Here is a 230,686-nt window from a genome sequence, read left to right on the forward strand (position 1 = left end):
CATCAACTCTTGAGCAAGCTTGATAGAGTGGTGAAGAAGCTTCGGCTCACCTTGTTCATCGAGAAAAGCGTAGTGTGTCGTGATCTTATGTCCAACCATAGACGCACTGAGGCGGTAGATAATAAACGGCTTATCCCCGTTATCTTGGTTCCATATGGGTTTTATCTTTCTATAGCGACCAGACTTTAGCTCGGATTTGGAATTGGCACGCAGCTTAAGGACTATCTGAAGATGCTGTGTTTGTGGGTGCGAAATGGCGTAATCCACATGAAAGTCACGCATCTCAAATTCGTATGGTTGACCGTTTGTTGGCAACGCCACAGAAAGGGCGTCGAGCAAAGAGGATTTACCCCAAGTATTTTCACCGATCAGGGTAGTGAGATCGTCAAACGGTAGAGAGAGGCGCTTGATACCACGAAAGCCTGAAACCTCAATGCGCTCTAGCTGCATAGACCCTCCTTGAGAAACTAGCCTTAATGAATTCAGTGGCTTAGGGCTTATTTAGATTATATACCCTTTAATTTCTGCTTGGGTTGATTGAACACCGATTTTGTAGATAAGACCTTGTTGCTGTGAGTTGTCTTTCCTCTTATGAGTCAATTAGTGATTTTGATGGTACGCAAAAAATTCGAGGCTGTGAGTTTCTAGGTTAGTCTCCTATACCAATTTCCAAATTTCTTTGCCTTTTTTCGTAATTAGTCGTAGTGATACGAACCCGTCAGGATGAATCACTTGATGCTTAGACTGCAGATACAATTTCTCCAGCCATCTTAATTGAATATTCTTGTAGACCATGTCATTACCTCGCTGAATAGTTAGTTTGCTCTTACGCAGACTTAGTAACAGGGATTTATTTCATACAGTTTAAAGTCTAAAAACTGTTATTTATTATTTGTAATATAAGCATACAAATTGAAATGAGTTTTCGAATAAAAGTTAACCCGTGATCAAGATGACGTTTTGTATCATTTTGATGATGAATTAAACAAAGCCGATCACGATTTGACAAAACTGGTGGGTTATGAGCGCGTGTTTGCCATATCACGCTATGTTTTTAAGAATTAAAAGTAGCTCAACGCACTTTCAGACGAGAGTAATGTTCAACTAAATGTAATAATGTCTTACTAAGCTCTGAATAAAGAACGATCAAAGTAGGTAGTTGGATAGGTAAAACGCCTATCTTTAGGAAAGACTACTAATAAGTTAAGGGCAAACACAGCTTTGGGCGAAATAGGTCCCAGAGTGTGAAGCGAAAGAAAAATATGCAAAAGACAATAACTCGGGTTCGGATTGCTCATATTAACGATACCCACTCTTATTTCGAACCAACAACAATACAGCTCGATCTCAACCTCGATAACCAAGTCCACAAGCCCTATATCAGCGTCGGTGGTTTCGCTCGCATCAAATCTCGTGCAGATCAACTCAAACAGCAGGCGCTTGAAAACGATAGAAATTTTATGTTTCTGCACGCAGGAGATTGTTTCCAAGGAACCCTCTACTTCTCTCTATTTAAAGGCAGAGCCAACTCAGATCTATTAAATCGCCTTGGCCTAACTGCGATGACGCTAGGCAATCATGAATTGGATATGGGTAATGGCCCGGTTGCAGAGTTTGCTAAACAGATAGAGTTTCCACTGCTATGTGGTAACTGGGACCTGTCTAACGAAGACAGCAGTAAGGTCAATCCGCTAAAGGGTCTGCAAAGCCTGAAGCCTTATGATATTTCATCACAAGCTGCGAGTTGGATAACTCAAGATGTAGATGGGGAGAAAGTCGCTATCTTTGGCCTTTCGATAGATAAGATGGCGGATATCGCAAACCCAGATCCCGATACGCCTTTTATGAATGCACTGCAAACCGCCAAAAATACCGTGAAGCGCATTCGGGACTCTGGCATTAATAAGATCATTCTGCTCAGTCATCTCGGCTATGAAGCTGACCACGAGCTTGCAGAACAGGTAAAGGGTATCAGTCTGATCATTGGTGGGCACTCTCATGTTCTGCAAGGCGACTTTTCTGCATTAGGCATCGCTTCTAAAGATGAATATGGATCACGAGTGGGTGATACCTATATCGTTCAAGCTGGTGGTCATGCTCAGGTGATAGGGCATTGCGATATTGACTTTGATACAGACGGAAACGTTGTTAACTTCAATGGTAAGAATGAGCTATTGATTGGCAGGCATTTGTGCCTTGATGCCAGCATGACAGATTGCAATTGCGACGGTGAGTACGAACAGGTGGTCGATTTTCTTCGTTCCCATCCAAACGTCGTGCGCTGTCCAAAAGATTTGGCTATTCATCACCATATCTATGATACCTACCGTCCTGCGGTGTTTGCGCTACAAACCGCTATAGTGGGGCATTTAGCTCAAGGACTTCGCCACGTACGAGTTCCGGATGAACAGGGTGGGAGTGAGATTTGTCCTATGGTTGCGGAGTCTTTTCTCACAACAATGCGCTCTGAAGGGCATGAGGTGGATTTTGCTATCCATAACGCTGGTGGGGTGCGCTGCTCTCTAAACCCGGGGCCGGTAAGTAAGGCAGATATCGCCGGTAAATTATTACCTTTTGCCGTGCCTATTGGTGTTTACAAGCTAAAGGGTAAATACATCAAGCCAACTCTTGAGGGAGCTATTGATAATGCCCTAGACCCGAAGGGCACAGGAACAGGGAGTTTCCCATATAGTCATAATCTGAGTTACGACCTTGATCTCGAGGCTCCCAAAGATAGCAGAGTTAAGAATCTAAAAATCTATCTAGATGGTAGATGGCAAAATATAGACCAAGAAAAAGTCTATTTTGGTACTTCATCTGCTTATACCATGAAGGGTAAAGAGGGTTTCTCAGCGATATTAAATAGTGAGCCAGGTTCTATTGTTACAGAAACAACCATGTCTGACTGCTTCATTCAAATGATGTATGAACAACCGCTACGATTCGAATCACAAATAAAATTAGGTCTAAAGTAGTTATTGTCACAAAACTTTCGGTTAAAAATGTGTTAAAAGCACAATGGCGATCTGGTTGTGAATTAATAATAAAGCGCAATAAATGCGCTTTATTATTGTCTGTATTCATTCTGCTGAATAGTTATACAAGAGTCTTGTTAATTGCCTGTAACATTAGAAAATCTAATCCATATTCTAAATTTTACTCGTTTTATTTGTGCAATCTTATTGCCTATATTTGCTCTCAGAAATCATTGAGTTTAACCAGTTTTTGCAGAGGCTTATCATGGCACAAGTAATGCTCGACACTATCGCGGTACCTAGCTCAAAGGACTCAAAGAGCTATTCAATTGATTTCAAAGGACTGATGATGCACCTAGTAGATATCCTGTTTGGTAAAAGCCAATCAACTACTACTTACTACGTGTCGGATATGTCGGCTCACGTACAAAAAGACATCGGTATGATTCGCTAATACACCGATTAGAATTACTAAGCCCCGCTTGAATAAGCGGGGCTTTTTTTATGCTTCGATTTCCTACTTATTTCTCCGATACCCATTTGAACGCTTAATCTAGTTACAGAAGTTTTGTACTAGAGTGGGCCTCTTGCCAAAGAACAGCTTGGAAAAGAAAGATTTATATTGCCAGCCAAGTGCTAGTAGGTGCTTTGCCAAACCTTGGTTCTCAATGATCGCGACCTCAACACCGCTGTATTGGTGGGGATTTTGCTTTATATAGTCAATGAAAGCACTCAGCACGCCTTGTCCTCTTACCGCAGGGTTGAAGTTGACCGCGACAATAGAAAAGCGCTGACTACCTACCGCGCAACGAACATAACAGTAACCGTGTTCACTCTTGATGGTTTCGGAAAACTCTGGGAATGGACGAGTTTGTTGCAGACGAGATAGTTTGTCATATTCACTGCAAAGGTGGTTGAGAAGTTGCTTGGCGTTCTGGTTCATAACTGCGTCTTCTATATGCAATAGTTGTTGAATCTTCATAAATAATTCTATGGCCTGATTGCACTTCAAAAACGGTGAACATACAGCGGTAGTAATTCCGCTTTTTATCGGCTATTTGGTTTGGATTGGGATTTATAGCTCAGCGGGAAGCCAGCGAGATTTATTAGAAATATTGGTTTTTAATGCGAAAACACCCTGTAACTCAGTCTGGATGTGCTTTGGATTGATTATGACTTTCATGACAGTGAGCTAAACCTGATTAGGGACTTGCGCAATCAAACTAAAGCGGAAGGAAAATAGAGTGTGACTGCCGATATTCGGAAGATGAATTAGACCTTGAACCAATCTAAACGTCACTTTTTCGCTATAGAGATAAAAAAGCCCAGCGGGGGGCTGGGCAAAGTGGAGAGTGTATTGTTGTTATTGTTTTTGCGCTTAGGAGCTGCAGAGCACTTTTATGGCTAATCCGCCTTGGGAAGTCTCACGGTATTTGGCATTCATATCTTTACCCGTCTCCAGCATGGTTTCGATAACCTTATCTAGAGATACGCGTGGGGCAGAAGAGCGACCTAATGCCATGCGTGCCGAGTTAACTGCTTTGACTGCAGCAATACCATTACGCTCGATACATGGAACCTGTACCTGACCTGCAACCGGGTCACAGGTAAGACCTAGGTTGTGCTCCATTGCGATCTCAGCTGCGATGCACACCTGTTCAGGGCTTGCGCCCATTAGCTCAGCAAGACCAGCCGCCGCCATAGAACAAGCCACACCAACTTCGCCCTGACAACCTACTTCGGCACCAGAAATAGAGGCGTTACGCTTGTATAAACCGCCGATAGCTGCAGAAGAAGCAAAATAGCGCTGATATTCTTTTTCGGTGACTGGCTGAATGAACTTGTCATAGTATGCAAGCACTGCAGGGACGATGCCACAAGCACCATTGGTAGGTGCTGTTACTACTCGGCCACCTGCAGCATTTTCTTCGTTTACTGCGAAAGCAAATAGGTTGATCCAATCAACCACTGCCATAGGGTCTACATTGGTTGAAGCTGAAGTCACCAGCTTTTTATATAGAGCAGGGGCGCGACGATGAACCTTCAGAGGTCCGGGTAGCAAACCTTCGCAGTGAAGGCCGCGATCGATACACGCTGACATTGTCTGCCAGATTGCCGTCAGTTGAGTATTGATAGCGTCGCTGCTCATTACAGACTGCTCGTTCTTCAGCATAATAGTGCTGATCGATAAGCCATTATTAGTCGCTTGCTGGATTAGCTCTTGTGCTGATGTAAATGGATACGGGATCTCTTGGCTAGTTTCGCTTTCTTGGCCAAAGGATTCTTGGTCGACGATAAAGCCGCCACCAATGGAGAAATAGGTTTTACTAAAGATCTTTTCACCTTTGCTCCAAGCGTGGATCTGCATTCCGTTTTCATGGAGTTCTAGGTTGGTAGTGTGGAAGTTCATTCCCTCAGAGGCAGGGAAGGCAACGGTGTGATTACCGTTGTCGATATTCAACACTTCAGTTTCTTCTACTTTAGCAATTAGAGGATCGATTGCATCAATGTCTACTGTCTCAGGAAGATTTCCAGCTAGGCCTGCAATAATAGCCACATCTGTACGGTGACCAATACCTGTTAATGACAATGAGCCATATACATCGACTGTGAGCTTGTCTGTTTGTTGTAAAAACTGTTTTTGTTTTAGCTCATCAACGAAGATCTTACCTGCTTTCATTGGCCCCACGGTGTGAGAGCTTGAGGGACCAATGCCAATTTTATAGATATCGAAAATACTGATCATGAATGGGGACCTTTAAATCAGAAGAGGGAAAGCCTCCCGAAGGAGGCTATACAGGTAGTTCTTAGAAGATTGAGTAAGTCGCAGAAGTGATAGCCGCGATACCGCAGATCAGGGTGAAGATACGAGCCGGGGTAGAAGTCGCGTATTTCTTCATTGCAGGTACCTTGTACATAGCAACTACTGGCATCACGAATAGGATAGCGGCAATCATCGGAGCACCGATTGCTTCAATCATGCCTAGGATGCTTGGGTTAATGATTGCAACAATCCAGGTGGTCACAACGATAAAGCCAAGAGCCAGTTTATCGATAGTGCTTGCCTTCATCTCAGAGCGAGACTTGATAAGACCTGTTAGACCTTCTTGTGCACCTAGGAAGTGACCAAAGTAGCTTGAAGTGATCGCTGCGAACGCGATGATTGGGCCAAGGATAGAGATGATAGGTGAAGCGTGTACGTTCGCTAGGTAAGAAAGAACAGAGATGTTTTCTGCTTGCGCTGTAGCTAGCTGCTCTGGAGATAGAGAAAGCACTACAGAGAATACGAAGAACATCACGAAACCCATAAGCATCGCAGATGCGCCTGCAGTGATCATGTCAGTCTTCTTATGAGCGTCTTCACCGTAGGTTTTACGTTGCTCTTTAGCGAACTGGCTGATGATAGGGCTGTGGTTGAAAGAGAACACAATGATAGGAATTGCTAGCCAGATAGTAGACGGCATAGAGCTCCACTCTGGTGCTACTGACATCATTGAAGTGTTCCAATCTGGGATCAGGTATAGAGACAGAGCCAGAAGGATGAATACTAGTGGGTAAACCATAGCTGAGGTAGCTTTAAGCATTAGCTCTTTACCAAACACAACACCCGCAGTCATTAGGGTGATCAAACCACCAGATAGAAGCCAGCGAGGGATAGACTCCATACCTAGTTGGTTTACCATGAAAGAGTCAACTGTATTGGTGATGCCTACACCGTAGATTAGAACGATTGGGTAGATAGCAAAGAAGTAAGCGAAAGTAATAATGTTAGCGCCAGTCTTACCGAAGTGTTCTTCTACAGCGTCAGTGATGTCGCCTGATTCATTTTTTGTTGAAAGAACGAAGCGAGCTAGACTTTTGTGCGCAAACCAAGTCATTGGTGCTGCTAGTAGGGCTAATATTACTAATGGCCAAAAACCACCTGCACCAGCCTTGATTGGAAGGAATAGTACACCCGCACCTACAGCTGTACCAAAAAGGGATAGACACCATGTCAGATCTTTATAAGTCCACTTGCCAGATTTTTCTGCTACTGGAGCAGCAATAGTTGATGTTGTCATAGTTGAAATTCTCGGAAAAGGAAAAGGAAGTAAATTTCGCGGGCATTTTGTTGCAGACAGAATTATTTTTATGCGATCGCGATCACTTTATGCAACAGAGAATAAAATTCAGTAGAACTATTTGTCCTTAGTCACGAAAATGCCGTGCTACAGCTTAGTTTTACTAATTCAATGAGTAGAGATGCATTAGTTTTTATAATCAATAAAATTTGAGAGAATCAATTGGAATTGAGCAACCGTTTACGCGGTTTGGAGCCTTAAAATGATGAATGCGAAAGAGTTGGATGATTTCCTACTTTCACTCCCAGAAAGTGAGTTAGATTTTCCTTTTGGTAAAGAAGTGGCGGTATATAAGGTGGTAGGTAAGATGTTTGCCTTGGTATCCCATGAACTAGACAGAAAGGATAAAGCCCTGAGTTTGAATCTAAAGGGTTTACCCGCAGACAACATGCTTTTATCAGAGGAATTTGAATCCATCCGCCCTGGTTACCACATGAACAAGAAGCATTGGATTACTGTGGTTGTCTCTGAAGAGATTGGAGAGGGGATGCTGAAAGACCTGATTGAGCGCTCTTACGATCTTGTTGTGAAGAAACTAAAGAAGGCGGATAGGGAGCGTATCGCAATTTCTAGATAGGCATGAAAAAGCCCCGCAAATGCGAGGCTTTGAAAAAGAGTAAGCAGCAATCTAATTGATTAGAAAGTTACTTTAGCACCTAGCACACCGCCAAATTGTTCTTTGTTAGTGAACTCTTTGCTTGCTTCAGCATAAGTGCTGAAGTAGTTAGTGAACTGGTAAGTTGCAGAAAGCGCAGCTTTATTGCTGTCTTTCTCTGTATCACCAGCTCTGATGTCGTCAAAACGAGCACTTGTGAAGGTAGCACCTAGAGATAGCTTGTCAGTAGCTGCGAAAGTCGTTGCTAGTTCGTAACCCTGGAAGTCGTTACCAAGTAAAGAGCCGTTAACGTATAGAGCACCGAAGTAAAGTGCATCAGTTACGTCTACACCTGCACCTACCAGGATGTTTTCGCTGTCTTCTACTTTTTGACCAGCAGGAGTGTCTTCATGTGTTTCGTTAGCGTAGCCTGCACCTAGCTTGAATTGACCGAAGTCATAGCTTGCTGACGCGCCGTAGCCTTGGTCGATAGTTACATCATTTTTGTTGTCATCTTGGATTTTAGAACCACCACCGTTGTAGTTAGCTTTAACGGTTAGACCACCGTAAGTACCAATGTATAGGAATTGGTTATCAGCACGGTCAGCGGTTGCAGACTTGCTTGATGCTTCAGCACCGAAGAAGTTCAGAACGTCAGTGTAGTCGGTTAGTAGACCTAGAGAGCCATCAGTCTTACCGTATTGAAGTTCGTTGTTTTCGTTACCAACACCAACGTATAGGTAACGAGTGTCGTTAGAGTTAGCTTTAGTAAATTCTTTTTCGAAGAAACCGTGAGCGAATACAGAGTCTGTTACGTTAGTTTTTGCATCAACGTTTAGACGAGCGCGAGATGCATCGTCTTGTTTGTTGTCACCAGTATCAGTTAGGGTAGTACGAGCTTCTACACGGCCGCCAACGTTAAGTGCAACGTTGTCTGCGTTATAAACTTCAGCAGCGTTTGCGCTTGCAGCAAACGCTGAAGCTACAGCGATAGCTGTAAGAGTAAGTTTTTTCATTTTTTAGGTCCTTTAATTGTCAGTGCCACAAATCTCAAAAAGAGCACTGAGACTAAAGCCTATATAACTTGTTCCCTGTATTTAACTCATAAAACGGCAAACTTATTTTATAAAAAGAATAAACATTCCATTGCATGTACAACTCAGTTTATAATGATGGTTTTTTATATAAATGATTGATTTGTAATGGGTTAGTAATAAATCTGACTATTAATTGTGGATTTTAATAAAACTGATTGAATATAATTAATATGTCTGTTTTGTGAGCTGGATAATATAAATCAAATAGAGTGAATTAAATAAATTGGAAAGATTTATTTAATTATATAGAGGTTCGTACTATATCTAGTCGTACAACAAGGCTAATAAAGGAGATAAACGCATGACCAAAGCCATTTTTACATGGAGCGGAGGCAAGGATTCTGCTCTGGCTTTGTACAAGATACAACAAAGAGACGATATAGAAGTGGTTGCACTTCTAACCACTCTGAATAAAGAATACAAACGCATTTCGATGCATGGTGTGAGAGAGGAATTGCTTGATAAACAGGCTGAGTCCCTCGGCATTCCATTGATTAAGATGTGGGTAGAGCAAGACTCGTATGATGAATACGAGCAGAAAATGAAAGAATTGCTGTTAGAGCAAAAATCTCTAGGAGTAACCAAAGTTATCTATGGAGATATCTTCTTAGAGGACCTTAGAGAGTACCGAGACAATAACCTGGCAAAGGTTGGCTTAGAGGGCGTTTATCCATTGTGGAAACTAAATACTAAAGAGGTAATCAACGAGTTTCTGTCTCTTGGCTTTAAAACCACTACCTGTTGTATCAACGATCAATATCTTGGGGAAGCGCACTCAGGTGCTTTGATAGATAAAGAGTGGATTGAATCATTACCGAAGCAAGTTGATCCTTGCGGTGAAAATGGAGAGTTTCATACCTTCTGTTTTGACGGCCCAAACTTTTCTGAACCTCTGAAGTTGGAGTTGGGTGAAAAGCTGTATAAGCCTTTGGACGAGAAATTTATAGATAACAGTCAGCAACCCCATGCCAAAGGATTTTGGTTCACGGACCTGAGACTTCTAGAATCTAAATAACTGGCTGGAAGTTAAGCATATCGGTTAGCTAGTCCTTATCAATAGAAAAGGCGCATTAAATGCGCCTTTGTAGTATCTAACTAGTAGAATTACTTCTTGCGACAGAACTCGCAACGTAGCCACATAGATTGGCCTTCTACCTTGCCTGAGAATAGCTCTGGATCATCTTGTGCAAGACCAATGTTGCGAACCATAGTGCCTTGCTTAACTACCATTGAAGAACCTTTTACTGGCAAGTCTTTGATAATGGTTACTGTGTCACCTTTTGAAAGAGGTGCACCGTGGCAGTCAACGTGCTTCTTACCGTCGTTTTCCATGCCAGTTTCGGCCCAGTTCTTGGTCTCTTCTTCCATATACATCATGTCTAGAAGGTCTTGAGCCCAGCCTTCAGAGCGTGCAAGACGAGTCAGTTGGCGCCAAGCTAGAACCTGAACTGGAGCTTCTTGGCTCCACATGCTGTCGTTAAGGCAACGCCAGTGGTTTACGTCCATTTGCTCTGGGTCTTCAACTTGAGTGCGGCAGGTGTCGCAAAGAATAGCACCATGATCAACGGTTACTTGAGTGTGAGGAGCGACTGCGAATGGTTTAAGATCAGAAGTTGAACCGCAAAGCTCGCACTTGTCACCACTACGTTGAAGAAGAGTTGTTTCGATAGACATTCTGTTACCTTGTACTTTGGTCTCAAATTTTGCGGGACATTATACTTAAAACCACACTTTTTGCGAGGTTTGTCACGCCGAGCCTTCGCTATGTGTGTGGATTCATAGCTTTCAAATATGTGCTTTATGGGCGTTTGCAGTTTGGTTTATCACCACTGTAACCGGGCAAAGTTTTCGCCTCTGAGTTTAGGTCGTTGATCCGAGTATCGTGAGAGGGGTGGGTGGATAGCAGCTCCGGCGGTTGGTTGCCACCCGATGCCTTGGCCATGTTCCTCCATAGGGCAATACTCTGGTAAGGGTCAAAACCTGCTTTAGCCATCAATTGTAAACCTACGATATCCGCCTCGCTCTCTTGAGTTCGACCGTAAGGGAGTATCACTCCGTATTGAACCCCAGCGCCCATCAAGGCGACGATTTCATTGCGGTACTCTTGGTTAGCAAGAGCCGCGTTGGATAGTTGAAGTCCAGTATTGGCTATCTGTGCTTGTGAAATACGCTCATTACTGTGGTCAGCAAGTACGTGCGCTATCTCGTGGCCTATAACAGTAGCTAGTTGGTCTTGGTTCACCGCAACCTTAAGCAGGCCGGTATAAACGCCAATCTTTCCACCAGGCAAAGCAAACGCATTCACCTGTGGGCTATCAAATACCACCACTTCCCATTTATCAAAACTTGGCTGCTTGGGGACAAACTCTAAAATTCGGTCTGTTACACACTGCACATAGGCATTGGTTGCTTTATCTTGGCTGATCTTTTGCTCTTGTTTCATCTGCTCAAAAGATTGAGCACCAAGTTGTGACATCTGGCTGTCAGAAAAGAGAATGACCTGGTTACGACCAGTAGGAGATTTAGCACAGCCAAAAAGCCCAGCGACTACAAGCGCTAGGCTGATAATTTTTGCAAACTTCATGGTTTCTTTCCAATTGCGTTTATATAAAAAGCATATACTTGGATCAGGACTACTGCCCATATTTTTGGTAGTTTTAGAGACGAAAATCATATAAATATCAGTAGGATGACTAAGTGAGTATCTGGAACAAGACGCCATGCCTAGAGAAGCTTAACGCTAGCTCAAAAAATACCCTAGTTGAGCATCTGCAAATTGAGTACAACCAATTTGACGACAACTCTCTTTCAGCGACCATGCCAGTTGCACCTATCACACATCAGCCTTTAGGTATGCTACATGGCGGGGCATCTGTGGTTTTAGCGGAGACCCTAGGGTCGGTCGCTGCCAATATGTGCGTGGATGAAAACCAATACTGTGTAGGGCTAGAGATCAATGCCAATCATGTTAAAGCCGCGCGTTCTGGTTTTGTCACAGGCACAGCAAAGCCGATACATCTTGGACGTCAAACCCAGATCTGGTCGATTGATATTATCAATGAGCAACAACAGCTAGTGTGCGCATCCCGTCTTACTGTCATGGTAAGAACAAAAGGGGCAAAACAGTGACCTTTGATTTTGAACTAGGAAAGATAGTCGTCACGCCACATGAGATAATGATTCGATTGTTCGGTGAACAGCGCATGACGTTGCAAGCGCACACAGATGTAATTCAGCTTATGGGTAATGTGTTGGTTGTGCATGATGCACAGAGCCGTTGGTCGGTTAAACTGGATAGTGAAATCGTTGACCAAATTATTGAAATTACAGGGTTAGCTAGAGTTAATTAACTTTGCTTGAAGTGCTAAAATAAGGAAATTCTTACTCTAAATACTTAAATGGAATTTCCTCTTTATGAGCAGTCCTCGCCTACGAGCCCAGTTTGAAACCCTGTTTGAGCATTTTAACGGCGAAGACAGCGATACTCGTATAGAGGACATCACCGAAATCCTCTTCTGTACTCGTCGAAATGCCCGAATTGTACTCAACAAGCTAGCAGAAGAGGGGTGGATTGAGTGGCATCCTTCGGCAGGGCGAGGGAAACAGTCACAGCTTATATTTAAGCAAAACCGTAATGCCGTAGGAGAGGACCTTGCCAAGCGCTATCTAGAAGAAGGCAAGATAGGGCATGCTCTGCAGGTTCTTAATCAAGATGCCTCTCGTCTTACTCAGGTTATTCAAGATTATCTCGGTGTGCAGAATCAGTCCGGTCAGCAGGTCGTTAGGCTTCCTTATTACCGTCCTCTAGCCATGCTACACCCGAGGAAACCCCATCGTCGCTCTGAGCAAAACATCATCCATCAGGTGTATAGCGGACTAACCAAGTTTGATAGTGACGACAACCTACAGCCAGATTTAGCCCATTATTGGGAGGCTTTCTCCGGAACCCATTGGCGCTTTTATCTTCGAGCAAAGGTGCGCTTTCACAATGGACAGCTTCTCGAAACCCAAGATGTGATCGATCATTTTGATATCTTGAAGAAGCTTTCTTTGTACTCGCATATCGACAGAGTAGAGTCTCCATCACCTTTCGTTATCGATGTTTTCTTGAGTAAAGAAGATCACTATTTTGATCTTATTTTGGCTGAGTCCAGTGCCAAAATTCTGCCAAAAAATGCACTTGAGATAGAAAATATAGAAAGATTGCCCGTAGGGACAGGACCTTATAAGGTCGCGGTCAACAATGAAAAACAGTTGATTCTTGAAGCGTTCGACAACTATTTTGGCTTCAGACCTTTAGTAGATAGAGTTGAGGTCTGGGTGATTGATGAGGCGCACTCGAGCTTGGTGTATCCAAGTTTGAATCAGCCAGACCTGCCCATCAATAATAGCGATACGGATGTCTCTCTGGATCCTGGCTGTACCTACGTTTCAATTAACCAGCGCAACGGGCTAGGGCAAAGCACCGATTGGCAGAATTACTTTGCCTCTAAACTAAGTTCGTTCAACTTGTTCGCTAAATTGCCACAAGAGTCGATCATCGAGCTTGGTCTTTTACCTGCACATGGCCTCAAGCCCGGCTGGTATCATGCTCAAACACTGCAAGCTAACAAGCCTGCAGAAAATGCAACGGTAACCATTGCTTATCACAGTGAGCATCCAGTTTTCCCCACCATAGCAAAGGCAATCGCCAACTTGCTTAAAGAAGATGGTCTTAGTGTACAGTTCAATCGCTATGAGACCTTTCCAGATGATCTTTCAAAGGTCGATCTCTGGTTAAAGCCGATGGGGATTGGCACGCACAGGGACGATATGCTTCGTGGATGGATTCTAGAATACAGTGATGTGGACCTGCTTTGTGGTGATGAACGCTATGCGCAGCTGCAAGCCATGATGGAGGCTTGGCATGGCACGCCGAATCAGACATTCCCTGCGAAAGAGCTTGGACGTTTTTTGGTAGAGAATAAGCTAGTGATCCCTATGTTCCACTGCTGGCTTGGGGTGAGCACCGACCACTGCGGCTCACTACAAAACGCCAAGTGCAATGCCTTAGGTTGGTTCGACTTTTCCAAGGTTTGGGTGAAACCTGAATCATAAACAGAATTGAGGTTAGACCTAAAGTTTCCTTTCTGTATTCCCGCGTTCTATTTGCACACAATAGCACCGCTTTTAATCACTAAGGCGGTGTCAGATGCAAAAAATTCCCTACATATGTGCCCTTATCTGTGTGCTGGTTTCAGGCTCACTTCAAGCCCATGGTTTGGTCTATGACCAAGGGCAGTACGATGCAAACCAGTTCAATGAAGACATGATCTATTGTGAAGGTCTTGCTCATCAGCTCCCTCAAGAAGAGGCGCCTGGTCTTGTTGAAGAAACTGCCAAGCGTGGAGCGCGTGGTGCAGCAGCAGGTGCAGTAGCCGGCAGTGTATCAGGAAACTCTGGCAGTGACGCCGCCAAAACCGGTGCTGCTGTTGGTATGACCCTTGGTGTTCTTGGCAATAGAGGCAACCGTAAAGCAGCTGAAGCAAGTAACCAACAGGCGTACACCGACCTAGTTCGTAACTGTATGTCTGGTCGTGGCTATATGGCACTTAATTAAGCGAGGTAACAGAATGAATGCTCAAACTATTAAACGTGCGGTAATTGCTACTTCATTTGTGGGCTTTTTTATGACCATAGGAGTCCAAAAAGCGATGGCAGGCCCTGTGCATGATTTAGGCCACTTGACTGATCATGAAATGTCGGGTGAAGCGACTCAAATGGTCACCGTCGACGGGGTTGAATACCAAGCAACAGAGTCCTTTATGCAGAAATCTGAGGTGAGTGAGACCGAAGAGGGCGTGAAGGTGATAAGAACCACAGTTGAAACTATAGAGCTAAAAGAGGTTCAGTAAGACTAAGACGAGCAGCTCAAACAGATATTAACGCCGCCATCTCTAGCAGGTTTAGACCAATGCGAAGGTACTTGATGGCTCACAAAAGGATTAGCGAGTACCTTCATCCAGCGGTCTACAATCTCAAATCGACCCGACTCCACCTCATCAATAACCTCTTGTGCTAGGTGAGTTCTAAGAATGTACTTAGGGTTTACTGCGCACATGGCCGTGATGCGCGCTCTCTCATTCGGATAATCCAATTCCAATCTATGTTGATACTGCTTCATCCACTCTTGCCATTCAGGGTTTTGAAAGCTGGGTTCGGTAAACCATTCTCGGTAGGTCAATTCTGATAATCGCCTGTAGCTATGGTTATAGTCGAGCTTGAGTTTTTCCATAAGAGCTAACACATGATTAAGTTCGTCACTGTCGCCTTCTTTACTAGATATTAAGCCAAAGCGCTCTCTCATCAGCCCTGTATACTGAGCTTGAACTTCATCTACATAGCTTGCCAGTACGACTTCAATATCGTCTTTCTCTAACACAGAGGATAGGGCGTATCCCAATGCAGATAGATTCCAGTGCGCAATTCCAGGTTGCCTGTTAAAAGCATATCGACCCTCATAGTCTGTGTGATTACCCACAAAGTTTGGTTGATACTGTTCGATGAAGGCATACGGGCCGTAGTCGAAAGTTTGCCCAAGAATGCTCATGTTGTCCGTGTTCATCACCCCATGATAAAAGCCATACGCCTGCCAACCTGCGATCATCTTAGCCGTGCGCTTTACTACTTCTGACAAGAACAGCTTAAATCTATCTTTACGTCCTTTAAGTTTAGGAAAATGCCAATTGATAACATGGTCCATAAGAGGCTGAATCAGGTGTTGTTGCCCACTATAAAAAAGATATTCAAAATGACCGAAGCGGATATGGGTTGGAGCGATTCTTAATAGGGTTGCAGCGCGCTCCAGTTCTTCTCTGCGCACAGGTGTTTGAGAGCCCACAAGTGCAAGGGCTTGGGTGGTTTCTATGCCTAGGCCAGTCATGGCCGCACTAATCAAATATTCTCTGACAGATGAGCGGATAACTGCTCTGCCATCACCCATTCGAGAATATGGCGTTTGTCCGCTTCCTTTTAGATGCATGTCCCACTTTTGCGTAGAATCATCAACGAACTCTGCCAGAAGTAGGCCCCGTCCATCACCCAGGTCTGGATTGTATTGACCGAATTGATGCCCAGTGTATTTCATCGCCAATGGCTTCCACTGGGGAAGTGTGCGTTTGCCAGACAAGAGTTGAGCTAGTTGTTCTTCTTCTCCTAGGTCTACTCCCAATCGCATAGCTAGGTCGCTGTTGGCATGGATGAGATAAGGGGCGGTGATAGGAGTCGGGTTAACAAAGGAAGAGAGCGCAGGCCCCAACTCGGCATAACTGTGACAATAGTTAAGCTTGTGTAAGGGCTTCATTTTTTCGCTCCATTAAACCTGTGACAGGGTCACTAGCTGCTTGGTGTATTCTTGCTTTGGATTGGTAAACAGCTGTTCTGTTTCTCCAAATTCAACCACTTCACCTGCTTTAAGTACCATGGTTTGATGGCACAGGCTCCGCACTACATTTAGGTCGTGGCTGATAAACAGGTAGGTAAGATGATATTTTTGCTGAAGGCGTTTGAGTAAGTCTAACACCTGTGCCTGTACCGTACGGTCAAGGGAAGAAGTAGGCTCGTCCAACAAAATGAATTCTGGCTTAAGGATCAAAGCGCGTGCGATAGCGATACGTTGACGTTGCCCACCGGAAAACTCGTTTGGATACCTGTGTCGCGTTTCTGGGTCGAGTTCTACCTCATTCATAGCTTGGCAAATCTGCGAATCTATTTCTTGCTCACTCAGCTCTTGATGCACCCTCAAGCCTTCACCAATGATCTGAGCAACAGACATTCTAGGGTTCAAAGCGGAGAAGGGGTCTTGGAATACCACCTGCATTCTGGAGCGCAGTGGCAGCATCTTCTTTCTGTCAAAGTCTGTAATGCCTTGGCCGTCAAACTCAATATCTCCCTCACTGTGCACCAGTTTAAGAACCGCCATACCTGTAGTGGATTTACCGGACCCACTTTCACCCACTAGACCTAGCGAATGACCTCTTTTAAGGTCAAAGTTAACCCCAGTTACCGCTTTAACATGGTCGACCACGCGCTTGAAGATTCCGCCGTGGATAGGGAACCACACCTTGAGATTTTGCGTGTGGACTAGGGTAGGGTTGCTCTCTGGCACCTCTACAGGTGAGCCCGATGGGTCAGCCTCGATCAGCATCTTAGTATAAGGATGCTTGGGTGAGTGAAATACCTCTTGGCAATCACCAGTTTCAACCAGTTTACCTTCTTTCATTACCGCGACGCGATTGGCTATGCGCCTGACAATGCTGAGGTCATGGGTAATGAACAGCATGGCCATATGCAGTTCTTGTTGAAGCTCTTTTAGCAGATCCAAGATTTGCGCCTGAACCGATACATCTAGGGCAGTAGTAGGCTCGTCGGCAATAAGAAGTTCTGGCTCGTTGATCAGTGCAAGCGCTATCATTACTCGCTGACGCTCACCGCCTGAGAGTTCATGAGGGTAAGCGTTAATCTTCTGTTCTGGGTTACGAATGCCGACCTTATTTAACCAGGTCAGCGCAAGATCCTTGGCTTTATTTGCTCGAACACCTCGGTGTATCTCAACAGTCTCGACAAGTTGTCGGCCTATCTTGTGCAGCGGATTAAGAGAAACCATAGGCTCTTGGAAGATCATGCCTATGCGACCACCGCGCACGCCGCGCATTCTTCGTTCTGATAGGGTTAGAAGTTCATCGCCATCAAAATGAATAGACCCTGTCTCATACACAGCGCTTGCTTTAGGCAACAGCCTCAAGATGGAGTTAGCCGTTACAGATTTGCCAGAGCCACTTTCGCCTACCAGTGCTAGGGTCTCACCTTTGTGTACCGAAAGGCTCACATCATGGGTAACCCTTCTAGGGTTCTTTTTACCCCCGAAAGCGACGGATAGATTTTTGATCTCTATTAAGGGTGCTGTCATTCCTATTCCTTTGACAAACATCAAACACTAACAAAATCAGTGACTTGAATTTAATCGATTATGAGTGCTAAATCACGCTCAGATAAATGTATAAAAAACCAACTGTGCGATTGCTCTCATTTCTCAAATATTTTGTATCTTCTTCAACTATTTTTGGGTAAAGTTCAATTGTAGTATTAAATTACAAGGGCGGTGGCGTAATGATTTTCCCCCAATCAGCCGCCCCTTACCATCTAGCATTAGGAGGCGATAATGCCAAAGGACATCTATAAATCTGCTTATAGCCTTGTAAAAGAGGCTGAACTTCACCTTCAACTGGCTCAAAAATGCTTGAGCTCACTAGATGCGACTGTAAATGATGTGGTAAGCCAAGCAACATCGGCTATCGACAACATCTCAGGACAGAATGCAACTAGCTTGTCAGCGACTACCTCTTTAGCAAACGAACTAAAGCAATCGATTGAGGCGCTGAAATTAGAGCAAGTTAACGGCTAATTTCCCCTAAAATCTCTATTTTTGAAGAGGCGTCTAGCGCCTCTTTTTTTATCCCTGTGCGTGTGGGTCAAACGCATCACGCACCGCTTCACCGATAAATACAAGTAAGCTAAGCATCACGGACAACACTACGAACGCCGAGAAACCAAGCCAAGGTGCTTGCAGGTTCGCCTTACCCTGGGCCAAAAGCTCGCCCAATGATGGAGAGCCACTTGGCAAACCAAAACCAAGGAAGTCCAAAGAGGTCAGTGTGGTCACCGAGCCCGATAGAATAAACGGCAGCATGGTCAAGGTTGCAACCATGGCGTTAGGTAACATATGTCTGCCAATGATACGACTGTCACTCACCCCAAGCGCGTGGGCAGCTTTTACATAATCAAAGTTACGGCAGCGCAAGAATTCAGCGCGCACCACACCAACCAATCCCATCCAGCTAAATAGCACCATGATGCCAAGAAGCCACCAGAAATTGGGTTCGACAAAACTGGATAAAATGATCAGAAGGAACAGGGTAGGCATGCCGGACCACACCTCGATAAAGCGCTGACCAATAAGGTCTAATTTGCCACCATAGTAGCCTTGGGTTGCACCCACGATAACGCCAATGATGCTACTAATAATGGTAAGCACAAAGCCAAACAGTACTGATATTCGAAAGCCATAGATGATTCGACCAAGAACGTCTCGGCCTCTGTCATCCGTACCTAGCCAGTTTGTGTTGTCTGGAGCCGAAGGCGCAGGGCCCGGCAGGTTGTAGTTGATGGTGTCATAGCTAAAGCGAATTACTGGCCAAATCATGTAGCCCTTTTCTTCGATAAGCTCCTGAACATAAGGGTCGGTGTAGTCTGCCTCTGCCGCAAACTCGCCACCAAACTCCATTTCAGAATATTGCTTAGCAACAGGAAAGTACCAATCACCATCAAAGTTGACAAATAGTGGCTTGTCGTTTGCGACTAGCTCGGCAAATAAGCTGATGATAAAGAGCACTAAGAAGATCCACAGTGACCAAAAACCGCGTCGGTTTGCTTTAAAGCGCTGAATGCGCATCTGCATCATTGGGGTCATTATCGTGCCTCGAAGTCAATGCGTGGATCGATCCACGAGTAGGTGAGATCTGAGATGATGCTTAGGATGAGTCCAAGAAGCGTCATGATATAAAGAGAGCTAAACACGACAGGGTAATCTCGCTGTATGGTTGACTCAAAGCCAAGCAAACCTATGCCTTCTAGCGAGAACATCACCTCAATCAACATAGAACCAGTAAAGAATATAGAGATAAAGGCGCTTGGGAATCCGGCAATGATGATCAGCATGGCATTGCGGAACACGTGTTTATACAAGATGGAACGATCGTCTAAACCCTTCGCCCTTGCGGTAACCACATACTGCTTATTGATCTCATCGAGGAATGAGTTTTTAGTCAGCATGGTTAGGGTGGCGAATCCGCCGATCACCATGGCGCAGGTTGGTAGGGCGAGATGCCAGAAATAGTCACCGATTTTTTGATACCAGGTCAGTTCATCGAAGTTGCCGGAGACCAAACCGCGCAGAGGGAACCAGTCGAAATAGTTGCCACTGGCAAACAGTATGATAAGCACGATAGCAAACAGGAAGCCGGGAATGGCATATCCCACTATCACCAGAGCACTACTCCAGATATCAAACCTCGACCCATGATGTATCGCCTTTACAATGCCAAGGGGGATGGATATCAGATAAATGATGAGCGTACTCCATAACCCTAGGGAGATAGAGACAGGAAGTCTTTCTACTATGAGGTCGATTACATTGCCATCTTTAAACAGGCTCTCACCAAAATTAAAGGTGATGTAGTTGCCAAGCATTTCGAAGTATCGAACGTGCATAGGCTTATCGAAACCAAACTGCTTTTTGATCTCTTCGATGACTTCAGGGTCCATACCACGAGAGCCGCGATAGCCAGTGCTAGATGGCTCGCTATCACCGCCGCCAAGTTCTACTTCCTGACCACCACCGGTGAAGCGTTCCATCACGCCTGAATCCAGCCCCTGCATCTGAGCGATGGCTTGTTCAACCGGACCGCCAGGGGCAATCTGGATGACAAAGAAGTTGATGGTAATGATGGCCCACAGGGTAGGAATAACTAGTAGCAGGCGTCGAATAATATAGGCTGACATAGGCTCTAAAATGCTTCTCTCAAGAGTGTCAGCCCCGCAACGGCGGGGCAGTTATCAGTATGTAATTAGCGACGTTTCGCAGGTAGCTTTTTCGCTTTCTCTGTGTCGATCCACCAAGTATCGACGCCTAGGTCAAACTCAGGGCGAGTCTCTGGTCTAGCGAATTTATCCCAAGTCGCCACGCGGAACATGCTGCTGTGCCATGCAGGAATTGCGAAGAAGTTCCATGTCAGTACCCGGTCAAACGCAGGCCCTAATGCCTTGAGGAGCTCTGGGTCTTGCTGATGCTCATCGATCTGCTCGGTTAGATAATCGATAGCTTTGTCGCGCACACCCGCTTGGTTGTAGGTGCTGTCGATATAGTTGCTGTTCCAAACGATCTTAAGGTTCGGACTAGGGTAAGCATTGGCTGAATAAGAGCGGAACACCATATCGTAGTCACGTTCGTGCCAGCGTTTAAGATACTGGGTCGTATCTACGGTGCGGATCTTCATATCGATTCCCATGCGGCTCAGATTTTTCTTTAGTGGCTCGGCGATACGTTCTGTGGTCGGGCTGAATACCAAAAGCTCAAACTCAAATGGTTTGCCGTCCTTAGTAAGCTTACCGTTTTGGGTTTCCCAACCTGCTTCTTTAAGAATGCCAAGGGCGGTACGCATTTGTGAGCGGATACGACCTGAACCATCTGACTTTGGTGGCTGATAGGCTTCACCAAATGCTCGCTCTGGAATCTGGCCTTTTAATGGCTCCAGTATCTTAAGCTCCGCCTCGCTTGGCATGCCTTTGGCTTGATATTCTGTGTTCTGGAAGTAACTGCTGGTGCGTTGATACTGCTGGTAGAACATGTTGCGGTTCATCCATTCGAAATCCAACGCGTAGGTGAGTGCTTCACGTACCCTAATGTCTTTAAAAATCTCACTTTCAGTATTGAAGATGAAGCCCTGCATGCTTTGCGGGATCTCATGAGGGATCTCTTCTTTCAGGATATAGCCTTTATCAAAGTTGGTGCCGGTGTAGGCGGTTGCCCAGAACTTGGCCGTGCCTTCTTCGCGAAGGTCATATTCGCCTGCCTTGAACGCCTCGAGCATAACCGTATCGTCGCGATAGTAATCATAGGTGATGGTATCGAAGTTATTACGGCCTATGTTTACTGGCAGGTTTTCCGCCCAGTAATCTTTGTTGCGGGTATAGGTGATGCTTTGTCCCGCCTTAAAGGAAGAAATTTGATACGCACCGCTACCCACAGGTGGTTGTGATAAGGGTTGGCTTAGGTCTTTGTCTTTCCAGAAATGCTCGGGAAGGACTGCCATACCTTGAACTAATGCAAACAGCACGTCTTTGTCAGGCTTAGCCATATCGATACGTACGGTTTTATCATTCAGGGCTTTCACCGACTTGATGTCTTTGAAGTAGGTGCGGTACTGAGGCACGCCTTGGTCGAGGAATTTCTGGAAGGTGAACTCTACATCTTTTGCAGTAATGGCCACGCCGTCTGAGAATTTGGCCTTTGGATTGATGTCCACTTCCATCCAAGAATAGTCGTCAGGATAGCGAACCTTTTCTGCGATAAGGGCATAAGAGGTGTTCATCTCATCACTAGGAGAGAACATCAGCGTATCGTAGATTTCACCTGTACGAGCACCTGGTTTGCCGCGAGAACCATAACGGTTGAAGCTATCAAAGGTACCGATAGCGCCATAGGTCACGCTACCGCCTTTAGGGGCGTTAGGGTTTACATAGTCCAGATGTTCAAAGCCATTGGGGTGTTTGGCCTCACCAAAGCCGACAAGGTAGGTGGCTTCGGTTACCTCGGCGCACGCCCATGATGAGAAGATCATAGCGGACGCCAGCAAAGTCCTTTTTAGCATTTTACTCTCCATTCCCTAAAACAGCTTGTACTCTGTCTATCAAAGTCGTTGATCAAATTACGTGGAATTAAATCCCATCTTATCGAATTTGTGTGTAACTGTTTGAGTATAGACAAATTTTTGTGTGCTGAGTTTCGAGTTTTTTTCGAGAAGAGTAAGCAAATGTCTTGATTGATGAATTTATAAACAGAACGGTTATCTGTCGCATGGGTTGCGTTAAATAGAGATCTTTTTTACTTATTGTTATAAAGTAAATGCACCTTTAAGGGAGGAGCGAATGAGACAAGCAAATTCTATCTCTAAAATCCTACAGGGCGAGCTACTGACTGAGTTTAAAACGGTGAGTGCCATGATAGAGATCTACTGCCGACATCATCACGGAATGATCAAGGGTCTGTGCCCTGAGTGCTGTGAACTGAAAGAGTATGCTGAGACTAAACTAGACAGATGTGTGTTTGGTCAGGAGAAGCCTACCTGTAATACCTGCCCGGTACACTGCTATAAACCTGAGCCAAAAGAGCAGATGCGAGCGGTAATGCGATTTAGCGGACCTAGAATGCTGCTTAAGCATCCTTTATTAGCTATTCGGCACCTGCGCCACGAAAAGCGACAGGTACCTGAATTGCCTAAGCAGAACGTCTCAAATCGTTATCTGAGACGCCAAAAAACGACTATTAACTAGCCTTTGCTGAACCGGCACGTTGCGGGCGGCGCTTAGGCTTAGAGCTAGGTTTGTTGCTGCTCGGTTTCTTACTGTTGTTGCTTTGACCACCGCCTGGTTTAGTAGAATGGCGTTTGTTCTTATTTGCAGGTTTATGCCCTGACGCATTTTCACCGGAACGCTGGCCATCTTTATGACCCACCTTAGGCTTCTTAGGTTTTTTCGGCTTCTTAGGTTTGATAGGTCGGGTATCCAGTTTTGATTCCGGCACTGGATTTACTGGTTTATGGCCTTCCATTTCGTGTCTATCAAGAACCTTACCAATCAAGCGCTCGATAGCAAACAGCTCTTTTGCCTCATCTGAGCACACAAGAGAGTAGGCTTTACCCGTTTCTCCCGCGCGACCTGTACGACCAATGCGGTGTACATAGTCTTCTGAGACATGTGGCAGGTCGAAGTTAACCACTTGCGGTAATTGAGGTATGTCTAGACCACGGGCAGCAATATCGGTTGCCACTAGCACGCGAATCTTACCGCTTTTGAACTCTTCCAACGCCTTAGTACGAGCACCTTGGCTTTTATTACCGTGGATTGGCAAAGCTGTGATCTTTTGTCCTTCCAAAAAGCGAGCCAGTCGGTTTGCGCCATGCTTAGTCTTACTAAACACCAACACCTGCTGCCAATCCCCTTGGGTGATTAGCTTGGCTAGGATCGCAGACTTTTGCTTCTTGTCAGAAACATAGATGCTTTGCTCAACAAGCTTAGTGGTTGAGTTTGGCGGGTTTACCGAGATCTCAACAGGGTTGTTTACCAAGTCTCTTGCCAACTCGCGAATTTCAGGAGAGAAGGTGGCAGAGAAAAGCAGGTTTTGTCTCTCTTCAGGCAGTAGCGCTAAAACTTTCTTGATGTCACGAATGAAGCCCATGTCCAACATACGGTCGGCTTCATCAAGAACCAATACTTCAAGTTGGTCAAACTTAACTGCGTTTTGGTTGTATAGATCAAGAAGACGACCAGGTGTTGCCACCAATACATCGCAGCCACGGCGCAATTTCATCATTTGAGGATTGATCTTTACGCCACCGAATACCACGTTGGAAGTGGTTTGTAGGTGGATACCGTATTTCTCAACGCTGTCGTGAACCTGAGCCGCAAGCTCGCGCGTTGGAGTTAATACCAGCGCTCGTACGTGATTGCTCTTTGGTCTTGGACCCGTACTTAACCTTTCTAGTAGTGGCAGAGTGAAACCTGCCGTTTTGCCTGTGCCGGTTTGTGCCGCCGCCATAACGTCTTTACCGTCGATAATCGCAGGGATGGCTTTCTCCTGAATTGGAGAGGCTTTGGTATAACCTAAGTCTTCAATTGCTCGAAGAATAGGGAGGGAAAGGCCAAGGGAGTCAAAGCTCATAGATGTTCTACTTTTTAGTGGAGGGTTACTAGAGCCTAGTCGAAGTGTTTCAATTAAGCGTGCTAGCGAATAAGGGGCGACATTTTGCTTCCTTTCACCGCAGACATCAATAAGAATGTGATCAGACAACCATAATGCTAAGCCTCGAATGCTACCTCTTATCTATCATCCTATCTATTCTGAGCTTCCTTTGCCCAAGGGACATCGTTATCCGATCATGAAATATCGCCTTCTATTTGAGGCAATAAAAAGTGATTTGGACTCGACAAAAGTAGAGTTTGTAGAGCCTGCAGCCCTAACCTTGGATGATATAAAGAAAAGCCACAGCAGTGACTATGTAGAGGCGTTGGCTAGCGGGCAACTACCTGCACCAAAGATGCGTCGTATTGGCTTTCCTTGGAGTGAGTCATTAATCGAGCGAACCCTTACTTCTACGGGTGGGACGGTAGAGACGGCATTGCAAGCAATAGACAAAGGCGTTGCCATACACCTTAGTGGTGGTTATCACCATGCTCATCATGATTTTGGTAGCGGCTTTTGTCTATTTAACGACCTTGCGATTGCTGCGCATAAGGCGCTAGAGCATGCTGATGTGGATAAGGTGCTGATCATTGATAGCGATGTGCATCAAGGCGATGGCACGGCCACCATTTGCTCTGGTAATCCCGATATCATTACTCTTTCTTTCCATTGCGATAAGAATTTTCCGGCGAGAAAACCCAGCTCTGATTTGGATATAGAGTTTGCCCGTGAGACTCAAGATGAAGAATTTATGCAATCCTTCACTTCTGTGGTTGAACTGGCTATCTCATTGCATCAGCCAGATATGATTATCTATGATGCGGGGGTCGATATCCATGTCGATGATGAGCTTGGTTATTTGAATATCTCGACGCAGGGGATCTATCAACGAGATTGTTTTATGTTCTCGTTAGCCAAGCGTAAACAGATCCCCATTGCTGCGGTTGTGGGAGGTGGGTACCGTTCTAATCACAGCGATTTGGTTCCCATCCATATGCAGCTGATACGTGCTGCTATCGATACTTGGGAATAGGTATTAGTAGATAGAGAAGAGCTACAAATGCCATGGAACCAAACAGATCCTCTGGTCTATGCATGCCAAGCCAGAGCCTGCTATAGGCAACTCCTAAAGCCCAAACAAGCAAAATTCCAGTTACCGCGTAACGTTTTTGGCTAAGCGCCAGTCCACCAAAGAAGACCAAGCAAGCGGCTACAAACACAGTGTGGCCGGATGGGAAGGAGTAGTCGGTTTCGTGTAACCAGTGTCCAATTCGATAGTGAGAGACGTACTCAGCCGCCGTTTGTACTAGCGTGTCTTGGGTAGACTCGGCATAGCTATAAAATTGCTGTGGTGTATCGATAAGCTTTAGTTGCACTAACGCTTCTGTGTATGGACGAGGGCTTTGAGTAAGGTGTTTCAGGCCAGTTTTACCGGCAAAGCAAAGGACCAACAATACACCAAAGCCAATACCTACCTTGATGAACTGTTTTTTGTCCGTTGAAGCGAGTAGCAATCCCAACATCAAAATAGCGAGTGTAATCAAAAAGCCCTGGCTGCCGGCGGAATAGGTAAGGTAGGTGAGTAGACTACCCGTGAAGTCCGAAGGCGTTGATAACAGGTCAAATGGACCTGAGATTAGTGAGATCAGGCTAATGCCCAGAGCCATGATGGCGAGAATGATAAAACCGTGGCGTTTGGTGTTGAGATAAGAGATAAGATTGGACACTAAGATTTCCGAGAAGGCAAAACCCACAGTCTAGCGAAAGCGAGAATGCAGGTCATGCCTCAATCTTATTTTTCCATTTATGCAGGGCTCAAGGTTAGGTTCTTCACCCAGATACGTTTTTGGAAACGCTTAAAGCACAGGCCAAACTTCACAATCTCTTCGGTCAGCATTAGCGCATACACATATTCAAACGGCAGATTGAAGATGTAAGCGCCGATCGCCAAACATGGAATACCCACCATCCACATGGCGATAAAGTCCATGCGCAGGCAGAAGCTGTTTTCACCGCCAGCACGAAGGATTCCCACGATGATCACCATGTTGAGCATTCGAATGCCAAGAAGCACGGTGAACACAGACATAGCTGGTGCTGCTAATTCATAAAGCTCAGGCGAGGTCAGATTGAGACCGCCAAGTATGCTTTCCTTGAATATATACACGGCTATCGCAAGTACGATTGAACATCCAAATATCGCCTTAATAAACCAGTTTGCCATGGATTCAGCTTGTGCGAACTCGTCATTGCCTAAAGATTGACCGATCATGACCGAGCATGCGACAGCGATACCAAAGAAGGCAGAATAGCAAAGCCCTTCGAATGGTCCCATCATGCTGAAAACGGCAAGTTCGGTTGTACCCATATGACCAAAAATCACCTGATAAGTCAGAGTACCAAATGCCCACAAAATAGTGTTGGCGGTAGATGGGATCGCTAGCTTTTTAAACGAGCGTGCCAGTCTGCTTGGATCGGGTAATAGGCTTGCTCGGATAGTCCAGTGGTTCATCTTGTAAAGTACATAGCCTATGGCTACCACTTGGAATACACGAGCGATGGTGGTTGCAAGTGCGGCGCCAGCCACTCCCATAGCCTCAACGCCAAGTCCACCTTTGATCAACCAGAAGTTTAGGCCGATATTAAGGAACACAGTCAAACTGCCGAGAATCAGCGGTAGCATGGCGTTACCGGAACTACGCAGGCTAGATTCAGCAACAATAATCCAGTGCGTCAGCGTGAGCACAGGGATGCTATACCAAAGATACGTAGAACCAAGACGAATTACTTCAGCATCTGAGGTTTGTAGCAGCATGATGATCTCAGAGCCCAGGGTTATCGCTAGGGTTAACGGTATCATCAGCCAAGTGCCGTATTTCATCGCAAGCTTGGTAACGGTTTTGGCTGAGTCAGCATCACGTCGTCCCCAATACTGCGCAACCAAAATACCGTTGGCACTGGCGATACCTGCTGAGATCATGATGATCACAAAGTGCCATTTAGTTGCGATACCCACAGATGCGGTCGCTTCTTTACCAAAATCACTCACCATGAGCACGTCGGCCAACTGCAAAAGAGCAACTAGCGCACTTTGAATGGCAACAGGCAGGGCAAGACGGGTAACTTTATTGAAAAAGCCGTCAGGGATTATATTTGTCTTAGATTCATTTATATTTTGACTCGTCATACCTACCTCCATAAAAATAAGTGCTTATGAGCGGGTATGTTATTCATCTACTAGGCTATTTGGCATGTTAGAAGTCAGACAAAAGCTGTGCAAATCTGTCATGCAACAGTTTGCACCTAAAAATGAGTGGTCAGACAAGGTATTTCTGAGTCCGGAATGCAAAGAGCGCTTTCTGACGAACTCTGATATCCCAGAGTTATCGGAGAGCTGTTATTTTATGGCTGGATTGGCTGAGCTTGAGAACGGCTACGAGATCGAACGTGAAGGGGTGATGGTGCATACCTTACTGATCACCCTAGAAGGTCGTGGCATGTTGACCACTGCAAATTACGTGAAAGAGTTGGAGCCCTATTCAATGGCTGTGCTTCCAGCGCATATGCCGCACAGGTTTGAACTGCATCCAGAAGACAGCCGCTGGAAAATGGTATGGATCCTTCTAGAAACCGTGCCTAAATGGGACAACCTTATCTCTAACGGCCAAGCGGTACTGCCGTTTCAATCTAGCGAACAGATCTGGTCTTTAATGAACCTGCTTCACCTAGAGGTAGACGGACGCCCGAGTTATCGAAGGCTTCTTATTAGTGAGGTAAGTCGAATCTTGGCCGGCTTCGAGCCTAAGCCTTTTAGCTCATCCATTCGTGTGCAAACCTTGTTTAATGAAATCGAATCACAGCTGCACTTAAATTGGACAGTCGCATACATTGCAGAGCGCTGTTTCTTGAGCCAAGAGCAACTTAATCGGGTGTGCAAATCTTTGTATGGTGTCTCTCCAAGAAAGAGACTGATAGAACTTCGCATGGAAAAAGCGGTGGATCTATTAAAATATGAAGATTGGAGTGTGGGTCTAATAGCTCAGCGTCTTGGCTATCACGACCCTTACAATTTCACTCATAGATTTAGCAAGCACTTTGGCTGCTCTCCAAGAGAGTATCGAAAGCGCAGTAGGGAATAGTATGAACTTCTTGGCGCATCTGCATATCGCGGATGTCAGTAATACTAGCTTGGTGGGAAACCTGCTGGGGGACTTTGTAAGAGGTGACCCAACGGGCAAGTACCAAGAGGATTGGGTTGAAGGTATTCGAATCCACCGCTTTGTGGATAGCTATACCGATAACCACCCAGACATCAAAGCGATCCTTCCTCTATTTGGACAGCAGCGACGCTTTGCTCCAATCGCGTTGGATGTGCACTGGGACCATTGTCTAATCACGCACTGGGATAGATTTCATTCCAAGGGCTTTAAGCAGTTTTGTCGTAGTGTAAGCTCCCACACTCATCCTAAGCATGTCTCTGGTGATCTTCCTGAGCGCTATTCTAGGGTGGTGTCTTCTATGTGGGATGGAGAGTGGTTCGAGTCCTATCGCGACATGGACAACATCGGCTATGCGCTGATGCGTATGTCTAAACGCTCACCAAGAATGGCACCTTTGGCCCTCTGCCATCAACATCTTGTTGAACACTATGACGAGTTGGAACAGGTCTTTTTGCGCTTTTATCCAGAACTCATCGAAGCTGTGTCTAAAATCAAGTAAACTTGCGCCAATTCTAATGATTACATTCTGATAATGACTGATTCTTCTTTTGCAAAACTGGGTGTAGCGGAGCAATTCGTTACAACACTAACTAACCTGCATATTACCGAGCCAACTCCTGTACAACACGAAGCGATTCCATTTGTACTTGAAGGGCGAGACGTATTGGCGGCAGCGCAAACGGGCACGGGTAAAACCATTGCTTTTGGTTTGCCGATTTTGCAAAAGTTGAGTGAACAACCATCTAAGCCAGTAAACCCTCAAACACCTTGCGAGATCCGCGCCTTGGTTTTGGTGCCTACGCGTGAGCTTGCTCAGCAAGTGTTTACAGCAATCACTCAATATGGGGAATCTACTGAGCTAAAGGTAGGCGTGGTATATGGCGGTACCAGCTTTGGTGTTCAGGCAGAAATGCTGACTAAGGGCTGTGATGTATTGATTGCCACACCGGGTCGCCTGCTGGATCATCTGTTTAATAAGACGCTCCGTCTCGATACGGTTCAAACCCTAGTGCTCGATGAAGCTGACCGCATGCTAGATATGGGCTTTATGCCGGATATCAAACGCATTATGAACAAGCTCAGCAAAGAAAAACAGACCCTGTTTTTCTCTGCAACCTTCAACAAGGGCATCAAGAATCTGGCTTACAAGATCTTGAATACGCCGGTTGAAGTTGAGGTATCACCTGCGAACTCTACAGCTGATAGTGTTGAGCAGATAGTGTATCCGGTGGATAAAAAGCGTAAGCGTGAGCTGCTCTCTTATCTTATCGGTTCTAAGAACTGGCAACAGGTTTTAGTGTTCTGCCGCACAAAAGAGGGGGCTGAGGCACTTTCTAAAGAACTGAAACTGGATGGTATCCAAGCCGTTTCAATGCACGGTGACAAGAGCCAAGGTGCTCGTACTCGTGCCCTTGAAGATTTCAAATCCGGTAAGGCCCGCGCCATGATTGCAACTGACGTTGCAGCTCGGGGTATCGACATTAAAGAGCTAGAACACGTAGTGAACTTCGATATGCCATTTAAGGCAGAAGATTATGTGCACCGCATTGGACGAAGTGGGCGAGCGGGTCATAAAGGTCATGCGGTTTCTTTGATGAGTCACGACGAAGAATATCTGCTTAAAGCTATTGAGCGATTGCTAGACAAGAAGCTTCCTCAAGAGTGGCTAGAAGGCTATGAGCCAAGCCCAATTGAGAACGTAATTGATGAACCTTCAGGTCGTCGCGGTCGAAGCCGTGCTTCTGAGAAGCGGAAGATGAAGGCTAAGCTGGGTATTCATAAGAATCGTGGTAAAGCGCACAGGAAATAACAAAAAACCTCGGATGTTCATTCCGAGGTTTTCTGTTTAGGTGGCTTTGGCACCAAAACGATTCTCGCCATCTGTGCCTTTAAAACAGCCCAGGTAAACCATCAGCGCTCCAGAACCCAGATAAGGAATAAGGTTGAGAATTACCCACCAACCTTTTTTATCTAGATCATGCAGGCGTTTTACCTGAATGGCTAGAGACCACCATAGCATCAAGATACTGATTACAAACACGGCTATGGTTCCACCTGTGGATGCGTTCGCTGGGTCGTGATTACTGAAATCACCGTGTAGGCCAAATCGCATAGCGAGTATCAGGATGATGTTGAATACCCACATAGACCAATAGACTCTGCGTGTGGTACGTCCCTTAAAAGAGAAAATGTTCATAGATGAAACCGCTGATTTAGAATGCTTGAGAGGGCAGTTATAGCATTTTCGGTTTGCTGGATGGGGTGCTGAAGATAAGGTTTCAGTTACGCTAGATTAGAACCAAAAAAGGTCTAGCTGTAATGGCTAGACCTTTAACAGATACTTGTAATGCTTAGTCTTTGTTTAAAGCAGTGCTTTTAATTTCTCAACAAACACATCAATATCTGATTCGCTGATGTCCTTGTGCGTTACAAATCGCACAGGATTGCTTGGCGACATCAAGATGCCATCTTTCTCAAGCTTCTTCGCGATATTATCAATATCTACAGTCTCATCCAGCTTAGCAAACACGATATTGGTTTGAATAAAATCTGGATTAACCGAGAAACCAGGTAGCTCAGCGAGTGCAATAGCGAGTTTCTTCGCATTATCGTGATCCTCTTTCAGGCGTTTGGTTTGCTCTGTTAGCGCTAGCATGCCTGCCGCGCCTAAGACACCTGCTTGACGCATGGCACCACCCACCATCTTGCGTAGGCGGCGTGCTTTTTCAATGGTTTCTTTGTCGCCGAGAAGCAGTGAACCCACAGGAGCACAAAGACCTTTTGATAGACATATAGTCATGGTGTCGAAGTGTTTAGCAATCTCGGTAATATCTACATCCAACGCAACCGCTGCGTTATAAACACGAGCGCCGTCTAGGTGGAGTTTAAGACCGTGTTTGTTTACAAACTCTCGAGCCTCGGCAAGGTATTCAAGTGGAAGTACTTTGCCATTGATGGTGTTTTCAAGACTAAGAAGCTTAGTGCGAGCGAAGTGAAAATCGTCTGGCTTAATAGCCGCTTCAAGCTTTTTAAAGCAAAGCGTACCGTCAGGTTCGTTCATGATCGGTTGTGGTTGAATAGAGCCAAGAACCGCAGCACCGCCAGCCTCATAGCGATAGTTGTGTGCTTGTTGGCCGCATAGATATTCGTCACCGCGTTCGCAGTGAGCCATAAGACCAAGAAGGTTTGCCTGAGTGCCTGAAGAGGTAAATAGCGCCGCTTCAAAACCGTGCCGCTCTGCTGCCCAGTTTTCTAGTTTGTTGATGGTTGGGTCATCACCATAAACATCGTCACCGACAGGGGCATTTGCCATAGCGTCACGCATTTCTGGAGTGGGTAGGGTAACGGTGTCTGAACGAAAATCCATTTTACTTCCTTTGCTTTGTTCGTTTTTCACAGTTTGCCACACAACATGGCTTTTGAAACAGTGGCAATTGTCTTGGCGTCAGTAACACGCTCGTCTTGTATCATTTTAAGAAGGTCCGCAACAGGAACTTTTTGAACCTCAATTACCTCATCTTCATCTTGGGTAAGGCTATTGCTTAGAGAGAGCTCTTCAGCAACGAACAGATATTGAACTTCGTTGCAAAAACCTGCCATAGGAGTCAGTTTTCCTAGGCTGTGCCATCTCTTCGCTCGATAGCCCGTTTCCTCTTCAAGCTCACGTTTCGCTGCGGGAAGTGGATTCTCGCTTGGCTCTAACGTGCCCGCTGGAATTTCTAGTAGCCACTCTTTTAATGACGGGCGATACTGGTTAAGTAGCAGAATTGTTTTATCGTCAAGCTTGGCCAATATAACTACGGCGCCGGGGTGATCGACTGAAGTGTGAGCAGTTGACACATTATTGGGTAAAGTGAGGGTTTCCTCGGTTAGGGCGAGGTTTTTCCATTTATGGATAATTTTGCGCATAAAATCCGGTCGAGAAAGGGAATTATTGTAGAGATTATATGTCTTAGATCACGCTTTTGCTCTTGACTATAATCAACAGGTAATCGCACAAACTAAAGCATTGATCTCTATTGTTAAATCCCATTTATGGAATCTAAGTTTACGCTGTGATCAATCTCTCGTTAACTTGGTATACAGCGGTTAGTTAAATGAAATCGAGTTCATTTGTAGTTTTCTGTTGTAACATGTTGTTAACTTGGATATAAATTTAAGTAACATATCAAATGGAGTGTAGTAATGATGCAGCCTAGTCGCGTTTCACATGCAGAGCGCGCCCTGCGTTCTGAGCGGATCGATAAACTCGTAAAATATTTATCCGACGGCGTATATGAACGTGAACACACCATCAAACTCTGTCTACTCGCAGCACTTTCTGGTGAAAGTGTCTTTCTTCTCGGCCCTCCAGGCATCGCAAAAAGTTTGATTGCAAAGCGTCTAATTAACGCGTTTGAGAGCAGCACCTATTTCGAATATCTGATGACTCGATTTTCTACACCTGAAGAGGTGTTTGGTCCGCTAAGCATTCAAGAGCTGAAAGATAACGGCCGCTATGTGCGTCTTACTGATGGCTATCTACCCAAGGCGAATGTGGTTTTCCTCGATGAGATCTGGAAAGCAGGTCCAGCAATTCTGAACACTCTTCTTACGGTCGTTAATGAAAAGACCTTTAAAAACGGCAACGACATCGAAAAGGTGCCTATGCGCCTATTGATCTCCGCTTCTAATGAACTGCCGGATGAAGACAGCGGTCTTGAGGCGCTTTATGACCGTATGCTGGTTCGCATCTTTGTTAACCGTATCCAAGATAAGCGCAATTTCTTCAGCATGCTTACTGTTGGCACCACTCAAGAGGCGGAAGTGCCTGATGACCTTAAGATCTCCAATCAGGAATACTCTGAATGGCTGAGCGAGCTTGACCAGTTACCTTTGAGTGAAGAACTGTTCGACAAACTTTATCTACTGAAAAGTATGCTTGAGGAGCGTCATCAAGAGTCTGAAACTACACTTAAGGCGGATGACTTGTATGTCTCTGACCGTCGTTGGAAGAAGGCGGTAAAACTTCTTAAGGCCAGTGCCTTCTTTAATGGACGTCAGAAGATCAATGCCCTTGATCTTATCCTTATCCAAGACTGCCTATGGAACAGCCCTGAATCTCGAGTGATAGTGCGCGAGGTAATGCGTGACTTTGCACTGAACCATGCGTTTGGACAGAGCGATATTCTACATGTTATCGAGAGCAGTAAACGCACCCTAGAAGATGTGCAGTCTGAGATTGAAGTACAGAACAGTCTTCAAGTCGCTCATGAGGCCGCTGGTGGCTTGCTTCGCAAAGAGGGTTTTAAGCTGAATCTTGATGACTGGCGCGTGCACAAGGTTGGTCCAACCGGAAACTTAGTTAAGTTGGTTCTGTTGCAGAGTAACCTCTCGGTGTCAGAACATGAGAAAGGCGATTCACGTTGGGTTTATGTTCCACACAACGACCTAGTGAAAGTGGTTTCTCAGGGCGGTGGTGATGTTTATGGCTACGTAAACCAAAATACCAATATGGTTTCTCTAAAGCTTGCGTTGGATGCAGATGACAACCTAGTGATTAAAGACATCGCGAATCGCTCCGTGCTAGTGGGTCTTGTTACCAACAAGGGCCTAGATGTAGAGACCCATCAGAAATGGCACGGGCTGGCGAAAAATGCGGTGGATGAACTCGAGAAAGCAGAGCTTACCCTTACTAAGGTGCGCTCAGATTTTCATGGCGCACTGCCACACAACTTTATCGAACCTGAACTTCCAACTGCGATGGAGTCCGGACTTCAAAACCTGGCTGATTCTTTGGTTGCGGCTCAAAGCCAATCTAAGAAACTGGCTCAACGTATTGGCTTTATGGCCGATTACTATTCTGAATAAGGTGTTATAAATGCTCGGTGTAGACGCCCTTAACTTAGCGATATCGGTAGCAGACTCAGGCATGGTTGAGAGTGCGGTGAACGATCTTATTGGTCGTAGCCAGGTGCTCATGGCTTCAGAAAAGCCGGGTATGCAGGCGTCGATGAAGAACCACGTTTTTAAGTGGCGTAAAACGGTGAAAAGACGCATTACTAAGGTGTGCGAGACCGAGCAGATCCAAGAAGAGTTGGCGCTGTATCAAGAGGTGATTCACTGGGATGAAGCCCAGTTCGATCAGGACATCAACTCAATCGTTAAGAAGCTTGAGAAGAAGAGTAATTTCTATTTTCAGGGTAAAAAACTTTTGGATAGACAGAAAAAGACACCAAACCCTATGTTTGCGCACTTCTTCTGTGATCAGTGGTATCAGTCCCTTTATAACGCCATCAAACAACTTCAGCTTAATGAGTTAGAGCAGGATAAGCAGAAGTTCCTCGATGACCTATACAATCGCATGGAAAACATGAAGAACATGCGTCAGTTGGGTGGAGAGGGCGATGAAGCGCAATTAGGGCGCCTATGGGATATGGCGGCGGCCAAGTTGTCTCGAACCGATGTTAAAACCATGGCGACCTATGCCAAGTTTTTACGAAAGCACAGTGGTCTTAAAGAGATAGCCAATGAACTGGGTCGTATGGCGAATCAAGTGGACGATCCGGATCTTCAGATCACACCGGCTGCCGATTTTGAGGTAGTGGAAGAGCACTCTGACGAGGCCACGGATGATATCGTGGGCATCCACGAGAGCGATGATCTTAGCAAGATGCTACCCAATGAAACTATGTTTCTTGCCTATCCGGAGCTTGAGGTTATTTTCTACAAGCACCTAGTCGATAAGCGGTTGATGAACTATCGCACCTCGGGTAAGGCACGCACCCTACGTAAGATAAATGCGCAAACTCCTGCCCATAGCGATGTAGAAGTCGAGAAAGGTCCGTTTATTGTCTGTGTGGATGCTTCTGGTTCCATGAGTGGCTTTCCAGAGCAGTGCGCTAAGGCTATCGCGTATGCTCTGATGCAGATTGCAATGGCTGAAAAACGTGACTGCTATGTAATCTTGTTTTCTACAGAGCAGATCACCTATGAACTAACCAAGAAGGATGGATTGAGAGAGGCGAGTGATTTCTTGTCCTATACCTTCCACGGCGGTACAGACTTTGAGCCCGTGCTTGAGACCTGTATTGAACTCATGCACAGCGACAAATACCGCAACGCCGACATGGTTGTGCTGTCAGACTTCATAGCACCTAAGCAGTCCGATGAGATGATAGCTAAGGTAGAAGACCTGAAAGCGAAACACAATCGCTTCCATGCGGTGAGCCTTTCAAAATATGGTAACCCTGATCTTCTTGAGATCTTCAGTCACAACTGGAGTTATCACCCTGGTTTAGTCGGGCGTTTTGTCCGTAAATTCTAATTTTAAGCCCTGAGTAATTGCTCGGGTCTTTTCTTATCAGCCGTTTTTGTTGCCTTAACATTTAGTTAGTTTATAGTATCGTGTACCAAAAAATATTTGTGATTCGAAATGACAATAATAAAAGGTCTGCTGATTTGCTTGCTGGGACTTGGAGCCATGTTGTTTGGCGCTAAATCTGTGGTATATAACTCTACTTTGATGGCGTTTGGTCACCAAACCTTAGGCAAGATCGTTTCTTTTGACGAACTCCATTCTGAGGGAAAGCGGCTGTATAGCGCTGAAGCTGAGTTTGAGATTGCGGGTAAGACCTTTAAAACCACACCCGAAAACTACGTGTTGAAACGTCGCTTTCGCACCCACGATTATGTTCTGGTGACCTATCTACCACACGACCCTAATTATTCAAAGATCAGCAGTGATATTAGAGTTGGCAATGTCGCTTATCTCCCGATGGGAGTGGGGGCTTTAGCCATGTTGTTTGGAGTAGGGCTCGCGACAGGACGGGTTAAGAGAGTGGATGGGTAGATAATTCGTACACTGCGAAACGGCGCCATATTGGCGCCGTTTTGCTTATAACCTAAGTAAAAGCTTAATTTAGTAGTAGAAGCTTGGGTCATCGGCAGTGATCAGTTTTTGTAGCGGTTCACTGCCATCGAAGAACCATACCTCAGCTAGGAGAACTTGATTCTGTGATGGAAAGGTCAGCTCCATGCTTGCTTTGCCGTCTGCCAGTGGCGTACCAGAAACGCGGTGACGGTAGTCAGGTTTGAACTCACCTCCTTGCTCATCAAATTCTGAATAGATGGACAAATATGCTTTGTCAGAGGTCAGGGCGCTGATGTCTACATCTACAGTCAGTTGCTCTGTCGGGTCGTAATTAAAGTCATCCGGTACAACCAGTTCTGATGTCTTGCGGGTTTCAGCATTTTCTTGTGTTGGCGTGGTTACTTCCGCAGTTTCAGTTACTGTTGGGGTGGATGAAGAGCTACCTCCGTCCGAATTGCTAGAGCCACCTGAGCCACCGCCACATGCTGTTAGTACGCCAAGAGAGATAAATGATAGTGCGATATGTGATTTCATAACTAAATTCCTTTTCAATTATTGATAGATTTTTGAAGCTCTGCCGCGGTTGAATTTGTGCCAAGTTTTCTTGCGCTCACCACCTGATTCAGCGAACTCAGCAAACTCTGGGTAGGTTTGAACTAGGTCTTCACGCTCCACTGGCCATTTCCATTCTTCAACAATCAGTAGTGCCCAAGGAAGGTTGTTAGAGGTCTTGAAGTAGCGTCCTTGAGACGGGTCACTGGTATCGACACCTAGCTGCCATAGCGCTTCTTGATTAAATTTCTCCGTTGGTGCGGTATCCGCTAGATGAACCTCCCACTGACGACCTGGGTGGTACGGCAGACCTTCACCGTGGTAGTAACCTGGGGTCGCGAAGATAAATGGGTCGTACGGCGCAGCCATAGTGTTATTTACTTCTGTGGTTCGAGCAAACGAGATGTGTAAGTCAAACGCGAACTTCTCGTTTTCTTTACAGTCCATACGTGTGCGATAAAAGCGACAGTCACTGGCATGTTTATCTAACAGGTCATTAGCTACGATAAAGATTGCCTCGTTAGCGTCGAGCTCTAAGCCAGAATCTACTTGTAAATCTCCATTGTGGTACTGGCGAGTAAGTGTGGTATCGATGTCAGCGCTTAAGATGCCCGGTAGGCGCACTGCAAAACCGTTGTGATAATCGGCGCCAACAGCGGCTAGTCGTCCTTGAACTCGTGATTTGACCACCTCGCCGTCACGCAGTATCTCTGTAATGCGGTAGTGCATGACCACATCATTCATGTCGTAATCTGCGGTATATGGCCAGTTATCTTCATAGGCCAAGGTTGCATAGCCTTGTTCACTTGGGAAGTAACGTACACTGATACCCTCACCGGTCACATTGATTGTATAATCTTCTACTTCACCAGAGGTAGCGCCACCAAAATAGTCCAGTCCAGTTTGCTGACTAAAGCGGAATCGAGCCCAGGTACTGCCGATTGCTGCGTTAGCTGGCACAGTAAAGTAGAGTGGATTGTTTCCTTGGTCTAACTCTGCGTCCTGGAACACATGTTCGCCTTCATCATCAAAGTCACCGTCTTGGTTCCAATCAAACCATGCTGACAAATAGCCGGAGGTTGAAGCTTGCAGGTTAACAAGTGAATCTAGGCCTGGTTCAATAGCGGTAACAAAACCAACGCCATCTTCATCATTTAGGCCTGTAGAGTTATCGCTAAGTGGGGTAACCATACCGTCCTGCTCTCCATCGGGGGCGGTACCTAGGTAGGTCATGCCGTCGATAGCGTGGCGAGGACCGTTGCTCGCAAGGGTAGTGAAGTAGGAATCTGGCGCGTCACCAAAGTCGATATTAGAGTCTTCATCAATCAGAGGTGCGTTAGCACAGCGAGCGCCGTCGTTTTGAGAAGAAGAAGGACCATCAGCAAACTTCACCGCTGGAACATCTCCCTCAGCAATTTTTGCTGGGTCTGAAAGGTCGATACGATAGATAGCACCGTCTTGGTTTCGTGCAACATAGTAATAGCCGTTTACATCGAAATAGCCTGCGCCAAAGGTACCGGTTTCTCCGGTATCACCAATAGCGGTTGCAGCGCCGGTATTTGGGTCGAACTCGTACAAGACGCCGGAGTTGTTGTCTACGCCATACAGTTTTTCTGTATCCGGGTGGAAGGCAAAATCGGTCAGGTTAACGGTTGCTGTATCGGAGATCATAACCACGTCTAGCACAGCATTTGGGTCGTTATCCAGTGGTGTTAGGTCGATTTTATACATGCCTTTACCTTTGCGGTATAGGTAGTAGTGGCTGTTAAACACATCACCAACATAAAAGGTATAGCCCGTTGGCAGGTTAGAGGTATTAACGATCTCCGCTTGGAAATCCTCACCTAGACGAACGATCTGCTTGTTGCTGGTGTCGTAACCGTAGATGTAGCGACCATTAAAGTCGAAGCCTACGCCGTTTATGTTGGCATCCAAACCTGTATCGCCTTGTAGCAACTGGTTCTGACCGGTCACTAGGTTTACACCATAGACCTGTACAGGGTTTGCTTGAAATAGGTATGCCTTACTTGGACAGGTGTTAAATGGGGCGGCCTGAGTGCTAGGCAAAAATGAGGCTGCTCCTAACACCAGTGCTCCTTGGCATACCTTTGAGATAATGGTTTTGTTCATCTTGATGTCCCTATCATGGTTGTTACTTGTTGTTCACTGATAAGGTTTCAATATGCGTGCCAACTATTTGGTGGCTAATTGAAGGCGTTTTATTTCAATTTGAGAAAGGCACTCTCAATATAAGAATGTGTTTGATAACTGAAAAAAAAAAGCCCACCGAAGTGGGCAAAGGGACAAGGAGAGAGTGATGTCATTAACGGCCGCGACCGTCCACCATTATGATCAGAGTTTTAAAGGCGATTGATAGATCTGTTATCAACCAAGTGGTTAGGTTTGCGTGCGAGAGCGCGTAGCTGTGGTCATAACCAACCTTAGAGCGAACGTCTTCAATACTGGTATCGTAACCTTGGTTTACCTGTGCAAGACCTGTAATGCCAGGCAGTACGCCATAGGTTCGGTCAGCGAAGAATGGAATTTCTGTCTCTAGGGTTTGGTAGAAGCTTGGTCGCTCAGGACGAGGGCCAATCAAAGACATCTCACCTTTTAATACGTTCATTAGCTGAGGAAGTTCATCAAGGCGAGACTTTCTTAAAAAGCGTCCTACGGCTGTGATGCGAGGATCATTTTCTGTTGCCCATACCGCGCCCGATCTTGCCTCTGCGTCTTGATACATGGTTCTAAATTTTATGATTTCAAAAAGCTGCATCTGCTCGGGTGTAGAGCGGCCTACTCGAAGTTGTTTGTAGAAGATAGGGCCTCGCGAGTTGATAGCGATAGCCAGAGCGATAAATGGAAACAATGGTAGCGTAAGGAGTAGAACCAGACCTGCGCCTGCAAGGTCAAACACGCGCTTGGCGGTGCCTACATTTTTATTGCAATTAGTTAAAGCGTACATAAGAAATTCCTTTTCTAGTGTTTACGGGCTAGATAGCTAAGGCCACCGATCAAATTGGCTGTATGACCAGATAGCAAATAATGAATTAGTTGTAGTGGTTTAAACTTCAGAACGACTGGTGCTGCCACACCCAAGATACCTGTGAGATATATAGAGACCTGTCCCCAGAACAGCCATTGAAAAGGGGTTACTTCGTATAATGCAAGGCTTGTGCCTAGACATATCAGCATCAGGTAAGGGGTGAGTAGGCGAAGTCCTTTCCCAGAGAAAAAAGCGAATGCGATAGTGCGAAACTTGGGATGGAACAGTTTAAGTAACACCAAGGCTTGCTGCATATTACCAGCTGAGATACGAAGGCGACGCTTAAAGTCTTGCGTAAGGTCCGTTGGTTCAAGCTCAGTTGCAACTACATTGGTTTCATAGTGCGCCTCATAGCCTTTACTTACAATCTGCATTGGCAGAATGAAGTCATCATTGATGGTGTTGTCGTCTAGAGTCTCAAACAGTTTGCTTCTAAATGAGTAGAAAGCGCCGTGTGAGCCAATGCTTGTGGCAAGGTCTGCTTCCGCACATTTGATCAAGCCCTGATAGCGCCAGTATTGCTCTTCGCCCTCACTGCCAGCTTGCAATAGAGTGTAGGTTCCGTTCACCACGCCTACATTCTCGTCTTGGAAGTGTTTAGCGCAGACTAAAAGGGCGTCAACCGATACCAGTGCTGAGACATCGCTCAATACGGTTACGTCACTAGTCACCATGCGCATCGCTTGGTTGATTCGTGCGACTTTACCTCGGTTGACTCCATCATCGAAGATTTCAAATAGTGTATCCGAGCAGATGGCTTCTTGTATGGTCATACGCGCAATGCTTGCTGTGTCGTCGCTACAACCGTCGCACAATATGATCACTCTTAATTTATCTCTCGGATAATCCAAGCAAGCAATATTGCGGATTTTCTCTGCAATCCACTCTTGCTCGTTGTAAGCAGGCACCACGAAACTTACTGAAGGTAGATCTTTATCATCGTGCTGAGTTTTGTAATTTCTATCAGAAGTAATCGACTTAGGTTTAGTGCGACTAACCAAAAACTTAAGCAGCAGGGGATAACCGACATGGTGGTAGATAATTAAGAGACTCGCTACAGTGAACAGAGCGGCTAAACCTATTTGCAAATTGGTCATTATGCATACTCCTTCTTAACCGCAAGTTGGGCATATTTTTGCGTCATGATTTGGATAGAATGATGAGTTTGAACATACTCTCGCAGATAATTAGAGTTACCCTGTAACCCTGCTTTGAGCGCTTGTGATAAGCCAATGACGCCTCTATGCTTCACCAGCAGTGAGCCTTGTGGCGCCAAGGTTTCAGAGGTGGCACCAACATCCGTAGCGACGGTGCGACAGCCACATGATTGAGCCTCTAGCGTGGCAAGAGGGAAGCCTTCGCATTGTGATGGCTGACAAAATAGGTCTAGGGCACTGTAAAAATGGTCGACGTGCTCAATTTGCCCTAAAAAATAGACACGGTTTTCTAGACCAAGTGAGCTAGCCAAGTCTTTTAGTTGTTCTTTTTGGCTGCCAGAACCTGCAATCGCTAGGGCGATATCTTGAGGAAGAAAGCGCATTGCTTTGATAAGAAGAGCATGGCCTTTCACCGTCTCTAGTCGACCGGCACAACCCACCAGTGTTTTACCTTGGGGTAAGCCAAACAGCTGTCGTGAAAGGGCTTGAGATCGTGGCTTAAATTTATTGCAGTCTATACCGTTGGTAATGGTACTGATTTTAACGGTAGGGAAGTGACGTTGTAGCTTTTTAGCAACCAAATCAGCATCGGCTACCAGCCTTGGCTTGGCAATCTTTAGCAGCAGCTTTTCAAGCATCTGGTGCTTTGGATTATCTAGGTGCCAAGCATCGTGTTCGGTGTGGATATGGGTGAGGTTCAGTCCTTTTAATGCTAGGCCTGCATAGATAAGAGGCCCGATATGATGAGAGTGCACCACATCCACATCTAAGCTCGAAACAACACTTCTGATCCTTGCACTTAGAGTGAAAGAAAAGCCTGAGTCTTTGTTCATAAAGATGAGCTTGTCAGAAAAGGCTTCCAGTCTTGGCCAAGCTTCAACAGCTTCTTGTTTGTTTCCTTCAAGGCTTAGGATATAGGTGTCCCCTGAGCCTGTTCTTAGCATCTCTAATGCCAAACTCTCTATACCGCCAGGGCGTAGATGTTGAACTATGTGTAGGCTTCGTCCTTGATTTAGTCGCTTCATGATAAGCTCCTCACTTTCCTTTGCTTTAGGTATTGCAGGAGCTGTGCCAACTAAATGATTGGATTTTGGCTGATTTTTTCTCATTTTGAATTTGAAAACGACAAATTGAGAATCAATAGAGACAAAACTCCCAGCGCTTGGCTGGGAGTTTTGTATTGGCTGGGTGTTTTAACTTTAGTAAGTTTGAGTGAGGACCAGCACCTTTGGCGGTGCTTTAATATCTCTTGGATTGCGTACGGTGGAATCAAATAGCTCCATTAATATAGCCAGCCCAATTCCAAGTCCAATTCCCGCAAATACTCCAGCAATAACGAATATTATCGAAGGGAGGTTTGATGGTCTGCTCGGAGTATAGGGCCTATCGATAATTTTAACGCGCTTAGACTCTTCAAATTCACCCAGCGAGCCGGTCAGTTGAGCCATTTCGTAACGCTGTACCAGTTCTTCATATAGCTGCTGTTTAAGTTCTACATCGCGCTTTAATCTGTGGATCTGTTTAACTTTATCACCAAATCCTTCTGCTACTTTCTCTTGCTTTTCAATCATGGTTCGGAGAGTAGCGGTTTCTTCTTTTAAAGACTCATAGCGGCCGCGAACTTCTTGTAGACTCTGCAATTGAGACATAAGGAGGGGCTGTACCGAGCCAGAAATCTGCAGCTTTTGACTGCTGGCCATATCCCACAATTGATCGCTGTTTAGGGTAGGCGTGTCGGAACTCAAAAGCAGGGTGCGCTCTTCCTCTAAGCGATCTAGTTCTCGCTGCTTAGCTTGCACCGCACTGTGGTTATCTGTGTACTTGGCGCGAAGCAGCGTAAGCTCACTGCGGTTCTCAATGATCCTCTCTTCTATGCGGCCAATCACAGGATTGGTCTTGGACAGTTGTTGATCTAAGCTACCTAAACTTTTGCTCACACCCACCAGTTCCGCTTCTTTTTCGGCAAGGGTTTGCTTTAAAGAAGCGATACGCGAGTAGGTTTGCGATTGAAGCTCAGGGGTAAGCGCTGAGTGCTGATTGGTATAGTCGGCCAGAGCTTGCTCTGATTGCTGAAGTTGGGCAAATCGTTGGTCAATATGCTTTTTTAGAAACTGACTTGAATCACGGATAGAAGAGCGCTCTGGAGCTAGAAGCTGTTCGATAAAATGGGTGGTAATGGACTCAAGCATCTCCTTCATTCCCTCAGGATTGGATGAGGTGTATTGGATCTTTAGAAGATCCTTACCCATCTGATTGACCCTAAGGTGCGCGGCAATATTTTGGATGACTCGCTCTTTTTCCGCTTCCGTCGTGTTTTCGTTGATTAACCCTTGTTCCAAGGCAACTTTTTGCAGGATGTGGCGGCTTTTTAATAGAGTCTGCACCGCATTTAGACGCTCATTAAGCATCGCGGATACCGCTATGTCTTGCAGAAATGGATTCATCTTAGCGGTTTCTTGGATAAGCATGCTAGTGTGCGCGGTGTAAGAGAGCGGTGCTAACTTAGAGACGCCAAGAGCTACAAATGGCAATACCAAGATAGGCACAACAATCACCCATCTGCGACGCCAGGCTGCCAAGAAGATAAGCAAGAATCTTTGCTTTAGTTCACTCATAGTGCCTCCAACAAGGTGTCTAGGTAATGAGATTTGTTCTCCCAACTGTGCGCTCTGGCAATCTCAGGGTTTGGTGCAGTCAGTTGGCTAGGACTTTGTAGCCACTCAACGATTTGTTCTGCGCTTTGGTAGATGTTTAACTCACTACTGTATATATCAACAGCTGGATAGCTTGAAGTGATAATCGGTGTACCGGCAGTTATATACTCTAATAATTTCAGAGGGTTACAGGCTTGTATCTGTTCGTTGTTTTTAAAGGGAAGCCAGCTTGCTCTCCAGTTTTGTACATAGCTAGGTAATTCATGGTGAGGTTTGGGGCCAAGTAGGTGAATATTATCTAACTCTTTAAACGGATTATCAGATAGCTCATTTTTGCCAATAAAGACGAAATCCCAGTTGGGCATATACTCGGCAACTGTGTTGATAAGCTCGTAATCAAGCCACTCAGACAAACTTCCGTAGAATCCAACTACAGGTTTAGAGCTTGGAAGATCGGCAGCGGGCTTTACCTTGGTATTAAACAGTTCAAAGGAAACGCCATGCTTTAATAGCTGGGTTTTTTCTTTGGTGAATCGAGTGCGTAGTACTTCGCTGGCGGTGAGTACTAGATTGGCTTTTTGGGCTAACTTTTGTTCATGCTTTGCTACCGTTTTGTGGTCTACACCTGCAAGGGCTGAGAAGTCATCGCCACAGTAGTAAACGTTGGCCGACTCGTTTAACTCACCGCATAGGTCTGCAGTAGTAGGCAGTGATGACCAAAGGATTGGGTTTTTAAGCTGGTGTCGCTCAATAAGACTTTGAAGTTGTCGCTTCATTAACCATTTAGCCAAGACACGCTCTGCACTGCCGCTTGGCGCAGGTATGGTCTTAATATTGACCACCTTGATGTGGCTAGGTACATGACTTGTAATACTTGAAGTGGCTGAAGGAAGAAGTTTGTTCAAAGCACGGCGGGCATCTTTTAGTGACAGTTTTGGTTTACGCAGTCCGATAGAATTGACCCATAGGATCTTGCGCTCACTATTTAAGTGAGTAATCAGATGTTGAGTGCTCGAGGGAAGACCACCGAAGTCTTCACCAAATACGATAAGATCACGCATCTTGAACCTCCTTTTGGTCACCTGAGATATCCTTGATGACCTTCGCTGGGTTACCCGCTGCAATAACGTAATCAGGGATATCCTTGGTGACTACACTGCCAGCGGCGATGACTGCGCCTTTTCCTATAGTCACACCGGATTTAACTATGACATTACTTCCAAGCCAGGCGTCTTTCTTTAGATGGATCTCTCCGGTTTGGTTTAGGGTGTCAGGCATACCTCGTGCGCGCGCGTTTGCATCGATGGGATGACCTGAATATCCAAACAGGTTACATCCACCGGCAATACGCACGTTATCTTCAATAATGACCCGACTGCTGACAGCGATGGTTACCTGCCAACCGATGCCGACATTGTTACCAATAAAAAGCAGAGGCTCTGGATAGTGGCTACTGGCTGAAAAGGTGGTTTGTCCGGATATACGGCAGTTGTGCCCAATCTCTATATTTAGTGGGCCGGAAACAAAAGGTGTTCCGGTATAAAGAAGGAATTGTTTGCCTACACGGTTGCAGCGACCTTTGAATGCGGGTGTGTAGACCAGTGCTTGTGTGAAGAAGGTCATTGCCGAGCTCAGGGTTTGATATCCTATGCGCACTGCCTTGCAATACAGTATAGGTAGAGGCAGGTCTGCGGTTCTCATCGATTTAACCAGATTAAACAGACGGCGCTTCATGGGACTGTCGCCTTGTTTTAGCCAAGTCTTAAGCTGATGTTGAGTGAAAAGAGTCATTCGTCGTCCTTGATATTTCTTGTTTCCTACCAAGGGTGTTACATAAAGCGTGCCAGTTTTTATTGAGTGGTTTGGACGGTAACCTGTTGTTGTTTCTCATTCTGAGAATCGATTTGTACAATGCGCGAGATGGCAATGATGAGCGCAGCCAGGATATAAATAGGCCATACGAAGCCTTGGGTTAGGAAGGTGCCTGAAACGACAGTGCCTATCATGCCAGCGTAGACCGCACCTGAGGCGCTGTACAGATAGGGTGATTCGCAGTTTGATATTTGTTGAAGACTATTGTGAGCGGTGCGTATCAAACTGATGATCAAAATGATAAATACAAGAAGGCCAAGAAAACCTGTCTCAGCGAGTACTCCGAACCAGGTGCTGTGCACCGCATGATTCAAACCATCCCAGTGAGAGCTGTAGAAGAAGTAATTTACATAAAAGTTGTTTAGCCCCACACCAGTGAAGGGGTTATCTACTGCCATTTTGGCGGCAGCTTCCCACGCATATAGACGTCCCATTGCAGAAGCATCTATACCTGCTTCGGCTGCGCCCCCTGATGCTCGAGAGCCAATCCCCGCAACCACATACAAAACCAGAGCACCTACAGCCCCCAGCGAGAAGAATAGAACCTTAGAGCGGATCATTCGGTAGCCAAACACGGCGCATACGCTGAGCATTCCCAATAACCCACCTCGACTCTGTGTGGCTATGATGGCGGTAAATAGGCACACCACCACCACAATTGAAATGAAACGAGCAAAGCCCGTGAGCTTAGTATTCAAGGAAATAGATAGGGAAAAGGCAAACGGGAACAGCAGCACAAGCGCTAGGTCGTTAGGATCGCCAAGCATAGAGCCAATTTGACGGCCTATGGTCACGCGACTTCCTTCAACCAACCCAATGCCCATTGCCGCGTTATAATTGGCGACCATCGCCACGAGTCCGCCTGCGAGTATGATGGCCCAGCACGCCTTTGTGAGTTGCTCCTTATCATTGACCACCCACAGAATGGCAAGCGTCATCACCATTATCTTCCAATAGATACCAGAGAAGTTACTCCAAGCGATATCTCGATTAGAGGCGAAGATGATGCCTAAAGTCACTAGAACCCAGAACAGGACCAGCCAGTTGAGACTATGATGCCAGTAGAGCTTCAGCTTCCTGCTTATCACTAGGTGCCATCCAATGGAAGCAAGAGCGCCGAGAGAGAGCAGCAGTGGCAACTTGAACGGCATTAAGGCTGGCACTACCTCATGGATCCTAAAAAAGCTGAATATGACAAATAGCAGGATGAGCCAGAACAGGTTTCTTACCACGCCCAATATCGCAATAGGTAGAAGCGCCAAGGCCACTCCTACGGCCGGATGTGGGATAAGAACCCAGGCTCCGGTTATGACTGCGATATAGATCAGGGCTAGATAAGGCATTATGCCGACACTCCTTGTCTTTGCACTAGGGCTCTCCCAAGAGTGAGTTGCAAAGCAAGCGCCAGCAAGATCAACCAAGGGGTAATACCTTTATAAGCAAGAAGCAGTCCAACTATCGGAAGGACCATTGCAGTAGAGAGTCTTGACAGGCTAAAGGGTAGTGAGTAAGCACGCTGAGAAATGAAGCAAATGGTTAAGGCGCGGCCCAATTGAGCCAGACCTAGAGTAAGCATAATTGTCCAGATGGACAGCTCTTGATGCATAAACAGGGAGCTTAGCGCTAGGATAACAACGCCAAGGTTGATCCAAAATAGCGGTAAGGTGCGCCCTTTAACTAGGCTGCCAAGGTTTAAAAGCTCCCCCCATTCTTTACCAAGGGCCATGAGAAGGGTACCTACAAGCAGTAGTGCACTAGGGTTATAAACCTCTGGTAAAGCGTATTGGATAAACAGTTGTCCGAAGCACAGTACACACATCGTAAGCATCCCAACTAGGGTGATACCCATTTCTGTATAACTCGCCGCCTGTTCAGGGTGTTCTTTTGCAAGCTTGATCCGCTTTGGCATCCACCACATGCCAAAGGGCTGAATAAGAAAGCACATGGCCAGCGCAAACTTAGCCGCGATTGCATATTGCCCTAGCACCTCAAGGGAGGTGTTGCTGGCAATGATCCAGCGCTCGGAGCCATTAAGCCCAAAAGCCACCAAGCCAGAGAGCATCAGGGGCAAGCAGTATTTTAGTGAAACCTTAACTAAGCGTTTACTTGGGCGGGTAATCTTTAACTTTGAGCTGTATAACGAGCACATAAGCTGAACTAAATGTGCCATAAACGCCGATAGCAATACGCCCTGAACGCCATAGCCAAGGTTAAGAGCCAGTAGTACACATAGCGCCTGAACCAGAGCGATACCGAGGCTGATCTTGATAAAGGCAAGGGTCTTATTTTGCATGCGAAGCCACACCATACAGATAGCAAGGGGGCTCTCGATAGACAGCGAAATAGCCAAGATATAGAGGCTAGATTGAGAGATAAGTTGACCTTCTCCGACACCTGTCACTAAAGCAAGAGCAACAATCGAGCAAATAAGGGATAGACCAAAGGTGAGGGTGAAGATTTGGTTTGCGCGCGTTAAGCCGTTTTTGGTGGCGAATCGATAAAGCGCCTCATGCAGTGCGAACGAGATAAGGATGCCAAGCACTGCCATAGTGGTAGCAACTAGCTCAAGTTCACCCATTTCAGCAGGGGTTAAAAACCGGGTGAAGATTGGCAGCATGATAAGAGACAATCCCTTGCTAAGGGCAATGGAGAGCGCAAATGCGGCCATTTGAAACTTGGGGTTCTCTTTCATGGTGTTAATCCTGTTTAGCAAGACTAGCAATGGGTTGTGATGCCAATAGAGATTGAGCTATCTCTTGATAGGCTTTTTCCGCTGTATATTGCCTAGCAATGGCCTGTCCACTCATGCCTAAATGCCAGAAACACTCTTTACGGTGTAGGACCATTCTCAAAACTGAATGTAGGCTTTGTGCATTGTTCGGCTCGTATTTCAGGCAGTGCTGCCCCTCGACCAATATGCGATCCCAATAGGCACCATCCCGCGGAATCACCACGATAAGACCGCAGGCTAGGGCTTCTAGGGTTGATAAGCCAAAGGGCTCATTGACGCTGGTGGAGACATATACATGACTGGTGGCACGGATCTGGTCCAGATCTTGTGGGTTCTCATGCCAATGAATATGTTTGATGTCGCGATCGATCTGGCATTGCTCTGCTTTGGTTTGCTGAGGTTTGATATAGCAGACGTTGGCGTGTAAACAATGGTTCAGGCCTTGTGTTTGCATTGCCTCAGTAAGAAGGTCCAGCCCTTTCCACTTTAAGAGAGATGCGGCCCAGAATACGCTTATTGGTAGACTGTTTTCTATCTGAGGCTTAGGCCATTTCGATAGACCATTGATGAAAGGAACAAAGTTTTGTTTAAGCACTTCAGCATCAAGGCAGAACTGAATACTGGCTTTAGCAGAGGGCAAGTAGAAAGTGGTATGTCCTTGATTTAGGCACCAATGACTAGATCTGGATTTAGCTATTGGACCGTGGATAATCTGGATGAGCTTAATATTAAACAGGTGCGCCACTAGGTAGGCAGCCAGATCCACACCAGGCCCGCTTGCAACCACGATTTGGCTCGGAATAGAGGCGCGAACCAACAGTAATCTAAACATTAGCCAGCCAATTGCCATGCAAAAATAGAGCTGTTTAAACCAGTATCCCAACCCTTTCGTCTGGGCTAGCAGCAACTCTGGAGTTCTCAGCATTGCTGAGTCTTGGCAATTGAGGTCTTGCCAGCTATTTAAATGAGAAGAAAGAACCTCAATGGGCAGTTGGTTAGAAACAAGATTTAGCGCCGCCGTGGTCGCAACCTTTGAGCCGCCGTGAAAGGGTATAGGGTCAAACAGCAAAACGTATCTAGCGAGCTTCATAACTGCCTCCTTTCAGGACTCGGGTGCTAACTAAGGTTTTCAGAGGTGACATTAGCGACAGCCAAGAGGGTTTAGATTGGCTGCGCATGATGGTGTGGTATTGCTCTTCTAAAGCCTTTGTGTTGGCTTGAATGGAGAAGCGCTGCTCAGCACGTTGGTACCCTTGTTTGGCGAGATCTTGATAAAGTGCTCGATTGCTCAGGGCTTTATCGACACATTCAACCAACTCTTGCTCGTTCTCAAACAAGAGGCCACTGATGCCATGCTCGACGACCTCCGGAATACCACCGACATTGGAAGCTATGACTGGAAGGTGTTGCCAAAATGCTTCTACCAGAACGAGACCGAATGCTTCACTTCGAGCGCCACTAATAAAAAGGTCCGCTTCAGCTAGATAGTCGCTGACGTTGTTAACCTCTCCAACAAAGTGAACCTGCTGTGCTACGTCAAGACGGACAGTTAAACCTTTGAGTTTGGCTCGTTCTGGCCCTTCGCCAATGATGACTAGATGGCAGTTTTCTTCAAATTTAGAAAGTGCTTCAATGATGCGGTCAAAGCCTTTTCGGTGTATCAGAGAACCCACGCTGATAAGAACCTTTGCATCGTTTGGGATCCCTAGAATCTGTTTCAGGTTAAGCTTGGAGGCGGTCGTTTCGGGCACTCCGTTATAGATAACGTTTAGATTCTCTTTTGGGTAACCATCTTGGTTTAAGCCAATGGATACAGCCTTACTCACGGTGACGAGATTAGGCACCAAATTGAGACCTAGAGAGAGTCGGTCGTGCAGATTGTAGTGACAATGTAACTGGCAGAGGTGAGGAATGCCCTTGATCCTTGCTGCTAGGGTTACCCATTGGCAGGGCGCGGCGCTGTTGATGTGGATGCAGTCGATCTGCTTTTCATCAATGAGGGTTAATGCATGCTGAAGCTGTTCGTACCAAGTGAGAGGTTTAAACTGTTTCTCCTGCCAACTGAAGGCAATAGAAAAAGAGTAAAAGCGAGCGGGAATGCTTAAATGATTACACTCGCTGTACAGGGCGGTGTTGTTGGTCCAGATGAATGGATTAAACTCGTTACTGAGACTCTTTACTAAATTGAGAAGACAGACCTCGCTTCCTCGGATCCAGTTGTCTCCATAATGTACGAACAGAATATTTTTCATTGCACACTCCTTTGCTGAAGTCATAACTGCAAGGGGAGTGCCAAAGTGTGAAAGCCCTTATAGGACGGGCGCTAAGAGCGATTGTCTGAATTTAGGAGAGGGGACTAGTTAGACTGATTCTCAAATTGAGAATCGAGTTTTAGGTGGTAGTATCCAAGAAGTTCAGGGATAACTGCAGTTACCGAGAATTCTTTCTCAATAGTATCTTGAGCTGCCGTCTGTATCTTTTGCTTTTCGCTATCTGAAAGAGAGTCCCAACTTGAGAGACAGTTTGCGAGCGCTTCTACATCTGAGACAACAAAGCCATTTTGGTTGTGCTTCACTAATTTACTGATATCCCCTACATCAAGGCTAGCAACAGGGACGCCTCGCGCCATTGCCTCGAGTGCTGTCATAGGCAGACCCTCATAGCGTGAGGTGATAAGTAACAGCTCCAGTCTTGGATAGACGCTACCCATATCCGTTTGAAAACCCTCGAAAACAACATTCTTGGGAGCCGCTTGCTCGAGTTCGTTTCGCAAAGGGCCATCGCCGTATAGATGAAAAGCATATTGTGGACACTGAACTGCAAGCTCGATAAATCTATCAGGGCCTTTCTCTGGGCTTAGCCTACCTACAAACCCGAAGTGTTTGTCAGCCGTGTGACTCGTAGGTTCAGGCATCTGAATAAAATTTTTGATAACTTCTGATTTAAAAGGAATCTTAGCTTGGATCTTGTCGCTGACGCACAGGTTGGTGTTGGCAAGAAAGGCGGTATACCTGTCTAGCATATCGTAGAGTCTAACCCTTCCTGCAGGTGTCTCTCCGGCATGAAAGGTGCTCACCAGTTTGACCCCTGAAAACGGTAAACTTAGCTTTGCCAGGATATTGGCTTTATAGCCATGGCTATGAACTACTGTCGGAGAGTGGGTTTTAACGGCGTCTCTCAGGCTCGTTCCAAGCTCTTCTACGTAGTGGTATTCGATACTGTTGCACTCAAGGCGGGTAATGATTTCCGCTGGCGATGAATAGCGTTTCACAAGCACGACCCGCACAGGGACGTCAATACTTTTGAGCCCCTGCGCGAGTTCAACAATATGGGTTTCTATACCGCCAAAGGTGAGGCTATCAACCAAAAGCCATACTGACTTACTCATTGCTCTTTAGCCTGAGCTTCCCACTGTTGCTTTTTGCGATAGATGGTGGCGGGGCTAAGATCTAAAAGGACTGCGGCATTTAGTACGTTACCATCGCAGTGCTTGATAGCCTGCTGTATGGTTTCTCGTTCAACAAGCCACATAGGTTTAATCTCTATCTCTTCTGGTTCGGCAGCAATAGGCTCTGGTACTTGTTCAGTAGTGGCAGGAACGTCTTGCTCTACCGGCACCGGAGCCACTGCAGGCTCAATATTAACGGTCACTTCGGTCGGTGCGGCAGTAGGCTCAGTTGAACCTTTGTTAACCAGTTTGTTTAGTGGCGATGGCAGGTATTCTAGCTTCACCTCGGTATCATCGTTAAGCACGACGATATTGCGCATCACATTCTGTAATTGTCTAACATTACCCGGCCATTCATAGCCTTGAAATAGGCGTTCAACCTCAGCACTCAGTTTGGTAAAGCGTTTTCCATCCTGCCTAGAATACTGACGAAGGAAATGACTGGCCAGTATGGTGATATCCTTACCGCGCTCGCGAAGAGCAGGCATGTCGATTGGAATGACGTGCACGCGGTAGTAAAGGTCTTCACGAAATCTTCCCTCGGCCACCTCTTGCAGTGGGTCACGGTTGGTCGCGCAGATGATACGCACGTCCACTTTAGACTCTTTTGAACCGCCTAAGGGGGTGAAGGTACCGAGTTGCAGGAACCTCAAAAGTTTCTTTTGCATCTCGAGATCCATTTCGCACAGCTCATCCAAAAAGAGGGTACCGCCATGGGCTTGCGCCGCTGCGCCTTTCCTGTCGCTGGTGGCTCCGGTGTAAGCGCCTTTGACGTGACCAAAGATCTCGCTTTCCATTAGATCTTTAGGGATTGCACCGCAGTTGATGGCGACAAAAGGTTTATCGGCGCGTTTGCTCTGTTTGTGTATGGCTTCAGCACATACCTCTTTACCGGTACCGCTCTCACCTAATACAAACACGCTTGCGGTCGTCGGCGCAACGGAATCTATGGTTTTGTAGACTGCCTGCATGGGCAAGCTAGAGCCAATAAAACCGTGGAATTTGGCGCGATCAAACTCGGTTTCGAGTTTATCCACCAGCTTTTCTAGCTTGGCTTTTTGTAGGTGCAATCTAACGGAGGTCTTAAGACGCTCTGCTTGGATTGGTTTTTCGAGAAAGTCTTCAGCACCTTTTTGAAGCAGGGTAACCGCAGTATTCACCGAGCCGTGGGCTGTGGCTATGATGACCGAGGTTTGGAATTGGCGCTCCATGATCCAATCAAGGATCTCTTCGCCTGTGGTATCTGGGAGTTTGAGGTCGAGAATAACTAGCTGCGGCTTGTAGTTATTGATGAACTCTTTGGCATCCTTACCTGTTTCAACATGGAATAGGTCGTAGGGCTCGTCCTTGACATACTGCTTGTAGAGGATCGCCAGAGAGGTGGAATCTTCTACCAGTAAAACTCTTGGGCTCATAAAACATCCTTATCTTATTCGCGAATTTGGTTCTGATTAGAGCGAGTTCTTGTGTTCTTCGAGTGCGTCTCTGGTTTGAATAAGCAGCGGTGGCAGATTTGCCCCTTTACTAAAGGCTTGTTCAAGCTGGCCATTAATGCAATGCGCTTCAACCGCACGGGAAAGATTGCCAAGACTGCGCGCACCCATGGCAAGGGCGGTGCTACCTAAAGTATGAGATTCGAATTCGAGCAATTTGACATCTTGGGTGGTTAGAGCCGATTCAATTTCCGACATGCGCGTAGCGGACTCTTCTAAGAAGGCATCGATAAGCATGGGCAACACTTCGGCACTGGTGTCTGCCACCATCTGATCTAGGACTTGGGTATCGATTAAAGAATCCGACATATGAGCACGCTCCTTGTTACTCTTTGAAGATGAGTCTTTTGGTGCCTCATCTCGCTCTATCATATTCATTAATCTATGTTTTATCATTTTTTTAACCTCGCGGAAACGTTTTACCTCACGCAAATTCGACAAAAGATAATTAAACCGACTCAGCAGAAAAACTTAAAGATGAAATGCGAGTCTCTAATTTGCGCTTAATAACTTTGGGTAGGAATTTGAAGCTTGAGATGACCTTTAGCCACTGGCTCCCAATCAATGACTCTTGATGCTGATTGAGTATGATGGCGAGCAAGTTAGCGTTAGCATTGGTAAGTGTCTCGACAGCTTGGTCTACTTCCTCTTTGGTGTCTTCACCCCCATTAGTCATTAAAACCGTATTGCAGCACAGACTACTTAGCATGGATGTTGAGATATGACCGTTGTCTACCGTGCCGGCATCGATCACTACGCGGTCATACTCATCTAGCCAATAGGCCAGTGATTGTTTAAAGGTCTCTGGGTCTTGTAGCATTAATTTATCTGCGCGACTGCTGGGTGCTGGCATACCTGAGAACAGGCGGTGGCTTTCTTTATGGCTGATCAGTAGTTTTCCTCCTTGGTTGTTAAAATGGATGGATTCAAAGGCAGGGTTATCAAGGTTTAGGTCTACTAATAGGGTTCGAAAACCTGCCAGCATGTAGCGCTCGGTGAGTGCCATCGCCATCTCAGTAACGCCAGAGTGAGCTGAGACTGAGCTTAGGCACACACAGCGACTGCTGTTTATCTCCAGTTGTATAAAGATTTGTTCTGAACGTGTCATGGCTACAGGGCTCCGATTAGTACGATAGTGGTGGCAATCTTTAATACATCGTCTAAGCCGTCACGTGCTTTTTGCATAAAGCTTTCACGCTGATGAGGAATATAGATGGTATCGCCCGCGCGGATGATAGGCAGTTTTCTAAAGTTTGCGGTCTTGCTAAATTCAATCAGGTCAAAGGTGCGTGCCTGGCTTTGGCTGGTTGATAGATTCACCACACTGATTTTCTCTAGGAATGCTTGGTCGCTTGGGCCGCCAGCTTCTGCTAGCAAATCAAGAATGGTCATGTTGTCATCAAATACATAGCGACCTGGGCTGTTCACTGCACCTAGTACGCGCACTGTGGTCTCTTTAGGACGGTCTAGCCAGTTCTTGTCTTTCTCTGGGATATAGATGGTATCGCCAGTGGTTACCTGAGGCAGTAGTGATTCGTCACCGGTTTCAAAGTAAAGCGCTAGATTTAGCTTGCTCACCATAGAGTAAGTTTTGTCTCTATGAGTAATGCGGATATTGTGAATATCAGCGTCTTTTGTTGGGCCGTCCGCTGCTGACAGGATGTCTAGGAAGTGCATCTCTTTGGTGAAGCGATAGCGACCTGGAGCGTTTACCTGCCCGAATACATAGATAGAAGCGTCAGAGCTTTGGCGTACCCACTGAGATTTATTATCTGATGGGTCTTGTGGTAGGTCGTGTACACGTACGATAGCGCCAGCGGTGATCTGTGGCAGTTCTGATTTGCGTGCGCCATTTTTGATAAAGGAATCAAGGTCAAAGACTTCTCTTGTCCCTGCGCCATCCACCACTTCAATGGTTGTGGTGTCCGCACGCAGTGTTGGGCCGCCTACGTGCGCTAGAAGATCCATCAGATCCATTTCGTCAGACCACTCGATACGTCCTGGGCGAACCACCTCGCCGATAACGCTTACCGCTCTGTCTGGAGAGACCTTAAGCCATGATTTTTCGTTCATGTCGGTTTTTTCTGGTACGAAGATAGCGTCACCGGCTTGAATTAGAGGAGGGCGTTTACTGTTGATGCCTTCGGTGTAGGCAGTAAGGTCGAATTTAAACACACGGCCGCTCGCTTTGATGATGCGGATCTGGCGAGACTCAGCAAAACGGGTTGGGCCGCCGGCGTTAGCAAGGATGTCCATAAAGGTCGCGCCTTTCTTACCCTCGAAAGCACCCGGAGAGGCAACTTCACCCATTACATACACTATGTTAGAGCCAGCTTTGATTTCCTCTTCCATCTTAGGTACGAAGATAGTCGCGCCCGGTTGCAGTTTTGGTAGTAGGCTGGAATCCCCTGAGTCAAGGTAGCGTTTAAGGTTAAAAAGAGTCGGTTGGTTATTTGAGATAACGCGGATTTGCTCAACACTGGCGTAGCGAGTCACGCCGCCTGAGCGCATTAGGATATCTACTAGATCAGTGTCAGGTTTGTAGCTAAATGAACCTGGTGCGTTAACCTCACCAAACACCTTAATCGCTTTACGCGCATCTGCGCTGTCACCCGCATTTGCCAGTTTTGAGGCATCAAACTCTTGCTCGATGTTACCCACTAGAGGTGATGCAGGAACAAAAAGCGAGTCCAATGATTCAAGTTTAGGAAGGTTGTCGTCGTTGCCTGAGTCTAGAAATGCTTTGTAGTTAAACTCTTGGCTCTTACCGTTGCGGCGCAGTTTTAGTTTATTTAGTTGTGCGCCAGGGCGAAGGCCACCTGCCGCATACAGTGCCATCTGTACGGTCGCAGTTTGAGGCAATGTGTACTCGCCTGGTGAGCGCACATAGCCTTGGATTGAAACTAGGATCTGCTTTTGCGCGATGAAAATGCGCACATTAGACAGGTCGCGGTAAGCGGTATTTAGGGCATCTTTTACCACTTTTTCTAGTTGGTCTTCTTCAAAGCCTGCCACATACACAGGTCCTACTTCTGGAAGAGAGATACGACCTGTTTTATCTACCTGAAAACCTTTATTTAGTGATGCTTCACCAGGTAAATTTACCTGAACCAAATCGCCGATCTGTACTGCTTTTGCAAGCGCTAAGTGAGAGGTCGTTAGCAGGATACCTAGCATCACGGCCTTGATGATGTGTTTAACGGTTAACATGCTGACCTCCTGTCGAAATCACTTCTATGCTCACGCGGCGGTTGGTAAGTTTGGTAGCCTCTGAGTCGCCTTGATACAGTGGAAGGCTTTCCCCAACGGCTTGGGTTTGGATGCGGTTTGGCGATAGGCCAAAAATGGTAAGGTAACGCTCAACCTGTTTAGCACGGCCCATAGCGAGGTCTTGGTTGTATTCCACCGAGCCGTCCTTGTCGGCGTGGCCAGTAACACTCAGGTTCAAACTCTTGTGCTGCTTCAAAAGGTTGGCCGCCTCTGCAAGGTGCCCCATGTATTTAGGGTTGATCTCAATAGAGGCCTTAGCGAACTGGTTATCAATATTCAGTAGGTTGTAGATCTTCTCGATCATCGCCATTTGATGTTGATAATCGGCATCATTTAGTGGTGGCTCGCAACGGGTTTCGGCTGTTACATAGTCAAGCTGTCGCTCTAGTTTACTAAGCTGCTTACGCTGAATGACGATGTCGTTTGCGGCGTCTAATAGCAAACCTGCTTCAAGCTCGCGGGCGATGCGCTTCTCTTTAGTTTGAGCCTGTACGACAGCGGCTGGAAAACACCATTCCGCGCCTTGGGTGATCAGGGCGTCAAGCTGGAGCTTCGCAAGATGAAAATCAAAACGAAGTCCGTGCTCGGGTCCTAGTGGCTCATCTGGCATAACAGGAGAGAAGTCATTGAGCACCGTGTATTCTCCCAAACCGCCATTTCCCTCTGGCGGGTAACTGCTACAACCCACGGCTGTAATGGCTAGTAGCAGTGCTGAGCTTGATTTAAGTGAAAACATAATGCGTCGTCCTTGAGCGTTAGGGTATTGCTTAGTGTGCGTATTCGTACTGAGCTTCTTTGTTTACCGGTATTGCTTGACCGATACGAAGAAGTTCCATCATTTTCAATGGCTGGCCGTGTGCGTTTTGAATGCACATGTCACGATTGCTCTCTACTAGGCGTTTGTACAGATACACGATTGCACCTATGCCCGAGGTATCTAGGAACTCTACTTGGTTTAGATCCATCTCGATTTGAGGGTGGTTGTCGTTCGCTAGTAGGTCATCGATGCACTGTTGCATTGTTTTGCTGTTTGACGCATCAAAGTCACCGATTACTGAAAGGGTTAGACAGTTGTGGCTAGTTTCAAATTTGCGAAGTTCCATAATCTTGCTCCATGCGGTTTGATAAAACTCACGGAGACTACTGCAGTATGCGTGCCAACTTTTAAAGCACTTTTTTATCAATGACTTAAGTATTGATTCTCAAAATGAGAGAGGGATTCTGTGTGCGGGAAACAGGAAGAAGGGTGATTATCAATCTGAGAATTACGGGTCTTTAGAAATGAGAAAGCCAGCGTCTGCTGGCTTTAATGGGGAATCAGTCTTTCGCTACCTTAACTCGAATCTTGCTCTTAGCGACCTTAGATTCATGAAGGGCTTTTATCGCCTGCTGAGCTTCTTCTGGATTTGGCATCTCTACAAAAGCGAAGCCTTTAGACTGTCCAGTTTCTTGGTCGAGAACCAGATTACAAGCCTTAACAGTGCCATGCTCAGTAAATAGAACACGTACTTCGTGCTCAGTGGTAGTGCGCGCAAGATTGCGAACCAGTAATTTCATAGTAATTGCCTTGTGTTTTATTGCGCGCTGATTGTGGCAGTGTTAGCGATATAAAACAACATATGCTTAAGGATGGCACCATTTGGTCAGTAGATGGAGCAAATCTGCGGCGCGATAAGGCTTGGTAAGCACATCATCCATACCGCAGTCGAAACATAGCGCACGCTCTGTCTTGGTCGTGCTGGCGGTAAGCGCGATGATGGGCTTTGTAAACGCTCTTTCGCGGAGTTTGGTGGTCGCCTCAAAGCCGTCCATTTCTGGCATGCGGCAGTCCATTAAAATAATGTCGTACTCTTTTGACTTGGCCGCTTCTAGGGCTTCAATACCGTTATTGGTGATATCTGGCTTGATGGAGAGCTTAGACAGCATCTCTTTTATGATGATTTGATTCATCTTGATATCATCTACAACCAACACGCTCAGATGCGCGAACTCCTCGGCCTGATTAGTGTTATCAGGCAGAAGCTCGGGTGCATCTTCTGCTTTGACGTCAGGAAGAGGAATAAAGCCACTAAAGGTGGTGCCTTCACCTGGTTCGCTCTCCAAATTGATATCGCCACCCATCAAAGACACAAGTTGTTGACAGATAGCGAGACCCAGGCCTGTTCCCTCATGATTTCGTTCGCTGGAGTCATGAGCTTGAATAAAGGGTTGGAATAGCTTTTCTTGGGCCTCGTCACTGATACCGATTCCAGTATCTTCAACCTGAAAGGCGAGCTTCTGTGCTTGCCACTTCAGGGTAAGGGTGACACTGCCTTGATCGGTAAACTTAATCGCGTTACCAATCAGGTTTACAAAGATCTGGGTAATACGCTCAAGGTCACCCTCTACGCTAGCAGGAAAATCAGCCTCAGTTTTTATCTGAAATTGAAGGGACTTTTCTTGAGCCCGGGTCTCGAAAATACCCTTGAGGGTTGTGATTAATGCCTCGAGCTTAAATTTACGCGGCAGCAGGGTAAACATATTGGCGGAGATCTTACTGAAATCCAGAAGGTCATTGATGATAACCCGTAAGAATTCACCCGATTGACTGAGGTTACTCACCAGCTCTTGTTGGTGATTGTTAAGCTGTGTCATCTGAAGGAGCTCTGAGCTTCCCAATAAACCGTTGAGAGGCGTTCTTAGCTCATGGTTTATCATGGCCAGAAAGTCTCTGGTGGCTCGTTCTGATTCTTCAGCACGCTTACGAGATTCGATGTTTCTTAAGATGATGTGCTGTCGATTCACTGCGCCGCAAAGCAAATCAGCAATGAGTTGCAGCGGCTTTTCAATGAACTCTAGGTCTTGGTCAATGGGTTCTATACCCGTACTCAATACTCCAATACGCTTACGATTAACCACTAGCGGAATAGAGTAGGTATTATCGCTCCAAGAGGGCTTAGTAGCATTGTTGGTATCTATACACTCACAGCCGAACTTATTCTTTTTTAGCCCAAGGTTTAAATCAGAGAGCAGACTGAGGGAGCAGTGAGCAATAACCGCACATTCTTTAATACGACTGACGTATTTGGCGAGCAACACATCATCGAGTTGTTGGTTTAGGAAGGTTTTACCGAAATAGATAAGAAGGGCATCCACCTGCTGTTGAAACTCTAGCTTTATTAGGTTTTGCGCAGATGATTCTTCCAGTTGTGCGACCGCCAACTCAAGCTTTTGGCTGGACTCGTAAAGCTCGAGACTCTTTTGCTCAAGAAGTACTTCAGCCTGTTTCCTAGAGGCGGTTTCGCGAGCTAACTTGCGTTGTAGGGCACGTATTTCGGCAGCTGTGGGTTCTTGGTTCATTGAGTGACCCTGTCACTATCTATGCTACAAGATTGAGTTTGAATCTTACTTCACTGCCGCTGTCATTCAATGGGCTCATCTCAATCGCCACTTCTTGATTGAAGTGTTTAGAGCAACCCTTGATCAGTCCAAAGCATACGTGGGACATACAGCGGGCACTGCGATAATCCATCACCATCTCTGTTTCTGACTCAGAGATAAAGTCAAAGGTAGGGGGCACGGCATCTGGATAAAGCTTCTTCACCTCAACATGGATGTACTCTTCCACGTGTCGGATAAACTCGAAACAGTTGTTACTGTTGTTTAGGCTAGCAGCAGGTGGCAGTGAGCGAAGCAGTTGTACAAACACCACCTCACCAAAGGTTTCTTGGAGCTTGTCGGCAGGGATTTCGGTAACTTTGCTTAGATTAACGATAAGCTTGACCAAGTCTTTGTGGTCATAACTGCCCACGCTGGTGTAGATGCCCTGATCGTTCGACAGTTCTAGCACTTTATCCAGTACTTCAAGACCAAAGTTGTCTTCGACGATCTCTAAAAATTCGGTAAAAATGATCCCTTTCATAATGCCGTCCTTAGCTAGGTTATGAAATAACTCTATCTTATAAAACAATTATTTAACAACTAAAAAATGCCCCCGAAGGGGCATTGTTGTGATTCAGTTAAATTAAAGCTTTATTGCAAAGGACTCATAAGGCTTGAGCTCTAGGTGAGTATCGAGGGCGCTTACTGCCTTATAGTTGAAGACCAAGGGTTCACCAGATACACCTTGAAGCTGTCGTGGAAGAGGGAGTTCTTGCACTTGGTCGCTGAAGTTATTGATGACCAAAATCTTGTGATCATTATCCAGGCGGATATAAGCAAAGATGGTATCACTCTCTTCAAATAGTGGGATGAAGTCACCATACACAATTACAGGGTATTGCTTACGCAGAGCAATCAAGCGCTGATAGTGATAGAAGATGGACTCGTTATCGTCCACAGCGTTTTGTACGTTTATCTCTGGGTAGTTTGGATTGACCTTTATCCAAGGTTTGCCCTCGGTAAACCCAGCATGTTTTTCCCCAGTCCATTGCATTGGTGTACGCGAGTTATCACGACTATTCGTGTGAATTGCATTCATCATGTGCTCATGGCTCACGCCAGCACTGGTTTTCACGTCATAGAAATTAAGGGTTTCGATGTCGCGGTAGTCATCTAGGGTGTCGAATTTCACATTGGTCATGCCAATCTCTTCGCCCTGATAGATGTAAGGGGTACCTTTCAGAAAATGCATGGTAGTCGCCAACATCTTGGCTGACTGAACCCTGTATTTGCCTTCACAACCGTATTTAGAGACCACACGCGGCAAGTCATGGTTGTTCCAGAATAGGGAGTTCCAGCCCTCATCAGCCAGCTCTACCTGCCACTTAGTCAATACTTGCTTGAACTTCTTTAGGTCTAGGTCGGTTGGGTTCCACTTATCACCATGCTTCCAAGTGAGTGTGATGTGCTCAAACTGGAAGATCATAGAGAACTCGTTGCGCTCTGGATTGCTGTACAGCTTGGCAATCTCTGGGGTTGCATCCCAGGTCTCCCCAACGGTCAGAAGGTCGTGCTTACCAAAGGTCTCTTGGTTCATCTGTCGGATAAGCGGGTGCAGGCGAGGGCCGTTACCAGAGATGCCTTTATCGATCTCCTTACCGATAAGGTCGATAACATCCAGACGGAAGCCACCGATGCCTTGGTCAATCCACCAGTTCATCATCTTGTGCACTTCTTGTTGAACCTTAGGGTTTTCCCAGTTCAGATCAGGCTGCTTTTTCGAGAACAGGTGGAAGTAGTATTGACCTGCTTCTTCATCCCAGTGCCAGGCAGGACCACCGAATACAGATTCAAAATAGTTGTGATCGCCTTTTTTCGGGATCTCATCTTTCCAGATGTAGAAATCGCGATACGGGTTATCTTTTGATTTCTTCGCTTCAATAAACCAAGGGTGTTCATCCGAGGTGTGGTTAACCACCAGATCCATTACAAGCTTGATATTGCGCTGTTTTGCCTCTGCAATAAGCGCCTGCATATCTTCTAGGTTGCCAAACTCGGGAGCAATATCTTGATAGTTAGAAATGTCATAACCGTTATCGTCCATCGGAGATTGATAGACAGGAGAGAGCCACAGTACGTCAACACCAAGCTCTTTAAGGTAATCAAGCTTTGAGCGAATGCCGTTTAGATCTCCGATGCCATCGTTGTTTGAATCACAAAAGCTGCGAGGGTAGATTTGATAGACGACCGCGTCATGCCACCACTGTTTTTTCATTTTTATCTGCCTTAGGGAATAGGTTAACTGAGATGAACTATATCCCTTGACTGACGCAGAAGATAATTGAAAATTTGGAGCTAGATATAAAATTAATTTATATCTTGGCAGTAGAAAAACGCCACCTAATCTTAGATTAGATGGCGCTTGTTATTCACGGTTTATCGAGCGGGTTTAAACTGAGCTTTGCGTAAGCGGTTTATTGTAGCCAGAGCGTCTAGCTTTCTTGGTTTTGCAAGGTCGCCGTTGTTTGGCATGCTCTGATGCCAGTTTGCATCTTTGAAGATGGTCTCAATTTCTTGACCAAGATCCTTACTCCAACCTGGCAGTTGAGAGATCTGGAAAAGGCTCCAACCTATGGCATTGATCTCGTTTGGCGTTTGTAGCTGTTCAAGGGCTGTGATATCAATAAATTCTTTACCAAGTCGTAGCGAGTCGGTGCCCTTTGCTGTGACTCGATACTTACCTTCAGCCAAAATAGTTTGTACACAGGTTCTATTGAATGAGCGCGGTGCGATATGAGTAAACGGTTTTTCTCCTTCACTTTTACGCTCGGTAGGGTGTTGGGCCACTACTTGCTTTGTTTTTTCGGTCACATCCAGCGCTTGATAGTCGTGCATTTGGATAACGTGATCGGCGTGATCAAAGTAGTCGCCTGAACCGCCCATGACAATGATGCTGCTCACTCCAGCCGAGGTTTTTAGCTCAGAGATGCGATCTACAAGTGGCGTGATAGGTTCATCAGATTTATTTACCAGCGCCTGCATACGCTCATCACGAATCATAAAGTTGGTTGCTGAGGTATCTTCATCAATTAATAACGCTGATGCCCCTGCTTCCAGCGACTCCTGTAGCCATGCGGCTTGAGAGGTGGAGCCTGAGGCATCTTGAGTAGAGAAGTCAGTAGTAGAGCGTCCCATCGGCAGGTGCGAAATAAAGTTATCGATATTCAGGCTATGGATACAGCGGCCATCTTCGGCTCGGATCTTCATGCTCATAGGATCAGTAACGCAGTATTCACGGCCATCACCCGGGATATGGTCGTAGATAGCAAGTTCTACTGCGTTTAGCAGGGTAGATTTGCCGTGAAAGCCACCACCGACTATTAGGGTAATGCCTTTCTTAATGCCAAGACCTGACACGTCACCTCGGTTTGGTGTGTTTAGGGTAACCGTCATTGACTCAGGCGCTTCAAACGGCACAGCATCTTTCATCGGCAGCTCACTGTTACCCGCAAGTCGAGGCAGGATAGCGCCGTTGGCAACAAAGCTGATAAGACCGTTTTGTTCAAGCTGAGAGCGAAGAGCGTCTTGGTCTTCGATTACCTCACAATGCTCGGTGAAATCCTGCTGTGGCAGTTCGCGCCATAGGGTGGCTTTGCGGATGGATTTTGGCAGATAGAAGGTAAGCAAGTTGATTGCCTTCTTGCCCAGCACAGAGCGACCTTCTGCTGGCAGGTTTACACGAAACCTAAGCTCGATGCCTTGTTCAGTAAATAGCACTGCGGTGTTGTCGAGCACGATCTGAGCCGTTGTGGCGATAGAAACGTCGTTATCTTGCTTAGTAAACTGAGCCAAGCTGCGAGCAATGAAATCGCGCGCGGCAATCTGGTAGGGTGCTGATTTTTCTTTAAGAAAATCCAATCCAGTCACAGACCAAGGACGAACGACTCTCAGTCTTGATGGTGATGCATATGGGTCGCCTTGAACCTGATCGATATGGAGGGTGAAATCTTTAAAATCGTACTGGCCTTTGATTTGTTGATAGGCGCGGTAGTTTTGTTTTTCGATTTTCTTGAGTTTGGAAATCAGCAGATCCATACGAGACTCTTATGCGATTGAATGAAAAGATAAAAACCCAGCATTGGCTGGGTTGTTTAGTCATTAGACCCTAATAATACTGTTTTTTCAGCGAATTGCTGAATAAGTTTGTATGGAGAGGGCTTGCCTGCTCAGAGCTTGTTCAAATTCTTTGCTATCAATCGGTGATTGGTACTTTTCACCCTCGGCAAACGGAGTATTGAACTGCATCAACCACTGTTCCTGCTCCTGAGTTTCTATACCAGTTAAGACAGGATCCAGCTTTAATTTTTCGATGATCTGCATTAGTGAGTATAGAAAGGCTCTATCTTCAGAGCTGTGTTGCAGGTTGTAGGTAAAGCTCTTGTCTATCTTGATACGCTTGAACGGACTGTGTTTTAGGTAACTGAACGAGGCGTGGCCGTGGCCAAAATCACTCATGGTTAGAGTGATCCCCATCTTAGAAAGATCATCCAATGCAGAACTTAGCGCTGCCTCGTTGGCCACTAGGTTCTTTTCTGATATCTCTAGTTCTATTGCGTCTGTTGGAAGCTTGAACTGGTTGAGATTGGTTTGCAGTATCTCAGGAAGCAGTTTAGAGGCAAATTGACTGGCACTTAACTTGATTGCAATGCGGAAATCAGGATTGTGCTTGCGCCACTTCACTGCGGTTTCCATCGCCTTATGCACTAAAAACTGACACATGGCATCGGCAAGATCGGGCTGATCGCACATTTGATTGATAGAGAGCTCTGAGACTGAGCCCAGAATAGGGTGGTCCCAATGTACGCTGGTGGTTGCGCTCTCCCAAAGCCCGCTGTGCACAGATACCTGTGGCTGAAAATGCAGACTTAAGGTCTGGTCTCGCAACGACTCCATAAAGTAGCTTTCCATACGATTAAAGCGAGTTCCACTGTCGATGCTCGCTTCATCGAAGAACAAGATTCGTTTGCCTGACTCTTGCGCACTTTGCATTGCCTGTCTTGCTTGCACCGTCACGCCTAGATTACGCTGCCCCGCGTGGGGTTCGGTGACAGACACCCCAATATAGGCTTGAAGCCTAAGGCTGTTTTCGCCCACTTGGAACTCTTGTGAGGTGGTGTCTAACACCCTTTGAATGGTGGAATCATACTGGCTGTTAGAGATGGGGTTTACTAGTGTATAGGCGATATCTGAACTGTGGGGACGGGCGACGATCTGTTTGAAATGACCGAGACGCCCTAGCTTCTCTTTGAGCTGTTTGATGACATTATCTAGCGCCTCCGCGCCGAGCTCTGTTTGTATCCTCGCACCATTGCTTATGCCTACATAGAAGACCGCTATCTCTTGGTTGTATAGGTCGGTTTGGTTGATCAACCGGTTACTCTCAAGCTCCCAAGCTTTGGCGTTTAACAGACCACTGCCGATATCGTGGTATTGTTGATAGTGCACCTCTCGTTCAAGCTGTTTTCTTCTAGAGGCCTCTTGGTCTAACTGATAGCTAAGGCTTGCAAGCTCAACGGTACGGTTGTGGATACGAGACATCAGTGCCTCATTGTTGCGTTGTAACTTTTGATTCTGATAGATAACAGTAAGCTGCGCTTCTACAGAGTCTTTAAATACCGACAGCAGTTCTAATACTTGTGGCTTGAATTGATTAGGCTTCACATCGTGGATTGAAAGGGTGCCAAAAGGACTGCCATTAGGCCAATGAATAGGGATGCCGAGGTAAGCGCGAATACCTAGGTTTACCACTGGGCTTTTCTTGTGCCAATCCGAAGATTCCAGGGCATTCTTGATGCGGAAGACCTTGTCATTTTTTAGTACGGTTTCACAAAACTGCTCACCGTTTAATGGAAGTGCTGTACCGACACGATAGGGGTTGTTGGGATTATGGTTGACGCAATACACCTCTAGCTGGTTGGCCGACAACCGGTTGATCGAGGCGATGGGTACTCGAGCAAATTGGGCCAAGATCTCAAGCATATCCTGCCAAGAGCGGTAGGTCTTGTTCGGTATCTGCAGCTTTTGTGTATCAACCCTAGGCATATAATCATCCTGTCCTTGAATGCTTACACACGTATCGCCTTTTTAGTCCGAGTGTTTACCTAGACGATACGTGTTGTCCATCTTCTAAGGATAGTCGCCATGTGTGGAGGGGTACAAATTACGGGGTGAGTTTAGCTAACTCTTCGAGCGTAAACTCTTGTTCATAATCGACGCCAGCAAGCTCGAACCCGTTCAATTGCATGAACTCTTGTTTAAATCCTAGATAGTCTCCTAACTGCATAAAATTATCTGCAGTGAGGTTTGGCATGATCTCGCTGACGCGGGCCTGAACTTGCTCGCTAAGCTCAAAGTCGTCCACACGAATCAAACGCTCCCCATCGACAATTGCTTCAGGATATAGCTTGTCTTGATAGAGACGGATCATCTGTTCAATGGGCGTTTCATGAACGCCTAGCTCCTTCATGGCGCGATATAGAGAAATCACATAAGGGGCAAAGGTTGGAATAAATACGCTCGCTTTGGTCACCAGCGCTTTACATACCGCCGCATAGGCACTGCCACCAAAGGGAGCAAGCTTCAGATTAACCGCGTGGCTAGCTTGGTGCAGGTCAACCTTGGCGCGCCCCAGTGTACCTTGATGATAGATAGCGTGTGTGGACTCAGGGCCAATATATGAAAAGGCGATGCTTCTTGCATTGGATGCTATAGCATCGGCGTTGATTAAGGTATCGATCCACTCTTGCCAATCTTCGCCGCCCATGACTCTTCGGGTGGATTCGATCTCCTCGCTAGTTGCAGGTTCTAGGGTGTGTTCCACCCAACTGTCTGTCTCGAATTCGATACTTGCGCCATGTAATGACTCACCTATTGGCTTTATGGCTGAGCGCCACAGTTCACCATCGGGTTTAGGTCTTACGCCGGTGGCTAGGCTGTAGATAATGAGGTCTACCTTGCCATCAAATTGCTCTTGTATGGCTTGCAGAACCCTAGCTCTGATATCGGCTGAGAAGGCATCGCCAACAATATTGGTTGCGATACGACCTTGTTGCTCCGCCAGTTCTTTAAAATAGATGTTGTTGTACCAACCCGCCGTGCCAACGCCTTTCTCACTCGGGCCACGCTCAAAGCTGACGCTTATGGTGTCGGCCTCGGCATTGCCAAAGCTGAGAGCAATGCGACTGGCGAGGCCAAAACCCGATGAACCGCCTAAGATTAATACTCGTTTTGGCAGATCGCTTTTAGGCGTACTGTTACTGGCAGTTTTAACCGCTTCAATCTGATTGAGGATAGCTTGCTTGCATCCGGCAGGGTGTGCGGAGCGCGCGACAACGCCTTTAATGCTTGGGCGGATTTTCATGGCTTAGTCCTTGATAATTGGCGCAATATTTTCAGCAACAAATTCTGCAATCCATGGCTGAGCGTCTGCCTTAGGGTGCAGTCCATCTTGCATCATTAAGCTATCGTCTGTGATGATCTGTGCTAGAAAAAATGGGATAAGTGGCACAGATTTCTCTTCGCTTAGGGTAGGATAGAGTTGTTCAAATGATTGCGTATAGCGACGGCCATAGTTTGGCGGGACTTGGATCTGCATCAAGATAACCTCGGCGCCATTGTCGCGAGACAAATTAATCAGCTGAGTAAGGTTTTGCTTGATCAGATTTGGTGGAAATCCTCGTAAACCATCGTTAGCGCCCAGTTCTATCAAAACGTAGTCTGGCTGATGTTGATCAAGAAGCTGCGGTAGCCTCGCTAGGCCGTTGCCGGTGGTGTCTCCAGAAACGCTACCATTGACTGTTTCTACCTCGACACCCTTGTGTTTGAGTTCATCAGAAAGAAAGGTTGGCCAAGCCTGATTTTGCGCCATTTGATAGCCGGCACTTAAGCTGTCGCCCAGCACGAGCAGAGTCGCACTTTGAGCCGTGAAGGAAAGAGTTAATAACAGTAAGGAAAACACACGTAACATGACCACATCCGTAATTCGAGCTGAATCGCTAACCAAAGTAGTTTCTACGAAACAAGAGCAATTAACAATCTTGCAGGACGTAAATTTAGACATAGTATCGGGCGAGAGCGTTGCAATTGTCGGTGCATCGGGGGCGGGTAAATCGACCTTGATGACGCTTCTGGCTGGATTAGATACCGGAAGCAGTGGTGAAGTGGAGCTGTTGGGTAACCCTTTATCTCATCTGAGTGATGAGGCGAGAGCCGAGTTAAGATCGGAATACATTGGTTTCGTATTTCAAAGCTTTCTACTCATTCCGAGTCTTAGTGCGCTGGAGAACGTGACCTTGCCATGCTTGTTGCGAGGCGAACCGGAGGATAAAGATCGGGCTATTGAACTGCTCAACTCAGTGGGCCTTGAAAAGCGCCTTGATCACGTGCCATCGCAACTCTCTGGGGGGGAACAGCAACGTGTGGCGCTGGCTAGAGCCTTTATGCTGAGACCAAAGATCCTGTTTGCCGATGAACCTACAGGGAACCTCGATCAGCATACGGCACAGAATATCATTGAGCAGCTGTTTGCTTTGAACAAGCAACACGGCACTACGCTGGTTATGGTCACCCACGATAATGCCCTTGCCGCGCGATGTGACCGAGTTTTCACCATGCAAGCCGGCGAGATCACCTCTGAAACGCGCTCAAAAAGCGCACAGGAGGCTTGATGCAACAGGTAGAAACTACGTCTCCTCCTTCGCAGAGCCTCAACCTCAATAGGCGTCTGTTGGCATGGAGCTTTAAAGAGATACGCTTTGGCCAGTTGTGGCCGATATCTGTGGCTCTGACCCTAATTATTGCGTGCGTTTTCGCTCTCTCTGCTTTAGCGGAGCGGATGGAGCAGGTCATCGTTAAGCAAGGTAAAGATGCGCTGACAGCAGACCTTGTTTATCGTTCTTCCAACCCCGTCCCGGAATCTTTGATCGCTAAAGCTGAATCTAGTGATGCTGAGATGGCGAGCATGGTGTCCTACGCCACTATGGCGTTTAGCGACCAAGATATGATGCTAGTGTCGGTTAAAGCGGTGGATGATGCTTATCCTCTACGCGGCGAGCTGATATTAAACGATGGTAGTCAGAATCAGTCGCATGTGGCGCCGGGGGAGTTGTGGCTCGATGAGCGAGTCATATCGGCTCTAAAGGTCAATTATGGTGACGTTGTCACTATAGGCGATGCCGATTTAACGGTCTCAGGCCGGATTAGTCAAGAGCCGGGCTTGACCTTCAATCCATTTCAACAGATGCCAAGCGCTATGATACACGCTAGTGACGTAGAGCGCACTGGCGCACTGCAGATGGGTTCTAGGGTGCGTTATCAGCAATTCTTTGTTGGTGAAGATGCCGTGTTGCAAAATCTAAAGCAAGGCATTGAACTTTCACCCAGCGATAGATGGCGAGATCATAACTCTCGCAGTCGCACGGGTGATATGTTTACTCGAACCACCCAGTATCTGTCTCTGACGGTTGCCATTGTGGTGATTATGGCGGCAACCACCTTAGTTCTTACCTGTCAGCACTATGTGAGTGGTAGGCGCACAACTGTGGCTATGCTGAAGAGTATTGGTGCAAGTACTAAATGGATTGGGCGCTGGTTGCTGATCCAAGTATTACTGCTTATCTCGATAGGAATCGTATTTGGCACAGGTATAGGCTATTTACTCGAGGTGTTATTGAGGGTACCGCTAGGTGGGCTACTGCCTGATCCTTTGCCAAGCTATGGCATGTTACCGGCAATCATCTCTATCTCCACTTGTATCTTGATCGGTATTCCAGCCCTAGGCATTCCAATGCTGAATCTTTTAAAGACTCCTGCGACCAATGTCCTTCAGCCTTCTGAGCCAGACTATGGCAAGAGCTGGTGGCTAGTGTTGGTTCCTCTAGTGCCGATGGCTATTGTCTACGCTAACAACACCTTGGTTTGGATAGTCCTTGCAGGCATGGTATTGCTGTTTGTGCTTTTGGCCGTAATGGCAGTGTTGGTATCTCGCTTGATAGGACGAGCCAAGTTAAAGCCAGCTATGGCGCTCGCGGTAAGTCGTCTCAACCGCTCTTGGATGGCCAGTGGTCTTCAGTTCGGTGCGCTAGGGTTGTCTCTTATGCTCCTTGCCATAGTCTGGCTGGTCAGAACCGATCTTTTACAAGACTGGCAAAGCACGCTACCACCGGATGCGCCAAACGCCTTTGCCATTAATATTGCGCCTTATGAGGTTGAAAACTATCTTAGCCAGTTAGATGAGCAGGGGATCAATCGCTCAGAGGCCTATCCAATCATGCGTGGACGCCTGGGTGAGATAAATGGTGAGAATGCGCGTGAGCGTGAAACCAACGGCGATACCGATGCCACTAGAAGAGAGCTTAACTTAACTTGGGCACAAGGGTTGCCAGTTCACAATGAGGTGCTTTCTGGTGACTGGGGCAGGCCTGATGGTGTGTCGGTAGAATCTAAAGTAGCAGAGGCATTGAACCTAAAGCTTGGCGACACACTTGTGTTTGTTATCAATAGCCAACGAATCGAAGCTGTGGTCAACTCCATCCGTAAGGTAGAGTGGCGTGAGATGAAGCCAAACTTCTATTTTATCTTTGCCCCCGAGTTGGTAGCTGAAATTCCAGGTGCTTACATGGTTTCATACCGACTCGAAGATAAAGATGACGCCTTTATTCAGCAGCTGTCGGCCAGTTTCCCAACTGTTAGCCTTCTTGATATCAGGAAGATGGGTGTAAAGATCCAGCAACTGTTAGAGCAAATCGTCTGGTCTATCACGGTACTGGCCGCGCTTGGCGTGATTGCTGGGCTACTTTTGATCTTCACCCTTCTGAGACTCAGCATAGCGCAGAGACAGATGGAGATCCGTTTGTATCGCACTCTAGGTGCCAGTAAAAAGCGCATCTCGACCACGCTGTGGTGTGAGTATGGTTTGATGGCATTAATTGCAGGGATCATTGCCAGTATCGGAGCCGATGCCAGTGTCGCAGGATTACTTCATTTTGGGTTTGATCTTTCACCAAGAATTCATCCACAGCTTTGGTTTGTTCTGCCGATCTTGACCTTTGTGGTATTGGCGTTAGTTGTGAATAGCTTGATCAGGCAACTTCTGATCCCAGTCAAAAATGGTGCACTATAGCCCCGTCATGAAAGGGCTGAGGGATGTTTCATGAAACCTAGTGTTAACTGGTAGAAGTGACATCTGTTAACATTTGGGGATAAAGTGAACTGTGCGATATTATCCACACCAATTGTGGATAAGTGTCGGGATAACTATGGATAAAGGGTAGGCCTATCTAGGTTTGCCCTTTATTTTTGGGCGCTAACGGCACTTCGTTATGCACAAACACAGAAATGTTAAAATTGCAGGAAATCGGTCAAGCACTTTTTTTAAATTTTAATGAATAAGAAGTTGTTATAAAAAGTGACATTAATCGTACGCTGAGTCGAAAAATTTCAACCATGAAACATACTCTTGGGCACTTGCATTGCCCCTAACTGGTACAAATCTAATCTGTTGGCCCGGTCTGGCTTGAGCGAGTTTAGAGATATCCATACGCGCCACCTGACCCAGCTTATGGTAGCCACCTATGGTTTGGCGCTCACACAACATGATAATAGGTTCACCACTTGGTGGGATCTGAATAGCGCCCAGAGCAATGGGCTCAGAGATTAGATCCGCCTTGGGTATCTTTATCGGCTCCCCCTTAAGCTGATAGCCCATTTTGCTCGCGGCAGGGCTTATAAGAAAGCTTTGCTGGAATAGCTTGTCATACTCACTCTCATCAAAAAGTGGAGCTTGAGAACCGGCAATGACCCTTAGTACCACCTCTTGAGTGTATTCAGGAATAAAGGTAGGACTCACCGAGGTCTCTTTTAGAATACCTATATTATCGTGTGAGGATAAAAGGTCACCAACCGCTAAGGGATTGCCGTTTTTATTTAGGCCGCCCAATTTGTCTTTTAACACAGTAGCGCAACTGCCTAGGGCTAGAGGTACGTCAAAACCGCCACCTACAGCGAGATAGCTTCTCAGTCCCTCTCTAGATGGCAATAGCTTGAGTATGTCATTGGCCTTTACGCGATAAGATTGCCAACTCGTGACAGGCTTGCCATTGATCAAGACATTGTTCTTAGCGCCTGTGATGGCAATGGTGTTTGCCTTTAATACCTTTGCTTCAAAACCACCTAGCGTTATCTCGATTGCTGGGCTGTTGTATGGATTAGCTAAGAGTTTATTTGCCCAATTAAAAGCATACTCATCCGCAGCACCACCTTGAGTAATGCCGTAGTGGGCGAGATTGGCTCTGCCTAAATCTTGCAGACTGGTTCCAGTATGGGCTTTAAGTATTTGAAGACAAGGGGTCATAACTGGCCCCCAAGCGTTAGGTATTCAGAGCGATTGATGGGAACGAACCTAATTCTGTCTCCCACCTGAATACGGCTTATCTGTTTACTTTGTGGGGTATACAGCTCTAACGGGGTTCTGCCAATAATGTTCCATCCACCGGGCGAGGTCTCAGGATAAACAGCCGTTTGTTTATCCGCGATGGCAACACTTCCTTTGGGTACCGCCGCTCTTGGTGCGTCTTGGCGAGGGAGTTGCAGCGCTTCTGGCACTTCAGCCATAAAAGCAAACCCTGGAGCAAAGCCCAAAGCGTAGACTTGATAAAGCTCAGTGCTGTGAATAGACGCTATCTCCTGTATAGATAGGCCTTTGTATAAGGCGATATCAAGGCAGGTTTCCGGTCCGTAATAGGTAGGGATTTCAATAACGCGTGTTTCTGAGTTAGATACTGTGACTGTTCTTGCTAAGGTCAAGATCTGACTGATCTCGGTGATGGCCTTATTCGCATCAAAGATAGAAGGGGTAAACTCTAGAAGCAGAGTAGTATAGCTTGGAACCGCTTGCACCAGCTCTGCTTTATAGTGCTGTAACAGATGCTCACGAGCGTGATTAATAAGTGGCGGCAATCTAGGGTCTATGACATCAGAAAATCGGATCAGCAAGCAAAATTCACCGACTGGATCTATGGATTTAACCTGCATCGATAAGGGCTCTTACCTTGGCGGTTATCTCAACCGCAATTGGATTGTCTCCGTGAACGCATAGGGTATCGGCTTGCAATTTAATCTCATCTCCTTCAATCGATTTAAAGGGTCTATTGTGCAGCATGGCTTCCACCTGATGTTTTATCTCTTCCCACTCATGCATCACAGAGCCTTCCATTGTGCGCGGTGAGAGCAAACCCTTGCTAAGGTAGCGTCTGTCGATAAAGGCCTCTTTTATAAGAGTGACGCCGTGTTCTTTGGCAAGGTGGTCATAATCTTGATTTTGGGTGGCCAAGATCATGAGCGGCAGTCGGAGAATTTTAGCTGCGGCCAACAAAGCCTCAAAAATAGATTGATTGCGCATCATGTCGTTGTAGAGGGCGCCATGGGGCTTTATATAGTCCACTTGAGTTTGATGAGCCTTACAGATGGCATCCAGTGCGCCCGTTTGATAAAGAACAGCATTGGTTATCTCTTGCGGTGTATAGGTAATTGAGCGCCTGCCAAATCCTTGCAGGTCGTGATAGCTAGGGTGTGCCCCGATGGACACCTGATGTTGCTCGGCGAGAGAAACCGTATGTTGCATTATGTTTGGATCGGAGGCGTGAAACCCGCAAGCAATGTTTGCCATGTCCACCAAAGGCATTACCTTATGGTCGTTTCCCATGTTCCAGGCGCCGAAACTTTCACCCATATCGCAATTTAGTTTCATTTTTATCTGTAAGTTGTTGTTTCTATGAGCACAAGTATAAAACGAACTTTGCGAAAAGTGATGCTATTCCTTAATATAGTCAGCAGAACGAATACAAAAGAGTTGGTAATGGAATGAAAGTACTAGTGACAGGCGGTATGGGCTATATCGGTAGCCATACCTGCATTCAGCTTATCGAAGCGGGAATGACGCCAATCATCTTCGATAACCTTTATAACAGTAAAGCGAGTGTGATTGGTCGTTTAAAAGAGGTTACCGGTCAGGATATCGAGTTTGTTCAAGGGGATATTCGCGACCGAGCACTGATGGTAGAAACCCTATCAAAATTTGAGATCGACGCTGTTATTCACTTCGCGGGTCTTAAAGCGGTGGGCGAATCGGTAGAAAAGCCACTTGAGTATTACGATAACAATGTAAACGGAACGCTAGTCTTGGTGGACGCAATGCGTGAAGTTGGCGTTAAGCGACTGGTATTTAGCTCTTCGGCTACGGTATATGGCGACCCTCATACGGTGCCAATCACTGAAGACTTCCCAACCAGTGCGACAAACCCTTATGGCCGAAGCAAGTTGATGGTTGAAGAGTGTTTAACCGACTTCCAAAAAGCCAACCCTGATTGGAGCATTACGCTTCTTAGATACTTTAACCCGGTAGGTTCACATCCAAGCGGTAAGCTAGGAGAGGATCCTCAGGGCATTCCTAACAACCTAATGCCGTTTGTGGCTCAGGTTGCGGTGGGTCGTCGAGAGTTTTTATCTGTGTTTGGTGATGACTATCCAACTCCTGACGGCACAGGCGTTCGTGACTACATTCACGTTATGGATCTATCTGACGGACACATCGCGGCTCTGCAGAAAGTGGGTAACCGTGATGGTCTTCACGTATTTAACCTTGGAACCGGTAATGGCTCTAGCGTTCTAGACATGGTTAAAGCTTTTGAAAAGGCGAGTGGCAAAACCATTGCTTATAAGATTGCACCGCGAAGAGCAGGGGATATTGCTGAATGTTGGGCCGATCCTGCTAAAGCTGAGCAGGAACTTGCTTGGAAAGCAACACGTAGTCTGGAAGAGATGACCGAAGACACTTGGCGCTGGCAATCGGAAAATCCGAATGGTTACCCTGAATAATTCCGAATAAACGATGAATTAAATTCCCCACTGATTGATACAATATCTCCGAAGTTAAGTTTCGGTAGAGCCGAAGTGGTTAGTATCTTGAATCAGGTGGGGAAATAATGGAATTAGCGCTAATTGTTACGTTTATCGTTTCATGTGTATTGATGGTCACAAAAGAAATCAAAGCAAACCGATAAACATTTGATAGCTGTATCTTTTCAATTACAATTTTAGCTACAAAGTTATCCGAATAGTAAGCCAACTCTGTGAGTTGGCTTTTTAGTTTCTGGGGTTTAGTCAATAATCTCAGCATAAGCGATAAATAAGGAAGTTAATGAGCAGTCCCATCACTTTAGAAGCTATGCATATTCTCGACGCCATAGAGCGTCGGGGCAGTTTCTCATCTGCGGCCGAAGAGCTTAGGCGCGCTCCTTCATCACTGAGCTATCAGATCCAAAAACTTGAGCAAGAGTTGGATATCATTATCTTCGACCGCTCTGGTCATAAGGCGGAGCTGACTCCTGCTGGCAGACTGCTACTTGAGAAAGGGAGACTTATTCTTGCAGCTACCGACGAGATGGTGAGAGAGGCGAATAGCATCGCCAACGGATGGGAGCTTGATCTGACCATCGCCTTTGATGGTGTGATCCCTATTAATCACTTTTTTCCGCTGGTGGATAAACTCGCTGACAAGAGTAAAACAAGGCTCAAACTGCAAGAAGAGATCTTGGCGGGTAGCTGGGAAGCACTAAGCGATGACAGAGCTGACATACTTATCGCACCGCAAACCGGCTGGGTACTTCCAGAAGCAAAAACAGAGGTTGTAGGTAGCATTGGGTTTACTTGGGTTGCCGCGCCTGACCATTTTGTACATAAGCGCGCCGGAGAGTTTGATATAGAGGCCCAGACTCGATATCGCGTCATAGCTATTGCCGATTCAGCAAGAAGTAAGCCAGCGCGCAGTATTAATGTTCTCGAGAAGCAAGATAGGCTAACTGTGACTAACTTTGCAGCCAAACTAGAAGCGCTTGAACAAGGTCTTGGCATAGGCACTTTGCCAACACACATTGCAAGGCAAAAGATAGTCGAAGGCACACTGGTGAAAATCGAAGGCAGTGAAGAGCTCACCGCTCCTGTAATTATGGCGTGGAAGCGCAACCAAATGGGCAAGGCAAAGTCTTGGGTGATACGAAACTTATCTAAGATTTGTCATTTCGAATTTAGTTAAAACAATGCCGGCAATCGCCGGCATTGTTTTGTTTTAAGCTTTACTTGGAACAAGCTTATCGATGAGCTTATTGCCAAATACATTGAACATGGCGCCAAGCACTATTAGGCTGCCACCAAGGTAGGTCCAGACCGATGGAGTCTCGTTGAATATCCAAACCCCAAGGGCTGCAGAGAAGATGATTTGCACATACGAGTACGCAGAGGCTTGTCCTGCTGATTGGGTTTGCATCGCTTTGGTCAGGCCAAGTTGACCAACCTGAGTGAAAATACCCACCAGTATCAGCATCAACACAATATCAAAGCTTGGTACCACAAAATCGTTCCAGGTCAGTAGCAGTGATGCAGGTAAAGCCACAAGCGGGAAGTAGAAGATAATAACTGAGCTATCTTCTGTTCGGCTCAGTCTTCTCACTATCACGTAAGCGATAGAACTACCCATGGCACCAAGCAAAGCGATAAGGATACTGAATGTCGGTAGACTCTCGGTGCTGCCAGCTTGCATATTGGGCTGCACGATCACGAAAAGGCCAAGCAGACACAGCAATATGCATACTACAGTCGGTAATTTGATTGCTTCTTTTAGAAATACAAATCCAAGAATGGCGGTAAATACAGGGTGTACATATTGAAGTATGGTCGCTTCTGCTAATGGCAGGGTGGTAACGGAGTAATACACACACATCAGTGCCATGGTGCCGACAATGCCGCGCAGGGCCAATAGCTTCTTGTTATTTCCCCAAATAGAGATACCTTTTCGTTTTACATAAAGATAGCTGATGATGAGAGAGACAAGGGCGCGGGCGGCAACGATCTCGAAAACGGGAATGCCATGGTTTGAGACGTATTTTACGCACGCAGACATCAGCGCAAATCCGAGAGCGGATAAGAGCATAAAGCGCACGCCAGAAGGGAGCATGGTATCAAGGTTCATAGTGGTTATTGTCTGGGGGTGACAAAAAAAGACGCGTTGTAAAACGCGTCCAACGATAGGGTGTTTAGAACGCCTTAGGTGCGTAACCTGTCATTGCTTTAAGTTGCAGGGCTTTACCTAGCTTAGTCATTGGGTGAACAACGATAAGGCCTTTAACACGGCGCTTTAGTTTACCCATATCCGCTTGCTCTTCCTTAGTGATCTCGCGAGAAAACGCCATCGCTTTAATAGCTTTGCTCTCTTTGTTCAGATCGTAGCTTTGCTTGTGTTTTAGAGAACTAGCTTTCTTGGTTAGCTTTTCAATCTCGTCAGTGAACTTGCTAATCATTTCATGATCTTGACGTGATTTAGCCGCATCAAGTTTACGATTACATCTGTCGATGCGATTGTGAAGGTTTTGCAGCTCTTGCTTAGTAGACATCTCTATATTCTCGGTTGATCAGGGAAAGGGCGCAGAGTGTAGCACAGCGCCCACTTATTATCAGGCAAATTAATCAGTTATCACCTTAATGGTAGCCTCATTTCGGCCATACCTTCTTCAAAATCCACCTCAACGCTAAACCCAAGGGCTTTGGCCAGGCCTATCATGCCGCGGTTGGTTGGCATGGTAACGCCCTCTAGACGCTTGAGCCCCTTATTTTTGCTGTGGGTGATGGCTGCTTGCATTAGTATTTTACCTAAACCTATGCCTTTTTTATCAGAGCGGATAAGCACCGCAAACTCAGCGGTATTGGTGCGTATATCTGAGATTATCCGAGAGACGCCGATAATTTCATTTTCCACTACTGCAACTAACGCCATCTCTCGGTCGTAATCGATTTGGGTGAGGTTAGCTACTGCCATATGGTCAAACTCTCCAACATCACTAAAAAAGCGCTTATAGAGGTCTTCTTTACTCACCTTAGAGATAAACTCTGCATGAGTAGGCTCATCTTCGGGTTTAATAGGACGAATTAAAGCAAGGCTTTGGTCTTTGAGCTGGATCTCTTGCTCCAGTTCGATTGGGTAGGGTCTAATAGAGAGTTTAGAGTCAGCTTCAGAGGTCTCAATCCAACCATCCACAAAACTAAGCTCGCCTGTAGGGCTAAATGTCCCAGCTAGGCTGACTCTTTCAAGCTTTGGAATATCTACAACCAGCTGTGAGAATGAGACCAGATTTCGCGTAAGCTCGTTGAACATCTCTTCTCTAAGCGGTGAAAGCTTATGTTCACGCAGTCCGTTCTTTATAAGGGTTTGCGCCAGTTTTTGGTTGAGTGGCGGTAAGCCTATGGTTAGATTCTCGTCGCTGATTTCATCGCTTTTTCCTATGGCTATTACGGCGCCAAAGGTGGGGTCGTTATACATGATAAGGTTGATATGGATAGGCGCCATCAAGGTGGTGAGAGTGATGTCATAATCATCCAGTATCTGTTCTGTCGTTTCTCGAGACAGGGTTCGCGCCTCGGAGCCGATAAGCTCAATGGTGCGTTTGATCTGATGCGCTGGCTTGGTGATAGAAAGCGGGGTCTCCATTAACTGTACCTGAGTGGCTCGGTAACGCACTAAGTGCATAAATGCCATTATGCTGCTCTCTGGGGTGCGATAGGTGGGGATGCCTGCTTTGGCGAAGCGCTTTCTTGCTTCGGCTGCGCTGCTTTCTCCTAGCCAGTTGGTGAGGAGGTTCACCCTGCGCCTATGTGGGTGACTCTTGTACTTCTCGATAATGCTCGTCGCAACGTCCACTGGATCCGCCAGTGCTGATGGGCTGTACATGACCAAGATGACATCAACGCTTTGATCCTCCATTAGAATATCAAACGCTTTCTCTATTTTGTTTGTCTGTCCGTCACCAGATATATCGACTGGGTTTTGTTGCCAGTCAACTTGGCCGGTTAGCGATTTTAGAGACTCTTGGGTTTTTTCAGATAGCTCAGCGAGTTTTCCCCCGAGTTGGTCAAGGGTATCTGTCGCAATCACTCCGGGACCAGAACCGTTGGTGATGATAGCCAGACGTTTGCCTTTTAGTGGCACTGAGTGGGTTAGGGTTTCGGCGGCAGCAAATAGCTCGTGTGTGGACTTTACTCGAAGCAAACCACAACGCTCGAAGGCAGAATCGTAAACCAGATTTAGAGATTTATCCCCGCCATGATGTTGCATAGAGAGCGCTTTTGCTGTGTCGTTGCGTGCGCCTTTGAGCACCAAGATACGTTTGTTGCGGGCACACGAGCGAGCAGCCGAGATAAATCGCCTAGCATCTTTGATGTGCTCGACGTAGAGTAAGATCGCCTCGGTTTTACTGTGCATCGCCAGATAATCAATGACCTCTGATACGCTTACATCGGCCATGCTGCCAATGGAGATATAGGCTGAGAATCCTATATTTTTCTCTTTAGCCCAGTCCAGTACGGTACTTCCGATAGCGGCAGATTGAGAGACGAACGCAATCTTTCCCGGAGATACGGGACATGGGGAGAGCGAGGCGTTAAGGTTTGCCCAAGGAAGGACCAGTCCTAGGCTATTCGGACCAAGCACTCGCACCTTATGCTCTCTAGCCAGTGCCAGCAAGGTTTTAGACTCTTGTTTGTTATACACGCTGTTAGCTATCACTACCGCGACTTTTACGCCGGCGTTTTGCAGGTCATGAAACAACTTTTTACTGATAAAGTCTTCAATACAGATAATGGCGAGTTCGGTATTAACAGGCAGACTTTTTATATCAGGGTAACAAAGGATACCCGCAACGGAAGCGTGCTTGGGGTTGACTGGTAATATGGTTCCAGTGAAATCTCCACCCAGGAGGTTCTTGATAATGACATTACCCGGTGAGAAAGGTCGATTTGAGGCACCAATGACGGCGACACTTCGAGGATTGAAGAGAGAGTCCATAGATAAAGAGTCCGTAGGCGATGACGTGATGCTTCAATATTAAGGCAATTCCCATGGGGTTTGAGGCGTATTTGTTAATACTGGGTAAAATGTGCGCTTTTGATCACATGCATTTGCATAATCATAGGGTTATCCCCTTGATTCTCAAACAGAAGATGGCATGATTTTGGTTAACATCATGTATCGAGTATTCCAAAAATGAAAAAAACAGCCATCATCTCTTTAGCGCTTCTACTGGCAGCATGTAGTTCAAGCGATGAATATCAAACTGAAGTTCAATCTGAAAGCTATCAAGAGCAGTATCAAACTGAGCAGGTAGCAGAGGACTCTAGCGAAGCAATTGAAGAACAAAATGCAACTGCAGAGGCTAGCGAAGCACCGGTTGTTGAAGATCAAGACGCTATCGTAGAAGAGGAAGTGGCACAAACTGAGCCAAAAGCAGAAGAAACAACTGAAGAAGTTGCAGTTTCTAGCGCACCTAGCCAGGGTTTTGCGATACAATTAGCCACACTTTCTGATCATGACAAAGCGGTGAAGCTTGCACAAAGCTTTAAAGCCGAATTGCCAATGTGGCTTCAGTCTAAAGTGGTGGGTGAGAAGCAGGTTTACTCTGTACTAATGGGTGATTTTGGTGACTATGATCAAACCAAATCGACAATTGCTTCTCTACCTCAAGAGCTACAAATGCTGAAGCCATTTGTGAAAAACTTTACAGATAAAGAGCTTGCGGACGCTGAGAGGTTTGAAGCGATCCAATAAGCGCTAGGTTACAAATACAATGACAAAAATAAACGTTCTTCTGCTGTGCGGTGGTGGTTCATCTGAGCACGAGGTTTCGCTTGTATCGGCAGATTACGTACAGCAACAGCTAGGTTTAACTCCTGAATTACAAGTGACTAGAGTTGAACTGCTCGAGAACACTTGGGTTACTCAAGACAAACAAGAGTGCTATCTAGACATTCACAGTGCTGAGTTGGTAGTGGGTGAAACGCGTTCTAACGTGGACTACATAGTGCCATGTATTCACGGCTATCCGGGTGAGACGGGAGATATTCAATCTCTGCTAGAGCTTTCTGGTATTCCGTATTTGGGTTGTGGTCCTGAAGCAAGCTCTAATAGCTTCAATAAGATCACGTCTAAACTGTGGTATGACGCCATAGATGTACCTAACACCCCATATCTGTTCCTAACTCAAAATAACGCGCAAAGTGTTGAAAAGGCAGAAAAAGCCTTTGATGAGTGGGGAAGCTTATTTGTAAAGGCGGCCCGTCAGGGGTCTTCAGTGGGTTGTTACAAGGTAACGGAAAGGCAAGGCGTTCAGCAAGCGATTGAAGATGCGTTTGGCTACTCTGATCAGGTGCTAGTTGAGAAAGCGGTAGTCACTAGAGAGCTTGAGGTTGCGGCCTATGAGTTTGAAGGTGAACTTGTAATCACGCCTCCTGGCGAGGTAATGGCGCCGTCAGATACTTTCTACTCTTATGAAGAGAAGTACAGCAGCGACAGCCATTCCACCACTGAGGTAGAGGCTAAAGGGTTAAGTGAAGAGCAGCTTGGCCAAATTGCTGATTATTCTCGTCGTGTATTTGTACAGATGGGCTTAAAAGACTTGTCCCGTATCGACTTCTTCTTAACGGACAATAACGAGATCTACCTAAACGAGGTAAATACCTTCCCGGGTATGACCCCGATCTCTATGTTTCCTAAGATGCTTATCAACAACGGTCACGATTTCGCTGCCTTCTTGGCACAAGCGATCAAACGTGGCGTTAGTCCCAAGGCTTAATCACCTTAAACTTAAGCCTTTCTTGGTCTGCCAGTACCTGTTTGCCTAGGTACTGTGCAGGCATTGCAGGGCTGACCCAGCGTCCAAAATCTGTAATATCCGAGATGTGATAACCTTGTTTGGCCAGCTCTTTGGCGGCGCCTACACGCGCAGACTGTCCGGTAAATTGCACATCCACTTTTAATTGATCCTCAACCGCTCTAAAGACTCGATAGATGGATGACGCGTCCAGCGCCATATCACCAATGTTGCCGTGGCGATCGATTCTGCGAAATACCGGGCCTGGTTGTTCTGGTACCATCAAAACCCAACTTCGCAAGATGTCACTGCTAGCCGGTGAGAGCTGATAGGTTTTATCACCAAAGTGAATTTGATAGCTTTCGCTCTCTTGTAGTTGTTCAAAGGATAGGGCTCTTAGTTCGCTGCGTTTGAGTGCACATTCAAACATCACCGACAGAAGGGCGACATCCCTTAGTTGCTTGAGTGTGCTATCGCTACTCAGTTGCTGTTGAAGTTCTTTAAGGTGATTGGCATTGAATGCACTGGCTTGTTTGGCATCACCTTTCTTGTCTAATCTAGTTTGCGCCATGATCATTTTGATAGAGCGATGATTGCAAGGGTCAGGGTACTCGTGGAAGCGGTGCACTAATCCTATAGTGATGGCCATACGTTTTATGGTGGAGTATTTACGAGTCTGGGTTTGCTTCTCTAGAAATAGGCGCACAGCTGTAGTTGAAGCCGGAAGGGCACTGACTTTCTTTAGTTGGCAAAACTCCACCAAGTGATTCCAGTCATTCCTCATGGAAAGCAGAGAGTTTCGGCTGTATTGATTAGCGGTAAGTTTATCGAAATCTTCTACCGTTACCCTGCCATTGAATAGGCGAGCGCTTCTCTTTTTAGCGTCAGGGTCGGTAATTGGGATACACTTCTTTCTCATAATGCACTATAACTAATTATGTTTGGTCTATTGAATATATACCAGAAACTACGTATTAACAAAGACTTATCTCGATTTTTAGGTCTATCTAGGAGAGAATTTTGCTACGATTTTGATTCCATATGTTCTTGCATGTGTGTAGTTGTGGATTAACTAAGCAATCCGAATTGAAAATAATAAGCAGACGCTGAGGTTTATCATAAAGGGTGTTAAAATTGCTCTAATAGACAAGCAATAAGGTATGAGTATGAGTCTCGTATATTCAACAGAAGTGGGCCGTATTAAGCCTGAAGAAGAGAAAGTAGAACGTCCAAAGGGTGATGGCATTGTTCGTATACAGCGCCAAACAAAGGGTCGTAAAGGTAAAGGCGTTTGCTTAGTAACAGGTTTAGATCTCGATGATGTCGGCCTCAAGCTGATGGCGGCTGAGCTTAAGAAAGTATGTGGGTGCGGTGGCGCGGTAAAAGATGGTGTTATCGAGATTCAAGGTGACAATCGTGAGAAAATTAAAGCACACCTTGAGAAGAAAGGCTTAAAGGTTAAGTTAGCCGGTGGTTAATCGGAGCCTAGAATGAAGAAAGCCCCTGATATTTGTCAGGGGCTTTTTGTTTTTGCTAGTTTACTATTACATCAGCACTAGATAAGCGATGAAGATAGCAGACAGGCCGTAGATGATTGGGTGAACCTCTTTACCACGACCAGCAACAATCATAGAAAAGCTGTAGCTGATAAAGCCCATAGCCATACCGTTTGCTGGAGAGAAGCTAAGGATGGTGAACATAATGGTAAAGAAGGCTGCAATGCGAGACTCTTTCTGTTCCCACTGAATGTTACCCAAGCGTCCTACCATGTAGATACCAACAACAACCATAGCCGGCGCTACGATAGCGGTAGAGAAAATAGAGAACAGTGGATATAGGAATAGAGATAGCAAGAACAGACCTGATACTACTACTGCAGCCAGACCAGTCTTCGCGCCTTGAGAAGAGGCGATACCCGACTCAGAGAATGCAGTGATAGAGGTAGTACCAAGCATAGTACCGATCACTGTACCGCCTGCATCCGCTACAAGTGCAGACTTAGCGTTAGGCACTTTACCGTCTTTATCGATAATACCTGCATCGCGGCCTACACCTACGATAGTGCTGAGGCCGTCGAAGAAGTCGACGATAAAGAAGATGATGACGATAAACAGTAGGTCAAACAGTTTATCTGCAGTGAAGGCTGAGAAGTCAAAGATAGCGCCAAAGCTTGGCGCTAGGCTTGGTGGTGCAGATACTAGTGAGTCTGGGATAGGTGCGTTAGCAGTGCCTAGCATCATATCAGCCACAATCGTTAGTACTATGGAAGATACGAAAGAGATAAAGGTCGCTAGTTTGATGTCACGAATCATACATCCAAGAGCAATAAAGATACTGATATAGGCAATCAGCACCTGAGGGTCTTTGATGTTACCCATGCTTACAAGGATGATAGGGTTAGAAACGATGATACCAGCGTTCTTTAACCCTAGAAAAGCAATGAACAGACCAAGTGAAACTGTGATCGCGAGTTTCAAATCCTCTGGGATCGACTCAATCATGGTCTTGCGAACCTTGGTCATAGAGAAGGCTAGGTAGATGATGCCAGAAAGGAAAATGCCAAATAGGGCTTCGTTCCACAGTAGCGCTACAGAACCACTAAACAGCATGCCTTTGAAGAAGCCGTTCATGCTCATGCCAGGTGCAAGCATTACCGGGTAGTTACCAAATATACCCATGATAAGAGTTGCAACTGCTGCTGCGATTGCAGTCGCAGTAAAGATTGCACCGCGATCCATTCCTGGGATATCGCCCAGGATTGCTGGGTTAACCGCTAGGATGTAGCTCATTGCCAAGAAGGTGATAAATCCAGCGTACAGCTCTGTGCCGATAGTGGATTTTCTTTGTGCAACTTTGAATTGACGTTCAATCAGCGACTGCTCGCTGCTTGGTGCTTGAAGGACCGTTTCTTGACTCACGATGTGACCTTTTTACTTAGATAAAAATACACCGAAGCCATAACGTGTAGACTGGATAAAACTGTAGTCTCAGAGTTAGGCTCCGAGGTAGAAACGAGAGGTCCAAATCACCTCACATATACAGCTTCGATATGTAAATTGGCGCGTATAGTAAACGTTTGCGAGAGTATTTCAAGCTAATTTTTGAACAGTTCAAGATCTCCTTGATTTAGAAACAACTAAGGTGCAAATTTTCAAACTAAGAATAACAAAATCGCTTGCTGTGGCTTATGTGATACTAATGGACTGTAGATAACAAACAGCGTGCTGTATTAGGCAAAAAGTGATTAAAACAGGGTTTAATTAATGGAAACGACGCAAGGTCGCAAAAAACTATTTTTACAGGGTGTAGTAGCAATGATACCGCTTAGTGTAGCGGTAATACCTTGGGGACTTTTAGCTGGTTCTTATGCTATTGACTCAGGGTTATCCCCGATAGAGAGCCAAGCCTTGTCTGCTATTTTATTTGCAGGTTCAGCTCAGCTAGTGGTAACTGGAATGATGAAAGCTGGTGCTGGGTTAGCGACTATGCTGCTGACCACCTTATTTATAACCTCACGGCACTTTTTATACAGTGTTTCGATGCGTGAGAAAATCAGCCCACTTTCTTTAAAGTGGCGCTTAACCCTCGGATTTCTGCTGACCGATGAGCTCTTCGCTGTGTGTGGCAATCAAGACCCTAAGCGTTTTAATACTTGGTATGCCCTTGGCGCTGGCTTGAGTTTCTATTTGTGTTGGAATCTCGCCACCTTGGTTGGGATCGTGGCGGGCAGTTATATTCCTGCCATGGGAGACCTTGGTTTGGAGTTTGCCGTAGCGGCAACCTTTATTGCCTTGGTTGTGCCATCCGTTAAAAACTCACCGACGCTGGCTGCGGTATTGGTTTCCTTGGTTCTTTCCATAGTGTTGAATCTCGCCCAGGTAGAAGGCGCGCTAATGATAGCGAGCCTAGGAGGAATGCTAACAGGCTTTGCAGTGGAAACCCTCAAAGGAGAAAAAGCATGAATCTAGCGATTATCTTCATCCTTGCAGGCCTAGTGTTCTTTAGCCGATACGTGTTTCTTGAACCTAAACTGCCTCTTAGATTGGCTCCTTCCGTGCAAAGAGTGCTTAGCTACTCAGGTCCAGCTGTATTAACCGCTATTTTGGCTCCTATCGTGTTTGCGCCGCACGGAGAGTTATGGATAGCTCCGAAGAACCCGTATCTGCTGTGTGCAATCTTGGCGACTCTTGTTATTTATAAGACCAAGAATGTATTGCTTACGACAGTGCTTAGCATGATAGTGTTTTTGATCCTAAATAACCTAGTATTCGCCCACTAGGTGATCACATAGTCACAGTACGCCGTAGTTTGTGAAGGTACGGGTGTGAGGCTAGGGTGATGAAAAAGATACTTTTAATTATGCCGTTGTTAGTAAGCTGTATGGCTACTGGGGCGTCTGGTCTTGAGGATATTGCGGAGTTAAGGTGGGAGAACAGAGTCTTTGTGATCCATTCAAACTCACCGCAGCAAGTAGTAGAAGCGCTAAATCAAAACAGTTATGAGATCGATGATAGACACATCACTTGGTTTGTAATCTCAAAAGGAGAACTAAGCACCAATTATCAAGGTGAGGTGTCCAGCTCATTTAGTAGAACAACCCTAGATACCTATTTTGACTCAGAATATGGTGTGGTTTTGATTGGTAAAGACGGCGGCATTAAGCATAGACAAAATGAGTTGGAGCTTAGTACCTTGTTTAACAAGATAGATGCTATGCCAATGCGCCGTTCTGAAATGCGGAGTAGGGAAATCTAGTTATCTTGGTCTTGCAAACGCTTGAGTCCAGTAAATACCATATCGAGTGTCGCTGTTTTCAACAAAGCTTGCACCCATCTGTGTGACGTTGGCACTCATGATATTCTTGCAGTGCCCCTCACTTGCCATCCATGAATTCATTACCGCATCTATTCCAAATTGCCCAGCAGCAACATTTTCTGCCCAAGCCGACCATGTATAACCTTGCGCTGAGATACGGTCGCTAGGAGAGTTTCCATCTGAGCCTGTATGAGACAGAAAGTCTCCATTGGCCATATCACTTGAGTGTGCAAACGCGGCAGCCTCGAGGCTGTGATCCCAGGTTAGTGCCGGAACGGCCGGCATTTCTGTAGAGCCACAGATTTGCGTGGTTGCGCGCTTGGCGTTTACCGCTTGAAGCATCTGATCAGCAAAGTTAGCATCGGGCTGGCGAACAGGCTCGCTATCTTCGGCTGGAGGCGAGGGCACTATGGGTGTCTCACTACTTCCACTGTCTGGCATGGTTGTGTCGCTTGGGTTGGAATTGCTCGTGCTAGATTCGTTTGAACTTGAGCCGCAGCCCCACAAAAATACGCTGATTAAGGGCAGAATTAGTAGTCGCATACTGTGTACCTCATATGCTTTGTCCATGTATCGGCGGTTTAAGACCGCTCTGAACCAAGAACTATAAGTCTTGTGAATGTGAGGTTGCAATGCAAGGTGGTGGATCTTTACTCAGCTTTGACAAAGCGAAAAGCTAAGGTATTGAAAACTAAACAAACAGTAAAAACGAAAAAAGCCCCGTTAAAAAACGGGGCTCTTCAAAGCTATTTAGCTAATCTCGAATTACTTCTTTAGGTTAGTGAAGTAGTCGAAGATTACTGGTACGTCGTTGTTACCCATGCCTGCGTCAACAGCAGCTTGTAGGCTAGTAGAAGTACCTTGAGCGATTAGAGACTCAGTGCCTAGCTCTTCACATAGAGCAAGGAAGTAGCCAAGGTCTTTGTTTGCGTTAGCAACAGAGAAGCCTAGTTTCTCTTCGCCGTCTACAGCGTAGAACTTACAGAACTGCATGAACGGAGAGTTAGATGGACCAGCTGACATGATGTCGAATAGTTGCTGACCGTCAACGCCTGCTAGCTTAGCTACTGCGAACGCTTGAGACATAGTTGCAACAGTAGTCATGCCCATGAAGTTGTTAACTAGCTTAGTAACGTGACCTGAACCTAGAGCGCCTAGGTGGAATACGTTTTCGCCTTGCTCGTCAAGAACTGGCTTAACTTTGTTGAAAGTTTCGATGTCGCCAGCAGCCATGATGTTTAGAAGACCATCTTTAGCGTGAGCTGGAGTACGACCTAGAGGTGCGTCGATCATGCCAGCGCCGATAGCAGCTAGGTCAGCACCAATCTTCTTAGTAGAAGCAGGGATAGAAGTACCGAAGTCGATTAGAGTCTTGCCTTCAGACATACCCGCTAGGATACCTGTGTCGCCGTAAACTACTTTCTCAACAACTTCAGAAGTTGTTAGACATAGCATAACGATGTCACTTTTCTCAGCTAGTTCTTTACCGGTAGCTGCTTCAGATGCGTTGCCACGAGCTAGAACAGCTGCAACTGCATCTTTGTTAAGATCCATTACGTTTACTTCGTAGCCACGGTTTTGAAGATTTTCAACCATGTTGCCGCCCATAAGGCCAAGGCCGATGAAACCAATTACTGGTTTAGTCATGTCTAACTCCTAAATACATATACTATTGTATGACTATTTGCCGATAGGATAACTGTATGAGTAGATTTAAGCAATGACAGAACTACCAAAAATGATACATAGATCCGATTTATTTATCGCGAACACCTACAAAACTTGTAACTAATTCTTCATTTTACCAAGTAAAACCCTGTATTTACCTAGGGTCGTATGAAAATCACACAAACGAGTGTGTAGTCAATTTCAAACTACCGAGTCGTTATGAAATACGTGTAGATGATAGCGGATAATCGGACAAATAGAGCAAAATCTTAGGGCGCATTTAAGTTTAATTGTAATACTAAAAGGTAGGGGTTGATACGGATTTATATGCGCATAGGGAATAAGGCGCAGAGGAACGGCTACTATATAGACAAAAAAAGAGCCCAGTTAATACTGAGCTCTTTTCTATATTGAATGCTAATTACTAAACAAGCTCGGCAAGTGCGCCTTCACGTGCCTTGTTTGCTTGCTCATCACCCATGTTCAGGCCTTCAGCATAAACGAACTCAACGCTAGTGATACCAAAGAAGGCAAGGATAGATGTTAGGTAAGGCGTAACTGTGTCAGTTGTTTGGTCTTTATGAATACCGCCACGAGTTGTCACTATGACTACTTTGCGATCACCAATCAAACCTTGAGGGCCGTTTTCTGTGTATTGGAAGGTAACTCCCGCACGCGCCATGATATCGAAATAGTTTTTCAGTTGAGTTGGCACACTAAAGTTATACATAGGGGCGCCAATGATAACGGTATCTGCTGCTTTAAGCTCGGCAATGAGTTCATCAGAAAGCTTTTGAATCTGTTGCAATTCAGTGGTTAGAGACTCGATAGGCGAGTTAATCGCTGTCATTACATCGAGATCAAGCTGAGGTACTGGATTAGCAGCTAGGTCGCGAACCACGACTTCTTTGCCTTTGATTGCTTGCTCGATTAGTTGATTAGACTGAGAGTTGTCGCCAAGTAGGCTTGATTTTAGTACTAGGGTGTTAGGCATAAGACTTTCCTTCAATTTCTTTGTATTCGTTGTTTGCTCTTGGAGCTTGTAAACAAGTCTAACCAAGGAAACTGAATTCAAAAATCGGAAAATATTGACAAAATCATTCAATATTTTTGAATGGTTACAAATGTCGTTCGGACAGCCTTTATCACCTCATGTGATTATGAAGCAAAGAAAAACACGGGCAATTGCATCGCGTATTTCTTAACTCAAATCCCACTCTATATTGCACAGCTGCTTTGCGAACCAGCGGAGTGCCTTGCCATCTTGATCTTTGTGCCAAGCTATATAGGCATCTTGGGTTGGTCGAGGAATAGCGCACTCTTTTTCCACCAGCATTCCGTTATTGATATGCGGCTTGGCTAAGTGTGCAGGAATAAAGCCGACACCTAACCCCTCAATTTGCGCCGCTATCTTGGATTCCATTGAGTTGACTCGCACTATCTGTCTACTTTTGAAAAGACCGCTGTCTCTAACCGGTAAAACCTGAGAGGTGTCTGCGACCACAATAGATGGATAGCGGTTGAGTTGCTCACTATCAATAGCGCCTTGATGTTTCGCCAGCGGGTGATGCGGGCTGACTACAAAGATAAAAGCGATCTCACCAATTTTATGAGTTGTGAAAAGTCCTTTAGGCAACTCACCGCTTGCCCCTATAACAATGTCAGCCCTGCGACTGTGCAGGGCATCCCATCCGCCCCCGAGCACTTCAACACCAAGATTTACATCAACCGATTGCTCTAGCTGATTGAATCTATGAATTACAGGAAAGATCTTACTCTCGGGAATAATGGTGTCTCTGGCGATCCTTATTTGGCTTTCCCATCCTGATTCTAGTTGTTGTACTGAGTCATACAGTCGATTACTGGCAAGTAAAATCTCGCGACCATGTTCCAAAACCAACTTGCCTGCTTTGGTGAGGGTGGCTCTCTGACCGGAGCGGTCAAACAGAGGAGTTCCTATCTCGTTTTCCAATTTTTTGATGGTATAGGTGAGAGCAGAAGGGACTTTGTATAGGGATTCAGCCGCCGCTGCGAAGCTACCTTTTCTCTCTATTGCGTCCAAGGCTCTTAACGCATCCATTGAGATGTTGTTATACATATTCGTTCCTATTCAAAAATTTTGAATGTAACTGTCAGATCTTTCCGATTTTTTAATAAAGCTAGCACACCTAAACTTAATCTCAACAACCAAATACAGAGGCTTTCTAGCGAAACGCTAGGTTTAAATAATTTGAGGTGAACTATGAACGTATCAATTAAAAACATCCTTTCAAGCAACGCAGGCTTTTCAGCATTAGCTCTAAGAGTTCCAGTAGGTATCATCTTTATGGCCCATGGCGCACAAAAGTTATTTGGCTGGTTTGGCGGTTACGGGTTAGAGGGGACAGGTCAATGGATGGAGTCTATCGGTCTGGCACCTGGATACTGGATGGCCATGTTAGCGGGTAGCGGTGAATTCTTTGGTGGTTTAGCAATTGCGATTGGTCTTCTGACTCGTCCAGCTGCGTTTGCCCTAGCAATCACCATGTTGGTAGCAATATTTGCAGTGCACTTTGAAAACGGTCTCTTTATGGCTAATAACGGCTACGAATTTGGTCTCGCGCTACTAGCAGCAAGTGTTTCTCTAGTGTTTTCCGGAGCGGGTAGTGCTTCAGTAGATAACTTTATCGCTCATAAACAAGCTTAATTTCTGGAGGTAGATACCATGATTACAGTACGTAAATCTGAACATAGAGGTCATGCAAACCACGGTTGGCTGAAGAGTAAACATACCTTTTCATTCGCAAGCTACCACGATCCAAAAGAGATGGGATTCTCAGCACTACGCGTGATCAATGATGATTTTGTCGCTCCAGAAGCGGGTTTTGATACCCATGGTCATAGAGACATGGAGATCATCAGCTATGTGCTTGAAGGTAGCATAGCGCACAAGGACAGTGAGGGTAACGTTCAAACTCTACCAGCTGGAGAGTTCCAACTGATGTCAGCAGGCAAGGGGATTTATCACAGTGAGTTTAATCCGTCCTCTAATGAGGCTCTAAAGTTCCTACAGATCTGGATTGAGCCAAACGCCTTTGGTGGTAAGCCAGGTTATCAACAGAAACAGTTTGGGAAGAACTCAGGAATTACCACCATAGCGACGCCTGATGGAAGAGGAGGCTCGCTAACCATCAAGCAAGATGCGAGTTTGCATCAGCTTATTTTAGGTCCGGGAAGTGAGTTAGATTTTGATGTGCTCAGTGGTAGACAGGTTTATGTTCACCAGATCTCGGGAGAGTTAAGTGTTAATAACACAGAGCTAAAACCAGGTGATGGCGCTAAGGTATCTAACGAATCGAAACTCAGCTTGAAGAATAGCGGTAGTGACAAGGTAACGGCATTAATCTTTGATTTGCCATAACAAGAAAGGCCTAGCATAAAGCTAGGCCTTGTCGATCACGAGAGGCAATCAAGAAGCTCGGCTTCTAATGTCTCTCTGACTTCTTTTGCTATTACCTCGATGCGACTTTCAGAGCAGTCATCCAGTTCAAGTTCGGTCATAGCATCTTGGGTAATGTTATAGCCAAAGATACCGTCATAGGTGATAAAGACAGCTTTGATGCGCTCTGCATCAATGGTCCCAAGAAGCGCCTTGATCTTGGAGTGGCTGAACACCTTGTCAGGAGCAAACCTCCAGCCTTCACTTTGGAATCCTTCGCCTTGGTTATTGGCCTTGATAAAGCCAGACTCTGGGATAGGCAACTCGCAGGCAAGAGGCTTGGACTTGTGGTGATGATGGTGATGAGCAGGTGCTCCTAACCAGCGACTTTCCCCTTCAAGCTCAGTGAACTCAATCTTGCCTTGCTCGGTTGCTAGCACTGGTGTTTCTGGTTGACCGTGCTGAGCGACAAAAGAGGTTAGGCTCTCAAGTTCACTTTCGCTGTACAGGTCTACTTTGTTTCCCACAACAGTATCTGCGATAGCCACCTGCTGAATAAAGGTATCGTGCTCGGCGTATTCTGAATCCGCTAGTTTGCGTGCATCAACCAGTGTGATGGTTTTCTGAAGATTCAGGATCTCACGGTAGTAGTCTGTAGTTAAAACCTGAAGCACTTCTTTAGGGTGCCCAAGACCGGTAGGCTCTATTAGCAAACGGTCTGGTCGTGCTTCATTTAGAAGTTGATTAAGAGCTATCTGCATTGGAAGACCTGCAGTGCAGCACATACAACCGCCAGGAACCTCACGGATAAATACGCCTTGTTTATTAGTGTGCTGGCCTTCAAACAGGCTACCATCGACACCAATTTCACCAAACTCGTTCACCAATACAGCCCAACGCTCATTGTTAGGCTTGTTCTTCAAAAGATTCAGGATGGCCGAGGTTTTACCCACACCCAAAAATCCAGTAATGATGTTGGTTGGAACCGCCGTAATTGGCTGTTTATCAGAACTCATTTGCTATCCTTTTATAGCCTTGCACTAGCTCTTGGTTTGCAGAAACCACTGACTCCGAGAAGGCGGAGTATTCTGGTGGCACCTCTGAGATAGAGTTTAAATCAAAGTGCGGACCAATATTGGTCATAGGTGGCACGTGAAAACGCTCAGGTAGGTCAAGGCCGTCGATGACGCAATTATGCCTTACTACGCAACCATCTTGAATCGCGGTTCTGAATACCACGGTGTTAAATCCGATAAATACGTCATTGCCGATTTCGCACGGGCCGTGAATGATAGAGCGGTGGGCGATTGAGCTTCGTTCGCCGATAGTTACAGCGGCGCCAGATTTAGAGTGGATCACCACTCCATCCTGTATATTGGTGTCTCGCTTAATGATAATCGGCTCCATGTCACCAGTCTCATCGGTTTCATCAGCACGGATAACAGCGTAAGGACCAATAAATACATTATCTTCAACGATAACCTTGCCACACAAGATTGCAGTTGGATCAACAAAGGCTTTTTCTGATACCTGTGGCAGGTGTCCGGTTGGGTTTCTTCTGATCATCTTGATTATCTGCTAGGTTGAAATTGAAGGGACATAGCTTGATTAGGCTGTTGGGTCACATTGGTGCCGTCAAAGGCCATAAAGCCGTTAACCCAAGTAGCCGCAATAGTTGCTGAGAAGGTTTGACCATCGAATGGTGTCCATGCACATTTATACAGACTGTTTTGATCAGTAATGGTTTGCGGTTTATCTAGGTCTGCCAAAACTAGATCGGCGAAGTAGCCTTCTCGGATAAAGCCACGCTCTTCAATGCCATAGCGAATCGCAGGGTTGTGCGCGCTTTTTTGTACAACCTCGGTAAGGGTGAGTCTTTTTTGCTTAGTGTGCTCTAGCAAGCTAGAAAGGGCGTGTTGTACTAGAGGCATTCCGGCAGGCGCTTTAGGGTAAGCTTGATTCTTTTCTTCGAATGTATGCGGCGCGTGATCCGTTGCAATTATATCGATGCGGTCGTTCTTTACGGCATCCAACAGGGCATCTCGGTCTTGAACCGATTTAATTGCAGGGTTGCACTTAATGCGGTTACCAAGCCAAGGGTAGTCTTGCTCACTGAACCACAAGTGATGCACACAGGCCTCGGCAGTGATGTGTTTGCTCTCGATTGGTCCTTTTTCAAACAAGGAAATCTCTTTCTCAGTTGTAATATGAAGCACATGCAGTTGGCTGTGATATTTCTTTGCAAGCTCGACCGCATAAGAAGATGAGGCAAAGCAGGCTTCAGCGTCTCGAATAGTAGGGTGGTCTTCAATCTCCAGCTCGGTTTTGGTTTCCAACAGACGCTTTTGGTTCTCAGCGATCAAAGGACTGCTCTCACAGTGGGTCACAATCAGAGTCGGGGCCTGCTCAAAGATTTTATCCAGTGCTTCAGGATGTTCGACCAACAGATCACCTGTAGATGCACCCATAAAGACTTTAACGCCACAATGCTTTGTAGGATCGAGACGTTTTATTTCATCTAGGTTGTCTTCGGTAGCGCCTAGATAGAACGAATAGTTAGCAAATGAATTTTGTGAGGCGAGACCAAATTTGTGCTCAAGGGCTTCGATTGTCGTGGTGGAAGGGCTTACGTTTGGCATCTCCATAAAACTGGTGATACCGCCAGCAACCGCTGCGCGTGACTCGCTGAAGATGTTTCCTTTGTGGGTCAAGCCCGGCTCTCTGAAGTGAACCTGGTCATCAATCATTCCAGGTAGCAGATAGAGGCCTTTGGCATCAACAATATGGTCTGTAGGACTTGCAGAGATAGAGCGGGCGATTTTTTCGATTCTTTGTCCTTTAATAAGTACATCAGATTCGACTACCTTGCCCTCGTTTACAATTCGAGCGTTTTTGATCAGAGTGTTTTGCATTTTCTTTTTACACTAAATGAACGGATGCGAAGCTTTACTAACAAAGCGTAATTTCTGATATGTTATAACATATCATTTGCACTTAACAACCGAACATTACCGAGATGCAAACGGTAAAAAGCCAGTGCAGAAGCACTGGCTTTGGAAGTTAAGGAATAAGTAGCATCTTGCCTTTCACTTGACCACTTTCGATTAGGTCATGAGCTTTAGATGCTTGCTCTAGCGGCAATGTAGAGTAGATTGGCTTAATTTTTTCTTCATCCAGTAGTTTATACAGTGCCTTCATTGACTTCTCTACCAATGGGTAGTTATTGAAGTAGGTAGCATAGATTTCTGAATAAGAGACCGTTGGTGATTTAGTGAAGTGCTTGATGGCTTCTGCCTGTAGATTGGTTTCGCCCATGCCGCCAAGCAGGCCAAAGATAACTACATGACCAAGTGGAGCCAGCATCTCAAAGTCTTGCACGATAGTGTCACCAGCAATTGGGTTGAAGATGTAGTTTACACCGCGGCCGCCTGTCGCTTGTTTGACTTCATCTATCCAATCACCCTGAGAGGCAAAGGCGAAGTCAGCGCCTAACTCCAGTGCGCTAGCCAGTTTCTCTTGCTTACGTTCAATAGCGATAACCTTGACGCCTGCAATCTTAGCCAGTTGGATAAGTGCTGTACCCACACCACCTGATGCTGCATAAACAAGAGCAAATTTATCTTCTTCGACTCGCGCTACGTTGTGAAGCATGTGATAAGCGGTGAAGTAATTCACTGGCAGTACTGCCGCCTCTTTGAGGTCTGTGCTTTCTGACAGCACAATCAGTTTATCGGCATCTACAGCAGCAAATTGTGCGTAGGTTGAAGCACCAATAGGACCAAGGAAAGCAACCTTAGTACCTTCTTTAAGCCCAGTACCGTTGGCATCTGCAACTATACCGCTGGCTTCTACACCTGAGATGTAAGGCAGTTCTGGCATCATGCCTGGAGGCATGTTTCCTTCACGAATAATGGTGTCGATAAAGTTAACTGGTGCGGCTTTGATTTCTACCAAAACCTGGCCTTCTCGTAGTCTTGGGGTTGGAGTCTCTTGATATACCAATTTATCGCTACCGCCAGTTTGAGTAAGTAGAACTGCTTTCATATTGCATCTCCGGTCGAGTCTTTCGTTTCGTTGAGAAAGATAATAGGTGACTCTGAGACAAGAAAAAATTGCCAAGATTGCACTTCATAATCTCATAAATGGGATAATATAAATTATCAGTAAAAAGTAGAGACCGATTCATGAAGAGAGTTTTGGATGATCTAAGTGTGTTTTGCTCCGTGGTAGAGAATGGAACCCTAAAAGGAGCATCGGAAGCGTTAGCGATTCCTCATAGTACTGTTAGTCGAAGAATCGAGTCGTTAGAGAATAGCTTAGGTTTGACGCTTCTACACAGAACAACAAGAGAAGTCCGTGTCTCTCAAAGAGGACAGCAACTCTACGACGATTGCGCGCCAATGCTTGAATCTATTCAAGGCTCTATCGATCTTGCAGTAGAAGAAGAGGTTGAATTTAGGGGCAAGCTGAAGGTGTCTATGCCAGTGAGAGCGGGTATTGATTTTCTGGGCTCTTGGCTTATTGATTTTGCTTCAACGCATCCAGAACTCGATCTCGAAGTGTCCTTATCCAATACCAACAAAAACCTGGTGCAAGATGAGATAGACCTTGCGTTTAGAGTTGGACCTTTAATGGACTCATCTGCTATTGCGTTGCATTTATGGGATATTCCATATCAGGTGGTTGCACATAGGAATTATCTCGTTGAGCATGAAATTACGGATAACTGTATAAATAAACAGTATCTCGAGAAAATGCCATCAGTGGTAACCAAACCGGCTTTGAGTTGGTCGTTTTTAGACCATGAAAAACAAGAGGTCAGGCTAACCCCCAATGCAGGATTAATCTTAGATGACCTAGGACTAGCCCTTCATGCGGTGAAAAGCGGTAAGTATATGGCGATGCTTCCCAAATCCATGATAGATAGTGATGACTTGGTTGAGGTGACAGTAGAGGGGCTGGTGCCTAGAACTCGAATCATGTATGCCTATTATCTTGGAAGAAGGCACGCACAGAGTCAGATCAGGCACATCATAGATTACATTAAGGCTCGCAATGCAAACTTAAGTCACACTGTCACTTAATTTTATAGTGGCAGTACAGCCGTTATCGTTATCAGAAAGATTGAAAGTCCATTGATATCTCTGACAAAGGTCTTCTACTATCATCAATCCCAAACCGTGGCCTTCAGAGTTACCTTTTGATAGACCTGAACCATTGTCTCTAATCTCGATCTGATTTGAATGAACACTCACATTCACTTGCCCGTCTTGTGTCGCGGCGTAAGCGTTTCGTAGTAGGTTACCAATGAGCATATTCATTACCGCGGGCGTTGCACGTACCTGTGGCTCGCTGATGAATTCCAAACAAACACGGTTATTCTTAGATATCGCGTGTTGCGAGTTCAGCGCGAGGATATCCATCATCTCGTCTTTATCAAAACTTCTCAGTGGCGCTGAGTCGACACTTTTTTCGTAGCGAATGATCGAGAGCAGAGCATCAACCATGGTAATCATCTGATTGGTCGCATCACCGATACGTACCAGTTGCCTAGACTGAAAATCGGTGACTTCTTGCTTCGATAGCAGCTTCGTCGCTCCGGTCACTATGGTGAGTGGTGTTCTGAGCTCGTGACTTGCATAACGGGCAAAAGCCTGTTCTCGCTTCAGGGTCTTGTCTAGATCACTACGGTAGGTATTTAGATATTTAGTGAGGAGTTGAAATTCTTGAGCCGCCTGTTCGTTAATGGTGAACGAGCTCTTAACGTCTCCAGACTTATTCTCTAATTGATAGCTAAGTTCATTTAAGGGTTGGATAAGGTGCTTTGAAAGACGGTGAAGTAGGGTGCCAAAAGTGACCATTAGTAAGCAGACCAAACCTAAGATCAGGAAACCTGCCCAAAACAGCTCGTAGGCGCCAAATTCAACGGCATCTATCAGGGTCAAAAGAACAATAGGTTTCTTTACTCCGCGATCGATATACGAGCCCTTGTAGACCATGTGTGATAAGGGCTCAAGATAATCGCCAACCTCACCAACAAAGTTCTCTTTATTATGCAGAAACTCCTGATAGGGCACCGGAACTTTTGATAGGTCGTTATAGGCAACGGTTAACTTATCGACTTGGATCGCCCCTTGCTCGCCATCGAGAAAACGCTCAATTGCTGCGTCTCTATCGATAGAGATACGTCGTTCACCAACACGGTCTTCCGACCAGCGAAGAACGCCGATGACCAATGCGAAGATAATAGCGCCAATAACCACTGAAATGGCCGTGAAAAATAGTGCAAGCCTACTGGTAAGTGTCTTGCTGTTGACGGCTTGTACCATGTTTTAGACTTCCTCGAGTTTAAAGCCAACCTTAGGAACAGTGATCAGCATGGCCGTTGGAAAGGGTTTATCCAGTTGATTACGAAGTTGATAGATATGGCTTCTGAGGGCATCGGTGTTGATTTCTTCACCGTCCCAAATCTTTTCAGCGATTTCCTGCTTTGTAACCACATTCGGCGCTGCTTTACATAACAGCTCGAGAATTGAATAGGTGGTAGGGTTTAGAGCAAGTTTGCGTGAGTCGCGATAGGCTAATCGCTGTTTTTGGTCTATCTCTAAGCTACCGTATTTAAGACGATGGCTTGCTACTTTGCCTTGAAAGCGTTTGATCAGGGCTTGAACCCTGACATGCAAGATATCTAGGTCGAATGGCTTGGTAAGGTAATCATCGGCACCTTGTTCAAAGCCAGTAAGTTGGTCGTCTTTGCTGTCCATAGCCGTTAGCATAAGTACCGGTGTCGATATACCCGCCTCACGAAGACGGCGACACACCTCTAGACCGTCCATTCTAGGGAGCATCAGGTCAAGAAGTATAAGGTCAAAATGGCCTTCTAATCCCAGCTTTAAACCTAACTCGCCATTATCGGCATAATCGAGCTCTAGCCCCTCCGACTCAAAGTAATCAAAAAGGATTCCAGCAACGTCGCGATTGTCTTCTACTAATAATATCTTGGTCATTACGTGTTTTATTGGTTATTTCGTATGGAATTTTGGCAGTAAAACCGTGAAAAAAACGTGAACAACATCATTTTCACACACCAGTTGCTACTGTGCGCTCAGTTATTCAATTACTTGGTGAACAAAATGGGCATCGTATCCGCAGTAAGTCTTAGTGATCACGAATCAATTACCCTTAGCATAGTTGTTCCTTACTACAACGAAGAAGAAGTTTTACAAGAGTTCCACGCCCGCGTGACTCGAGTATTGAGAGCACTGCCTGAGTCCTGTGAAATCGTTTATGTAAACGATGGTAGCAAGGACAGAAGTCTCGAAATCGTAAACGCTTTTGCGCCTATGGGTTGTCACGTAGTGAGCGTTGATCTTAGCCGAAATTTCGGTAAAGAGTCTGCCATGAGCGCAGGGCTTGAACATTGCAGAGGCGAGGCGGTGATATTGCTAGATGCGGACCTGCAAGACCCGCCGGAACTGATCCCTGATATGCTGAGAAAGTGGCGCCAAGGTTATGACGTGGTGAACATGAAACGTCGTGAGCGTCTCGGTGAATCTTGGTTTAAACGCTTTTCTGCAGCGAGTTTTTACAAGCTGTTAAATCTTTTAGTTAAATCTGAGATTCCTGAGAATGTAGGAGACTTTCGTCTTCTTAGCCGCGAAGTTGTTAATCATATAAATAACTTACCCGAGCGTAATCGCTATATGAAGGGTATCTTTTCTTGGCCAGGTTTTGAGCAAGCAACGTTGGAGTTTGACCGTGACCCAAGGTTTAGCGGTGAGACCAAGTGGAACTACTTCAAACTGATTGGCCTTGCGGTTGACGGTATTACTTCTTTTTCCATCAGGCCTCTTCGTCTTGCGACCATTGTGGGCGCCTTGATTGCATCTAGTGCATTCATTTACGGAATGATTGTGCTAGTAAAAACCGCTTTGTTCGGTGACCCTGTCACTGGATATCCGTCGATGATGATAGTACAACTAGCTCTAGGCGGTATACAACTCCTTAGTATTGGACTACTTGGCGAGTACATAGGGCGGATCTTTATCGAAACCAAGCAGCGTCCGCTTTATCTGATCAAATCAGTAGAACGTAGAGCCGAGCTTAAGAAACTGCCAACAGCGGAGAAAATTGCATGAAGTCGCTAAGAATGAATCTTTGGGTCATCTTAGCAATGGCTCTGCTTATCCGTCTGCTAAGTCTAGGTACTTATCCACTTATGGATACTACCGAAGCACGTTATGGTGAGATGGCTCGTTTAATGATTGAGACCAACAACTGGATAACACCACAATTCGATTATGGCGTTCCATTTTGGGGTAAACCGCCTTTGTTTACCTGGATGAGCGCGTTTGGCATTGAAACCTTTGGAGTAAACGAATTTGCGGTTCGCGTCCCTCACTGGATAGCGGGCATATTAACCATCATGGTTATGGCTCTGTTTGCACGCCGTTTTAATTTTAGCGGTATGATCACGGCCTTGGTGCTGGCAACCTGCGGGGTCTTTGCGGTGTCTTCAGGAGCTGTAATGACGGATATGGCGCTTACTCTTGGTATGACACTCGCCATGACCGGCTTTTATCTCGCTTGGAAAGGGAACAAAGCTTTTGGCTACTTAGGTTTCTTTGGACTTGCTCTAGGTCTATTAGCTAAAGGGCCTTTAGTTATTGTTTTGATGGGGTTGGCAGTCGGTCCTTGGCTTATTCTTCAACATGGTTTTAAGAATGCATTTGTAGTGCTTTGGCAGCGGTTTCCTTTAGTAAGCGGAACTTTGATGATGCTGGCGATAGCGCTACCTTGGTACTATCTGGCTGAACAAGCGACACCGGGTTTCATCGACTATTTTATAGTAGGAGAGCACTTCAAACGTTTCTTGGTCAGTGGTTGGGAAGGGGATCTATATGGAAGCGCTCATGATGAAGTACGAGGAACGATTTGGTTATTCTGGGTCTCTTCAGCGGCTCCTTGGTCCTTGGTACTGCCTGTTCTTATGTGGCTTAAACGTGGCTCTTTAAAAGCTATCGCATCAGATGGTCTGTTTACCTTCCTTCTATTTTGGTTGGTATCGCCTATGGTTTTGTTCACTTTTGCAGGAAATATCTTGCCTGCTTACGTGTTGCCAGGAATACCGGCCTTGGCATTACTCATTACCATGCTGGTTTCTGAAGAAGACACAGATAAAAAGTGGTTCCAAATTACCGCTGCGATTATTCCTTTTGCACTGGTGGTTACTGCAGTCGTCCTTAATCTGGGTGTTGGCGATAAGCGCAGCGAAAAATCGCTGTTGGCTAAGGTGAACCCGGAAATCGAAACCTTCTACATAGGTAAACGTCCATTCTCAGGTCAGTTCTATAGTGCAGGCCAAGCGAAATTATTTGGAGAGACAACAGATCTTGATCAGTACAAGACAGTGCAGTTGGTTGGGCGTAAAGATGCTGTAGATGAGGTGATTTCCGATAGAAGGATGAACTGTGTGATTGAATACACGGCTGAAAACAAAAAGTCTCTATACAAATGCGACACCTCATCTTAGATTACAGTCTAGTTAGGTTCGCTATAGTGGGAATGGGAGGGTTTGTAGTGGATTCGATGGTATTTTCACTGATGTTTGTCTACTACCAACTCCCACTAGTACCGGCGAGAGTTTTTGCCTTCGTTGTGGCTGCAACTGCAACCTACTTGGGAAACCGACTGTTTACGTTCCAGGACAAGAGCGAGGATAGGTTCGCTCAGTTTATCAAGTACTTTGCAGTAGCGAGTTTTTCAGCTATCCCGAATCTACTGGTTTTTAAATTATTAACCATGTTGTTTTGGCAAAGTAACATGGGTGTAGCTATCGCTTTTGTCAGTGGAATACTGATTGGAATGTTGTCCAATTTTGTCTTGAGTCGAAGCTTAGTATTTAAGGTCGCATAATTTCTGCAAACCTGTAATCTAGAGTATGTTATTCAAGGGGTTACAGGTTTGAACTCATTACATACCAAAGCAATCAATTCGATTAAAAGTCGCGACAAAACTAGAGAAAGCAGCGCCTCTGGCGATCTAACCATTAACTTTCATCCTGATAGGTTTACCAAAGATGGAAGACCTCTATTATTAGCCATTGCTCGTGATGGCATTCTGAAATCCCAATTTGAAACAGGAACCAGTAATGGCGGCCTAACCGCTTTTGTAGGCGGTGACCGATATGACTGGGAACAAAGAGTGTTCGACGGTATATATGACGATTCTCTTGCATATCAAAGACCCAAATACGGCGGATTTAACTATTTAAATCAAGAGTTTGGTGCATCTCCTAGATTCGGTTCGTCGTATTTTCTACTAAAAGGAGAGGTTTCTGAAAGAACGACTTATTGTTACCCAGATAGCTTCTTTCTACCTGAAGATTTTGCGTCTCACCAAGGCCTAGAGCATCTAATCGAACTAGCGGAAAGTGATTCTCAAGACCTATTGGATAACTACATAGAAGCACAGTTTCATGGAGAACTAAGCGTTCAAAATGATGTTGAGGCTTTGGTCCTCGACCCAATTTATAAAGATACCGATATAGAGAAGCAAGCAAACAACCTTGGTGTTGATGTTCGTTTTCATATGGGCTTTCGCCTGAAGGTATCGACCCTAGATCAGCATCATGATTACAGAGGCGAAGAGTTTGTGAACTTGGCGCACAAGATTGCAGAGGATGGGGTTATTCATCCACTTCTTTTAAGTAAGGCCATTTATGAAGATGGTTATGATGAGCAAGACGTTAAAAAGGTATGGCATTACCTTGCTAGATTTGGATACCAAGGGTGAATACTGTGCGTTTAGAGACTGAAAACTTAGTAATGGTACAAGTGACAGAAGACGACTTTGAGCTTTTTCGTAATCTGAATACCGATGAAGAAGTGATTGAGTATTGCTTTGATAAGCCAAATCTCGAGGAGGTTAAGCAAAGATTTGAATCTAGGCTTCCTAAATGGTGCAAGAATTCGGAACACTGGCTTTGTTTATCGATTATGGATAAGCGAGTCAACCAGAAAGTCGGCGTTACTGGATTTGTGTTAAATGAAGACGGCGCAGAAGTCGGCTTTTTGCTTAGCCCAAAATTTAAAGGCCGAAACATCGCAACTGAATCACTTAGTGAAGTTATGCGCTGGGCGCGTGGTGTACATGACATTCAATACTTTAATGCGGTAGTGACAGAAGGAAACATTGCTTCAGAGCGCGTACTGCAAAAGTGCGGGTTCAACTTAGAGCAAAGAATTGCAGACGCGTATGAGATTCGAGGAAAGCTTTATGCAGACCTTATCTATAAGTCGTAGGATATCTTAGAGCAGGGAGATGAGGGGAACACCAGTGATAGAATAGTTCGCACAATAGTGCGTTTACTAAATGCTATTTAACATAACATTGATTATGCGTACTCATTTACATTGTTTCTGAATCGCTTACTTCGCGGGTTTGCGGCGTCATCTCGCGGTTTACAAAGCATAAACACAATCAAAATAGTCGTCGCGTACGTGAATTCTTCAAGGCTTAGCTGAGTTATGCCTCTACATTTTAAAATTCGAGCTTACAGATAGCTCGTTTAGTTTAATTATCTCATCACGTTCATTTATGTAGCTATCGCCACGCAAGCTAACGTTATAAATGCAACGTTCCAGACAAAACCAACTTTGCATGGCCTGTAAGCAAAACTCTGTCACCAAGCAACTCTGTCTCTAAATAACCGCCGCGTCTAGATGCTTGAAACGCCTTAAACTGTTTTTGGTTTAAAGCTCCACTCCAATACTTGGTCAGCGCGCAGTGAGCTGAGCCCGTCACTGGATCCTCGTTCACACCAACCCAAGGTGCAAAGTAACGAGAAACATAATCCAGTTCACTTTGATCAGAAGTTGCCGTTATGGCAACACCGCGTCCTGGCATTTGTTTGAGCAAATCAAAGTTTGGTTTTACAGATAACACGTCACTCTCTGTAGATAGAACGATAAGTTGCTTAGTATCGAACTCCGCAAACTCTTCTATTGCACTTGAGGCTATACCTAGAGCATGAATCAACTCTATGCTTGGCTCAGCTTCAAAATCTATAACCGGCGCCGGAAAATCTAGAGTGATTTCATCACCGATTACCTTAGCCTTTAACACTCCAGACAAAGTGTTGAAAATCACTGCTTCTCCATCACTAACGGTGCCCTTTGATCTCAGGACCTCTACTGTTGCTAGAGTGCCGTGTCCACACAGTGCGACTTCAATCTCAGGTGTAAACCATTTTAAGTTCATATCAGATAGCGATAAAAATGCCGTCTCAGACACAGCCATTTCCGCCGCTATGTTTAGCATCAGATCTGAACTAAGTGGCTCTTTAGTTATACACACAGCAGCCGGATTTCCTGCAAATGCTTGATTGGTAAAAGCATCCACCTGATAAGTCTCGATATTCATGGTCTAGTTCCAAAACTTCTTTAATAAATAACAAGTTACACCATCACAGCGCTTGTTAGTAGCCCGTATTTTTCAACTTATGTCACAATTGCCTATCGTGCAGTGAATTATTCTGTGCCGTTTCTGCCCCTGTAATCAACTTACATTATTTTGATTACGTACAGCCTTCCTTATAAAGGTAAGCCATTGAATATAAGGAACTATTTTTAAAAGACCAAACGATTAGCCCACTATAGAATCAGTGTCATGTTCGCACATTATATATGTTGGACTTTATTAATGAGCCTTATTATTTAGTTATAATGCGTTAGGTGTTTATTAAAAAAGCCTTATTCAGGCTTCTTGTTATATTCGGCTCTAATTCGTTCAGCTACAACCTTAATAGCTTGTGCTGTACTCATTCCTTCAGACATCAGTTTCTGGATTTCCTCTACCGCCTTCTGCTGCTCTTCGTGACTGAGCGGTGGCAAATCATCTAACATTACTTTTCCTCTCTACCCTACTCTTCTGTAAGGTCAATGGTTTTACTAATCGTGTTCTGCTCTTGAATAATGATAGGCCCCTGCCAACGTGAGTTGACCATGGAGACACTTACCAGATAGCGATTCGGTTCAACAGAATTTTTAGGTAGCTGCTTTGGATAGCGAGACTCATAGCTCTTTTGCCAAACGCGACTGTACTTACCTTCCGAGTATTCTAATACCTCGACCGTCTGTCTTGGAAGTGGGCAAGATGGGTTGAGCAGCTTTTTCTTATCAACAGCCCAACTATCACGCGATTCCCACCTTACCTCTTGAGCAGGCGTTATAGAATCGAGAATAACCCAGCTCTTCCAACTCTCACCGTTCACATCACTAATGATGATCTGATAAAGACCGCTTTTAAGGTCACTACTCAAGCTGTAGTTTTTACTGGTGTAATGAAGTTGTCTTTCGTTATCTGTATCAATATCTACCTTTTGCGAGATCTGTTTCTCGCTGGAGATATGTGAATCAGGCCAACGTAGAAGGCTTACATCCTTAATCGTGGATTCACTTTCGATATTAATACGAACCTTGTAAGAGGTACGTCCTGGTCTCTGAATGGTGTTTTTGTTGATGACAACATTGTCTAACCAAGCAGGGAAACCCTCGTTCATCAAGCTTTTACCACAATCTTTCTCGACCGCTTGTTCTAACAAAGCATCAAGATGAGGACGTAGATAATCCTCAGACTCTTGTTGCCAAACATGCACCATTAGGTCGAACATGCCATTTAGGTCATCATTCAACAGGCTCTCGTGCATCTTAGATACCGTATTACTCTCTTCAAACCACTTAGCTTGAACGGAACAATACGGTAGAGCTAACGCTGCGCAGGCTAGAATCAGCTTGGCTGGTTTCATTCGGTCTTCATCTTGTAGCCAACACCGCGCAGGGTTTCAATCTCAATACCTGGTAGCTTCTGACGAAGCTGAAGCACGTGAGTATCAACTGTACGAGTAGTCGGGAAATGGTTGTAACCCCATACGTGATCAAGCAGCTCATCACGGGTAAACACGCGACCTAGGTTGCTCGCAAGGAACATAAGAAGGTCAAACTCGGTACGCGTTAGAGTCACATCCTCACCACGATAAGCTACCTCTCGGGTTGCCTTATCGATAACTAGGCTCTGAGTGATAACCTTAGAATCGTCTTGTGCTTCTTCACCACTGCTAACAGTGCGAAGGTTCGCGCGGATACGAGCAAACAATTCAGCCTCTGCAAATGGCTTAGTCAAATAGTCGTTAGCACCCATATCAAGGCCAGTTACCTTGTCTTTTACGGTAACTAGCGCAGTCAGTAGGATGATTGGCACATCTTTAATGCCTTTCCACTCACCGATGTGAGAGACAGAATCACCATCAGGCAATTGGCGATCAAGGATAACGAGATCAGCGTGTTGCCACAGCGCTTTCGTTTCGGCGATGGTTTCGGCATGCAGGCACTTGTATCCTGCTTGCTCTAGGCTAACCAAAAGACCATCAGCCAGGTTTTTATCGTCTTCAACGAGAAGAAGTGTCTGTTCCACTTGGGATCTCCATTATAAATTTTGTAGGTGGGCCCTCTAATCTCATCTTGCCCCCCATTCGATAAACCATAGACTCGACAATCGTCAAACCTAGGCCAAGTCCGGCTTCACTCACAAACGGTTTACGAAGTTGTTTCCAATCTTTAGAGCTCAATTGCCCTTGGTCTTCAACGGTTATGAGTAAGTTCTGTTTTTTAGTCACTACGGAAAGCTTAACAGGCGCTTCACCGTACTTAATTGCATTGTTAACCAGGTTGTCGATGCAGTTACCTAGCCAATAAATATTTACGTTTGCTTCCAAATCTTCCGGCATCTCTAACACGACTGGAGCGGAATACTCTTCGAGCTTGTACATCAACCATTCCTGCATCGATGGAAGATGTTCTGTTGCCAGCATCTGATTATCAGATTGAAGATAATCTTTGCTCGCTTCGGCTAGTTGTCTAAGTCGTCTCGAGTCTTCGCACAGACGGCGGAACTCATCATAAACCGTCTCAGGCAAGTGCTCAAATTCACGTCTAAAACCTTCCACTGTCATTGATAGCGAGGCTATCGGCGTTCTCAACTCATGGGTTAAGATCTGCAGAACCAACATGCGACTACGAAGCTCTTGTCTCTTGCTGTTCCAGCGATAAATGGCCCAGCCGGTAATCAAGAAGAAGTTCAGGATCACCAAAAAATAGAGCGCTTGCTTTATCAGGTCTTGGTCGCTCTTCTGGCTCCAACAGATGTTTCCTCGCTCAAAGAAACACTCGTTTACCTGATTGCTAAGAGTGAAACTGAGCTCTGCCGTGTCAGCATTTGTCTCTAGGGTTTTATAGTCAAAAATGAAATAGCTATCGCCCTTACGCAGCCAAAATTCCTCCCCCTGCAAAAACATTGGTGCACCCGCTATCAAGGCTGTGACCGAATCGCGGTTCATGAGTTGCAGACGACCTAAAAGTGTATCTGGCTCTGCAAGGTTACGCTCGCTGATGTGCATGTACTGCTGCAGATCTTCAAACATCTCAGGATGAACCGAGACATAACGAGCAGCATAGGTACCACCGCCTGGATGAATATGGTCTGAACGTGAGAACCATTTTACTGGCAGTTTAGTTCCGCGGCACATAGCTCGGGTAAACACTAATGGCTCTGTAACCAAAGGACTCAGGGGTAATTTCCCTTTGCACTTTTGCTCTAGTTGATACAGAAGTTGGATATCCTTGAGAGGATATTTACTTGTCTGCGGCAACATAGAATCGGGACTTATTAGCGCAGTTGGAAAATTTACCTGTATCTCTTGCATGTCGTACATCTGTTTTGCGTCGTCAAACGAAAACAGGCTCGTCAGCACGTCCAGTTTTTGCGGCAAGGTCTTGGCCTGCAGCACTGGCGATACAAACATGAGTACTAAAACAAGTAACGAAAAACGCAAAGAGAACAACATTTTATAAATTTTGATGAAGCTAACTATACCCATAAACAGTGCAGCATACCAAGTTTGGCTGTGTTTCTGACGGAATAATGACAAGAAAAAAGGGAGCCGAAGCTCCCTTTGACATAATCATAACAGATTACAGATGTTCAATGATCTTCAGGCACGAATCCTTCGCATCGCCAAACAGCATCGAAGAGTTCTCTTTGAAGAACAATGGGTTTTGAACGCCAGCGTAACCAGTGTTCATAGAACGCTTGAACACAACCACATTTTGCGCATTCCACACCTCAAGTACTGGCATGCCAGCGATTGGGCTGTTCGGATCTTCAAGGGCTGCCGGGTTAACCGTATCGTTAGCACCGATAACAAGAACCGTATCTGTTTCTGGGAAATCGTCATTGATTTCATCCATTTCAAGTACGATGTCATACGGTACTTTCGCTTCAGCAAGAAGTACGTTCATGTGACCAGGAAGACGACCGGCTACTGGGTGAATACCAAAGCGCACTTCGATACCTTGAGCACGTAGCTTTTCAGTGATCTCATGAACTGGGTACTGAGCCTGTGCTACCGCCATGCCGTATCCTGGAGTGATGATGACTGATTTAGAGTTTTTCAGCATTTCTGCTACTTCTTCAGCGCTCGATTCACGGTGCTCACCGTACTCTTCACCTGTACCTTCGGTCGATACTTCCTGACCAAAACCACCTGCAATAACACTGATGAATGAGCGGTTCATCGCCTTACACATGATGTAAGACAGTATGGCGCCCGAAGAACCTACTAGCGCACCAGTTACGATCAACAGATCATTTGCTAGCATGAAACCTGCCGCTGCTGCTGCCCAACCTGAGTATGAGTTCAGCATTGAAACCACAACTGGCATATCTGCACCACCGATAGATGCTACAAGGTGGTAACCAAAGGCAAATGCGATTAGGGTCATGATAAATAGTGGGAACAGGCTGCCGTCACCATTTAGGTAGATATTCATCAGCCAAGCCGATACCACAATAGCTGCAAGGTTTAGCTTGTGCTTATGTGGAAGGTTAAGTGGTGATGAGGAGATGATGCCGCGAAGTTTACCAAAGGCAACAACAGAACCTGTGAAGGTAACCGCACCGATGAATACGCCTAGGTACACCTCTACAAGGTGAATAACGTGCTCCGCATGCGTTGCCGCCTCAGGTGCGTCTAATAGGCTGTTATAACCTACTAGAACCGCAGCCATACCAACGAAGCTGTGAAGAATTGCCACAAGCTCTGGCATTTCTGTCATTTCAACTTTCTTGGCATAGTGGATACCGATACCACCACCGATAACCATGGCAATAACGATCCAAACGATACCCTCTGAGTGAGGACCAAAGATGGTTGCGATAAGCGCGATAGCCATACCGATGATGCCGTAGTAGTTACCACTACGCGCACTTTCTTGCTTAGAAAGCCCGGCTAGACTCAAAATAAAGAAAACAGCAGCAACAATATAAGCTGCTTGTACTAATCCTGCAGACATTTGCTACTCCCTTAGTCTTTACGGAACATTTCTAACATGCGCTTGGTTACCGTAAAGCCACCAAAGATGTTAATACTTGCGATAAGCACTGCGATGAATGCCAAGAAACTCACAAAGCCGTGGCCTTGCCCTATCTGCAGAAGAGCACCAACGATAATGATACCTGAGATAGCATTAGTCACCGACATAAGCGGTGTGTGCAGTGCGTGCGTAACGTTCCAAACCACGTAGTAGCCAACGATACAAGCCAGTACGAATACAGTGAAGTGCGCCAAGAATGCAGCAGGCGCAACCGAGGCAACCCAACCAAAGGCAGCAACACCGGCTGCTACACCAATGATCTTCTTAACTGGAGAAGTCGGCTCTTCAGGCTTCTTCTCTTCTACCTTAGCTTCTTGTTTAGGAGCCGCTGGCTGCGCTGAAACCTGGATTGGTGGCGCTGGCCAAGTAATCTCGCCCTCTTTAACCACAGTCACACCGCGAATAACCACATCTTCAAAATCGATGTCGATATTGCCGTCTTTCTCTTTACACAGAAGCTTAAGAAGGTTGACCAAGTTAGTTGCGTATAGCTGAGACGATTGAGTTGGAAGACGGCCCACCATGTCGGTATAACCGACAATCTTAACGCCGTTGTCTGTAGTAATTACCTTGTCAGCCACTGTGTAATCACAGTTACCACCGTTAGCCGCAGCAAGGTCCACAACCACGCTGCCCGGCTTCATTGAATCCACCATCTCTTTGGTGATCAACTTCGGTGCTGGACGACCTGGGATCAATGCCGTGGTGATGATGATATCAACGTCTTTCGCTTGTTCTGCGTAAAGCTCTTCCGCTTTCTTGTTAAATTCATCAGACATCTCTTTTGCGTAGCCATCGCCACTGCCACTTTGCTCTTGGAAATCTATCTCCAAGAACTCAGCGCCCATCGACTCAACCTGCTCTTTTACTTCAGGGCGAACGTCGAACGAGCGAACGATAGCACCAAGGCTACCAGCAGCACCGATTGCAGCAAGACCAGCAACACCTGCACCTGCAACCAGCACTTTCGCTGGCGGCACCTTACCTGCGGCGGTGATTTGGCCTGTGAAGAAGCGACCAAACTCATGTGCCGCTTCCACGACCGCACGATAGCCAGCTATGTTAGCCATTGAGCTAAGTGCATCTAGAGCCTGAGCACGAGAGATACGAGGAACCGCATCCATTGCCATTACATTGATATTTTTAGTGGTTAGCTTTTCCATCAGCTCTGGGTTTTGAGCCGGCCAGATAAAGCTCACTAGTGTAGCTCCCTCTTTGATAGCTTCAATCTCGCTATCAGTAGGCGCATTGACCTTCAAAATAAGGTCTGATTGCCAAATCTCATCCGCTGCAACTAGCATTGCGCCAGCAGCTTCAAAGGCGGCATCATCAAAACTGGCAAGTGCGCCAGCGCTATTTTCTACCTTGATGTCAAAGCCCAGTTTGATCAGTTGCTCCACCGACTTGGGTGAAGCAGCGACTCTGGTCTCTCCATCGAGTACTTCTCTCGGTACACCGATAATCATTAGTGCATACTCCTTGTATACAAATCACAAAATTCCTGTGGACTGTTCTATCGCTACCCCTAAACTGCAGGTATCAAAACAAACGTGTGATAAATCAATCACTTTACAGTCGATTTTGCACCTCGACTGTATAAAAAACTATGAATTGTCTCCCCTTAAAAGGTCTAACCAGCGTTAGTTGAACAGAGACTCGCCCATTTGGTCGATTAGCATTTGCGCTTTTTTAAGCATCAGCTCTTTGGCGTCGGCTTCACTGATCAAAAGATCGGAGCGAATAAAGCGGTGTGTTTTCATCTCTTCACCCTCACCGAGGGTGATTCGACCAGCAATGCGATACTGACCATTTTCCGCAATAGGTTCAGCGTAAATGAGGTAACCTTTGTACTCTTCCGGCTCAACCTCGACCGCCTTCTGCTCTTTACTGCCACCAAATAAACGGCTTAACCAACCCATAATTTTTTCCTTCAATAAAATAAATCTCTATTCAACTAAATCTAAGGGATAGCGAAGGCAATGGCGAGATTTAACTGCAAATGTTTGATCAACATATACAAATTTTTGATGACAGATTGTGACTGGCGCAAAAAAGCATCGAATAGCATTTGGATTAAAGGGCGTTTGAATAAAAAACGTACAGAAACAGCAGCAAGAAAGTTAATTAAACACGCTTTTATGAATTACTAATAATGGGATTTAGAACGTTAGTTTTGTGTTGGAAAAGTTAACTTAAATTGTTACCGTACAGCATTCTTTTCGATAGATAGAGTCACTATGAAAATTAAGAAAGGTTTTACACTGATCGAGCTCATTATCGCATTAGTGATTCTGGCTATCCTTTCTGCAATCGCAGCACCGCGGTTTATCAAACTTAAGCACGATGCGCGCAGTAACACCATGCAAAGTGTTAGCGCTACCCTGTCGTCTCTTAATCATATGTTGACGGGTCTTTCTGCAGTAGATGGTTTAGAGCGCGAACAAACAACTACCCTTGAAATTGAAGGTAGAGACATACAGCTTCAGTATGGAAATCTTGGGGTAGCTAAAACAAGTGATATTACCGCACAAGACATTTCCCATGTAACTTTTTTAGAAACTGAATCGCTGAAAAGAGTTAGCGAAAAGGCTGGAAACGAATTCGGTGTAATGGTGTTTTCTAAACAACAGTTTTTTGTCACCCATCCCGGCATGTCAGTTTTAGAAGATTGCTTTGTAGAGTACTTCCCCGCAACTAGCCCGACTCTATCTGCAGAGATAAATGTAGTGGTTTCAGGTTGCTAATTAGTCCTGGTTGAACAACAAGATGATCGTTCCACCACTCAGCGAACTTCCGTAGTTGAGGTTTATTCCGATCCCGATGTTGTCCACATAGTCTCTAAGAAATGGCGGTGATACCAGCCAGCCGATACTCGCTTCCCAGTACTCATGGGTATTTAACGACTCTTTCAGGTCGCCATTGATATTAATATGTCGAACGCTCGAAAACAGGGTTTGACCATAACCACCCCAATGGGTGATGTCATAGAAACCTTTTATGCCATTTATCCAATACAAACCTTCAGGGTTACCAATGTCACCATCATTGCCCTGACCGCCTCCGTAGCCATAAAAGTAATTGAGGTCTGAGAATGCTTCCCAGCGCCCCCAACTTTGAGGATGCTTATAATGAAGATTTAAGTTTGGCTGAAAAGTCTGTGCCCAAGCCGAAGTATTGAAGATATTTCCTTCTACTATATCTCTGGTCTGCTCCGAGAACTGCGTTCTGTAAGTAAAATCATTCTCCAGATACATCACGTTGGTACCTATACCGGCACCAATACTCCAGTAGTCTGTCCAGGGACGAGTTACTGAGTAATGAGCTGCCAATGTATAGATCTGTTCTTTTAACGTGTCAGAAACAGGCTCATTATTGAAATTAACGTTTTGTTTTTGTCTCAAATAAGAAAAGAGTACCTTTACCCGCTGTTCTAGTACTGAGTTGTCTTCAAACGTAATGGTGGGGAGTTCAAAGGTATAAGGGAGAGTTGTTACACCCAGATCTTTCTTTAGATCAAGCGAGGCTTGATTACCAAAATCATCGCCGATATTAGCAATCTGGTTAGGATCGAAATTCTGGAAGCCCAGTGAAATAGCGTTACTGTCACTGTAGAGAACTGCCGCTGCGAAGTTTGCTTCGAATCCTTTTCGAAAAATATCAATAGCAAATGATGAATAAGAAACCACACTCAGACAGAGTGCTAAAACTGCCTTGTTTCGCACGTTATTTAATCCTTTATACAACTCTTGATTTAATTATTGTCCAGTTATCACTGATTTCTACGCTAATTATTGACTTTAAATCTGGGTTTCATACGATGTCCTTGTAACATCAAATAGGTAAAAATCATGTCAGAAACCCAAGATATCCAAACAATCGACCTAGCCGAAGTATCTAAAGAACTGCGTCAGGTGATCGAGTTTGACGAAGTACCAGAGCAAATGTATCAAATGGTGGTTTCTATCCATGAAACTGCGGAAGAAGAAGTCCGCAAAGCTTGGGATGAACTACCAGCAAGTGCACAAAATGTTGTAGATAGCTTCGAGCAATTCCACGCTCTAACCTCTGTAAGCCAAGCCTTTGCAGGTGTGGGCCTTCTAGAGGAGTTCCCTAACCTAGATCTTCCTGCCGATATGAGCGAAGAAGATACCAACGCATATAAGGCTCAGCTGCTTGATAAAGTACTGTTCAACTGCATCAAAGATATGGTTAAACAGGTTAAAAAAGCACGTCGTGACCCTATCCTAAAGCGCGACTTCAACAGCGTATTCGAGCGCTAATCAATCGCGAGCCTCTCACCCTAGTGGGAGGCTAACTTTTGTTGAGTAAAGCTCACACCCTTGATTTGAGCATAAACCAACTTACCCACCTCTAACTCCAAGTCTGTCGCGGCCCAAACCGTTATCGAAGACTTAATTCTTACATCTGCACTAAGTTCCAACTCTAAAAGGTAAGCGTGTTCGCTCGTGCGATGCATAGCAGATACAGTAACCGGCAAGATATTCCGTATTGAGCTTTGCTCGCTACGTGACAGGGTAACAGATACGTCGCTGGCATTGACTCTAAGGCGCATGTGCTTACCCTGCAGATCGTCAAAGTCTGTATCAGGCACCCATAGCGAGTGCGTATCTACACTGAGTCTGCGCATTGCGTACTGTGAATGCCGCTCACATACCTCGACATTAATAAGTGAGCTTTGCATCTCATTGCCCTTCCACAAGGACAAAGAATCGCTGTTCCATACCTCTTCTACGGTGCCAAACTGAACCAACTTACCTTGCTCGAGCAGTAACAAGTTATCCGCAAGGTTCATTACCTCTTCAAGGCTGTGGGTTACATAAACCACTGGGATATCGATGTTCTGAGCCAGTTTTTGAAGATACTTAAGCACCTCTCTCTTTCGAGGAAGGTCAAGACTTGCTAAAGGCTCATCCATTAACAAAAGCTTAGGGCGCGACAACAAGGCACGCGCTATGCCTACCCTCTGTTTTTCACCACCACTGAGTTGATGTGGTCGAGACTGAATTAGGTGCTGGATATCGAGTAGTTTGAGCAGTTCTTGGTATTCAGAATTGCTCACCTCTGGCGGCCGACCGTAATTAAGGTTCTGCTTTACCGTCATATGTGGGAACAAGCGAGAATCTTGGAACACCACAGCGCATTCTCGCTCCCAAGTAGGGACGTTTACTCTGCTTTTGCTATCAAACAGCTTTTGCTCAAAAAGGGTTATTTCACCTAATTCAGGAGTAAGCAGACCGGCAATCACATTAAGCAATGTGGTTTTACCGCTACCTGAGCGACCAAACACGGCTGTGACACCCTTAGCTGGGATGTTGACTTGAACATCAAATTCTTGAGTATCGAAACTATGGGAGAAATTAACTTTGAGCATCAGCTAAACCCCAAATTTTTCTGCGCACGTCTCGCCAACCACTCACTGATAAAGAGTGAACTTAGGGCAATCACTATGGCTATGATACAAAGGCGCATAGCTTCAAACTCCGCCCCCGGCGTTTCAAGAAAGCTAAACATAGCCAGCGGAATGGTTTGAGTCTCTCCGGGGATATTGGAGACAAAAGTAATGGTCGCCCCAAACTCTCCAAGGCTGCGCGCAAAGGCGAGTAAAAAGCCAGAGATGAGACCAGGTATGGTCAGTGGTAAGGTTATAGTTGTAAACACCTTCCAAGGTCTTGCGCCTAATGTCATAGCCGCTTGCTCAAGTTTAGGGTCGATACCAATGATACTGAGTCGAATGGCTCTTACCATCAACGGGAGTGAAACCACAGCGGAGGCTAAAGCTGCGCCATGCCAATTAAAGGCAAAACTGATCCCGAAAGTGCTATCCAAGAATGCACCGATCGGACCTTGTGTACCGAATAACACAAGTAATAGGTAACCGATCACCACAGGAGGGAGCACCAAAGGAAGGTGCACAAAGCCATCGAGGATGGATTTACCCACGAACTCCTTCTTCGCCAACAGCCAACCCAGTCCGATACCAACAGGCAATAACCCTAAGGATGCCACCAGTGCGACCTTAAGGCTCAGTAACAGTGCTGTCAGTTCGTATTCAGTTAGCACAGGTTCTCCAATTAGTTCGCGGAAGAAAAACCTAGCGCTAGGATCTTCGCGTGCATCTCATCACTTAAAAAATAATTATATACATCAATGACTTCTGCGTCTTGAGATAGTTGGACAATTGGATAAGTAATAGGCTCATGCAGGTCATTAGGAAGCTCAGTGAGAACTTTTACCTTGTCAGATTGCACTGCATCGGTTTTATAAACAATGCCGGCTGGCACTTGACCACGCTCAACCATAGCCAGCGTAGCTCGGGTGTTCTTCATAGGCGCATACTTAAGTTCGCTATAAACGTTAAGTTTCGTTAGTGCCTCTTTCGCATAGATACCCACGGGTACGGTCTTTGGCTCGCCAATGGCTAAGCGCCCTTTTCCTATCAATTCCTGCCAAGTTTCGAGTTTAGCTATATCAGTGACTTTGACATCAGAAGCAGTTGGAGAAACCAACACTAGGCTATTAGAAGCTAGTGTTTGAGATTCTTGTTTTAATTCTAGGTTCTTTTCTACGTAGTCCATCCACAAACTATTGGCAGAGATATAGATATCTGCCGGAGCTTTATGAGTAACTTGGCGGGCAAGAGAGGCAGAACTGCCAAACACGCCCTTGACCTCAATGTCGCCCCCCTTAAAGTGCTGCTGCGCTTGCTGAACCACTTCCGTCATCGACGATGCGGCATAGACATAGACTACCTGTTTGGCACTCGCAAAAGCGCTACACAGAACCGAAAAAATAACTATAAATCTAGACATAAAACTTCAAATTGCAGAAACGAAAAAGGCGCTGACTAGCAGCGCCTATCTATTATAAATCAATTATTTAGTGACTTTTGGTTGAACATATTTGCGACCTACATCTACGATGGCTACGTCGCGAACAAAGCTGCGTCCCAGTAGCACTGGGTAGCTAAGGTGTGAGCGATCCACCAGCGTGAATTCGGTCTTAGCTTTCAGGTCACCAACCTGAATCCATACAGAAACCACTGCTCGACGGTCGGCTTTATCTGTGCTCGATTGCTTGATCTTAGCCCACCGGTCCACAGGAAGGCTGATCTCTTTACCTACCTTGCCGTTAAAAGCAGGCTTGAATTTAACCCACTCTTTGCCATCGCGTTCAAATTGCTTAACCTCAACAGCAGATAGAGATGAGGTTGTTGCACCGGAATCGATTCGTGCGCGAACACTAGATTTAGATTTAGGGAAATACACCCATTCCTTCTCACCTAGGATCAGCATGCCATCTTTAGTCTTTGTTGGTAATGGTGCAGGCTTAGCTTCAGGTGCTTCCTCCTTCACCTCAGGCTCTTCCACTTCTACCACCTCTTCAACACCTTCTTCGGTCTCTTGTTCAAAAGTAGGAGGCGTTGTTACTCCGGTGTTTTCGTCCGGCTTTGGTGCACTGGTACATGCACTAAGAGAGATTGCCGCGATAGCGATTGCCAAATATTTCCAATGTTTCATCCAATCCACCTGGTTGTTTATTTTACGTCGACGATAGCTTGCGCTACATAAGGAAGATCTTGCTCACGAAGGCCCGCAATGTTGATACGACCATCGTTAACACCGTATACAGCGAACTGCTCACGAAGTTTGATCATCTGCTCAGCACTGTAACCCAGCACACTGAACATACCCTTATGTTGTTTGATAAATTCGAATTCATTGCTTCCAGAGCGCTCGGCGAGCTCACGACAAAGACCTTCACGAAGAGAAAGCAGACGAAGACGCATATCTTCTAGTTCACTCACCCAATCTGCTCTTAAGTCATTGTCTAGCAATATAGTTTTAACTATAGACGCTCCGTGCGCAGGAGGCATAGTATAAGTTGAACGAGCCATTTGTAGCAGCTTGCCACGAGCATTTGTTGCATGAGTGGCATTCTGGCCAATCACAATCGCACTGCCGGTACGCTCACGGTAAAGACCGAAGTTTTTAGAACAAGAACTGGTCACTAAAAGCTCAGGAAGATTGGCCGCCATGTGAGACACGCCAAACGCATCTTCAACCAGTCCATCACCAAAGCCCTGATATGCGATATCGATAAAAGGAGTAAAGCCGTTCTTCTGGGCAAGCTCAGTGACGGCTTTCCAACCCTCGATAGGCAGATCCGCACCGGTTGGGTTATGACAGCAGCCGTGAAGCAGCACCACATCCTTGCTACTCGCCTGAGAAAGATCGCTCAGCATTGCTGACACATCAACCTGCTTAGTATTCACGTCAAAATAGCGATAGTGCTTAACCTTAAGGCCAGCTGCTTCCATTACAGGTTGGTGGTTTACATAGCTAGGATTGCTCAGCCATACGGTTGCACCAGGCTCAGAGAACGCGATAAGTTCAGCCAACATGCGCAGACCGCCGCTGGCGCCTGGGGTTTGCACTGAGGTAGAACGCTCGATGATACTTTGATCGGTAACCAGAAGTTTCAGTGCTTCAGCATTGAACTCTTCGTCCCCTGCCATGCCTACATAAGCCTTAGTGGTCTGCTCATCCAGCATCTTTTGCTGAGCGTTTAGAACAGCACGCATAACTGGAGTGACACCGTCACTGTTTTTGTATACACCGATACCAAGATCAACCTTGTCTTGGCGTGGGTCTTGGCGATAGGCCAATGAAAGAGAAAGGATCGGGTCCTGTTGAGGAGACGGTAGATTAGCAAACATGAAAAAACTGCCCTAAGAATTCCATTTAGATGTCATCACGTTATCACTTGCGAAACAAAATCTAAATAGGAAAGTCAGTTCAATCAGTCCATTAGCTCATTTTTTGAAAAGTAATGTATGACCTGGTTTGCACTGCCACGCCATTCAAGACGCGCGTCGGCTTGGTCTTTTTCAAACTTGCCGTCGATAAGGGTATCCACATACTTAATCACTTCCTGCTGCTCTGGTGTTAGCTCAGCAAGCAAATAGCCAGTCCACATCCAGATGTCTTTATCTGGACACTCACGTTTTACACGCTCAACCAACCTTAGGATATGTGGCACGTTCGATGGAAGCAGAGGGTCGCCGCCTGAAAGAGACAATCCCCTTTTCTTAATACGAGTATCTTTAAGGTCATTGATGATCTGATCTTCCATCTCTTGTGTGAACAGATGACCAGAGCTCGGTGACCAAGTAGATTGGTTATAGCAACCACGGCACTGATGAATACACCCCGACACGAACAAGGTACAGCGCGTACCTGGCCCATTTACAACATCAACAGGATAGTAATTGTGATAATTCATCAGTGCTCTACTTTATTTCTATTAAAGATGCTTAACGCGACGCTTAACTTCTTCTTGTTTTCCGAAGTTAAATGGACGTGCATCAGGGCTACCTAGATAACCACATACGCGACGGGTTACTGAAACCTTAGTTGAGTCATGGTTACCACAGTTCGGGCAGGTAAACCCTTTACTGGTGCAATCAAATTCGCCGTTGTAACCGCACTCGTAACACTCATCGATTGGCGTGTTGGTACCGTAGTAAGGAACGCGAGTGTATGAGTAGTCCCATACGTTTTCTAGGGCTTCGATGTTTATTTGCATATTCGGGAATTCACCGTAACAGATGAAGCCACCGCTAGAGATGTGCGGATACGGCATCTCGAAGTCGATCTTGTCGTACGGGTTCACCTTCTTCTCAACATCTAAGTGGAAGCTGTTGGTGTAATAACCTTTATCCGTTACGCCCTCAACCACCCCAAACTCTTTGGTATCGATGCGAGCAAAACGAGAACATAGGTTCTCACTCGGAGTGCCGTATAGGCTAAAGCCGTAGCCGGTTTCTTCAGTCCACTGATTCACCTTAGATTTCAAGTAATCAATCATCTCAAGTGCTTTTTCACGAAGCTCAGGTGCATCGTAAAGGTGTTCTTGCGTGCCAAATAGCGCATTGATGGTTTCGTGGATACCGATGTAACCAAGGGAAATCGAAGCACGACCGTTTTTAAAGATATCTGCAATCGAGTCATCTGGGTTCAGACGAACGCCACACGCACCTTCCATATATAGAATTGGCGCAACGCGTGCTTTCACGTTTTCTAGACGCTCAATACGAGTTTCGAGTGCACGACGTGCGGTTACTAGACGCTCGTCAAGAAGATCATAGAAGCGTGTTACATCGCCACCCGCTTGTAGAGCAATACGTGGAAGGTTAAGGCTAACCACACCAAGGTTGTTACGACCTTCGTGGATCATCTCACCGTTTTCTTCATACACGTTCAGGAAGCTACGACAACCCATAGGCGTCTTAAACGAACCCGTTACCTCAACCACTTTGTCGTAGTTAAGGATATCTGGGTACATGCGCTTAGACGCACACTCAAGAGCTAACTGCTTGATGTCGTAGTTAGGATCGTTTGGTTTATGGTTCAAACCATCTTTGATAGCGAATACCAGTTTAGGGAATACCGCAGTCTTTTTGTTCTTACCCAGGCCCGCAATGCGGTTACGCAAAATAGATTGTTGGATAAGCTTAGAGCCCCAAGACGAACCTAGACCAAAACCAAAGGTCACAAATGGCGTTTGACCGTTAGCCGTGTGCAGCGTGTTTACTTCATACTCAAGAGATTGGAATGCGTCATAACACTCTTTTTCAGTACGAGCACGTGCGAACGCTTCTGGATCATGGATATCCCACTCACGTGCCACTTCAAGATGCTTCTCGTAACTGCACATAACATAAGGCTCAAGAACCTCATCAATACGGTTAATCGTAGTGCCGCCATAGATGTGGCTCGCTACCTGCGCAATGATCTGCGCAGTCACTGCGGTTGCAGTTGAGATAGACTTAGGTGTATCAATCTCAGCGTTACCCATCTTAAAGCCATGCGTCAACATACCCTTAAGGTCGATCAGCATGCAGTTAAACATAGGGAAGAACGGAGCGTAATCTAGGTCGTGATAGTGAATATCACCCTGCTCGTGTGCCTGAACGATATCGCGAGGCAAGATATGCGTTTTTGCATAGTGCTTAGCTACAATACCCGCTAGTAGGTCACGCTGAGTTGGGATCACCTTACCATCTTTGTTAGCATTCTCATTTAGAAGGTCCGCATTCGACTGCTCAATCAAGCCTTGGATCTCTTGGTTAAGCGCAGACTTCTTCTCACGAGCGATATCACGGTCGTGACGATACTCGATATATGAACGCGCTAGGCCTTTAAACTCGCCCTGCATCAGTTCATTCTCAACAAGCGTTTGGATTTGCTGGATGTCGACTTCTTTACACCCTTCCAGCTGACTCTCAACCGACGCTGCTACATTTTGAGCGTATTCAGACGCCTCTAGGTCGATTTGAGTCGCGGCGCTTTCCACTGCTGCCACAATGCGGTCCCGAGTAAACGGGGCAAGAGAGCCATCTCTTTTTAGCACAACTGGATTCACATATTCTCCTTACCCACAGCATATACACAGATACACTATATAGGGTATTTAACTGACGATTACACACTACATATTGTGGGCGTATTTAACGAAAACCACCAAGCCAGAGAGTTGATCTGGATCAATAAAGGGTCAGAGTGGTGCCTAATGTAACCGATCTTTTTTGCATAACTTGAGCTGTATTCGAAACGAAAAAAATGGCAAAATTTTTTCTAAATGGGTTGCTTTTTTCGAAGCCCTTTTTCGATGGGCAACAGAGAGGAAATTGAAAATTTGAACACCAAAACCGTAAAAAAATGCCTTGCATTTACGTCTATATTGCTGTCCCCGTTAACCTTTACTCAGGTTGCATATGCGAGCAGTCTGCAGGTTTCGAGTTGGAACATCGCTTGGTTGTCTGAAACGGGTTATCCACAGTTTTCAGAGAGCATTCGTAATCAAGACGACTGGCAAAGGCTCTCCTATTACTCCAATAAACTCAACTCAGATGTTCTCGCATTTCAAGAAGTAAACAGTGCCGAGGCTATTTCTAAAGTAGTCGGCGATGATTTCAATATCTATCTGTCACAGCGAAGCGATTGGCGGTATAGAGGTCATCAGTTCAATGACATCAACCAATACACGGGCTTTGCAGTCAACAAGAGCTTGGAAGTAAAAGAGCACAAGGACCTAAACCTAAATACCGAACGAAACGGCAAGTTAAGGTTTGCGACCTATATAGAAGTGAAACGACCTAACGCTCCGGCTATCCATGCCCTATCTGTGCACCTCAAAGCGGGTTGCCAAGCTAAAGAAAGAAACAACCGCTCCTGTCAGATCCTTCGTACTCAAGGGGAAATGCTTAATAGTTGGATAAAAGAGAGAGAAGCAAATGGCGACGCCTATCTGGTCATGGGAGATTTTAACCACAACCTGGCTTACCGAGGCGACTGGTTAATGGCGGTACTAAGCAAAGGCAATCAAGCATCCCTTGCAACATCAAGCACTAAAACAAGTTGTGAGGTTCGCTCGAATCGTAACCCTAAACAGACCCATAGATACCGAAATCTCATCGACCACATTATCGTGAGCAGCGAGTTAACAGCAAGCCAAGTAAACCAGCTTAACTATAGCAAGAATCACGTATTGAATTATCAACTCAGTGACCACTGCCCACTGCAAGGCAAAATCCAGTAAAAAAGGAGGGGCAACCCTCCTTTACGCTTTCTGAGCTTTATTCGCTGCCAGCATACCCAAGAGCATAGCGACCAAGAACAGCCACGCCTGACCATTCCCTACACCTAGAGATGACACCACGGGCCCAGGACAAATACCTGCTAAACCCCAACCTAAGCCAAAGAACCCAGCACCGGTTAATAGCTTGCGATCTATATGCTTGTTTACCGAAAGGGAAAACTTTGCTCCTGCGATAGGTGCAGTGCGCTTTTTGATCAGAAATTGGTAACCAGGGATAAACACCATTAGCGCCCCACCCATCACAAACGCCAAACTTGGATCCCAATTACCCGCCACATCCAAGAATGCAATCACCTTGTGCGGATCAACCATTCCCGATACGGCCATACCTAAACCAAATAACAGACCAGAAAAAAGTGAAATAAACTTAGTCATCACCTACACCAAATGCAGTCGAACGAAAACAGTAATACCCGCCACTAGCATAAACACACAGGTAGCTACGATAGAGCGTGTTGAGAAGCGGCCGATACCACAAATACCATGGCCTGAAGTACAGCCATTTCCTATCTTGGTACCAAAGCCAACAAAAAAGCCGGCAAGCAGCAATACCCAAAGACTGGAGTCATAGACGGTTGGGATGTCCGCGGAGAAGGCAACTACGCCAAGGATGCCACCCAGCACCATACCGATGATAAAGAGCCAGCGCCACACGCGATCACCCGCCTGATTTTTCAGAGCGCCTGAGACAATACCGCTGATACCCGCAATCTTGCCGCTAAATAAAAGAAGCAATAGAGCAGATACACCTAAAAGCATACCGCCAAACAATGAATCCCAAGGGATAGTTAAAGTCACGCTAGGACTCCTCTACACAATAGATGTTATACAAAGACTCGATCAGCTGAGTGATTCGAGGATCGTTCAAAGAATAAAATACCATTTGCGACTCTTTACGCACCGCGACCAGGTTGTTGTCCCTTAATACCTTTAGGTGTTGTGACAAGGCAGACTGGTTTAGCGGAGAACGTTCTTGCAGCTCCGCCACCCCTTTCTCGCCTTCAATCAACTGACACAGAACCAATAAACGCTCGTGATGAGACAGCACCTTGAGCGTTGCTGAGACTAGCTTGGCCTTTTCGGTCATATCTGACAGTTGCTGCTGCATCTGAATGTCGAGTGACTTTTGCGCGTTCAATTGAATCACCTTTGATTAAGAGTTCTCTAATAAACTATGCCAGATATTTAAATTAGTCAATTCTTAATTAGTAAATTCAAAAAAAGACAAATAAAAATTAGCAATTGCTAATTTATGTGTTATCGTTAAGCCAATTCAGTAGTTCAAGGGGCAAGAAATGACCAAGATAGTTATCGTTGGCGGCGTAGCCGGTGGCGCATCAGCGGCAGCACGAGCACGCCGTTTAAGCGAAGATGCACAGATTATAATGTTTGAACGTGGCGAATTTGTATCCTTCGCAAACTGTGGCCTTCCATACCACATCGGTGGAGATATTGAGGAGCGAGATAAGCTGCTTCTTCAGACCCCACAGAGCTTTCTTGCCCGTTTTAACGTGGATGTCCGCACCTTTAACGAGGTGACCAATATCGACAAAGAATCAAAACTAGTCTCAGTAAAAAACCTGATGACGGGTGAAGAGTACCAAGAGAGTTATGACTTTCTACTGCTGAGCCCAGGGGCGGCGCCTCTTCTCCCGCCTATTTCAGGTATAGATAACCCGCTAACGCACTCTCTACGAAACATCCCAGATATGGATCGCATCATTAATTCAATCAAAACTAACAAGCCAAAGCATGCCACGGTCGTCGGCGGTGGTTTTATCGGTCTTGAGATGATGGAAGCGTTTCATCAATTAGGTATAGAAACCACCCTACTAGAGCTAGCACCTCAGGTAATGACACCGGTCGACCCCGAAATGGCGGGCTTCGCACATCAAACTATTCGTGACCGCGGTATCGACCTGCGTCTTGGTGATGCGCTAGAAGCCGTCGACTACCAAGACAGTAGCCTGAACCTTACCCTGACCAGTGGCGAGACTCTCAAAACCGACCTTCTGATCATGGCCGTAGGCGTTCGACCGGAAACTTCGCTGGCTAAGAAGGCAGGCCTAGCACTTGGTCAACTTGGCGGTATCTGGACCGACAGCACTATGAGAACAAGTGACCCTTACATCTACGCTGTTGGTGACGCGGTAGAAGAAGAAGACTTTGTTACCGGCAGTCCAAGCTTGGTTCCACTGGCGGGCCCTGCGAACCGTCAAGGCCGCATGGCTGCAGACAATATGCTTGGCAGAAACGAGCATTATCAAGGTACACAAGGCACCGCTATCGTTAAGATCTTCGATCTAGCTGTTGCTTCAACAGGTAAGAACGAGAAGCAACTTAAGCGCGACCAAGTTTCCTATGAGAAGGTCTACGTGCACACAGCAAGCCACGCAAGCTACTATCCTGGCTCTGAAATAGTCTCCTTTAAGCTCTTGTTTGAGCCAGTAACAGGCAAGATCTTAGGTGCACAAGCTGTTGGTAAAGATGGCGCAGACAAACGCATTGATATCATTGCGGTAGCGCAGCGTGCAGGTATGACGGTAGAGCAACTGCAACATCTAGAACTTACCTACGCACCTCCATTTGGCAGTGCCAAGGATGTGATTAACCAAGCGGCATTTGTAGCAAACAACATCATTAAAGGTGACGCAACACCGATCCACTTTGATGAAGTAGATAACCTGGACTCTGAGCAGCTTCTACTGGATGTGCGTAATCCTACTGAGCTAGAAAACGTCGGCTTTATAGAAGGCGCAATTAACATTCCGGTTGATCAGCTAAGGCAGCGCATGCATGAGCTGCCAAAAGACAAAGAGATAGTAATCTATTGTCAAGTTGGGTTACGCGGTAACGTAGCTTATCGACAATTAGTCAACAATGGCTTTAAAGCACGAAACCTAATTGGCGGTTATCGAACCTATAAGTTCGCTAAGGCCTAAAAACGTTAAAGGAGCTGATATCAGCTCCTTTTTGTTATTCCAGTTTACACTGCTTGCACTTAGAACTGCCGGTCAGCAGCCTAGAGATAGAATAGCGATTGCGGGCAAAGAAGAGATAGAACCTATCGGCTAAGGGTTTAATCAATCTCCAACGGGTAGGCGCGTACAACCAACCTTTACCAACCCTAGACCAAGCCTGATGGGTCACATCTAAACCTAACAACAGCTTACCGTCTTCATCCAAGGCATGCAGCATTGCCGAAGCCTCTTTGCCATCGATATAGGGATAATCTAAAAACTGCTGCTCATGTATATCCACCAGCAGCAATTGTCTGTCTTCATCCTGCTTGCGAAGTGCGGTCATCTCTTTTACACACAGCGGGCAGGTTCCGTCATAGAAAATGGTAAATTGGCCCATAACACTCTCCTTTTACCTTGCTACGACGAAATCCTGTATCAAGATTAAACCGGCTTGTTTTTACAGTGTTCGATCGCCTTTTCTAATAGCTCAAGCGCACTCTCTTTACATTCCGGCAAGCTAGCATCGGACTCTTTGATTGGCGTAGTGCGCTCACCCCATTTGATGCGACCTGCACCCCAGGTTAGTCCAGCACCAAAGGCCGCAGTAAGGATCTCAGCACCCGGCTTAACGCGCCCTTGCTCTACCGCTTCACACAAGGCAATTGGTACGGTCGCAGCCGAAGTGTTACCGTAATTCTGGATGTTTACAAAGGCTTTATCTTGTTCAATACCCGCTACATCGCAGAGAGTTTGAATGATACGCACGTTTGCTTGGTGCGGCACCACTAGGTCAATATCATCTTTACCCAGTTTTGCTTCAGTAAGCACATGATGAGCAGCGGCGCCCATACCTTTAACCGCGCGTTTGAAGATCTCGCGACCCACAAAGTTAAACTCAAAATAACCATTGTCGACAGCAAATCTGTCCATAGAAGTACCAAAGGCTGGTACGGCTAGGATATTACGCCCTTCCGAATCACAACCTAGCTTACTCTCCAGTAAGCCAACTTTTTGATCCGTTGCCGAAAGCACAACAGCGCCTGCGCCATCGCCGAAAAGAACGGCCGTGTCGCGCTGCGTCCAGTCGATAAAGAAGCTAAGGTGTTCTGCACCGATAACCAAGGCATGCTTGTAAGAGCCAGCTTGGATCATACGAGTAGCCGTCTCTAGACCATACACAAAACCTGTGCACGCAGCGTTTAAATCGAAGGCCGCAGATTTCAAAGCACCAAGGTTGTTTTGAACCTTAGAAGCGATATTAGGGATCAGGGTATCCGGGGAGCAGGTTGCGACTATGATAAGGTCTAGGTCGCTCGCCTCAATACCAGCACACGCCATTGCCTGCTGTGCCGCTACGGTTGCCAAATCAGATGTCTCAACATGGCTGATTCTACGCGCAGCAATACCCGTTCTTGGTCTGATCCATTCGTCTGAAGTATCTAGGAAGGTGCTAAGGTCATCATTTGAGAGACTCGCTGGTGGAAGGCACTTACCCCAGCCTGTGATTTCTGCGTATTGGAGAGACATATTTCCTCTTGCTACAAATTTGTTACCATACTCATCTGACCATAGCATAAAACGCTTTTTAGGAACGCTAACTCTAGCCTCTACAAGGAAATTTCATGTCAAATTTTGTGAGCCGATGCCCTCATTGTTCAGCCCTTAACCGAATCCCACTTGAGAAAGTGGCTCAAAGCCCTACTTGCGGTAAGTGTAAATCCCCTATTCTGGATAACGCTGCTATCGAGGGTACCTCTGATAACTTCGATGCACTGATCAATAGCGAGATCCCTGTAGTGGTAGATTTCTGGGCAAGTTGGTGTGGGCCTTGTATGAGCTTCGCGCCTATATTCAAAGAGGCGGCACAAACTTGGAGCGCGCCTCTTCGCTTCTTAAAACTCGATACCGAGGCACAAAGCCAACTTGCGGCGCGCTTTGCCATTCGAAGCATCCCTACCATAAAGATCTTTACACAAGGCAAAGAGATCGCCTCTATTAGTGGCGCCCTTCCCAAACAGCAATTTCAGCAGTGGCTGACGCAGAACCTATAACGACATAGCCCCTCATCTGAGGGGCTATTCATTTATGCTAGGCTAACTTGCCGGGGACGGTTCTCTGGTTGCTTCAAACCGACCATAGTAAGGAGTTCCCTGAGATCATTGATCTGCGGAACCTCTTCAAAATAAACCTCAGGTGAAAGTTCATTGGGTTTGAAGTGAACCGTTCGAATATGTGCATTCACACCTGCTTGCACCCCTTTACTGGTGTCATCGATATATAGGCATTCATCGGCCATAAAGCCCATACTCATTGCCGCATACTGAATCAAGTCAGGATCGGGCTTCCAACTGTTGGCATCAAAGGCAGAGAACATACGACTGGTAAAATACTCTTCTAGACCGGCTAAGCAGAGCTTATTTTGAATTCTAGAGGTGGTTGCATTGGATAACACGCATACCTCAATGCCGTTCTGTTTTAGAGTCTCAAGGACCTCTTTGGCATGTTCCATTGGACGGAGTTGGTCCTGATAAAGCACTCTAACCTTCTCACGATACAGGGGTTCGAGCTCGTCCACATCCACTTTCAGCCCAAGGCGGTCTCGGGTCTGAAGCAAGATTTCAGACATCTTGCCACCATCGAAATGGTTGAGCGCTTCGCTCATACTCAACTTCGCGCCATAGCCATTAAATACACTCACCAAGGCCTGACAACACAATTTTTCGCTATCTACCAGCGTTCCTTCGCAATCGAAAATTACGCACTTTACAGCTTGATGATTCATAAGATTCTCCTCGTCTCACTCCAATTTATAGCGAAACAAGTTGTTACTTAGTATTACATGAATCCCATTCTGTTAACTGCTCGACATTCGGTGTACAAAAAATCGAGGCAGATCACGACTCATCGGGAAATTATCCGCAAGCTTGAATAAAGACCTGTTTTTTCTCAGGATTTATCTGAGAGACCAAAGCATCGATCGCAGAATCTGGGGTATAGAGTTTGTGAAAGTCAGAAATCAATAACTCGGTGTCAGATTCGGTAACTATGGCTGTGGTAACTGTCTCTCCTTTGTCGAAGGCAAGGTAGAGAGAAGGATTATCATCCAGAGTAATCTGAGCCATGAACTCTAACAGCACTGTCTGACTTTCTTCCGTAACTGCTGCGTTATTGGCAAAGAAGTGGGCAAACATCACCGTCATCTTGTGAAAGTCGACCTTAATCCACTCAATGCTAGAGTTATCATCGCCTTTGCTGAAGGGCATAACTGATGCGCTATCCATCAGGTCTAGATAAACGGCTTTGCCTAAAATGCTCTCACGTGTCGGGTAATCCACTTCCACATGCGACAGCATCCAATTGATTTTCTTTTGTAAAATTTCAGTACTCATTTCAACCAGTTAACTCTTGGTAGAACCATGCTGTGTTAGACTATATACGTTTCATACCAAAGCGCATAGATTTAACAAGGAAACTCAATGAAGAAGTTAGCGACTTTAGGAACCTGTCTTATCGCCCTGACCCTAGTGGGTTGCGACAAGAACGAGGTTGGCGATGTCTCTCTTGGCCTGTTCACCACTAAGGATATCAAGATAAATACCCTGGTCGATCCAGAGGTTACTGGCGTTACCTGCCACGTAGCAAGTATCGAGGCAGACCTTGACCTTGCAGACCCATCTGATTCGGCTATCTCTTGTCGTCAAACCGGCGAAATCACTCCTGAGATGTTAGCCAATGTAGACCGCTCTAAGTCTGGCGAAATCGTATTCAAAAAATCGAAGAGTATCTTGTTCAAGACCATGAAGATCCGCCGTATCTACGACGAGAAATCTAAAACCTTAATGTACGTGTCCTACTCAACCAAAGAGACCTCAGGAAGTTATAAACACAGCCTTTCGACCGTGCCACTGTGGGGCACGAAAGCGTATGCTGCCCTTGTCGCCAACGAGACGCTTCCTGAAGTGACTGAATCAAGCACTTCACAACCAAACATGACGACTGAAGACGAGAGCGAAAAAAGCAGCGACCCTATCTTTTAGTCGCTCAACCGCTCATAAATCAAGCGTCATAAACGAGTTGCAGAGTAAGCCCTATGGTATACTCTGCCCATTACCCCAAGTACGAGCCTCCAATGAAATTTCCTGGCCAGAGAAAATCTAAACACTATTTCCCAACCGAACTGCGTGATCCACTTGCTAATCAGATCCGTCAAACGCCAAGGTTAGCAAGACCAACAATCGTCGGCGTAGGTCAAACCATTGTTGATATCGAGGCTCGCGTTGATCTCGCATTCCTAGATAAGTACAACCTGAGTAAGGGACACTCGCTAGTTGTTAAGCAGGAAGTGGCCGATGAGCTTTATAAAGAGCTTATCGAGCGTGATTTGATCACCCATGAGCATCCTGGAGATACCATAGGCAATACGCTTCACAACTACTCTGTGCTAGCGGACAGCAAATCGGTTCTACTTGGCGTTATGTCTAAGAACATCGAGGTTGGCTCTTACGCGTATCGCTATCTTTGTAAGAACTCATCTCGTGTAAACCTAAATCACCTGCAAACCGTGGATGGCCCAATCGGTCGCTGCTACACCCTGATCACAGATGATGGTGAACGCACCTTTGCTATTAACGAAGGCCATATGAACCAGCTGCTTCCTGAAAGCATCCCTGAGCATGTCTTTGAAAAGGCGTCAGCATTGGTGATCTCTTCTTACCTAATGCGCGGTCAACCTGAAGACCCTATGCCACAAGCAGTGCAACGTGCTGTGCAGCTGGCAAAAGAAAATGACGTGCCGGTAATCCTTACCCTTGGTACCAAATATGTTATCGAAGGCAATGCCGACTGGTGGCAAAACTTCCTTAAAGCTAATGTCACTGTAGTGGCAATGAACGAGGAAGAAGCTGAAGCACTGACTGGGGAGAAAGATCCTCTGCTTGCTGCAGATGCGGCGCTTAACTGGGTAGACCTAGTGCTTTGTACCGCAGGTCCTGTAGGCCTTTACATGGCGGGATACGTTGATAACCGCAATAAGCGAGAGACTGATTTTACTTTGTTACCAGGTAACATTCCCGAGTTTAATAAGTATGAATTCAGCCGCGCGATGCGCTACAAAGAGTGCCAAGACCCAGTGCGCGTATATTCACATATCGCACCGTATCTAGGTGGCCCACTTGAGATCAAGAACACTAATGGCGCTGGCGATGGTGCACTGTCTGCTGTACTTCACGATATCGCAGCCAACGCCTATCACAAGCAGAATGTTCCAACCTCTCAAAAGCATACCGCGAACTTCTTGACTTACTCTTCTCTTTCACAGATCTGTAAGTACGCAAACCGTGTTAGCTATGAGTTGCTAACCCAACACTCAGCGCGTCTTTCTCGATCTCTGCCTGAACGTGAAGACAGCCTAGAAGAAGTGTACTGGGACAGATAATAATTTAATCATCAGGGCTCAATAGAGCCCTCCTACTTAAGCAAAAGACTATGAAATCAATAACAAAAACCTTTGCCCTACTCATCTGCTCGCTTTTCTTCATCACCGCTTGCAGTGAGAACTCAACGCCAGAATTAAACAAGCAATACACTCAACTGCCAAATGATCTCAGCGATATGCTAGACAAGCCAGTTGTTGAGGTTTTCTCTCTAACCTGTGGTCACTGCCTGCAGATGGAGAAATTCCTGCCTGAGATTGAAACACGTATCAACCAGCCTATTGGTAAGGTTCATGTCACCTTTAACGAGAGTGCTCAAATGGCGGCCATGTTCTATTATGCCGCTGAGATGCAGTCACAAGACGGCAAGGTAGCACCTGAAATGATGCATGATCTGTTCAACATCTATCATGCTGAGCAAGACAAGAGCTCAGATGAGCGCAAAGCATCACTTGTACAAGCGTACACCGAGCGCGGTATGGTTTCTCCATATGACCTTTCGAAGGAACAACAAGAAGAGCTGTTTGGACGCGTTGGCGATGCCATCAAGATTTCTGAAAAAGGCATGATTAATTCTGTGCCTACATTCATTGTTAATGGCAAATACATGGTTCTGACCTCAGCTCATAACGATGTAGATGCTATTGCTAACACCATCAACTATCTATTGACCCAAGGATAAACTCACTAATGTCAAAGTTCTTATTCCCAGCGATCGTATTGGTACTTGCCCTATTTATGGCATACCGAGTTTGGAATAACCACAAGTTAGGACAGGAAAACTTCAAAACAGGTCAAGCCTTCCTACAACAAAATAGTCAACGCTCTGAGGTAACCACTACCGAGAGCGGTCTGCAATATGAAGTGCTAGTTAAAGGCGAAGGTGATGTGCACCCTGGCCCTAAGAGCACAGTTAAGGTTCACTACCACGGCACTCTAATTGACGGTACTGTATTTGATAGCTCAGTTGACCGTGGCGAGCCAATCGAGTTTCCTCTAAACAAGGTAATCCATGGTTGGCAAGAAGGCCTACAAATGATGACTAAGGGTGACAAGTTCCGTCTGTTTATCCCTAGCACACTTGGTTATGGTAAAGGTGGTACGGGTCCTATCCCGCCAAACGCAACGCTTATCTTCGATGTTGAATTGCTAGACATCAAATAACTAAAAAAGGGCCAATCGGCCCTTTTTTAATGCTTGTTAGACTAGAGGCTTCTAAGCTTTCTCGCTGGGTTACCCGCGTAAATTCCTTTTTCCAATATTGGCTTTGTTACCACGCTGCCTGCACCAATAACTGCCCCGCTACAGATGCTAGCCATCACAGTGGCATTCGAACCTACGGTGACCTTATCGCCAAGGGTTATTCGTTGCCAAGAGTCTGAATCTGCGTCGGGAGTGCCAGACTTAAATAGGTCGTTGGCAAACATCACCCCATGACCAATAAAACAGTCCGTGCCTATATCTACATACTCACAGATAAAGCTATGCGACTGCACCTTAGTACGGCTTCCAATTCGGGTATTTTTTTGCACTTCTACGAAGGGACCGATAAAGACATCATCGTCTAATTTACAACCATAGACATTGGCAGGCTCGATGATGGTGACACGTTCGCCACATTGAATATCGACAACCTTAGCAGAGAGTAATCTTAGGTTAGACATATGCAACTCGTTTAGTTAATCCATTAATAATCAACAAGATATCTAAGATTTCATTATTCGTCACTGATTAAAAAGTAACAAAGATCCGTTGCAACAAGGCTTTGTGGGAATGTTCCACATAAGACGAATCTAACGTTGCACTTTTCAATACTGACCTGAAGTTGACTAACAAGTAACCTCATAGGTGATTTATCCAACACTTCATTCATCAACCAACGAGGACACCAATGAAGGTTCTAATTAAGTACACACAAACAGGTAAGTATAAGGATCAGGCTTGGGATCCACTTAAGATTAAATTCAAGGGCGACATTAGTGCCGTAACCCCATCTTACGCGGCTCAGCTTATTGAAAAAGAAAAGGCCACATTGGTTACTAGCGAGGAACAACATATCTTTATTGAGGCATAAAAAGGGAAAAGGATCGCTGTAACACGATCCTTCCTTTTATTTATTCTGTGTAAGCCGACTCTAGAACTGGCCTAAACTCAAACCCTTTCTCCGTTACAAGGTAACAATCCATCCCTGCCGCATGTGCCGCTTGAAGTCCTAGAAGCGTGTCTTCAAATACAACACAGTCTTTTGGCTGAATATTCATCTGCTCAGCCGCGAGCAAGAAAGTATCAGGGAAAGGCTTATGGTTCTCTACTTCTGTCGCTGTCACAACAGCATCAAAGTGGTCGATAACCCCTTTAGATTCGAGAAGCGGTTCTGCATTCATGCGCTGTGAACCTGTACCAATCGCCACCTTCTTCTGCTCCATATTATCGAGAAGCACTTTGTGCGTAATCTCAATAAGGTCGCCCTTCTCTTCTGCCTCAGCAAAGCGAGACATCTTAAAGTCGGACACCTGCATAGGGTCGAGTTCAAGATTGAAGCGACGATTGATCTCTAGAACAATCTTAGGGCTTGGCATACCACCTAGGCTATGTAGCCAACTTGCATCGAAATCAAAACCAAACTCTTCAGCGGTTTGCTCCCAAGCAGACACATGTGTAGGCATAGTATCGATAAGCGTGCCATCCATATCAAAGATAATGGCTTGATATTGTTCTAGTTTTGGTTCCATTGTCATCCCTCAAAAATACATATTCTTAGTTTCTTTAAATCTGCTTCTGAAAACGCTATTAAGCTATTGCCTATTTATAACTAGAAATCAATAACTTAATAGCCAGTCAGACTTAAAGTGATTTTGCTTGTTCTAGTTCAGAACTTAGTTTTAGATTCTCACTATTAATACGTGCGTTCAGCTTAGACTCCACTTCTCTAGTTGAGCCATCATCTGGCATTATATAAGTGTGTCTCATCCAAGTAGTCTCACCTTTACCACACTTTTTACAGACAAACTTCAGTGCTTTGTTGCCTTCAAGTAAGCCGCGCAATGCAGTTGCGCTAGCTCCAGCAAAAACTAGCTGAGACTGATCGCAGTCAAATCCCGCAGTAATAGTTGTTGAGGCACCAGAAACTTTGGCCGTACGATAGTCCGTGCTAGTTACTTGCGACACAGACATTGGAACATTCACAGTACCTGATACCGAGCATCCTGCCCCAGAAGGAAAGATACGGTACTCAAGATCACCATTAGCATACTTGGTAATTGAGCCTCCAGAAAAAGACCCGTGCTCAAGGTATGATTGCTGTGACCTCTTGGCATCAGCTATTTTTGACTCTACCTTAGCAACCTGCTTGGTACGATTGTCAGTACGAGCAATCTCAGCTTTGGTACGCTCAGCTTCCTGTTTCGCTGCAGCCTCAAGTTTCTTTTGCTCAACCTTAGATTTTTCTAGTTCAGCGATTGCTTGAGCTTTACGAGCTTCAGCCGTTGCAAGCTCCGCTTCTGCTTTCTTGAGTTCTGCCTCTGCTTTTTTAAGTTCAGCTTCTACTTTCTTTTCTTCTAGTTTGGCTAGGTCAAGTTCTGTTTGATCCTGCGCCGCATCTACTACACTTGCGCTATCACTGTTTGCTAGAACTGATTGACTGAACGCAATACCACCTACAATAACTGCACCTAGCGCTAGTACTTTTGTAAATGAACTGCAGTTTGTTTTTTGTTTATTGTTCATGTGTTTTATCTTATCTCTCCGTGCATAAGCCGGGTTGTAAGGCTTTGAGCTTGAAAAAACTGGAATGAAGGATTTTACAACACTGATTAAGCTAAAACATTGTTGTATCTAATTTTCTAATTGAGATTAGATAAGCCTCACCTATAGTTTTAGTGTTCTACAAACGCTAAAACTCAGCCGTTTCAAAGGCTTAGTTACAGTGTTCGATGGCAATAAAGCGAATCTTTCGCTGGTTGACGTGTTTAAGAATTCAGTTTTTAAAACCTTGTTATCTCAGATTCTAAACTGAATTGCTCGCAATAAGAATGGATTCACAAAACTATAATGGTCTAGTTGCGATCTAGATAACCAGCAACAGTCTGAACCGGTTGAAACTCCCCTCTTTTTGTCAGCCAAACCGCAACCGCATCGGCACCTTGAATGTCATTTGGCATAAATGACCACTCGCCCTTACCCAGTTTCTGCTGCTCTTCTAGCACCACAAAATCGTGGCTCAGGGTTCGCCCACGGTTTTCACCGCGTTTCACTTCTGTAGTTTCATCTAAGGCAAGCCAGACTATAGTGGCAACATATTCACTGTTGTCACTAAAACGAAGTCTATAGTCCATGTTTTGATTCACCAGCGTCAATGTCTTGGCATCGGGCGCAGAAGATAATGGAAGTTTTCTCTGGCTGCGGTAAAAGAACCCCTTCCACTCTTGGCCATCAACTACAAACCCAGGCGTGTAGACACTGCCCAGTACTCCGTAAGAGCGATACAGTCTTTGCTTCTGACTAAATGCGGGATTGGCGAACCTGTCTTTCCAACCAATATAGTCCCAGTAGTCGACGTGGTAGGCAGTAGGGATGACCTCCTCCCACAACCCACTGTGTCCCTTGAACTTAGAGAGGTATCTATCAGCTGGCGGGCAACTCGAGCACCCTTCAGAGGTAAAGAGTTGTACTAATTGAGCAGGTTGCCCTGAATGACTCCAGGTTTGTGCAAACAGAGTAAACGGCGCTAAGGCAAGCAACAAGGTAAGAGTGCGCATAATCTTCCTCCAATGAAGGCTCTCTCTTGTTTAGACCTTGAACTGGCGCATTTCCTTTCGCACAATGTCTAAAGAGGATTATACCGAGTAAGGAATGCAATGTGTGTGGCAGAATGAATATTACTGATGACCCGCTCGCGCTTTGGATCAGCGAAAATCTGGGGATATCCTTTCGCTCGCAAGCAAACCATGATTTCAGACCCACTCAATCGACGCGTCTGATCAGTGCGGATTTAAACGTTCATGATTCGAACTGGGGTATTCATCCAAACTGGTCCGATAAAATCATTATCAATGCACGTAGCGAGACCTTGCTCAGCAAACCCTTGTTCGCCAACCATTTTAAACGTCGAGTCTTGGTTCCCTGTAGTGGATGGTACGAGTGGTGTAATACACCATCGGGAAAACAGAAAACCCTATTCTCACCCAATAATGACTCGCAGTTTTTAATGGCTGGTTTAGAGGTAGAGCCCCAACGGTTTGTCACCCTGACACGCAAGCCAACAACCGAGTATCAAGCCTATCATCACAGAATGCCTATGCTCATCCACGTTGACCAAGCCAAAGCATGGTTAAGTAATGACGAGCTGGCGAGAGAGAGCCTTGAACGGCCTTGGGATTATTCATTTACCAGTGAAGCTGAGTCCATAGCTCCCCAGCAAAACTATTCGCTATTCTAGCTATTAAGGTTCGTTTGCTCTGCCGCGATGGCCTTTAGGTTTTCGACTATATCTTCGAATCTCTGTTTATCAGCTTCAGAGTAGAAAAGTAGCTGCCCATCTTGTATGGTCCAAGCCTCTCTATCAGCATCCAGCATAGTGATTATGCTTTTCACTTCTTTTAACGCCGCAAGCTCTGACTTCCAGATCTCTTTTTGCAGCTGTGATTGAACAATCAGATCATTGATGTATTCAGTCTCGACTTTTGCGCTAGCCTCAGAGTCATACAGCTGCTGTTCAAGTTCGTGAACGCGTTGTTGCGTCTGAAGAAGGTGCTGTAGAATGGCCTGGCGCGTCTCTTCAATAATAAAATAGCTCTCTACAAGGTCAGTGTCCTGCTGAAGGCGGGAGATATCCAAGATGGTGTACCAACCTGCTTCCAATACCGCTTGCTGATAGCTTTGATTAAGGTCAGTAACCTCAAGCAAGCTGCTACTATTGCCCTGGTCGACTATCACTCTTTGACTCATACCCGACGAGAAAATCGGTTCTATATATTGGGTTTGATTAGATTGCGTAGAAAAGAAACGGCCAACACCAAGCGCAAGTATGATCACAACCAATGCCCAAGCGGCCCTTATGGTACGTCTTGCGCTGGTAAAGAAGATAAGAAGAAGACCCCAAGAAAATAGGATCGAAGCGATCCATTGCCCGCTGTTGCTGACAAAGGATGAGGATTCAAGTTTTGCCACATAACCTTGGTAAAACGAGAGTGATGTGACAATCAGCAATCCCACTAGAAAGTAGGACAGGCTTGAGAGGGTTGCGACACCCCGCAATCGTCGTTTCATATAGCATTCCTTGCTAATTGGCTTGCACCATTTTTTAAAGCATTACTGGCCTCTTCCTGACGCCTTTACACTTTTATACCCGAGTCGCTTAGGTTGATTCCATTAACACTAAAGGGCTCGGGCATACTCAATAACAATAGATGAGTTAAATCTAGTTGTCGAACCAGTTTAGCTCTTTGTGGAGACTTGTCACACTGCCAACTACGATAAGTGACGGACTGATCGCCTGAGTAGCTAGGTCAGCAAGACAATCTAGTGTTCCGGTTAACACGCGCTGTCTTGGCGTAGTACCGCGCTCAATGATCGCAACCGATGTCTCGCCGCTCAAACCGTGATTCATCAACCTAGCTTGAATGTTTGGACTCTCTTTCAGACCCATATAGAACACAAGGGTGGTATTGCCTTTTGCCAGACCATTCCAATCTACATCCATGCCCTCTTTCTTAAGATGGCCAGTGATGAAATGAACACTTTGTGCATGGTCTCTATGAGTTAGAGGGATACCTGCATACGCGGTACAACCTGCTGCAGCAGTAATACCTGGAACTACCTCGTAAGGGATAGACTCAAGGGCTAGTTTTTCTAGCTCTTCCCCACCACGACCGAAGATAAAAGGGTCACCGCCTTTAAGACGCACTACATGCTTGTTCTCTTGAGCTTTAACCACCAGTACTTGGTTAATTTGGTCTTGAGGGACGCAGTGGTGGTTGAGCTTTTTACCTACATAGATAAGTTCAGCATCTTGGTTCACCATGCTCATGATTTCATCAGAAACCAAGCGATCATAAACCACAACCTCTGCCTTTTGGATCAAGCGCAGCGCTTTCACCGTCAGTAGATCCGGGTCACCTGGGCCAGCTCCGACCAAAGAGACAAATCCACCTTGATTTGCAGTAGTTGTAGTCATTGTCATAGTGATAACTCGCTATATCTGGGCAGAACGTGTCTGCACTTAAATTGTTTATAACGAGTAACCCGTCATCTTCGGGCTACTGGTTATAAACAATTGCCCCACCCTTAGGTGAGGCAAGCATCTATAAATCGAAATTAACGCTGTTCAGCTAGCTTTACTTCAACTTGTTCTTCCGCATCGATTGCTGGCGCAGTCTTAGCGTGAGTTAGGTAAAGTGGGATACAAGTGAACAGTAGACCACCTACTAGGTTACCTAGGATAGTTGGGATAAGGTTGAAGTTTAGGTAAGTCGCCATACCAAAATCAGCACCTAGCATCATACCTAGTGGGAATAGGAACATGTTTACTACTGTGTGTTCGAATACTAGTGCGAAGAAGATGAAGATTGGTAGCCACATTGCTGCAATCTTACCTGCAACGGTACGTGCAGTCATGTTACCCACAACACCTAGACAAACCATAAGGTTACAGAAGATGCCGCGAACAAAACATGTGATCCAGCCATCAGCACCTAGGTTTTCAAAACCAACGGTTCGTGCTGTAGAAACTGCGATGAACTTCTGAGCTACCGCGTTAGGGTCGATAGAGAAGTTAGCGGTTAGAGATACTGCAATTAGGTATGCAACGATAAGTGAACCGATAAGGTTACCAAGACCAACAAGACCCCAGCAGCGAAGTACGCGACCCCAAGTAACGCCTGGACGGTTTTCAAATTTAGCTAGAGGAGCAAGACCAAATACACCCGTTACTAGGTCATAACCCATAAGGCTAAGAATACAGAAGCCCACTGGGAACACGAGTGCGCCCACGATACCGATACCGGTTTGCGTGATAGTAGTGATAGCTACTACTACAGCAAGAGACAGGATAATACCCGCCATAGTACCGCGAAGGATCAGGTCACGAGTGCTGGTTTTTACTTTCGCTTCACCAACATCGATCATGGTTTGAACAAATTCTGCAGGTTTTAGATCGTTCATTTTCTTTCCTAAAAATGTAAAAGTTAAAAGTTAAAATTGAATAGGTAAGCGTTCCCGAGGTCGGATGCGCACCAAAGCCCCCACTTGTGCGCACCCTAGTGTCGAAAACGCTTCGACTATTAAATTTCTTATGCAGAAACTTCTACTTGGCCCTTAGTCACGCGCGCTTTGTATGCTTTCACACTAAAGCTCTCGTCTTCCATGCAGGCACCTGTCGCAAGGTTGAAGCGCTGCTTCTTAAGTGGACTAGCCACCCAAAGCTGCTCATCGTGCTCAACGATAAGGCCGCGAGAAAGTACGTTCGACTTGTAGAACGGGTCCATGTTGTTGATTGCAAACACTTCTTCAGTCGCACGTGGACGGAAGATTGCAACCTGTTCACCGTTCAGCAGAGCAACTACGCCCGTGCCAGGGATGATGTCTTCGATTTTACAAACTTTTGTAAATGCCATGATGTCGTCTCCCCTTACACCAATTCAACGTGAAGGATATCGCCCTTCGCTTCTGGGTGTTTTTCAGTGAACGTTGCTGGACGGTGTTGATCACGCTCAGAAACAAATACCACGTTGTCGTCACGCTCGTCAGAGTTAACGAAGTGAGCAAAACGCTTAAGTTGAGTTTCATCGTTGATAGTGTCAGTCCACTCACAACGGAACTCTTCTACTAGTTTCGCGATATCCGCTTCTAGCTGGTCGTTGATGCCTAGCTTGTCTTCGATAACCACTTCACGTAGGTAATCGATCCCACCTTCAAGGTTCTCGAACCAAGTAGAGGTGCGCTGTAGCGGCGCAGCTGTACGGATGTAGAACATCATGAAGCGGTCGATGTACTTGATTAGGGTCTCTTGATCTAGGTCGCCTGCAAGTAGTGTTGCGTGACGAGGTTTCATACCGCCGTTACCACACACATACATGTTCCAACCAGCATCGGTTGCAATGATGCCAAGGTCTTTACCTTGCGCTTCCGCACACTCACGAGTACAGCCCGATACACCGAACTTCATCTTATGAGGAGTACGGATACCCTTGTAACGGTTCTCGATCATTACGCCCAGACCTACAGAGTCTTGAACGCCGTAACGACACCAGGTAGAACCCACACAGGTCTTAGCCATACGCAACGCTTTCGCATACGCTTGACCGGTTTCATAGCCCGCAGCGACTAGCTTCTTCCAGATTGCTGGAAGGTCATCTTTTTGCGCGCCAAATAGACCGATACGCTGTGCACCAGTGATCTTGGTGTAAAGGTTGTACTCAGCCGCAACCTCAGCAAGTACTGCTAGAGCTTGTGGAGTTACCTCACCACCCGCCATACGAGGGATCACAGAGTAAGTACCGTCTTTTTGCATGTTACCTAGGAAGTTATCGTTGGTATCGTGCAGTTTAACTAGAGACGGCTTAAGGATGTGATCACCCCAAACTGACGCTAGGATAGAACCAGCTAGAGGCTTACAGACCTCACAGCCATAGCCCGTACCGTGCTTCTCAAGTAGCTCTTCGAACGACTTGATTTCACCGATGCGTACTAGATGGAATAGCTCTTGACGAGAATAAGCAAAGTGCTCACATACGTCGGCTTTAACCTCAACACCCGCTTTTTCAAGCTCAGCATTAAGAACAGAAGTCACTAGTGGGATACAACCGCCACAGCCAGTGCCTGCGCCTGTTACCGCTTTGATATCACCGATGGTGTGGTGACCTTGAGCTACAGCTTCCGCAATCTTGCCCTTAGTTACGTCAAAGCAAGAACAGATAACCGCAGACTCAGGAAGTGCATCTGCACCTAGAGTCGGTTTCTCTGCGCCAGCGTGCGCAGGAAGGATTAGCGTATCTGGGTGCTCTGGTAGGTCGATTTCGTTCAGCATTAGCTGTAGAAGATCGCCGTAGTCAGAGGTATCACCAACCATTACTGCGCCAAGAAGTTTCTTGTTGTCTTCAGAAACGATAAGACGCTTGTACACTTCTAGCTCTTCGTTTTGGTAAACGTAGCTCTTACAACCAGGAGTACGACCGTTTGCATCGCCGATAGAGCCAACTTTAACGCCCAGAAGCTTAAGCTTCGCAGACATGTCAGCACCTTCAAATTTGCTGTCGTTACCCACTAGGTGATCAACTGCAACAGTAGCCATCTTGTAGCCAGGAGCTACTAGGCCGTAGAACATCTCGTTCCAAGATGCACACTCACCGATAGCGTAGATGCTTTCATCAGAAGTCTGACAGTTGTCGTTGATAGCGATACCACCGCGAGGAGCGATGTCTAGGTTCATTTCACGCGCTAGTTTGTCTTGAGGACGGATACCAGCAGAGAATACGATGAAGTCAGTCTCAAGCTCAGTACCGTCAGCAAAACGCATTACGTTACGTGCTTTTGCACCCTCAGGAGCGATCTCAAGAGTGTTCTTGCTGGTGTGAACCTGAACGCCCATGCTTTCGATCTTCTGACGAAGTTGATTACCACCAGCTTGGTCAAGTTGCTCAGCCATTAGCTTAGGAGCAAACTCAACAACGTGAGTCTCTACGCCTAGAGCTTTTAGTGCGCCAGCAGCCTCAAGACCTAGTAGACCACCACCGATTACCACACCAACCTTGCTCTTCTTAGCGCATGCTTCGATAGCTTTTAGGTCTTCAATAGTACGGTAAACAAAGCAGTCTTTGCTTTCACGGCCTTTGATAGGTGGAACGAACGGGAATGAGCCTGTTGCCATGATGAGCTTGTCATACTGGACTTCACGGCCGGTGCTTGAATAGACGATGTTCTTTTCACGGTTAACGTTGATAGCACGCTCACCGATTAGCATGTTGATACCATGCTTCTCGTAAAAACCTTCTTTTACAAGAGACAATTCGTCCGCAGTGTGATGGGAGAAATAAGAGGAAAGGTGAACACGATCATAAGCCTTTCTTGGCTCTTCACAGAACACGGTGATATCCATGTTTGTGACATCTGTTTTTTCAACCAGATCTTCAATATAACGGTGTCCCACCATGCCGTTACCGATGATAACTAGCTTCATCTTGCTCATAGCGGTTCCTTAATTTTATATAACTAAACTGCGTGCGATTTTAGGTATGCATTGATATGCAGAATTGATCTAAATCAATTTCCAAAAAAAATACCCCCTTTTGGGTATTTGTCATACAAGACTACAAATAACTTATTGATTTTATTAAGTGTAAATTTATGAATAACTTAGACAATTTGTATCACTGACCTCAAATTGTTAGAATTATTCGGTACAAAATCATTGACAAAAAGCTCATCAAATGAATTATTTCGAACTTCAAAAAATTGATCTTCACTGCCATCTAGACGGCAGTGTTCGCCCCTCCACCATCATCGACTTGGCTCAAATACAAAACACAGAAATTCCCAGCCAAGATGAGGCGATAATTGGCGAAATGATGATTGCTCCCGAAACCTGCAACGACCTGCAAGAATACCTAACCCGTTTTGACCTTCCTCTTAAGGTAATGCAAACCGTTGAAGCTTTAGAGCGTATTACTTACGAGCTTTATCAAGACGCGGCCGAAGAAAACGTAAAGTATATGGAAGTGCGCTTTGCCCCGCTGCTGCATACCAGCAAAGGCCTCTCCGTTACCCAAATCATCGAAGCAGTGGTTAAAGGGTTAATGCGTGCAGAACAAGATTTCGATATTCACGGCAATATCATCGTCTGCGCCCTACGCACCATGCCTACTGAAACCATCAAACCAATGCTCGATGAGTGTCAGCCATTCTTAAACAAGGGTGTATGTGCATTCGACCTAGCGGGAGCAGAATTACCAGGGTTCTGTCATGACTTTGTAGAGCATGCTGAGTACGCTCGTAAACTAGGCTTTAACATCACTATTCACGCGGGTGAGCAAGGTGAAGGGCAAAACGTAGAAGATGCCATTAAGCTACTACACGCACAGCGCGTCGGTCACGGCATTCATATCAAGAACCACGCGGGTGGCTACAAGGCGGTAGAAGATGGCAACATCGGACTTGAGACCTGCCCTAGCAGTAACGTGCAAACCAAGGCAGTAGCAAGCCTTAGTGAACACCCAGCAGCAGACTTCTACCATAAGGGGTTGCCAGTAACCATCAACACAGATAACCGCACAGTATCGAATACCACTATGACCAAAGAGGTTCAGAAGGTAATCGAGAACTTCAAACTGACTGAAGAAGACTACAAAGCCATCTATCTACAATCTGTAGAACAGAGCTTTGCAAGCCTTGAAGTGAAACAAAGCCTGATTGCTAAGCTAGGCTAATCCTTCACAAATCGCTGCCGGAACATTTTAGGGGTCAAACCTATGATTTTCTGAAACAGGTTCCGGCACGCTCCCACATCCTCGTATCCCACTTGATGTGCAATTGCATCAAAACTCAAGTTGCTCGACTCCAGTAAGTTACACGCCATCTGAATTCGATATCTTTGTAGGTATTGCAACGGTTTATAACCCGTCGCCTTAGTAAACCGCCTTAATAAGGTACGAGTGGTGAGATGACACTCATCGGCTAGTTCGCTTATGGCAACTGAGTTGGAATAGTTTGCGTGGATATAGAGCTGCGCTTTCACCACCTGAGCATCACCGTGATTCATTCCAGGAGAAAATTGGGCATAGTAACGCTGCTCCCTTCCTCCGGTATCCACAACCAAAAGCTTTCCCACCTGACGCATGACCGCAGGCGATGCAAAGCGAGAAACCATCTCCAACCCCAGATCCAGCCATGCCATTACACCCGCCGAAGTGACAACGTCACCTTGACTAATCAAGATCTGCTCCGAGTCCACCTTGATACTTGGGTACTTTTTCTCAAATAGGCTTGCCAAAGCCCAGTGGGTTGTAACGCGGCGCTCCTCTATGACTCCGGACGCGGCTAACACAAAAGCACCCGCACACGCTGATGCCAATACCGTTCCTTTACTGTGTGATTTTTTAAGCCAGTCGGTTATCCAGATATCAGGGTTTAGGTAATGTCTATCAGGGCTTATGCTGGGTGGGATCAAGATAAGCTCGCAAAAAAATGTCTCTGATTCGCCCTGAACAATTCGGGTTTCAAACTTAATCTCTACCCCTTGCTCTTCGGCAGCCAAATTCGACACTTCAAACAACTCTGCCAAACCATATAAGGCCGAGCGCGAAACGTCTGGATACGCGAGCAGTGCTATCGAGAAAATCTGTTTTGTCACTTTTACCACTATTTATGTCATTTATGACTACTGTGGTGTGATTATAGAACCGACATAATGACTCCATCAAATCGAACAAGGCGCAGAGCCTAAAATATCGGAGCATAAAGATGTCAAAGAAAGCACTAGTTATCATCGACCTACAAAACGACTATTTCCCAGAAGGTAAATACCCTCTTTGGAACACCGAACAAACCCTTGAAAACATTGAAACCGCAATAGAACTAGCAAAGAAAGATGACGCTCTGATCGTACATGTTCAGCACATAGCTGACCCAGCAATGGGTTTAGCGCCATTCTTCAATCAGGGATCTGAAGGCGCTGAGATCCATCCGCACATCATGGCAGCAGCGCCAGAAGGTGAAGTGGTTGTAAAAACTTTCGCTGATAGCTTCCATCAAACCAATCTTGAACAGGTTCTACAGCAAAACGGCGTAACAGACTTAGTACTATGCGGCATGATGACGCAAAACTGCGTCACCCACACCGCACTATCAAAAGCAGCTGAGAAATATGAAGTATCTGTGCTGGTGGATGCCACAACAACAGTTGATGAAATGCTACATAACATCGCACTGCACGCACTCTCTTCACGTGTGCCTTTAGTGACCAAAGAGCAAGCATTTAGCTAAGTTAGAGACCCTAAACAGTGAACTAAACTTCTTTATAAGTTCATGTTTTATCGCCCTTTCCATGACTAGTATTCCTATTCATCACTCACGGAATAACAACTCATGGAGAGGGTTTCGATTATTAGGCTCAAACGAAAATGGTGGGAGCGATTTCTATACAGGGAAGTGTACTGGGATAGAAAGCTGGGATGTAAACGAAAACTACGTTAATCCTGAGCTTTTAGCCCTTCTCTAGCTATGGGCTTAGTCTTTTAGCGGGATCGAATTAACCAAGCAGCAGCCAGACTGCGACCATCATCATCAGACTACCCGCAATACGATTCATCAGTTTCACGTTATCGCTATTAGCTAAGAGTGCGCGTAATCCTTTCCCACCGGTGGCGTAGATAGACATACACACAAACTCTGAGATCATTATGATACCCACCAGCACCAGAAGTTGAGGCGCCAAGGCATAGTTTTGCGAAATAAAGGGCGGTAACAGACTTATCATGAAAGCCCATCCTTTAGGATTGGCGATAGCTGTTATAAAGCCTTGCGCCATCAAGGCGTAGTTCGACGCATCGGACGATTCTAAGCTGTCTTCAGAAATGGCCATCTTTCCTTTCGAGCGCCACATCTGGATGCCTAGATAAGCGAGATAACTGGCACCTATCACCTTAAATACTAGGAACAGTGTCGGCATCTTGATCATCACAGCGGCAATACCAAGCACGGCACTGATGGCCACTACTGCAACCCCTACTACCTCACCCAGCATCATCCATAGAGTTCGTCTAAACCCGATACTCATTCCCAGACCAAGAGCAAGGGTCATACACATCCCTGGAGTGATAGAGACAAACAAAAATGTGGGGATAAACACCCACAATACAGCCGTATCCATTGGCTTCCTTATTATTCACAAGATCAATCTTTGCAAACTATCCCAATTAGAATAATCATGCAACTGAGGAGACTTTAGATTACTCGTCTTTGTAGTTGAGCCTTGCTTCAGCCATATCCAACGCCAATACCTGCGAGCGAACCAACATCAGATGCATCAAATAGATTGAATCTGCATCAGGAAGATCATTGGCGTGAGCCCAGTTATCTAATCCAAGTTGTAAGCCCGTTCTATCCAATTCATGAACATCGATAGTCTCAGGCATGTAGCCAAGTTTTATCAGATTCTTCTGCAGCTCTATGAGCTGAAACTCAGGTAAATGGATTGGCTTCATGTCATCAGAGGTCAGCGCTTTAAGCACTGTATTGTTTGACTCCACCTTCTTAAAACAACTGGCAACCACCTTATACCTGTCATCACAGACAGGATTATTAGGTGTCTTTTGACAGACATTGAATAGTTTTGCAAAGTCGGTATACGCGGTTGAAAGCAATGCGTATGAGTCATTAATGAGAGGCTCTACCTTCTCTTTTGGCAGAACGGACTCGACGTTTTCGTGAGGATCACCGTCAATAGTATACGGATGTGCCCAGGCTGCACTGGATACCAATGCGAGTACATACAGAATTTTATTCATAAAGTGCCAACTTTAAGTTCTTGAAAAGGGTGGCATTTCTACCACCCAGATTTTTAGCTCGTGTTAATTATTTGTATTGAGCACGTTGCCAAATTTGCATCTTTTCAACGATTTGGTCAATAGACCAAGTGCCAGGAACTTGACGTGGCGGGAATTCTTGGAAAGATTGTAACCATTCAAAGGTAGTTGCTGAGCCTAAATACATGAAAGGTAGATGTTCAACCATCCATTGATCGTACTCTCCTGCCTCAAACGGAGCCGTCTCATACGGGTCTTGTCTTAGGTTGAATATATATGGCATGCGTGCCTTTGTTAGAGGGCATCTCCAGGCATCGATACCGTGACACTCTTGGTAGGTGTAGAGTATCTTCCAATCCCCTACACGCACACCGGCTATATCTCCATCATCGGTTCCATAAATAAACGACTTACGTGGCCAGTCCGCATTATCATGCGCAGTAGTAGACTTAGCCTCTATGAGTTTGGGTAGCAAGTTGTAGCCATCTAGGTGTACCTTATATTCCTTTCCATCGAGGGTCGTGCCTTGCTTTAGTCTCTCAACTATCTTGTCTTCGCCCGCTGCTGCTAGGAACGTCGGTCCCCAGTCATTGTGAGCCGCAATCTCATTTACTACTTGACCTGCTGGGATCTTCGCAGGATAACGGATCATGGCTGGAACCCTAAATCCCCCTTCCCAAGTCGTATTTTTTTCTCCCTTAAATCGAGAGGCACCGCCATCTGGCCAAGACCATTTTTCAGCACCATTATCCGTGGTGTAGATAACTATGGTGTTATCAGCAATCTCAAGATCATCCAGTTTATCCAGAAGCACACCTACCATATTGTCGTGTTCCACTAGACCGTCGCCATACAAACCACCGCGCAAAGAAACGCCTTTAGACTCCTCTTTTAGGTGCGTCCACACATGCATTCGAGTGGCATTAAACCAGAGGAAAAAAGGCTTGTTTTCTTTATGCGCTTTGTCGATAAAAGCCAATGAAGCATCTAGGAACTCTTCATCTACGGTTTCCATACGTTTAATGGTTAGTGCACCAGTGTCTTCGATACGTCCATCAGCATAGGAGTGGATAACACCACGAGGGCCAAAGCGTTTTTTAAACTCCTCACCCTTTGGGTAATCTGGATGCTCAGGCTCTTCTTCAGCGTTTAGGTGATACAGGTTACCGAAAAATTCGTCAAAACCATGCTGAGTCGGAAGTTGTTCATCACGATCACCTAAATGGTTCTTACCAAACTGCCCTGTTACGTAGCCTTTATCTTTAAGCATGGTAGCGATAGTTGGATCTTCTGGGCGCATTCCTTGGGTAGAACCTGGCATACCTACCTTAGTAAGACCGGTGCGGATTGGATGCTGCCCAGTAATAAAGGCGCTGCGACCAGCAGTACAAGACTGCTCTCCATAAAAATCGGTAAAAATAGCGCCTTCGTTGGCGATACGGTCAATGTTCGGTGTCCAATGCCCAGCTTGCCCTCTGGTGTAAGCACTGATGTTATCGATACCTATGTCATCACCCCAGATTGCAAGAATGTTTGGACGACTCATATCCGTGGTAGCGAAACTAGACGTTGTGGAAAGTGCCAGAATGGCGCCAACTGCCAGCTTTGTTATTGATTGTGTGTGCAATGTAATTACCTCGTCTGGAAAAGAAACGAAGCAATGTTGGCTTAAACCTATCCTGTCGTATGCAGTAGAAATACCAAGTTGGGTCAGCAGGAATTAGGTAATTTTACTGTATATGACCCAGATAGTGTTTGGTTAAATCTATGCCACTTACTCACTACTATTTTCCAGCATGCAAACACTGTCAGACAGCAACACCTTTGATGGATTATTGATTCGTCAATCTCGAACACTAAACACCTGCGATCCAACAGAGTTTTCGATGACTTGGCGCTCTTGCCTACAAGAAGCCTTAGTCTGGTTTGGTATCGACAGGTTGACTTTATTTCCAAACTCTATGGTGCTGTTTGAGGAGGGTCGCACCGTTTCAGTCTCACGGCCTCATATCCCTCCAGTTGAGAAACAAGACTTTGAACACTGCGCGCATATCGACTATCTAAAACTGCTGCGTACCAACAAGCCACATATCAGCTTTAATGCCGCTCAGATGAAAGCATCCCGCAACTCGGTAGTAAGCACTCTGTATTACGATGGCGGTCGATTCCATACCATCTTGCCGCTACAGATGTTTGGTCAGCGCTGGGGCGCCCTCGCGTTTACAATTTTCAGCGAAGGCTTCAATGGGTTTTCTGAAAAAGAGATCTCTAGGCTGAGGCTACTGTGTGAAATTTGGCTCAGTCACTGGCAACACCTGATGCTCGCTCGCAACCTTCAGCACGACCAAGATTCCATGCAAAGTGATAACGAGAAGCTTCTACTGCTGTCCAAAAAACAGGTCTCTGTACTGCGCCTGCTGTGCCAAGGAATGAGTGCTAAAGAGTGCGCCGAACACCTTCACCTGAGCCACAGAACCATAGAGTCACACAAATATAGGATGTTAGATAAACTGAATCTCGACAGCCACAATGCCTTGATTCAGTTTGCCCTTAGAAACGGACTCGGCATGCAAGAAATGCCTGTCTAAAAGTTCTTCCTACTTAATCCTGTCTGCTCCAAGATTCGAGTAGAAATTTCCTCAACAGACATAGAGGATGTATTTAGGAAAGGAATGGCTTCACGCCTGAATAGCTTTTCAACCGTCTTTAATTCAGATTCGCACTGCTCATTGCTGGCATACTCACTGCCCTCTAATCGCGTATTTCGTATCTGCGACAATCGCTCTGCGTCTATGGTAAGCCCGAAAAGCTTATGACGGTTCATTTCAAACTCTGGTAACAACCTTAGTTGTTTCATGTCTTCGGCTATAAATGGATAGTTCGCAACTCTCAAACCAAACTGCATCGCGATATAGAGACTAGTTGGCGTTTTTCCACTTCGAGATACCCCAAGCAAGATGAGATCTGCCTCATCCAAACCTTTAAGGGTGACACCATCATCGTGTGCCAATGTGTATTCGATAGCGGCAATTCGGTCGAAATAACCTTCGGTGTTTTTCTCTACACTGTGTGAACGCTGAAGCTTTGGTTTGGGCTCTAAGCCAACATCTCGGCTTATTTTAGACACCATGCTATCTAAAACATCATAAAAATGAGCATTCGCACCTAAAAGTTGCTCTCTAAGCTCAGGCACTACCATAGAGAAGAAAACGAGAGGCTTCTCACCGCTTTGAGCAAAAGATCGCTCAATTTCTGTCACTAACGGTAGCAACTTATCTATCTTGTCAATGAAGGGAAAGGTTTTCTCCACCGGCGTGAATGAAAATTGTCCTAAAACTGAATGTCCCAATGTTTCACAAGTGATGGCTGTTGCATCAGAAACGTAGAAAACATCTCTTTTTTTAATTTTTGACTGCATATTATGTTGAAACTTTAAAATAAATTTGAGTAAACTGGGTTCATTATAAGAAAAACAAACAGCGACGATACCCTCACCATGTTCCCCTATGGTGACATTTTGGGCAATCGATTGCTAATACTCTACTTGCGTGAAACTCAGGAGAAAGTGATGCAAGATCTAACCCTATGGTTCAATACCTTATCCATGAACGATGTCGACAAGGTGGGCGGTAAGAACGCTTCCCTTGGAGAAATGGTCTCTAACCTCGCTAATGCGGGAGTGAGTGTCCCTAACGGATTCGCCACTACCTCCTATGCCTTTCAACAATTTCTGAAGCATGACGGACTAAACGACCGCATCTACGAGTTGCTGAATAAACTTAATGTAGAAGACATTGACGCTCTACGCGAGACAGGTGCGACCCTGCGCCAGTGGATTCTTGATGCTCCCTTCCCTGCTGAGCTTGAAGAAAACATCCGTCGTGACTACGCAGAACTGGTCGACAACAATGAAGAACTGTCTGTTGCGGTGCGCTCTTCAGCAACTGCTGAAGACTTGCCAGACGCTTCTTTTGCGGGTCAGCAAGAGACCTTCCTAAATGTAAAAGGTATCGATTCTGTACTCGAAGCCACCAAACACGTATTCGCTTCTCTGTTTAATGACCGTGCCATCTCTTATCGTGTGCACCAAGGTTTTGACCATGAAGGAATAGCATTGTCTGCAGGTATTCAGCGTATGGTTCGTTCGGACATGGCCGCTTCTGGCGTCATGTTCACGCTTGATACCGAATCAGGCTTTGATCAGGTAGTGTTCGTCACCTCTTCCTTTGGTCTGGGTGAGATGGTAGTTCAGGGTGCGGTAAACCCTGATGAATTCTACGTACACAAGCCGCTACTTGAACAAGGTCAACCGGCGATCGTTAAGAAAACCTTCGGCTCTAAACTCACTAAGATGATCTACGCGAACTCGTCTGAAATGGGTAAGCAGGTTAAGATTATCGATACCACGAACGAAGAGCAGAGCCAGTTCTCTCTAACCAACGATGAAATCACAGAACTGGCAAAACAAGCCGTCATTATTGAAAAGCACTACGGTCGTCCAATGGACATCGAATGGGCAAAAGATGGCTTGGATGGCAAGCTATATATCGTTCAGGCTCGCCCAGAGACCGTATGCTCACAAGCAGAAAGCAACGTCATCGAGCGCTTCCAACTGCAAGATAAAGCTAACGTGCTTATTGAGGGTCGTGCTATCGGTCAGAAGATCGGTATCGGTAAAGTGCGACTTGTTTCTTCACTGGATGAGATGAATATCGTCGAAGAAGGCGACGTCTTAGTTACTGACATGACAGATCCTGATTGGGAGCCAGTAATGAAGAAGGCTTCTGCTATCGTAACTAACCGTGGCGGCCGAACCTGTCATGCAGCGATCATTGCTCGTGAGTTGGGTATTCCTGCGATTGTTGGCTGCGGCACTGCCACCAGCACACTGACCGATGGCGATCTGGTGACTGTATCATGCTCAGAGGGCGAAACCGGTTACGTATATCAGGGTGAGCTCAAGTTTGAAATCAAGCGTTCAGCAGTAGATGCTCTACCTATGCTGGATACCAAGGTGATGATGAACGTGGGTAACCCAGACCGAGCGTTTGGCTTTGCGCAGATCCCAAATGAAGGTGTCGGACTCGCTCGCCTAGAGTTCATTATCAACAAGATTATAGGTATTCACCCTAAAGCGCTTCTAAACTTCGATGCTCAATCCGATGAGCTAAAAGCCGAAATCCGTGAACGCATCAAGGGCTACTCTGACCCAGTAGATTTTTACGTTAGCAAGCTAACCGAAGGTGTAGCGACTATAGCGGCAGCCTTCTGGCCTAAGCGCGTTATCGTGCGCATGTCAGACTTTAAGTCCAATGAGTACAGTAACCTTGTGGGTGGTAAAGAGTTTGAACCGCACGAAGAGAACCCTATGCTTGGATTCCGTGGTGCCTCTCGTTATATCTCTTCTGTATTTGAAGACTGCTTTGAGCTGGAAACCCAAGCTATCAAGCGAGTTCGCAACGAGATGGGTCTGAAGAACGTCGAGATCATGATCCCGTTTGTTCGCACACCTGCTGAAGCGGCTTCGGTTATTGACCTACTGGCTAAGTTTGATCTTCGCCGTGGTCAAGACGGTCTGCGTGTCATCATGATGTGTGAATTACCATCTAACGCGGTACTAGCTGACGAGTTCTTAAAGTACTTCGACGGTTTCTCTATCGGTTCTAACGACATGACCCAGTTAACCCTAGGTCTAGACCGAGACTCAGGAGATATCGCTCACCTGTTTGATGAGCGAAACCCTGCAGTTAAGGCCATGCTGAAGATGGCCATCGATGCGGCAAATGAAGCAGGTAAATACGTAGGTATCTGTGGCCAAGGTCCATCGGATCACGACGATCTTGCCAAATGGTTGATGGAACAAGGAATCAGTTCAGTATCGTTAAATCCAGATACTGTGGTTGATACCTGGTTAAAAATGGCTGAGTAAAGCAAAATATGAAAGCCCTGCCAGGACGGTAGGGCTTTTGTAATCCAACAACATTTTCAGTACACATAGTTTTCAATACTACCTCGCTCTCCATAAGCGGCTTAACATCTACACAAGAATCAGTTCCCAAAAAGAGATTGAAATATGCAATCACAGCTAGATAAATCGATACAGATACTAAGCACATGGGGCGCAAATGCTTCACAGGTTGAGGCTATTCTGACCTCAGAGTTTATTCAAAGCGAGTTGGAGACTAGAACCAAACACATCATTGCCATTCAAGAGTGCTTGGAGCTGCTCTTTTCTGAACAAAAACGTCGAGTTGAGTTTATGGCGAAGAAAAATAAAAGTGCCCTGTTTCCAACGAAAAAGCCACTGGAAATCATCAGTTCAGGCAGCTTGCACGACCTAGAAGAGGTACACGCGAAAGTGCGCAGCATGGTGTGCATCTAAACTTTCTTCACCATATCGGATACCGCTTTTGACATCGCATCCTCGAGCTTTGCCAATCCGCGCACGACGCCGTCTTGGTTTTCAGCAGACTGATTTTGGCTAAGTTTCCATTTGCCCTCAATATTGGATACCGCTATTTCTATTCCAACAATCGCGGTCAGCATCTTTTCTATAAACGGCTCAGGAGCGTCGGAAATTGACCAAGGCTTAGCTGACTTCTGTTCATGCTGATCGGTAAGCTTTTCGACTACCTCATACAAAAAGCTACTATCGTGTCTAAAGGACACATAACCTGTCACGTGCACAACAGCATAGTTCCAGGTTGGGACCACCCTATGATCAACAGACTTTGACGGATAATGATTCGGAGAGATATAGCAATGAGGTCCATTGAAAATGACCTTTACCTCAATTCCCTCCTCCGCCCTTTTCCAAAGAGGATTTGCCTTAGCGATATGCCCCTTGAGTAATAAACGTCCTTTATGCTCCTCTAAAAGCATAGGGAGATGATTCACTTCAACACCGTCAGAAGTATTCACCACTAGCGTCGCGAATGGATAATTCTCAATAAGCTCAACCTGCTGTTTGATGTTCTCTTGCTTAAATTTTCTCGGGGTATACATGTGCTTCCTTTAGTCGTTTAGCTATCGCAACAACTCGGTTAACTCTTCAATCAGAATCTCTTGCATCCATTGATGCGCAGCACTATTCGCACTACGCTGGTGATGGATAAGATAAGCAGGAACAGAAAAAGCATCCTGTTCGTCGAGCTCTTTAGACGGAAGTTGTACAAACTTCTCACCATAGCTTCGCAGTGCTCTAACACTGTTTGTTCCAAACAAAATCGCGTCAGATTCGGCCATCACATCCACCAACACTTGGGTTTGCGAACTCCTTAAAATAGGACGATTTTCTAACATCATATCTTTGTAGATCTGCAATATTGGCGCACTAAATGAGCGGTATTGATCTTCTTCAACCACTATCCCTATCATCGGATAATCAACGGTATCTTTTAGCAACACATCCTTTTTTGTACTTAATGGGTGCCCGACCCTTGCGAACATTTGTGGTCTCAAGGAACCCAAGTGCTTTGACACATATTTAGGGCTTGGCTCCTCTGTAAAGTGAAACGCGAAATCAATATAGCCTTGGTCCATAGCCGGGAAAGGGTTAGCTTTCGCAGAGTGATCGGATATCCTCACGTTAGGGGCTATCTGTTTCAGCCGCCCCATAAGTTTTGGTATCAGTGCACTAGACAAAAACGCCGGCAGAGAGATAGCGAAATCATTGTCTGCTTCAAGTGGGTTAAATACTTCTGCGCCAAACACTTCTTGCAACTGAGGAAGTAAATCAACCAACTGCTTCTCTAAAACAAGCGCCTTTTCGGTGGGAACAAGCCCGGTTGATACGCGAGTAAACAAAGGATCATCAAACGTATCTCTAAGTCTGGCAAGTGCTCTACTCACCGCGGATTGCGAAACAAACAGCACTTCCGCAGCTCTGGATACATTTCTCTCTTTGAGAAGCACATCCATAGTCACCAAAAGATTTAGGTCAACTTTTGCCAAGGCTCGATTCATAATCCACCACACATTATTCACTTAGATCATATTTATTTATAAGAATAAGTCGTTAGACGCAAATAATGCAACTGCTTATTATCTCCCCATACACAGAACGCTCTTAGGAAATAACTTTTAGCAGTTAACCCAAGAGACTCTATGGAAATCCAGTTCGATAGCTCATGGAAACCGAGCAACTTTAAACCCGTTGAACAATGAAATTCGGAGATAACATGAAACATCTAATCAAGCTATCAACCCTTAGCCTTGCAATTGCTGCAGCACCTCAGGTCTTTGCCGCTAACAACACCATCCCTGTTGATGAAACCAACTACAACCAAGCCGCTGCGGCCAAATACATGAACAACTGGGACAAACGGGGTGCTGACAAACACATAGTTCACCTGCCTATCCTAGTGCCTGCAGGTGATAAAGCACCAGTAGTGCGAATGAACCAAGACTCGCTGTATTCATCAGCCATTGCCCATGCGGACAAAGATGGCTATATCCACGTAACCATCGATGAGTTTGAAAACGAACCAGGCACAGAAGACGTTTATACCTCGGTACACGTACTGGATGAGAACTCAGCGTCACCTATGTATAAGGTTGGCCCGGGTGAATACTCAGTAAAAATTGACACTGACTTTGCGTTTATCATCTTCCGCGCCGGTGTAGAGGACAAAACCGACCTAACTAACGCCCTAGCCGCTCAATCTCGTTTCCATGTAGATTATTCGGCGAGTAAGAAATACGCACCACAAGGTTACATAGCGCCAAACTATGATGTTGCTCAGCGTCAAGCTATGACCAAGAAGCTAAAACAAGACTTCTTAGAAGCGGGTGAAGACTTTTTCTATGTAGCAAGCTCAGACAGCGCAGACGCAAACAACGGTCGCCAGATGCGCTCAAACGCTCAAGGCTGGGGCGGAATGCCAATCGAAGTGGGTGTTTCAAACATCTATCGCAACACCAAGCAGTTTGATGGTTCTCAGTGTCAGCAAACCACATTCGACGAGCCGGACAACAAGTATTTCACTTCGATCACGCTATATGATGCAGCGGGTTATATGCTCGATACTGAAAGGTTCTCTATCAACTCTTACGAGTGGGATAAGAACCGCGACGGCACAGTAACTATCAGCTTTGGTTGTGGTGAGAATGCGCCGAACAACCTGAAAACAAACGGTGAAGACTTTAACTACACGGTTCGTAACTACGGTGCTTCACAAGACGTTCAATACGATGTGTACGGTGGACGAGAGCTAAAATACCTAGCCGGTGGCTCTATCAACCCTGATTACAAGTAAAACTCCACAAGTAAAGAGCCACCTAGGTGGCTCTTCTCATTCTTGGCTATTTTACCAACCTTGGTACACTCTGATACTCAGAGCTCACAAAACTGGTCTCTGGCTTATCGGTGATGTGATAAAGCATGGGCTTTAAGATACCCGCTTCAATTAGGTTGTTGATGACATACATGGCATTACCAATAGCAAAGCCAACAACGCCTCCCACCTGCATAGGAAAGAATATCTCTGCATTGCGATCAGGATATATCCCCAAACGAACTACCCACTCTTTGTCATCGTTGATATAAGTGGCGTAGACATCGTACAGACCGAGCTCTAACGTGGTGTATGCGGTCATCGGCGTTCGATGCAGATACCGTTTCGCTTCGCCCCTATGATTTTCAAGCTTATCCAGAAAACTTGGTTGGCTGATTAGTTCTTCTCGTATTTCCGCCATGATGTTTTCGGTCAGTGCATCGCTTTGTACTACAGAGTTAGCCAATATCTTTACTGGCAACCAAAACAGGTAAACAGAACTGATGGTTACAAAGATAAACAAACCAAGAAGAGACTTCTTAAGCATGACGCATCCAAATAGAGGGAAGAAAAAACGGCGTTATTCTACCGACTTTTACCCGTAAAAAAACCGCCCAACTGGACGGTTTATGTAATTATTTCCGAAACAAGCTCTACTGGGTTTGATATCCAGAATTTTGACTATCCGTTATACATTCACGACCTTCTCATCACCGTCGGCCTGATACCGTGCCCAAAGCTCTGGTAAGGTTTCTTTGTCTAGCTTGATACCCTTTTCCTTTAAAAATTCTAGGTTGTAGAGTTTCGAATAAGAGCGCTCAGCTAGATCACAGCTAAAGGTAACTATGGTATTGCCTTTACCCATTCTCGCTGCTGCATAGAGCGCGCCGGCCACATTTAACGACGAACTGCTTCCCAGCAAGATACCGTCTTTTTCAGCAACCAACCTCGAGATGGTTACAAGATCTTGATCAGGCAAATTGATGGCGTGATTAATCTTGGCCTGTCTAAAGTTCTCAACCTCACGCATGATACCTATCCCCTCAGTAAACGAGCTTCCTGATGATTTGTACTCACCACTTTTTAGATAGGAATAAATCCCAGATCCATCTGGGTCGATAGCCCAAGTTTTAAGGTTGGGATTTTTTTCAGACAGGTAGTGTGAGTTGCCTGCAATGCTGCCACCAGTACCCACTACCGAGACCAAGGCATCGATCTTGCCTTGGGTTTGCTCCCAAATCTCTGGCCCTGTATTTAAATAGTGCGCTCGATAATTGCTTAGATTTTCGAACTGATCGGCCCACCAGTAATCCTCGTTCTCCGCACCAATGCGCTTGGCGGTATGATAGAAATGTTTAGGGTTAGAAAAAGGGCAAGGATCGACCAATAGCAGGTCAGCACCATGAAGCGCAATCATACGCTCTTTCTCTTGCGCCTGTCCCTTTGGCATAACCACCAACATCTTATAACCCAAGGCTTTAGCCACCAGTGCTAGCCCAATACCTGTATTACCCGCAGTACCTTCTACTATGGTCATTCCCGGCTTGAGCTTACCCGATTCAATTGCGTCGGTAACAAGTTGCAGTGCCGCCCTGTCCTTTATTGAACCGCCAGGGTTTTGATGTTCGCACTTTAGAAGGATCTCACACCCTGATATTTCGGAAAGGCTATTGATTCTGACAATGTCTGTATCACCGATGAGTTCACTGACACTATTAGCAACTAAGGTATTCGACATAAAGGCTCCGTAATCCATGGAAAAATGAGGTCTACTACTTCTATTAAGTTATTGATAATCCTAGCTACCGGCGATTCTTAGTCAAGCCAACTAAAGGCGCCACATGATCTCAACAATGAAATAGCCATTATAATTAGACGTGATCGTTTCGATTGAGGGTAAGAAAATGTTTTTAAAAGAGAGAAAGAGCGGCGACCTTGTGGACGTTGTGGATATGACCAATCTGAGCAACTTATTTCATGACAGTGTAGAGGGACGATTCCAAGCAGGAGAAGAGCAGCAAGACCCGCAGTTGTTCAAGAAATCCGATTTAGTCTTTATGTCGGGTGAAGAACTCCCTCGCTGTTGGACAGACCCAGATTATCGCTCCAAAAATAAATAGCCTGCGCCACCCACTCATCAATCACGAGCCAAAACGAAAAAAGCGAGCACTGGGCTCGCTTTTCACAATCAAGTATTGCTATGAATTACAGTAGTTCAACAGACTGCTTAGCAATTACAAACTCTTCGTTTGTTGGGATAACTAGAGCTTTAGCGCCTAGTAGCTCAGATTCAGCGATTTGACCTGCTGCACCAAAGCGCGCTGCTTCGTTACCCGCTGCATCTTCAACGAAACCTAGAACTTTTAGGTTATTTAGAATTTCGCGACGGATGTCTAGTGCGTTCTCACCGATACCACCAGTGAACACGATAGCGTCTAGAGAGTTTAGCGGTACTAGGTAAGAAGCAATGTACTTAGCAACACGATATGTGAATACTTCAAACGCCAGCTTAGCACCTTCATGACCGTCTTCCATTGCTTCTAGGATGCCACGAGCATCAGAAGTTACACCGGATACACCTAGGAAACCAGACTTCTTGTTCAGAGTTTCGAATACTTGCTCTGGAGTCCAACCTTTCTTCATAAGGAATTCGATGATACCCGGGTCAAGGTCACCAGAACGAGTACCCATCATTAGACCAGCAAGTGGAGTAAAGCCCATTGAAGTATCAACAGACTCACCATTAGAGATAGCACATACAGATGCGCCGTTACCTAGGTGAACAGTGATGAAGTTTGACTCTTCCACTTTCTTGCCAATCATCTTCGCAGCTTCACGGCTTACGAAGTAGTGGCTTGTGCCGTGGAAACCGTAGCGACGGATGCCGTACTCTTTGTACAGCTCGTGAGAGATTGCACCAGTGAACGCCTTTTGCGGCATTGTTTGGTGGAAAGCAGTGTCGAATACAGCGAACTGAGGTAGAGATGGGTATGCTTCCATCGCTGCACGGATACCTTTAGCGCCTGCTGGGTTGTGGAGCGGAGCAAGATCAGAAAGGTTTTCAATTTCAGTTAGAACAGCGTCGTCGATACGAACAGTGCTTGTGAACTTCTCACCACCGTGAACGATACGGTGACCTACAGCAACGATGCTGTCGCTGAAGCCTAGCTCTTCCATTAGAGCAACAATGCGGTTGATAGCTTGAGCATGGTGGTTGTCAGGAGCTGTGATTGCTTCCTCAGTCTTTTCACCATTGTACTTCCAGCCAACTACCGCTTCCGGCAAACCAAAACACTCTCCTAAGCCGCTGATTAGCGCTTCGCCTGACTCAGAGTCGATAACAGCGAACTTCAGAGAAGAACTGCCTGAGTTGATAACAAGTACGTTTCTGTTTGCCATGTTTAAAAATCCTAATATGAGCGGGGCGCATGTTGTTCATGCGTTTCGTGCATCCGATTATCAAATATTTTTAATCGATTTCAAATTTATTTAAGTCCATTAGTATGACAAATCGCAAAAACTTTGAGATGGATCATATTTATAATTTATTTTAGCTCTGAAATTAGTAAGTGATTTTCCATATTCAAAAAAAATTGAATATGAAACCGCTACACACTCAAAAATTTTGACATAAAAAAACGGCGCCTATTGGCGCCGCTCTTAGATTTTTATTCCGCGTCTCTGCGGTTGTGACCACGTTCACCACGGTAGTTACCACGGTTATCGCCACCACGGTTGCGATCAAAACGACGCTCACCGTCACGACGACCACCATCACGGTTGCCATCGCGATTGCCACGGTAACCACCGCCATCACGACGACCGCCTTCACGGTTACCATCGCGGTTACCACGATGACCTTCACGACGACCGCCTTCACGGTTGCCACGGTAACCGCCACCATCACGACGACCACCGTCACGGCGACCACCACGAGACTCACGGAAGTCATCGAAGTCACATACTACAGCGCCAGTTTCTTTTTGGCGGATACGTAGCTTCTTAAGTTTACCTGCAGTTTCAGAGCTCATCGCTTTAGGCAGCTGAACAAAAGTGTGCTCTGGTGCTAGTTTGATTGCACCGATAGAACCTTTAGTTAAGCCAAGCTCGTTTGCAAGTGCACCAACGATGTCTTTAACCTGAACACCTTGCTCACGACCAACTTGTAGTTGGTAAGTATCCCACTCTTTGTTGTCCTGACCGAAGCCACGACCGCCATCACGACCACCTTCACGGCGGTTGTCACGACGCTCTGCACGACGCTTCTTATCACGCTCGATAGCAGCGATCATCGGATCTTCACCGATGTAGAATAGAGGGCGTTTACCCTGCTGACGACGAAGAAGGATTGCAGCTAGAGTAGCAGCATCGATTTCTAGGCTAGTTTGTAGCGTGTCTACAAGCTCAACAAACTTGTCTAGAGATGCATTCTCTTTGTCCGCTTCAAGCTCAAGACCAAGCTTGTTTACACGAGCTTCAGCTACTTTGTCACGTAGAGGAAGTTGGATCTCTTCCATTGAAGACTTAGTAACACGCTCGATAGTGCGAAGCATGCGGATTTGGTTAGTACGAACCAATAGGATCGCTTTACCCTTACGACCAGCACGACCAGTACGACCGATACGGTGGATGTAAGACTCAACATCGAATGGGATGTCGTAGTTAAACACGTGAGTAATACGAGGCACATCAAGACCACGTGCAACAACGTCGGTCGCGACTAGGATGTCGATAACACCGCGCTTGATGTTGTCTACAGTACGCTCACGTTGTGACTGAGGAATGTCACCGTGAAGTGCAGCTACTTTGAAGCCACGTGCAGATAGGTAATCTGCTAGACGCTCGGTGTCCTGACGAGTACGTACGAATACGATAGAAGCATCAGTTTCTTCAGTTTCAAGAAGACGAGTCATAGCTTCATCTTTCTCTACGCCCTTCACTACCCAGAACTGCTGCTCTACTTTATCAACGGTGTGGTTTTTACCAGCAACGTCAACGTAAGCAGGATCACGTAGGAAACGCTCAACAATGGTCTTAAGCATTGGAGGCATGGTTGCAGAGAACAGTACGCGCTGTGCAGTTTCTGGAGCATGCTCAAGAATTGCAGTTACGTCGTCAACAAAGCCCATGTTCAACATTTCATCTGCTTCATCCAGTACGAAGGTGTTAACTTCGTCTAGGTGCAGACGGTCACGGTTGATAAGGTCTTGTACACGACCAGGTGTACCAACAACGATGTGTGCGCCGTTCTTAAGAGCACGCATCTGATCAACGATAGAAGTACCACCGTAGATTTCTAGAACTTTAAGACCGTTGATATTGCTACCAAGGTTTTTGATTTCTGCCGCAACTTGGATCGCAAGTTCACGGGTAGGCGCAAGGATGATCGCCTGTGGTTTACGCTGTTTCAGCTCTAACTTATTTAGCAAAGGAAGAGAAAAAGCCGCGGTTTTACCTGTACCTGTTTGAGCTTTACCTAAAGCGTCTTTGCCTTCTAGAAGAAGAGGAATAGAGGCTGCTTGGATAGGAGTTGGAGAAACAAAGCCCATTCCTTCTAAAGAAGAAAGGATTTCAGGCTTCAGGTCTAAATCGCTGAACTTAATTTCAGATTCTTGCATTGGGATCCCAGTTTACTAATCATTAAAAACGGTCCCATGAGCTTTCTAATTCTCATACACAAATCCAGCATATGCATCAATCCATTGTGGTTACGGATAAGCATATAAAACGCATCAAGCCGCTAGGGACAAAATAAGGACGCGAATTCTGCCTTAATTTCAGGATAATTACCAGAAAAAATTGAAACAGATCACAAAATAGCCCCAAATCGCTTCATTAATGCGATGCATTTTGTGGGGTAACACTGTGACTTCGTTACCCCAGTTTTGGCTTATCTGTAACTTCCATGCCCACCATAAGAACGTCCAGCCATACTAGAATGAGTGGTTTTCTGTAGCTCTTGACGCTCGGCCATGCTCATACTGCTTTTGTCATTGTTATGTGCACAGCCCATCAAGAATAGTGCACAAAGTGTTGCAAGCAAGATCTTCATCGCTTTTCTCCTTGTTCAATTGCGACATGCCCTACTCTTTACGCTCACAAGGACAAAAAGATCCATATTCTTCTGCATGGGGCGGATTGAAACAAAACTTTAAACCCGCTCAGTTATACATTTACACGGTTTGTGGGTAATATAGCCGCCAATAACCGCAGCCACCTACACCCAAGTGTAAAAGCTTGCCGTACCGAATCAGCCACTATTTAAGAAAATCAATTTATAGATGTTTGCAGATAATCCGTTGCTTGCTCAACTAAAACAGCAGATCAAAGAAACCCTTCCTACTAAAGAAGGTACCATCAAGGGTACTGACAAGAAATTTGGCTTCCTAGAAGTCGATAGCAAAACCAGTTTCTTTATCCCACCACCGTATATGAAGAAAGTAATGCACGGTGACAAAGTGGTTGCTGTTATTCGCACTGAAAATGACAAAGAGTTGGCTGAACCAGACACACTCATTGAGCAGTCAATTACGCGCTTTATCGGTCGCGTTAAACTGTTCAAAGGCCGCCTAAATGTTGTTCCTGATCATCCGCAGCTGCGTAAGCTATCTCTTAAAGCAAAGACCGCACGTGGTCTTAAGCGTGATGAGTTCGAAGAAGGCGATTGGGTAGTTGCGAACCTTATCCAGCACCCTCTTAAAGGGGCAGACAACTTCCTTGTGGAAATTACAGAGAAGATCACTGACGCAAACGACAAGATTGCTCCTTGGTGGGTAACCCTTGCTGAGAACGACCTTCCAAACTCTGAACCTGCGGGCATCGACGAGTGGACCATGCACGACGATGCAGATCTTATTCGTGAAGACCTAACCTCAGTGCCTTTCGTTACTATCGATGGTGAATCTACTAAAGATATGGACGATGCTCTGTTTGCTAAAGCGAATGAAGATGGCAGCTTTGAGCTTACCATTGCGATTGCCGATCCAACGTCTTACATCACTCCAGACAGTGATATGGATAAGGTAGCGCGCGAGCGTGGCTTCACCATCTATCTACCTGGTCGCAACATTCCAATGCTTCCACGTGATCTTGCAGACAACCTTTGTTCACTTATTGAAAATGAAGAGCGCCCTGCGCTTTGCTGTACGACTAAAATCTTGGCTGACGGTACTATTTCTGACGAGATTCGCTTCTTTGCAGCAAACATCAAATCTCACGCACGTCTTGCTTACGATAACGTGTCTGACTTCCTGGAGAATGGCTCTTCAGAAAAATGGCAACCAAGCGAAGAGATTGCCAAAGTCGTTACCGACCTAGCATCAGTAGCTAAAGCACGTGGCCAGTGGCGTGAAACGAACGCAGTTCTATTCCCTGATCGTCCAGACTACCGTTTTGAACTGAGCGAAGATAACGACGTAATCGCAATCCATGCTGACATTCGTCGCTCTGCAAACAAGTTGGTTGAAGAGTGCATGATCAGCGCAAATATCTGTGCCGGTCGCGTCCTGTCTGAAAAGCTAGGCTTTGGTGTATTCAACACTCATAGCGGCATTAAAGAAGACAAGCTAGAGGGCGTACTTGAGCTACTTGCTAAACATGGCGCAGAAGGGTTTGACGCTGAAGCTGTATCTTCAATCGAAGGTTTCAGTGCACTCCGCCGTTGGTTGAACGAGCAAGAGACACAGTACCTAGACAACCGTATTCGTAAGCATCAAACCTACAGCGAGATCAGCAACAAACCTGCTCCGCACTTTGCAATGGGCTTAGATCTATACGCGACGTGGACTTCTCCAATCCGTAAGTACGGCGATATGATCAACCATCGTCTTCTTAAAGCCGTGATCCTTAATAAAGAACCAGTGCAAACTCCAGATGATGCAGTGGGTGAAGAAATGGCTCTACACCGTAAGCACCACAAGATTGCTGAACGTAAAGTAAGTGACTGGTTATACGCTCGCACCCTACAGAAAGATGTAGAAGCTAAGACCAAGTTCACCGCTGAGATCTTTGATATCAGCCGCGGCGGCATGCGTGTTCGTTTCCTTGAAAACGGCGCATCAGCGTTTATCCCATCTCCACTGATCATGGATAACAAAGAACGCGTTCAAGCCAGCAACGATGAAGGCACCTTCTCTATCGACAATGAGGTAGTGTACAAACTAGCTGACGTTCTTGAGGTTAACCTAGTAGAGGTTGACGTTGAAAAACGTAACCTTGTTGCTAAGCCTGTAGAGGTATTCGCAGACTTGGTTAAACCAGAAAAAGAAGAAACTGCATAATTTTCAAAAGGCTACCACTAGGTAGCCTTTTTTCTAGCTATACCTCTTTTTTAAAAAGTCATCGCCACTTTTATCAACTCTGCGTGCTAACATAGTTTCATCAAAATAGATCGGAGACGTTTGTGTCTTCAGTTAACTGCGTCAGCCTCTCTTCTAAGCAAAATACCGCTACCTATGACCTACCAGCCAAAACCGCAGGCATCCTATGGGTAACCTCGGGAAGCATGTTGTTTCGTCACAGTAGCGAACTTGGAGAGATACTAGAAAATCAGTTCTGCTTTTTTAAGTCCACTTCGCTGTTTCTAAAAGAGAGCCTAGAGTCAGGTCTTGAGTTTGAGTGTCGACTGTTTTTCTTTGATACAGAGTTACTCACACGATTCCTCAACCAAATTCCTAGCCCCGTAAGCACCCAAGATAGTTACCCCGTAACTAACGCCAATAGCTTCGATATCCACATCTTAGAGATGCTTTATCGTAGTCAGGATAATGATGAGTGCGCGACGCATACTCAGGTTCTCCTAGCTAATGCCCTGCTCTCCCAAGCCTATATGGCTAATCCGATGGTTTCTAACCTTATCAAAGAGTCGCTAGAGATTGGCTTTCTTGACCGCGTTATCAACTTTATCGAGTCCAAGTTGGAAAGCGAGATTTCACTACCTATGCTTTCTCAATACTTAGGTGTGTCTGAATCCACAGTCAAACGAAAACTGGCATCAGAAAAGCATACTTTCAGTGAACTTGTGAGAGATAAACGCGTATCCAGAGGAGCGACGTTACTGCGAGCAGGCAGAACCCCGATCACCCAGATTGCAGACGCATGCGGATACAAAACAGCAGCACATTTTAGTGCAGCCTTTAAATCCGTGTACGGTTGCACACCCAAAACATTCCGTCGCGAAAGACGACAACCATAAAAGAAGCAAACAGGGAAATTATTCATGCAATTTAGTTATGTAAACCCTACACAAATCCACTTCGGTCAAGGCCAAATCAGCGCTGTTAGCTCTGCTATCCCTTCCACCAGCAAGGTGCTAGTGATCTATGGCGGTGGTTCAATTAAGAAAAACGGCATCTATGACCAGGTGAGTAAAGCCCTTGAGGGTCACCAATGGCAAGAGTTCTCTGGCGTTGAACCTAACCCAACAGCAGAGACGCTGGATAAAGCAGTCGCCATCGTTAAAGAGCAAGGTATCGACTATATCCTTGCTGTAGGTGGCGGCTCAGTGATAGACGGCTCTAAATATGTAGCTGCAGCAGCTAAATACGATGGGGACGGCTGGGATATTCTGATTGGCAAACATACAGTTTCTGATGCAATCCCACTAGGCGCTATTCTTACCCTACCTGCGACAGGCTCAGAGTCCAACCAAGGCGCGGTAATCACTAAGAAAGCAACCCAAGACAAACTGGCTTTCTTATCTCCGTTCGTTCAGCCCAAATTTGCTGTACTTGACCCAGATGCAATGAAGACGTTGCCTGAGCGTCAACTTATCAACGGTATTGTCGATGCGTGGGTACACGTTTGTGAGCAGTATATTACTCTTCCTGCTGGCGCTATGGTGCAAGACGGCTATGCTGAGACCCTGCTTAAGAACCTAAAAGCACTGGGTAATAGCTTTGACAACCGTGACTCTAATGAGTGGCGTTCAAACCTAATGTGGAGCGCAAACCAAGCTCTTAATGGCCTAATTGGTACTGGCGTACCTCAAGACTGGGCAACGCACATGATTGGCCATGAGCTAACCGCTCTATGGGGCGTAGATCATGCTCGTTCTCTGGCTATCATCCAGCCGTCTCTACTTCGCAACCAAATCGAGTCCAAGCGCGCTAAGCTTGAGCAAATGGGTAAAAACGTATTTGGTCTTGAGCAAAGTGACGACCTTGCAGAGCGCACTATCAACGAGATCGAGAGCTTCTACCACAGCCTAGAAGTAGCGACCCAACTGACAGAGCACGGTGAAGACAAGCCTGGCGCTATTGCTTCTGTGTTAGAGCAGCTTAAGTCTCATGGCCTAGTAGCTCTTGGCGAAGGCCAAGCGATCACACTAGAAGAATCTGAAAAGATCCTAGAATCGGCGATTAAGTAATTGCACTGACTTCACAAAGGCCCTCTTCTGAGGGTCTTTTTTGTATCTTGGCTTTTTCAGTTTGCATGGAATGTAAAATTGATAAAAACAAGACCAAAATAAAATAATACAAATAGCCATTTTTATTTAATGCTGAATAATTGAACTTTTATTCAATAGTGGTTTTGTAGCTTTAAAATCAAAACAATCCACGTTCTAAAGGCGTTCCGCTGAAGACACTTCTTGTTGATCATTCATCCTAGCCTTTATAAACCTCATATATTCAATGATTTAGATTAAAGACTGTAACGAGTCACCTATTTTCGTTTGCTGTTCTTTTTTAAGCACTCCGTTCCTTAAACTACGAATTCATCTATGAATCAACACTCACATTACTGTATGAATTAAACCTATCATTACCACGCCAATCCAAAGTTAGATTCCATTTTTGTGTTATTGCGGTACTCATTTAAAGGCATAGACTCTGCCCCACTAAAACGTTTGCGTATCACTGTTTCTGTAAGGGGGAATTTATGAATATGCTTAAAGTAGCGGTTATCGGACTATTCACTATTGGCTTGGCGGCATGTGGTGGTGAATCTGGTTCAAGTACAAGCACACCCGCATTTGCCAACACTTCAAAGATTCAAATAGATGTAGTTCAAGGCTACAACGACTTTGTTCCTGTAGAAAACATAACTCTTCATGTTGGCACTACCAAAAGTCTATGCGCCCACGAATTCAACAAAGATGGTTCCGATGGTTGTGCAGTAGGACAGAATGTAATTTGGAAATCTAGTGATACTAACATAGCCACAATTGACGAAAACGGACATGTAAAAGCAATCAGTACTGGTCAAGCTGAAATCACCCTAAAAGCTCGTGGATTTACTAAGTCCCTTAAAGTAACAGTTGATGATGCAACCGTTGTTTCTATGGAAGTTACCAACCACTATTTCGAACGATTGCCAAAAGGGGCGACAAAATCGTACCGTGCTTTCGCTACTTATACCGATGGAAAAATTCAAGACGTCACAGATAACGCCATTTGGGAATCGACTGATGAGAGCGTTGCCACTGTGTCTAAAGACGGTATCGTAAAAGCGATTTCAGAAGGCGAAACTATCATTTATGCCGAATTCCAAGGCATTTCAAATGATGAAGGTCTGGAGCCTAGAAACCTAGAAGTGTCTGGTGCTGATATTGTAAAACTCGAAATTCCAAAGGGCGGAGAGCATATAAAACTATCTGCTGGCGGCGAGTTTGATTATCCAAGTATTGTTGCTATCTATAGCGATGGTACAAAAATGGAATATGGTGAATCTGTTAACCTGAAGTGGCAATCAGACGACCCTACAGTGGTTAACACTGATACTTTCTTCATTTTGAAAGCAGTGAAGAAAGGTCAAGCTACAGTCACTGCCTCAATGGGCAACATGGCTGTAACCTTCGACACAGAGGTAACAGACGCCAAACTCACGAGCATTGAGGTAAATGGAGACGATGATACGAATTTAGCTATAGGCTCAAACGTTCATTTCCAAGCCACCGGACATTACGAAGATGGTAGTACAGGCGATATAACCCAATTTGTAGATTGGTCTACACAAGGTGAACAACACTCTATCTATTATGATAACCAGAGTAGCAGAGGCACTGTCTTCGGCGCGTTACCCGGATACGCTTTAATCACCGCTTCTTTAAATGGTATTACTAGCGACTTTAAAATAGTGCGCGTAATTGATAAAAGGTTATCGTCAGTAGAAATCACAAAACCTACCGATGCATTTGAACTGAAATATAATTCAAATACAGATGGCAAATTACAAAACGTTCCACTCGGAATCATCTCCCGCTACGACGATGGCTCACAAGATTCAAAGGATAGATACCTAAACGTAGTAATAGGAAATCCAAATATTCTGAGCGCATATATGTATGATAATGGTAACGTAAGTTACGCCACCAAGGGCCTCGGCACAACGAACATCATGTTCTGTACATTAGATAAAGTCTGCACTTTACCGATGACCGTAAACATTACGAACTAATTGCTCAGTAGCACGGAAGGCAACCAATAAGTTGCCTTTTTCCTATTTAGGAAAGCCTCGAATCAATTACCCTCATACCACTTGCAAACATGGATTTCTATAAATACCTAAAACTGACATAGACTTTATTACGGTTTTATTGGGTCTGTCTGTTTGAGAGGGTTTCATGATTCTATTTAGATACGCTTCTATCACGCTAATTTCATTGAGTCTCGTAGCTTGCGGTGGTGACTCTGATGTCAAAGCTCCAGAATTAACAGAACAAGAGATAAAAGATATTAAAGCGTTAGAAGCGAAAGAAACCGGTGATTCGTCATTAAACAAACCTCAACTAAAAATGGATGAGTATGCTCTCTACTCAAACAACTACATGGGGGATGAGTTTGGTTCTGTCGACTTGGAGTTTGACCAAAGTTTTGATAATGAGGTAATGCGCTCGACATCCAGTGGCTCACCAATCATCTATCAATTCGAATACAGTTGGAATCTTTTCACTACCACGGATAGCGACCCACGCACCACTCGAATAACCATTACATCTCTTGATGATGCAGCATCACAGTTAACCAAAGCTCTTGCAAAAAAAGATGCAACAGATCCAGATAGCGTTATCAGAAAGTACGTCCTATCCAACCTTGCTCTCGCTATTGTATTTAATGGCAACGAAAGAGTGGCCTCCTACGATGAATTAATGACAAAAGACCAGATCAACAATCCTCAGAATCAAGATGGCCCCTATTGCACATATCAAGATAACAATCCACAAACTACTGGTCGTTCAGATTACAGTATGAGTTGTAATCTACCTGACAGTATTATTGATAGAGAAGTGACAATACGCTGGAATCAACTCGGTAAGAAGGTCTTTCGCACCACCGACAACCAGCGCTACGAGGTAATAGAGTTTGAACAAGTCGTCAGTATGGATCTCGAAGATTTAACCGCGTCTACCATTTTATACCGCCCTGGACTAGGCATTATTTCTATTGTTCCTAGTGGCATTGGTGGAGATAATTTTGCTATTAGTGACAGCGAATGGACTTGGGCAGCTGAAGACGCGAACATACCGCTCTAGTTCGCCACTCTTCACAACACAAATAAACAAAGGGCAGCCACTGGCTGCCCTCTTTATGTCTAATCAACTCAATCAAAAGAAATCGATAGATTTACGACCTGATTTTGCATCGCGAGGCTGTTCTTTCTGCTTCACCTCTTTTTTAGGCTTGCTTTCCTTTTTAGGTTGAGGAGCTGTCTCTTCAATCTCAGGAAGTTCGAATTCAGCAGGCTCTGCGTCTGGATTTAGAATAACCAAGTAGAACTCTTCGTTAAACTGAACTAGGTCACCATCCACTAGCTTGCGACGTTTGCGCATCTCTAGCTCGCCATTTACCGCAACATAGCCCTGGCTGATAGCTTGCTTAGCTTCACCGCCACCGCCAACCGCGTTCGCGATTTTAAGAACCTTGTACAGCTCGATAGGCTCGTTGGTTACCTCAACGCCAATCGCTTCAATCTCAATTTCTTCTTCCGAGTCAAACTCGTGTTCATCGTACGACAATGTTCTTCGCCTTAAACCGTTCAATTGCCGCTAAGTGTAACCTCTATTGAAACTCAGGCATAGCCGCGAGTTTCCCATGCCAAGCTGCAATGTTTGGATACTCGGTTTCTACTTCGACTTTAAGTGCCATTTTCATTACGTTGATGAACAAGAAACCGGTGATATCGACAATAGTTAATCTTGAACCAACAACAAATGCACTTTCACCTAAACGGTTTTCCAGTTTGGTTAAAAAAGCTATCGCACGAGACTTAGCTTCCTCACCCCACTCACTCACGCAGTTTTCTCTATCTGCATAAAAACCTGATATATTGCGAAACCCTTGAAATGCCATCAACAGACCTTGCAACTCAACTACACGATGCCACATCTCTACTTGAGCCTGCTCAAGAGCACCCTCACCAAACAAAGCCTTATCATTCTGAACTGTCGCATCAAGATAGCGACAAACAGCAACCGATTCACTAATGCAGGTGCCATCGTCGAGCTCTAACATTGGCACTGTCCCGCTGGGATTCCTCTTCTGAAAATCTTCAGCTAGATTATCACCGCCTTTAAGGTCGAGTTGAACGCGCTCTACATCGCTACCGATCAACTTTAAGAAAATACCCACACGACGGCTACTTGGGGTTGGTGCCGCTTCGTATAGTTTCATGACTCACTCCTTGATGATTAACTAACAGTTCAACTGTATCAGTAAGTTAGGTTAATACCACTCTCAAAATCACAAGTTAAGAGCTAGCGCACTTATATCACTTTGATTACAAATGCGACCATTGAGTGATAACAATAAAAAATATTTTGTTACATCTTGCATTATTTTACCGAACGCTTAGACTACGCAACTGCAAATGATAATTACACGCATTTACAAATTAACCAACTCAAGGAAGAAATAATGCAGCGTCTACCCCTTGTTATTGCGATGTCACTCGCATCAGCATCCGCACTTGCACAAACAAAAGTTACCCAAGATCAAGTCGTAGAACACTACGCTGATATCGCACATGCGGTTTACCAAGACTCGCGCATCACAGCGGAAGAACTCCAGAAAAAAATCGATGCACTCGTTGCTGCTCCATCTGACCAAACGCTAAACGATGCCAAACAGGCTTGGCTGCATGCTCGCGTTTTCTACCAACAATCTGAAGTATTTCGATTTGGTAACCCTGTAGTTGATGATTGGGAAGGACAACTCAATGCATGGCCTCTAGACGAAGGTCTGATTGACTATGTAGCCGCTGATTATCAACATGAGCTTGGTAACGAAGGGGCCGTGGCAAACATCGTTGCGAACACCGAAATTCAAGTAGGTAACCAAAAAGTAGATACAAGTAAGATCACCCCAGAGCTGATTGCTGATCTGAACGAAATTGGTGGTTCAGAGGCGAATGTGGGAACGGGCTACCATGCCATTGAATTCCTACTTTGGGGCCAAGATTTAAACGGCACAAATGCCGGTGCCGGTCAGCGTCCTTATACTGATTTCGTTGTTGGTGATGCTTGCACAAATGATAACTGTGACCGTCGTATCGAGTACATCCAAGCTGCCGCTCAGTTACTGGTAAACGACCTCGAGTGGATGGAAAAACAATGGTCTTCCGACACATCTAATAACTACCGCCAAACCTTCTTAGCGGATTCAAGCACAAATGGCATGCGTAAAATGCTGTTTGGTATGGGCTCTCTTTCTCTAGGTGAACTGGCTGGCGAGCGTATGAAGGTTGCTCTTGAGGCGGGCTCAACAGAAGATGAGCACGATTGTTTCTCTGATAACACCCACAACTCACACTATTATAACGAGCAAGGTATCTACAACGTATATACCGGCCTATACAAGCGTGAGGATGGCACCCTACTTCAAGGCCCAAGCCTGCACGATTTGGTTGCACAATCCGACAAAGATTCTGCCTTCGAAATCCAAAAGCAATTTGATGTTACTCGCTACGAAGTACGCCAACTTGTTTACTCAGCCGAAAAACAAGGCGTTTACTTTGACCAGTTGATTGCAACCGGCAACACAGAAGGCAACGAGCTAGTAAACAGCTCTATCGATGCGTTGGTAGCTCAGACTGGTGCTATTGAACGTACCGCGAGTATCGTAGGTATCGATTCACTAAACCCTGATACAGCCGACCACGAATTCTAATTTGTCTCTATCTATTAAGGGCTCCCAGCGAGCCCTTTTGTCGTTTGAATGGAACTCAGCATGAAACTAGCTCGCCACACCTTACTTTGCGCAACCCTAGGCGCAACCTTCTTTGCGCATGCCTACGATACTCGCTCCGGCGGTGCCACCACGGTAAAACAGCAAGGGGCCAATGCCTACTCTCTTCCCGCAGCTAACCTGCCTATGACCAGTCGCTTAGACTTTAGTGTCGGTAATAGTTTCTTCAGAAACCCTTGGGTAGAAGCCCCTGCTAGTACAGATGCAAGAGATGGTTTGGGTCCGCTATTCAACACTAACGGCTGTCAAAACTGCCACATCAAGGATGGTCGTGGCCACCCGCCTGAGCTAAATGACCGCAACGCTGTTTCAATGCTAGTAAGACTCTCTGTTCCAGCCAAAACAGAAGACGAAAAAGCTCGACTGATCACAGATGGCAATATTCCTGACCCAACGTATGGCGGGCAACTACAAGACTTCTCAACCACAGGTGCCAAACCTGAAGGTCAAATTAAGATCACCTATACCACCCATGTAGAAACATTCTCTGATGGGCATACCGTAGAGTTAAGAAAACCTAAGCTTGAAATAGTCGACCTCGCTTACGGCCCAATGGCTAAAGACATACAAATGTCAGCCCGCGTAGCACCACCAATGATCGGATTAGGCTTGTTAGAGGCTATTCCTGAAGAAACAATCCTCACTTGGGCCAAGCAACAAGCCTCTATCGATGATGGAATCTCAGGTCGTGCTAATCAGGTTTGGAGTGTAGAAACCCAGCAAACAACAGTTGGGCGCTTTGGCTGGAAAGCGGGTCAACCGACACTTAACCAACAAAATGCTGCAGCCTTTAATGGGGATGTTGGTTTGACAACCTCACTGTTTACCGCAGAAAACTGCAGTCAAAACCAAAGCATCTGTAACGAACTTCCTAATGGTGGTAAGCCAGAGGTTAGCGATAAGATCCTTGGGTTCGTGGAGTTCTACACACAGCACCTAGCTGTCCCCCAAAGGCGTAATGTTGACGATCCTCAAGTCGTCAAAGGTCAACAACTCTTTGCAAATTCTGGTTGTGAATCATGCCATAAAGTAGACGTCACCACGGCTAAAGTTGACGATAAACCTGCACTTTCCGAACAGATAATTCACCCTTACACGGATTTACTCTTGCATGATATGGGAGAAGGTCTTGCTGACAATCGCGGTGAATTTATTGCCAACGGACAAGAGTGGCGCACTCCTCCTCTATGGGGCATAGGTTACACCGAGGAAGTAAATGGACATACCTACTTCCTACATGATGGCCGTGCTCGAAACCTAATGGAAGCTGTGCTGTGGCATGGCGGCGAAGCAGAAAACAGCAAACAAACCGTTCTTAAATTCAACAAACAAGAGCGTGATGCACTGATTGCTTTCCTGCAGTCGCTATAGGGATACAAAACATGAATAAAAGCCTCATTGCTATGTTTACCATAGCGGCCTTAAGTGGGTGCTCTAGCCCACAAACAGAACAAGCTGACAAAACAGCACCAGTAACTGCCGAGAAAACACAGCACCCAAGTCAGGGTGTATATGAGCTCTACTTTACCAATGCAACCAAGTTCGAAAACAGTGCTCAACTGCTAAGCCAACAGATTACAAACAAGTGCCTTTCAGACCCTCAAGAAGCCAAAGCTCAATGGTCTGAGACGATGCAAACCTGGATGTACCTGCAAGGCGGAAACATCAACGTCCCGCAGGCAGATGCCTTGACTTGGAAAGTACAATTTTGGCCAGATAAGAAAGACACTACGGGTCGACAGTTAAAGTCTGTACTCAGCACTAATCCAGATATCGGCCTTCCGGATTTAAAGAACCAAAGCGCCACCCTACAGGGTTTAACTGCGCTCGAATGGCTTCTATATGAGCCACAGTTGGACCAAGACCGTTGCTCCCTAGCAACCACAGTTTCCGCCAGTTTAGTCGACACATCAGTTAGCTATAAACAGAGTTTGCTTACCAACCCGTGGAAAGGGCTAAGCCAAGCACAGTGGGAAAAACAATACCTGAGTCTGGTTAGCGATAAACTCGATAGAATGAGTAAGAAATTGTCACTGCCACTAGCAAATTTAGGTAACCCAAGGCCTTATTTTGCAGAATCTTGGCGCTCACAGGTCTCTTATCAAAACCTTTACTCTAATCTAGTCGCGTTAGATGAGTTACTGCACGCTGAAAACGGTTTAATGACTCTACTTGAGGCCAAAGATCCTAGGTTATCGACTTTAATCGCATCGACCTTGTCAGACACAATTGCCACATGGCCAAAAGAGGACTCCCTGTTTGAAAGCATACAAACCAAACAAGGGTATAAATTGGCTCTGTCCCAGCTAAACAAGATTGATCAGTTAAAGTACCTCATCAATGAACAGGCGGCACAAGAGCTCGGTATAGTAGTAGGGTTTAATTCCACAGATGGCGACTAACCTACACAGTAGACGTGAGTTCCTGCAACTAAGTGCTTTAACCGGTATCGCCCTTGTTACCGGTTGTGCTTCATCAGGACCAAAACCTACCACCAGCTCGAAACTTGTAGGCTGCGCCACTGACGGTAAAGGTAACTATATGCTTGCTGCTACCAATATCAGTGGCGAGCTTCTTTACACCCATCCGCTAGCCTCACGAGGACATTCAGTAGCACATAGCCAGAAAACAAATCACATTGGCGTCTTTGCGCGCAGACCCGGTTACTATCTCGATATCCTAGACGCAGATTCAGGTGCACAACTACAAAGTTTGGAACCACCGAAAGACCGCTTTTTCTATGGTCATGGTGTATATGACAACGACAGTTCACTTCTGTATACAACCGAGGGAGTGACTGACACTTGCGAGGGCGTAATTGGTATCTATGATGCTTCAAACAAGTATCGACGTATTGGTGAGTGGACAGGCTTTGGTATTGGCCCTCATCAAATAGCTCAGTTATCTACAGGGGTTCTAGTAATCGCGGTTGGCGGAATCCAGACTCATGGACGAGACAAAATAAATCTCAGCTCGATGAAACCACAAATAGCCTACCTAGATCCTCAATCAGGGAAGGTTTTACAGACCGTGTCACTCTCAGATCACCAATTATCTATTCGCCATTTAGCTGTAGATGATAAAGACGAGGTGTTCTTTGCTCAGCAATTACAAAGAGAAGCAATTGAAACACACCCTCAACTAATAATGAGGCATAAGTTGGGTAATCAAGAAGCTAAACAGCTTCTAATTTCAAATAGATTGCACAACAAAATTGACTATATCGGTAGCATTGGGGTGACTAAAAAAACGGTGGTTGCCAGTGCGCCTCGTGCCAATCTATTGCTTGTTTTTGATAAGGCTAGTGGTCAACAGATAACAAGCCTAAATCAGCGTGAAGCCTGTGGTATTGCGACGACTAATAGCGGTTTTTACACTAATAATTATTTGGGTCAGATCATCTCTACTAATCGCGATAAAGTGTCTATTTACAACGGTCCGGCGCTCGTTTGGGATAACCACTGGTCTCATATATAACAATTAGAAACACGCTCTCACACACCGCTAACCCGTACATGACATGCCTTGTTCCTAGGCCTTTAGACTCTCCCGCATTATATGCAACTAAACTTAAAAACGAGCAGTGCAAAGGGACAACAAGATGAAACTGTTAAAATATTCAGTAATAAGCCTAGGGTTAGCCATAGCACTTACAGGTTGTGGTAGCGATAGTGACGGTGGCAATAGTACTACCGGTAAATTCAGCCTCGGGGTATCGGATGCTCCTATTGATGATGTTTCTTCGGTAACTGCGGTGTATAACCGCGCAGTATTACTCCCACAAGATGGTAGCGACCCTATTGAGCTTGACTTTACAACTGGTGATATAGACGAAAACGGCAATGTCAGTGTCGAGTTATTGGATTATCAAGGAGCAAGTATCGCTCCGCTTGTAACTGATGTAGAGGTACCTGCAGGTGACTATAAGCTTTGCTTGTTTGTACTGGACGGTGTTGAACAAGACGAGCGTTACTCACACGTAATAGAAGGCGAATTAGAAACCGGCCCACACTACCCTCTACAAGTTCAAGGTGACGGTGCTTGCCCACAAGGTGTAGGTAAAGAAGACGGTGCAGGCGTCCTTTACTTCAATAAAACCTTCAGTGTGAACAATGGTAATAATGACTTTGTGGCTGAGTTTGATTTACGTCGAGGATTGAAAGCACCCGTAGGCAACAAAGATTACTACACAATACAACGCACCTCTGTTCAGCTAATTAACGAAGTAGAATCTGGACACATCTCAGGTACAGTCGATGTTAACCTAGTATCAACCTGTGCAGGCGGAAACCCTGACGATGCGGTTAGTGCAGTGTATGTCTACTCTGGGACTGTTGCCCTAGAAAATATGAAAGGCTTCAACGATGAATTTGTAGACAATCAAGTAGCGCCTACCACATCAGCCAATGTAATCTTCGATCAAGATACTAACACCTACTCCTATGAGGTTGGGTTCCTTGGAGCAGGGATCTATTCCCTAGGTTACAGTTGTAATGCAGATGACGACGTTGAAAACAGCTTGGAAGATTTTCTGATATATCAGGCCCAACAAAATATTTCTGTCGTCAAAAACGAAACAACCGAAGCGAATTTTACAGAATAACTCTACATAGCTTGCCATAGGAGAGTGATCCTCGGCTCACTCTCCACCTAGTGGCCGTGTTACTACATGTCAACTTAACCTGCTTAACCTTCAAGCTAACTCTCAAAAACAGATACATATGAATCTAATGGAACCTCTACCCATAGATCGATTCGCTTCAGTCTGAGATAAACACTACAGTTTTATAGAAAAGAAATTCTAAACAAGGAGTGTTTATGCGATTTCTCCCCTCTCGCTCGCCAGCGAGCTACAAAAAACAATCAGGATTGATTGTTGTTTTTGCCACCCTAGCTATGTTTGTATTTTTGGCGATCGCTGGATTAGTTCTAGATACCGGTTATGCGTACTACAAAAAGAGACAGCTCCAAACTGCAGCGGATGCGGCCGCCCTTAATGGTGCTTACACGCTAATGGCTGGTGGCGAAAACAACGATATAAGAAAGAAAGCCAGAGCCTCGACTAAGTCACATGGATTTAGAAATGGGGATGATGATGTAGATGTCGACATGAACTGGCCTCCTACATACGGCCACTACATAGACAACACTTCGGCGGTTCAAGTTGAAGTTGAATACACCCACGATACCTTTTTCTTGGGAATTGTTGGCATGGACACTCTCACATACTCTGCCAACGCAACCGCGTTAGTTGGCGGTGAAGCAAACGAGAACTGCGTTTATGTATTGGGTGAAGATAATGTAGAAAAGATGTTCTATTTGAGCAGTAGCCCATCAAGCCTAATTGCCACATGTGGCATCGTTGCCAATCTAAAAGGCTCAAGTGGACTTTACATGGACAGTGATACGCATCTTGAGGCAACCACCATAGAAACTATGTCCAACAAACACAATCAGATAGAGGGCAAAGTAAAGTGTACTGGTACAGATAACTGCCTTGCTCAAATGTCTGCACCGGCTTCAGATCCCCTAGAAGGATTAGAACTACCCATGTCCACAGGTTCATGTTCCAGCACCAAGAAAATCACGGGTGGTTCAAAGAACAACCCTAAAAAGGTAACTGCCGGAGACTACTGCAAAGGACTGGAGCTAGATAGCGGGTACTTCGAAATGGACCCTGGCACCTACGTTATGGAAAATGGAGACTTCATTGTTTCCAACGGCGCCAACGTTTCTGGTGACGGTGTAACCGTTGTTTCCCATTGTAGCAGTGATTGCCAAAACCCTATTGGCGTTCAGTCAGGTTCAACCCTTGATCTAAGTGCGCCTAAATGTAGCTCTGGAGGGTGTGTCGGGACTGAAGGTATCTTGTTTTGGTCCGCGGGCGACAAAGAGACTAAACTCAACGACGATGAAAAACCGATAGTCACCTTCGAGAGTGGCAGTAATGTAACTCTTGATGGGGTGATATATGCTCCAAAACACAATATGGAATTTTCCAGTGGTTCGGTTGGTGGTTTGGATAGCAACGTTATCTTGATTAGTAAATACCTGACCCTTTCCAGTGGTTCTCAGGTGACATTAAACCGCCCAGCCGATGATATGAATCCCCTAAAGGGTAACTCTGGTGTAGCTTTGGTGGAGTAGATTATGAGTAGAAAAACTAACCAAACAGGCTTTGCCGCTGTAGAAACGGTTATCGTAACCCCTATCCTCATCCTACTGTTCGTAATTATCGTCGATTTTGGTAGGGTTATGTACTATTCCATCTCAACTGCTTCTGCGGCAAGAAATGCTGCTGCGATGGGCTCACGTGGCGCTACCTATGCTACAGATACAACCCTTCTAACCAACCTTGCACAAGAAGATGACTTTATTACAGATGCCGACAGTCCTATCTCGGTAACTGCAAATTCAGTCTGTGTTTGTGCCTCACCAGACAACTCAAACTATGATTGTGCTTTAAAAAGCTCATGCAGTGATGGGTTTGAAATGTATGTCGATGTGACTGTCACTAGGCAGTTCAGCACTATTATTGATTACCCAACAATCCCGTCTCCGCTCACTTTATCTGAAACGGCCACGTTAAGGGTTGAATAAAGGTCAATCGCTACGTGGGAGCGCAAGGGAGTGAATACAATTTTCTTTCAATTTGTATTCACCTCTTGAAAAAATATTCATGAGTCCTCCCAACTTCATGTATATTTTTAGTTACTTAGCACTCCATATTTTATAAATACGCCGTTCACTTAAATTTGTTAAATAGATCGACTTAAAATTAACAATTTTCTACATTGCTCCTCTACACTGACTATATGAATGTTAGAGATTTTTCTCATATTCAAACGTTTAAATTGATGACTAGCTGAAGAGGGATTTATGGGAGTTATCAAGACAGCACAACCTCTTGCAAGGAAGCAAGGGGGTCTTGTAGTCGTTCTGTTTACATTAAGTTTGCTTGTACTGATGGGCTTTGCTGCTTTAGCCATCGATATAAACCACATGATACTTAATAAGTCTCGTGTCCAGAATAGCGTCGATTCCGCAGCACTTTCAGCGTCTATAGCGCTAGAAAAAGGCGTTACAGTTGAAAAAGCTGCTGAAGCGGCCGTAGATACAATAAAGGCAATGGCTAAATCTGCCGGCAATGATGAGTTAGACCTTGACGTGATTGGACTGTCATCCAACTCAGTAGCCACCAAAGAATACAAATATCAATCAAATGATGGCACTTTGGTTACGGTTCAATTTAGCAACAACCCTATCACTTTCCCCGCTGTTAACGCTCTTAGCACCGCAGAAGATATCTATACGCGAGTATCTGTAGACGGGCACGGCTTGCAAAGCTTTTTAATCCAGGTTTTTGGCATCAATAAGTCTGTGAAAGCGAGTGCTGTTTCTGGGCGTAGTTCTGGCGTACAAAACAGCTCGAACCTTGCTCCTATTGGAGTATGCGAGCAAGGATCAACAAACTACGGATATGACATAGGGACTGAGTATCAATTAGCAGGTAAGACTTCAGGAAATAGTGGCGGAAATAGTAGCTGTAAAAACAAAAACAAGTGTGATGAAGAACCTAACTCAGGAGACATAGGTTCAGGCAATTACAACTATCTTAGATTGGATGGATATGGTAACGGAGCTGACGGACTTGGTGATGCACTTGGTGGCAAGGCTCCAGGAGAGTTTGCGGACGGTGAAACTGGCGTTTACTTCATCGACGGAACAGTAGATACAAAACCTGGTGTTAACAACGGTCCAGTTACTGGTTTCAATTCTCGCTGGAATCAAGAGGATGGATTCCCAGCACCTGACACAGATACTACTGCGACTAACTATTCCGAATATAACGGCAATGGGCGTCGTACTTTTGTAGTTCCCGTGGTTGACTGCTCAGGTAACACTAATGGTGCCAAGCCGGTGACTATTATGGGCTTTGCGTGCTTTTTCTTAACCCAAGAATACGACAAAAAGGACAAGATCATATACGGAGAGTTTTATAGTCAAGGATGTACTGTACCTAACGGCGGTGGCGGTCTGAACCCTACCGCTACTGGCCCTTACAAGATCCAACTATATCGTGATCTTGCTACAGGGGCTTCCTAACATGGACGGTTTTAAATCAAAGCAAAAAGGGATAGCCGCTGTTGAGATGCTATTCGTTCTTCCAGTTCTTCTTATTTTATTGGTTGGCATAGTAGAAATAAGTAGGATATTCATCCAATACACCACCCTGAATAAAGCGGTGCAAGCTGGCGCTCGATACGCGCTAGTCGATATTTATGGTTCTCAGCCTACGGGTTCATTAGCACCCGACTCGCAGATAAAGAACGTCGTAGTCTACGGCATCCGTACTACCGGAACTGAAGCGCAAAAGATCTTAAAGGGGTTTTCGTCATCTGATGTTTTAATTGACTCTTCCGATGCTGAGCACGTTATTGTTTCCGCGGTCTATTCATACACGCCTATCTTCTCCAAGATACCATTTACTAATACTTCTCTATCTATGGACTTAACAGCATCCGCGACGATGCGCAGGACAGGCTCATGAGTTCGAAAAAAACTAACAAACAACGTGGTCTAGCGGTAATAGAATTCACCATAGTAAGTTCGGTACTTTTATTATTACTATTTGGAATTATCGAGATTGGCCGTTTTTTATTTTCACTTCAAATGCTGAACGACATAACTCGAAAAGCAGCTCGATTAGCCACAGTTTGTTTTATAGTCGACGATTCAACGCTAAACACTAAAGACTTCGGTTCAACCTTCAACTCTCCTATCGACCTAAGCACTCTTACGTTGGATATTGATTATCTGAACGAGTCTGGCTCAGCCGTATCGAATCCTACTACAGAGTCTGGCTTCGGCAGTGTTAGGTATGTGAGAGCTCGAATTGCAGGCTTCAGCTATTCCTTTTCGACACTTGCGGGCTTATTTGGCACATTAACTAACATTGATGCTTTTGAGACCACACTCCCTTCTGAGAGTTTGGGAGTCTACAGGCCTTATCGGGCTGACAACGGGGAGTACCTAAATACTCCTAGCAATGTCGACTGTCAGGCATAGGACTTTAATGAGCAATCTTGTGTTACTCTTCGACTCAGCGAGCTAATACGTAACATCCACATCATCAAAAGTTAAATTAACACGACAAGTTCTGTACAAAAAACAATCGCCCGTGACCTTAGGCTATACTTTCTACTACGGGGGTTCCCCCTGATAGTTTGATAGCTGTTAAGAGAGGGAATTATGAGAGTTATCAATAGAAAATACCGCGGAGAAAGGAAGCAACGTGGGCTAGTCGTAATTCTATTTACTTTAAGTTTATTGGTTCTAATCGGGTTCGCTGCACTTGCCATTGATATCAACCACATGATTTTGAACAAATCACGCGTTCAAAACGGTGTAGATTCAGCGGCATTGTCTGCTTCTCTTGCGCTTGAGAATGGCGCTTCTGTATCACAAGCAGCCACAGCAGCTATTGATACCATTAAAGCGATGGCATCAGCCGCCGGTAACGATGAACTGGACTTAAATGTAGTTGGCGTCCAAGCAAATTCAGCAGCGACAAAAGAGTTCACTTTCCAATCAAGCGATGGCACATCCGTTATTGTGCAGTTCAGTAACAATCCTATTACCTTTCCTGCTGCTAGTGCACTTAGCACCTCTTTGGACATCTATACCCGTGTTGCAGTAGAGGGACACGGTTTGCAAAGTTTTCTTATTCAAGTATTCGGTTTAAGTAAATCAGTTAAAGCCAGTGCTGTAGCAGGCCGCAGTTCAGGCATTCAAAACAGTTCAAACATCGCTCCCGTCGGAATTTGTGAACAGGGGTCAACAACCTTCGGTTATGACGTCGGCACAGAATATCAGTTAGCCGGTAAAACAGAGGGTAACAGTGGTGGTACAGGTGAATGTAAGAACAAAAACAAATGCGAGCCAGAAGCACCAAACTCAGGTGATATTGGTTCAGGTAACTACAACTATTTAAGATTAGATGGCTACGGTAATGGTGCTGATGGTCTTGGTGACGCGATAGGTGGTAAAGCACCTGGCGAATTTTCCGATGGAGAAACAGGCGTTTATTTCATCGACGGTACAGTAGACACAAAACCGGGAGTGAACAACGGTCCTGTCACCGGTTTTAACTCAAGATGGAATGTGGAAGACGGGTTCCCCGATCCTGATACAGACACAACCTCTAAAACTTATGCGGAATATATCAATGCTGGAAACGGCAATGGTCGCAGAACCTTCGTTGTACCGGTGGTGGACTGCTCGGAGGGTACAAACGGTGCAAAACCTATCACTATCAAAGGCTTTGCTTGTTTTTTCTTAACTCAGCAATATGACAAACAAGAAAAAGTAATCTGGGGTGAGTTCTACACCAGCGGATGTACTGTACCTAGTGGTGGTGGCGGTCTAAACCCTACCGCAACGGGCCCCTACAAAATCCAACTCTACAGAGACTTAGCAACAGGAGCTTCGTAACATGGACAGTTCGAACTCAAAAGAAAGAGGCGTAGCAGCAGTTGAAATGCTGCTGGTACTACCGGTGCTATTAATTCTATTAGTCGGCATCGTTGAAATCAGTAGAATATTTATCCAATACACAACGTTAAACAAGGCAGTGCAAGCAGGCGCTAGGTACGCTTTGGTTGACATTTATGGCTCACAACCAGATGGCGCCCTTGCACCAGATTCTCAAATCAAAAACGTAGTGGTTTACGGTATGAGGTCTTCCGGCACTGAATCACAAAAGGTTCTTTCCGGAATATCCACTAGTGACGTTTCTGTTGATTCTTCTGACGCAGAGCATGTTACCGTTTCTGCAGTTTATTCTTATGTACCTATCTTTTCTAAGATTCCTTTTACTAACACCTCACTTTCCATGGACTTGACTGCGTCCGCGTCGATGCGTAGGACGGGCACATGACATTCATTAAAAAACGAAAAGAAGGTGGTCTAGCGATAATCGAGTTCACGATCGTGAGTACGGTGCTACTGTTGCTCCTATTCGGGATAATAGAAATAGGGAGATTCCTTTTCTCTCTACAAATGCTCAATGAGATAACGCGCAAAGCGGCAAGGCTGGCTACTGTCTGTTTCATCGTTGATGACAGTACACTCAACACCACAGATTTCGGTTCTACTTACAACTCGCCCATTGATCTGACTACCCTAACCTTGGACATTGATTACCTTGATGAAGCTGGCGGTTCGGTTTCTAGCCCAACTACCGAGTCTGGATTCGGAACTATTCGGTATGTAAGAGCTAGGATCTCGGGTTTCAGTTATTCATTTTCAGTGCTAGCAGGTTTATTCGGGACGCTCACTAATATTGACGCCTTTGAAACAACCCTACCTTCGGAAAGCTTGGGAGTGTACCGGCCCTATGTGAATGATTCAGGTACGCTATTAGATCCCCCTCCAAACGCAGTGTGCCAAACTTCGTCCACTCCATAACCAACAAAGAGCAACATGTGTTGCTCTTTTTTCATCTTAAGCGCTCGAATCGGTTAGGTTCCGTTAACTCTAATGATAACGATTTAGGTCTAATTCACACACAGTCCTGTCATTGCGAACCATATACATCTGACAGCCTTTGCGCTTAGTACCCTCGTAAAGGCTAATAGACATAAACCAGTTGCTCGAGTCGTCCCCTACTACAACTGAATTGCCCTCTAGCTGGGCGTAAGTGATCATAAGTTCTATACCGAAGAGATGCTTGGTGATTTGCATGGCAGTTTCAGATACCTGCCAATCGATTTGGTGCTCGTCCGACACTTGTTCTTCCTTAACAAGATCATGAAGGAACACCATTTTTTCAAATAGGCTTCCCATAGCGATGAACCATCCTTGTTCAGTGCATAGGGTAAGTATATGCGCTAGTGCGCATAATTATCCATAAACCACGTGAATATTTGATGCAAATGGCAAACTGACACTTAGTTCACGTTAATTACACGCGCTTACACTATGACCTTTATCAATTCTTTAACCCCAAAGCTGAGATACTATCTCGGGTAAAACTACAAATACCATTCTCTTTTGGAAGCACACAAATGCCTGAATTAACCACACACCAACTGCTCTCGGCGGTAAGCAAAGTGGAAAAGGTAAACCACATTAAGCTCGACAAGCTGACACAGATAATCTCTGATAACCCTCAGCAAGCGCTGGATACATTCACCGCACTTGTCGGTCTGGAGTCGATGGACGATAGATTCAAATACATCGTCAACTCTCAACCTCACTTACAAAGTGAGATGCCTCACCTACTTGAGACATCTGTACTCCTCGGCTAATTAAAAAAGTCCGCTAAGCGGACTTTTTCGTTTCTGGTTGTTTTCAGATTGTATATCAATCATCAAATAGCAGATTCACCGCAATCCCCAGCATTACTAGGCCTGCAATCGGTGCTATCACACCAAATGGCGAACGCTCGATATATGCTAGGTTTTCCGAAATCAACAAACCCCACTCCGGTTCTGGCGGCTTAACCCCAAGACCGATAAAGCTCAGAGAAGTCAAACTCAAGGTAATCACTGGCAGTTTTAACAGCGCATGACGTAGAAGCGGTGGCAAGACGTAGGGCAACAGATAGTAGCGATACATATTCCACGACTTCACGCCCCAGGTTGGAGCCAGATGCGTGTATGGCTGTGCCCTCGCCTCCAAAAGCAGGCTCGCACAGTGAGCGGCTAATGGAGCCCAAGAAGTCAGCACGATTGCAATCAAAGCGCTGTTAGGATTCATACCCGTCAAACCTGCTACCAAAAGGCCAGCGATGATATAAGGCACACCCTTAGTGATCTCGATAAGCCCCTGACTGTAACGAGTACAGAAACCTAGAATAACACCCACCACCAGACTCAAGAAGGTAGCCATAATGCCGCCCTTCAATGTGGTCAGCATACCCGCACCTACACGAGCAAAGAGGTCACGACCAATAGCATCTGAACCAAGTGGCGCTTCTAGACTCGGAGCAATCAAGCGACCAAACTGCGTTGTATAAGGGTCACGTAGCATTGCCCAAACGGTAAAGATGATCAAAAAAGCAAAGATGCCAATAGCGCTGTACAGTTTCGCTCTGCTTTTGGTAAAGCTGAACGATGAGTGACTACTGATAAGCTTGCCGCTACTTAGCATCTGGCCAAGCATCACCTTTTGAATAAGGATACTGGTGCTACTAATGAAGATAGAGAACCCCAACAATACCAGCAGGCCACCTTGTAAGATTGGTAGGTCTTGAGACTTAGCCGCACCCAGAATCATGCGCCCGATCCCTGGGATAGAAAAGATCAGCTCTACCGCAACCGCGCCACCGGTTAAGCCGATCATGATCATGGCGACTTGAGGGATGAGGTTACTGATTGCGCGCTTAAAGGCAAAACGGGTTATCTGAAAATAAGAAATATTGGCACTGAGCCAAGTCACCACCCAAGGTTCATTAAGAACGCGGCGCAAGCTATCGTTTAGCAATCGGCTAAGCAAACCTGTAGCCGGAATAGCAAGGGCGATACTTGGTAACCATAGGTCTTGCCAACCTTGCCAGCCGTATGGTGGTAACCACTCAAGCCAGATAGCAAATACCAGTATCAAGATCGAGGCTATCACGTACTCGGGCAATGCAACCAACACCGAGCTCAGGCTATTGTGCTGCATTGAAAGACGGCCTCTCTTCCAGTTCCATACCGTGTAGTAGAAACTTACCGTGGTAAACAGAACCGTTAGCACGATTGCACTGCTCATCAACAACAAAGACGTTGATGCAGTAGCACGAATGCCCTCTGCTACTGAGGTTCCATCAACCCAGGATGTGCCAAGGTCACCTTGCATTGCTGACGCTAACCAGTCCCACAGTCTCTCCCCTGTCGAACGGTCTAGTTGCAGTTCGTCTCGTACAGCTTGCAATGCTTCTGCCGTCATCAACTGTTGTTGACCAGAGCGAGCGCGCAATATGGTTTGTGTTGGATCAATACCAGCTAGATCTGGCATCAGACCTACTAATACAGCAACCACAAACAGGAAGAATATGCGCGAGATCCAAGGCATGAGCGAATCAAAACTCATACGCGAATTTGCAGCAGACATATAGCGTAGTTAACCTCAGCTTTGAGAAATAAAGTGAAATGAATCAGAAGTTTATAAACAAACTGCCAGATCAGCTAACGCCTCTCTGGCAGATAAACATATCAAGCTTAACAAGATGAGCTAGGAAACCTATTCCTAACTCTTCCATTTGTTTTTACTTAACCGCTGTTTGCTGGTCTACAAGACGACGCTCGCGTGGATCACGTTGTGCGTTCTCAACACGTAGACTCTCACCTTGGATTACACGCTCGTGCAATAGTGGGATTGCCGCGTAGTCATCTAGAATCGCTTTTTCAGCTTCGATGATTGCTTTCTGACGTGGCTCACCTAGTTGCTGGAGATCCGCGTGCTCTAGTGCTTTGTCTACAGACTCAGAGCAGAACTGACCTAGGTTAAAAGAACCCTTACAGCTAAAGTCACTTTGCATGTAAGCAACTGGGTCACCTGAATCTAGTACAGTTGCGCGAGACAGAATAAATGCATCGAACTTACCCGCTAGTGCATCGTTTTCGATCTGAGCATATTCACGGATGTCTAGCTCTACCTTAAAGCCAGCGGCTTCTAGCTGCTGCTTAAGAAGTGCTGCTACTTCTGGAAGTTCTGCACGGTCGGTAAAGGTACCAATAGTGATGGTTTCACCGTTCGCTTTTAGACTTGGATCAACCGGTGCAGCTTCACCACGGATAGGCGCAGCCCATGCTAGAGCTGGACCAAGTAGACCTTGTGCTTTGTCAGCGTGGCCTTCATAAACCATCTCGATGATCTGGTCACGATCAACCGCACTTGCCGCTACTTTACGAAGCTCAATGTTCTTAAATACCGGTGATTCACTGTTTAGATAAATAGTGTTTGTGCGTGGCATAGCGACTTCATGAAGAAGCTCAGAGTCTATGTTAGCTAGCTGAGAAACTGGTACAGCTTCAACGATGTCTGCTTTACCTGTACGAAGTGCGGCTGCACGTGCAAAACCATCTGGAACATATTCAGCTACAACTTTTTCAATCTTAGCCTTTTCACCCCAGTAATCATCAAAACGCTCTAGGTTTGCGCTAGTTGTGCCATTTATTTGAGTAAGAACGAATGGGCCTGTACCACGGCGCGTAGGAACTACACGACCATTATCTTGATAAGCCTCTGAAGAAAGAATCGCTAGTTGCGGGCTAGACAGGCGGCTTGGTAGCAATGGATCGTTAAAGGTTGTCTTGATTTGAACCTTGTTACCATCAACTTTGCTTACTTCCCAAGTAATGCCATCAAGGATACGAGGCTTAGGCGCAGCTTTTAGAGCGTGCTCTAGAGAGTTCACCACAGAATCAGCTGTGAGGGTCTCACCATCATGAAACTTCACGCCTTCACGAATAACGAACTGCCAAGTTAGGTCATCAACCTGCTCCCAACTCGTTGACAACATAGGTTCAGCTACCGATTGGTCGCTAAGGTTAACTAGCGTCTCAGCAGTGCTCCAACGAGATAGCTTAAACGCATCATCAGAAAGCGGAGATAGGCCAGTACGTGGCGGTTGCATCATAGCAACATGGATTTCAGTCGTTTGTGCTTCAGTAGCCGCTGCAGTCTCTTTTTCAGAGCCAGAATCGAAACAACCAGAAAGTGGAAGGATCAAAGCGATGGTTGCTGCGACTTTACTCATGTTAAAACGCATAGGAATTCTCTTTTAAGTGTTTGAATGTGTTGAATTTGAAAGTTGTTGTGCCTCAATCAGAGATTGAGTAGTAGCGTGCTGAGGGTTGCCCAATACCTTATCAAAGGTGCCATACTCGGCTAGGCGTCCCTTATCTAGCACTAGGACGTGGTCGCATAAGGTTTGCGCCGCGTCTAAATCGTGCGTAACCAAGATCAAACGCATACTGCGCTTGTCTTGAAGTTCTTCAAGTAGGTTTAGAACCTGCTTCCTGCTGATGGGATCAAGGCTACTGGTTGGTTCATCAGCAACAAGTACGCAAGGCTCAACCACTAACGCACGTGCAATCGCAACGCGCTGTGCTTGACCTGTAGAAAGTTGTTTTGGCTTGTAGTCAAGTAGCTTAAGGTCTAGACCTACAGCCTCCAAAGCTTCAGAGATACGTTTATCTTGATCCTCGTTTATACCCAAATTATTCATAGGCTCAACCAAGATCTGACGAACGGTGTAATAAGGATTCAGACTGGTATGTGGCTCTTGGGGAATAAGCTGAATATGCTTACACAGTTCCATCCTGTCTTTCACAGAAGAAGTAGACAGTGCCATTCCGCAGATATACACCTCTCCCAATGTTGGCTTTCTCAAGCCAAACAGAAGTTCAATCAAAGTAGATTTACCCGCACCTGATGGCCCCACAACTGCGAGATTTTCGGTGCCAATAGCTAGGTCTAAACCATGAAGTGCACGGAATGTTTCGCGCTTAGACCATCGCGATGCTGAGTAATGAACGCAAACACCCTCGAAGCGGATGTCGGCTGATAAGTCGTGTTGATGTGCCATGTTTTCTCTACCCGATCAGTTCACGAACTTGAGCGCAGAATCTATGCTCGCTCTCATGGATAGCTTGATGCGGCGTACCATAGGCAATCATCTCACCATCATCAATCACGACGAGCTTATCGCACGCCAGTGCCGCAGGCAGATCGTGCGTGATAAGTAGGCCACCAAGATTGCGCTCTTTAACACTGCTTCTAAACAAGCTGAGGATCTCGTTCTCTGTTACCGGGTCGAGAGCACTTGTGGGTTCATCGGCAATGATAAGTTGTGCAGTTCCAAGCAGAGCGATAGCAATACAGATACGCTGTCTTTGACCTCCAGAAAGTTGGCTTGGATAACAAGCGAGAGTTTTCTCTGGTTCATCGAAACCGAGTTTCAATAGAAGCTGGATCAAAGTTTCTAGCTCAGCATCTTTAAGACGAGTTCGGCTAGAGCTCAAAGCTAGACTGAGCTGCGCTTCAATAGTGGCTAACGGGTTGAGAGCCTGAAGAGCATCTTGAAAGATAACCGCTGGACGCTGCGCGGATTTTCTCTGTAAAAGAGATAGGCCAGCAACCTCTACACCGCCAAACTTGATACTTCCTGAAACGAAAACATCAGCAGGGACAAAACCCGCAATCGCTTTTGACAGCATAGATTTACCTATGCCTGAAGGCCCCATAATAGCTAAGGTTTCACCCTTCTCTAAGGTAAAGCTGATGTTCTGGAAGATAGTCTTACTGTCATCACCAATCTTTAGGTTGGAGACTTCAAGCAAAGGAGCGTTTGGTTTCATTTCTAACTATGCAGTGCAGTGGGGTGAATACCCGAGATATTGCACTGAATGATATAACATATCAGGCCAAACACCTATCCTTAATTTGTCCGATATAAGGGTACAAGAATACGAATCGACCAATATAGAACAAGGTAAAGGCGAGCCACAAACCGTGATTACCCCATAGCCCTACAGCAACAAACTGAACCACAAGGAAAACCATTAGCGTTATAAAGCTTGAGTTGCGAACCGGTCGTGTCGTTCCCGTCCCAGTAAAAATGCCATAGAAGGTTAAGCCATAGCCTGCCACCAATGGGAAAACTATCAGCCAGATAGACATATCTAGGTAGATTTCGAGAAGGGCTGGAATGTCGGTAAACAACAGTACGATCTGCTCTTTAAACACGAAGGTAAGCAGAGTCAGCACTACCACAAAGCCGGTCGTCCATTGTGTGTTTAGCTTAATTACATCTTCTAGGAGTGTGGCATCTTTCTTACCGACCGCTTTACCTGCAAACACACTAGAAGCATTAGCAACACCATCAAACATATAGCTAACGATAAAGGTCACTTGCATCATGATAGCGTTTGCTGCCAAAACATCTGAACCGAGGCTAGAACCCACGCGCGCCATCATGTTGAAAAAGACCAAAATGCATACTGTGCGAAGCAATAAGTCCATGTTTGAACTCATGATCACACCCAAGTCAGCGCGTGACATCTTAACCATAGAGATATGCTCACGCAGTGAGAACTTGGAGGTGTTTATCACTAGGTAGGTACCAATGGCAAAAGTGGTCACCTGAGCTATTAAGCTAGCGTAAGCAACACCCGCAACACCTAGGTCGAAGTAATAAACAAAAACGATATCTAGCACTATATTAAGGACGTTACCAAACACCTGAGTAAACAAGGTCGCTTTAGCTTTAGCCTGCCCCATTAACCAGCCGATCAATACGTAGTTAAGAAGCACGAAAGGCGCGCCATAGATCATGATACCGAAATAGGTTTTTGCATGAACCGCAACACTCTCCTCTGGAGAGATAATCAACATGGCGCCTTGCCAGATAAGGGGCTGCATCAAAATGAAAAATAAGCCAACTATCAAGGCAAGCATGAACGGGCGCAGCAGACTGCTCGCCTGTTCTTGTACATCATTCTTGCCCAGAGCTATCGCACTTTGACCTGTGGTGCTGACTCTGAAGAAACCGAACAACCAATACAGTGTATTCATGATAACCGTACCAATCGCCACACCACCAATAAGCTCAGCCATACCCAGTTGCCCTACTACGGCTGTATCCACGGCGCCAAGAAGAGGTTGAGTTACTGTAGAAACGATGAATGGAAAGGCAATCTTCAAATAGTCGTTATGAGAGAGTCTCATTTTGCGGGTAAATCCTAAATCTTGCGGCTCATCAGAGTCTAAAAAAACACCCTCAGGTGTTTGATAATAATTTCTATTTAGCTTAACGAAATTCAACGATGTGAATATGATCGAGCGCATTATCGAGCCAATAATTTCAAAATTTAGCATATCTAATTACAGGGGGATTAAAGCTTACTCTTTTGAAGGTTTTTCGTTACTCAATACAATGCCATTATCGAGAATGATTATCATTAGCGTAATTGGCGGTATTATGGATCACAGTAGCAATAGAGTGCAAGTGGAATTAAGCACAGAAAAACTAGAACAACTGATACAAGAAGGACACATCTGCGCCTCTCAAATAAGATGCTTAAACAGTGAGAGTAAACAAACGGTGTGGCAGATGTGCTTAAAGATCTGCGGTAAGAAAATGTGCCAAGCTCAATGTCTTGCAGTAAAGCGTAAACAGCTTAAGGACAGGCTACTTTAAACAGCACCAATACCCCATCAGTTGCTTAGTATTGATAAAACCTTAACTTCAAAAAATGGCTATTTCATAACATCTACAGACCACTGATAATGCAAACAAATATCATTTGCATAAGGATTTAGATATGTTTGCAAGTCTCGCTATAGTATTCCGCGAGGGGTTTGAAATGGTACTGGTAATTACCATACTGTTAGCCGCTACCCGTCAGGTCGCTTCAGCTAAAAAATGGATACTTTCAGGCGGTACACTTGGTGTCCTACTATCAATAATGCTCGCATTCGCAGCTCTCAGTAGTGACGCTATTCACTCTCTTTTGAAGGCTAAACTGACCGGTGCTTTCATACTCATTTTTGCCAGCCTACTTATCGCATGGACAGTAATTTGGATGAAATCTGAGGGTAAAAAACTCAGCCAAAAACTCTCTAGTATCGATTTAGAAAGCGCCAAATCTCCCCTATTGTCGCTAGCAGTTGTAGCAACCCTAACTGTAGTGCGCGAAGGTAGCGAGGTAGTACTGTTTCTACTCGGATTGGTCAGTCAGAATGACACCAGTACTCAGGAAATACTCGTAGGAAGCTCTCTAGGAGCATTAGGCGCTCTGGTCACTGGCGTACTTATGTATCTAGGTCTAATTCGGGTGAATATCGCTAAGGTATTCGATGTATTTGCGGTGTTCATGACCTTCCTTTCAGCAGGAATGGCGATCAATGCGGTTTCTAAACTCACTGCAATCGATGTTTTTCCGGCAATCATTCCACAAGTTTGGGATACTACGCCCTATTTTGATCATCACAGTAATTGGCTTGCCTTAGTGATGCATGTCTTACTTGGATACACGGAGAAGCCAAGCCTGATGCAACTTATCGTGTACGTGGCAGTGCTAGTGACCATCTTCACTATGACTAAATCCGTTAATCGAAAAATTTCGCAAGCATAGCTCTGTTGGGTGCCACCTAGTCGGCACCCTCTTCCCAGTAAGGTTTGTCTCCAAATACCTTCACAAAATAATCGATAAAAGCCCTTACCTTAGGCGCGACTTGCTGATTGCTCGGATACACAACCCAAATGGCGGCGTTATCGTGAAGAGTATAATCCTCTAATACTTCGACCAACTCACCACTTTTTAGCTGTTTGTACACAAGCCAGACGGCGCACATGGCAATACCCATACCTGCTACGGCTGCCTCTCTCACCGCTTCTCCATCGTCTAGCCTAATCACACCTTTCTTTTTGATATTAACCAGCTCACTTCCTTTTTTTAGGCTCCACCCTTCCAGACCAGTTTGATTGATGCATTGATGATTCAAAATATCATTGGCACTTTCAGGCATACCAAACTCACTTAGATAGGCTTTAGACGCGCACAAGATACGTTTGTCGCTAACGAGTTTTCTCGCCACCAGATTTGACGAAGGTAAGGTTGCATTGCGTATCGCGATATCAAACCCTCCTTCAACCAAATCCACTTGGGTATCCGAAAGATGGATATCTACTGAAAGTTCCGGAAAGCTATCGCAGAACCCCTTTAGGTTTGGCACCACGTGCATGCGTCCAAAAGACGCTGGAGTGGTTACTCTAAGCACGCCTTGGGGTTTATGACTGTTAACACCAACAGATGCTTTAGCGAGCTCTACCTGCTCAACTATGCTTTTTGCATGAACAAGAAACGCCTCTCCTTCCGAGGTCAGGGACACCTTTCTCGTGGTCCTGTGCACCAGCCTAGTGCCCAAGTTCTCCTCAAGCTTAATGATATGGTTACTGGCAACGGGCGCTGTAATACCGAGCTCGGCTCCAGCCTTACTTATGTTGTTTACCGCCGCTACTCGAATAAATAGTCTTAGGTGTTCGATGTTCATCTGTATAAGCGTCTCAACTTGGGTTTTGACGATGCACAAAAAGCCCAGTGCACCATATCAATATCGTTAATTCTATTTCGTATTTTAGTTAATTGTTTCAAGGTAAAGGTGGTCATAATCTAAACAGCAGTTATCGAGGAATTGGTAACCCTTCGTTTTTTGCAATCGAGGAATTGATTATGGCTTACGAAAACTACACCACCTTCACTGCTGAGCAGCGCGATGCAATCCTATACGTTACCTTTGACTTCGGTACGGTTAATGTCCAAGGACAAGAGATGCTGGCTGACCTCAACGGCCTTGCTTTAAGACTAGAGCGCGATCGAAGCGTTAAGGTCGTGGTCTTTCAATCCGCAAATCCCGAAATCTGGGTTTGTCACTACGACACAAACCTGCTTAAAGAGATGTCTACCGAGACTGTATCCCGAGACGAAGTTAAAGTGCTCGACCTACAAGCTGTTCTGGAACGAATCAGCAAGGTGCCACAGGCAACTATCGCTAAGCTAGAAGGCTTTGCTCGAGGTGGCGGTCATGAGTTTGCTCTGGCCTGTGATATGCGCTTCGCCGCGAAGGGCAAGTTCAAATTCATGCAGATGGAAGTGGGTATGGGCATTCTACCCTGTGGTGGTGGCGCGTCTCGTATGGCTCGTCAGGTTGGTCTAGGTCGAGCATTAGAAATCATCCTTAGCGCTCGTGACTTTACTGCAGATGAAGCCGAGGCCTATGGCACCATCAACAAAGCGCTGGAGCCTGACGAGATTGGCCCCTATGTGGACGCTCTTGCCCAGCGAATCTCAAAATTCCCAGCAGAATCCATCAACGTATGCAAACAGATGGTTTATGAATCTATCGACAAACCAATAGATGAAGCGTTGAAAGCTGAAGCCTACTGGCTGTATCAAGCCACCAGCAAGACGCCGGCAGTAAAACGATTCCAGATAGCTGATGAACAAGGCCTAGAGCATGACATCGAAAACCAACGCAACTGGGAACAACTGGTTATGAATGTGCAAGACATCAACTAGTGTTCTCGCCTCTCCCCTCGATACTGAATTGAGGGGAGATGTAATCCCCTCAAATAGCCCCTATAATCCTCGCAAGATAAACAAACTGAACACCTGAAAAATGATTATATTCCACACCACCCACGGTGATATCGAGATCGAACTCAACCTAGATAAAGCACCAGTTACCTCAAAGAACTTTAAGAAATACTGCGAAGATGGCTTTTATGAAGGGACTATTTTCCACCGCGTAATCAAAGGGTTCATGATTCAAGGTGGCGGTATGAACGAGCTTATGGATGAAAAACCAACTCGTGCACCTATCGTAAACGAAGCAAACCGTGGTCTGAAGAACACTGTAGGTACAATCGCTATGGCACGTACCGATGCACCTCACTCAGCAACCGCTCAATTCTTTATCAACCTAGACGATAACGACTTCTTGGACTTTACCGGCAAGAACAATCAGGGCTGGGGCTATGCTGTGTTTGGTAAAGTGACCGCAGGTATGGATGTGGTAAACCGCATCGCTGAAGTGCATACACTATCGCGCATGGGACATGATGATGTACCAGCGGAAACCGTTATGATCAATAAGGTCACGGTTAAATAGCGCTTATTAGGCACCACACTTCGTGGTGCCTTGTTTCTACTGCGTCTCACATTTAAATCTCAATAGTAACAACAAGTTACCAACCTATTTCCTTATGAATACAGATTGATACAGTTTATCGATGCTGTGAATAGCAGGTGCAATACGGCTTTCATATTTACCAAATACTGTAAGAATTCAGATTAGCTTTGTCTCATCATAAGGAAGAACAATGAGAACCCATTTACGTCGCCGCTTGGATAAACGTTCAAACGAAGAGATCGATCGTCTCTTCACACAATTCAATCGCTTGGTAACCTTGGCCCTTTCTGTTCTGGTCTTCCTAGTTGCCTTTTCGGGAGTAATGCTATTTAAAGGCAACCTGGTTCTTAGCATCACCCTCACCTGCATCGCCTGTGTTTGGGCTATTGGATGGACAGGTTACCAAAGCGCTCTTAATCAAGTTCACTTTGATAGACAGAATCAACGCTCAGACTGGGCATTAAAGAACCTGAAATAGGTTCAACGGCTAGTCGCATGCACCAAACGTTGCGATTTTTTTCATATCGGGTTGTGACAGCACGGCTTGAAGAATCCCAGCCGACACAATCACGCCACAACCTGTAAGTTGCATCAGCGACAACGACTCACTAAACAGCCACCAGCCTAGAAAGGCTACTGTCACCACTTCCATATAAGCCAAGGTCCCAAATGCGGTGGCAGAAAGTTTTTCAAGAGCAGTAACGGAGCAGACGATTCCCATAAAGCCAGGAACTGCTCCTGCCAAAACCACCCAGCCAAATTAACCAATATCTATTGTAGAAGCACCTTCCCAAGCGAAAGGAAGCATACAGAGGGATCCAGCCGCCAGTTGCCAAATACTGCAATAGCGACAGAGCTATTCTACGACAAGGTTACCTCACACAAGGAACTGTTTAGAGTACCTGGCGCATCTCATGTAGACTTATATGATGTAGAAGAATATGTGAGCCAGGCGGCTGAGAAAATCGCTTCGTTTTTCGATAACCAAGCATAAGCATTAACTTCAGTGGTAGGTTCTCCCTGCCACTTTGCCACATAGGTTGAAGCATGAAGAAGTATCACTTTAATACCATAGGCGAACAGAACCAAATGTTGGGTATCCGTCCGCCAGAACACCCTCTTTTTGACGTCATCAAGATGAGCTCCAAGGGCGCGGATAATCCGCTCAGTTGTGAGGGTGGCTTCTCCATTTCTTCCAGCTTTTACTCTATCTCGATGAAGCACATCACCTCTGGTGAGTTGATGTACGGACGCACCAAATACGATTGTTCCAACGGTACCATGCTGTTTATCGCCCCCGAACAGGAACTATCTGGTGTGGGGATAAAAGTAGATTCAGTAGCGCGTACTATTAGCTTTCATGAGGACTATATCCGCGGTCATGAACTGCAGGAGCAGCTAAAGAAATACCACTTCTTCAACTACTCGGTAAACGAGGCCCTGCACCTTTCTCCAAAAGAAGAAAAGCAAATGGCGGCACTGTTCGATGCAATAGAAGGTGAATATCACAACAACCTAGATGCTTTCACCAAAGAGCTTATTCTGTCTCAGCTCAGCACCTTGCTAATGTATGCCAACCGCTACTATCACAGACAGTTCTTGATGCGCAAAGACGCAGATACCTCGGTCTACGACAAATTCTCTGTGCTTTTGGATGCACGTTTGCAATCCATTGTTGAGGAATCAACCGCTATCCCTGAGGTAGAAGAACTGGCTCAGTCGATGAACATGACCAGCCGCTATCTCAGTGACGCCCTTAAAGCAGAAACAGGAAGAACCACTAAGGACTGGATTCATAAGGCTCTAATAGATAAATCAAAAGACCTGCTTCTATCGACCAAGGATTCAGTGGCAACCATCGCCTATGCCCTCGGTTTTGAATACCCGCAATACTTCTCACGCCTATTCAAAAATAAAGTAGATCTTACACCTTCGGAATATCGTTCTGAGAATATCAGACACTAATTTTTAATTACTCTAGCCCTTGTTTAATTGGGCTCTAGAGTAATTACGAGTTCTTGCTACCTTATGTATCTCATACATATTGAGTGAGTCGACTTCACAACGAACCTCTACTTCTTCTAGCCAAAACACATCAAACAAAAGGTGAAGATCATTGGCGAGGTTCAGTTCGAACAAAGCAAGGTTGTCAGACATCTCCTGCAAAGTCTTTGATATGTCCACCACTATCAAGCGATGCTCAGGATCAAGTTTATGGTTCTCGTCCATGTAATCCTTAATACTAGTCACAACTATGACCATGGACTTTCCCTCCCCTATATCTAACACATCATATACCCTATCGTTTAAATAAATTGTGCTTTGATATTGCTCTTCTTTTAAGAACAAACCCAGATTCATAGTCTCTCTCCAAATATAAAGTATTTGAAAACCTTATCCTTATACATGAGGGAGAAGAACGAATAAGAGTTATTCATTTCGCGTCACTTTACCGTTCAAAAATGCATAACAGTTAACCGTATTATTTTAAATCTCAAAAACTAATATATGCCCCATCGAGACGGAGCGTTAAGGCAAAAGGGATTGTTAAACACCTAAAACGAGTTATGAAAATGAACGGTAAAAATCTTCTATCAGTAGCAATTCTTTCCTCACTAGCGGGGAGCGCGTTTGCTTTCGATTCATCACGGATTAGCGGCGAAATCATCTTTGCTACTGGCTATATGTCTAGCAACTCTAACCTAAGCACCGAGAGCGATTCCTTCCTTAAAGACAATACTAAAAAAGGCTCACACAATGACGACTTCATTGTAATGCCGCTGGGTAACATCGCTTACGACCTAGGCGAACAGCGTAACCAACGCGTCTACCTAGGTACCTCTCGAGACGACCTAGCTGTTGGCGACCTAGCATTTGAGATTGGCTACCAATATGACATGCAAAACGGCACCCAAGTTGATGTAGCTTACCTACCAACAGTGCTTTCTGGTAAAGCATGGAAAAACCCATACCTTGAGGGTAACCGTAGTAAGACAGATGTAGATGGTCATGCATTCAGACTAAAGCTGAACAGCATTGCAGGAACAGGTTTCTCTCTAGACATGGCGTATGCCATGACTGAAATCGATGATGAGCAAATCGCTGACAAGGCATTACACCGTGACGCTGACATCTACTACGCAAAGGCGGGTTACCTGACTCACCTAGCACCAAACATGGGACTAAAGTCTAGCCTTGGCTACCTGCACAATGACTCAGAGGGCAAAGCAGAAACACACGACCAATATGAAGTTGAGCTTAGCTATTTCCTTGTTCACAACGCACATACCATCGCACTAACAGGTAGCTATGCATATCGCGACTACGATGCACAGAACTCAATCTACGGAAAAACACGTTCGGACAACCGTTCAAAGCTATTCCTAGCTTACGAGTACGCCAACATTGCGGGTCTTGAGAACTGGAATCTAGTTTCTTTCGCTGGCGTAAATTACAACGACTCGAACATTAGCTTCTACTCAAACGAAGATTACCTAGCGTCAGTAGGTGTTAGCTATAAGTTCTAAATAAACAAAGACAGTTTGTTTCCAAATCCCCCCATTTTTAAGCCACTTGGATGAGAAAAATGGGGGATTTTTTGTATCTGCAGATTAGCGAAACGTACCTTCAGTAAGAAAAGCCCCTCACCCTAACTCTCTGGTTGGACAATAGAGTTAAAGAAGCTCTGCACCGCTTGATGCAAACACTGGTTTAGCGGGTAACCTCGCCTCGATTGTAAATATCCCCCGGTAATACTGATAGAAGTCAGATGCTTAGGAATGGTTGGTAACGCATAGCAGGCCAATTCAGGGTTATGTTTTAGAATATAGCTGCTACTAAATACCATAGCATCGGAGCTGACTATTTTGTCTATCAAGACAGGAACACTATGACTCAGCAAGGCCACGTTTGGCTCATACCCTCTATTCAAGAACTGCTCATCATAAAGATCGTATTTTCCTACACTTGAGTCCGAGGAATACTTCACTATCGGAATATCATGAATATCTTCCCACGCAGAGCTCTTACTCAGAATTGGGTGATCTTTCCTCGCTACCAATCGAACGCTGATGTCTGACAAATGATGGGTATAAACATCCTGAGGCAACTGATATAAGGTGTAATGGAGCATGTAATCAATTCGTCTTTCTAACAAGGCTTGCAAAGAACCTTGTTGCCAATACACCAGCTTAAAGCGGGCCTTAGGTAAGGCATTGGACAAGGACTCAAACAGTCCTCGACCAAATACATCTAAAAGGGACAACTCAACACCGACGACTATCTCTCCAGTATACTCTTGGGGATCAAAGTCCTGATAGGCTTCAAGTACTTGGGTGAATGGCGTCAGCATATTCTCAGCCGCTTCAGCCAGCTTTTCCGCCAACTCTGACGGTTCAACGCCATGCGCCTTACGAATAAACAACTGGTCGCCAAAAGTATCTCTTAGTTTTGCCATACCACGACTAACACTGGTTTGTGAGATACCCAATACCTCAGCTGTTATGGATGTATTGCGTGTCTCTACCACAACCTTTAGCAGTCGTAGCAAATTCAGATCTAGGCTGTCGAGATTCTTTTGCATATTTGAGCAAACCCTTTTTTAAATACTTAAATAAAAAAATAACACATAGCTCAGATTCACCATGTATTAACGCTCGTTTGTGAGAGGTGAAAATAAAAAAACCGCCAAATTGACGGTTTGAGTTTAGATTAGAAATGCCACTGCAAATAAAGGGAGTTGTAATCACTGCCACCCTTTATTCGTCCAAACGCGGATGACGTGGTGAAAATTCCTGACCTATGGTGCAAGCTGTAGCCAACCCATAAGTTATCTAACTTTGCGTTACTAAAGATATCCCCCACATTGACATCCAGACTAAAGTCCAAATAGTTCATTAGTTTGCTCGGTTGGTAGCCCTTTTCTTCCATATTCTTGGCTTCAATATGGCTTATCTTAGTGCTGTAAGAGATACCTTCAGCAAAACCTAGCCTAGTTCTCACCGACCAATCAAAGGTGTAATAAGCCTTAATCGCGAGAACGTACTCATCAAATGAACCCTGAACGTCCGAGCTATGGTGATACACATAACCAGGTGTTAAATAAAAGTCCAAAGGCCAGCCGAACACACTGCCCGCCAATGGGTGGCCATAAAATACAGAAGTGAGCTGATTTCTATCCGGATCTGTATCGTTTTTCAGCCTAATGATCTCAGTCGGTCCTGACTGAGTTGCTACACCACTAGCCAAGCGGAAATAAGAGCCGTCTGGCAATTGCGGTGAGCTATTTGCTGGCGAACTGCCGAACATGGCAAAGCCAAGATAGCCTTCAAATTGTGCATGGGAATCAATTACTTGGCTGGAATAGGTATCGTGATCAAATACAGTTGCACCTAGATGCCCCACCGCATACAGGTTGCGATAGATTTGTGTGCGCCCTTTCACACCAAACTGTGTATCTATGGCGGAACCAATATCCTCCATCTGCAAGCCGTAATATGTATCATTAAAACGTGCAGATTTAGCCCTTAGCGTAGCGTAGAGAGAGACATCCCATCCCTCACCATCAATGCGATAATCGGTTGTTAGATTGGAATAGATTCTGCCGTCATTGTCACTCATTAGATCTAGGCTGATATCCAGCTTTGGAGAATAATGCCAAGTAACTCTACCACCCACATCGATTTGGCTGCCCTGAATGGTATTTTGAGCATATCTTGGAATATCAAAGAAACGCAACCCTGCAGCAAAGCCAAGGCTAAAGGTGTCGCTTTGATAGAAGTGGATACCGCCTGAAGCGCCCTCTAGATAGACATTATCACCTTGATAAAACAGTAAAGGCACAACATCATTGACTGTGTTTCCGTTGGTTTTAAACGGCATAGAGGCACTCCTGATACCTATACCCACCCCCCAGTTCTCTTCTTGAATCGGCTCATTTGCCAATACAGCAAACGGCATGCACAAGGAAACTAAATATTTGCACTTCATCTTTGACTCTTATATTTATATGAGTGCAAAGGCGCACTCTACTGTTCATTTCTCCTTTATTTAATTCCCCAATCTAAATTGGTTACACCGCTTCCCTTCAAGGCAAATTGTATTTATTCAAAAGCCTTGATTACATGTTTAACAGCTATTCAATTCTGGAAATTCAGTGAAGTTATAGGCATAAAAAAGCCCAGTCTAAACTGGGCTCAATAATTAACTTGAAGGGCGTTTACGCCGTTTTTGGTTTCACTCTAAAGAACAGAGCGTAGTTTAGCGGTATCACAATCAGCGTTAGCGCTGTGGCAAACAGCAGACCAAACATTATGGTCACCGCCATACTCTTGAAGAACGGGTCTACAAGCAGCGGTGCCACACCTAAGATGGTAGTAGTTGCACCCAGAATTACCGGACGTGCCCTGCTCATCGCAGCTTCAATAATTGCATCATAGGCATGCTTACCATCTTTTATCTCATTCTCTGCTTGATCTACCAATACGATAGCGTTTTTGACCATCATACCCACCAAGCTCAAGAAACCTAGGGTTGCCATAAACTCAAACGGAGTCTGGAATACCACAAGGCCAACCGCGACGCCCAGTACCGCTAGCGGTACGGTACACCAGATAACTAGCGCCTGACGAATGCCGTTAAACATAAACACTACCGCCAGAACCATGGCTGCAAAACCATAAGGTGCAGAGATCTTTAGACCTTCGTCTGCTTCTTTCGCCTCTTTGTATTCACCATGCCACTCAAGCGTGTAGCCCACAGGCAACGGCATTTCTTCGATTCTCTCTTTCACCGCTTCAAGTGCTTCAGCAGTTAAGATGCCGGAGCGCGGATCCGCCTGCGCCATAATAGTCGGTACGCGGTTGATACGACGTAGCATAGAATCTTGCCAATCTAGCTCTACACGCTCTACAAATTGAGCCAGTTGTAGATACCCACCAGCAGTTGCACTAAACACCCTAGTGTTCTCAATGCTTCGGTCATGAGTACGCTCATTTTCAGGAGCACGCACCACGATTGGAATCAGGTCGTTACCTTCGCGATAAACACCGACGTTCTTACCTACCAGAGATTGCTCTAGTGCTTGGTTAAGCTCTTGGGTTGTTAGACCAAATTGCTGCGCTCTTTCTGAGGCATACACAGGGCGTACTACAGGTACTTGCTGTCTCCAGTCATCTTGGATCGCCATCAGCTCAGACGTCTCATTCATGATCTGCTTTGCCTGTTCAGAAAGCTGACGCAATACAGTGCTATCAGGACCACTGAACGCGGCTTCTATCTTCTTACCGCCACCTGGGCCAAGCATGAATTTCCATACGTTGATTGAAGCCTGCTCGTAACGTTCGCTCAGTTCAAACTGCAGTTCAGTAATAATAGGCTCAATAACATCAAAGTTATCGACATCCACCAGCATCTGACCATAACTGGTGTTCTGTGCCTCAGGAGAATAAGTCAGCATAAAACGCAGACCACCTGAACCGATGAAGCTGGTTGTGTTAGTTACCCCCTGTTTTGCTTGAACGTCTTGCTCGATTTCAAGAAGCACTTTTTCCGTTGTGCGAATGTCAGTACCCTGAGGCATGAATACATCGATAACGAACTGCTCTCTTTGTGACTCTGGCATGAAGCCTGGAGGGACGTGACCAAACATAGTCACACCCATGAAGAACAGACCAATGACTACACCAAGGCTTTTCTTCTGGTTATGTAAAACCCATTCCAGAGTCGCTTTATAGCGAATCGACACTTTACTTGGCGCCTTCTCTTTCTGATCTTTCTTGACCTTCAGGAAGTCATGGCACAGTAGCGGAGTGACCGTAATCGCCAGCACCCAACTCAGGAACATAGAGTAAAGGATTACCCAAAACAATGAGCCCGCATATTCACCCATGTTAGATGGCGATAAGCCGATTGCACTAAATGCACAGATACCAACAATAGTACCGCCCAAAAGGGGCCATTTAGTCTCATTTACAATGTCATTGACTACCGTTTGCTTATCGGCGTCTGGATTCTTTTGCAGCCTGGTTAACACACCGTCAGTTACTACGATTGCGTTATCTACCAACATACCTAGAGCAATGATCAGCGCACCTAGCGAGATACGTTGCATCGCGATGTCATCGATGAGCATCACAATCAAGGTACCCGCAACGGTCAGCACCAATACAAAACCAATTACGATGCCGGTTCTAAGTCCCATAAACAGCAATAGAACCACGAATACAATTACAACCGCAGCAATCAAATTGTTGATGAAGTCTGAAACAGAGTCGCGAACCGAGTCAGACTGGATTGAGATCTCATGAAGCTCAATTCCGATAGGTCTTTGGCTCTCAAGCTCAGCGATGCGCGCTTTAACCGCATCACCCATCTCAACCACGTTACCACCGGCAACGTTTGAGATACCCAGACCTACAGCACGCATACCGTTATAACGCATCAATACATTTGCTGGCTCTTCAAAACCGCGGGTAACATTTGCAATATCTTGCAAGCGAACCACAGTGTTGTTGTCACCAAGAGCAATCTGTAGCGCCTTTAGCTGTTCAAAAGAGCTAATGTTGGCTGCAGGCATCACCGATACACGCATACCATCGGTATCCAGAGCACCAGCTACGGTAACCACGTTTTGCTTCTCTAGTACATCTTCAACTTGCTGAGCCGACATACCGAACTGCGCCAAACGCTCGCTAGAGATCTCAACAAAAATGGCTTCGTTCTTTTCGGCAAGGGTCGCTGTTTTCGATACACCAGGAACAAGAACTAACTCTCTTCTCAGGCCATCTACATAATCCTGTAGTTGCTTGTCGCTATAACCCTCACCAGTTACCGCATAGAACTGAGCATATACGTCTGCAAAATCATCGTTAACGATAGAAGGCGCCGCGCCTGGAGGAAGAGAGCGCTGGGCATCCTCTATTTTTCTTCTCAGCTTGTCCCAAACCTGTTGCAGTTCAGCTTCGTTATTTGAGAACTCACGCTTAATCTCAACAGTAACCTCAGAGACGCCCTGCTTTGATACTGAGGTAATCTCGTCTACTTCTTGCAGTGACTGAGCAGCGCCCTCGATAACGTCTGTCACCTCATCCGCCACTTCTTGAGCTGTCGCCCCAGGGTATGGGGTTACAATAACTGACTGTCGTATTACAAATTCTGGATCTTCAAATCTGCCTAGCTTCAGATAACTGATGTAACCACCAATCAACATCAGGGCAACCATTACCCAGACACTGGTGCGTTTTGCGATAGTCGTTTGTGCGATATTCATCTTACTGCACCTCTACCAATTCAGGACGCACTTCGATACCTTGCTTAAGATTCTGTGTACCCGACACAACCACGTTCTCACCTTGTTTCAGATTGGCTTCGATTTGTACACGCTCGCCACTAAGACTGCCTGTCACTACCTCGCGCTTTTGCAAAATATTTTGCTCATCCACAACCCATACATATTGATTACCTAGGTTGTCTGGAGTCACTGCGGTCAGCGGAACTTGAATCGCTTTGTTGCCAGGTCGAGTATCGTCGGAAAAGACATGCACATTCATACCTGGTAGCAGTCGACTCTCCTTAGTTGCGTCAACTGCAAATGTAACCGCGTAGGTTCCAGTCACGGGATCTGGCTCTGTTTCATACTTCTTCAATTCAAGGTTAAAGGTTTGATAAGGTGCGATAGTAGACTGCGCCACAATGTTGGCACCGTCTCCGTCACCTGTCATCAAGCTGTCTGGTACGTTGATCACTACTTCTAGGTCATTCAGATCGTGCATAGCAGCAATGATTTCATTGCTTTGCACTAATACATGGTTATCTACAAAAGTACGGCTCACCACACCTGTAAAAGGAGCTTTAAGATTGGTGTCTTCAAGGCGGCGAGTCGCTTCTGCAAACTTGTTTTGCGCCAGATTAAAGCGCAATGTGAACTCTTCAAACTCACTCTTCGACATCATTTTACGTTGCTCAAACATCACCTTGGCACGCTGAAACTCAGAGCGAGCGTTGTTCAGCTCATTCCGTGCAGAAGTAAGCGCAATCTCCGCATCTTTAGCGTCAAGCTTTGCGATCAATTGGCCTTTTTCTACCGAATCACCCTCTTGAACTAACATCTCAATAATGCGACCGCTTGCTCGGAACGAGAGATCAGCGCGACTGGCCGATTGGATAACACCATTAAATGAGAGATCCGCAACCGCTTTATCGGAAACAACTTCAACCAGAACAGGACGAACAACAGGTTCTGATACTGAAGTTTGGATTTCGGATTCACAGCCAGTAAGCAAAAGAGAAACAGCCAATGCCATTGTGGTGATTCGCAGTTTCTGCTTTGCTAAGTTTGAGTTTTTCACAACCATCTCCTAAAGAATTCATTGATTAATTGCGTTGTCATCACGCTATTCGTCCCTTGATGTCTTCCTTCTGCTGCGCAGTTTAAGGATTTGATGCACAAAGACGACGGTTAACAGATATTCATATTTGGAGTGAATAAATTCCCTATGCCTGCCAATTTTGGAGACATACCAGACAAGAGGTTTGGCTAATTACCCTTTTTGGTAATAGAGGATTGAAGTAGATTGACTCGGCGGGAATGCCAAGCGATTTGCTGCTCAAGTAGTCGTGTTTGATGTCGCTTGGGTGCAGTAACAAAGTGATAGAGCGCGACAGAATTAAGCACGATTGAGATCAACCCAACCACAGCAATCAGTGAACTTCCTGAATCTAGGCTCACGAGTATCAAAGCGCTTGTAACGAGTAACAATAGTGCTGAAATCAATATAGAAATTGGACTCAGTAAAAGATTATTCTGAGTTGAGACAGCCTCCAATTCCAACTTTGCATCAGCTAGCCTTTCTAAGTTTCTTGCTAGCTCTGCTGCAAACATATCTCTACTCATGATCAGCTTCCAGGTGTGAGTAGATACATTCGCCATAATCCAATGCTCATGAGGGACTCTTCAGTAGTTCACACAATATGAAATGGGCTTGAGACTCCAACTTGTCTCGCTGTGTGGTTAACGCCAAGATAGTGTGCTCATAATCACCGCCCGCATCAGAGAGCAGTCTTAACCCACGATTAAGGTCTGCTATCTGACTAACGTTTATTTTCAATGCCTTTTTCAAGGTGCAATGCTTGCCCGTGGGCCTAGAAATAAAGCTCATGATTCTCTCATTTTGTTCGGCATCTTAGGGCTATTTATTACTGTCTTCAGACACAAACTGAAGATAACTTGGACAAGAATGATCCGATAGCAGGTCATTACTGGTGCTATAAAAGTTCATTGAAACAAGTACGGAAATGAGTTGTTTTAGATAATGCATAAGCTTCTCCTTCAAAGTAAACACTCTCGGAAGAAACATTAAAGGAAGCACCTGAAATTCACTAAGGGTTACAGATATTCATTTTTGGTTTCGCTGTATACGCGCAAATGAATAACTCTTATTCATACCTATTGACTCTCCTCTGCTACACAATTCGCGCAACAGCTACAAACGAGGTCAATTATGAAGGGTTATATTCCTGCAATTCTTATATTTTCTGCCTACTTAACTTTCTTTTATGTCTTAGTTAGAAGTCTTATTTAGCTTAATTGGTAATTTAAAAATGCAAATTATAGAAATCGATGGCTTTATTTCTTTTACGCTAGCCATTGTATTGTTATTTATCGGTAAGTTCGCCACACAAAGATACAAGGTATTGCAGAAATACAGCATTCCAGAGCCTGTGATTGGTGGTTTTCTGTGCGCCATAGTCGTTGCCCTGCTGTATGCTTTTTTTGACCTTACCCTTGAGTTTGATCTTGGTATTAGAGATACCCTTTTACTCTATTTCTTTGCAGGTATAGGTCTAAGTGCTAACTTTAAGACCCTTATATCGGGCGGCAAACCACTATTGGTTCTTACTGCTCTCGCAGTGACTTACATCGTTCTACAAAACATCGTCGGTGTTAGCATTGCGTCCATACTCGGACTCGAGCCACTACTTGGCTTGATGGCAGGCTCTATCTCTCTGATTGGTGGCGTTGGAACCACCATGGCCTGGTCACCGACTTTTACAGAAATGGGAATGGAGAGTGCCGCTGAGGTTGGCTTAGCCGCAAACACACTCGGCTTGATTTCTGCCTGTTTGGTCGGCGGTCCCATTTCTAACTATCTGATCAAGAAACACCGACTAACCCCAAACTCTGATCATGACCTAGATATAGGTGTTTGCCACAATGAGACTACCAAGCTAGACCATTTCGGATATTTGTATGCTTGGCTAATGCTGAACCTAAGTCTTATCTTTGGCTACTTTATCAATATTGGTTTTGAGACTATTGGCCTGCAACTTCCTATGTTTGTAGCCTGCTTAATTGCCGGTATTTTAATTGGTAATGGAAAATCGTTACTGCTAAAGAAAAATAAAAGCGAAAACGCCAAACTTGGCCATGCACTTATTTCAGACATCTGCTTAGGTATGTTTTTAACCATGGCTTTAATGGGATTACAACTGTGGCAACTGCAAAGCACAATCGCATTTTTGACCCTAGTGATGTTCTTCCAAGTGCTACTTTCGATACTCTTCACCGTCTGGATCGTGTTTAGGTTTATGGGTAGAGACTATGAGGCAGCGGTGATCAGCTCAGGATTCGGTGGCATTACGCTAGGCTCTACCGCAACCGCGATAGTAAACATGACCGCGGTTACCCAGCAGCACGGTGCAGCCCACAAGGCGTTCATTATCGTGCCCCTAGTGTGTGGCTTCTTTATCGATATCGCTAACGCACTCATTATCAATACATTTATTACTTTCTAAACATCCAACACGCGCTGCAGATCTCATACTGTGGCGCTATTGTTCACATTTTGTTCACGCTCCAATCGGTATAACTAGGTCAAAAGTCGATTGGAGCCCATTATGAAAACCATCTCATTATATCTACTGCTTGGTGTTGTACTTGTAACCGGCGGATTCGTTGGTGTTAAAGCCTACATGGATAATCGCTATGGAGAGGCGGACCTAGCAAATGGCAAAGCCCAATTTACCAATAATTGTTTGATGTGCCATGGCGACAAAGGCCACGGTGACGGCTTGGTGGCGCAGAGCCTAGAGGTAAAACCTGACAACATACACGCTGAACTGATCAACCCGTTTGGTATGAAATTTGAACTTATCGACTCTGTACTGCAGGGAGACAATGGCCAGAACGGCGTTATGCCTGCGTTCAAAGATACGCTAACAGAAAAAGACGTGAACGATATCTTCGAATACATAAAAAGCATCAACCAATAAACGACTGTCAATTTAACGATAGTTTCACGCCACGAAAGCTGTATAAACCCTTTGTATTGTCAGATACACTGAGGCAATCAAAAAGGAACTTTGAATAAAGCGCGTTCAAGACTCGTATTAAGGTCATTCGTAACGCGCTTCCCTAAACTATGAACAAAACTGCCTTATTTCTGCCTGCCATTATTACTTCGCTGACCGCCTGCGGTACCAGTAGCGATGAGCCCTATCACTATCAGCATGCGAAATCCCTGAGCCCTTATCAGCAATCTAGCTTTGAGCAATATGTGCTCGAAACTCAGAACTGGTTGAAGCTAGAGCGAAACTTCATTACTGAAGACATCGACCGTGAGATTGAGCTTAACTCTCCAACAGAGTACCAACCTAAAGTTCCCAATGGTGAAGCCATCCTGTTGGTGCATGGTTTAGGAGACTCTCCCTACTCCTTCTCAGATATCGCAAAGCGTCTCAGTGACAAGGGGTATCTGGTCAGGACGATTCTACTACCTGGGCATGGCTCGAAGGTGGGAGACTTAAAGTTAGTCTCAGCAGATATGTGGCAAGAAAGCGTTGAGCACCAAATAAAGCTACTGCAAAGCGAGTACAGTAATGTTTGGCTTGGGGGGTACTCTACTGGGGCAAATCTAGTAACCAGCTATGCGCTAACCGATGACTCCATCAAGGGTTTGATCCTCTACTCTCCCGCGTTTAACGGCAGTTCAGATCTTCTTCCCATGGCAAAGTACGCTCAGTACGTTATCGAGTGGGCAGACCAAGATCCTGAGACCAACTACCTTCGCTATGACTCTCTGCCAATGGCCGCAGCCGCCAGCTACTACGAGACCACACAGCGGGTGCAGAAGGCTCTGAAAACAACGCCGAAATACAGCAAGCCAGTGTTTATGCTGATAAGCGAGGGCGATACTGTGGTGGATAAGTACTATGCCGTTGACCAGTTCGCGACCCATTTTAACAACCCTAATTCTCGATTGGTTTGGCTAGGAAGCAATCCACCTATTAGAGAGCGCACCACTGCTTATAACATGCAATTGCCAGAATTGCGCATTAGCGAAGGTTCACACATGGGAGGTCTTTTCTCACCAGACAATCCAGAATATGGAATCCATGGTAAGAACCGTCTTTGTAACAACGGTCAGGATCCAGAACTTGAAGCAAGATGTTTAGCCGGTGATGAGGTTTGGTATTCCTCTTATGGCTATGTTCAGGAAGGCAAGATACACGCTCGCCTAACCTACAACCCCTACTTTGATGAGAGCCTCGACCGAATGGAGCAAGTGCTAAAAAGCAAATAGCCCAAGGCGTTCACCTTGGGCTCATAATGACGGTTTAATCTATTATCTAAACTCAAACAGTTCCCGATGAAAGGCATTCACATGATTAAAGGCCTTCTCAAGCTCCGTGCCTAGTTTGCTTGGCCCACAAAACCAGACACTGCACCTAGACGGCTCGATAACACTATCCACTATTTCTAGCTGATTAAATCTACCATCCGCTGAGGTATCTCGTAGATAGAGCCTAACACCTGCTTGTATCGCCCTACTCTTTAGCTCATCAAGCAATTCAGTATCTATTTCTCGATAACTATAAAACAACGTCACTTGTTTACTTTTACCCACGCTTTCAATAGCACTGAGAAATGGCGCAATACCAATACCTGCAGCAATCCATATCTGCTGTTTGCAATTATCATAAAAGCTAAAGCATCCATAAGGCCCCTCGATTGTTGCCTCTTGCCCAACCTCAAGTTTATCTTTTAGGGATTCAGTGTAATCACCGCTCGACTTAATCAAGAGGCGAACCTCACTACTTTGTTGCTGCGGGGAGGCAATGCTAAATGGATGCGGTTTTTCTGTATCACCAAAACCGACAAAGGCAAACTGTCCCGGATGAAATGAGAAATCATCAACTTTCAGGATAACGTCTAGTCCGTTAGTGATTGGCTTAACCGCTTGTATGTGCGCCACATGGTGCTTAGTTTTTCCGTTATAACCCAAGATAGTGATAAGACAGCCGATAGTTGCCAGCGCACTTACGACCGCAAGAATGACACCCACACCAGAGAGCCACATACTCGCTTCAAAAAACATCAACATATGCAGAACAAGTGCTAAATAGAGATAGGGAAATAGCTTGTGGGTAAACTGAAAGACGTTGTACTTAAACTTTTTTATCCACGCGATCAGAACAAACGCTGCTGAGAAATAAAAGCCATACTCCCCTATTAGTTGCGCAGGATCACCTAGAACATCGATGAACTTCCAAAAAGGAAAGGTCTCATCCTTTGGAACCACAAAGCCCATATCCATTGCAAAGTCATCACTTAAAAAGGCAAGCCAATGGAAAAGAGCCGTGAAAACTGAAGATATGCCAAGATATTTGTGTAGCCGGTACTGCTGATCTAAGCCTTTAAGGTACTTTTCTAAAGGCCAGTGCTTCACCGACAGAATGACGCATAGAGACATGAGTATCATGGATGCGATACCAGAGTAGTTCACAAGGTACGTACGCACCTGCCAAAACATAGGCCACTCAAGGGTTGGAAGATTAACCTGCAATATGGTTAACGGAATCAATAAGGTAACAATGACTAAGCTCAAGCAGAGCTTCAGGTTTCTGTTCATAGTCGTCTCACAACAAACGGCTGGTTAGTTGCAAGACAAGGTATCAACAGAAATGTGAAAAAAGCGTGTGTGTTGGGGCTTTCGAAGATTAAAGATAGTTAATCTTTCTAGGTAGTTCGAGCATAACAGAGGCCAAGAATCAGAGGCTTAACCTTAATATCCGTTCTTGACCTATCCTAGGTATTACTTCTTTTGCTCAGCTATGAACGCAATCACCTCTTCATTCAAGCACGTCTTACTAATGTATTGACGATGCTTACCTATGTGAAAGATAAACCCTAGGTCGCTTTGCTCGACCTGGTCAATTTGAGTCCAAGTGATTATGTTGGTGTTGTTGCGGTTTTTATAACTCACGCCGGTTGAATCGATTTGTAGCTCAACCTTACTACCTGCACTAGCCCCAATCGACTGACGCCATATCCACCAAGGTCTCTTGTAATAAACACTCAAAGCCTCAACGAAACTCAAGACAATAAAGAACCAACCTACGTAGCTGCTTGGTAAAAGCTCAAATTTCACCAGAGCCGAACCAAAAACAAGAAAAAGCACGGCTTTTAGATAGTCATGGGGAAACCTTACAGGGCGGCTGGTTTGGTCATAGCACTCAGCAAAAAAGGTTTTATCTAATGTGTATTCGGTGTTGAAGACAAAGTCTTTGGACATAGTTAGCTACTTTGGAGTTTTCTGTGAATGAGTAGGTTGAACGGCAGTATTGTATAGCTAATAGAGGCTTTTATTTAGCTATTTTCATTCCCATTCCAGCTCACGTCTACTTTCCGCTAAAGGCAATTGGTTTCAAAGGATGAATAAACTTCAGAGACTTAAAAAGAAAAAAGGACAGTCATCCCATCTGCACGTCAGTGCAAACAAGATGTCCTGCCCCGTAATTGGCTAGCTTTTCTTACGATTTAAATTCGATAGAAGAGCCAACCATGTCTTCTGTTAGTACCGTTAGGTTAGTTGCACCAACAGTACCTACTGCCTTGATAAGGCCTTGCTCATCACGCTCCATTGCTGGTTTTTCAGTTGAGATACCTTGCGGTAGTGGCTCATCTAGACCTTCGATCTGGCCGTAGAAGATGTTGTTTTTAAACTCAGAACCAACCATCTTGAATTTCTCGCCATCGAACTGACGGAATGCATTGGTATTAGCTTCAGCCGCGATAGATAGGTTGTTTTCAAACAGGGTATCTACAGCAGGGAAAATGGTCTCTGCGCGAGTATCATCTGTTAGGCTCACGCGGTGAACAGCGTTACTACCAAAGATGCCTTGAGTGTTGTTCACCAAGGTGTTGTTCTTAACGATCACATCCTTAGGAGTCCACTGCTTCTGAAGTGTTTTACCCTCAGTAGAGTCTTTGCTTAGCTCTTCACCGTTCGCTACATCGATGATGCCGGTATTAAGAACTAGACCACCACGATAGGTGCCTTTACCTAGCGTACCCTCGATGTAGTTGTTTTCGATGCGATGATTTTCATCATAGATACGGATGCCACCTGAGTTAGCGGTATTTCCTGGCAGGATAACGTTGTTAGTAACCGTGTTGTTGTGACCGTGGCGTAGTGAAATCATCGAAGTACTGTTGCGGATGGTGTTTCCGTCGAAGGTTACATCACTCGCTTTTACAGAAATCAATTCAATTTCGCCAGAACCATTCTTGCCAACGTAGCCGCTGATGTTGTCAAAGTAGTTGTTCTTCACAACACTCTGAGATTCAAACAATGAGTTGTGGCTATCACCGATGCGGATAGCTTGACGGTCGTTACGGTTAGTACGAACCATCTTAGGATCAGAGTTTTCAATTAGCTCAATATCAAGAGCCGTCAGGTCTTTAAAGATGTTGCCTTCGATAAGCGTCTTTTCTAGCTTGTCAGAGGTCGCAACCACTAGCATAGCGCCACGCTTATATTTACCTTCAAAGGTGTTGTTGGTGATCTTGTTGTTTTCACCACCAACGGTAACCCAGCGGATGTTAGGGTATTTGCCCTTCGCATCTGGCTCATAGTCATAGTCGTTGAACTTGTAGATCACAGAGTTGTTTAGCGTGTTGTTCTTACCGAAGATGCCGAATACACCCATGATGTTTGCATCATGACTAACAGTGCTTAGTGTTGGGCCACCATCGGTAAATACTAAGCTTTCGATTAGGTTGTTATCACCCTTAACGATGAACTGAGTAGAGCCATTAAAGATAACGGTTCCTGGCTGTTCTGCCTTAATGGTTACGTTATTAGCAGTTAGGGTAACGCTACCTAAGTCGCGGTAGTGACCTGCTTTAATGCTGATCACATCACCGTCTTGAGCGTTTAAGATGCTCTCTCTTAGCTCTAGAACTTGTTGCATCGAAGCGATACTAACGCCTTGATCTACCATCACTAATGTTGGTTTCTTTACCAGTTCAGTGCTGCCTTGATTCGACATACAACCAGTTAGTAGTAAAGAACCTGCGATTAATAAAATGGGTGCCTTTTTCATGACTCTCTCTTTTTTGTAGGGGGAATATGTTGAAAGGCACACTAGCAACAAGAGACATATCTGGGCAATTGTATGATTTAAAAATCGTTAGCGATCACGCCTCTTTTTCGTAAATCTGTTATCCAGATCAAGTAATTTAATAATACAATAAAACTTTATGAACTTAGGTTCATTTGACCAATCGAGTGTAATTCATAAGCAATGCTGAGGTGCGAAAATCTAGCTAGACTATTTTCTGTTCAGCGCTCGACGAAGCAAAACAAATCTATTAATCAAAAATTACTTTTTCATCGCTGCACGAATGGCAAAAACGCATATCCCCATCAAAACGAATGGAATTGCCGCGGATAATGGTTCGACAACGTCATATTCAACAAAGGATTTGAATAAAATAACGTGACCCAAGATTAATAGTAGCGCACAGATTATTGCTACCCCAATGAGTCGAATTTCATGTCTGATACGATTGTCCATTGTCTTCCTCCTGATTATTTTTAGTCATTTAATCATGAGGACAATGAACTGTATGCGTACAGTTTGGCAGTCAATTTACCGAACAGTTTCCGACATCTTTGCGATCACCTTTGATAGATGAAGTAGTGCATTCTTACGTTCATTTGTCAGACTATAAGAAAAGTTTAGCCGCAATCCGTGCAATGCTTCTTCACTCGATAGTTCCTCGCGAGGCACAAACAGCTCCGTTAACGCCAAGGACCATTCGTATTCCGACATTTGCTGTTTAAGGTCAGCCATATCCAGTGACTTTGGTAGGTACAACCAAATGAAGTATCCCCCTTCTGGCTCACTCAGCACTGTGCTAGTTGGTAAAATACTTAACAAGTAATCTCGAAGAGCGATGTAACGAAGGTGCAATTCCTTGCGCAGTTTGCGAAGGTGATTATCGTAGCTTTCATAAGTAAGGTAATGGGCTAACCCTGCTTGAATAGGAGCACTGGTAGAGAGCGTCGATAGTAACTGGATCTTTTGGATCTCATCGTTGAAGCGTCCATTGATCAGCCACCCCAACCGATAACCCGGACAAAGACTCTTAGAGAAAGAGCTACAAGACAGTACCCTATCCTCCGAATCAAACGCTTTTATGGATTTGGGAGAGCACCCCTCAGCAAACTGCAATTCCCCATAAGCATCATCTTCAACAATGTAGAAGTCATGCTGATTAGCAAGCTCCACTATGGCTCTCTTTTTATCATCAGATAAACTCAGCCCAGTCGGGTTATTGAATGAAGACATCAGCCAGCATGCTTTTATGTCATGCTCGGTCAGCACACTCTCCATTTGCTCTATATCTAGGCCATGATGTTTATCGATAAACACCTCAACAGGAACTAGCCCTAACCTTTCAATAATCTGCAGTGCGCCGTAAAACACAGGGGTTTCAACCATCACCTTATCACCTGGCTGAGTAACCGCTTGCAGACTCAGGTTCAGAGACTCCATAGCTCCGGATGTAATGACAATATCTTGATGTCCAATATGAACACCACGCTTTGTATAGCGCTGAGCAATTTGCCTGCGAAGGTCCGGGTTACCAGGTGGCATGTGCAGTCTGTTTTGAGAGGGATTTAATTTCTTGGCGGCGTTGCTTAGACTCTTAGCAAGATCAGCCATGGGAAACAGAGTAGGATCTGGGAAGGCGGAGCTGAATGGCAAGGCAGTATCAGAGTTACTCGCTTTAAGAAACTGAAGCAGTTTGTCCTTAAACGATACACTATTCTGGGAAGTATTGAACTCACCTGCGGATAAGGAAGATCGGCTAGAAATATAGTAGCCGGATTGTGGCTTCGCCGTTATCCATCCTTGAGACTCGAGTATCTGATAGGCTTTTAAAACCGTACTATTACTTGCACTAAAGTTTTGGCAACTCGCTCTCACCGAAGGAATTTTATCTCCAACTCGCCACACCCCATTCTCTATTTGTTCGACAATCTGTTGTGCGATTTGTTGGTAGCGAGTCATAAGTTGGATGTCTTAAAGAAAATGCCTAAAGGTGATTATAAAATAAGTCCTCTTCCCTCTTACAGCAGAGAATCTGCACTTATCTCACCTTTTTAAACTAACTTACGTCAGCTTAATGGTGTTTCTCCAGCACTCAATACCTCATAAAGGACAGCACCATGGTGCTGTATCACCGCGACATCTTCGACACTATAATGGCTCGCTTTTCTAAGGTTGTGCTAGCTACCGTGAATGCGTGTTACTGTACTTGTTGCTGTCTCGTTTTTAGAAGGTTGGGAAGCACTGGATTGGAAGGCAATGTTCTTCTCCAATTTCTCCACCAGCACTGCTTTCCTAAATGGCTTAGGAAGATAATCATTCATACCCGAATCGAAACAGCGCTGAATGTCATCGTCTAAAATGGAGGCGGTCAACGCAATGATATTGGTTTCATCAAGCGACTCCATTTTTTCAAATGCTCGAATGGTAGATGTGGCCTCGAAACCGTCCATAACCGGCATCATACAATCCATTAAAATCAGGGCTATTTGCTCATAATGCTCTTTGTAAAGTGAAACCGCTTCAGCACCATTGTTGGCAATCTTGTAGTCGATGCCCAGTTTCTTTAGGTTCACCGCGACTACCTGCTGGTTTACCTTATTGTCTTCAACCACCAAAATCATGCCCTCACTAGTACGCTTCGTTTTGGGGGCATCGGCAACCTGCTTCTGAGTCGGTTGTATGGTTTTTAGTAGGTGATCTAAACGGTGACCAAGCAAAGGCAAGGTTATATAGCCTGCAACGGAGTCACCAAAGTCGACCTTCTCCTCACTGTTATCTCGCACCACAATTACTATGTTGTCTGAATATTTTTCTGTGCAGTACGAAATATCAATAGTGCCATCAAGGATGATAATCGCCTTGGCAGAAATATGCGGGAGGATCTCTTCTATGGTGTGCACCACCTCGAGCGGGTAGTGATAAAAGTTGAGCTCATGAATCAATATCTTAGACGGTTTTTCACTGCAGTAGATCACCTGTGGAAGGTTATAAGATAAAGGCTTACTACCCTGTTGCTCCGGCTCTAACTCCAACTCTAGGGTAAAGTAAAATTCACATCCCAGACCTTTAGCTGAGGTTAGCTCTATCTTACTCCCCATCATCTCAATCATTTTGGTAGAGATAGCGAGCCCTAGTCCAGTACCGCCAAATTCGTTGGATGTCTGGCTGCTCTCTTGCTTGAACTCTTCAAACACTTGGTCGTGCTTGCTCTCATCGATGCCAATACCTGTATCTTTGACCGCAAAATAGAGTGAGACTTTGTCGCTACTTCGATTTTCGACCTTAAGCTTAAAGGTCACGGCACCCGCTTCAGTGAACTTGATGGCGTTTGAAGCAAGGTTCATCGCAACTTGCCTTAGTTTCTGCTCATCCGCCCGAACATAACCTGGAATATCCTCATCCATCTCTATCTTAATCTTAACGTTCTTTTGTTGGGCTTTAGGCGCAATCAAAGCAGCAGTATCAAAGATAACCTCTTTGATAGCACAGGTGTGGGGACAGACCTCAAGATTGCCGGACTCAATCTTAGAGAGGTCTAAGATATCGTTTATCAGCATCAAAAGAGTCTGAGATGACGAGTTGATCGTGGTGAGATAGTCTTTCTGCACCGGTGATAATCGAGACTCATTGAGTATATCGGTCATGCCGATGATCCCGTTAAGCGGTGTGCGGATCTCGTGTGACATATTCGCGAGGAAAGAGCTTTTCGCTTTGTTCGCATCTCGCTCTCGCTTTTGAGAAGTAACTAAGCCCGTTTCTAGCTTAGTGATAGAGCGTATTACAAGTGCAATTACCACAACAATAGACAGGCAAAGCAAGGCGGCAATGGCGTAGTAATAGAGACGAAACATCTCTAGTTTGGAGATAATAAGCTTAGGCACATTCACATATAGCGCTTCAAGCTGATGCTCAACCCCGTGAATGGTTTCTCGCATGGCGCCCAATTGGCCAGAGTTATGGTCATAACCAAAAGACTCTATCTCATTGTGCAATGCCAAAAAGGCATCATCAAACTGTGCGTGCTCTTCTTCTAACACTAGGCTATCAGGAACTTCCAGAATCAGCTGTTTAAGTTTTTGCAAATCACTATCGACCTGCTGTTTGTTCTCAGAACTCAAGTCTCGGAACAGGTTAAACATGCTCTCTTGTATCACTAGCATTTGTTGATTCAGCGCTGAATTACTCTCTCTTAGGATTAACCTTTGAAAGCGAATGGACTCTTTTTGCAGGTCATCCACTAGCCCATCCGTTTTATCCTGACCATAGATGCGCATTAAGGTGTCAGCAATATCGTCGAAGCTCTCAAGATAGTTATTTACTGCATTAATTGAATCTAAGCTGCTAAAAGCAGAATCCACACCCACTTCTTTTATCATCATCTCGATATCAATAAGACGCTGTTTCAATAGCTCGGCTTCGGTGTGAAGTTTAGTGCGGTATTTTGAATCCAAACGAGCAATGTAGTCCTTTTCATGACGGCGTAACATCAACATCTGGTTAGACGATTGAGAAATAGAAACCTGGAGCTGATTGAGTCTATCTTGCTGCTGATTGAGCAGCATATTTGTTATTAAAAAGGCGAAAATAAGGAAAACAATCCCTGCCCCTCCTAATAGCAATAACCCCTTCATCGTCCACTGTTTCGAATCGCTCATACACTGCTCCTATTGTTTAGAGGCAAGATAGGAGTTCATGATTCATCTTCAAATTTTTCTGGGAATTTCTGATGAGAATCTGTGTGTTATAGAGGTTTTGGAATGAACCGTTAGGGCATTAAAGGCAGAGTACACCTCTTGCCTTTAATATTATGATTAATCTAATAGAGATAGCTCTTTTCGAACCAGTTCAGCACCGGCTCTTAACGCATTCAACTTAGCCGTTGAAACCTCCCTTGCAAGAGGCGCCATACCGCAGTTTGTGCATGGATACAGCTTATCTGCGTCCACATACTTAAGTGCGTTTCGAAGAGTTTCGGCTACTTCTTCAGGAGTTTCGACCTCATTAGTAGCGACATCTATGGCACCGACCATTACCTTCTTGCCGCGGATAAGCTCTAGAAGCTCGATAGGCACGCGAGAGTTGTGACATTCCAGAGAAATGATATCGATATTCGACTGTTGCAGCTTAGGGAATACCTCTTCATATTGACGCCATTCGGTACCTAGGGTTTTCTTCCAATCGGTATTAGCTTTAATGCCATACCCGTAGCAAATATGGACTGCGGTCTCGCACTTAAGGCCCTCGATGGCTCTTTCTAAACAGACGATCCCCCACTCGTTTACGTCTTCAAAGAAGACGTTAAACGCTGGTTCATCAAATTGAATAATATCAACGCCTGCGGCCTCTAGCTCTTTAGCTTCTTGGTTGAGGATCTTGGCAAATTCCCAAGCCAATTTTTCTCGGCTACCATAGTGGTCATCGTAAAGGGTATCGATCATCGTCATCGGCCCTGGTAAGGCCCACTTAATTGGTTTGTTGGTTTGCTTTCGCAGGAACTTAGCATCTTCGACAAAAACAGGTTGTAGTCGACTCACTGGCCCCACTACGGTTGGGACACTCGCATCATAGCGGTTGCGTATCGTGACGGTCTTGCGGTTTTCGAAATCCACACCGGCTAGGTTTTCTATGAATGTGGTGACAAAGTGCTGACGCGTTTGTTCTCCGTCACTAACAATATCAACCCCAGCCAGTTCTTGCTCATGCAATGAAAGGCGCAAAGCGTCACGTTTCCCGCTCTCAAGTTCTTCATTCTCTAACTTCCATGGTGACCAAAGTGTTTCCGGCTGCGCTAGCCATGACGGCTTTGGTAGACTGCCAGCAGTTGAGGTTGGTAATAGTGTTTTCATTGTGATTCCTTTCATCTTGTTTACGCGTAGTTAGCTGACCACTGCTCAAGCACTGCATGGTATGGTTTTATAAAGGTTTCCTCAGCAAACTTGCCCTGCTCTTTCGCGAGTTGGCTACGCTCCTCTCGGTCATACACAATCTGGGTCAGTGAGTGATCCGAATTATTTAAATTTGGTTGATAGCGCTTACCCGCCGCTGCATTAGCGTTATAGATCTCTGGGCGGTAGATCTTTTGAAAGGTCTCCATTGTGCTGATAGTGCTGATCAGCTCAAGATTGGTGTAGTCGTTAAGTAGGTCACCAAAGAAATAGAAAGCTAACGGCGCAACACTATTTGGCGGCATGAAGTAGCGAACCTGCAACCCCATCTTCTGAAAGTACTGTTCGGTCAAAGAAGACTCGTTAGGCAGATATTCATAGCCCAATACAGGATGATGATTCTCACTGCGTTGATAGATCTTATTGTCCGAAACACTCAGGCAAATGACTGGGCGCTTTTTAAAGTGCTGTTTGTAAGAGTCTGACTGGATAAAGTGCTTAAACAACTTGCCATGCAAATCGCCAAAATTGTCTGGAACACTGAACCGAGTCTGGTTCTTATTGTGTTCAAGAAGCACAACACTGAAGTCGTAATCACGTACATAAGAAGAAAAGTTATTTCCAACAATACCTTCGATACGCTCGTTGGTTTTTCGATCCAGAATATTGGTTTTCAGCACCTCTATTGATGGGAATGCTTCTCCACTACCCTTAATATCTAGGTCAACAGAAATGATCTCCAGCTCAACAGAGTATCGGTCTCCCTGTGGGTTATCCCAGTTGGCTAAAGCGTTAAAGCGGTTATCTATCATGCGTAGTGCATTGCGTAGGTTCTGCTCTCGGCTGTCACCACGCGCAAGATTGGCAAAGTTAGTGGTGATACGGGTGCTGTCCGATGGCTGGTAGTTCTCATCAAAGGTGATGCTGTTGATAGCAAAGGTTAAATCGTTCTTCATCGTGATGTCCTATTTCCTTGAATTCATAATCTTGCTCGGGTCGCCTTTCACGACGAATAGACAGAACTAAAAACCGCTGTACCTAACACCAGAGCAGTCTTTTTTATACTGGTTTAACTTATTGATTAATATTGAATTCGTTTCACATCGAACATGAGCAAATTTCATAAACAAATTTGAGACTCAAGTTTTTCTCATAAAAAGTCGTTACCATAGACGCAAAAAAGCCAGCGAACAAAGCCCGCTGGCTTTCGAGAAATAGGGTTAAGAATTAAGCGCTGGCGTAGATAACACTGCCGCCTTTGATCATATCAATAACGTCTTTATTGATCTCAGGAGAAAGTGCCGGGCAGCCCCAACTGCGTCCAAGATAACCATGCTTATTGATAAAATCTTGCGTCGCGTACTCTGCGGCATGGATCACGATAGCACGCTCGCGAGCTTTGTCGTTCATACCTTTGCTAAGGCCGTCTAGACGCAAAGAGTAGCCGTGTTTGCCATAGTAGGTTTCATTAGTGAGAAACACACCCAGAGAAGTTTGGCGTGAGCTTACTGTGTTAGAAAACTCGGTTGCTGTCTTGCCACCGCTGTTTACACCATGAGCTACGTGCGTTTTAAATGCCAGTTTCTCCTTTTCAAGGTCGATAACGAAGAAACGGTCTTCAGTTGACGGACGGTTGTAATCAATGATGGTCAATACTGGTTTCTTCGCGCCATCCGTCGCTTTGTACGCTTGGTAGGCATCTTTGAAAAGCTCAAAGTCCATTACCTTTTCAAGACCAATGGTATGATATTTAGCTTCAATTTTGTTTTCTTGGGCTGTGTTTTCGATTGTGTTTGCACTTACTGCGGTCGACAAAACTAGCGTCGACAAAAGAATAAATAACGATTTCACTTTCAATGATACAACTCGGCAATAGAGGTTGAAGGTCGCTTAACCAGGCGCTTTTGATTATTCATTTTCGTCATAAGCATGGCTAAGATGTCGGTCAAAATTGTATATATTTTGATCGACTATTCAAGTCAGAAATGTGTAAATAATCGTATCCTATGCTGAAAACTATGCTTGCACCCCATTTTGAACAGTTATCGGTGCTTATTTAGGCGCTTAAGTAACAGTACGTTGCAATCATCATCGTCCTAGTTAATATGGGATTGTCTCATTTCGAGACTGCATAGTTTAGGATTTACTATGTCAGTTCCAAAGGATTGTCTTTTTACATTAGGACATCTCAATGATATTCAAGATCACTACTCCAATTCTGGAGCCTACTGAAGGGTCGCCACACAAGGCCTCAAAGCCCTCGATTGCCTTTAACTCCCCTTTCAAAACCTCAAGCTTTTTCGCTACCTCCACCACGCGATATTCATTTTCTCGATTTTATTTTTCGTATTGATCCTCCCCCTTCAATACACCTGCGCGCACGCGCAAATTTCGAAATTTAATAATTTAACGGTTTTATAGAAAATGAATACGAAACTTCTAGGCAGCGCCCTAATTATCTCCGGCACCGCTCTTGGCGCTGGCATGCTCGCAATACCAATGGTTCTAGCTCAATTTGGTCTGTTCTACGGAACACTTCTGATGGCGTTCATCTGGTTTGGCACCACCTACTCAGCACTACTTCTACTCGAAGCAACCATAAAATCAGGTGGTGGACTGGGTCTGAATACCATCGCTCGTAAAACGCTTGGCAAAGGCGGACAACTTGTCTCAAATGCTCTGCTGTATGCCCTTCTTATCTGCCTGTTAATGGCCTACATCTTGGGCGCGGCCGATCTATTAACTAAAGGGGCTTCTTCTCTCGGTTTAACCCTGAGTTTCACCCAAAGCCAGATACTGTTTACCTTAGTAGCAGGCGCGATTGTAGCCTGTGGCACAGGTGTTATTGATAAGCTAAACCGCCTGCTATTCTTGGTAATGATTGCTAGCCTAATCATTACTCTATTTGTGTTGCTTCCACATTTCTCGACGCAAAACCTGACTCAAGTAAGCAACCATGACCACCTAGGTCTGATTCAAACCAGTGCAGTACTATTTACTAGTTTTGGTTTTATGGTAGTGATCCCAAGCCTTGTTTCATACAACAACGATGCCTCCCATAAACAGCTAAGAAACATGGTTATCCTAGGCTCAGTAATCCCGCTTTTCTGCTACTTGTGTTGGCTGTTCGCAGTTGTTGGCAACCTACCACCAGCACAACTAAAAGAGTTCTCTAGCGTTTCTCAACTGATGGCAGGCTTCGAGCACGAAGCGCCTTGGATTGGTTCAGTGCTTTCTCTATTTACCGGCCTTGCCCTACTCACATCATTCTTTGGTGTGGCGATGTCACTGTTCGATCAAAACAGCGACACCTTCAAGCAAAACCGCGTCGTGACCTATGTTCTTACCTTTATACTGCCTCTAGTTGGCGCAATCATGGCTGCAGACCAATTCCTTTCGGTTCTTGCCTACGCCGGGATCATACTGGTATTCCTAGCCGTATTTGTTCCCCTAGCTATGGTTTACAAGCTAAGAGCTACAGATACATTAAGCGAAAGCTATGCCGCTGAAGGTGGCAATATGATGATGCTGTTTGGGCTTGCTTTTGGCGGGTTCTTGCTAGTATCGCAGATGGTGTAATCACCGGCAGATAAAGAAATAGGCGCTAATTAGCGCCTATTTTTGTTTTGTGTGTAGCCAGCTTTAATTCGCCTGACTCAGATACTTGATCCAGCTAATAGTCGCCTGATCAGACTTTATCTGATTAGCCTTTTGAGCATGCTCTAACGCTTTCTTCTTATCGCCTAAGCGATAGTAAGCTTGAACAATGGTCAACTCTTTACGAGCACTGGAGTTCAGTTTGTCTAGCTGAGTTAGAGCAGTCTTATACTGCTTGTTTTGCATCAGTAGATTGATGTAAGACCAGCGATATTGACTGTCTTTGCTGGTGGCACGAGCCCAAGCCTCCAGTGACTGTTCCCATTCTCTCGCCTGTTGCCAGTATTGTGCTTCTACCGCTAAATCTTTGGCGTCAACATCGGATGCCTTATTCAGTTCATGGAAGATCTGAGCAGACTTTTCAGGCACGCCTTGCTTAGAATAAAGCTGAGCCATCATACGCGTTTGAGTTTTACTTAACTCAAAGCCAGCACGCTCATATTGCTTGAGAGTCGCCAAGGCTTGTGAATAGTTTCCAACTCGCAGATACAGGTTGATGGTTTGTGTCCACCAGCTCCCTCGCTCAGGTTCAAAGCCACGCAATGCCAGCGTAGTTTTAAGTGCATTATTCCACTGCTTAAGAGACAGCTCAGCACCCAAACGTAGATTAAGCACAGGTACCGTTGTTTTACCGCCTGCAGAATAATAGCTGCTTACCGCACCGAGCACTGGTTTCCAACTCTCCATCTGATAGTTGGCTTGACCAATACGAAGCCAGATCTGCTGCACGGTGTCGGCCTTCAGAACATTCAAGGTTTTGTTCTGTGCCATCACTTCGTTGTAGTTAGCCAGAGCCTGCTTAGTCTTGCCATTAGACAACAGGATATCTGCATACATGCGCTGGGTTTCGATGTGTTGTTCAGGCTCAAGACCCTTTGTAGCAACACTTCGCCCCAACGCCGCTTCTGCTTTATCCATTTGGTCTTCTTGCCAGTACAAGATACCCAACATGCGCTGTACATAAGAGGTATCAAATGCTCGGCTTGAATCTACTTTTTCAAGTGTCTCTATGGCCTCGGCATTCATGTCATTACTCTGCAGCTCAAACGCTTGATGCACACGACCGGCAACCGAGCGACTTAATTCTTCAGCGGTGACCGCACCGGTAAATAAGCTAGCTATTAGGGCTAAAGTTATAACTGATTTGTTCATTTTTGCAGTTTAAACTCCAACTTAACGGTTTGCCCTTCACGGGTTTGTGCCTTGCCATTGACTATCATTGGCTGATATTTCCAGCGTTGAAGTGCACGGATAGCTTCACGGTCAAACACGCGTGCAGGCTCGGCCTCTACAACCTTAATGTCTACAGGTGTACCCACTTCGTTGATGCTAAAGCTCATTACAACGTAACCTTCAATCTTACGATTCAAAGCGCGTGGCGGATACCTTGGTTCCATTCGGTGTAGCGGCATCACCTGTTGGTTCTGTGCAATCTTCATCGGCCCTGGATTAGAAATCGCCAAGCCAGAAACCCCTGTATCTAGAGCAACCTGAGGTAAGTCCAAGCTATCCATCGAGATTGAATTCTCGGACACATTGGTTGGATCACTCACCTGCGTTTCTGGTGGCTGTTGTGGCTTCTCTGGTGGATCCGGCAATTGACGCTGACGACGCTGGGTAGCGCTATCTTGCTCTACTTGAAGGATATCAAAGCTCACTGGCGGCTTTTGATCCGGCAGCGGCGTTTTACCCAAATTCACCAACCAAGTCATAAACCCAAACACAAAGAAGGTCATCAACAAGGCAAGAGGCAGTGCTATAAATAGTCTTTTCATTTACTGCCTCTATTTGGCGGCTGTAGCCAGAGCGATCTTCTCGATCCCTGCACCCTTCGCCCCATCCATTACCTCAACAACCGTACCGTTAAAGGCAAACTTGTCTGCCTGAATCACTACAGATGCATCTGGTTTGTCGATCACCATACTCTCAAGTGTTGCCTGAACACGCTCTACATCCACCAAACGTTTATCGATATAAACTTGGTTGTTGTCTGTAATGGCGATAAAGATGCCAGCATCTTTCTGACTAGTAGCATTTGCCGCCTGAGGACGGTTTACCTCTACACCAGATTCGCGCACGAAAGAGCTAGTAACGATGAAGAAGATCAGCATGATAAATACGATATCAAGCATTGAGGTCATATCGACCTGTGCTTCTTCATTACGCTCGCGACGTCGTCCTAATCTCATTGTAAAAACCTCTAATTATGGATTCGTAGCATTCGCTCTAAGTGCAATTGCTTGCGCTCTGCCAATCCATACAATCTCGAATAAACAAACATACCCACAAGGGCTGCTACCATGCCGGCCATTGTTGGGATAGTGGCCATAGAGATACCTGCCGCCATTAGGCGCGGTTCACTGTTTCCTTGGGCTGCCATCACATCGAATACCGAGATCATACCGGTAACGGTTCCAAGCAAACCTAGCATCGGAAACAGTGCGACAAGCACCTTCATTAAGGACAGTGAACGCTTCAGGCTCGACTCCGACGCTGACAGCCAAGCGGTGCGCTGCGAAAGCGCATACCAAGAATGGCGGTCAGAGCGTTGTTGCCACTGAAGAACCCATTGGTGCTGGTACTTTGGAAATAACCAAAAGAAGTACAAGACTCTATCTAGAACCAAAATCCAAAAGACCAGCATCACAGCGGCGAGCCACCACAGAACCGGACCACCTCGAACCATCAGCTCATCGATAGAGCCAACTAGGGGTACGTCTGTGAGCATCGCCCAAAAGGATGCGAAGTCAGCCATTATGCAGCAGCCTCTTGTTTGCGCTCTGCGCTTTCAGCTACTAGGCCAACACCTTGTTTTTCAACAACATTACGGATGCCTTCAGATAGGCTAGATAGCATGTTGTGTACAAGTAGTAGAGGCATAGCCGCGACTAGACCAAGAACGGTCGTGATAAGTGCCATCGAGATGCCGCCTGCCATGATGCGAGGATCAGCATTACCAAACTGAGTAATGGTTTGGAAGGTATCAATCATACCGGTTACTGTACCCAGTAGACCTAGCATAGGTGCTAGAGCTGCTAGGAGTTTGATGGTCGAGATGCCTTGCTCTAGGCTCTCTTGCTCATCCATTACTGCTTCTAAAAGACGAAGCTCAAGTGCTTCAATCGTTGGACTCTGATCTTCTTTATGAACCAGCATTACGCGGCCAAGTGGGTTGTTGTCTGTTGGGTTGGATACATCTTTCAGCTGTTTGTTGATCTTAGACTTAATAGACATAAGAACGAACGCACGATAAACACCGATTAGAAGACCTACTAGAAGAAGACCAATGATGATTTTACCTACTACACCACCCTGCTCGATACGCTGAGAAAGGGTTGGGTTGTTAGCCAACTGCTCAAGCAATGCGCCGCGTGTTACGTCTAGCGCTACTACAGGTAGGTCGCTTGATAAATCAGTTGACGATGTCAGTGTTAGTTTAGGCTGAACCGTGTATGGTGTAGCAATCTGTTTAGTTGCGTTCCAAGCCAAGTAACCATTATCGTCCGCTAGAGCGAATGAGCCCATACGAAGAACTGTTTTCTTTTGCAGTTCACCAGAACCATCCACAAAAGGAACCATTATCTTGCTAGCTTTCGAGCTTGCGTCGATCTGATGCTGGTATGAATGCCATAGACCGTACAGTTGGTCTTTAGATGGGATAGATTTCGCTTCTATGATCTCATCGATAACCGCTACATCTTCATCTAGCCCGATAGTAGCAACCGAACGCTCTTGCTCTAGTTGAACATCTTTCGCTGCTTGGCGTACAACACCAAAGATCTCACCCAAGCTACCTGTCGCTAGGGTCAGTTCTTTTTCTTTGCCTGCTAGTAGCTCTTCATTGGATTGGAACTTTGCGCTTAGAGAGTCGATAGATTTATTCAGGTTTGCACGCTGCTTGATAAGCGCATCATACTCAGCCTGAAGCTTCTGTTCTTGAGAAGCAAACTCCCCTTCGCGCGCTTTGTTATGCTGTGTATCAGCCGCTTTGGCTTTATTAGTATCGTTTAATAGCTCTTGGCTAGCGTGTGCTGGAATTACACACAGGGCTGCGGCTAGAGCTAGGCTAACCTTTGCTAGGTGACGTTTCATTAATTACTTCTCCTCACCTTGAGTTAGCGAAACGGGTAGATCAAGCAGGCTTGGAGAAGCTTGCTTAGCGGCAACATCGAACGCTTTATCGATTGAGTGACCAACACTGCGGTCTTGCTCAATCCATGCATTTTGATTGTCGTTCCATGCCCAGTAGCGCTGGCGGTCGTTAGAGCGAGCTACTAGAGATACACGACCTAGGTAAAGCTGCTCAGCAACGATAGGCTTACCGTCGAATTCGATAGTGCCAGAGTACGCACCCATTTTAGTGCCGTAATCCATTTCGATCTGATATGCCTCGAGAATGCGGCGATATTTTTCTGCATCACTGATGTCTGCTTGAGTCATCATTTCATTCAGAGATTCGAGACGCTTTGAACGAGCATCGACGCGAATCGGACGGTCTTCGGCATTCAACTTTTTCAAACCATCCAACATTTCATACATCAGAGGAACGATAGCCTGACGGGTATCATCGATCTGAGATAACTGTGAATCAAAGCCTTCAAGCTCTTTCTCTTGGCTAGAAATCAGACCTTCAAGGTGAGTGTTGTAAACCGTTAGGTTGTTCACCTCTTGCTTCAGCGTAGCAATATCAGCTTCTAGCTGCATCGCTTTGTCGCTGCTTGCAGAAATCTTCTTTTGGCTGTTTGCTGCATTCTTAGTGATTTGAGTCTCGACGTTTTGAGACTTCTGCAGTGTCACCTGCTGGTTAGCAAAGGCTGATGCACTAGTCATAGACAAGCCTGCTAGTAATAGGTAGCCAGCTTTATTTTTAATATTCATAGACTTTCATTAACTCTCTGAATTTATGTATCTTTTCTTCAAACTGTATCGACCATATCATTAATCAATCGCAGTTTCTTTCATAAGGTAACCAAATGTTTTTTGGCGCCTAAAAAACGCATGAAAGCCGAGCTAGGCTCGGCTTGTTTTAAATCTTTTCGATTAGTACTTCACTTCATAATTCAAGTAGAAGCGACGACCTGGAGCATTGTAGTAACGAGAAGCATTCTGCTCTGACTGAGCATATGGTGTCATATACTCTTCATTGAACAGGTTCTCGATAGCAAAGCTTACAGTACCAACAGGCAAGTCATAATCCATACCAGCATTAGCTAGGAAGAAACTATCAACTGCGTATTTTGCACCTTGAGTAATCTCGTCTTCTTTATCACGTGAACCAGAGTAGATGAAGTTGATGTTATAGCGACCAAACTCATGTGCATCATAGATAAACATAGAGGTTACTTTCAGAGGCGCGATACGCGTGCCATCTAGAGGTTCCCAATCGCTGTTTTCATCTAGCTTACGCTCACCTTCTTGCCACGACACTGTGTTGTCGTTGCGAAGGTTAGCAAGGATATTGAAACCAAGAGTTGCTTCAGCACCCCATACGCGTTCTGGTGCTCGGGTACTTTCAAGGTTACCAGTTACGTCGTTCAAGCTTAAGGTCGCACCTGAATCTGACTCACTGTAAAAAGCCGCAAGTGTATAGTCAGCTTGTGCAATCAGACCTCGAACGCCAATCTCATAGTTGTCTGTTTTAATAGGGTTAATCGCACCATCAACGCTAGTTAACGGATTAGAAGCTGTACCACCTGAGCGGATATCACGAAGTGCTTCGTTTGTAGACATACCTTGTGCAAATGACGCAAACACTTGATGGTTTGGAGTTAGATAGTGCGTAATACCTACGTTGAAAAGGAACTCATCAAAACTTGGGTTACCACCTTCTACACTATTGCCCGCAGTGCCGTTAAAGGTATTACCTACAATAAAGTCATCTACGCTTAAGCGAACGTACTCATAGCGAACACCATAAGAAACGGTTGTGTCTAGAGTGATGTCACTTGAGAATTGTGCAAACGGTGCGATAGCGAACTGTTCTACGTCTGGTGTGTTGTTTACAAAACCTACGCTGTTAGGTTGCTTGAAGGTTTGGTTTTCTAGGTCAAGACCCCAAGTTACCGCAGCCCAGCTTGTGTCACTTGAGATATTGATCTTCGCGCCGTAGCGGTCGAAGTCAGTCTCATTATGACCATAAAGGGTTTGGCCGAACGTTGGAGAGTTAGGGTTGTAATCGGTCATCTTCAAAGTGAAGGTCTCAGTATCCTGAGTCATCCAATAACCGGTCACATCAAGCATACCAAGCGCAAACGCATAATCCTGATAACGAACTTGATAGTTAGCGAAGGTACGGCTTACGTCGTTTGGCTCAGCACCAGGCTGACCTGCTACACCATTGTTGTAGCCGGGGCCACAGTGCTCAGCTTGCGCTGGGATTCCGTTTTCAGGATCCGCACCGGTTGCACACCAACCGTCGTTATCTGTGATGTTACGAACACCAAAAGTAAAGGTAAGTGCACGGTCTGCATCAATGTTATGGTTCCACACACCATTCACATTAATGTTGTCCATGTCATCTTCGTTGTTTACCGAAGGAAGACGATCACCGTTTGCATCAAAGCTGCCACCACGTTGCTCATAGCCAAGACCGATACGCCATTGGTTTTTGTCATCACCACCTTGCGCTTCTTGGTATACATCCCAACTAAACGAGTCGCTACCGAACTCTTGGAAGTTGGTGCCAACCTTGGTGCGGTATTGGGTTTCACCCGCTACCGGCATCTTAGTGATAACGTTGATGATACCGCCCTGTGCACCTAGGCCATATACCGCAGAACCGCCACGGATAACCTCGATACGATCTACGTTTTCAGGATCAATAGAAGACAGTTCTTGGCCGAAATCAAGGAAGCTATTGTTTTGTGCTACACCATCAATAAGTAGCAGAACACGTCGGCCACGGATGTTGTTTTGACCCTTACTACTTAGGTTACCGTGGATAGAGGTACCCATGCCCGGAACCAACATAGAAAGCACATCGTTAATACTACGACTTTGCTTCATAGCATCAGAGATTTGCTCTTGATTGATTACAGTTACTGAACGAGGAACCTCGTTAAGAGTTTGCTGACTACGGCTCGCAGAAACTACGATAGTTTCCATTTGTTCCGTTTGAGACGCTTCTTCAGCTTGAGCGCTGAAATTTGTCAAAGTTAATGCGCCCATAATGGCTACATTCAGCTTAGTAAGTTTCATTTTTCCATTTCCGTTTTACGACAACGCCTCGCCTTGGCATAAGGGCTAAAAAAGGTTTTAGTGCTGTTGAGAGGCATTTAATTGCGTGGTAGTCTAGCACTCCTTTTAATGAAGTAAACAATAATTGTTATCATTTGTGTTTTTATGAAGCATTTTCGTCCAATTTGCCGTTCAGCCACCATTCTGCTTAGCCTTGTCTTTGTTCTAGATCAAGTTTATGCAAATGAGTACACAGATGACCGAGGCATAACCTTGCCTACAATTAAGACAAACACCTTTCCAAGAGTGGCCAGTGTTTCGACATTTGGCGGTGAGGTTTCGCTTGCCTTAGGTGAGGTTCCAGTCGCTGTTTCAAACTACCCCGGCGGTTTCCCCTCTTACCTAAATGAGCTAAAACAGGCCTCTGAACTTGGTCCTAGGTCGAGAACCAGTTTTGAAGCACTTTATACGGCGAAACCAGACCTAATCGTGGGACTAGGCCGTATGATCGAGCCTTACTATCAGCGTTATTCAGATATCGCCCCTGCCCTTGGTTATGACTTAATAACTGTGGATGACAGTAATAAAGCCATCGCTCAAACCAGTAAGGTATTAGGCAAAGAGGCGGAAGGAATACGCATCAACCAATGTTTCGAGCAAACACTTGAGAAGATGCACAGTAAAATAGGCGACCAAAAACTCAGTGGTCTGTTTCTTACTAGTGCTGGGGTTACGCCAAGAGCCTACTATTCGCACTTTATGACAGTGAGTTTAATGGAGCGCTTGAATATTGAGAGCGCTAACGGCCCATCGCCTTACTCAGCAAAAACACCTTACTCAGGACAAGTAGGTTTGGAGTGGCTGATTAAACTAAATCCCGACATTATCTTTATGTATCAGGGTTCTAAGCCACAATTTGTCGACTCAAAAATCTGGCAGAACCTTTCTGCTGTCAAGAACAATCGAGTCTATGAAGTTAGCATGGCGTGGCGCGAACCGGAAGGACCATACTCTCGATTGTGGGTAAGCATGGATATAGCGCATAAAGCGTATCCTGAGCTATTCGATGCTCCTTCAAAAGAGAAAGTTGAGGAGGCGTTGTGTCGCTGAACAGTAAAAACCTGACACTGATACTGTTTTCCTCTGTCACCTTAGTAGTTGTTATCTATCAGTCTCTTAGCGTCGGTATCTATCAGTTTTCGTTGTCGGACTTACGTTCGTTTTTGCTAAACGAGCAACAGACTAGCCAGTATCTTGTCTTCTGGGAATTAAGGCTACCAAGAACCCTGATTGCGCTATTTGGTGGTGCTGCCCTCGCTACAGCGGGTCATATCATGCAGAGCGTTCTTAAGAACCCACTGGCCTCCCCTAACCTAACCGGGGTAATGTCTGGTGCGGCCTTTGCGGTGCTGACAGCAACTATGTTTGTACTGCCTCTCTCTTCTCTGTTTTGGGGTATCGCTGGCGGGCTTATCGGCGGTGTGATAACTCTGTCAATTAGTTGGAAGAACGGTATTACTCCAAGCCGTCTTGCACTTGCTGGCGTATCTGTAAGTGCATTTTGTCAGGCTGCCATTACCTACATTCTTCTCTCTGACCGAGTAGACAGCGAAGCGCTGTTCTTCTGGCTAACCGGAAGTAACGCTGGAGCTAACTGGGATGCATTTTGGCCTTTACTGTTTACCACATTACCTATGT

General features: G+C 45.5%; 227 protein-coding genes, 1 pseudogene and 1 riboswitch (2 of these 229 cut by a window edge). Of the genes and pseudogenes, 88 read left to right on the top strand and 140 right to left on the bottom strand.

What is annotated here, in order from left to right:
* On the bottom strand, positions 1-450 hold the 5' end (the start) of the coding sequence (locus tag Pcarn_RS20110; RefSeq protein ID WP_261836104.1) for an ATP-dependent endonuclease. The gene continues 1,191 nt to the left of window position 1, outside the view; only the first 450 of its 1,641 coding nucleotides appear in the window; it begins with the start codon at positions 448-450; the stop codon falls past the left edge of the window.
* Positions 451-1,262: 812 nt separating this feature from the next.
* On the opposite strand from Pcarn_RS20110, the gene Pcarn_RS20115 reads away from it, so the two are divergent.
* A complete protein-coding gene (locus Pcarn_RS20115) occupies positions 1,263-2,975 on the top strand; it encodes a bifunctional metallophosphatase/5'-nucleotidase (protein WP_261836105.1) in 1,713 nt (570 codons plus the stop codon).
* A 265-nt stretch (positions 2,976-3,240) separates the two neighbouring features.
* Positions 3,241-3,429 carry a hypothetical protein gene (locus Pcarn_RS20120; RefSeq protein ID WP_261836106.1) on the top strand — a complete coding sequence of 63 codons (189 nt, stop codon included), beginning with the start codon at positions 3,241-3,243 and terminating at the stop codon, positions 3,427-3,429.
* 99 nt (positions 3,430-3,528) lie between these two features.
* On the opposite strand, the gene Pcarn_RS20125 is transcribed toward Pcarn_RS20120, so the two are convergent.
* The 3 genes from Pcarn_RS20125 to Pcarn_RS20135 all read right to left on the bottom strand — a co-directional run bounded on the left by Pcarn_RS20125 (position 3,529) and on the right by Pcarn_RS20135 (position 7,036).
* Positions 3,529-3,918 carry a hypothetical protein gene (locus Pcarn_RS20125; RefSeq protein WP_261837325.1) on the bottom strand — a complete coding sequence of 130 codons (390 nt, stop codon included), beginning with the start codon at positions 3,916-3,918 and terminating at the stop codon, positions 3,529-3,531.
* 435 nt (positions 3,919-4,353) lie between these two features.
* Positions 4,354-5,721: an L-serine ammonia-lyase gene (locus Pcarn_RS20130; RefSeq protein WP_261836107.1), complete on the bottom strand. Its 1,368-nt coding sequence runs from the start codon at positions 5,719-5,721 to the stop codon at positions 4,354-4,356.
* A 61-nt stretch (positions 5,722-5,782) separates the two neighbouring features.
* The gene (locus Pcarn_RS20135; RefSeq protein ID WP_261836108.1) at positions 5,783-7,036 is read right to left on the bottom strand and encodes an aromatic amino acid transport family protein; all 1,254 of its coding nucleotides are present in this window, start codon (positions 7,034-7,036) and stop codon (positions 5,783-5,785) included.
* A gap of 262 nt (positions 7,037-7,298) precedes the next feature.
* On the opposite strand from Pcarn_RS20135, the gene Pcarn_RS20140 reads away from it, so the two are divergent.
* Positions 7,299-7,673 (top strand): MmcQ/YjbR family DNA-binding protein, encoded by a 375-nt coding sequence (locus Pcarn_RS20140; RefSeq protein ID WP_261836109.1) that lies wholly within the window; start codon positions 7,299-7,301, stop codon positions 7,671-7,673.
* Positions 7,674-7,732: 59 nt separating this feature from the next.
* On the opposite strand, the gene Pcarn_RS20145 is transcribed toward Pcarn_RS20140, so the two are convergent.
* Positions 7,733-8,707, bottom strand: coding sequence for a porin (locus Pcarn_RS20145; RefSeq protein WP_261836110.1), 975 nt, complete (start codon positions 8,705-8,707; stop codon positions 7,733-7,735).
* Between the two features lie 382 nt (positions 8,708-9,089).
* Here Pcarn_RS20145 and Pcarn_RS20150 point away from each other — a divergent pair, with 382 nt between their 5' ends.
* Positions 9,090-9,803: a Dph6-related ATP pyrophosphatase gene (locus Pcarn_RS20150; RefSeq protein WP_261836111.1), complete on the top strand. Its 714-nt coding sequence runs from the start codon at positions 9,090-9,092 to the stop codon at positions 9,801-9,803.
* A gap of 89 nt (positions 9,804-9,892) precedes the next feature.
* On the opposite strand, the gene Pcarn_RS20155 is transcribed toward Pcarn_RS20150, so the two are convergent.
* Both Pcarn_RS20155 and Pcarn_RS20160 read right to left on the bottom strand, forming a co-directional pair.
* Entirely contained in the window at positions 9,893-10,462 is a 570-nt protein-coding gene (locus tag Pcarn_RS20155; RefSeq protein WP_261836112.1) for a PhnA domain-containing protein, read from the bottom strand.
* Positions 10,463-10,586: 124 nt separating this feature from the next.
* On the bottom strand, positions 10,587-11,372 hold the full coding sequence (locus tag Pcarn_RS20160) for a M48 family metallopeptidase (RefSeq protein ID WP_261836113.1): 786 nt from the start codon (positions 11,370-11,372) through the stop codon (positions 10,587-10,589).
* Positions 11,373-11,485: 113 nt separating this feature from the next.
* On the opposite strand from Pcarn_RS20160, the gene Pcarn_RS20165 reads away from it, so the two are divergent.
* The 5 genes from Pcarn_RS20165 (at position 11,486) to Pcarn_RS20185 (ending at position 14,682) form a co-directional block, all read left to right on the top strand.
* Positions 11,486-11,917, top strand: coding sequence for a hotdog fold thioesterase (locus Pcarn_RS20165; RefSeq protein WP_261836114.1), 432 nt, complete (start codon positions 11,486-11,488; stop codon positions 11,915-11,917).
* Positions 11,914-12,138, top strand: a complete 225-nt coding sequence (locus Pcarn_RS20170; protein WP_261836115.1) for a DUF3389 domain-containing protein — start codon at positions 11,914-11,916, stop codon at positions 12,136-12,138. Before Pcarn_RS20165 ends, Pcarn_RS20170 begins: the two co-directional genes overlap by 4 nt.
* Positions 12,139-12,202: 64 nt before the next feature.
* Complete coding sequence (locus Pcarn_RS20175) at positions 12,203-13,885, top strand: SgrR family transcriptional regulator (RefSeq protein ID WP_261836116.1); 1,683 nt, start codon at positions 12,203-12,205, stop codon at positions 13,883-13,885.
* A 94-nt stretch (positions 13,886-13,979) separates the two neighbouring features.
* A complete protein-coding gene (locus tag Pcarn_RS20180) occupies positions 13,980-14,387 on the top strand; it encodes a glycine zipper family protein (RefSeq protein ID WP_261836117.1) in 408 nt (135 codons plus the stop codon).
* 13 nt (positions 14,388-14,400) lie between these two features.
* Entirely contained in the window at positions 14,401-14,682 is a 282-nt protein-coding gene (locus tag Pcarn_RS20185; RefSeq protein WP_261836118.1) for a hypothetical protein, read from the top strand.
* A 2-nt stretch (positions 14,683-14,684) separates the two neighbouring features.
* On the opposite strand, the gene Pcarn_RS20190 is transcribed toward Pcarn_RS20185, so the two are convergent.
* Entirely contained in the window at positions 14,685-16,130 is a 1,446-nt protein-coding gene (locus Pcarn_RS20190) for a protein adenylyltransferase SelO (protein ID WP_261836119.1), read from the bottom strand.
* Positions 16,131-16,142: 12 nt separating this feature from the next.
* Positions 16,143-17,735, bottom strand: a complete 1,593-nt coding sequence (gene yejF, locus Pcarn_RS20195) for a microcin C ABC transporter ATP-binding protein YejF (protein WP_261836120.1) — start codon at positions 17,733-17,735, stop codon at positions 16,143-16,145.
* A 252-nt stretch (positions 17,736-17,987) separates the two neighbouring features.
* Between yejF and Pcarn_RS20200 the strand changes: the two genes are divergently transcribed.
* Entirely contained in the window at positions 17,988-18,230 is a 243-nt protein-coding gene (locus Pcarn_RS20200; RefSeq protein ID WP_261836121.1) for a hypothetical protein, read from the top strand.
* A 48-nt stretch (positions 18,231-18,278) separates the two neighbouring features.
* Here Pcarn_RS20200 and Pcarn_RS20205 read toward each other — a convergent pair whose 3' ends face one another.
* The 3 genes from Pcarn_RS20205 to Pcarn_RS20215 form a co-directional block, all read right to left on the bottom strand.
* Entirely contained in the window at positions 18,279-19,295 is a 1,017-nt protein-coding gene (locus Pcarn_RS20205; RefSeq protein WP_261836122.1) for an ABC transporter permease, read from the bottom strand.
* Positions 19,295-20,386 carry a microcin C ABC transporter permease YejB gene (locus Pcarn_RS20210; protein ID WP_261836123.1) on the bottom strand — a complete coding sequence of 364 codons (1,092 nt, stop codon included), beginning with the start codon at positions 20,384-20,386 and terminating at the stop codon, positions 19,295-19,297. The genes Pcarn_RS20205 and Pcarn_RS20210 overlap by 1 nt, the downstream gene beginning before the upstream one ends.
* Before the next feature lie 65 nt (positions 20,387-20,451).
* Positions 20,452-22,254: an extracellular solute-binding protein gene (locus tag Pcarn_RS20215; RefSeq protein ID WP_261836124.1), complete on the bottom strand. Its 1,803-nt coding sequence runs from the start codon at positions 22,252-22,254 to the stop codon at positions 20,452-20,454.
* Between the two features lie 295 nt (positions 22,255-22,549).
* On the opposite strand from Pcarn_RS20215, the gene Pcarn_RS20220 reads away from it, so the two are divergent.
* Positions 22,550-22,936 carry a nitrous oxide-stimulated promoter family protein gene (locus Pcarn_RS20220; protein ID WP_261837326.1) on the top strand — a complete coding sequence of 129 codons (387 nt, stop codon included), beginning with the start codon at positions 22,550-22,552 and terminating at the stop codon, positions 22,934-22,936.
* Here the strand turns inward: Pcarn_RS20220 and Pcarn_RS20225 are convergent.
* Positions 22,929-24,323, bottom strand: coding sequence for a DEAD/DEAH box helicase (locus Pcarn_RS20225; protein ID WP_261836125.1), 1,395 nt, complete (start codon positions 24,321-24,323; stop codon positions 22,929-22,931). The genes Pcarn_RS20220 and Pcarn_RS20225 overlap by 8 nt on opposite strands.
* Positions 24,324-24,471: 148 nt before the next feature.
* On the opposite strand from Pcarn_RS20225, the gene Pcarn_RS20230 reads away from it, so the two are divergent.
* Positions 24,472-25,377 carry a histone deacetylase family protein gene (locus tag Pcarn_RS20230; protein ID WP_261836126.1) on the top strand — a complete coding sequence of 302 codons (906 nt, stop codon included), beginning with the start codon at positions 24,472-24,474 and terminating at the stop codon, positions 25,375-25,377.
* Here the strand turns inward: Pcarn_RS20230 and Pcarn_RS20235 are convergent.
* Together Pcarn_RS20235 and Pcarn_RS20240 are read right to left on the bottom strand one after the other, a co-directional pair.
* Positions 25,358-26,071 carry a phosphatase PAP2 family protein gene (locus Pcarn_RS20235; protein ID WP_261836127.1) on the bottom strand — a complete coding sequence of 238 codons (714 nt, stop codon included), beginning with the start codon at positions 26,069-26,071 and terminating at the stop codon, positions 25,358-25,360. The two genes, Pcarn_RS20230 and Pcarn_RS20235, sit on opposite strands and share 20 nt — an antisense overlap.
* 77 nt (positions 26,072-26,148) lie before the next feature.
* Complete coding sequence (locus Pcarn_RS20240) at positions 26,149-27,531, bottom strand: MATE family efflux transporter (RefSeq protein WP_261836128.1); 1,383 nt, start codon at positions 27,529-27,531, stop codon at positions 26,149-26,151.
* Between the two features lie 64 nt (positions 27,532-27,595).
* On the opposite strand from Pcarn_RS20240, the gene Pcarn_RS20245 reads away from it, so the two are divergent.
* Genes Pcarn_RS20245 through Pcarn_RS20255 form a run of 3 tightly spaced genes read left to right on the top strand, consistent with a single transcriptional unit; the run spans position 27,596 to position 30,374 of the window.
* Positions 27,596-28,483, top strand: a complete 888-nt coding sequence (locus Pcarn_RS20245; protein ID WP_261836129.1) for a helix-turn-helix transcriptional regulator — start codon at positions 27,596-27,598, stop codon at positions 28,481-28,483.
* A 1-nt stretch (position 28,484) separates the two neighbouring features.
* Positions 28,485-29,063: an acyl carrier protein phosphodiesterase gene (locus tag Pcarn_RS20250; RefSeq protein ID WP_261836130.1), complete on the top strand. Its 579-nt coding sequence runs from the start codon at positions 28,485-28,487 to the stop codon at positions 29,061-29,063.
* 33 nt (positions 29,064-29,096) lie between these two features.
* Positions 29,097-30,374 carry a DEAD/DEAH box helicase gene (locus Pcarn_RS20255; protein WP_261836131.1) on the top strand — a complete coding sequence of 426 codons (1,278 nt, stop codon included), beginning with the start codon at positions 29,097-29,099 and terminating at the stop codon, positions 30,372-30,374.
* A gap of 36 nt (positions 30,375-30,410) precedes the next feature.
* Here Pcarn_RS20255 and Pcarn_RS20260 read toward each other — a convergent pair whose 3' ends face one another.
* The 3 genes from Pcarn_RS20260 to Pcarn_RS20270 all read right to left on the bottom strand — a co-directional run bounded on the left by Pcarn_RS20260 (position 30,411) and on the right by Pcarn_RS20270 (position 32,473).
* Positions 30,411-30,761: a DUF805 domain-containing protein gene (locus tag Pcarn_RS20260; RefSeq protein ID WP_261836132.1), complete on the bottom strand. Its 351-nt coding sequence runs from the start codon at positions 30,759-30,761 to the stop codon at positions 30,411-30,413.
* A gap of 165 nt (positions 30,762-30,926) precedes the next feature.
* Positions 30,927-31,931, bottom strand: a complete 1,005-nt coding sequence (ltaE, locus tag Pcarn_RS20265; RefSeq protein ID WP_261836133.1) for a low-specificity L-threonine aldolase — start codon at positions 31,929-31,931, stop codon at positions 30,927-30,929.
* Positions 31,932-31,957: 26 nt separating this feature from the next.
* The gene (locus tag Pcarn_RS20270; protein WP_261836134.1) at positions 31,958-32,473 is read right to left on the bottom strand and encodes an NUDIX hydrolase; all 516 of its coding nucleotides are present in this window, start codon (positions 32,471-32,473) and stop codon (positions 31,958-31,960) included.
* 276 nt (positions 32,474-32,749) lie between these two features.
* Between Pcarn_RS20270 and Pcarn_RS20275 the strand changes: the two genes are divergently transcribed.
* The 3 genes from Pcarn_RS20275 (at position 32,750) to Pcarn_RS20285 (ending at position 36,395) form a co-directional block, all read left to right on the top strand.
* The gene (locus Pcarn_RS20275; RefSeq protein WP_261836135.1) at positions 32,750-34,414 is read left to right on the top strand and encodes an ATPase RavA domain-containing protein; all 1,665 of its coding nucleotides are present in this window, start codon (positions 32,750-32,752) and stop codon (positions 34,412-34,414) included.
* 10 nt (positions 34,415-34,424) lie between these two features.
* Entirely contained in the window at positions 34,425-35,870 is a 1,446-nt protein-coding gene (viaA, locus tag Pcarn_RS20280; RefSeq protein WP_261836136.1) for an ATPase RavA stimulator ViaA, read from the top strand.
* A 108-nt stretch (positions 35,871-35,978) separates the two neighbouring features.
* On the top strand, positions 35,979-36,395 hold the full coding sequence (locus tag Pcarn_RS20285; protein WP_261836137.1) for a DUF3592 domain-containing protein: 417 nt from the start codon (positions 35,979-35,981) through the stop codon (positions 36,393-36,395).
* A gap of 69 nt (positions 36,396-36,464) precedes the next feature.
* Here the strand turns inward: Pcarn_RS20285 and Pcarn_RS20290 are convergent, their stop codons facing one another.
* The 27 genes from Pcarn_RS20290 to Pcarn_RS20420 form a co-directional block, all read right to left on the bottom strand.
* Positions 36,465-36,950, bottom strand: coding sequence for a hypothetical protein (locus tag Pcarn_RS20290; protein WP_261836138.1), 486 nt, complete (start codon positions 36,948-36,950; stop codon positions 36,465-36,467).
* 18 nt (positions 36,951-36,968) lie between these two features.
* Positions 36,969-39,098 carry an LruC domain-containing protein gene (locus Pcarn_RS20295; protein WP_261836139.1) on the bottom strand — a complete coding sequence of 710 codons (2,130 nt, stop codon included), beginning with the start codon at positions 39,096-39,098 and terminating at the stop codon, positions 36,969-36,971.
* Positions 39,099-39,291: 193 nt separating this feature from the next.
* On the bottom strand, positions 39,292-39,933 hold the full coding sequence (locus Pcarn_RS20300) for a sugar transferase (protein WP_261836140.1): 642 nt from the start codon (positions 39,931-39,933) through the stop codon (positions 39,292-39,294).
* 14 nt (positions 39,934-39,947) lie between these two features.
* Positions 39,948-41,111, bottom strand: a complete 1,164-nt coding sequence (locus Pcarn_RS20305; RefSeq protein WP_261836141.1) for a glycosyltransferase family 2 protein — start codon at positions 41,109-41,111, stop codon at positions 39,948-39,950.
* Complete coding sequence (locus Pcarn_RS20310) at positions 41,111-42,196, bottom strand: glycosyltransferase (RefSeq protein WP_261836142.1); 1,086 nt, start codon at positions 42,194-42,196, stop codon at positions 41,111-41,113. Before Pcarn_RS20310 ends, Pcarn_RS20305 begins: the two co-directional genes overlap by 1 nt.
* Before the next feature lie 174 nt (positions 42,197-42,370).
* Positions 42,371-43,786 carry a GumC family protein gene (locus Pcarn_RS20315; RefSeq protein WP_261836143.1) on the bottom strand — a complete coding sequence of 472 codons (1,416 nt, stop codon included), beginning with the start codon at positions 43,784-43,786 and terminating at the stop codon, positions 42,371-42,373.
* Positions 43,783-44,886: a glycosyltransferase gene (locus Pcarn_RS20320; RefSeq protein WP_261836144.1), complete on the bottom strand. Its 1,104-nt coding sequence runs from the start codon at positions 44,884-44,886 to the stop codon at positions 43,783-43,785. Before Pcarn_RS20320 ends, Pcarn_RS20315 begins: the two co-directional genes overlap by 4 nt.
* Positions 44,879-45,616, bottom strand: a complete 738-nt coding sequence (locus Pcarn_RS20325) for an acyltransferase (protein ID WP_261836145.1) — start codon at positions 45,614-45,616, stop codon at positions 44,879-44,881. The genes Pcarn_RS20320 and Pcarn_RS20325 overlap by 8 nt, the downstream gene beginning before the upstream one ends.
* A gap of 59 nt (positions 45,617-45,675) precedes the next feature.
* Complete coding sequence (locus Pcarn_RS20330) at positions 45,676-47,040, bottom strand: O-antigen ligase family protein (RefSeq protein ID WP_261836146.1); 1,365 nt, start codon at positions 47,038-47,040, stop codon at positions 45,676-45,678.
* On the bottom strand, positions 47,040-48,389 hold the full coding sequence (locus Pcarn_RS20335; protein WP_261836147.1) for a lipopolysaccharide biosynthesis protein: 1,350 nt from the start codon (positions 48,387-48,389) through the stop codon (positions 47,040-47,042). Before Pcarn_RS20335 ends, Pcarn_RS20330 begins: the two co-directional genes overlap by 1 nt.
* 4 nt (positions 48,390-48,393) lie before the next feature.
* Entirely contained in the window at positions 48,394-49,518 is a 1,125-nt protein-coding gene (locus tag Pcarn_RS20340) for a glycosyltransferase family 4 protein (RefSeq protein WP_261836148.1), read from the bottom strand.
* Positions 49,505-50,680: a glycosyltransferase family 4 protein gene (locus tag Pcarn_RS20345; RefSeq protein ID WP_261836149.1), complete on the bottom strand. Its 1,176-nt coding sequence runs from the start codon at positions 50,678-50,680 to the stop codon at positions 49,505-49,507. The genes Pcarn_RS20340 and Pcarn_RS20345 overlap by 14 nt, the downstream gene beginning before the upstream one ends.
* 104 nt (positions 50,681-50,784) lie before the next feature.
* Positions 50,785-51,816 carry a glycosyltransferase family 4 protein gene (locus tag Pcarn_RS20350; protein ID WP_261836150.1) on the bottom strand — a complete coding sequence of 344 codons (1,032 nt, stop codon included), beginning with the start codon at positions 51,814-51,816 and terminating at the stop codon, positions 50,785-50,787.
* Complete coding sequence (locus Pcarn_RS20355; RefSeq protein WP_261836151.1) at positions 51,813-53,291, bottom strand: sigma-54-dependent transcriptional regulator; 1,479 nt, start codon at positions 53,289-53,291, stop codon at positions 51,813-51,815. Before Pcarn_RS20355 ends, Pcarn_RS20350 begins: the two co-directional genes overlap by 4 nt.
* A 36-nt stretch (positions 53,292-53,327) precedes the next feature.
* Positions 53,328-53,678: an Hpt domain-containing protein gene (locus Pcarn_RS20360; RefSeq protein WP_261836152.1), complete on the bottom strand. Its 351-nt coding sequence runs from the start codon at positions 53,676-53,678 to the stop codon at positions 53,328-53,330.
* Between the two features lie 139 nt (positions 53,679-53,817).
* Positions 53,818-54,477 (bottom strand): P-loop NTPase family protein, encoded by a 660-nt coding sequence (locus Pcarn_RS20365; RefSeq protein ID WP_261836153.1) that lies wholly within the window; start codon positions 54,475-54,477, stop codon positions 53,818-53,820.
* A gap of 2 nt (positions 54,478-54,479) precedes the next feature.
* Positions 54,480-56,546 carry an SLBB domain-containing protein gene (locus tag Pcarn_RS20370; RefSeq protein ID WP_261837327.1) on the bottom strand — a complete coding sequence of 689 codons (2,067 nt, stop codon included), beginning with the start codon at positions 56,544-56,546 and terminating at the stop codon, positions 54,480-54,482.
* Positions 56,547-56,565: 19 nt separating this feature from the next.
* Positions 56,566-57,375 carry an OmpA family protein gene (locus tag Pcarn_RS20375; protein WP_261836154.1) on the bottom strand — a complete coding sequence of 270 codons (810 nt, stop codon included), beginning with the start codon at positions 57,373-57,375 and terminating at the stop codon, positions 56,566-56,568.
* Between the two features lie 31 nt (positions 57,376-57,406).
* Positions 57,407-57,742, bottom strand: coding sequence for an STAS domain-containing protein (locus Pcarn_RS20380; RefSeq protein ID WP_261836155.1), 336 nt, complete (start codon positions 57,740-57,742; stop codon positions 57,407-57,409).
* Between the two features lie 214 nt (positions 57,743-57,956).
* Complete coding sequence (locus Pcarn_RS20385) at positions 57,957-58,196, bottom strand: RNA recognition motif domain-containing protein (protein WP_261836156.1); 240 nt, start codon at positions 58,194-58,196, stop codon at positions 57,957-57,959.
* 66 nt (positions 58,197-58,262) lie between these two features.
* Positions 58,263-59,978 carry an ATP-binding protein gene (locus Pcarn_RS20390; RefSeq protein WP_261836157.1) on the bottom strand — a complete coding sequence of 572 codons (1,716 nt, stop codon included), beginning with the start codon at positions 59,976-59,978 and terminating at the stop codon, positions 58,263-58,265.
* Between the two features lie 19 nt (positions 59,979-59,997).
* Positions 59,998-60,540 (bottom strand): heme NO-binding domain-containing protein, encoded by a 543-nt coding sequence (locus tag Pcarn_RS20395; RefSeq protein ID WP_261836158.1) that lies wholly within the window; start codon positions 60,538-60,540, stop codon positions 59,998-60,000.
* 102 nt (positions 60,541-60,642) lie between these two features.
* A complete protein-coding gene (locus Pcarn_RS20400; protein WP_261836159.1) occupies positions 60,643-62,274 on the bottom strand; it encodes a glycoside hydrolase family 13 protein in 1,632 nt (543 codons plus the stop codon).
* Positions 62,275-62,435: 161 nt separating this feature from the next.
* Positions 62,436-64,094, bottom strand: coding sequence for an ABC-ATPase domain-containing protein (locus Pcarn_RS20405; protein WP_261836160.1), 1,659 nt, complete (start codon positions 64,092-64,094; stop codon positions 62,436-62,438).
* 87 nt (positions 64,095-64,181) lie between these two features.
* Positions 64,182-66,101: a sensor domain-containing diguanylate cyclase gene (locus Pcarn_RS20410; protein ID WP_261836161.1), complete on the bottom strand. Its 1,920-nt coding sequence runs from the start codon at positions 66,099-66,101 to the stop codon at positions 64,182-64,184.
* 118 nt (positions 66,102-66,219) lie between these two features.
* Positions 66,220-67,419 (bottom strand): enoyl-ACP reductase FabV, encoded by a 1,200-nt coding sequence (gene fabV, locus Pcarn_RS20415; protein WP_261836162.1) that lies wholly within the window; start codon positions 67,417-67,419, stop codon positions 66,220-66,222.
* Between the two features lie 3 nt (positions 67,420-67,422).
* The gene (locus Pcarn_RS20420) at positions 67,423-68,025 is read right to left on the bottom strand and encodes an arylesterase (protein ID WP_261836163.1); all 603 of its coding nucleotides are present in this window, start codon (positions 68,023-68,025) and stop codon (positions 67,423-67,425) included.
* Here Pcarn_RS20420 and Pcarn_RS20425 point away from each other — a divergent pair.
* Complete coding sequence (locus Pcarn_RS20425; RefSeq protein WP_261836164.1) at positions 68,024-68,725, top strand: ABC transporter ATP-binding protein; 702 nt, start codon at positions 68,024-68,026, stop codon at positions 68,723-68,725. The genes Pcarn_RS20420 and Pcarn_RS20425 overlap by 2 nt on opposite strands.
* Positions 68,725-71,178: an ABC transporter permease gene (locus Pcarn_RS20430; RefSeq protein WP_261836165.1), complete on the top strand. Its 2,454-nt coding sequence runs from the start codon at positions 68,725-68,727 to the stop codon at positions 71,176-71,178. Before Pcarn_RS20425 ends, Pcarn_RS20430 begins: the two co-directional genes overlap by 1 nt.
* 291 nt (positions 71,179-71,469) lie before the next feature.
* On the opposite strand, the gene Pcarn_RS20435 is transcribed toward Pcarn_RS20430, so the two are convergent.
* The 3 genes from Pcarn_RS20435 to Pcarn_RS20445 are packed head-to-tail and all read right to left on the bottom strand — an operon-like array spanning position 71,470 to position 73,803.
* Entirely contained in the window at positions 71,470-72,408 is a 939-nt protein-coding gene (locus Pcarn_RS20435) for a 5-oxoprolinase subunit C family protein (protein ID WP_261836166.1), read from the bottom strand.
* Positions 72,405-73,088 carry a 5-oxoprolinase subunit B family protein gene (locus tag Pcarn_RS20440; protein ID WP_261836167.1) on the bottom strand — a complete coding sequence of 228 codons (684 nt, stop codon included), beginning with the start codon at positions 73,086-73,088 and terminating at the stop codon, positions 72,405-72,407. Before Pcarn_RS20440 ends, Pcarn_RS20435 begins: the two co-directional genes overlap by 4 nt.
* Positions 73,078-73,803: a 5-oxoprolinase subunit PxpA gene (locus tag Pcarn_RS20445; protein ID WP_261836168.1), complete on the bottom strand. Its 726-nt coding sequence runs from the start codon at positions 73,801-73,803 to the stop codon at positions 73,078-73,080. Before Pcarn_RS20445 ends, Pcarn_RS20440 begins: the two co-directional genes overlap by 11 nt.
* Positions 73,804-73,916: 113 nt before the next feature.
* Between Pcarn_RS20445 and galE the strand changes: the two genes are divergently transcribed.
* Positions 73,917-74,930: a UDP-glucose 4-epimerase GalE gene (gene galE, locus Pcarn_RS20450; RefSeq protein ID WP_261836169.1), complete on the top strand. Its 1,014-nt coding sequence runs from the start codon at positions 73,917-73,919 to the stop codon at positions 74,928-74,930.
* A gap of 322 nt (positions 74,931-75,252) precedes the next feature.
* Positions 75,253-76,146: a LysR family transcriptional regulator gene (locus tag Pcarn_RS20455; protein WP_261836170.1), complete on the top strand. Its 894-nt coding sequence runs from the start codon at positions 75,253-75,255 to the stop codon at positions 76,144-76,146.
* A 33-nt stretch (positions 76,147-76,179) separates the two neighbouring features.
* On the opposite strand, the gene Pcarn_RS20460 is transcribed toward Pcarn_RS20455, so the two are convergent.
* The 3 genes from Pcarn_RS20460 to Pcarn_RS20470 all read right to left on the bottom strand — a co-directional run bounded on the left by Pcarn_RS20460 (position 76,180) and on the right by Pcarn_RS20470 (position 79,944).
* Positions 76,180-77,079, bottom strand: a complete 900-nt coding sequence (locus Pcarn_RS20460; protein WP_261836171.1) for a DMT family transporter — start codon at positions 77,077-77,079, stop codon at positions 76,180-76,182.
* A 64-nt stretch (positions 77,080-77,143) separates the two neighbouring features.
* Complete coding sequence (locus Pcarn_RS20465) at positions 77,144-77,500, bottom strand: YibL family ribosome-associated protein (protein ID WP_261836172.1); 357 nt, start codon at positions 77,498-77,500, stop codon at positions 77,144-77,146.
* Positions 77,501-77,580: 80 nt separating this feature from the next.
* Positions 77,581-79,944 (bottom strand): bifunctional acetate--CoA ligase family protein/GNAT family N-acetyltransferase, encoded by a 2,364-nt coding sequence (locus Pcarn_RS20470; RefSeq protein ID WP_261836173.1) that lies wholly within the window; start codon positions 79,942-79,944, stop codon positions 77,581-77,583.
* Between the two features lie 198 nt (positions 79,945-80,142).
* On the opposite strand from Pcarn_RS20470, the gene Pcarn_RS20475 reads away from it, so the two are divergent.
* The gene (locus Pcarn_RS20475) at positions 80,143-80,703 is read left to right on the top strand and encodes an SPOR domain-containing protein (RefSeq protein WP_261836174.1); all 561 of its coding nucleotides are present in this window, start codon (positions 80,143-80,145) and stop codon (positions 80,701-80,703) included.
* Between the two features lie 19 nt (positions 80,704-80,722).
* Positions 80,723-81,727: a D-alanine--D-alanine ligase gene (locus Pcarn_RS20480; RefSeq protein ID WP_261836175.1), complete on the top strand. Its 1,005-nt coding sequence runs from the start codon at positions 80,723-80,725 to the stop codon at positions 81,725-81,727.
* Here Pcarn_RS20480 and Pcarn_RS20485 read toward each other — a convergent pair.
* A complete protein-coding gene (locus tag Pcarn_RS20485; protein WP_261836176.1) occupies positions 81,711-82,664 on the bottom strand; it encodes a site-specific integrase in 954 nt (317 codons plus the stop codon). The genes Pcarn_RS20480 and Pcarn_RS20485 overlap by 17 nt on opposite strands.
* A gap of 247 nt (positions 82,665-82,911) precedes the next feature.
* On the opposite strand from Pcarn_RS20485, the gene yciH reads away from it, so the two are divergent.
* Positions 82,912-83,223, top strand: coding sequence for a stress response translation initiation inhibitor YciH (gene yciH / locus Pcarn_RS20490; RefSeq protein ID WP_261836177.1), 312 nt, complete (start codon positions 82,912-82,914; stop codon positions 83,221-83,223).
* A gap of 66 nt (positions 83,224-83,289) precedes the next feature.
* On the opposite strand, the gene Pcarn_RS20495 is transcribed toward yciH, so the two are convergent.
* The gene (locus Pcarn_RS20495; protein WP_261836178.1) at positions 83,290-84,663 is read right to left on the bottom strand and encodes an NCS2 family permease; all 1,374 of its coding nucleotides are present in this window, start codon (positions 84,661-84,663) and stop codon (positions 83,290-83,292) included.
* A gap of 44 nt (positions 84,664-84,707) precedes the next feature.
* Positions 84,708-84,807, bottom strand: a riboswitch (purine riboswitch).
* Between the two features lie 201 nt (positions 84,808-85,008).
* On the opposite strand from Pcarn_RS20495, the gene Pcarn_RS20500 reads away from it, so the two are divergent.
* The 3 genes from Pcarn_RS20500 to Pcarn_RS20510 are packed head-to-tail and all read left to right on the top strand — an operon-like array spanning position 85,009 to position 86,500.
* Entirely contained in the window at positions 85,009-85,707 is a 699-nt protein-coding gene (locus Pcarn_RS20500) for an AzlC family ABC transporter permease (RefSeq protein ID WP_261836179.1), read from the top strand.
* Positions 85,704-86,024, top strand: coding sequence for an AzlD domain-containing protein (locus Pcarn_RS20505; RefSeq protein WP_261836180.1), 321 nt, complete (start codon positions 85,704-85,706; stop codon positions 86,022-86,024). Before Pcarn_RS20500 ends, Pcarn_RS20505 begins: the two co-directional genes overlap by 4 nt.
* Positions 86,025-86,083: 59 nt before the next feature.
* On the top strand, positions 86,084-86,500 hold the full coding sequence (locus tag Pcarn_RS20510; RefSeq protein ID WP_261836181.1) for a DUF4174 domain-containing protein: 417 nt from the start codon (positions 86,084-86,086) through the stop codon (positions 86,498-86,500).
* Here Pcarn_RS20510 and Pcarn_RS20515 read toward each other — a convergent pair whose 3' ends face one another.
* From Pcarn_RS20515 to Pcarn_RS20530, 4 genes are all read right to left on the bottom strand, one after another.
* Positions 86,501-87,103: a CAP domain-containing protein gene (locus tag Pcarn_RS20515; RefSeq protein ID WP_261836182.1), complete on the bottom strand. Its 603-nt coding sequence runs from the start codon at positions 87,101-87,103 to the stop codon at positions 86,501-86,503. It lies immediately after the preceding gene.
* A gap of 222 nt (positions 87,104-87,325) precedes the next feature.
* Positions 87,326-88,207 (bottom strand): NAD(P)-dependent oxidoreductase, encoded by an 882-nt coding sequence (locus tag Pcarn_RS20520; protein WP_261836183.1) that lies wholly within the window; start codon positions 88,205-88,207, stop codon positions 87,326-87,328.
* Between the two features lie 445 nt (positions 88,208-88,652).
* Positions 88,653-89,222, bottom strand: coding sequence for an FMN-dependent NADH-azoreductase (locus Pcarn_RS20525; RefSeq protein WP_261836184.1), 570 nt, complete (start codon positions 89,220-89,222; stop codon positions 88,653-88,655).
* A 207-nt stretch (positions 89,223-89,429) separates the two neighbouring features.
* Positions 89,430-90,326, bottom strand: a complete 897-nt coding sequence (locus Pcarn_RS20530) for a LysR substrate-binding domain-containing protein (protein ID WP_261836185.1) — start codon at positions 90,324-90,326, stop codon at positions 89,430-89,432.
* A gap of 144 nt (positions 90,327-90,470) precedes the next feature.
* Between Pcarn_RS20530 and Pcarn_RS20535 the strand changes: the two genes are divergently transcribed.
* Together Pcarn_RS20535 and Pcarn_RS20540 are read left to right on the top strand one after the other, a co-directional pair.
* Entirely contained in the window at positions 90,471-90,914 is a 444-nt protein-coding gene (locus tag Pcarn_RS20535) for a DoxX family protein (RefSeq protein ID WP_261836186.1), read from the top strand.
* A gap of 18 nt (positions 90,915-90,932) precedes the next feature.
* Positions 90,933-91,628 (top strand): pirin family protein, encoded by a 696-nt coding sequence (locus Pcarn_RS20540; protein ID WP_261836187.1) that lies wholly within the window; start codon positions 90,933-90,935, stop codon positions 91,626-91,628.
* A 35-nt stretch (positions 91,629-91,663) separates the two neighbouring features.
* Here the strand turns inward: Pcarn_RS20540 and Pcarn_RS20545 are convergent, their stop codons facing one another.
* The 4 genes from Pcarn_RS20545 to Pcarn_RS20560 all read right to left on the bottom strand — a co-directional run bounded on the left by Pcarn_RS20545 (position 91,664) and on the right by Pcarn_RS20560 (position 95,690).
* Positions 91,664-92,662, bottom strand: coding sequence for a CobW family GTP-binding protein (locus Pcarn_RS20545; RefSeq protein WP_261836188.1), 999 nt, complete (start codon positions 92,660-92,662; stop codon positions 91,664-91,666).
* A complete protein-coding gene (locus Pcarn_RS20550; protein WP_261836189.1) occupies positions 92,652-93,212 on the bottom strand; it encodes an LbetaH domain-containing protein in 561 nt (186 codons plus the stop codon). The genes Pcarn_RS20545 and Pcarn_RS20550 overlap by 11 nt, the downstream gene beginning before the upstream one ends.
* Positions 93,213-93,217: 5 nt before the next feature.
* Positions 93,218-94,558 (bottom strand): dihydroorotase, encoded by a 1,341-nt coding sequence (locus tag Pcarn_RS20555; RefSeq protein WP_261836190.1) that lies wholly within the window; start codon positions 94,556-94,558, stop codon positions 93,218-93,220.
* 148 nt (positions 94,559-94,706) lie between these two features.
* Positions 94,707-95,690 carry a quinone oxidoreductase family protein gene (locus Pcarn_RS20560; protein ID WP_261836191.1) on the bottom strand — a complete coding sequence of 328 codons (984 nt, stop codon included), beginning with the start codon at positions 95,688-95,690 and terminating at the stop codon, positions 94,707-94,709.
* A gap of 140 nt (positions 95,691-95,830) precedes the next feature.
* Here Pcarn_RS20560 and Pcarn_RS20565 point away from each other — a divergent pair, with 140 nt between their 5' ends.
* Positions 95,831-96,730 carry a LysR family transcriptional regulator gene (locus Pcarn_RS20565; RefSeq protein WP_261836192.1) on the top strand — a complete coding sequence of 300 codons (900 nt, stop codon included), beginning with the start codon at positions 95,831-95,833 and terminating at the stop codon, positions 96,728-96,730.
* Here Pcarn_RS20565 and Pcarn_RS20570 read toward each other — a convergent pair.
* Together Pcarn_RS20570 and Pcarn_RS20575 are read right to left on the bottom strand one after the other, a co-directional pair.
* Positions 96,710-97,975, bottom strand: a complete 1,266-nt coding sequence (locus Pcarn_RS20570; RefSeq protein WP_261836193.1) for a sensor histidine kinase — start codon at positions 97,973-97,975, stop codon at positions 96,710-96,712. The two genes, Pcarn_RS20565 and Pcarn_RS20570, sit on opposite strands and share 21 nt — an antisense overlap.
* A 3-nt stretch (positions 97,976-97,978) precedes the next feature.
* Positions 97,979-98,653 carry a response regulator transcription factor gene (locus Pcarn_RS20575; RefSeq protein WP_261836194.1) on the bottom strand — a complete coding sequence of 225 codons (675 nt, stop codon included), beginning with the start codon at positions 98,651-98,653 and terminating at the stop codon, positions 97,979-97,981.
* 126 nt (positions 98,654-98,779) lie between these two features.
* Between Pcarn_RS20575 and Pcarn_RS20580 the strand changes: the two genes are divergently transcribed.
* From Pcarn_RS20580 to Pcarn_RS20600, 5 genes are read left to right on the top strand one after another with little or no spacing between them, the layout of a single operon-like run.
* Positions 98,780-99,784 (top strand): glycosyltransferase family 2 protein, encoded by a 1,005-nt coding sequence (locus Pcarn_RS20580; protein ID WP_261836195.1) that lies wholly within the window; start codon positions 98,780-98,782, stop codon positions 99,782-99,784.
* Positions 99,781-101,178: an ArnT family glycosyltransferase gene (locus tag Pcarn_RS20585; protein WP_261836196.1), complete on the top strand. Its 1,398-nt coding sequence runs from the start codon at positions 99,781-99,783 to the stop codon at positions 101,176-101,178. Before Pcarn_RS20580 ends, Pcarn_RS20585 begins: the two co-directional genes overlap by 4 nt.
* A gap of 56 nt (positions 101,179-101,234) precedes the next feature.
* On the top strand, positions 101,235-101,561 hold the full coding sequence (locus Pcarn_RS20590; protein ID WP_261837328.1) for a GtrA family protein: 327 nt from the start codon (positions 101,235-101,237) through the stop codon (positions 101,559-101,561).
* A 48-nt stretch (positions 101,562-101,609) separates the two neighbouring features.
* Positions 101,610-102,440 carry a DUF3626 domain-containing protein gene (locus tag Pcarn_RS20595; protein ID WP_261836197.1) on the top strand — a complete coding sequence of 277 codons (831 nt, stop codon included), beginning with the start codon at positions 101,610-101,612 and terminating at the stop codon, positions 102,438-102,440.
* A 5-nt stretch (positions 102,441-102,445) separates the two neighbouring features.
* A complete protein-coding gene (locus Pcarn_RS20600) occupies positions 102,446-102,949 on the top strand; it encodes a GNAT family N-acetyltransferase (protein WP_315972690.1) in 504 nt (167 codons plus the stop codon).
* Between the two features lie 322 nt (positions 102,950-103,271).
* On the opposite strand, the gene Pcarn_RS20605 is transcribed toward Pcarn_RS20600, so the two are convergent.
* The 8 genes from Pcarn_RS20605 to Pcarn_RS20640 all read right to left on the bottom strand — a co-directional run bounded on the left by Pcarn_RS20605 (position 103,272) and on the right by Pcarn_RS20640 (position 111,054).
* Positions 103,272-104,069, bottom strand: a complete 798-nt coding sequence (locus Pcarn_RS20605; RefSeq protein WP_261836198.1) for a PhzF family phenazine biosynthesis protein — start codon at positions 104,067-104,069, stop codon at positions 103,272-103,274.
* 329 nt (positions 104,070-104,398) lie between these two features.
* On the bottom strand, positions 104,399-104,551 hold the full coding sequence (locus Pcarn_RS20610; RefSeq protein WP_261836199.1) for a YoaH family protein: 153 nt from the start codon (positions 104,549-104,551) through the stop codon (positions 104,399-104,401).
* 17 nt (positions 104,552-104,568) lie between these two features.
* Positions 104,569-105,453: a DUF2861 family protein gene (locus tag Pcarn_RS20615; protein WP_261836200.1), complete on the bottom strand. Its 885-nt coding sequence runs from the start codon at positions 105,451-105,453 to the stop codon at positions 104,569-104,571.
* The gene (gene vxrB, locus Pcarn_RS20620; protein ID WP_261836201.1) at positions 105,450-106,118 is read right to left on the bottom strand and encodes a response regulator transcription factor VxrB; all 669 of its coding nucleotides are present in this window, start codon (positions 106,116-106,118) and stop codon (positions 105,450-105,452) included. The genes Pcarn_RS20615 and vxrB overlap by 4 nt, the downstream gene beginning before the upstream one ends.
* Entirely contained in the window at positions 106,093-107,547 is a 1,455-nt protein-coding gene (gene vxrA / locus Pcarn_RS20625; RefSeq protein WP_390904500.1) for a sensor histidine kinase VxrA, read from the bottom strand. Before vxrA ends, vxrB begins: the two co-directional genes overlap by 26 nt.
* A gap of 127 nt (positions 107,548-107,674) precedes the next feature.
* Positions 107,675-109,054: a Re/Si-specific NAD(P)(+) transhydrogenase subunit beta gene (pntB, locus tag Pcarn_RS20630; protein WP_261836203.1), complete on the bottom strand. Its 1,380-nt coding sequence runs from the start codon at positions 109,052-109,054 to the stop codon at positions 107,675-107,677.
* An 11-nt stretch (positions 109,055-109,065) separates the two neighbouring features.
* Positions 109,066-110,601 (bottom strand): Re/Si-specific NAD(P)(+) transhydrogenase subunit alpha, encoded by a 1,536-nt coding sequence (gene pntA / locus Pcarn_RS20635; RefSeq protein WP_261836204.1) that lies wholly within the window; start codon positions 110,599-110,601, stop codon positions 109,066-109,068.
* Between the two features lie 174 nt (positions 110,602-110,775).
* Positions 110,776-111,054: an HlyU family transcriptional regulator gene (locus Pcarn_RS20640; protein ID WP_261836205.1), complete on the bottom strand. Its 279-nt coding sequence runs from the start codon at positions 111,052-111,054 to the stop codon at positions 110,776-110,778.
* A 318-nt stretch (positions 111,055-111,372) separates the two neighbouring features.
* On the opposite strand from Pcarn_RS20640, the gene Pcarn_RS20645 reads away from it, so the two are divergent.
* On the top strand, positions 111,373-111,879 hold the full coding sequence (locus Pcarn_RS20645) for a type II secretion system protein (protein ID WP_261836206.1): 507 nt from the start codon (positions 111,373-111,375) through the stop codon (positions 111,877-111,879).
* On the opposite strand, the gene Pcarn_RS20650 is transcribed toward Pcarn_RS20645, so the two are convergent.
* Positions 111,880-112,857, bottom strand: coding sequence for a Solitary outer membrane autotransporter beta-barrel domain (locus tag Pcarn_RS20650; protein ID WP_261836207.1), 978 nt, complete (start codon positions 112,855-112,857; stop codon positions 111,880-111,882). It lies immediately after the preceding gene.
* Positions 112,858-112,983: 126 nt separating this feature from the next.
* Between Pcarn_RS20650 and Pcarn_RS20655 the strand changes: the two genes are divergently transcribed.
* Positions 112,984-113,415: a DUF3069 domain-containing protein gene (locus Pcarn_RS20655; protein ID WP_261836208.1), complete on the top strand. Its 432-nt coding sequence runs from the start codon at positions 112,984-112,986 to the stop codon at positions 113,413-113,415.
* Positions 113,416-113,435: 20 nt separating this feature from the next.
* Here Pcarn_RS20655 and modC read toward each other — a convergent pair whose 3' ends face one another.
* The 7 genes from modC to nrdD form a co-directional block, all read right to left on the bottom strand.
* On the bottom strand, positions 113,436-114,527 hold the full coding sequence (gene modC / locus Pcarn_RS20660) for a molybdenum ABC transporter ATP-binding protein ModC (RefSeq protein ID WP_261836209.1): 1,092 nt from the start codon (positions 114,525-114,527) through the stop codon (positions 113,436-113,438).
* Positions 114,527-115,216, bottom strand: a complete 690-nt coding sequence (modB, locus tag Pcarn_RS20665; RefSeq protein ID WP_261836210.1) for a molybdate ABC transporter permease subunit — start codon at positions 115,214-115,216, stop codon at positions 114,527-114,529. The genes modC and modB overlap by 1 nt, the downstream gene beginning before the upstream one ends.
* Before the next feature lie 11 nt (positions 115,217-115,227).
* Complete coding sequence (gene modA, locus Pcarn_RS20670) at positions 115,228-115,965, bottom strand: molybdate ABC transporter substrate-binding protein (protein WP_261836211.1); 738 nt, start codon at positions 115,963-115,965, stop codon at positions 115,228-115,230.
* 63 nt (positions 115,966-116,028) lie between these two features.
* The gene (locus Pcarn_RS20675; protein ID WP_261836212.1) at positions 116,029-116,673 is read right to left on the bottom strand and encodes an ATP-dependent zinc protease family protein; all 645 of its coding nucleotides are present in this window, start codon (positions 116,671-116,673) and stop codon (positions 116,029-116,031) included.
* Positions 116,674-116,690: 17 nt separating this feature from the next.
* Positions 116,691-117,872: an amino acid aminotransferase gene (locus Pcarn_RS20680; RefSeq protein WP_261836213.1), complete on the bottom strand. Its 1,182-nt coding sequence runs from the start codon at positions 117,870-117,872 to the stop codon at positions 116,691-116,693.
* An 83-nt stretch (positions 117,873-117,955) separates the two neighbouring features.
* On the bottom strand, positions 117,956-118,438 hold the full coding sequence (gene nrdG / locus Pcarn_RS20685) for an anaerobic ribonucleoside-triphosphate reductase-activating protein (protein ID WP_261836214.1): 483 nt from the start codon (positions 118,436-118,438) through the stop codon (positions 117,956-117,958).
* Between the two features lie 21 nt (positions 118,439-118,459).
* The gene (gene nrdD, locus Pcarn_RS20690; protein ID WP_261836215.1) at positions 118,460-120,580 is read right to left on the bottom strand and encodes an anaerobic ribonucleoside-triphosphate reductase; all 2,121 of its coding nucleotides are present in this window, start codon (positions 120,578-120,580) and stop codon (positions 118,460-118,462) included.
* 273 nt (positions 120,581-120,853) lie between these two features.
* On the opposite strand from nrdD, the gene Pcarn_RS20695 reads away from it, so the two are divergent.
* Complete coding sequence (locus Pcarn_RS20695; protein WP_261836216.1) at positions 120,854-121,756, top strand: endonuclease/exonuclease/phosphatase family protein; 903 nt, start codon at positions 120,854-120,856, stop codon at positions 121,754-121,756.
* Between the two features lie 21 nt (positions 121,757-121,777).
* On the opposite strand, the gene Pcarn_RS20700 is transcribed toward Pcarn_RS20695, so the two are convergent.
* Genes Pcarn_RS20700 through Pcarn_RS20710 form a run of 3 tightly spaced genes read right to left on the bottom strand, consistent with a single transcriptional unit; the run spans position 121,778 to position 122,924 of the window.
* Positions 121,778-122,191, bottom strand: a complete 414-nt coding sequence (locus Pcarn_RS20700; RefSeq protein WP_261836217.1) for a YeeE/YedE family protein — start codon at positions 122,189-122,191, stop codon at positions 121,778-121,780.
* Positions 122,192-122,194: 3 nt separating this feature from the next.
* Positions 122,195-122,614 carry a YeeE/YedE family protein gene (locus tag Pcarn_RS20705; protein ID WP_261836218.1) on the bottom strand — a complete coding sequence of 140 codons (420 nt, stop codon included), beginning with the start codon at positions 122,612-122,614 and terminating at the stop codon, positions 122,195-122,197.
* A 1-nt stretch (position 122,615) separates the two neighbouring features.
* Complete coding sequence (locus tag Pcarn_RS20710) at positions 122,616-122,924, bottom strand: ArsR/SmtB family transcription factor (protein WP_261837330.1); 309 nt, start codon at positions 122,922-122,924, stop codon at positions 122,616-122,618.
* A gap of 187 nt (positions 122,925-123,111) precedes the next feature.
* On the opposite strand from Pcarn_RS20710, the gene Pcarn_RS20715 reads away from it, so the two are divergent.
* Positions 123,112-124,758 carry an FAD-dependent oxidoreductase gene (locus Pcarn_RS20715; RefSeq protein ID WP_261836219.1) on the top strand — a complete coding sequence of 549 codons (1,647 nt, stop codon included), beginning with the start codon at positions 123,112-123,114 and terminating at the stop codon, positions 124,756-124,758.
* 34 nt (positions 124,759-124,792) lie between these two features.
* Here the strand turns inward: Pcarn_RS20715 and Pcarn_RS20720 are convergent, their stop codons facing one another.
* Both Pcarn_RS20720 and Pcarn_RS20725 read right to left on the bottom strand, forming a co-directional pair.
* The gene (locus tag Pcarn_RS20720; RefSeq protein WP_261836220.1) at positions 124,793-125,176 is read right to left on the bottom strand and encodes a thiol-disulfide oxidoreductase DCC family protein; all 384 of its coding nucleotides are present in this window, start codon (positions 125,174-125,176) and stop codon (positions 124,793-124,795) included.
* 44 nt (positions 125,177-125,220) lie between these two features.
* Positions 125,221-126,306 (bottom strand): ketoacyl-ACP synthase III, encoded by a 1,086-nt coding sequence (locus Pcarn_RS20725; protein ID WP_261836221.1) that lies wholly within the window; start codon positions 126,304-126,306, stop codon positions 125,221-125,223.
* 95 nt (positions 126,307-126,401) lie between these two features.
* On the opposite strand from Pcarn_RS20725, the gene trxC reads away from it, so the two are divergent.
* Positions 126,402-126,830: a thioredoxin TrxC gene (gene trxC / locus Pcarn_RS20730; protein ID WP_261836222.1), complete on the top strand. Its 429-nt coding sequence runs from the start codon at positions 126,402-126,404 to the stop codon at positions 126,828-126,830.
* A gap of 32 nt (positions 126,831-126,862) precedes the next feature.
* On the opposite strand, the gene Pcarn_RS20735 is transcribed toward trxC, so the two are convergent.
* Both Pcarn_RS20735 and Pcarn_RS20740 read right to left on the bottom strand, forming a co-directional pair.
* The gene (locus Pcarn_RS20735) at positions 126,863-127,561 is read right to left on the bottom strand and encodes an HAD-IA family hydrolase (protein WP_261836223.1); all 699 of its coding nucleotides are present in this window, start codon (positions 127,559-127,561) and stop codon (positions 126,863-126,865) included.
* Between the two features lie 130 nt (positions 127,562-127,691).
* The gene (locus Pcarn_RS20740; RefSeq protein WP_261836224.1) at positions 127,692-128,168 is read right to left on the bottom strand and encodes a hypothetical protein; all 477 of its coding nucleotides are present in this window, start codon (positions 128,166-128,168) and stop codon (positions 127,692-127,694) included.
* 87 nt (positions 128,169-128,255) lie between these two features.
* On the opposite strand from Pcarn_RS20740, the gene Pcarn_RS20745 reads away from it, so the two are divergent.
* The 4 genes from Pcarn_RS20745 (at position 128,256) to Pcarn_RS20760 (ending at position 131,375) form a co-directional block, all read left to right on the top strand.
* The gene (locus Pcarn_RS20745) at positions 128,256-128,816 is read left to right on the top strand and encodes a CreA family protein (protein ID WP_261836225.1); all 561 of its coding nucleotides are present in this window, start codon (positions 128,256-128,258) and stop codon (positions 128,814-128,816) included.
* A gap of 92 nt (positions 128,817-128,908) precedes the next feature.
* Positions 128,909-130,213 carry an inosine/guanosine kinase gene (locus tag Pcarn_RS20750; RefSeq protein WP_261836226.1) on the top strand — a complete coding sequence of 435 codons (1,305 nt, stop codon included), beginning with the start codon at positions 128,909-128,911 and terminating at the stop codon, positions 130,211-130,213.
* A gap of 50 nt (positions 130,214-130,263) precedes the next feature.
* Positions 130,264-130,893, top strand: coding sequence for a thiol:disulfide interchange protein DsbA/DsbL (locus tag Pcarn_RS20755; RefSeq protein ID WP_261836227.1), 630 nt, complete (start codon positions 130,264-130,266; stop codon positions 130,891-130,893).
* Between the two features lie 8 nt (positions 130,894-130,901).
* Positions 130,902-131,375 (top strand): FKBP-type peptidyl-prolyl cis-trans isomerase, encoded by a 474-nt coding sequence (locus Pcarn_RS20760; protein WP_261836228.1) that lies wholly within the window; start codon positions 130,902-130,904, stop codon positions 131,373-131,375.
* Positions 131,376-131,416: 41 nt separating this feature from the next.
* On the opposite strand, the gene Pcarn_RS20765 is transcribed toward Pcarn_RS20760, so the two are convergent.
* Positions 131,417-131,875, bottom strand: coding sequence for an acyltransferase (locus Pcarn_RS20765; protein WP_261836229.1), 459 nt, complete (start codon positions 131,873-131,875; stop codon positions 131,417-131,419).
* A 227-nt stretch (positions 131,876-132,102) separates the two neighbouring features.
* On the opposite strand from Pcarn_RS20765, the gene Pcarn_RS20770 reads away from it, so the two are divergent.
* The gene (locus tag Pcarn_RS20770; RefSeq protein WP_261836230.1) at positions 132,103-132,285 is read left to right on the top strand and encodes a hypothetical protein; all 183 of its coding nucleotides are present in this window, start codon (positions 132,103-132,105) and stop codon (positions 132,283-132,285) included.
* A 40-nt stretch (positions 132,286-132,325) separates the two neighbouring features.
* Here the strand turns inward: Pcarn_RS20770 and Pcarn_RS20775 are convergent, their stop codons facing one another.
* From Pcarn_RS20775 to Pcarn_RS20785, 3 genes are all read right to left on the bottom strand, one after another.
* On the bottom strand, positions 132,326-132,943 hold the full coding sequence (locus Pcarn_RS20775; protein ID WP_261836231.1) for a beta-phosphoglucomutase family hydrolase: 618 nt from the start codon (positions 132,941-132,943) through the stop codon (positions 132,326-132,328).
* A 112-nt stretch (positions 132,944-133,055) separates the two neighbouring features.
* On the bottom strand, positions 133,056-133,937 hold the full coding sequence (locus Pcarn_RS20780; RefSeq protein ID WP_261836232.1) for a hypothetical protein: 882 nt from the start codon (positions 133,935-133,937) through the stop codon (positions 133,056-133,058).
* Positions 133,938-134,266: 329 nt separating this feature from the next.
* Positions 134,267-134,968, bottom strand: coding sequence for a DUF1223 domain-containing protein (locus Pcarn_RS20785; protein WP_261836233.1), 702 nt, complete (start codon positions 134,966-134,968; stop codon positions 134,267-134,269).
* A gap of 101 nt (positions 134,969-135,069) precedes the next feature.
* On the opposite strand from Pcarn_RS20785, the gene Pcarn_RS20790 reads away from it, so the two are divergent.
* Positions 135,070-135,648: an SOS response-associated peptidase gene (locus Pcarn_RS20790; RefSeq protein ID WP_261836234.1), complete on the top strand. Its 579-nt coding sequence runs from the start codon at positions 135,070-135,072 to the stop codon at positions 135,646-135,648.
* Here the strand turns inward: Pcarn_RS20790 and Pcarn_RS20795 are convergent.
* The 5 genes from Pcarn_RS20795 to nirB all read right to left on the bottom strand — a co-directional run bounded on the left by Pcarn_RS20795 (position 135,645) and on the right by nirB (position 141,393).
* Positions 135,645-136,478 (bottom strand): hypothetical protein, encoded by an 834-nt coding sequence (locus Pcarn_RS20795; protein WP_261836235.1) that lies wholly within the window; start codon positions 136,476-136,478, stop codon positions 135,645-135,647. The genes Pcarn_RS20790 and Pcarn_RS20795 overlap by 4 nt on opposite strands.
* A 151-nt stretch (positions 136,479-136,629) precedes the next feature.
* The gene (gene cobA / locus Pcarn_RS20800) at positions 136,630-137,385 is read right to left on the bottom strand and encodes a uroporphyrinogen-III C-methyltransferase (RefSeq protein ID WP_390904514.1); all 756 of its coding nucleotides are present in this window, start codon (positions 137,383-137,385) and stop codon (positions 136,630-136,632) included.
* Positions 137,386-137,525: 140 nt separating this feature from the next.
* Positions 137,526-138,371 (bottom strand): formate/nitrite transporter family protein, encoded by an 846-nt coding sequence (locus Pcarn_RS20805; RefSeq protein WP_261836237.1) that lies wholly within the window; start codon positions 138,369-138,371, stop codon positions 137,526-137,528.
* A gap of 128 nt (positions 138,372-138,499) precedes the next feature.
* Entirely contained in the window at positions 138,500-138,823 is a 324-nt protein-coding gene (gene nirD, locus Pcarn_RS20810) for a nitrite reductase small subunit NirD (protein WP_261836238.1), read from the bottom strand.
* 14 nt (positions 138,824-138,837) lie between these two features.
* Positions 138,838-141,393, bottom strand: coding sequence for a nitrite reductase large subunit NirB (gene nirB / locus Pcarn_RS20815; RefSeq protein WP_261836239.1), 2,556 nt, complete (start codon positions 141,391-141,393; stop codon positions 138,838-138,840).
* A gap of 241 nt (positions 141,394-141,634) precedes the next feature.
* On the opposite strand from nirB, the gene add reads away from it, so the two are divergent.
* On the top strand, positions 141,635-142,630 hold the full coding sequence (add, locus tag Pcarn_RS20820) for an adenosine deaminase (RefSeq protein ID WP_261836240.1): 996 nt from the start codon (positions 141,635-141,637) through the stop codon (positions 142,628-142,630).
* On the opposite strand, the gene Pcarn_RS20825 is transcribed toward add, so the two are convergent.
* Positions 142,627-143,553, bottom strand: coding sequence for a GlxA family transcriptional regulator (locus Pcarn_RS20825; protein WP_261836241.1), 927 nt, complete (start codon positions 143,551-143,553; stop codon positions 142,627-142,629). The genes add and Pcarn_RS20825 overlap by 4 nt on opposite strands.
* Before the next feature lie 110 nt (positions 143,554-143,663).
* On the opposite strand from Pcarn_RS20825, the gene Pcarn_RS20830 reads away from it, so the two are divergent.
* On the top strand, positions 143,664-144,185 hold the full coding sequence (locus Pcarn_RS20830; protein WP_261836242.1) for a cysteine hydrolase family protein: 522 nt from the start codon (positions 143,664-143,666) through the stop codon (positions 144,183-144,185).
* A gap of 265 nt (positions 144,186-144,450) precedes the next feature.
* Here the strand turns inward: Pcarn_RS20830 and Pcarn_RS20835 are convergent, their stop codons facing one another.
* The 3 genes from Pcarn_RS20835 to Pcarn_RS20845 all read right to left on the bottom strand — a co-directional run bounded on the left by Pcarn_RS20835 (position 144,451) and on the right by Pcarn_RS20845 (position 147,353).
* Positions 144,451-145,071: a LysE family translocator gene (locus tag Pcarn_RS20835; protein WP_261836243.1), complete on the bottom strand. Its 621-nt coding sequence runs from the start codon at positions 145,069-145,071 to the stop codon at positions 144,451-144,453.
* A gap of 79 nt (positions 145,072-145,150) precedes the next feature.
* Positions 145,151-145,708 (bottom strand): hypothetical protein, encoded by a 558-nt coding sequence (locus Pcarn_RS20840; RefSeq protein ID WP_261836244.1) that lies wholly within the window; start codon positions 145,706-145,708, stop codon positions 145,151-145,153.
* A 67-nt stretch (positions 145,709-145,775) separates the two neighbouring features.
* Positions 145,776-147,353 (bottom strand): arylsulfatase, encoded by a 1,578-nt coding sequence (locus Pcarn_RS20845; protein WP_390904502.1) that lies wholly within the window; start codon positions 147,351-147,353, stop codon positions 145,776-145,778.
* Positions 147,354-147,531: 178 nt separating this feature from the next.
* Here Pcarn_RS20845 and Pcarn_RS20850 point away from each other — a divergent pair, with 178 nt between their 5' ends.
* Positions 147,532-148,314 (top strand): response regulator transcription factor, encoded by a 783-nt coding sequence (locus Pcarn_RS20850; protein WP_390904515.1) that lies wholly within the window; start codon positions 147,532-147,534, stop codon positions 148,312-148,314.
* Here Pcarn_RS20850 and ppsR read toward each other — a convergent pair.
* A complete protein-coding gene (gene ppsR, locus Pcarn_RS20855; RefSeq protein WP_261836246.1) occupies positions 148,311-149,144 on the bottom strand; it encodes a posphoenolpyruvate synthetase regulatory kinase/phosphorylase PpsR in 834 nt (277 codons plus the stop codon). The two genes, Pcarn_RS20850 and ppsR, sit on opposite strands and share 4 nt — an antisense overlap.
* A 150-nt stretch (positions 149,145-149,294) precedes the next feature.
* Between ppsR and ppsA the strand changes: the two genes are divergently transcribed.
* Positions 149,295-151,655 (top strand): phosphoenolpyruvate synthase, encoded by a 2,361-nt coding sequence (gene ppsA, locus Pcarn_RS20860; protein ID WP_261836247.1) that lies wholly within the window; start codon positions 149,295-149,297, stop codon positions 151,653-151,655.
* Between the two features lie 144 nt (positions 151,656-151,799).
* Positions 151,800-152,108 (top strand): hypothetical protein, encoded by a 309-nt coding sequence (locus tag Pcarn_RS20865; protein WP_261836248.1) that lies wholly within the window; start codon positions 151,800-151,802, stop codon positions 152,106-152,108.
* Here Pcarn_RS20865 and Pcarn_RS20870 read toward each other — a convergent pair.
* Together Pcarn_RS20870 and Pcarn_RS20875 are read right to left on the bottom strand one after the other, a co-directional pair.
* The gene (locus tag Pcarn_RS20870; protein WP_261836249.1) at positions 152,105-152,731 is read right to left on the bottom strand and encodes an FMN-binding negative transcriptional regulator; all 627 of its coding nucleotides are present in this window, start codon (positions 152,729-152,731) and stop codon (positions 152,105-152,107) included. The two genes, Pcarn_RS20865 and Pcarn_RS20870, sit on opposite strands and share 4 nt — an antisense overlap.
* A 21-nt stretch (positions 152,732-152,752) precedes the next feature.
* Entirely contained in the window at positions 152,753-153,679 is a 927-nt protein-coding gene (locus tag Pcarn_RS20875; protein WP_261836250.1) for a LysR family transcriptional regulator, read from the bottom strand.
* A gap of 227 nt (positions 153,680-153,906) precedes the next feature.
* Between Pcarn_RS20875 and Pcarn_RS20880 the strand changes: the two genes are divergently transcribed.
* Complete coding sequence (locus Pcarn_RS20880) at positions 153,907-154,983, top strand: DUF1214 domain-containing protein (RefSeq protein WP_261836251.1); 1,077 nt, start codon at positions 153,907-153,909, stop codon at positions 154,981-154,983.
* Between the two features lie 46 nt (positions 154,984-155,029).
* On the opposite strand, the gene Pcarn_RS20885 is transcribed toward Pcarn_RS20880, so the two are convergent.
* Both Pcarn_RS20885 and Pcarn_RS20890 read right to left on the bottom strand, forming a co-directional pair.
* Complete coding sequence (locus tag Pcarn_RS20885) at positions 155,030-155,548, bottom strand: hypothetical protein (RefSeq protein WP_261836252.1); 519 nt, start codon at positions 155,546-155,548, stop codon at positions 155,030-155,032.
* Positions 155,549-155,689: 141 nt separating this feature from the next.
* Positions 155,690-156,739: a cysteine synthase A gene (locus tag Pcarn_RS20890; protein WP_261836253.1), complete on the bottom strand. Its 1,050-nt coding sequence runs from the start codon at positions 156,737-156,739 to the stop codon at positions 155,690-155,692.
* A 166-nt stretch (positions 156,740-156,905) separates the two neighbouring features.
* Between Pcarn_RS20890 and Pcarn_RS20895 the strand changes: the two genes are divergently transcribed.
* Complete coding sequence (locus tag Pcarn_RS20895; protein WP_261836254.1) at positions 156,906-157,121, top strand: acetyltransferase; 216 nt, start codon at positions 156,906-156,908, stop codon at positions 157,119-157,121.
* Positions 157,122-157,206: 85 nt separating this feature from the next.
* Here the strand turns inward: Pcarn_RS20895 and Pcarn_RS20900 are convergent, their stop codons facing one another.
* The 3 genes from Pcarn_RS20900 to Pcarn_RS20910 form a co-directional block, all read right to left on the bottom strand.
* Positions 157,207-158,400, bottom strand: a complete 1,194-nt coding sequence (locus Pcarn_RS20900) for an acetate/propionate family kinase (protein WP_261836255.1) — start codon at positions 158,398-158,400, stop codon at positions 157,207-157,209.
* 269 nt (positions 158,401-158,669) lie between these two features.
* Entirely contained in the window at positions 158,670-160,619 is a 1,950-nt protein-coding gene (locus tag Pcarn_RS20905; RefSeq protein WP_261836256.1) for a DEAD/DEAH box helicase, read from the bottom strand.
* Between the two features lie 272 nt (positions 160,620-160,891).
* Positions 160,892-161,053: a hypothetical protein gene (locus Pcarn_RS20910; RefSeq protein WP_261836257.1), complete on the bottom strand. Its 162-nt coding sequence runs from the start codon at positions 161,051-161,053 to the stop codon at positions 160,892-160,894.
* A 229-nt stretch (positions 161,054-161,282) separates the two neighbouring features.
* Between Pcarn_RS20910 and rnb the strand changes: the two genes are divergently transcribed.
* From rnb to Pcarn_RS20935, 5 genes are all read left to right on the top strand, one after another.
* Entirely contained in the window at positions 161,283-163,280 is a 1,998-nt protein-coding gene (gene rnb / locus Pcarn_RS20915) for an exoribonuclease II (protein ID WP_261836258.1), read from the top strand.
* Positions 163,281-163,402: 122 nt separating this feature from the next.
* A complete protein-coding gene (locus Pcarn_RS20920; protein ID WP_261836259.1) occupies positions 163,403-164,194 on the top strand; it encodes a helix-turn-helix transcriptional regulator in 792 nt (263 codons plus the stop codon).
* Between the two features lie 24 nt (positions 164,195-164,218).
* A complete protein-coding gene (locus Pcarn_RS20925) occupies positions 164,219-165,367 on the top strand; it encodes an iron-containing alcohol dehydrogenase (RefSeq protein ID WP_261836260.1) in 1,149 nt (382 codons plus the stop codon).
* A 512-nt stretch (positions 165,368-165,879) separates the two neighbouring features.
* Positions 165,880-167,397 carry an Ig-like domain-containing protein gene (locus Pcarn_RS20930; RefSeq protein ID WP_261836261.1) on the top strand — a complete coding sequence of 506 codons (1,518 nt, stop codon included), beginning with the start codon at positions 165,880-165,882 and terminating at the stop codon, positions 167,395-167,397.
* A gap of 166 nt (positions 167,398-167,563) precedes the next feature.
* Positions 167,564-168,472, top strand: a complete 909-nt coding sequence (locus Pcarn_RS20935) for a hypothetical protein (RefSeq protein WP_261836262.1) — start codon at positions 167,564-167,566, stop codon at positions 168,470-168,472.
* Positions 168,473-168,544: 72 nt separating this feature from the next.
* Here the strand turns inward: Pcarn_RS20935 and Pcarn_RS20940 are convergent, their stop codons facing one another.
* Positions 168,545-168,955, bottom strand: a complete 411-nt coding sequence (locus Pcarn_RS20940) for an RNA-binding S4 domain-containing protein (RefSeq protein ID WP_261836263.1) — start codon at positions 168,953-168,955, stop codon at positions 168,545-168,547.
* A gap of 43 nt (positions 168,956-168,998) precedes the next feature.
* The gene (locus Pcarn_RS20945) at positions 168,999-169,610 is read right to left on the bottom strand and encodes a glutathione S-transferase family protein (protein WP_261836264.1); all 612 of its coding nucleotides are present in this window, start codon (positions 169,608-169,610) and stop codon (positions 168,999-169,001) included.
* Positions 169,611-169,880: 270 nt separating this feature from the next.
* Between Pcarn_RS20945 and Pcarn_RS20950 the strand changes: the two genes are divergently transcribed.
* From Pcarn_RS20950 to Pcarn_RS21010, 14 genes and pseudogenes are all read left to right on the top strand, one after another.
* Positions 169,881-171,104 (top strand): imelysin family protein, encoded by a 1,224-nt coding sequence (locus tag Pcarn_RS20950; protein ID WP_261837332.1) that lies wholly within the window; start codon positions 169,881-169,883, stop codon positions 171,102-171,104.
* Positions 171,105-171,164: 60 nt separating this feature from the next.
* Positions 171,165-172,553, top strand: coding sequence for a di-heme oxidoreductase family protein (locus Pcarn_RS20955; protein WP_261836265.1), 1,389 nt, complete (start codon positions 171,165-171,167; stop codon positions 172,551-172,553).
* 11 nt (positions 172,554-172,564) lie between these two features.
* Entirely contained in the window at positions 172,565-173,584 is a 1,020-nt protein-coding gene (locus Pcarn_RS20960; RefSeq protein ID WP_261836266.1) for an imelysin family protein, read from the top strand.
* Positions 173,574-174,659, top strand: coding sequence for a DUF1513 domain-containing protein (locus Pcarn_RS20965; protein ID WP_261836267.1), 1,086 nt, complete (start codon positions 173,574-173,576; stop codon positions 174,657-174,659). The genes Pcarn_RS20960 and Pcarn_RS20965 overlap by 11 nt, the downstream gene beginning before the upstream one ends.
* Before the next feature lie 124 nt (positions 174,660-174,783).
* Positions 174,784-175,785: a DUF4382 domain-containing protein gene (locus tag Pcarn_RS20970; RefSeq protein ID WP_261836268.1), complete on the top strand. Its 1,002-nt coding sequence runs from the start codon at positions 174,784-174,786 to the stop codon at positions 175,783-175,785.
* A gap of 215 nt (positions 175,786-176,000) precedes the next feature.
* Positions 176,001-177,329, top strand: coding sequence for a pilus assembly protein TadG-related protein (locus Pcarn_RS20975; RefSeq protein ID WP_261836269.1), 1,329 nt, complete (start codon positions 176,001-176,003; stop codon positions 177,327-177,329).
* Positions 177,330-177,332: 3 nt separating this feature from the next.
* Positions 177,333-177,782 carry a TadE/TadG family type IV pilus assembly protein gene (locus Pcarn_RS20980; RefSeq protein ID WP_261836270.1) on the top strand — a complete coding sequence of 150 codons (450 nt, stop codon included), beginning with the start codon at positions 177,333-177,335 and terminating at the stop codon, positions 177,780-177,782.
* Positions 177,783-178,061: 279 nt separating this feature from the next.
* Positions 178,062-179,288, top strand: coding sequence for a TadE/TadG family type IV pilus assembly protein (locus Pcarn_RS20985; protein ID WP_261836271.1), 1,227 nt, complete (start codon positions 178,062-178,064; stop codon positions 179,286-179,288).
* The gene (locus tag Pcarn_RS20990) at positions 179,263-179,733 is read left to right on the top strand and encodes a TadE/TadG family type IV pilus assembly protein (RefSeq protein WP_261836272.1); all 471 of its coding nucleotides are present in this window, start codon (positions 179,263-179,265) and stop codon (positions 179,731-179,733) included. Before Pcarn_RS20985 ends, Pcarn_RS20990 begins: the two co-directional genes overlap by 26 nt.
* Entirely contained in the window at positions 179,730-180,251 is a 522-nt protein-coding gene (locus Pcarn_RS20995) for a TadE/TadG family type IV pilus assembly protein (RefSeq protein WP_261836273.1), read from the top strand. The genes Pcarn_RS20990 and Pcarn_RS20995 overlap by 4 nt, the downstream gene beginning before the upstream one ends.
* A gap of 183 nt (positions 180,252-180,434) precedes the next feature.
* Positions 180,435-180,557 (top strand): annotated as a pseudogene (locus Pcarn_RS22185) (pilus assembly protein); the annotation flags it as partial.
* A complete protein-coding gene (locus Pcarn_RS21000) occupies positions 180,558-181,676 on the top strand; it encodes a hypothetical protein (RefSeq protein ID WP_261836274.1) in 1,119 nt (372 codons plus the stop codon).
* A gap of 1 nt (position 181,677) precedes the next feature.
* Positions 181,678-182,121, top strand: coding sequence for a TadE/TadG family type IV pilus assembly protein (locus tag Pcarn_RS21005; RefSeq protein WP_261836275.1), 444 nt, complete (start codon positions 181,678-181,680; stop codon positions 182,119-182,121).
* Positions 182,118-182,651, top strand: a complete 534-nt coding sequence (locus Pcarn_RS21010; RefSeq protein WP_261836276.1) for a TadE/TadG family type IV pilus assembly protein — start codon at positions 182,118-182,120, stop codon at positions 182,649-182,651. The genes Pcarn_RS21005 and Pcarn_RS21010 overlap by 4 nt, the downstream gene beginning before the upstream one ends.
* A 69-nt stretch (positions 182,652-182,720) precedes the next feature.
* Here the strand turns inward: Pcarn_RS21010 and Pcarn_RS21015 are convergent, their stop codons facing one another.
* Positions 182,721-182,972, bottom strand: a complete 252-nt coding sequence (locus tag Pcarn_RS21015; protein ID WP_261836277.1) for a hypothetical protein — start codon at positions 182,970-182,972, stop codon at positions 182,721-182,723.
* A gap of 278 nt (positions 182,973-183,250) precedes the next feature.
* Between Pcarn_RS21015 and Pcarn_RS21020 the strand changes: the two genes are divergently transcribed.
* Positions 183,251-183,493 carry a hypothetical protein gene (locus Pcarn_RS21020; protein WP_261836278.1) on the top strand — a complete coding sequence of 81 codons (243 nt, stop codon included), beginning with the start codon at positions 183,251-183,253 and terminating at the stop codon, positions 183,491-183,493.
* A gap of 55 nt (positions 183,494-183,548) precedes the next feature.
* Here the strand turns inward: Pcarn_RS21020 and Pcarn_RS21025 are convergent, their stop codons facing one another.
* The 5 genes from Pcarn_RS21025 to Pcarn_RS21045 all read right to left on the bottom strand — a co-directional run bounded on the left by Pcarn_RS21025 (position 183,549) and on the right by Pcarn_RS21045 (position 189,902).
* A complete protein-coding gene (locus Pcarn_RS21025) occupies positions 183,549-185,282 on the bottom strand; it encodes an ABC transporter permease subunit (protein WP_261836279.1) in 1,734 nt (577 codons plus the stop codon).
* Positions 185,283-185,436: 154 nt separating this feature from the next.
* Entirely contained in the window at positions 185,437-186,942 is a 1,506-nt protein-coding gene (locus Pcarn_RS21030) for an ABC transporter substrate-binding protein (protein ID WP_261836280.1), read from the bottom strand.
* Positions 186,943-186,954: 12 nt separating this feature from the next.
* Positions 186,955-187,761 (bottom strand): ABC transporter ATP-binding protein, encoded by an 807-nt coding sequence (locus Pcarn_RS21035; protein ID WP_261836281.1) that lies wholly within the window; start codon positions 187,759-187,761, stop codon positions 186,955-186,957.
* A 7-nt stretch (positions 187,762-187,768) separates the two neighbouring features.
* Entirely contained in the window at positions 187,769-188,533 is a 765-nt protein-coding gene (locus Pcarn_RS21040) for an ABC transporter ATP-binding protein (protein ID WP_261836282.1), read from the bottom strand.
* 61 nt (positions 188,534-188,594) lie between these two features.
* A complete protein-coding gene (locus tag Pcarn_RS21045; RefSeq protein ID WP_261836283.1) occupies positions 188,595-189,902 on the bottom strand; it encodes an MATE family efflux transporter in 1,308 nt (435 codons plus the stop codon).
* Positions 189,903-190,008: 106 nt separating this feature from the next.
* Here Pcarn_RS21045 and Pcarn_RS21050 point away from each other — a divergent pair, with 106 nt between their 5' ends.
* Positions 190,009-190,374 carry a hypothetical protein gene (locus Pcarn_RS21050; protein ID WP_261836284.1) on the top strand — a complete coding sequence of 122 codons (366 nt, stop codon included), beginning with the start codon at positions 190,009-190,011 and terminating at the stop codon, positions 190,372-190,374.
* A gap of 124 nt (positions 190,375-190,498) precedes the next feature.
* Positions 190,499-191,311: an FTR1 family iron permease gene (locus tag Pcarn_RS21055; RefSeq protein WP_261836285.1), complete on the top strand. Its 813-nt coding sequence runs from the start codon at positions 190,499-190,501 to the stop codon at positions 191,309-191,311.
* Between the two features lie 16 nt (positions 191,312-191,327).
* On the opposite strand, the gene Pcarn_RS21060 is transcribed toward Pcarn_RS21055, so the two are convergent.
* Entirely contained in the window at positions 191,328-192,230 is a 903-nt protein-coding gene (locus tag Pcarn_RS21060) for a LysR family transcriptional regulator (protein ID WP_261836286.1), read from the bottom strand.
* Positions 192,231-192,409: 179 nt separating this feature from the next.
* Between Pcarn_RS21060 and Pcarn_RS21065 the strand changes: the two genes are divergently transcribed.
* From Pcarn_RS21065 to Pcarn_RS21075, 3 genes are all read left to right on the top strand, one after another.
* Entirely contained in the window at positions 192,410-193,255 is an 846-nt protein-coding gene (locus Pcarn_RS21065; RefSeq protein ID WP_261836287.1) for an enoyl-CoA hydratase/isomerase family protein, read from the top strand.
* Between the two features lie 100 nt (positions 193,256-193,355).
* Entirely contained in the window at positions 193,356-193,847 is a 492-nt protein-coding gene (locus Pcarn_RS21070; RefSeq protein ID WP_261836288.1) for a peptidylprolyl isomerase, read from the top strand.
* A 211-nt stretch (positions 193,848-194,058) separates the two neighbouring features.
* Positions 194,059-194,346: a hypothetical protein gene (locus Pcarn_RS21075; protein ID WP_261836289.1), complete on the top strand. Its 288-nt coding sequence runs from the start codon at positions 194,059-194,061 to the stop codon at positions 194,344-194,346.
* Between the two features lie 9 nt (positions 194,347-194,355).
* On the opposite strand, the gene Pcarn_RS21080 is transcribed toward Pcarn_RS21075, so the two are convergent.
* On the bottom strand, positions 194,356-194,613 hold the full coding sequence (locus Pcarn_RS21080; protein ID WP_261836290.1) for a DMT family transporter: 258 nt from the start codon (positions 194,611-194,613) through the stop codon (positions 194,356-194,358).
* Positions 194,614-194,697: 84 nt separating this feature from the next.
* On the opposite strand from Pcarn_RS21080, the gene Pcarn_RS21085 reads away from it, so the two are divergent.
* Positions 194,698-194,862 (top strand): alpha/beta hydrolase, encoded by a 165-nt coding sequence (locus tag Pcarn_RS21085; protein WP_261836291.1) that lies wholly within the window; start codon positions 194,698-194,700, stop codon positions 194,860-194,862.
* Positions 194,863-194,915: 53 nt separating this feature from the next.
* Positions 194,916-195,833, top strand: a complete 918-nt coding sequence (locus tag Pcarn_RS21090) for a helix-turn-helix domain-containing protein (RefSeq protein WP_261836292.1) — start codon at positions 194,916-194,918, stop codon at positions 195,831-195,833.
* A 12-nt stretch (positions 195,834-195,845) separates the two neighbouring features.
* On the opposite strand, the gene Pcarn_RS21095 is transcribed toward Pcarn_RS21090, so the two are convergent.
* Positions 195,846-196,229: a hypothetical protein gene (locus Pcarn_RS21095; protein ID WP_261836293.1), complete on the bottom strand. Its 384-nt coding sequence runs from the start codon at positions 196,227-196,229 to the stop codon at positions 195,846-195,848.
* Between the two features lie 212 nt (positions 196,230-196,441).
* On the opposite strand from Pcarn_RS21095, the gene Pcarn_RS21100 reads away from it, so the two are divergent.
* Positions 196,442-197,395 (top strand): DUF2860 domain-containing protein, encoded by a 954-nt coding sequence (locus tag Pcarn_RS21100; RefSeq protein ID WP_261836294.1) that lies wholly within the window; start codon positions 196,442-196,444, stop codon positions 197,393-197,395.
* Between the two features lie 122 nt (positions 197,396-197,517).
* On the opposite strand, the gene Pcarn_RS21105 is transcribed toward Pcarn_RS21100, so the two are convergent.
* The 6 genes from Pcarn_RS21105 to Pcarn_RS21130 form a co-directional block, all read right to left on the bottom strand.
* Complete coding sequence (locus Pcarn_RS21105; protein WP_261836295.1) at positions 197,518-198,450, bottom strand: LysR family transcriptional regulator; 933 nt, start codon at positions 198,448-198,450, stop codon at positions 197,518-197,520.
* Between the two features lie 128 nt (positions 198,451-198,578).
* The gene (locus tag Pcarn_RS21110; RefSeq protein ID WP_261836296.1) at positions 198,579-199,856 is read right to left on the bottom strand and encodes a MipA/OmpV family protein; all 1,278 of its coding nucleotides are present in this window, start codon (positions 199,854-199,856) and stop codon (positions 198,579-198,581) included.
* 229 nt (positions 199,857-200,085) lie between these two features.
* Complete coding sequence (locus Pcarn_RS21115; protein ID WP_261836297.1) at positions 200,086-203,136, bottom strand: efflux RND transporter permease subunit; 3,051 nt, start codon at positions 203,134-203,136, stop codon at positions 200,086-200,088.
* Between the two features lies 1 nt (position 203,137).
* Entirely contained in the window at positions 203,138-204,214 is a 1,077-nt protein-coding gene (locus tag Pcarn_RS21120; RefSeq protein WP_261836298.1) for an efflux RND transporter periplasmic adaptor subunit, read from the bottom strand.
* Between the two features lie 188 nt (positions 204,215-204,402).
* Complete coding sequence (locus Pcarn_RS21125) at positions 204,403-204,759, bottom strand: hypothetical protein (RefSeq protein WP_261836299.1); 357 nt, start codon at positions 204,757-204,759, stop codon at positions 204,403-204,405.
* 46 nt (positions 204,760-204,805) lie between these two features.
* Positions 204,806-205,024 carry a hypothetical protein gene (locus Pcarn_RS21130; RefSeq protein WP_261836300.1) on the bottom strand — a complete coding sequence of 73 codons (219 nt, stop codon included), beginning with the start codon at positions 205,022-205,024 and terminating at the stop codon, positions 204,806-204,808.
* A gap of 442 nt (positions 205,025-205,466) precedes the next feature.
* Here Pcarn_RS21130 and gltS point away from each other — a divergent pair, with 442 nt between their 5' ends.
* The 3 genes from gltS (at position 205,467) to Pcarn_RS21145 (ending at position 208,447) form a co-directional block, all read left to right on the top strand.
* Entirely contained in the window at positions 205,467-206,660 is a 1,194-nt protein-coding gene (gene gltS, locus Pcarn_RS21135; RefSeq protein ID WP_261836301.1) for a sodium/glutamate symporter, read from the top strand.
* Between the two features lie 102 nt (positions 206,661-206,762).
* Positions 206,763-207,137: a c-type cytochrome gene (locus Pcarn_RS21140; protein ID WP_261836302.1), complete on the top strand. Its 375-nt coding sequence runs from the start codon at positions 206,763-206,765 to the stop codon at positions 207,135-207,137.
* A 149-nt stretch (positions 207,138-207,286) separates the two neighbouring features.
* On the top strand, positions 207,287-208,447 hold the full coding sequence (locus Pcarn_RS21145) for an alpha/beta hydrolase (RefSeq protein WP_261836303.1): 1,161 nt from the start codon (positions 207,287-207,289) through the stop codon (positions 208,445-208,447).
* A 42-nt stretch (positions 208,448-208,489) separates the two neighbouring features.
* Here Pcarn_RS21145 and Pcarn_RS21150 read toward each other — a convergent pair whose 3' ends face one another.
* The 9 genes from Pcarn_RS21150 to Pcarn_RS21190 form a co-directional block, all read right to left on the bottom strand.
* Positions 208,490-209,776, bottom strand: a complete 1,287-nt coding sequence (locus Pcarn_RS21150) for a ferredoxin reductase family protein (RefSeq protein WP_261836304.1) — start codon at positions 209,774-209,776, stop codon at positions 208,490-208,492.
* Between the two features lie 183 nt (positions 209,777-209,959).
* The gene (locus tag Pcarn_RS21155) at positions 209,960-210,439 is read right to left on the bottom strand and encodes a YcxB family protein (protein ID WP_261836305.1); all 480 of its coding nucleotides are present in this window, start codon (positions 210,437-210,439) and stop codon (positions 209,960-209,962) included.
* 238 nt (positions 210,440-210,677) lie between these two features.
* Complete coding sequence (locus Pcarn_RS21160) at positions 210,678-212,252, bottom strand: polysaccharide lyase 6 family protein (protein ID WP_261836306.1); 1,575 nt, start codon at positions 212,250-212,252, stop codon at positions 210,678-210,680.
* A 279-nt stretch (positions 212,253-212,531) separates the two neighbouring features.
* On the bottom strand, positions 212,532-212,741 hold the full coding sequence (locus tag Pcarn_RS21165; protein ID WP_390904516.1) for a hypothetical protein: 210 nt from the start codon (positions 212,739-212,741) through the stop codon (positions 212,532-212,534).
* Positions 212,742-212,801: 60 nt separating this feature from the next.
* Positions 212,802-214,229 carry an aminotransferase-like domain-containing protein gene (locus Pcarn_RS21170; RefSeq protein WP_261836308.1) on the bottom strand — a complete coding sequence of 476 codons (1,428 nt, stop codon included), beginning with the start codon at positions 214,227-214,229 and terminating at the stop codon, positions 212,802-212,804.
* A gap of 218 nt (positions 214,230-214,447) precedes the next feature.
* A complete protein-coding gene (locus Pcarn_RS21175; RefSeq protein ID WP_261836309.1) occupies positions 214,448-216,925 on the bottom strand; it encodes a hybrid sensor histidine kinase/response regulator in 2,478 nt (825 codons plus the stop codon).
* Between the two features lie 156 nt (positions 216,926-217,081).
* Positions 217,082-218,116, bottom strand: a complete 1,035-nt coding sequence (locus Pcarn_RS21180; protein WP_261836310.1) for a methionine synthase — start codon at positions 218,114-218,116, stop codon at positions 217,082-217,084.
* Positions 218,117-218,136: 20 nt separating this feature from the next.
* Entirely contained in the window at positions 218,137-219,111 is a 975-nt protein-coding gene (locus tag Pcarn_RS21185; protein WP_261836311.1) for a DUF1852 domain-containing protein, read from the bottom strand.
* Positions 219,112-219,382: 271 nt separating this feature from the next.
* Positions 219,383-219,943, bottom strand: a complete 561-nt coding sequence (locus Pcarn_RS21190) for a murein L,D-transpeptidase catalytic domain family protein (RefSeq protein ID WP_390904517.1) — start codon at positions 219,941-219,943, stop codon at positions 219,383-219,385.
* 636 nt (positions 219,944-220,579) lie between these two features.
* Between Pcarn_RS21190 and Pcarn_RS21195 the strand changes: the two genes are divergently transcribed.
* Positions 220,580-221,734, top strand: coding sequence for an amino acid permease (locus Pcarn_RS21195; RefSeq protein ID WP_261836313.1), 1,155 nt, complete (start codon positions 220,580-220,582; stop codon positions 221,732-221,734).
* 63 nt (positions 221,735-221,797) lie between these two features.
* Here the strand turns inward: Pcarn_RS21195 and Pcarn_RS21200 are convergent, their stop codons facing one another.
* The 7 genes from Pcarn_RS21200 to Pcarn_RS21230 form a co-directional block, all read right to left on the bottom strand.
* Complete coding sequence (locus Pcarn_RS21200) at positions 221,798-222,964, bottom strand: tetratricopeptide repeat protein (RefSeq protein WP_261836314.1); 1,167 nt, start codon at positions 222,962-222,964, stop codon at positions 221,798-221,800.
* The gene (locus tag Pcarn_RS21205) at positions 222,961-223,587 is read right to left on the bottom strand and encodes an energy transducer TonB (protein ID WP_261836315.1); all 627 of its coding nucleotides are present in this window, start codon (positions 223,585-223,587) and stop codon (positions 222,961-222,963) included. The genes Pcarn_RS21200 and Pcarn_RS21205 overlap by 4 nt, the downstream gene beginning before the upstream one ends.
* 9 nt (positions 223,588-223,596) lie before the next feature.
* The gene (locus Pcarn_RS21210) at positions 223,597-224,001 is read right to left on the bottom strand and encodes an ExbD/TolR family protein (RefSeq protein ID WP_261836316.1); all 405 of its coding nucleotides are present in this window, start codon (positions 223,999-224,001) and stop codon (positions 223,597-223,599) included.
* Between the two features lie 11 nt (positions 224,002-224,012).
* Complete coding sequence (locus Pcarn_RS21215) at positions 224,013-224,567, bottom strand: MotA/TolQ/ExbB proton channel family protein (protein WP_261836317.1); 555 nt, start codon at positions 224,565-224,567, stop codon at positions 224,013-224,015.
* Positions 224,567-225,904 carry a MotA/TolQ/ExbB proton channel family protein gene (locus Pcarn_RS21220; RefSeq protein ID WP_261836318.1) on the bottom strand — a complete coding sequence of 446 codons (1,338 nt, stop codon included), beginning with the start codon at positions 225,902-225,904 and terminating at the stop codon, positions 224,567-224,569. The genes Pcarn_RS21215 and Pcarn_RS21220 overlap by 1 nt, the downstream gene beginning before the upstream one ends.
* Before the next feature lie 3 nt (positions 225,905-225,907).
* Positions 225,908-226,690, bottom strand: coding sequence for a DUF3450 domain-containing protein (locus Pcarn_RS21225; protein ID WP_261836319.1), 783 nt, complete (start codon positions 226,688-226,690; stop codon positions 225,908-225,910).
* 162 nt (positions 226,691-226,852) lie between these two features.
* Positions 226,853-229,009 carry a TonB-dependent receptor gene (locus Pcarn_RS21230; protein WP_261836320.1) on the bottom strand — a complete coding sequence of 719 codons (2,157 nt, stop codon included), beginning with the start codon at positions 229,007-229,009 and terminating at the stop codon, positions 226,853-226,855.
* A gap of 144 nt (positions 229,010-229,153) precedes the next feature.
* Between Pcarn_RS21230 and Pcarn_RS21235 the strand changes: the two genes are divergently transcribed.
* Both Pcarn_RS21235 and Pcarn_RS21240 read left to right on the top strand, forming a co-directional pair.
* Entirely contained in the window at positions 229,154-230,098 is a 945-nt protein-coding gene (locus tag Pcarn_RS21235; protein ID WP_261836321.1) for an ABC transporter substrate-binding protein, read from the top strand.
* Positions 230,089-230,686, top strand: the 5' portion of a protein-coding gene (locus Pcarn_RS21240) for a FecCD family ABC transporter permease (RefSeq protein ID WP_261836322.1). The gene runs 374 nt beyond the window's last position; only the first 598 of its 972 coding nucleotides appear in the window; the start codon lies at positions 230,089-230,091; the stop codon falls past the right edge of the window. The genes Pcarn_RS21235 and Pcarn_RS21240 overlap by 10 nt, the downstream gene beginning before the upstream one ends.

This window comes from Vibrio ishigakensis (genome assembly GCF_024347675.1).
GTDB lineage: Bacteria > Pseudomonadota > Gammaproteobacteria > Enterobacterales > Vibrionaceae > Vibrio > Vibrio ishigakensis.

Coding starts and splice junctions, on each gene's coding strand:
- Pcarn_RS20445 (WP_261836168.1), bottom strand. CDS start 73,803: ATGAAACTAAATTGCGATATGGGTGAAAGTTTCGGCGCCTGGAACATG.
- Pcarn_RS20405 (WP_261836160.1), bottom strand. CDS start 64,094: ATGGATCTGCTGATTTCCAAACTCAAGAAAATCGAAAAACAAAACTAC.
- Pcarn_RS21110 (WP_261836296.1), bottom strand. CDS start 199,856: ATGAAGTGCAAATATTTAGTTTCCTTGTGCATGCCGTTTGCTGTATTG.
- Pcarn_RS21070 (WP_261836288.1), top strand. CDS start 193,356: ATGATTATATTCCACACCACCCACGGTGATATCGAGATCGAACTCAAC.
- Pcarn_RS21215 (WP_261836317.1), bottom strand. CDS start 224,567: ATGGCTGACTTCGCATCCTTTTGGGCGATGCTCACAGACGTACCCCTA.
- Pcarn_RS20180 (WP_261836117.1), top strand. CDS start 13,980: ATGCAAAAAATTCCCTACATATGTGCCCTTATCTGTGTGCTGGTTTCA.
- Pcarn_RS21000 (WP_261836274.1), top strand. CDS start 180,558: ATGATTTTGAACAAATCACGCGTTCAAAACGGTGTAGATTCAGCGGCA.
- Pcarn_RS20750 (WP_261836226.1), top strand. CDS start 128,909: ATGAAATTTCCTGGCCAGAGAAAATCTAAACACTATTTCCCAACCGAA.
- Pcarn_RS20900 (WP_261836255.1), bottom strand. CDS start 158,400: ATGGCAAACAGAAACGTACTTGTTATCAACTCAGGCAGTTCTTCTCTG.
- Pcarn_RS21005 (WP_261836275.1), top strand. CDS start 181,678: ATGGACAGTTCGAACTCAAAAGAAAGAGGCGTAGCAGCAGTTGAAATG.
- Pcarn_RS20355 (WP_261836151.1), bottom strand. CDS start 53,291: ATGAGCCCAAGAGTTTTACTGGTAGAAGATTCCACCTCTCTGGCGATC.
- modC (WP_261836209.1), bottom strand. CDS start 114,527: ATGCTCAAAGTTAATTTCTCCCATAGTTTCGATACTCAAGAATTTGAT.
- Pcarn_RS20560 (WP_261836191.1), bottom strand. CDS start 95,690: ATGAAAGCAGTTCTACTTACTCAAACTGGCGGTAGCGATAAATTGGTA.
- pntA (WP_261836204.1), bottom strand. CDS start 110,601: ATGATTATCGGTGTACCGAGAGAAGTACTCGATGGAGAGACCAGAGTC.
- Pcarn_RS20880 (WP_261836251.1), top strand. CDS start 153,907: ATGAAACATCTAATCAAGCTATCAACCCTTAGCCTTGCAATTGCTGCA.
- Pcarn_RS20465 (WP_261836172.1), bottom strand. CDS start 77,500: ATGTCTACTAAGCAAGAGCTGCAAAACCTTCACAATCGCATCGACAGA.
- Pcarn_RS20200 (WP_261836121.1), top strand. CDS start 17,988: ATGCCAAAGGACATCTATAAATCTGCTTATAGCCTTGTAAAAGAGGCT.
- Pcarn_RS20770 (WP_261836230.1), top strand. CDS start 132,103: ATGAAGGTTCTAATTAAGTACACACAAACAGGTAAGTATAAGGATCAG.
- Pcarn_RS20275 (WP_261836135.1), top strand. CDS start 32,750: ATGATGCAGCCTAGTCGCGTTTCACATGCAGAGCGCGCCCTGCGTTCT.
- Pcarn_RS20260 (WP_261836132.1), bottom strand. CDS start 30,761: ATGAACATTTTCTCTTTTAAGGGACGTACCACACGCAGAGTCTATTGG.
- ppsA (WP_261836247.1), top strand. CDS start 149,295: ATGCAAGATCTAACCCTATGGTTCAATACCTTATCCATGAACGATGTC.
- Pcarn_RS20965 (WP_261836267.1), top strand. CDS start 173,574: ATGGCGACTAACCTACACAGTAGACGTGAGTTCCTGCAACTAAGTGCT.
- Pcarn_RS20805 (WP_261836237.1), bottom strand. CDS start 138,371: ATGAACGATCTAAAACCTGCAGAATTTGTTCAAACCATGATCGATGTT.
- Pcarn_RS21125 (WP_261836299.1), bottom strand. CDS start 204,759: ATGAGTAGAGATATGTTTGCAGCAGAGCTAGCAAGAAACTTAGAAAGG.
- Pcarn_RS20460 (WP_261836171.1), bottom strand. CDS start 77,079: ATGAACCTTGATACCATGCTCCCTTCTGGCGTGCGCTTTATGCTCTTA.
- Pcarn_RS20570 (WP_261836193.1), bottom strand. CDS start 97,975: ATGGTACAAGCCGTCAACAGCAAGACACTTACCAGTAGGCTTGCACTA.
- Pcarn_RS21155 (WP_261836305.1), bottom strand. CDS start 210,439: ATGTCCAAAGACTTTGTCTTCAACACCGAATACACATTAGATAAAACC.
- Pcarn_RS20955 (WP_261836265.1), top strand. CDS start 171,165: ATGAAACTAGCTCGCCACACCTTACTTTGCGCAACCCTAGGCGCAACC.
- Pcarn_RS20970 (WP_261836268.1), top strand. CDS start 174,784: ATGAAACTGTTAAAATATTCAGTAATAAGCCTAGGGTTAGCCATAGCA.
- yciH (WP_261836177.1), top strand. CDS start 82,912: ATGAGTCTCGTATATTCAACAGAAGTGGGCCGTATTAAGCCTGAAGAA.
- Pcarn_RS20230 (WP_261836126.1), top strand. CDS start 24,472: ATGCTACCTCTTATCTATCATCCTATCTATTCTGAGCTTCCTTTGCCC.
- Pcarn_RS20185 (WP_261836118.1), top strand. CDS start 14,401: ATGAATGCTCAAACTATTAAACGTGCGGTAATTGCTACTTCATTTGTG.
- fabV (WP_261836162.1), bottom strand. CDS start 67,419: ATGAAAATCCGCCCAAGCATTAAAGGCGTTGTCGCGCGCTCCGCACAC.
- Pcarn_RS20480 (WP_261836175.1), top strand. CDS start 80,723: ATGACAAAAATAAACGTTCTTCTGCTGTGCGGTGGTGGTTCATCTGAG.
- Pcarn_RS20610 (WP_261836199.1), bottom strand. CDS start 104,551: ATGTTAGATGATTTGCCACCGCTCAGTCACGAAGAGCAGCAGAAGGCG.
- Pcarn_RS21170 (WP_261836308.1), bottom strand. CDS start 214,229: ATGACTCGCTACCAACAAATCGCACAACAGATTGTCGAACAAATAGAG.
- nrdG (WP_261836214.1), bottom strand. CDS start 118,438: ATGAATTATCACAATTACTATCCTGTTGATGTTGTAAATGGGCCAGGT.
- Pcarn_RS20140 (WP_261836109.1), top strand. CDS start 7,299: ATGATGAATGCGAAAGAGTTGGATGATTTCCTACTTTCACTCCCAGAA.
- Pcarn_RS20935 (WP_261836262.1), top strand. CDS start 167,564: ATGATTCTATTTAGATACGCTTCTATCACGCTAATTTCATTGAGTCTC.
- Pcarn_RS20605 (WP_261836198.1), bottom strand. CDS start 104,069: ATGAATATCGAGACTTATCAGGTGGATGCTTTTACCAATCAAGCATTT.
- Pcarn_RS20335 (WP_261836147.1), bottom strand. CDS start 48,389: ATGAAAGAGAACCCCAAGTTTCAAATGGCCGCATTTGCGCTCTCCATT.
- Pcarn_RS21020 (WP_261836278.1), top strand. CDS start 183,251: ATGCCTGAATTAACCACACACCAACTGCTCTCGGCGGTAAGCAAAGTG.
- Pcarn_RS20885 (WP_261836252.1), bottom strand. CDS start 155,548: ATGCTTAAGAAGTCTCTTCTTGGTTTGTTTATCTTTGTAACCATCAGT.
- Pcarn_RS20330 (WP_261836146.1), bottom strand. CDS start 47,040: ATGCCTTATCTAGCCCTGATCTATATCGCAGTCATAACCGGAGCCTGG.
- Pcarn_RS20675 (WP_261836212.1), bottom strand. CDS start 116,673: ATGAAACATTGGAAATATTTGGCAATCGCTATCGCGGCAATCTCTCTT.
- Pcarn_RS20745 (WP_261836225.1), top strand. CDS start 128,256: ATGAAGAAGTTAGCGACTTTAGGAACCTGTCTTATCGCCCTGACCCTA.
- Pcarn_RS21100 (WP_261836294.1), top strand. CDS start 196,442: ATGAACGGTAAAAATCTTCTATCAGTAGCAATTCTTTCCTCACTAGCG.
- Pcarn_RS20345 (WP_261836149.1), bottom strand. CDS start 50,680: ATGAAAAATATTCTGTTCGTACATTATGGAGACAACTGGATCCGAGGA.
- Pcarn_RS21185 (WP_261836311.1), bottom strand. CDS start 219,111: ATGAAGAACGATTTAACCTTTGCTATCAACAGCATCACCTTTGATGAG.
- Pcarn_RS20765 (WP_261836229.1), bottom strand. CDS start 131,875: ATGTCTAACCTAAGATTACTCTCTGCTAAGGTTGTCGATATTCAATGT.
- Pcarn_RS20430 (WP_261836165.1), top strand. CDS start 68,725: ATGCAACAGGTAGAAACTACGTCTCCTCCTTCGCAGAGCCTCAACCTC.
- Pcarn_RS20360 (WP_261836152.1), bottom strand. CDS start 53,678: ATGTCGGATTCTTTAATCGATACCCAAGTCCTAGATCAGATGGTGGCA.
- Pcarn_RS20545 (WP_261836188.1), bottom strand. CDS start 92,662: ATGAGTTCTGATAAACAGCCAATTACGGCGGTTCCAACCAACATCATT.
- Pcarn_RS21025 (WP_261836279.1), bottom strand. CDS start 185,282: ATGTCTGCTGCAAATTCGCGTATGAGTTTTGATTCGCTCATGCCTTGG.
- Pcarn_RS20255 (WP_261836131.1), top strand. CDS start 29,097: ATGACTGATTCTTCTTTTGCAAAACTGGGTGTAGCGGAGCAATTCGTT.
- Pcarn_RS20525 (WP_261836184.1), bottom strand. CDS start 89,222: ATGCCTAACACCCTAGTACTAAAATCAAGCCTACTTGGCGACAACTCT.
- Pcarn_RS21115 (WP_261836297.1), bottom strand. CDS start 203,136: ATGAATATCGCACAAACGACTATCGCAAAACGCACCAGTGTCTGGGTA.
- add (WP_261836240.1), top strand. CDS start 141,635: ATGAATTATTTCGAACTTCAAAAAATTGATCTTCACTGCCATCTAGAC.
- Pcarn_RS20245 (WP_261836129.1), top strand. CDS start 27,596: ATGTTAGAAGTCAGACAAAAGCTGTGCAAATCTGTCATGCAACAGTTT.
- Pcarn_RS20700 (WP_261836217.1), bottom strand. CDS start 122,191: ATGACTAAGTTTATTTCACTTTTTTCTGGTCTGTTATTTGGTTTAGGT.
- Pcarn_RS21040 (WP_261836282.1), bottom strand. CDS start 188,533: ATGAAACCAAACGCTCCTTTGCTTGAAGTCTCCAACCTAAAGATTGGT.
- Pcarn_RS20470 (WP_261836173.1), bottom strand. CDS start 79,944: ATGGACTCTCTCTTCAATCCTCGAAGTGTCGCCGTCATTGGTGCCTCA.
- Pcarn_RS20975 (WP_261836269.1), top strand. CDS start 176,001: ATGCGATTTCTCCCCTCTCGCTCGCCAGCGAGCTACAAAAAACAATCA.
- Pcarn_RS21230 (WP_261836320.1), bottom strand. CDS start 229,009: ATGAAACTTACTAAGCTGAATGTAGCCATTATGGGCGCATTAACTTTG.
- Pcarn_RS20565 (WP_261836192.1), top strand. CDS start 95,831: ATGAAGAGAGTTTTGGATGATCTAAGTGTGTTTTGCTCCGTGGTAGAG.
- yejF (WP_261836120.1), bottom strand. CDS start 17,735: ATGACAGCACCCTTAATAGAGATCAAAAATCTATCCGTCGCTTTCGGG.
- Pcarn_RS20590 (WP_261837328.1), top strand. CDS start 101,235: ATGGTATTTTCACTGATGTTTGTCTACTACCAACTCCCACTAGTACCG.
- Pcarn_RS20550 (WP_261836189.1), bottom strand. CDS start 93,212: ATGATCAGAAGAAACCCAACCGGACACCTGCCACAGGTATCAGAAAAA.
- Pcarn_RS20395 (WP_261836158.1), bottom strand. CDS start 60,540: ATGAAAGGGATCATTTTTACCGAATTTTTAGAGATCGTCGAAGACAAC.
- Pcarn_RS20325 (WP_261836145.1), bottom strand. CDS start 45,616: ATGACTCTTTTCACTCAACATCAGCTTAAGACTTGGCTAAAACAAGGC.
- ppsR (WP_261836246.1), bottom strand. CDS start 149,144: ATGCAGTCAAAAATTAAAAAAAGAGATGTTTTCTACGTTTCTGATGCA.
- Pcarn_RS20925 (WP_261836260.1), top strand. CDS start 164,219: ATGCAATTTAGTTATGTAAACCCTACACAAATCCACTTCGGTCAAGGC.
- Pcarn_RS20585 (WP_261836196.1), top strand. CDS start 99,781: ATGAAGTCGCTAAGAATGAATCTTTGGGTCATCTTAGCAATGGCTCTG.
- Pcarn_RS20115 (WP_261836105.1), top strand. CDS start 1,263: ATGCAAAAGACAATAACTCGGGTTCGGATTGCTCATATTAACGATACC.
- Pcarn_RS21075 (WP_261836289.1), top strand. CDS start 194,059: ATGAGAACCCATTTACGTCGCCGCTTGGATAAACGTTCAAACGAAGAG.
- Pcarn_RS20755 (WP_261836227.1), top strand. CDS start 130,264: ATGAAATCAATAACAAAAACCTTTGCCCTACTCATCTGCTCGCTTTTC.
- viaA (WP_261836136.1), top strand. CDS start 34,425: ATGCTCGGTGTAGACGCCCTTAACTTAGCGATATCGGTAGCAGACTCA.
- Pcarn_RS20775 (WP_261836231.1), bottom strand. CDS start 132,943: ATGGAACCAAAACTAGAACAATATCAAGCCATTATCTTTGATATGGAT.
- Pcarn_RS21205 (WP_261836315.1), bottom strand. CDS start 223,587: ATGAAAAGACTATTTATAGCACTGCCTCTTGCCTTGTTGATGACCTTC.
- Pcarn_RS20150 (WP_261836111.1), top strand. CDS start 9,090: ATGACCAAAGCCATTTTTACATGGAGCGGAGGCAAGGATTCTGCTCTG.
- Pcarn_RS20310 (WP_261836142.1), bottom strand. CDS start 42,196: ATGAAGCGACTAAATCAAGGACGAAGCCTACACATAGTTCAACATCTA.
- Pcarn_RS21090 (WP_261836292.1), top strand. CDS start 194,916: ATGAAGAAGTATCACTTTAATACCATAGGCGAACAGAACCAAATGTTG.
- Pcarn_RS20575 (WP_261836194.1), bottom strand. CDS start 98,653: ATGACCAAGATATTATTAGTAGAAGACAATCGCGACGTTGCTGGAATC.
- Pcarn_RS20760 (WP_261836228.1), top strand. CDS start 130,902: ATGTCAAAGTTCTTATTCCCAGCGATCGTATTGGTACTTGCCCTATTT.
- Pcarn_RS21160 (WP_261836306.1), bottom strand. CDS start 212,252: ATGAAAAAGGCACCCATTTTATTAATCGCAGGTTCTTTACTACTAACT.
- Pcarn_RS21030 (WP_261836280.1), bottom strand. CDS start 186,942: ATGCGTTTTAACATGAGTAAAGTCGCAGCAACCATCGCTTTGATCCTT.
- Pcarn_RS20785 (WP_261836233.1), bottom strand. CDS start 134,968: ATGCGCACTCTTACCTTGTTGCTTGCCTTAGCGCCGTTTACTCTGTTT.
- Pcarn_RS20380 (WP_261836155.1), bottom strand. CDS start 57,742: ATGGAACTTCGCAAATTTGAAACTAGCCACAACTGTCTAACCCTTTCA.
- Pcarn_RS20175 (WP_261836116.1), top strand. CDS start 12,203: ATGAGCAGTCCTCGCCTACGAGCCCAGTTTGAAACCCTGTTTGAGCAT.
- gltS (WP_261836301.1), top strand. CDS start 205,467: ATGCAAATTATAGAAATCGATGGCTTTATTTCTTTTACGCTAGCCATT.
- Pcarn_RS20305 (WP_261836141.1), bottom strand. CDS start 41,111: ATGACCAATTTGCAAATAGGTTTAGCCGCTCTGTTCACTGTAGCGAGT.
- Pcarn_RS20455 (WP_261836170.1), top strand. CDS start 75,253: ATGAGCAGTCCCATCACTTTAGAAGCTATGCATATTCTCGACGCCATA.
- Pcarn_RS20995 (WP_261836273.1), top strand. CDS start 179,730: ATGAGTTCGAAAAAAACTAACAAACAACGTGGTCTAGCGGTAATAGAA.
- Pcarn_RS20210 (WP_261836123.1), bottom strand. CDS start 20,386: ATGTCAGCCTATATTATTCGACGCCTGCTACTAGTTATTCCTACCCTG.
- Pcarn_RS21220 (WP_261836318.1), bottom strand. CDS start 225,904: ATGAAACGTCACCTAGCAAAGGTTAGCCTAGCTCTAGCCGCAGCCCTG.
- Pcarn_RS20930 (WP_261836261.1), top strand. CDS start 165,880: ATGAATATGCTTAAAGTAGCGGTTATCGGACTATTCACTATTGGCTTG.
- Pcarn_RS20475 (WP_261836174.1), top strand. CDS start 80,143: ATGAAAAAAACAGCCATCATCTCTTTAGCGCTTCTACTGGCAGCATGT.
- nirB (WP_261836239.1), bottom strand. CDS start 141,393: ATGAGCAAGATGAAGCTAGTTATCATCGGTAACGGCATGGTGGGACAC.
- modA (WP_261836211.1), bottom strand. CDS start 115,965: ATGTCTAGATTTATAGTTATTTTTTCGGTTCTGTGTAGCGCTTTTGCG.
- rnb (WP_261836258.1), top strand. CDS start 161,283: ATGTTTGCAGATAATCCGTTGCTTGCTCAACTAAAACAGCAGATCAAA.
- Pcarn_RS20960 (WP_261836266.1), top strand. CDS start 172,565: ATGAATAAAAGCCTCATTGCTATGTTTACCATAGCGGCCTTAAGTGGG.
- Pcarn_RS20320 (WP_261836144.1), bottom strand. CDS start 44,886: ATGCGTGATCTTATCGTATTTGGTGAAGACTTCGGTGGTCTTCCCTCG.
- Pcarn_RS21050 (WP_261836284.1), top strand. CDS start 190,009: ATGATCGAGCGCATTATCGAGCCAATAATTTCAAAATTTAGCATATCT.
- Pcarn_RS20835 (WP_261836243.1), bottom strand. CDS start 145,071: ATGGATACGGCTGTATTGTGGGTGTTTATCCCCACATTTTTGTTTGTC.
- Pcarn_RS20985 (WP_261836271.1), top strand. CDS start 178,062: ATGGGAGTTATCAAGACAGCACAACCTCTTGCAAGGAAGCAAGGGGGT.
- Pcarn_RS20520 (WP_261836183.1), bottom strand. CDS start 88,207: ATGACTAAACCAGTAATTGGTTTCATCGGCCTTGGCCTTATGGGCGGC.
- Pcarn_RS21010 (WP_261836276.1), top strand. CDS start 182,118: ATGACATTCATTAAAAAACGAAAAGAAGGTGGTCTAGCGATAATCGAG.
- Pcarn_RS20385 (WP_261836156.1), bottom strand. CDS start 58,196: ATGAAATTACTGGTTCGCAATCTTGCGCGCACTACCACTGAGCACGAA.
- Pcarn_RS20740 (WP_261836224.1), bottom strand. CDS start 128,168: ATGAGTACTGAAATTTTACAAAAGAAAATCAATTGGATGCTGTCGCAT.
- Pcarn_RS20715 (WP_261836219.1), top strand. CDS start 123,112: ATGACCAAGATAGTTATCGTTGGCGGCGTAGCCGGTGGCGCATCAGCG.
- Pcarn_RS20515 (WP_261836182.1), bottom strand. CDS start 87,103: ATGCGACTACTAATTCTGCCCTTAATCAGCGTATTTTTGTGGGGCTGC.
- trxC (WP_261836222.1), top strand. CDS start 126,402: ATGTCAAATTTTGTGAGCCGATGCCCTCATTGTTCAGCCCTTAACCGA.
- Pcarn_RS20295 (WP_261836139.1), bottom strand. CDS start 39,098: ATGAACAAAACCATTATCTCAAAGGTATGCCAAGGAGCACTGGTGTTA.
- Pcarn_RS20580 (WP_261836195.1), top strand. CDS start 98,780: ATGGGCATCGTATCCGCAGTAAGTCTTAGTGATCACGAATCAATTACC.
- Pcarn_RS20865 (WP_261836248.1), top strand. CDS start 151,800: ATGCAATCACAGCTAGATAAATCGATACAGATACTAAGCACATGGGGC.
- Pcarn_RS20125 (WP_261837325.1), bottom strand. CDS start 3,918: ATGAACCAGAACGCCAAGCAACTTCTCAACCACCTTTGCAGTGAATAT.
- Pcarn_RS20655 (WP_261836208.1), top strand. CDS start 112,984: ATGTCAGAAACCCAAGATATCCAAACAATCGACCTAGCCGAAGTATCT.
- Pcarn_RS20500 (WP_261836179.1), top strand. CDS start 85,009: ATGGAAACGACGCAAGGTCGCAAAAAACTATTTTTACAGGGTGTAGTA.
- nirD (WP_261836238.1), bottom strand. CDS start 138,823: ATGGCATTTACAAAAGTTTGTAAAATCGAAGACATCATCCCTGGCACG.
- Pcarn_RS20485 (WP_261836176.1), bottom strand. CDS start 82,664: ATGAGAAAGAAGTGTATCCCAATTACCGACCCTGACGCTAAAAAGAGA.
- Pcarn_RS21045 (WP_261836283.1), bottom strand. CDS start 189,902: ATGAGACTCTCTCATAACGACTATTTGAAGATTGCCTTTCCATTCATC.
- Pcarn_RS20640 (WP_261836205.1), bottom strand. CDS start 111,054: ATGGGTTGGTTAAGCCGTTTATTTGGTGGCAGTAAAGAGCAGAAGGCG.
- Pcarn_RS20425 (WP_261836164.1), top strand. CDS start 68,024: ATGACCACATCCGTAATTCGAGCTGAATCGCTAACCAAAGTAGTTTCT.
- Pcarn_RS20400 (WP_261836159.1), bottom strand. CDS start 62,274: ATGAAAAAACAGTGGTGGCATGACGCGGTCGTCTATCAAATCTACCCT.
- Pcarn_RS20645 (WP_261836206.1), top strand. CDS start 111,373: ATGAAAATTAAGAAAGGTTTTACACTGATCGAGCTCATTATCGCATTA.
- Pcarn_RS20945 (WP_261836264.1), bottom strand. CDS start 169,610: ATGAAACTATACGAAGCGGCACCAACCCCAAGTAGCCGTCGTGTGGGT.
- ltaE (WP_261836133.1), bottom strand. CDS start 31,931: ATGGATTTTCGTTCAGACACCGTTACCCTACCCACTCCAGAAATGCGT.
- Pcarn_RS20270 (WP_261836134.1), bottom strand. CDS start 32,473: ATGCGCAAAATTATCCATAAATGGAAAAACCTCGCCCTAACCGAGGAA.
- Pcarn_RS20135 (WP_261836108.1), bottom strand. CDS start 7,036: ATGACAACATCAACTATTGCTGCTCCAGTAGCAGAAAAATCTGGCAAG.
- Pcarn_RS20120 (WP_261836106.1), top strand. CDS start 3,241: ATGGCACAAGTAATGCTCGACACTATCGCGGTACCTAGCTCAAAGGAC.
- Pcarn_RS20535 (WP_261836186.1), top strand. CDS start 90,471: ATGAACGTATCAATTAAAAACATCCTTTCAAGCAACGCAGGCTTTTCA.
- Pcarn_RS21210 (WP_261836316.1), bottom strand. CDS start 224,001: ATGAGATTAGGACGACGTCGCGAGCGTAATGAAGAAGCACAGGTCGAT.
- Pcarn_RS20350 (WP_261836150.1), bottom strand. CDS start 51,816: ATGAGTAAGTCAGTATGGCTTTTGGTTGATAGCCTCACCTTTGGCGGT.
- Pcarn_RS20840 (WP_261836244.1), bottom strand. CDS start 145,708: ATGAATAAAATTCTGTATGTACTCGCATTGGTATCCAGTGCAGCCTGG.
- Pcarn_RS20250 (WP_261836130.1), top strand. CDS start 28,485: ATGAACTTCTTGGCGCATCTGCATATCGCGGATGTCAGTAATACTAGC.
- Pcarn_RS20615 (WP_261836200.1), bottom strand. CDS start 105,453: ATGAAACCAGCCAAGCTGATTCTAGCCTGCGCAGCGTTAGCTCTACCG.
- Pcarn_RS20720 (WP_261836220.1), bottom strand. CDS start 125,176: ATGGGCCAATTTACCATTTTCTATGACGGAACCTGCCCGCTGTGTGTA.
- Pcarn_RS20735 (WP_261836223.1), bottom strand. CDS start 127,561: ATGAATCATCAAGCTGTAAAGTGCGTAATTTTCGATTGCGAAGGAACG.
- Pcarn_RS20340 (WP_261836148.1), bottom strand. CDS start 49,518: ATGAAGCTCGCTAGATACGTTTTGCTGTTTGACCCTATACCCTTTCAC.
- Pcarn_RS20895 (WP_261836254.1), top strand. CDS start 156,906: ATGTTTTTAAAAGAGAGAAAGAGCGGCGACCTTGTGGACGTTGTGGAT.
- Pcarn_RS21175 (WP_261836309.1), bottom strand. CDS start 216,925: ATGAGCGATTCGAAACAGTGGACGATGAAGGGGTTATTGCTATTAGGA.
- Pcarn_RS20440 (WP_261836167.1), bottom strand. CDS start 73,088: ATGCAGGTTAAATCCATAGATCCAGTCGGTGAATTTTGCTTGCTGATC.
- Pcarn_RS20190 (WP_261836119.1), bottom strand. CDS start 16,130: ATGAAGCCCTTACACAAGCTTAACTATTGTCACAGTTATGCCGAGTTG.
- Pcarn_RS20365 (WP_261836153.1), bottom strand. CDS start 54,477: ATGACACGTTCAGAACAAATCTTTATACAACTGGAGATAAACAGCAGT.
- Pcarn_RS21105 (WP_261836295.1), bottom strand. CDS start 198,450: ATGCAAAAGAATCTCGACAGCCTAGATCTGAATTTGCTACGACTGCTA.
- Pcarn_RS20130 (WP_261836107.1), bottom strand. CDS start 5,721: ATGATCAGTATTTTCGATATCTATAAAATTGGCATTGGTCCCTCAAGC.
- Pcarn_RS20390 (WP_261836157.1), bottom strand. CDS start 59,978: ATGAACCAAGAACCCACAGCTGCCGAAATACGTGCCCTACAACGCAAG.
- Pcarn_RS20510 (WP_261836181.1), top strand. CDS start 86,084: ATGAAAAAGATACTTTTAATTATGCCGTTGTTAGTAAGCTGTATGGCT.
- Pcarn_RS20290 (WP_261836138.1), bottom strand. CDS start 36,950: ATGAAATCACATATCGCACTATCATTTATCTCTCTTGGCGTACTAACA.
- Pcarn_RS21150 (WP_261836304.1), bottom strand. CDS start 209,776: ATGAACAGAAACCTGAAGCTCTGCTTGAGCTTAGTCATTGTTACCTTA.
- Pcarn_RS21035 (WP_261836281.1), bottom strand. CDS start 187,761: ATGGCACATCAACACGACTTATCAGCCGACATCCGCTTCGAGGGTGTT.
- Pcarn_RS21235 (WP_261836321.1), top strand. CDS start 229,154: ATGAAGCATTTTCGTCCAATTTGCCGTTCAGCCACCATTCTGCTTAGC.
- Pcarn_RS20980 (WP_261836270.1), top strand. CDS start 177,333: ATGAGTAGAAAAACTAACCAAACAGGCTTTGCCGCTGTAGAAACGGTT.
- Pcarn_RS20680 (WP_261836213.1), bottom strand. CDS start 117,872: ATGTTTGCTAATCTACCGTCTCCTCAACAGGACCCGATCCTTTCTCTT.
- Pcarn_RS20410 (WP_261836161.1), bottom strand. CDS start 66,101: ATGCCTAGGGTTGATACACAAAAGCTGCAGATACCGAACAAGACCTAC.
- Pcarn_RS20370 (WP_261837327.1), bottom strand. CDS start 56,546: ATGCTAGGTATCCTGCTAACGACCTCTCACTTAGCGCTTGCAAAAGCA.
- Pcarn_RS20555 (WP_261836190.1), bottom strand. CDS start 94,558: ATGCAAAACACTCTGATCAAAAACGCTCGAATTGTAAACGAGGGCAAG.
- Pcarn_RS20375 (WP_261836154.1), bottom strand. CDS start 57,375: ATGTTTTCACTTAAATCAAGCTCAGCACTGCTACTAGCCATTACAGCC.
- Pcarn_RS20870 (WP_261836249.1), bottom strand. CDS start 152,731: ATGTATACCCCGAGAAAATTTAAGCAAGAGAACATCAAACAGCAGGTT.
- Pcarn_RS20205 (WP_261836122.1), bottom strand. CDS start 19,295: ATGACCCCAATGATGCAGATGCGCATTCAGCGCTTTAAAGCAAACCGA.
- Pcarn_RS20315 (WP_261836143.1), bottom strand. CDS start 43,786: ATGAGTGAACTAAAGCAAAGATTCTTGCTTATCTTCTTGGCAGCCTGG.
- Pcarn_RS20530 (WP_261836185.1), bottom strand. CDS start 90,326: ATGTATAACAACATCTCAATGGATGCGTTAAGAGCCTTGGACGCAATA.
- Pcarn_RS21055 (WP_261836285.1), top strand. CDS start 190,499: ATGTTTGCAAGTCTCGCTATAGTATTCCGCGAGGGGTTTGAAATGGTA.
- Pcarn_RS20160 (WP_261836113.1), bottom strand. CDS start 11,372: ATGAAGTTTGCAAAAATTATCAGCCTAGCGCTTGTAGTCGCTGGGCTT.
- Pcarn_RS21065 (WP_261836287.1), top strand. CDS start 192,410: ATGGCTTACGAAAACTACACCACCTTCACTGCTGAGCAGCGCGATGCA.
- Pcarn_RS21060 (WP_261836286.1), bottom strand. CDS start 192,230: ATGAACATCGAACACCTAAGACTATTTATTCGAGTAGCGGCGGTAAAC.
- pntB (WP_261836203.1), bottom strand. CDS start 109,054: ATGTCTGCAGGATTAGTACAAGCAGCTTATATTGTTGCTGCTGTTTTC.
- Pcarn_RS20155 (WP_261836112.1), bottom strand. CDS start 10,462: ATGTCTATCGAAACAACTCTTCTTCAACGTAGTGGTGACAAGTGCGAG.
- Pcarn_RS20725 (WP_261836221.1), bottom strand. CDS start 126,306: ATGTCTCTCCAATACGCAGAAATCACAGGCTGGGGTAAGTGCCTTCCA.
- Pcarn_RS21130 (WP_261836300.1), bottom strand. CDS start 205,024: ATGAGCTTTATTTCTAGGCCCACGGGCAAGCATTGCACCTTGAAAAAG.
- Pcarn_RS20145 (WP_261836110.1), bottom strand. CDS start 8,707: ATGAAAAAACTTACTCTTACAGCTATCGCTGTAGCTTCAGCGTTTGCT.
- Pcarn_RS20830 (WP_261836242.1), top strand. CDS start 143,664: ATGTCAAAGAAAGCACTAGTTATCATCGACCTACAAAACGACTATTTC.
- Pcarn_RS20910 (WP_261836257.1), bottom strand. CDS start 161,053: ATGAAGATCTTGCTTGCAACACTTTGTGCACTATTCTTGATGGGCTGT.
- Pcarn_RS21095 (WP_261836293.1), bottom strand. CDS start 196,229: ATGAATCTGGGTTTGTTCTTAAAAGAAGAGCAATATCAAAGCACAATT.
- Pcarn_RS21225 (WP_261836319.1), bottom strand. CDS start 226,690: ATGAATATTAAAAATAAAGCTGGCTACCTATTACTAGCAGGCTTGTCT.
- cobA (WP_390904514.1), bottom strand. CDS start 137,385: ATGACTACAACTACTGCAAATCAAGGTGGATTTGTCTCTTTGGTCGGA.
- Pcarn_RS20540 (WP_261836187.1), top strand. CDS start 90,933: ATGATTACAGTACGTAAATCTGAACATAGAGGTCATGCAAACCACGGT.
- Pcarn_RS20300 (WP_261836140.1), bottom strand. CDS start 39,933: ATGTACGCTTTAACTAATTGCAATAAAAATGTAGGCACCGCCAAGCGC.
- Pcarn_RS20225 (WP_261836125.1), bottom strand. CDS start 24,323: ATGAGCTTTGACTCCCTTGGCCTTTCCCTCCCTATTCTTCGAGCAATT.
- Pcarn_RS20240 (WP_261836128.1), bottom strand. CDS start 27,531: ATGACGAGTCAAAATATAAATGAATCTAAGACAAATATAATCCCTGAC.
- galE (WP_261836169.1), top strand. CDS start 73,917: ATGAAAGTACTAGTGACAGGCGGTATGGGCTATATCGGTAGCCATACC.
- Pcarn_RS20780 (WP_261836232.1), bottom strand. CDS start 133,937: ATGAACAATAAACAAAAAACAAACTGCAGTTCATTTACAAAAGTACTA.
- Pcarn_RS20420 (WP_261836163.1), bottom strand. CDS start 68,025: ATGTTACGTGTGTTTTCCTTACTGTTATTAACTCTTTCCTTCACGGCT.
- Pcarn_RS21195 (WP_261836313.1), top strand. CDS start 220,580: ATGAATACGAAACTTCTAGGCAGCGCCCTAATTATCTCCGGCACCGCT.
- Pcarn_RS20795 (WP_261836235.1), bottom strand. CDS start 136,478: ATGAAACGACGATTGCGGGGTGTCGCAACCCTCTCAAGCCTGTCCTAC.
- Pcarn_RS20505 (WP_261836180.1), top strand. CDS start 85,704: ATGAATCTAGCGATTATCTTCATCCTTGCAGGCCTAGTGTTCTTTAGC.
- Pcarn_RS21180 (WP_261836310.1), bottom strand. CDS start 218,116: ATGAAAACACTATTACCAACCTCAACTGCTGGCAGTCTACCAAAGCCG.
- Pcarn_RS20215 (WP_261836124.1), bottom strand. CDS start 22,254: ATGCTAAAAAGGACTTTGCTGGCGTCCGCTATGATCTTCTCATCATGG.
- Pcarn_RS20285 (WP_261836137.1), top strand. CDS start 35,979: ATGACAATAATAAAAGGTCTGCTGATTTGCTTGCTGGGACTTGGAGCC.
- Pcarn_RS21200 (WP_261836314.1), bottom strand. CDS start 222,964: ATGAACAAATCAGTTATAACTTTAGCCCTAATAGCTAGCTTATTTACC.
- Pcarn_RS20905 (WP_261836256.1), bottom strand. CDS start 160,619: ATGCAAGAATCTGAAATTAAGTTCAGCGATTTAGACCTGAAGCCTGAA.
- Pcarn_RS20435 (WP_261836166.1), bottom strand. CDS start 72,408: ATGACCCCTTGTCTTCAAATACTTAAAGCCCATACTGGAACCAGTCTG.
- Pcarn_RS20710 (WP_261837330.1), bottom strand. CDS start 122,924: ATGCAGCAGCAACTGTCAGATATGACCGAAAAGGCCAAGCTAGTCTCA.
- Pcarn_RS21145 (WP_261836303.1), top strand. CDS start 207,287: ATGAACAAAACTGCCTTATTTCTGCCTGCCATTATTACTTCGCTGACC.
- Pcarn_RS20890 (WP_261836253.1), bottom strand. CDS start 156,739: ATGTCGAATACCTTAGTTGCTAATAGTGTCAGTGAACTCATCGGTGAT.
- Pcarn_RS21140 (WP_261836302.1), top strand. CDS start 206,763: ATGAAAACCATCTCATTATATCTACTGCTTGGTGTTGTACTTGTAACC.
- vxrA (WP_390904500.1), bottom strand. CDS start 107,547: ATGTTGTTCTCTTTGCGTTTTTCGTTACTTGTTTTAGTACTCATGTTT.
- Pcarn_RS20950 (WP_261837332.1), top strand. CDS start 169,881: ATGTCACTCGCATCAGCATCCGCACTTGCACAAACAAAAGTTACCCAA.